Origin of the sequence: Sphingobacterium chuzhouense, from assembly GCF_014692525.1 — a bacterium.
In the GTDB taxonomy this organism is placed as follows: Bacteria; Bacteroidota; Bacteroidia; order Sphingobacteriales; family Sphingobacteriaceae; genus Sphingobacterium; species Sphingobacterium chuzhouense.
Window position 1 is genome coordinate 576,714 of sequence record NZ_JACNYL010000003.1, and the last position, 230,686, is coordinate 807,399.

Here is a 230,686-nt window from a genome sequence, read left to right on the forward strand (position 1 = left end):
CGGCAGGGTAGTAGGAAATAACGAGACAGTAATATAATACTTCCACATGGAAGTAAATTCCTTCAGGGTAGAACCTCGGAGCTTACGGACAGGAACGGGCAGCTACCATACCGTAGGAGATCTATCCAATGTAGAAGCTGATGGATCCGGGATGTCCCGAAAGCACGGAACAGCCGAGTCCTGTCTCAAATCTTACCTTTTCGCACGCTATAGTTGACTTTCTCTTCTTCTACCTCCGTCCTTAGCAGACGTATCTGCCCATCCTTTTCCAAGGTGGTCAGTTCGCCATTATCGCGCATCTTTGTTATTTTCCAGCGGCTCACCTGCAACATATCTTCCGCCTCCTTTACCGTCACAAGATCCTTTTCAGAGAAAGTTTCTTTATCCTTGCGATGACTTTCCTTAACGGATAACTTCGATATCTTCTGTTGGATAGCTATCTTGGTCTCGATCAGCTTTTCGAGGGTCAATGGTTTTTGAATATAGTCAGCTGCCTGGGATTTAAAACAATCCTCCGGATTGTTCGTATAACCCGAACATAAAACAACAAACAGAGGAGGCACCGACGGATCACAGGGGTTGATCAGGTGCTGTATCTGATTCATCAACTGGAATCCATTCAGCAGCGGCATGTCTATGTCAAGCAGCAGGATGTCCACACGTTTCTTCAGCAGATAGGTCAATGCCTCGATCGGATTCGTGGTTGCTTTTTTCAACCGTAAGTCGGGTATCAGCTTGATTATCTCCCTAACATAATCGATAAATTCCGGTTCATCGTCTACCAGCACGAGTTTTAGTTTTTTATTCATCTCCGCTCCTTTTTACTTTATCTATCTTTATATATAGACGAAAGTGTTCATCCATTATTCCCGTCCAGAAGGTAGCTCTCTTACCGAAAAGCTCTTTTAACAAACACCGAATATGTTTCAAACCATACCCTCCACCCGGTTGTTGCCAATTGGGGGTATCTGCCAGTTTGTTTTCACTGGTAATATATAAGGAAGAACCTTCGATCCATACGTCCATTCGGGCTTTTCCTTTTTTTGTTATAGCACCGTGTTTTACTATGTTCTTGGCGATACTGGGCAACAACATGGACGGTACTTCTGCCGAGTGTATATCACCTCGGACGGTCAAGTGGATATCGTCACATGCTTCTTCCATTGCCAGAAAATGTCGAACTGCAACAAGCTCCTTCTGCAATGGCACCAACTGTTGCGGAGACCGATGATAGGTTAGCTGACCATAGTCGACAAGACTCGCCAGATGTATGACTTGCTTAGTTTTCATCCTCTTCCTAGACATAAGCTGGCTGTATACCCGACTCATCAGGTTGTTCAGAAAATGGCCAACGAGTTTGTTTCGTTTCCCGACTTCCAATTCATTCGAATAGATATCGCCACGTCTCTCCGGGTTTGGGACGTAATTAGGCCAATATCGGGAGAGTATACCATCCAACGCTGAGAAAATCCCACCTTCCAATAAGAAAAAAAGAACACCATATTTGGCAAATACCGCGTACCAGCTTATGTAAAAACGTATGTATTCACGCCATGGTCGTTCTATGGTAGAACCTACGACTTCATTGGACAGTCGGCTTTCAAAACCGTGGAAAACAATATAACCTGCTAATCCCATAAGCAAGAAATTGGCAGTAAGCAATAGCAGGCTGTGCTTCCACTGCCGCGTAAACCACAGTATAAGGATATAGCGCATAACATAGGCAATACTAATGCCTGCTGCTCCAGTAATCAGCAAAGTCACCGCTATCATTGGGGCTATCCCATCGAGCCGCCAGTTAAGTACAAATAAAGCAACAAAATAGAGTGAACAAAAAAAGATATGAAGAAACGCCTTGCGTTTTTCCAACATAAAAATAAATAGCTTCATGGTTTATTATGAAATTGGTGATATTAGAATCATGATATGAGGTTTATAAGCCGCTGCTTCCGCGGCATCTGTATACCGTCTTTTATAAAAGTCTGACTGTCAAGACTAATATCAAAATTTTATTCCATAATTCCAAATAAAGAGGCGAATAGAAGCTATTTACCGATGATAACAGAGGTATTTAAAGAAAAAAAGCGGGACTATGATCAGTGATAGTCCTGCTTTTTTATACTATATCGTATTATATTAATCCACCATCAGACCATTTTTCACTGCATCCCAAAGTCCTTTTTTGAACGAATTATACTGAGGTACAGTCACGTGACAGACGTCAAAAATCATCACTCCCCCGTTCGATCGATTATACATGTAGTGAATAGCCTTGCTAATATCTTCCTCCGAATCGTAAGTTACGTTACCCACATCTATACTTGAATATACGGGCACCTTATTCCTTGTGATGTATTCAATACCGTTCATCGTACCTTCGACACTCCACCAATGATATTTCAAGTTTACTGTGGCAGGATTATCAGCTAAATATAGTTGTTTTGAATAGTTTCCTGAAAAAAACAAATCAAGTTGTTCTGCATATCCAGTTTCCTGATAGCCTGGAATAGCAAAAGAAAATGTCAACTCCTCATCATTAAATGGATCGTAAGTCTCACTTGCGTAATTGTTTCCTTCTTTATAGTAAGTGCTATACCAAGCGCCCGAATAGGCTCCTAATTCAACATCTGGCGCCACCGATTTTAGCTCTACTCTTGTCTTGGCAAAGAAGTCCCGCAGTACCATAGCCCTGAAATAAAGCCATTTTTTGTAATACTTTCCCGTAGCATTAGGCTCAACGCTATTCCCAGAAACTGTCCAAGAACTCACTATGTCGTTAGGGAAGTCCATATGCTTAGCTTGGTTATCATTGTATTTTTCTTCTAAAAACTCAACAAATAACTGTTTACTGAAATCAGAAAAATCCGCATAAATTCCTGCATACCGACAATAATCCAATATAATGCCATCGGGTTGATATTTAGTAGCGGCTTCTTTAATAATATTAATCGATAAATCCTGCACTTCGGGAATGGCCGGATTCAAAAAAGAGTTTCTCCCTGTAGTAGAGATGGGAACACGCTGATTAGATGTATTTACTACTACAGACTCATATTGTTTGAATGTCGGATTTTCATAAATATATCCTGTTGCAGAGCTTGTATTTCCATAAACAAAGGTGTTCATAGAGAAATATATTTTCATTTCCCGTTCTCTGGCTTCACTTATCATAAAGTCTACATAATCTGGTAAAGCATTATGCCCGTTCAATGACGATAATTTAGAAGTGTATGCTGATTCATATAAGGTGAAACCACTATTATGCTTCACGTCAATAATCAAACCATTGACGCCGACAATCTTTAGGCTGTCTAGAACCAATTTGATATCATTTTTATCTCTAAATCTACCGGGACCTTGGAAAACATTCGCAGCAGCATCCACCCAGACAAACGCATCCTGAAGTCCGGGAGTCCAGTTTTCTATCTCTTCATCTTCAATAGGTGGAAGCTGTGTTTGGGTTACTTTTTCACAACTTTGAAAAAATCCATTTAAAATCACGAATAATACCATTGTAAGTGATGTAGTTGCTGTAGTTATCATTTTTTTCTTCATTGCATTATTAATTAGCTGAATAAACTGTAAATTCATGTGCCCAGATACCGTATCCGGTGTGCAACATATAAACCTGCATCCGATCACCGTCGTCAGAATAGCCTATTGCAATATCACCTGTACCGCTTGTGGCTACAGTAGAAATTAATGTTTCGGAATTGAATACATTAAAAGACGGATATTGCGAAGAGGACGTTTCTATGCTCAACATTTGCGGATCGGTAATATCAAACATTGACAATCCCATCCTATTTAAATCATAATTGGAAAAATATCTGCCTAAAAATGCATAGGTCGCGTGATTAAACGTTCCTATCGCCAACGCATTCATAAATGTTGTATTACCTCTATTTGAAAGGCTCACAGCATTTATCTGTTTATTTGTTGTTCCATTGATATACGAAAAATCACTTTGGTATCCCAATAGATAATTTGACGTTATGATTGGATTGATATACTGTACCTCAGGCACATAGCCATGATGGTTACCTGTCGTTCCTTCAATAGTGATAAGAGTTGGAATCTTCGAGGTCAACATGCCATTTTTAATTTCCCAACAATAAAACGACTTCGTGACAGAAGCGGATGTCGTTATTACGGCATTTCCATTTAAATCTCCGGCAATGTTAAGTCGTCGACCCGTACTACGATCTGCGGTAGTAGGCAATAAGTCATTTACATTTGTTGTATTGATTAATAATTCTGGGTTTTCGTCAAACGGATCATCGTATTTGTATATATGGATAGTTTGCCCATAAGCGGCTCTGTTAATAGATAACAGATTGCCTTTTGCATCTGCAACTAGCTGGTTTGATTGACTGAACGCACCACTGCCCGCTGTAAACGGCATATACATATCCCGAATATATTCACCTGTAAAACGGTCGAAAACCCTATATTGAGAATTTCCCACAGTACCTGTTTTGGTTACTACCAGATAATCTCCACTTATGGCAATAGCGGTTTCATTGGCTCCGGTAAAACCTAAATCTGCTCCCAATTTTAACCACATCGGTCTATTTACACCAAAACCATAAGGCAATTTAACCGGTTCCATTACCCTAATTGTATATGTTTTATGTACGTCTCCCGGTGCAGACACGGTGATTAATTGATTCTCATTTAAGTTTAACGTAGTCCCTGATTTTATTGACGAAGAGGCATGTCTATTGATACTAAACGTAATTATTGTTTTGGACATGTCTATCTCGGGATCAATAAAAAACCTAAGCTCATCGTTTACAAGAACAGCTTCTACTGTTTGAACAATACCATCTTGCTCGAAACTTATTTTTGCATCTAGAATGTGTGTATCGCCCACTTTTTTTGCATTGATAATATATTTCTTTTCGACACCGACACCGGATATCACGCTGAAGTTTAAAGGTCTTCTCAAATCTATCGGATCTCCAAATTTCATAGATACGAAGGCATCGGAGGGGATGGACGCACGCAGGATGATTTTGGACAAATCGGTTTCAAAATCACTATCTACTGGATAATAATAAGGAATATCAAAATAAATCGTGTCATTACTATATCGTGGTTCAAATAGCCTATCCGGCCCGGAACCTTCGATGTTAGCAAAAATGTCAGACAACTCATTCCCTGTTCCTCTTTCAACTTCTACTTTCTTATCACAAGACAGTAAGGAGACTAGAGAAAACAATAGTATATATATCTTTCTTTTCATCATATTTTAATTTTACCAACCTTGAATTTGGGTTATCGCCGTGTTTCGTTGGATCTCCGCCAATGGGATAGGGAGATAGTACATTTGTCCTATAAATTCCCTGTCACGTGTGTCACAAACAACTTTTTCATACATATATCCACTTCCCAGATTATTTATTTTATGTCCGGTAAAACGTATATTATTAAGCTTAACATGTGCCAAACGCCATCTTCGCAAATCCCAATAACGATGACCTTCAAAAGCCAGCTCCACCATGCGTTCGTGCTGTATAGCTTCAAAAAGCTGCTCCCTTGTATTAGCTGTCACATTCGGTAGACCTCGTTTGTTACGGAGTATATTTAATGTCGTTCTTCCCTCGGTCAACTTCTCCGATAAGATCTGAGCTTCGCTGAGAATAAGCAACACCTCCGCATACCTTATTTCATGCCAGCTTTGTGTGCTCCTGTTTTGTATAAAACTGGTATTTCCCGGATCCAATAATTTTTTTGCATAATATCCAGTAACGGTTTTCCGGGGTTCAGATATCGTACCTATCTGCACAAAACCATCCTCTCCTCCTCCATCAGTCGTATTGAGTGTTCTGCCTTTCCATGTAGCACCATTATAGAGAATGGTAGCATAGAAGCGCGATTCCCTATTTTCGTACGGGTTTGCTGCGTGCATGCCATTTGCCCAGTTAAACTTACTTCCATCAGCCATTTCAAAAGCATCCACCAATTCTGCAGTCGGCACTCCATATACCATAGCTTGCCCGGGTGCATCACCAGGTGGCACAAAACCAAAGTCATATTGATGAGTAATGAATTGCGTAACGTAATCGATCCGAAAAATGGATTCTTTATTATTTGATTTTGTAAATATTTCCGCAAAGTTACTTTCCAAGTCATATACTCCTTGGTTTGCTAATGCTACTACGGCCTCCGCAGCAACAATCGCGTTTTCATAATAAGTTTTCGCTTTCTCGTTTGGGATACCGGTTTTTGGATCATTATTATACTGATTTCTATCAAACTCCGCAATCGACGCAGCATATAGCCATGTTCTAGCCAATAACGACAAAGCAGCTCCTTTAGTCGCTCTACCGGTTGCAGACGCCAATCTGGTTTCGGGGAGGTGCTGAGCTGCAAACGCAAAATCTTCCGCGATAAAGTTATAACATTCGTCTTCAGATGACCGATCATTTGTAAGTGAAGTATGACCCTCCAGATCATCAATAATGACAAAGCTTCCGTTAATTCTTGCCAACCAAAAATATACATAACCACGGATGAATCTTGCTTCAGCTTCAAAAGCTAATTTTTGCTCTTCAGATGTATTGGAATAATTTTGCAGTCCATAAATAAATTCATTTATCCGCCGTATCCGTGTGTATGCACTCGCCCAGTATGTAATCCCCGGGGTAGATGCCGTATACCTGGATGCATCCGATGCAAGGATATTCACCGTACCGTTGCCTGAAGCTTGAGATGTGTACTTCATAATATCTGTTAACCCGTCTGTGGCGTTATCATATCCTATGGGAAAACGACCAAACTCAAACGTTCTAAACTCGGTATAAAGCCCATTTACATATAGGTCTATACTATTTTCGCTATCCCATATTACTTCTTCGGTATACCGATCTGTCGGTGTAATATCTATAGAACAGGCACTCATCAAAATCAGTAAAGACAGTATATAGTTTATTACATTTTTTCTCATAATTCCTTCTTATTTAAATGTTATTGAAGCACCAAAAGAGAATAGTTTTTGTTGTGGATAAAATCCATTGTTCACATTAGGCATTTCGGGGTCAAAATATTTCAGATGATCCCACGTAAAGAGATTGGATGCCGTAAAATGCAACCGAACATTGTTCAACTTCATCTTTTCTACGGCAGCTGACGGCAGTGTATAACCAAGTTGAGCCGATTTCACACGTAAATATGTACCATTTCTTAGGAAGCCTGAATTAGAGTGTGAATTATGTGTTCCCAACGATGCCTTTCCCGCCGTTAGCCTAGGAAATTCGGCGTTGGGGTTTTCCGGTGTCCACGAATTTTCTACTAGGAAATACGGAGAATTCCCATTTTGATAAAATGCTCTCGACATAACCGTATATGCATCGATCCCGTTTGTACCCGAAGAGCCCTCGTATGTACCTGATAACAATACACTAGACAGTGCGGCACCCTGAAGTAATGTAGAGAAATCAAAGCCCTTGTATTGTAAGTCGATATTTAACCCATACATGATTTCGGGCATATTGCTTCTTCCGATAAATGTCATATCGTCAGCCCGAGTAATCCGGCCATCGTTGTTCAAATCTCTATATTTGAAGAAGCCCGGAGCCACAATACCACCTGAGGGAGAAACAGCATCTTGAGTTTCTTCCCACGTCTGATAAATACCATCCACGACAAAACCGAGCTTTTGTCCGTATGGACGACCTACCGTCCGCTGCCACGCTGGAAGATTCTCACTTTCCTGTCGTTTAATAATCTTATTTCTTGCCCAGTTAAAATTCCCTGTCAAGGAATAGCGAAAATCATTAACCTCATTGTTATAGCGAAATTGGATATCTACTCCACGATTCAACATTTCACCATCGTTGACTGACGATGGAAAAAAACCTCCCATTGTTGGTGGATAGATACCAGATGCAGGATTGATAATGTCGACTGTGAAGCGATGGAAAAACTCAATATCGAATCCTAGCTTATTGTCGAGCCACTGTGACTCAAATCCAATATTATGTGTAGTACTCGTCTCCCAAAGAAGTTCTAAATTAGGTGGGGCACTTGTGGAAAGAGATGGAACGGGAGTACCACCAATAGCATACACTGGATCATCCGATAAAACATAGGTTTGTAAATAGGGAAAGGCACTGACTACCCGATCATTCCCGGTTTTACCGACAGAGTATTTCAACTTGAAGAAATCAACAAAAGAAATCCTTTCCTTAAAAAACCCTTCGTTCGAAATCACCCAACCAACCCCGAATCCAGGAAACATTTGCCAACGATTATGTTTGGCAAAATTGACCGATGCATCCCATCGGGAAGCGACTTCCAGAAGATACTTGCTATCATAAGCATAATTTAAACGAGCTACGTACCCGGCACGCGCTGTTAGGGAACTAGAACCGCCAGGAGCAACCAAATCTTCCAGCGCTGTACTACCAAAATCAATTTCATGAAGTCCATCCAACGGAAAATTTCTTGCTCCCCCGGACAATACACTTGACTGATATTTTGACCATTCATACAGCCCTAAAACCGTAATGTCATGTAATCCAAATGTTCTCGAATAATTGATATATGGTCTGAATGTAATACGGCTATTTTGACTATGCGACTGTGTTAATGACGTTCTAGAAATTCCCGGTACGGTATGCAGTTCAACAAAATCACCGGTCCGCTGTTCCCGTGCCCTCCCCATCAATTGATAAGGCTGTAACCAAGTCTTCGCCTCCAAACTCGTTTTATCAAAAGCCGTTAGCAATTGTAAATCAAGACCGTCTACACCAGGTACAGAAAATTTGAGATTGATATCTCCCTGGAAAACAAAGTTATTCCGATGTTGATAACCTGAATTTTCCACCGAAGCAAGGGGATTTACCCAGCCCGGAGAACTTTGATGAGCTGTATACACACCATTCTCTGCATATTTTGGAAGATTGGGCAACATCATCGCTGCTTGATAAAACGGGTTTAAGTAAGATGTGTTATCTGGTGACAATCCAGGAGTTTTGCCAATCTCTGCCCGGTATGACAAATTCAAATCTCCCGAAAGAAGGTTCGTTAATTTTGAGGAAACATTGGTGCGCACATTGTATCTTTTAAAGTTGGTATTTTGGATGACTCCCCCTTGATCTAAATGCGATAGAGATGAAAAATAGCGTGCTTTATCATTCCCGCCCGAAATCGAAACAGCATGATGATGTGACTTGCTATTATTAGCTAACAACTCGCCTACCCAATCGGTTTGTCCAAAAAGCGGATTCGTATTCGTCCCGTCAGCTATAGAACGTATTAGTTTTGGTCCATATACATATGGAACGGGATCACTGTTCTGATGCAAGTGGTAATCATTATCCATATCCGTTCCTTTATTGTACCATAGCATATAGTCTATTGCATTTAAAAATTTAGGAAATCGGGTATTCTGTCCTATTTGGAAAGATCCCTCATAGCTGATCCGTGTATCATCCACTCTTCCCTTTTTTGTGGTGATCAAGATGATACCATTCGTTGCCTGTAACCCATATACTGCGGTTGACACCGCATCTTTTAAAATGGATATACTTTCAATTTCGGAAGGATCCAAATAGGAAAAAGAGGGTCTCTCTACCCCATCGATCACAATCAACGGTGCTTGAGCTCCACTAGCATAGGTGCTGACCCCTCTTATTCTTAAAGTGGCGTTGTCAGAGCCTGGCCGACCGGATTGTTGTAAGGTGCTCAAACCGGGTAAACGACCTCCTAGCGCATTGGTTAAGTTCATGGGCGCAGTCTTCTGTAACTCTTCGCCGTCAATCTGGCTGATTGATCCCACCACGTTTCTCCTTTTTTGCACACCATAGCCCACAACCACTACGTCATCAATATGCTGATCTTCTATCGAAAGCTGAATATCTTTAGGTTCGAAATTCATTATAACCAGTGTATGTGGTGCATGTCCTATTAACGAAAAAAGAAGTTTGTCTTGGAGATTAACCCCTTGGAGTTCAAAGTTTCCATCTTGATCACTTGATGTTACCCCTCCTGATGTTAAATTTCGAATGGTGACACTGGAAAGCCGTTCCCCGACATTATCCTTTACTACACCGCGTAGCACTTGTTGTACTGCCGCTATAACTTTCTTTTCTACGATAGCACTAGGCAACGTTTTCAGCACAATGGTACCATCATGCAGTTGATACCTTAGAGGCTGGTTTTCCACGAGTTTATCCATTACATCTTTTAGCGGAACATTTTGTACGTCCAAACTCACCTTCTTGGTATTTAGCAATGCTCCCTCGGGATAGATAAACCGGTAACCGGTCTGTTGCCTGATGGAAGAGAAAGCAGCTTCCAACGACGTATTTTTTAAACGCAACGTTACCGTTTGTGCAAGCCCAGTCGACATAGCATTTAACGTAGCAATTAACATGAAAGTAATTGTAAGCTTCATGGTGCGGATAGTTTTTTTAGACAGGTAGATACAACGGTCTCGCCACCGTTGTCTCATACGGATATTATGCATACCTTTGTTATAGATTAAGGTTTATAAATAAAACAATTAACACAGTTGAAATAGCCTTAGTCTTCTTTACTGGGGGTATAGGCGTACCCTCAGTTTATAGACTTTTCTTCTTTGATTTCATCGCTCTTTTGCATTCATAATAATATTAATTTTGGTTTAACACGCTATTATTTGACAACGAGCTTCTTGCCTTGCACCGTAATCCGATACGAAGTCAAGTCGCTCAATACAGCACACACAGCTTCAATAGATTCACTTTTCTTCATCCCTCCTATATACCGCTTATCAGCAAGAGGTACGGTGACATCCAATTCCAAGTTATACCAACGAGCGACATCAGACAGTACTTCTTTCAATCGCTTACTATCAAAATAGAAGTATCCCTCTTTCCATGCCAATGCTTCTTCAACATCTGCTTTTCCTACTTTGATACCTTCCTTTCCACTTATGGCTGCATAACCAGGTTCGATAATTTTATAGTCAGCCGGTGTACTGACTTTAATTTTACCCTCCGTTAAGATCGTTTTAATTTCTTCTTTATAGAGATGAGTATTGATATTAAACGCCGTACCCAAGGCTTCCACTTCTGTTTTTCCTACAAGCACTTTAAATGGTTTTGTTGCGTCTCTCGCAACTTCAAAATAAGCTTCACCACGTACTTTTACTTTCCGTTCATCTCCGATAAAGGACGAAGGAAACTCTAATTCAGAATCGGCATTTAACCAGACATTAGTTCCATCAGCCAATCGAATATGGTAAGTTCCTCCCAGAGGCACCTGCAATTTGTGTTGCTGTGGAGTAGCATCTTTTGCTATTTGATAATCTAACGTCGAACCAGAGAGAGCTAAGGTGATGTCGCCATCGACGAGGGTTCGATGCTCCTGCTCTTCGAGCAATGTTGTCGTACCATCTGACAAGGTCAACGTTGCTACCGTTCTTCCCGGAACAATCTCGGTAATCTCCTGTTTTTTTTCTGCTAGGCTGTCTTCCTCTTTATTTTTCAGGAGAAAACTTCCTCCTACTACACAGACAGCGATTACAGAGGCTGCAACTGCCCACCATATTCGATACTTCGGTTTTCTCTCCGAATCAAGATGGTGTTTTTTAAGAACAGATTGCCAATCTTTTTCGATATCAATTGTTTGATAGTCTGTAAGCCTTTTACTAATGTCTTTTAAAGGAAGGTTTTGGTTATCTATCCAGGAATGCAGCGTTGGATATTTTTTTAGCATATCCATCAGTTCGTTGTACTCTGCCGCAGAAATATCACCGCGTATATACTTGGAAACAAGTTCAGCAGCCTTTACATATTCTTCATCTATAGGTTCTTTCATGTGCCGGTTTCTATCTTTATACCATCACTCTCCTTTGTGATATAATACTAAGACACCTATGAATGAAAAAAGGATGAAAAAATGGTTAAAAAAAGATTAAAATAAAATTTTTCAATGCGGAAAAGACTGGAGCGAGCCTATGCCGAAGAAGTTCCACCGAGCGTTTTTTCTGCGTTTTTATCGTATTTATGGAGACACCACATAGCTCCGCGGCTTCACTGTTTGATTTACCTTCCAACCAGGTCAGCTTACATACTTCTTGACAGGATTTAGGAAGGGATTCGATAGCTTTATACAGGTTATGGATGGTTTCCGCGTAAATCATAGCATCTAAAATACGGGCATCATCTATCTCGTTCAACGGATGGATTCGATAATATTCATGCTGAACTTTCTGGTGCCTGAGGTAATTTAAAGCCGTATTCCGGACGGAGGAATAAAGGTAACTTTTGATCGCTTTTTCGTGGGAGGGAAGTTCTTCCTTCTTTTCCAATATTTTCACAAAAGTATCTTGAACGATATCCAACGCAACGTCTTGACATTTTACAATATGCCACGAAAATTCCACGAGCGGGATATAATATTGCTCAAATAGTATCTTTATCTGCGTTTCTGTCAAAACACTTATCATGCGTGGATATTTATAATCGCTTCGGGTCAGTACTATCCAAAAATAAGAAATAGGAACTACATTATCAAACTTTGAATGAATGTAGAACGACAATGTCGTCGGGATAGTAAAAATAAAAAACGTTTCCCTTTTTCTCGAAAAAACGGAAACGTTAAATCACATTACCTTTTAAAAAGTGTAATGTGGATTTTGCTCTAATGCTTTGTTTCTATCCCAAGCATCTCTAGGAATAGGGAATAATATCGGCTGTGTCTGCAACCATGGTTTTTGATTTACGTTTAAGCTCGGAAAATTAGGACGTTCTGCTTCAATAAAGTCAAGAAACCGTCCTCTCCGATTCAGATCGGAAAATCCTCCCGTCGGCTCCCATATAAATTCCATCCTTCGCTCTTTAAAAATCGCATCTAAAGTTTCTGTTTTTGATAAAGTAAGAGGTAAGTCAGCCAGACCTGCCCTATCTCTGACCTTATTCACCTGAACTATAGATTCTTCTGTGCGGTCTCTTTCATTCAAAGCTTCGGCATAGTTTAGCAATATTTCGGCAAACCGAATCACTGGTGCATTGACGCCAGAATTATTCAGCGTCGGTTTTTGCCAATATTTGGTCATAATATATCCAGAATGTGACCAGCCAGCCGGCACATTATCGGGCATCATAAAAGCTGACATATCCTGATGACGTTCACCCGGACCAATAATTGCGGCCCAATATCTTTTGTCGATGATTCTTCCAGAACCGTCTTTTTCATGTGCATCTACCCAATGCTGTTGCGGCACAAAGTTACTCCATGCAGCACCACCTGTAAACTCAGCAGGCGCACCTCTAGGTGCTGTACGTTTCACAAGATTGTTTCCTTCAGCGTCCACGCCTTCCCTAAATTGAGTAGAAAACAATATCTCCGCATTATTCTCATTTTCTTCCATAAAAATGGAACGGTAATCCGGCAATAATGTATATACTTCTTCTTCAAAAAGCGATTCTGAAATGGCAATTACATCATCAAACTTTTCCTGCCACAAATAAGCTTTATTCAATAAAGCCTTGCAAGCTCCTGAAGTAACCCTTCCTACATCATTTCCCGTCCATGTAGTCGGTAACAAATCTTTCGCCTCGTTTAGATCATTTTCTATTTGCTGCCATACCGCTTCTGCTGTAGCACGAGGTATCTGCAAATCGGAATTAGCATCTAAAGGCTCAGTAATCAATGGTACACCACCGAAATATGTTACCAACCGATAGTAGAACAATGCCCGAATAAATTTGGCCTGCGCGATAATTTGATTTTTTGTTTCCTCTTCGCCTTCTTCCATCCCGACAACTTTTGCGATGACTACGTTAGCTCTACTTATCCCTTGATACGCGGCGGAATAAACATCCCTAAGAATTGTATTTGTAGATGGTAATGCCAAGGAATGCAATTCGATCCGATTTGCACTTCCATCCATCTCGTACATATCACCCGATATGGCCCATTCAATATCGGCGGCATCCCGCACGTTAGAAAAAGCTTCCTCTTTTTGAAGCGTGGCATAAACACCTGTCAACGCAGCTTCCGCATCGGATATATTCAGAAAAAACTCATCTTCAATCAGTGTATCCTTTGGTGACAAGGACAAAAAATCATCGCTACATGCTAAGCATAGCAGTGTAGTGAAAAATAAAAAAGTGTTATGTATATATTTCATGATCATTATTTTAACAAATTAAAAACCTACTTTCACGCCAAACATATACGTTCTGGGCATAGGATATACGCCATTGTCTACACCACTCGCCAATGGATTCGTATCTCCAATTTCGGGATCAAAACCCGAATATTTTGTAAACGTGAACAAATTCTGTATCGACGTATACACCCGCAACCGTTTGAGCATGTTTGTATTCTCAAATAATCCTTGTGGCAATGTATATCCCAACGTGAAATTCCGAAGACGTAAATAGGAACCATCTTCGATATAGAATGACGATAGGTTGGCGTAATTGCCATTTAAATCCGTATATTTCAAAATAGGTACGGTATTTCCGCCATTTTCCGACGTCCATCTGTCCAATACATCCGCAGAAGCATTAATAACACCACTTCCACCAAAATATTTGATTGGATATGTACTGAATTTATTGACATGGAAGATATCATTGCCTGAAACTCCTTGAAACATGAGGTTTAAATCAAAATTCTTATAAGACAGGTCTATATTCATACCATAAGTAAGTTTTGGCCAAGGAGAGCCTAACATAACCCGGTCTTCGTCTGAAAGCACATTATCGCCGTTGACATCCCTGAACTTAAAATCTCCAGCAGAGGCATTCGGTTGAAATGTCTTATCAACCTCCTCATCAGATTGGTAGATTCCTTCTACAACGTAGCCCCTAAAATATCCAATTGGCAGTCCGACTTCGGTATAAGAACTATTCATGCTCGTAAACCCGACAACGGGTCCGCTGATCGGATTTCCGGCACCTAATGAGAGTACTTCATTTTTCAATGTCGAAAGATTGACACTGACATCATATTGAAATTCATTTCCTCCACCATAGCCCACTAGCAATTCGAAACCTGAATTTCTGATTCGACCGCCATTCACGGAAGGTGCTGATTCAAATCCTGCTTCTAACGAAACGGGCAAACTTACCAACATATCTCGTGTATCTTTAACATAGTACTCGGCGGTCAAGTACCCTCCTCCGTTCAAAAATGTTGCGTCTACACCGAAGTTCCACTGCTCGCTCGTTTCCCACTTCAGATCCGAATTACCCGGACGTATCATACCTGCTCCCGTAATCAGACGTTGGTCTGTTCCGAGAATATAGTTATCAGCCACACGGCCTAAACCAAATGTGCTAGAATAACCAAATGCGCCGATAGCATCATTTCCTAACTGTCCCCAACTGGCACGCACTTTCAAGCTATTGATTGCTCCGTCAGCATTAAAAAAGGACTCTTCAGAAATATTCCAACCGGCGGATATCGAGGGGAAATTCCCCCATTTGTAAGAGGGTCCGAAATTAGATGAACCGTCACGACGGATACTTGCCGAAAACAGGTATTTGTTATCAAATGAATAGTTTGCCCTTCCCAGGTAAGAAGCTAAGGTATACATCGAACCTGTACCTGTCCCTCTTCGTTCCGACTCAGAACTCGTATTGATTACACGGATGGTTTCATTTTGAAATTCACGTGCTGTAATCGAAATCCAATCATTTGTATTCTTTTGTGCCGTTTGTCCGACAATGAGAGAAAGATTATGCCTGTCAAACGTCTTATTATAACTCAGCGTATTTTCAATCAACCAGTTGAGCCCCTGCTCCTGTCTTTCGCTCAACACCGCCTGAGGGTTACTATAAAAACCACGTTGTACTTTGGGTTCCCAAGTCGTTCCCCGATTAGACAGGAAATCTAAACCAATACTACTTTTGAATTTCAGGCCTTCCATGATCTCAAATTCGCCAAAGGCATTTCCATAGAGGCGGAGATTGTTCAAATAGTTTTCCATCGACTTCGCTCTCAAATAGGGGTTGTCACCTTGTGTCGAGTAAAATGCAGATGAGCCGCTGACAACATCCTCTCGTCCCAGAGTCGGATAAAACTGCTGTGCAAGGTTGAAAATACCTAGCCTAAAATCTTCATTCCGTTGTCCCTTACCCTGTATATAAGAAAAAGCCAAGCTACCACCGAAGTTCAGTCTATCTGTTGCTGTAAGGTCTACATTGGCACGTCCGGTATAACGTTTATTCCACGTTTCCATTAAAGTACCTTGTTGGTCTCTATACCCTAGTGACAAGGCATTTCTTATTTTTTGGTTTCCACCCGTCAGCGACAAGTCAACATTATACATGGGCGCTGTACGGAATACTTCATCTATCCAGTTTGTTCCTTGCCCGAAGCTACTTGGGTTTTCCCATTCGGGATTGGTTGCCATGTTAGAGTTTTGGTATAGCTCGTTTGCCAATGTGGCAAACTGCTCCGCATTTAGAAATTTAGGCTGTCTCCATAAGTTTTGGAAACCAGTATAAGCATGTAGATCTGCTGAAGTCACACCTTCTTTTCCTCTTTTAGTGGTGATGAGGATCACACCATTCGCAGCGCGGGCTCCGTAGATAGAAGCAGCTGCCGCATCTTTTAATATCTCGATTGATTCAATATCATTGGGGTTGACAATCGACATACCGTCAATATTGTCTGTACTCCCGTTAATGGCTATATTCGATCCTCCGACCGGAAACCCATCGATGACATATAGCGGCTGGTTTCCTCCTGTTGTACCGACCCCTCTGATGCGTACAGAACTCGCCCCACCTGGTGCTCCTGTCGTCTGGTTAATGGTTACGCCAGGCACTTTTCCTTGTATCGCGCTGGTAAATGATGGTGCAGCCACCTTTTCCAAGTCCGAAGATTTCACGGAAGATATAGACCCTGTCATTTCTGAACGACGTTGTGTTCCATATCCGACCACCACCACTTCGTCAATATTGCCTTGCTGAGACGTCATCACCACTTGAAGTGTTTCAAAATTTGAGATTAGCATCTCATTTGGTACGTACCCGATATAAGAAAAAGAAAGTGTATCACCAATATTTACACCGGCAATCTCAAATATTCCCTCCTGATTTGTTACGCCTAAGGATCTGCCGTCTTTTGCAGACACTGTAACGCCAGAAATGGGTTGTCCCAAGTCATTCACAACCCTTCCTTTTAATCTTTGTTGTATGGACTCCGGCGTCCATCTGAGTTTCGCTGTCTCCCCCGCAGCAAATCCTATCTTCGCTAGAGCAAAAAACAACAAAATACATGTTAAATAGATTTTTCTTCTCATAGTCATGTGTATTTGATTCCGTATAAAAATATATGATATCATCATTCGTTTATAAGTTTGTTTTTCATAGTGGGTACGTACACGAATATACAAACCTAAAATATAAAAAAGAAAATTTATATGGAAAAAAGAAAAAGAGACAGCTCGCTATCTGTGTAATCACAGATACGAGGCCGCCTCTCTTTACTATCTTGTATTGATAGGGTTACTTACCAAGCAATATATCGACAATATCAGGATAGCGAATGGTCATATTCTCGTTAACTACGCTATAACCCGCTCCTTTGTAATCAAAAGAAGTATAAGGAACGTTATGTTTATTCAATATAAATACAACATCACGATACCAATTCGACCGGCTGGGTTCGGGAGTCGTATTCATAGTACCAAACTCACCTATAAACAACGGGGCGCTCAATCTTTTAGCCATATCAAAACTTTTTTGAAGGCTGGTCTCAAGCGTATTTCTATCATAAAACCGAGCTCCAGTAGATTGCCAATTAGCAGGTAATTCGCTTATCCATTCAGTTGGAACCAACTGTCCCGGATATTGTATTGGGATATCCTGTCTTCCCCCCGTCGTCGACTGTAATCCGTAGGCGGTTAATAAATATGGCCCATAGAAGTGATCTGTTAATAGTATATGATGATTGGAAGGTATCGTAAGCTGTTCTTGTCTAAGAGATCCATTTGCTGTACATACGCCAACTACAATTGTCCGATCCGCTTCTCTTGCCCGAATGGCATTAATAGCTAATGCAGACACCCTATTCCAGTTTTCAGCATTCCCAGAAACAGGTTCATTAAGCAATTCATAAGCAACTAGAGAATTTGGATAGTTTTTAAGCTCGTCCGAAAGATCCTCCCAAAGTTTCACAAATTTAGCGGGTTCATCCGGGTCGGTAAATAATGTATTTTCGGTATTGGTGAACCGGTGATTGCGGGTAATATGCATATCGACCAATACGCGCATGTTATACTTTATAGACCAATTGATAGCATTGTGCAATAAATCAAAACCATATGCTCTGATTTTATTGCCGGTCTCGTCCCACAAATGAACCTCGTCAATACATAAACGGATATGGTCAAATCCTAAATCAGCTAATAAAGCTACATCTGCTTCTTTAAAAAACGCTTCCCGTTGCGGTCCATCATACTTCGGAGTTGATAACCAAGAAGCGATATTTACGCCTTTTGTAATATCAAAGTTGTTGATACTGGCTAAGTCTTCTACGGTATACACCCGCTCCGTACCATCTTGGGCCGTAACGGTATAGGATACACGTTCGTGAAAATTTTGCGGTTCATTGGGATTGGGCGATATTGTTGCCCCTCCAGATATAGTAATCTGCGGTACAATATTGGCAAGATCATGGTTACTCCGGTTGATTCCGATCATACGTACCGATTCGACAACCGTTCCGTTTAGTCCGATCGAGGGCAGTGCAAAACTTAAAATCTGCGCACGATTATTCTTTTTAATATCAGCAATGATATGAACATCTTCCTCTTTACCATCAGCATTTTTGATTTTGATCACAAATGGTGCTGTTAAATCCACTATTGTGGGAATCTCTGAAAGTACATTCACTTCTTCGTGGAATATGATATCTAATTGCATACGGGATACATCAATTTCATCTTCCGACTCCTCTGGAAAATAATAAGGTAGATCAATTAAGATATCATTTGTTTTCAAACTTTCGTCTACGACCGTAAACTCCCGATTAGAACCATCAATTTTTGCAACAAGACTGACTACAGGATCTACCCGATGGTAATAATTCGTAATCCCTTTATCCTCTTTACAAGAGGTAAGTGCTGTCAGTAAAAGAGCGATAATCAGTGCTGATATATATTTTAAATTGGCTATCATGGCAAAATTTCTCCTATAATAATATGTTTGTCTATTGTTCCATCGTTGTTTACCACCTCGATAATATTTTCCTTCGTTAAATCCATCACCGTGAGTTTAGGGTTAATGATTACATTCACCGGTAAGGTAGCGGTAATGCGCATCCTTGTAATATCTATAGGTTGCATTGAATTTCGTGGATAATATTTGGGAAACTGTATACGGATAGTATCACCATAGGGTGGTTCCTGCGTCGATGTAAATTGTTCTGTTGAGATCGATTCATCCGCAAATTGTGCTGCAACGCCCGCAAGGCCGTAGCGTGGGGCAGATATGTTATCATCCGGCTTTTCACAGCTCCATAAGATAGTTGTCATCATTAAAAACAGTATGGATATTGTTTTTTTCATTTGCATAAATTGTTTCATCTTCATATCGGTTTTATTTACCATAAGCTGATTTGGCTTACAGCCGTATTATTTGCAATCTCCGCAATGGGAATCGGAAAGTTGTAAAACCTCTCCGGAAACTTACGGTTCTGTTTGTCTACGTCCACATATTCGTAGGTAAACACCTCTCCAGCCTTCGTTATCTTCAAACCATGGAAACGGACATCGTTCAATTCTTCATGCGCCACTCGCCACCTGCGCAAATCCCAGTAATGAAAACCTTCAAATGCAAGTTCTACTTTTCTCTCTTGTCGAATAGCATGAAATAGTTCATCGCCGGTGTTATCGTTGTATGGTAGGTCTACCCGATCTCTAATTGTTTTCAGCGCATTATTTGCCATATTCGTTTCCCCTAAATTGTAACAGGCTTCTGCAAGGTTAAGATATACTTCTGCTAATCTGATTTCGATCCAAGGCTGAGCACTACGGGTTGTAGAAATATCGGAAATACTCTCGTCTAAATATTTTCGGAGGTAGTAGCCTGTGGTGGTTTTTCCAAAGGTATTGGGCTGGAAACCATAATCCACATAACCATCTCGTCCACCTTCAAAACTTTCAATCTTTCTTCCTTTCCAGTCAGCGCCATTATATAATACGGATGCATGAAAACGAGGTTCCAATAGTTCATAGGGAGGGGTTTCTGTCGTCCTACCATGCCAAGCTGACCAGTCCGGCTTACCGCCAGTTGCCAATTCATATTCTTCGACCATTTCCTGTGTAGGACTGGCGTCTCCTCCATTATTCGCCCAATCACCTCCGGGTGCAAATTTTCTGTCGAATGTATGTGTTGGTTGTGGCAATTGGTATCGAAATTCCAGAATGGATTCTTTATTTCCTGAAAAATAAGATTGGAAAGCAGCCTGGTAGCTGCTATTCAATTCGTATATTTTCGCTCCGTTATCAGTTAAGTTAATTACTTCATTGGCTGCTTCCCGAACTTTTTCCCATCGCTCTGCTACGAGCATCGCACGTGACATCATCGCCAAAGCGGCTCCTTTTGTAATACGCCCCGTCTGGTCAGAACTCCACTGCACGGGTAAATGTTCTATCGCAAACGCCAAATCCTGCTCCACAAAGTCCCAACATGCTGCTGTAGAACTTAAGGGTTTATTGTTAGATTCCGGTAGATCCTCATATAAAATAACGGTGTTTGTCCGCAACAACAATTGATAGTACAAAAAGGCTCTAAAAAAACGTGCCTGTGCTTCGTATCGATTCTTTACGTCATCGGGATACTCGGCATATTGTCTGATACCGGCCATAAATTCATTAACCCGTCGTATACGTGTATACGATTCTGTCCATATTACTAATCCTTGCGATTGGTCAGCTGTTACAAAAAATGGATTAAAAACAATTGTATTCGCATTTCCTCTTCCTGCAGAATATGAACCATATTTAAGCATACTGGTCATCCCTTCAGTGAGCAAACCGCTATTGAATTGTGATTCCCCAAAGTTCCCATAAGAAGGAAGATAGGTATACAAGGAATTCAGATATAAATCCGTTGACGTTTCATCTTCCCAAAACATGCGGTCGCTTAGGCGGTCACGCGGATCCGGATCTAGAAAATCACCACAACTTGTGAGGAAGGGAAGAACCAAGAATATATATATTAACTTTTTCATCATACTCATGTTTAAAATTTCACATCTATTCCGAGAGAATAAACTCGCTGCTGTGGATAAAACCCGTTGGACACATCCGGTGCCTCCGGATCCAGATATTTAAATTCGGTCCAGGTAAATAGATTTCCACCCGAAATATTCAATCGAAGGCTTTCCATACCTAATCGCTTGACGATATTTTTCGGCACATTATAACCAATCTGCGCCGTTTTTATACGTAGATAACTTCCATCGACAATCCACATGGTGGACGCCCATTTATTATTTTGAACTTTTTCATCCGAAAGTCTAGGATATTTTGCGTTAGGATTATCGGGCGTCCACATGTTTTCGACCAGATAGCGCGGAGCACTTCCCTGTTGAAAAAACGGAGTAGTAAATTCGGTATTGTCATAACCTATATCTGGATAGTATCCACTTAAGGCATATTCTGCTTTAGCAGCTCCTTGTATCATAACGGAAAAATCAAACCCTTTATAATCTGCAAATAATGTTAGTCCCGATATCAGCTGCGGCACGTTACTACCAGCAATCCACATTCGATCCTCATTATAGGTCAGTTTACCATCACCATTGACATCCAAATATTTAATATCGCCGGCTCTGTTATCGCCAAATATACTAGGCCAGTTCTTTGCTTCTTCATCAGTCTGAAAGATTCCTAATGCAACCAAACCGTGCTTTTCACCTAAGCGACGTCCATTTCTCTTCAAATGATCGGGTGTATTGGCACTTTCCCGAACACTTAGATAGCGATTTCTATAATAGCTGAGCGTAAACCGGGCACCATAATTAAACTCTCCCAAACTGTTCCGGTGGTTTAATCCTAATTCAAAACCACGGTTATCTGTTTTTCCGGTGTTCACAACAGAAGGAAAATATCCTCCCATGGAGGGCGCAAACGTACCGCCTTGCGTTTCCAGAATATTGTCCGTGACTTTATAAAAGGCATCGATTTCGATACCTAGCTTATTACCCCATAAACTAGCCTCCAACCCAAGATTATAGATATTGACCGTTTCCCAGGATAGCCCCGGATTACTTAATGCATTCGTTAGATAGGCATTCCGCGGTATACCGCCAATCACGACACTGGGATCGTCGGCTACTAATTCCAACGTACTTAAGAACGCGTATGCGTTGACCCCTGTATCGTTTCCTAGTTTTCCAACCGAACCTCTCAACTTGAAATCATTGAAATATGGAAAAGCATTTCGGAAAAACTCTTCTTCAGACAATCGCCATCCGAGGGATACTGCCGGAAAAAGGGCCCATCTTCTATTCCTCGCAAATTTATACGAACCATCGTATCTTCCCGAGACTTCCAAAAGATATTTCCCATCGAAGTCATAATTTAAACGCCCGACAAAACCAGCACTAGGAACGATGTTGCTTATTCCATCGAATGCTCCTTCACCTGGTGTCAATTCGTTGGCAAACTGCAGTTCCGGTAATTCCTTAAAATCTAATCCTTGTGTTGAAATAGAAAATTCATTGGATATGGTCCTAAATTGTTCATACAACAGCAAACCAGACACATTGTGCCTGCCACCGAAGTTACGGTTATAATTCAAGGCTGCTTGCAGTGTCAATGTACCCGACCGAGACATGTTTTCTGCTAGTTTTGATAATACACCTATAGAAGATTCCACAACTTGGTAGTCTAAACCGTTAGGACCTACAACACCTTGTGCTATTTGATAAGGTGTCTGAAAAGCTTTCCCAAAAGTTCCGTTATAATCATAACTTCCCATCACATACGAAGAAAGTCCTTCGGTAACAAAAGGCATGTCAAGATCAAGCCGTAGATTACTTTGAAAGTTATCGGTAAAATTATGGCGAAATCCAGATTGATCTAATGCTGAAAGAGGGCTCACCACAGGTCCGTTTGTTCTGTTACCGGTTGGGTATCCGTCATATTCCTTTGGCAGATAAGGGTGCGCTCGCATCGCTTGCTGAAATAAGTTATTCCAAGCATTTTTCTCTGTGCTAAATGTCGGTGCCACTTTCTTATTTTTTCTTCCACCGAGGCCTATCTGCACTTTCAGATTGTCTGTCGCTGTCACCTCAATATTACTCCTTATATTATATCTGTCGAAATTAATTCCCTTCACACTTCCGTCCTGATTAAAGTATCCGCCGTAAAAGTAATACCGAATCTTATCATTACGACCTTCTACGGAAATACCGCTATGAGAAGTCTGCCCGGTACGAAACAACTCATTTACCCAGTTGGTATTTCCCCATTTTCCTTCTGGATCTCCCTCAATTATCTTACGAATGTCAGCATTACTAAAGAGCGGCTCTCTGCCGTTTATCATTCTCGCCTTATTATACCAATACGCATATTCCGGACCATCCAAAAATTCGGGAAACATAGTGTTCTGACTGATTTGCTGGGAATGATTAAACCGTACCGTAGGTTTTGCCGATTGTCCCTTTTTCGTTGTCACGAGGATAACGCCAGCAGCAGCCTGTAAGCCATATACCGCTGCTGCAGAAGCGTCCTTCAAGACGGTAATCGTTTCGATCTCTTCCGGGTCAATCTGCGTAAAAGAACGGCGCACACCATCCACAATCATAACCGGGGTATTAGACGATGCGAAACTATCGTTTCCCCGAATTGTCAATGAAGATTGGTCCGCACCGGGTTCCCCACTATTTTGTCTAGAAATTAATCCCGGTAATTTACCCGTCATCATGTTGGTAATATTGCCGACAGGAGAACGCATAATCTCATCTGAATTAATCTGTGCAACCGACCCCGTAACCGATTCTCGCCGTTGTGTACCATATCCCACAACCACAACTTCTTCTATATCCAAGTCTTCGGGTGTTAAGATTATGCGTTGTTCATTATAATTTTCTACAACCAATCGATGAGATGAATGGCCAACTAAAGAGAAAACCAACTCGTCCTTGACAAGAACTTCAGGGATTTCAAAACGCCCATCGTCTTTACTAGCTGTAGAATATCCAGTTCTTGTATTCCTAACCGTGACATTAGAAAGTGGTTCGCCGTTGCTATTTTGAATAATACCTTTTACGCTATGCGTTTGTGGTGCTTCAACGTTCCCTTGCTTTATAGATATTTTTTTCCGGGTAATTAAAACCGTTGATTCGTCAATCTCATAGACTAATGACTGCCCTGCTAAACAGGCATCCAAAACTTGTTCCAGCGAAGCATTTTTCAGATTGACTGTGACAGGCTTCGCTTCTTTTAGAATGTTGTGGTTAAACAGAAAATCATATCCTGTTTTATCTTTAATTTCCACTAAGACATCTTGGATAGGTCGTTTAACGGCTTGAATAGAAAGCCGCTGAGCGAGTACCGAAGCATGAACATTCAGACATAAGAACATCATTAAGAGGAATGTAAGTTTCATAACACATATTTTCAGTAAAAACCGCCTATTTATGTTGTACCGTTTTTTCGTTTCTGTATACATTTGTTAAGATCTTTTAATAAATTCATGTTGCATTGTTTTTTATTTTTAGCAGACTATGTGTAAGTCGGGAACAATAGCAGTTGTTCCCGACCTATTTTTTTCTTAGAAATTACGGAAAGCTAGACCTCGGGCTCCATATATTTTCTGACCAGTTGTCCAAGGAGTACCTAACCTTACATCATAAGCTTTCGCATGCGTTGCACTAATGTTCGTTGAGGTCCAGAACAAATTATGTGTATCCCGTAACTTTATATTGCCACCATAATGCGCAATATATTGGCTAATAGCAGCTGCATCACCCTCCCGATTTGGCCGCACCGGCTCCCAGGCATCATGGAAATATTCGTAGTCTTGTAATGCACCTAAATACCAATCCGCATATCCACCATCACGCACACGTACTGCCCAGCGAGCAATAAAGTTAGGTGATGTTCCTATTCCTCCTAAAGCGGAAATAATAGCCGCTGTATTACTTGCGCCGTCTGTATCGCTATTGGCTGCAGTAACATTGACATTCCCATTAGGAAACCACGGAATATTAGCTTCTGGAGACTGTACATGCACTACTTTCCCTGTTACTCTGTAACTAGCGATACCAGATAATGGCAGTGTCTCATTAATATGTACAATAATCCCTCCTTGCCAATAAGAAGTGAGTTTAGGTGGAACAATTGATAGATTTTGGTCGCCGATGGATAAATAGGTATTTGGTGCAAAGTAATAATCAAAGCTACCATCGGTCGTTGTAAAACGGGCTTTTCTGAGCTCGGAGAATCCCTCCGGCAGCATTAAGCGGAATGTATCTCCGGCGTAGACTGCTGTCACATCACGCTCGTTGGTCGAAGTAACGTTTTCCGTAAATGTGAATATAGCGCCAGATATATTGACACCGCTTGAGGCGTCTGTCAGTGTGACACTGGCATAGTTTACCAAGCCCACCTCTACCTTTACCGGTATTTTTCTTTCGAGGACACGGCCATATTGATCTATCGCCCGAATAAAGATAGCACCCTTTTCATCAAAATCAGGTTCTATACCTATTGGCGAAGTAATACTCAATATACCAGTTTTTGCTGCCGCATTCAGTTCATATTCCGCAGACCAAGCTTCTGGCAGGTCAAATTCAAGTTCTTTCACGCCTACCTGCCGAAAATCAACCGCAATAGTAAAGCCAGAAGCTATGGTTAGTGTATCTTCTTCTGCTCTATCAAATGTCAATGTAAAGGGACGATGACGCTCTATAACGTAGGATTTATTGGAGGTCTCATTTGTGAAGATGGTTGCATTACTGTCAATATCAAATGTAACGTCGGTAAATAAAGACTTACGTCCGATTGCTCTGAAAGGTTTACCGTCCGCATCAAATAGTTCTTCCTGCGAACCTTCCATATCGACTGTCCAGTTTCCGCCACTATTCACCGATAAATTCGGGATACTACCATTTTCTATCGCATAGTTACGTCTGGCGTTATCCTTCAAGAGTCTCACCGCGGAAGTACCGGTACCATTAATTACAGTCCAATAATGCTTATCATCAATAAAATGCGCTCCGATAAGTGGGCTGGGATAATTAGCTTGATCCAGTCTAACTATTGCAGACGCACCGCTCACAAAATATATGTGGATAAAATCTTCTAACGTTTCTACCTTTTCAATAAGATCTTCGTTCTCTATGGCTGTTACAATTGCTCCGATAGCCGTAATATCTTCATTTGCCATTTCCACCCAAGCTTCTATATCTCCGGCCGGTGGAAGCACGTGGTTATCTTCAGTTTCTTTTTTACATTGACTGAATAGGAAAACAAGACCTATCCATGTCAATACAAAAAAACATCTTTTACTTCCTTGTTTCATTTTCATTAGAATAAATTGTTTTTTTTAATGGCAATGAAGCTTGCATGAATTATTTATATCTCTTGTAAAAAAGATCATTCATGCAGGTTTCAATTGATTAGTTTGTTATTTGTACATTTGTATGAATCATTTTAGTAAATATTCATGTTGCATTGGATCTTACAATGATTTCTATAACCAAGAACGATAGCAGCGTTCTTGGTTTCTTGTTAACTTTTATTCCGTGACTACAATCCTCCTTTCTTTGATATGAAATTTTACATTACTTATTTTTTCTAGTTTTAATAAGAGACTTTTGAGGGATTTTGTCCTTTTGAAAGTTCCGGTAAACCTTTCCTTAGAGTAGTGTTCAAACTCAATATTTTCTATGTTATACCATCGTTTCACGACAGCTAATATCTCTTCTATGGAACGTGCATTAAAACTAAAATATCCATCCTTCCAGCTAATAAAGTCATCAACGTTCACGACCTGCTTTCTCCAGGTTGCGTCATAGGCACTCCCTGCAGCTTGCTCGTTGGGCTTCAGTATCATCGTATGGTTGTGACCTAGTAGGCGTACTACTCCCTCAACCAATGTCGTGGTAGTTTTACCTTCTTCTTGATAAGCGGCTACGTTAAAAGAAGTGCCCAACACTTCTATCACCGGTCCTTTCTCTGTCTCTACATAAAAAGGTTTTTCTGTATGGTGAGCAACATCAAAATACCCTTCTCCAATAAGTTTCACACGCCTTTCCGTAGCTGAAAAAATCGCAGGGTACTCTAGTGAAGAACCGCTATTCAGCCATACCTGCGTGCCATCCGCAAGCAGAATTTTACTGGAATGACCTTTGGGGGTAGAAAAGATTATCTTTTGATCTGAGAATGCCTCCAAATTAACCTGATGTTGTACGGCATAAACAATGTTACCGCCCTCGTCTTTTATCAGCTTGACACCCGCATGGGTTAAGACATTGTCGCCACCTTCTTCCAACAGTCGGGTATCACCATCAGGCAGCAATATAAACGGTAGGCTATCTTGGGTTAGATAAATATCATCGACATCTGTAGCTGCCAAACTGGTCTCATTTTGCATATTGGGCAGATTCATTGTCCACAACCAGACACCTATTGCGAGTCCAACCAACAAAACCGCAGCGATGGAAGTATATCTTTTAAATAATTGGAAAGGTCGGTTAGATATTGGTATTACTTTAGGATCGGATTGACCTTCTGATACATATGTTATGACCTTATCATAGATGACCTGTTTTCTATCTTCGTTCAGATCACGATCGTATGTTATGTCTTCCAGAATCTCTGCCAGCAATTTTTCCTGTAACTCTGGATCGGTTTCTCGGAGAAGTATCCAGAGTTCTTCCGATTCAGAAACTGAAATAGTATTGCTAATATGCCTTTCCAGCAAATATTTTAATCTCGTTGTATCCATCTAGGTTCTACGGTATTTATATATAGAACCCAAACAAAGGGGGGTAGGACTAGTTCCAGATCAAAAAAAGTAAAAAAAGAGGATATCCAAAACGCCTAAAGTATTTCTTAAAAGTTCTTAAGGCCTGAATAATATGGTTTTTCACGGTATTAGGAGCAATATTCATTTGGTCCGCGATTTCTTTATAAGTAAGACCCTCGACCCTACTCAAAAGATAAGCCGTTCTTTGCTGCCCGGGCAACTTTTTAATCACTTCGTTTTCTAATGCGAGAATTTCTTTTCTGATGGTATCTTCATCACTATCTTTTGAGAAATCAGCTTCCAGCGTAAAAACCTGTTCGGCGATTTTGAATCGTGACTCACGCAGTTTGTTCAATGACACACGCCTAGCTATTACGTAGATAAATGACCATATACTACCAGTTTCATCCAAACGGAGTCGCGCGTTCCATAGTTTAATAAATACCTCTTGTACGACATCTTCACTTTCAAAAGAGTCTTTCAGAACCGCATAAGCAATGCGATACACATCGTTAGCATAGCGGTCGAAAAGTTGCTGTAAGGCATCTTCCCGACCATCTATTAGTGCTATGATAATATGAGAGTGCGCTATGTTATCTTCAAAACAGGTCATGTGTAAGAACGTACCCAACATATATTAGTTAAAGAATAGGGTACGTACACGAATATACAAAACTTTTTCTTCCTCCAAAATTTTTTATGAAAAATCAAATTAGGGAAGTCTTATGACCTATTCTTCCTCATTATACTATTTGCTTTTTTTTCATTTCCAATCGCCGTTCTTTCCAATCTTTTTGTTTTTATTACTTTACCGCCATAAAACTTTAATAAAGAACGTGATCGAAATAAAATCAATATCTATTCCTTATCTAACAATTCTTTCATTGCTTTTGCCATCCGTTCGCCGTTCTCCCGCTGTGCTTTGCTGTTAAAATGTAGACTATCACCAACATGACCCAATTTACTAGCTTCTGAATAAGCAGCATGTCCTATTAATGCTACGGCTTCTTGGATCGATTGATTAACCTGTTTATGCTCCGGTGAGTGAAGGAAGTCCCCTAACCCGCCAATAACAATCGGGAGATTGGGCAGCCCCAAGTCTTTCCGAAAAGATTGCATCAACTCAACTAACCGAGCTTTATACAGCGGTGCGTCCTTCGCATTGGAATCCGATTCTCCCTGCTGCCATAATATCCCTTTCAGGGTTCCATCCTTCATGGCCACCCTTGCTTTTCGTAGTGCTTCTTCATAGAGTCCTCGCTGTCCGCCAGGTACCCAGTAGGATATTTTGGTTCCACCGACTGCAGCAGGGATCAAGCCGATATTAACATTGTTTTTATTTTCCGCCATTATTTTGCCGAATACGAATCCTGGCCCTACACCGCTATTGGCTTTATCATAATGGAGTGGTTCTTTTGCCGTACTCCATTCGTCTCGTGCATTTAAGACATACACCCGCGGGTGTCCTACTGTATCTATAGCCCCCACTTTACCTCTTCCGGCCATATTGGATTGGCCTGCCAATAAATATAATTCCATTGGATTTTTTATCGTGGATTTTGTTACACCACTTCCAAAGAAAAACAATAATACAAATCCTATCGCCAGGGTAGCGTATTTTTTTAAAAATGTAATCATCGTTTGTTATTGTATGGTAACGGGTAATCCAATAATATCGGTGTATACACCACCGATATAATCTTTCACTTTAAAGGTCATGACATCCGAAGAACTTCCACCATTATGTACATACCGTATGGCTCCTTTTTTCAATTCCTCTTGAGTAAATTCGCTAAACTTCCGTATTGGAAGGCCATATCGTGTCACCGTGCCATTTGTCGGTACATCCATCAATACGTAGATAATATTATTATCGGTATAGTTGTAAACAGCCGAACCGGATGCTTTCATGGACAGGTTCTGTGGTTCGATAACCTTAGCGCCTTGTTGTGACACTTGTAATCCCGACACGTAGTCCACTTCCAACTCACTGGGTATGGCGCCAAACAACTTAATCGATGCCGCATACGAACCGTCCCCTTGTTCTTTGGACCGCAGAGATACCGTTCCCGTGATACCATTTGGTGCGGCCAGTAACCGTAGACCCAAAGACACTTTATCCAGCCCGTTTTGGTAAGCGCGGTTAATAGAACCGGTAATATCTATCTCGTTCCATTGCCCTAAAACCAAACTCGAACTATTGATTTGTGCGCCAAAATCAGGCATTGAATTCCATGTTAGCGTCATCTCTTCCCAATTCGACCCCGTTTCAAAAACGCCCAGGACAGGATCTAACGTAGCAATACTTCTTTGTGCGTAGTAGATATTCAAGTTGGCTCTGGTCAGGTCATCCACAAACTCGATAGGATCTAAATCAAATAGTAAAAATCCGTACCGTGTCCAAGCGGCATTGGCAACCGTTAGGAGTGTTTCACTCCCGTAATTGGTTTCCCGATGTGAGGCGGTAGCATTGATCACGTGGGTATCATTGTTGACCCATATCGTGTGTTGCTCTGCGTCCGAATAATCAACTCCATCTGGTGCGGCATCGGTAGGTTTCGTTTTTTCCTGATAAACGGGAAATCCATCGACAATATGTGCTATGCCATCGCTGAACACATAATCTTGACTAAGTACGGCTATCTGGGACGTTGCCAGTTTCGGGTGGTTGTTTACGGACAACCGATATTTGTCTGTAGCTGTTACGCTCCGGGTCAAGTATAGACTATCACCTCTTGCAGTGACTTCACCCACCGTCTCGTCCTCTTCTAAATCCAAAGATCTATACGTTCCGGGAATTACCAAATACGAAAGCATTTCTTTGACCACATTAGGGGACAACTCCTGGATATTTGCTACCCCGGCACTTAAGAGCATGCCCTCCATTGCCTCGTTATTGGGGACAATCCGGGTTTTTAACGGTCCATCCAAGAGGTTTTCCGCCCCCGCGTAACGTACCGCCTCCGCATATAATGTTATTTGTGGGTCTTTTCCTAGGCTTATATAGTCGAGGAGCGTGATATCTTCCCAGTAATCCGAGCGCGTATCCAGATCATAGTCTTGCATCAAGTTCTTACAGCCCGATAACAAGACTATGCATAGGCTAAACATAAATATTATTGAACGTTTCATGGCTATTTCTCTTTAAATTTTACCTATAATATTCATTTTGCTCAATGAGCGAGCCTCTTCTGATTTCGTCGATATGAATTGGCCAAATCAAGGCTCTTGGATCCAATTCCAGTTCTCGGCGCTCGCGCAAGACGTCTATCGCTCGTCCTGTTCTGACCAGATCGAACCAACGATAGCCCTCATAGCAAAGTTCGAATTTACGCTCCTCCAGTATGAGGTCTATGAGATCATCTTGTGAATAGAGATTCCGATCCAGATAATCGGATGCCGGTATTTCAAACGTTTCTCCACCAGCTCTATGTCGGATCGTATTGACCAATCCCATCGCTTCATTTCTACTATCATCTGTATCTTCCAACGCCATGATGGATTCCGCCTTCAACAAGTATAAATCAGATAAACGTAGCAAGACGATATTTCGGGTATCCACGTCCGCACTAAAGCCAATAATATATTTGATCGCTTTATACGTGCCTGTTGAAGACCATTCATTACTGACAATTCCTCGCCAATCATTGCTGTCAAAGGTATCTCCAAATTCAGATCTAACCCGGATAATCGGGTTTGTTCCCGAAAAGTAACTGGTTAGAAAACGCGTATTATCACCATCTGCCAGATTAAAGGCGAGCTCAAAGATTGATTCCTTGTGTCTACCTCCATTGAAAATAGCTGCATAATCGGAGGCCTGTACTTGTGCAGTAAAATCACCAGCTCCCGGATTCCAGGAGGGGTTATAAAGGCTCGCGAGCGAGTAGTTGGTGTTCGCGAGCACTTTATCAATAGAAATGATCGCTTGTTCATAGTTGTGCTCCCAAGCGTATACATGTGCTTCTATAGCGTGGACAGCAGCCCTAGTAAGAATCGTCCTCTCTGTGTTAGATGCGGGTATTAAACTTGCTCCTTCTGTCAAATCTTGATGTATCTGCTCATACATTTCACTTAATGGCGCTCTTCCATAATCCTCCAGATCTTCATCGGAGAGAAAAGGCTTGATGATTAAAGGCGCCTCTCCCCAAATCCGTATGATATAAAAATAGGCAAAGGCACGTAATGTGTAGGCCTGTCCCATGAGATGGTCTGCATTAGCTTCTGTAATCGCACCCGTCTGCACAAGCTCTGGCGCATACCGCAAAACTACATTAGCCTGTTTTATGACTTCGTAAAACGATTGCCAGGAAGCGTAGGACATATCGTAATCCAATGTATTATTGATCGCTTTGTCAATATTAATCTGAAACGCATTGTTATAGAATGCCTCAGCCCGTAATTCGCCGTAGATTAAAAAACCAGTAGATAATGCAGACCGCAGGCGCTCATAACCTCCATATAGAATGCCATTGAGATGGCCTTCTTCAGTCGGAATATTTGACCCTGTCCAAGATGTTTCCGGTTCTAAATCCAAGATATTACATGACGTGTTAAACAGGAGACAGGCCATGATTATATACATATACTTCTTCATTGTCTTTCTTTTTATCATTAAAAACGGGCTGTTATACCGAAGTTATAGGATCGGCTCTGTGGCAATGCTCCGTTATCATCTCCCAAAACAAACGGATTTATTGATGTACTGACCTCCGGATCAAACCCGCTGTATGAAGTCCATGTCAACAGATTTGTCCCTGAAACGTATACATTGATGGAGCTAAGGAGAAACCTCTTTAAATATTTGGAAGGGACATTATACCCCAGCACAATTTCTTGCAGTCGAATATAAGATGCATCTTCCATGGTGAAGGAAGAAGGTCTAAAGTTACCCATGATATCTTGGTAACGCAACATCGGGAAGTCGGCAACATCTCCTTGCGCTCTCCAGCGTTGCAACGCATCCTGTCCTAGATTTCCAACGGTCAGCATTTGATTCCGTCTCCGTCTCAAGGTATTCATTACCTGGTTACCGTGTGACCAGTACAGGGAAGCTTTTAACGAGATATCCTTATACGTCACGCCCGTATTAAAACCCGCAATAAATTTTGGATGCGGATTTCCGATGATGACGCGATCATTGTCATCAATAATGCCATTCCCATCGATATCATCCCATATCATATCGCCACCCTTGAATGCTTCGCCGGTAACCGAGCCTCTTCTATATTGCCCCACTGTTCCATCAGGTGCATGATAGACGTTGTCCTCATCGGAGGCATACACCCCGAGGGCACGATGTGCAAAGAACATACCCGCAGGTTCTCCGATTCGACCTAACGAGAAGTCTCCTATCAAAATATCCTCCCCTCCAGGCAAAGCGGTTACTTTGTTCCGGTTCAAGGAGAAGTTAACACCAGTCTCCCAGCGTACAGCCTTATCTAGATTGACGGTTTCCAATAGTAACTCGAATCCTTTATTTTCCACACTTCCAAAATTTCTAGTAATGGAATTAAATCCGGTAAAATCATTGAGTGGAAAGCTAAACAACAGATCTTCGCTCTGTTTTTTATATATATCTGCTGTGAAAGACACGCGCTTGTTAAAGAATGATAGGTCTAAACCTGCGTTATACTGTGTGGTGGTTTCCCAACCTAACAAACGGTTCATCATGGCGTCGTGAAGAATAGCTACATTGCCATCATATCGACTTGTAGCGGGGCTAAATCCACCTTGCCATGCGTAATCTGGAGCAAATTGATTTCCGGTGACGCCCATACTACCTCTGATCATACCATTATCTAGTACTCCATTTGCAAAATTCATGAAATTTTCATCCGAAAAACGCCAGCCCAGTGTTACGGCAGGAAAATTACCAAAGCGTCGGTTTGCACCAAACCGGGATGAACCATCTCGGCGGAATGTAAAGGAAGTCAAATACTTGCCCGCATAACTATAATTCATTCTTCCGAAAAACGATAATAAGCCACGTTCGGATCGATTCTGTTCAACTCTCGTCATTCGGGCGGCGCCTTGAATAGGTGTTACATTGGGGTCAACAAAATCCTCCCCTTGGTGTATTATTTCGTTGGATGTCCATTTCTCTATCGACTGCCCCAGTACCACACTGATGCGATGTTTTTTCAATAACCTACTGTAGTTCAGCGTATTTTCCTGGACAAGATGGCTCGATTCCGTCTGTTGATATCGTCCATCATCTCTTGGTGGAGTGGAGGAACTAAATGTTTTTGGCTGGTAATAAGATTGCTCGTTATTAGAAAACGTCGCATAAATACTCGTTTTAAACTTTAGTCCTTTTAGGATCTCCACCGTAACGTTTTGTGTTAATGAGGTATTATTTCGTTTAAATGTTGAGGGAACTTTCTCAGCGACAGCCAATGGGTTTCGTTGTTCTCGTTGTCCCAGCCAATCTACTGTTTCTCCCGTGAGCGGGTCGAAAGGTGCAAACACGGGGTTGGTAAAAAGTGCGGCGCGTAATGCACTAAAATAACTACCGCTGGACGACAATATCCGGGTGTAATCAATATCACTATAGGATAGCCGGGTTTCGGCAGAAATATTTTTAGAAAGTTTATAGGAGAAATTTCCGCGGGCGTTCATTTGTCCATAGTCAGTATGCACTACGGTGGGCTGGAGGTTTCGATATCCTAAAGATATACCGTAAGAAAATGATTCCGAACTCCCTTGAAGCCCGAGGTTACTCACATTCTGGTAAGCATTCCGAAACAGAATATCTTGCCAATCCGTCGTATTGTTGTAATAGGGATGATGGGGATTGGTGACCCATGGCTGGTTCGCGACCTGACCGTTATTTTCTCTGGCTTCTACATAGGCTTCCCGAAATTGTCCGCCGTTCATAACATCCATTTTCCGCCCCATCTCAACGATACTAGAGGTATGGCTGAGAGTTATCCGCGGCTTCGCCACCTCAAATCTGTTGCCTCCTTTGGTCGTAATAATAACCACCCCGTTGGCTGCTCTGGAACCATAGATTGCACCCGAAGCTGCATCTTTCAATATTTCAATAGATTCAATATCGTTGGGGTCAATACTGGCCAGCGGACTAAACGTTGCATCACCAGTAATGGAAGACATGTTTTCGCCATCTATCGGAACACCATCGATAATATACAATGGTTCGCTGCCGCCACTGATAGACGAGGCCCCTCGGATTTGTATGGTTGCTCCAGCTCCGGGCTCGCCTGAATTCGATGTAATCTGCATACCCGGAACTTTCCCCTGTAGCCCTGATACAATCGTACCGCCGGGGTTGGTTCTCATATCGTCTCCAGACACCGACACAATGGAACCCGTCACATCTCTTTTAGCCTGCGTACCGTAACCCACGACCACGACTTCGTCTATATCTAAAGAAACCTTTTCCATAATAACATCTACGTTGCTCTTACCGTCTACCCCGACTTCCGTACTTTTCATGCCTATGAAAGTAAAAGACAGCACGGCATCGGCGGAAATGCCGGAAAGGGTATAAACACCTTTTTCATCCGTTAACGTATTGATCGAGCTGCCTTTTACGGACACGAGTACTCCTCGTACTCCTTCACCAGTTTGCGAATCGGTTACTGTCCCCGATATCTTGTGGTCCTGGGCATGTATGCTGAACGAAAATAATAGCAAAAAAAAGAGAAAAAAACTTGCCTTATTTTTAGTACGGTTATAAATCATCATATTTCTTTTTATAGAAAAACCTAGTTAACCTTTCCGTCGACAATCCGGACGATTGCCCAGCTTTCAGATTTTATTTTTGATAAATTAGAGCGAAATCGAAGTGCAATATCCGACTTAAGCCAAGTTGTTCCCTCCTTATTCTCCAGCACATCAATAATCGAAAATTTCTGTGTTGGGATACGGTTGTCTGTCTGACCGTCATTCACGGAAACGTTCGATATAATCCAGCTTCGCTGTGTAGGCTTCGCTGATTCCTGGCCGAGGTATCTAAAAGCAATATATATCGGTTTTCCAGGTGTTGTCCACGAAGAGAGGTCGGCCTCTCCAGATTTAACAAACTTCTTGTCTGTCGCCAGATGAAACTCTTCGGTCAGATCATTCCATGTTGCTTTGCCTATGTTTTCCATGTCATAGTGACCATTAAAATCGGTAGAAACCAGAATGGAAAGATTGTTCTCCTGCGAACCATATTGTACCGCATTGCTAAATGACAGCGTTTGAGCGAAACTTGCATGCGCAAAAAACAATATACACCATACTAAGGTTATCGTCGTTGGATTTATAAAACTAACTTTTCTCATCATACTTTAATTTATCGTTTACAATTTATTTGACTTCTTGAAATAACGTGGCCCCGGGCTCTAACAACTCCATTGACCATAGGGCGCTCAATGCCGCATATTTAGCTGCAGCAAGGGATTCGCCATGTACAGGTTTGGGAAACGTCTGCGAAAGATTTCGCATTGAAGACATCGATGTGTTTGCACCGAAGCTCCATATATACTTCAGCAAGACGGCACGATTACTCGCCGTATTACTCATAAACTGCTGGTAATAAAGTAAAGGTAGCGCCCGTAGCGTGGAACGTGATCCCAGATCATACATGTCGTTCAACTTGCCACGGTATAGCGGTGGCAAAAAGGATGCGTCCAAATTTTCCAGGATAACCTTTTTAATCGCTTTGTCGTCAGTTGTCAGCCAAGCCCAAAACAGGGCCTCTGCCTGATAATATCCGGCAGCAGAATATTTGGCATTTGCATAGAATTTAATATTCCGATCCGCAATTTTCCGGTATATCTCGTTGTTGGGACCACTGTCGATATAGGCCGCATAAGTTTGTGCCGCTAGGATATCGGCAAGAACCCACGAGGGTCCTGTTTCTTGGCGGCTACGCCCGGCTTGTCCGAGTCCATAAAGTCCGGCAGCAGCATTTCCCTTTGCATAGTCCTTTGGCCTACTCACTTTTAAAGAGTCGGATTTGGCTTCATCAATATAGAATGTCTCTGCCCAATCAAGAAAACGATAGCAGACATCCAGATATGCCTTTCTCTTCGTTTCATTTTTCACATAGCGAGACAGCTGGAATAAAGCCAAAGCCATCTGTCCACCATCTGCTACGTTGTAGCCACTCGCATGTTCAGAATATCCCATAGGCAATGCACCATTTGGCAGTTGACGTTCTACCAACATGTCGCAGAAACGTATCGCACTTTCCCTGATGTCTGCGGGAGATATCTTTTGCCATAGGTCGCTATTTTTTGCAAAGTGCTGGGGATTTCTGTCCAGAAAATCTAGATATGCAAACATCGCCCGAACACCGTACGCATCGCCAAAATAATGATGGCTATACCGACCATCGGGATATTTTTTCTGAATCTTGACCAAATGTATAAATGCTTCCAACATCGAACGTTCTATATCCACTGTCTCTTGTATGTGGTCATGGGAATTCGGTGTCTCCAGCGCTATCGTCCAATCAAATTGCTTAAACGAAAAGTCTGCCGGAACCTCCCCAAATTGTATAATCCGTTCGAGTGTTTTTCTCGGTGCAATCTCTACATCTACCTTCTTTTGGAGTGTGCCCGCTATATTCAAAGAAAGTTTTCCTTTTATCACCTCCGCGGTAGGGTTTTGAAGCGTAATGATAAATTTGGGTACAACACTCTCCTTGTTCTTTTGCGTAGTCGTGTTGATGGCGATTTTCAATACACGGGGTGTGTTTAGGATAAAGTGGGCTACATTCACTAACATACCTCGCAGATCGGATTGGTTGACTAGCTGCGTGGGTTGGATGCCAAAGGCTGCAATCGAAGCATTGCCATAGATGCCCCCGGCGTGTATATCCAGATGTGCTACCGTTCTGCCATCCTCAGTTGTCAAAAGCGGAATTATACGCTTTTCTCTATCCGAGCGGTGGTCGTAATCTTTTTTCGTATCGGTTCCATTCAATGATCCAGGAAATTCGGCTAACGTATTTGCCAAAATATGGCTCCCCTTTATGTCCTGTCGTTCTAAATTTCCAAAAGGTGAGCCTTTCGTTGAGACCACCTTTAAAAGCCCCTCTTGAGGTATAGATTGGAAAAAGGGATCTATGATCCATTTGGGGAACGTAATGTCATTTTCTTGAAAAGGTAAGGTCAATGGTAGAAGCGCCGAAGTAGGGGCATAAATACCTGTTTCATTTTCGCATAGCGATACATCTCCAATAGCAAAGGTCATTGCTTTTTCTCTCCAGACCGTCATTAAATTAGCACCCATCGCAAGGGAGTCTACACGATTAGGATCAAGCAGGGGATACATTTCCTCGGACGCATTCCAGCCTTCTGGTATAAAATCCGCTAGCGAAACTGTGTACTCTTCCCAGTCCAAGGTGAGCGGCACGAATGTGATCCACTTTTTATTATCGCGATCCTTAATCTGTAGCGATAATAAATCCATATAGTGATTGCCTTTCGCTTTAAAAGCTAATACGGATCTTGATGCAGCTGATTGGGCAGCAATAGAAAATTGGGCGTACACATCACGCATGCCCTTTTCCTTGGTAGAGAATTCCAGTCCTTTTCCCATACTGTTCGGAAGATTCACCGTTTGGATTGCCGGTTTCTCCATCGAAGCCAATCTAGGTTTCCTTGGCGGTTCTATGATTTGGTAATTGTTGCTGTTGCCAAAATCAACCGCAACCACCGGCTTTATTGGTTTAGGCGTATAATCAAAGGCTGCCTCCCCGATAACGACAAGGTTTCCACCCTTCGTTAAATAATTACTGATGGCCTGTCGGCTTTGTGCCGGACATTGCGTATCTCCCGCGATGAGTAGCAATCGTCCTTGGTCGACGGAAATATCTGATAAGCTGTTGGCCGTTATAGGCTGCATCTGGAGATTCTTTTCCGTTAAATCTTTTCTCAACGCGGTCGATTGGATCAACGTTTCCCCAAATACCAACACTTTCTCTTGTGCAAATAATGTAACAGGCAAAAGAATTGATAGGAATAAACTTGCTAAATAAACTTGCTTCATGATACTATCTTTCATATTATTTCGTCATTAACCGTTCCTCCAGCCAAGTGTATGCAGCGGCTTTCGCTGTCGGGTAGAATGTATGTCCATCTTTATGTAGTAAATAAGAAATATCGGCTTGTTTTTTAGGGTTGTTCGTTTTATAATAGTCGTAAATCGTTGTATAGCCTTCGATCAACTGTGGTTGACCTTTGTAAAACGGATCTCTCAATGAAAAAAGATAGAAAACGGATCGGGATGCATTCAGCATCAGCATAATATTGACATTTTTTGTCAACGACTGTTTCGAGGGAGAATCCAAATAAACACGCAAAGCTGTCTGGTCGTCAGACCATAGCTCCGGCAAATAGGCGACCATACCTCCGGAATTAATCACTGCTGCCTTTACCCTGTCATCCAATGCAGATAGCAGGATAGCATCCCAGGCACCGAGCGAATGACCTATTATCCCCACATGCTCTTGATCTACAAAATCATAGGTAAGCATGAGATTAAGACCGACCTGTAGATCCCAGACAGCTTTCCCGTTTAGTCCGAATTTAGGATATCTTTCACGCATCTTCCCGGAAAAAGCGGCCATATTTTCTTTAAAGCCTTTATTGGACAATAGTCTGCGTTCGCCATAACCTGCTCTATCAGGTGCAAAAACGACGAACCCCCGTTGCACCAAATCCAAACCGTAATGTCCAGATAATCTCTTCAAGGAGTCTGTTCTGTCTTTTATAGGCTCATCATATAAATTGACTACCCTATTTTTACCGAAGATATAGGTTGGATGAGGGCATAACATTAAAGGAAGTTTAGCTCCCGCCGGAATATTCAATGGGAGTAGGATATAAGCATAAGAAAATTCATCCGTATCCACCTTATACTTAACATGCCAGCGCTCATAACCATCTTGTTTTGTTTTCTCAAGCACTTCCATATTTCCCAATTGTTGCATGACCCCTGGGTTAGGTCCATTCTTAAGATAACTGTCATACATTATCTTTTTTAAATATTCTTGTGTTACACCGGCATCGCTGCTAGATTTGTTTTTATCAACATATGCCTTATCCGCGGACTTGGCAGGCGGTTCGAATGATACGGTTCTGCCAGAGATGATGGGCTTCGTATCGGGAAGCAGTATCTGTACAACCGCCCAGCTCTCCGTTTTTTTCTTTGTCATTCTGGAACGATACTGTATCCCTTTGCTGTTGTTTTCCCACCCCACATTCTCATCGTTATCTTTATGATTGATGAACAACCAGTCCGAGAGATTTACGGGCATACGGTTATGTTTAAATGCCATACTTTGTATTCTCCACATCCGCTGTGTAGGTTTAGGTGTCGCTGGCGCACTATATTTAAACGCGATAAATAATGCCTTTCCTTGTTCGACAAATGGGGTAAAGTCTAAATTACCTGAGCCTACAAAAGGACTTCCCGAACTTAATGTTGCCATGGCAGTAATATCTTTCCAGTTGGATTGGCTAATATCTTCTATCGTGCTTCCTCCGTTAAAATCAGTAGACATATAAATTGTAAGGTCATTTGTCTGAGAGCCGTACACAACACTGGACCTGAAAGCAAATGAATATTGATCCACTGACGAAGCCCCAGTATTCATAACAAATACACATAGAAAGAGGAAGAATGTCGATAAATAGTTTTTAAGAGGCATCATAGTCTAACATCTAAGAGGAAATTTAATTACGGTTACGTAACCGCCATTTTTTCATGATATTATAATCCCTATATCAAATTCTCACAGTTAAATAACTGTTTGCAAATGTAGAAGACTTTTTAAGTTTTAAATTGTTTTTAGTTTATGTCATTTGAAACGCTTCGGTTACGTAACCGAAGCACGTTAATCAAATGTAAACACTAAAAACTAAACAACAAAATAAAATCTAAAGTATTTTTACTCCCTAAATGAAACTCCCGAGAATTATTTGTTCTCGGGAGTTTCATTTAACGTATTTTTTCTATGTTGCTCTATGCTTTAAATATAAACCCTAAATCCCTTCATCCTCTATCGTCTTAGCCTCCTCAAGTGCCTTGGTGGTCAAATAGTACTTCGCTAGTATAAACGATTTTTCCCATGCAGGTAAAACACCGTCCTTCCGATATTGTAAGAATCCGTCCAACACCTTTGCAAAATGGTCTTCATGGCTTAGATAGAGATTTTCCGGGATGATGATTTTATAGCCGCCTGATACTTTCTCTGCTGTTAGACCTGTCAGGTTACCGATATTGCTTAACGCATCCTTCAACTGCGTTTCGAAATTAGGAATATCATCATTCGGTGTGATAAAAACAGCTGTTTTACCCTCTTCATCAGGCTTAATCTCTATTTTCAACCGATTAGTAAGAAAGTGTGCATAAAACTGATCTCCTCTCCCATCCAACGACTCTGCGTGCCATCTCACATCAATGGAAACCGGCACCCCTTTAAAGGTATACTCCATTCTTCCATTGCTAAAAACATCGATATGGTCATTGTCAACGACATGTTTTTGCAATACAGATGGGAAGACGGATAAGCCAGTCGACTTTTGAAACTGTTCCTTCGACAGGCTAGTTTTCCATCGTTGTGAACTAGTAAGTTTCACATCTTGATCGACGTCGATAACCGTTTCCGATGATAACATCCATTGTACCAAATCGATATAGTGTGTCGTGACATCGACAAGCCCCTCGCCTTGCTTTTCCGTATCAAAAAACAATGCTGGACGTAAAAGTGGTTTACCGGAAACATCCTTGATAAAGTGATGCACACTTTTGAATAGAATCGCCACCTTATCATCCTCCGCCGTTAATAATCCACCCGAAAAATCTTTATTATTCAGCAGCGATTTGACAATTTGGTTTTTTACATCATATCGTTCTGTCATCATATCGTAAACCAATACCTGTTCTTTCTCTCCATTACCTTCCATCAAAGCCTCCAGTTTACGATAACCTGTAGCATCGATGACCAAAGGCTTGTCAGCAAAAACGTCTCGATTTTGCTGAACGGATTTTTGGATATAGTCTATCTTCCGTTGATTATCCCCAGCCAGCACTACAACATTCCCTGCTGTTGGATCAAATGCTTTTTCCAAAAAGTCCGCTCCAAAATAATCGACAATCTTCCATTGTGTTGGCTCACTCTCCCGCGTATTATATTGCGTGATCAGTTGTTTATATCCTTCCACTGTGGCAATGGAATCTGCAAATAAATGCACGACTGAATCGATACCAGGATGAATATGTTTCTGCACTAAAGCCGCATGAAAATGCTGCGGATCGATAACAGTCAATTTGGCTTTCTCTTCTTTTTTTTGGTTAGAAGGATTTTCACCGGCACATCCAACTCCGCAAAGAAGGATTATGAGTAAAGAAAAATAGCTTAATGTTCTCATTTTACAAACTCCACTTTCTAATTTTATGCCCATAAACCGCATAATAGACGAGATATAGGTAGCAAGGAAGTAATACCCAATACGCTTCGCGTAAACCATATCCATCAGCAAAATAACCGTAAACCATAGGTAAGATAGCGTTACCACACAGTCCCATGATCATCAATGATGCACCGACTTTCGTAAATCTCCCCAAGCCGTCCAGTGCTAATGGCCAGATACCTGCCCATGTCAAAGAATTAGAGATTCCAAGCAAGGTAATGAACCAAATAGATATATCAGCCGTATGTCCCAAAAACGTAACTTCCCCTTTCGCGTAAACAATAAGCAAGGAAAGCACAGCACCCAATACGGTGACAATCTGTAATAGCGTTGTTTGACTGATTAATCTTGGCGTAACGGCAATTCCCAGGAAATAACCTACAATCGCCATCGCCAGCGTATATGAAGGGAATACTTTTGCTTCCACAAGCGAGATACCCATAGATCCCGCATAATTGATAATGGTGTCGATCGATATCACCTGTGCGCCTACATGGATAAAAATAGCCACGGCACCCAAAATGAGATGGGGGAACTGGAAAATACTGGTTTTATTGCTATTTGTTTCGGCAACTTCTTCACTTTCTTCGTCTGTATTAATCTCCGGAAGTGGAGAATACCGCACACCGATACCGATCAACAGCATAGCTACACCAACAACAGCATACGGTACAATAACACGCCGAATCAATTCATCAAGAGCAGCTGCGCGATCAGTATCTGTCATATCTGCTAAACTATCAAACATAGCTTGGTCTGTTGGACGTAATACAGCAGCGGCAAATAATATCGGCGCCAAAATCCCTGCAAATTTATTACAGATGCCCATAATACTGATACGCTGTGCAGCCCGTTCCTTCGGTCCCAAAATAGTAATATAGGGATTCGCGGCAGTTTGTAGAATAGCTAGACCAACACCGATGGTAAACAATCCGGCCAGAAACACCTCGTATGTACGCGTCATCGCAGCCGGGATAAAAATAAATGCCCCTGTCGCCAACGCGAGAAATCCCACCATCATCCCCTTTTTGAATCCAACAGCTTTTAATAGATACGAGGAAGGTACCGACATGACAAAATAAGCGATGTAAAAAGCGAATGCTACCAGATAGGACTGGAAATGCGTCAGTTCACAAGCAATTTTAAAATAGGGTATCAGTATCGCGTTAATCCATGATAAGAAACCGAAAATAAAAAATAATAAGGCAATAATACCAATGGAAATAGTCGTTTCCCTTTTGGTCAGGCTCGCCACCGTTTTTAGCGTTGTTGCACTCATCCCTTATTTAGATTTTGGGTTCCCAGCCTTTGGCATATTCCCTTGACCAAAATTCTTGCATGATTTTCTTATCATTGCGTATATGTCCATTAGATGGGTCTATTTCCAGCTGCTTACCAGAACGCAAAGCGATATTGCCCAATTGTACCAACAGTGTACTTTGATGACCACTAATAATATCCGAATTTAGATTTCCACCGTTATTGATAGCCGAAAACATATTCTGTATATGAATAGCATCTAATTGCTGCGAGGGACTTGTTAAACTCGCTGTATTAATCGGTCCACTATCTTTTACTTCTTTTACAAGTTTTCCCTTCACATCAAATATTTTGTAGGAGTTGGCTCCGTCAATCTGTAACGATCCATTTGTCCCATAAAACATCACACCCACATTCGATCCTTCTGTTGGCGTGCCGTTACAACTTCTTCCTTCCCATGTAATTAATTTATCCGGACCAAACTCGATGCTGATCACCTGGGTGTCTGGAGTCTCCCAGTCGTCCTGATAGGCATAACGTCCCCCATTCGAACTAACCCGAGTCGGATAATCCACCTGTAGTCCCCAACGTGCCAGATCCACCATGTGCGTACCGTTGTTTAATGCCTCACCCGTACCCCAATGCCAGAACCAGTGCCAATTATAATGGATCAGATTGTCTTGAAAATCCCTTCGCGGGGCAGGTCCCTGCCACAGGTCAAAGTCAAGCCATTCCGGTACGGCTATCTTCTTACCCACACCAATGGACGGACGGTTATTCGCATACCAAGTTTTAGCATAAAACACTTTCCCTATTGTACCATTATGTACCTCTTGGATACCCTTGACCACATTTGGCCACGACCTGCGTTGGTTTCCCATCTGGATAACGTTCTTATGTTTATTTACCGCATTGATCAGTAGCTCACCTTCCCTTGGATTATGCCCGCATGGTTTTTCCAGATACACGTGCTTTCCGGCCTGCGAGGCCAAGATAGCAGCTGGTGCATGCCAATGATCCGGTGCTGCAACGACCAACACATCCACATCTTTACTTTCCAACGATTTTCTGAAATCTGCAAAACCCGTTGCTGTTGCCTGTTGATATTTTGTCAGTCCTTTTATACATTTGTCGATGGCACGGCTGTCCACATCACATACGTGGATAATCTCACTATTGGGTTGCGCAGCGAAATTTTGTGCTAACGCATTTCCCCTCGCATTAACCCCCATCATAGATATGCGCAGTTTATTATTCGCTCCTATGATATTGTTATAGCTTTTAGCACTAAATGCCGGTAATACACCTCCTACACCAATTGCTGCCGAAGCAATCAATGTCTTTTTTATGAAGTCTCTTCTTGAATTATTGTTCATAACAAATTGATATTATTTTATAACATGATTTAAGTCAATCGAACGACCGTTAGAGAATTTACTAACATCTGCCGCTTCAATAAATGCACAAATTTCCAATGTTTCCTTGTTATCAAAAGGAGGGGTCTTCGTATCAAAAAATTCAACGATTTTTTCCAATAATGGATTGTAGCCATTAAATGCTCCCAATGGCACTGTTCCCTTCTCACAATAAATAGTGCCTCCGTAAGCACTTTTGCCTTGTCGCGTACCACGGACTACACCGATACGATTGTCATCCCATACGCCGACAATTACATCAGCACCCTCTGTATGTGTTCTCGATACAGATTTACATCCTGCACCCATTGCGGCGAAAAGCATTTCCACACCGTGAATACCGTACCAGAAAAAATCTGGATGACTCGGGTCTAACGCCGCCGGACTATACACATCTGCCCCTAGTACCTTACCGTATTTACCATCAATAACATCCTGCATTCCATCGATATATCGAAGAGAGGAAGACGAAAAAAATGGAATTTTATATTGTTCGGAAAGTTCAAAAATTTTCCGGGCATCGGCATAAGAAGCTGCTAACGGCTTATCAATAAAAAGTACTTTGTTGGCTTTAAATACTTCTTCCGCCTGCTCTAAATGAAGGCGTCCATCGTTGGTTTCCAGCAATACAAAATCTACCTGCTTCAATAACTCCTTAATAGACTTGGTAATCTTCACACCATATGTCTGGATATCCTCCGTAAATTTCGGTATGCGATCCGTAGCCGATGGAATGGTTTTCGTACCATACGGGTATGCAGCTACTACTTTATACCCTCTATACTGTTCAGAGTTCTGGTTGATAGATTTCGTAAAAGCTACCGAATGGGACGTATCTAACCCAATAATACCTATGCGCTTCTCGTTTTGAGAGGTTATCGGTAGCGTAAAAGCGGAAGCTTGATTCGCGGCTAATCCCAACATTGCCAAGGAACTAGCACCTAAAAAGTCTCTTCTAGTAAGGTTTTTCATGTTAATGGTTTATCATGTTATTTATATAAAAATAAAGAATTGTGTACGTAACCGAAAATATTTTCAGAAATAATTTAATTTCATTATTTTATTCGATTTGCCGTTCATATACCACTTTTCCTTTTACCATAGTACACTGAATATTAATATTATCATCGAAGACAACAATATCCGCATCTTTTCCGATATCGATTGAGCCTTTCTCCTGCTCTACCTTCATTACCCGCGCCGGATTCAGGGTAATCATACGAATGATTTCGACCAACGGAATATCCCCCAGCGCTAACATTGTCCGAACTAATCTATCCGCCGTTGCTACGCTCCCTGCAAATGCAGTTCTATCTTTAAGCTTTGCAACGCCGTCTTCCACAAGCACTTCTATCCCATCATCATAACTCCCTAGTATCGATTTTGTATCATTAGTTCCAGCGGCGCGCATAGCATCCGTTATTAACACCATCTTCTCCGGTCCTTTTATTTTATAAATCAGCTTCAGTAGTGGATTTGGAAGATGCACACCGTCAGCAATAAGTTCAACATCAAAATCATCAATTAGATATCCGGCCTCAACGACGCCAGCATATCGAAAAGCGTGACGTCTTGTGACTCCGGACATGGCCGAATAAAAATGGGTCATTAATTTATATCCGGCTTGATATGCTTTTTCAACGTCTTCGTAGATTGCATCGGTATGGGCAATGGCCGCAATAATATCATTTGCCACCAGATATTCGCCAAATGCCAGTGCGCCCTCAAGTTCTGGAGCGGCGCTCCATCGAACAATACTTTTATAATTAGCTATCAACGCTTTATATTCATCCGGATCGGGGTTTCGTATATATCTAGGGTCTTGAGCGCCCCGTTGACTCATGGCAAAATAGGGGCCTTCTAAGTGAATACCTAATAGGTTTGCGCCATCGTTAAAACTCTGTTTTGCACTTTCATAACTTCTTAATGTCTCCTCCAGTCGCTCTGTCGTTGTTGTTAATGTCGTTGGCACGAGTGATGTTGTTCCAAATCGGGCATGCGTTTTTGCAATTTGAATAAAGGCTTCCTCTGTTCCGTCCATAAAATCATACCCTCCCCCACCATGAATGTGAATATCAATAAATCCGGGAGATAAATATTGCTGGTTCACATCAATCAATGTATACCCCTCATATTTATTGAGATATGAAAGCTGATTCGTTGGAATAATAGCTTTAATTTTACCGTTTTCTACCAGTACGCCACCGTCTGTTAGGGTATCTTTTAGGATTATTTTTGCATTATAAAACAACGTCGGTCTTGCCATTTTTAGGTCTGTTTTATTTTTGTGTACGTACACGAAGATACAAACTTTTTTTATTTACCAAAACTTCACCTAAAAAAGTTACACATTTTTTTGACTATCCACCTTTGATAAAGTTTTTTCACTTATTAAAATTAGGATTACCTCCGGCGGGTCTATACTGGTGAAAAATCTCTATTTTTGTCTATATGATAACAATAGAGGAACTGAAAAGCGAACTGTTGGGAAAATCTTTTCCCGAACGTGTGGAGATCTCACAGGAACAAGTCGTGGTAGATGTGGACACTTTCCTGAAGATACAGTTTATCGAAGTGGAAGCTTGGAAAAGAGATTTAGAAAAATGTCCCGCATATTTACGACTAATCAAATTCCGGGAAGCAGTGAAGTAATATGAATAACGGGGATCTTATTCTCTTAGTAAGAGTAATATCCCCGCTAATTTAACAAAGTTATTTTTTTTATTCCTATTGTACCAATTGAACCGAAAGCTCGTTAAGCAATGCTTTCGCATCATTTAGGTCTTGATTCCAGGTCTCGTTACGTTTTGTAATCTTCAATTTCTGAATGGCAGTTTCCAATCGGTCTAAATTTACTTGGTCACCTTTATTCTCCAGCGCTTGTTTCACGACTTGAATCTTCGCATAGTCTTGAAGCCCTTCCAATAGGCGTTCGTAACGGATCGAGCTTCTAGCATTTGGATATACCATATAGGTGTCGCCCGCCGGCCAGGTACGAAAACGTGAATCGGTTAAAGGATTTTCTACCCAGGAATTGAACGACCAGCGTAACATACCGTCAAAGTGTGAGGCTTCCGTGTACCACGCTAATAGTGCTGATTCTGCAGGATCCGAGAATGTGAACTGATTCGGAAATGCATTTCCACAGTAGATATAAAATGTCGTGTTCAATCCACGCGATTGACGGTCTTTAAGATCCGCTTCTGAAAACGGATGTTTAGCAGCAATGCTAATATCATCGCTGTTCGGGTAACGCTGATAGGTTTTTTGATTATCGGCATAAGATATGCCCAATTCGGGTACCACTTTCTGTAATAAAGACAATGCCCCGTCTACTTCTTCCCGCGTACGTTCATCCATCGCGATATTGGTTTTTTCTAGCCAACCTTTTTCGCGCAGGTGCTCGGCAAAATCAACTAAGAAAGGGGTCCATAATTCTTCAAATATAGGTGTACCGGCTTTCGCCTCAACATTGACCAACTCGCCACTTGCTTCATCCTGATAGTGTATTTCGTTATTCCAGGGGATAATCGAATAACAATTGATCATTTTGTTAATACCAAGGTCTAACATAAACTGCACCCATTTATCAAATACCCTATAATCATACTTCCAGGAACCGTCCTTTTGTTTCGTCCAGACAATCATGTCCGCATAAGGATCGAACGTCTGCACATTCCAAGGATCTTTATTAAGTGTAGCAGTAATCACTTTTTGCCCCACATCCGCTAACATCTGCATCTGTGGTTTCAATGCTTCAAAATGTTCATCCGACCACATTTCCACTTCTTCTACACGGGCTACAGCAGAGGGATGTTGCCATAAATCTAAATGATAGGTCCATTCCGAAGCCTTTGGCAAGGCTTGATTGATAACCTGCAATGATAAATCCAGTTCCTGAGTGGGGCTATCATCTGCTTTTACCTGTATCTTTGCTGTATAGCTTCCCGGTTTGGCGTCTTCCGGAATACGCACGGTTACCCATACAGGCCGTACCTTCTTTGCTTCAAGATCAAAAGACGAAAGTTTATCCAACATATCAGGCGATAGAGACGACACAAAATCTTCCGGTTTACGGTGTCCACATCCATCGGCAAACTCATCGGTCATCACATAGCGCACAAAATGGGCAGACGCAATATCTGCTGACAACTCGCCGCCGTTTTCGGTACGAAAACCTGATATTTCCACTTGTGCACCAGGTAATTCAGCATTTGTCCATAGCAATATTTGAGCAGAGACACGTTCTCCTCTCCATCCGGTAACGGAGGCTTGCTTCTCGACCGCGAAGTCCGGAGCTATTGACTTCGGAAAGCGCTTATCAATCGTCACAAAAGAAGCGTGTAATCCATTTTCTACCATAGACCAATCGGACAATGTATCTGCCGTGGGGTCGGGTAATTCTTTAAAATCAACCAATTCGAATGGAGTTTTCCGCACCTGTTCTTGTTGGCTTTGGCTGCATGCAGACGTCATTCCGATGAGGATGGCGCCATATAGCATACCTTTTAATTGTTGTGTGTTTAAGTTCATAATACGTCATTATTCATTTATGCCTAGTGCTTCCCCTAATACTATGATGGAGTCCCCTAATAACATAATTTAACTTAAACTTCGCTAAAATGTCCAGCAGATGCAAACATTATTGAAACACAATCGATTGCTTAAAAATACTTTTACTTATTTTAACGTTGCTCCCACTTTTCCTGTGTCCACAATGTATTAGAAATCCCATAAATAAAGCGTATCTTTGCAACATGATAAATGTGTCTAATTTATCGCTTCGTTTTGGGAAGCGTGTACTGTTTGAAGATGTAAACTTGAAATTTACACCTGGAAACTGTTATGGAATCATAGGCGCCAATGGTGCAGGAAAATCAACATTCCTTAAAATTGTCTCGGGAGAAGTTGATCCTACGACGGGGTCTGTATCTTTTACTCCGGGCGAGCGTATGTCCGTACTGAAGCAAAATCACTACGAATTTGATGAATTTACAGTTCTCGAGACGGTCATGATGGGCAACCAGGAGCTTTACAAGGTGATGAAAGAGAAAGATGCCATTTACATGAAAGAAGACTTTACAGACGCGGATGGCGAACGTGCGGGTGAACTGGAAAGTCTCTTTGCAGAAATGGATGGATGGAATGCAGAGAGCAACGCGGCTACCTTATTGAGCAACTTAGGAATCAAAGAAGATCTTCATTATAAATTGGTTAAGGAACTGGATGGTAATGAGAAAGTACGGGTGCTTCTGGCGCAAGCCTTATTTGGTAACCCAGACATCTTGATTCTCGATGAGCCAACCAACGATTTGGACATCAATACGATCGCTTGGTTAGAAGATTTCTTGGCAGGATATGAGGCTATAGTCTTGGTTGTATCGCACGACCGCCACTTTTTAGACCATGTCTGTACGCATATCGTTGACATCGATTTTGGTAAGATGAATATTTACACCGGTAACTATAGTTTCTGGTATGAATCTTCTCAACTGGCATTGAAACAACGTGCAGACCAAAACAAGAAGATGGAAGATAAAGTTAAAGAATTGCAGGAGTTTATCCGCCGCTTCTCGGCAAACGCCTCGAAATCTAAACAAGCGACTTCCAGAAAAAAAGCTCTTGAGAAGCTCAATGTTGAAGAAATCAAACCTTCGAATCGGAAGTATCCGGCTATTATGTTCAACCAAATGGATCGGGAACCGGGCGACCAAATATTGCATGTAGAGGGGCTAAGTAAAACTGTCAACGGTGAAGTTTACTTTAAAGATGTTACTTTCATGATCAATAAAGGCGACAAAATCGCGCTATTGTCTGAAAACTCGTTGGTAACTACGGCTTTCTATGATATATTAGCAGGTCGCGACAAAGATTTTAGTGGGGAGTTCAAATGGGGAGTTACGATCACACCGACCGATATGCCAATTGAAAACGCCGATTATTTTGAGGGTCGCGATGAGAATCTTGTTGATTGGCTTCGTAATTATACATCAAAACCAGAGGCGGACGAACAGTTTATTCGTGGATTTCTAGGAAAAATGTTGTTTTCCGGCGAAGAAGTATTAAAAAAGGTATCGGTATTATCCGGTGGAGAAAAAATGCGCTGTATGTTTTCAAAAATGATGCTTCAAGGTGCCAATTTCCTTCTATTCGATGAGCCTACAAACCACCTTGATTTGGAATCCATCACGGCATTAAACAACGGCTTGTTAGATTTTAGAGGTTCGATGTTATTTACATCCCGTGACCATGAGTTGACGCAAACAGTAGCAAACCGCATCATTGAACTTACGCCCAACGGTGTAATTGACAAATTAATGTCTTACGATGAATACATCAATTCGGATGTCGTCAAAGCGCAACGGGAAGAGATGTACGGTAAAACAACCGTATAAGAAGAGAAAGAGAACTAAATTTATAAAACAACCCATGAAAATAAACACATTGTCCTCGCTTATATTGTTGGCGGGAATTGCCTTCTTATCTTGTTCATCCGGAACAACATCATCAAATACGCAAGTTGAAGATACCTTACAGGATACTATCGGTTATCCCGAAGAACATCTAAACTGGAAATTAGGCGCACAAGCATACACCTTTAGGTTATTTACCTTTGCCGAAGCATTGGATAAGATAGATAGCGCCGATTTACGATTTGTGGAAGCGTTTCCGGGGCAAATTGTCGGTGCTGGAAACGAGGAAAAGTTAACCTATACTCTCTCGGAAGAAGGACGGGATTTGGTGCGCAAACTCTTGTCAGACCGTAATATCACGCTACATGCCTTTGGCGTAGTTAATGGCAAAGATGCGGAAGAGTGGGAGCAGATTTTTGCCTTTGCCCAGGATATGGGCGTCAAGGTTATCAATTGTGAGCCTAAAGAAGAGCATCTAGATATTGTATCCGCGTTGTGTGAAAAATACGATATTCGTGCTGCCATTCATAATCACCCAGAACCTACAACCTATTGGAAACCTGAGGTCGTTTTGTCAGCATTAGAAGGAAGAAGTCCGAAGATGGGTGCAGCCGCCGATGTTGGCCACTGGATGCGCTCGGGATTAGACCCTGTAGAATGCCTAAAGAAATTAGAGGGCAAGATTATACACTCACACTTTAAGGATCTGAATGCTTTTGGTGATAAAAAGGCACACGATGTACACTGGGGAATAGGTAAGCTTCCTATCAACGAAGTCATCGAAGAATTAAAAAGACAGAACTTTGACGGGATGCTTTCCGCTGAATACGAATACAACTGGGAAAACAACCAAAGTGATGTTGCCCAGAGTGTACGCAATTTCCGTGAGCTATTATCGGCATCCGCTAATTAATCCAGTTTTTATAAAAATTTTCCTGCGGTGGTCGACTTAGATCGATAAGATATCCGTTGACCACTGCATATTTCAAGGTAGTACCATCCCCCAAAAAGAAATTACTGGTTCCTGTCAATACAATTTTAGATGTCGGTACGAACTCACCTTGGGCAGAAACAACCAACGGAAGATTATGTAAACGATCCTGTCCCCTGGACGTTACCCTAACCGCAATATACCCCTGTTTCAATAACTCCCAAGCTCTATTATTACTAATATCATTAACCTCTTTGAAAACCTGCGGATAAACTTTTCCCTGAATGAATTTCAATCCGCCAGCGTCCAGCTCATCATACCCGTACGTACCTTCTAAGTCGCCTATATCTTCTACCCATCCTCTTACACAGTAATCCCTTTCCACGGTCAATTCTGCCCGGCGGATAGCGATATCGGTTTTTAGTGGCACACTATCCGTTCCCAAATCGATTTGGCGGATAACCACATCATGTAGCTGAGACGCGTTAAAAGGAATCTTATCATATGCTTTATAGTCGTACTTTTTATATGAATCTTGCGCAATTTCCAGTAAAGCGTTAAAGATAATGGCAAAATTAAATCTTCTTATTTGCTGTTTTTCGGGATCGCCTTTTAAGCCGCCCGATTCAATCAACACTGTACTAGCTCCCCATGCCTGAAAGTTATCACCGAAGCCTCGTGGTGAATGTGTGTCATCATACTTTGCCACCGCATCTGGAACATATTGTTGCAGGAGCTCGTTCATTCCCACAATCAGTTGCATCGCACCTTTCCGAACATCATTTATTTCCCTTTCTGTATTATAAGCTGGTGCTAGCATCGCTATAGTTACTGGATTTTTCGTCTCAGGCACATTATAATATATGCTCTGGTCGTGTAGATTAAAACCGAAATTGGGTTTAATCTCTTCCGCCATTCGTCGCAGTATCTTCGCTTCTACCGTGTGATTCGCACGTGCGTCTCGATTTAAATCGATATATTGTGCATTTCTTCGTATATAACGCTCTGCACCGTCGGGATTAAGCATGGGGATAAAATGAATTGTTAAATTATCCTTTAGACAGGTTCGAATGGAATCAAAGCCGTCGTCTTTACCTTCCAAAAAATTGAAAATATCAAACAAAGCCATCGTTGCTGTCGGTTCGTCGCCATGCATCTGCGACCACAACATCACTTTTCTATCTCCATTACCGTATTGCAGTTTATATATTGCTCGACTTTCCACTGATTTCCCTATCTCCGCTACTTGCAAGACACCTTTCTCTTCACGTCTTTTCACCAAGTCTACAATATCTTGATGCTTAAAGCGCCTATTCGTTAAAGCGGCCTCTTTATACGTGTTATGTAAACTATTATACGTGGCTGTATCCAACGTCATCGCATCTGCATATCTATTTGATTCACCCGTAATTGTGGTTTGGTTACAAGATTGAAGGCTTGTGAGTATACATAAAAGAAATAAGGTTCTTTTCATAACATCCAAATAACGTTATAATCGTCTGTGTATTATACTATACATCGGCCATGTTTCTATCGATTAAACAATAACCGATGCCCTGTACCTACTTCAATAATCTTGCCATCTGTATAAGCCACATTTCCAGAGACCAGCGTGTGGACTATAGTGGACGAAAATGTATGATTTTCAAAAGGTGACCATCCGCATTTGGACAGGATATTATCTTTGGAAACCGTGTAAGGCCGATTAAGATCTACTAAAACCAGATCTGCCCAGTAGCCCTCTCTGATAAATCCTCTGCTTTCTACTTGAAACAGTTCAGCGGTATTGTGCGCCGTTTTTTGCACCATTTGTTCCAATGTGATTTTGCCTTGTTTAACGAAATCCAACAGCGCTTGGAGGGCATGTTGCACTAATGGGCCGCCAGATGGTGCCTGAGCATAGGGTTGCGATTTTTCTTCGAACGTATGGGGAGCATGATCTGTAGCAATAACATCGATATGGCCATCTAACAATGCTTGAAAAACACCGTCTCTATCCGCGGCGGTTTTTACTGCAGGGTTCCATTTGATGAAGTTTCCTTTTTCTGCATAATCTGCGTCAGAGAACCAAAGATGGTGCACACAGGCTTCCGCCGTAATTTTCTTCTCCTTTAAGGGTATGGAATTAATAAAAAGTGCAGTTTCCGCCGCAGTCGAAATATGCAATATATGAAGTCGGGTATCATGCTTTTTGGCAAGTTCCACCGCTTTGGAAGAAGAAAGATAACAGGCCTCTGCTGTCCGGATAAGCGGATGCATAAAAGGCTGAAGCCCTTCTTCGCCATATTTTTCCTTAAAAGCCTGAAGATTACGCCGTACTGTCTCTTCGTCTTCACAATGTACTGCTATCAATGTCGGTGCTTCGGCAAAAATCTTCTCCAATGTCGCCTCATTGTCTACCAGCATATTACCGGTGGACGAGCCCATAAAAATTTTGATACCACATACATCACGTGGATTCGTTTTTAAAACCTCGTCTAAATTGTCATTTGCGGCTCCCATGAAAAAAGAATAGTTTGCCAATGATTTTTCGGCAGCAATATCGTATTTGTCTTGCAACAATTTTTGGGTCAACGTATTCGGAACCGTATTTGGCATTTCCATAAACGAGGTGGTGCCTCCTGCAACCGCAGCACGACTTTCATGCCAGATATCTGCTTTATAGGTCAAACCTGGTTCGCGAAAATGCACTTGATCGTCGATTAGTCCTGGTAACAGATTTAATCCTTGCGCATCTATCGTTTGATCGGCAGCGTGATTAATTTCCTCAGCGATCATTTCGATCCGTCCGTTACTGATATAGACATCGCCCAAAAAGGTCTTTCCTTCGTTGACAATTTGTGCAGATTTTATGAGAATTGATGACATGTTTTAGTTATAAATGTTAAGTTATGAATTATGCTATCTATCTACCTCCCCCAATACAATATCAATAGACCCTAATATAGCGATTAAGTCCGCTATAAGCTGCCCTTTACCTAATTCGGGCAATACTGAAAGATTATTAAAACTAGGTCCCCTAGCCTTCACCCGTCGCGGCACATCTGTTTTCTCTTGCGTTACGAAATGGAAACCTAATTCTCCTTTGGGGTTTTCTGCACGAACATAATATTCTTGTGCTTTTAAGTTTACCTTTTTTGGAACTAATCCCCGCGGATCGAAATCCGGTGTCCTTTTAAAATCTGCTCGAAGCCTTTGCAGACATTGCTCTATAATTTTTACAGATTCTTTAACTTCGTCTACCCGCACCTTATAACGATCCCAGCAGTCTCCAAGCGTTCCCATATCTCCCTTTCCAATTGGAATTTCAAACTCCAACTCAGGGTAAACACTGTAGCCATCCACCCGGCGCAAGTCCCACTTAATGCCCGAAGCACGCAGCATCGGTCCACTGCATCCATAGTTGATAGCTACATCAGCAGGCAAAGCTCCGATATTCGCTGTACGCGAAATAAATATCTGGTTATTAGATAGCAAATCATCTAATTCCACCAACTTAGGTTTAAAATAATCTACAAATTCCTGGCAACGTTCTTCAAATCCAACAGGCAGATCGTAAAATAAACCACCTATCCAAATATAATTATACAGCATACGCGACCCCGAAGCCCACTCCAACATGTTCATAATATGCTCCCTATCGCGGAAACACCACATAAAAGGTGTAAAAGCTCCTATATCGATGCCATAAGTACCGATAGCAATTAAATGGGAAGCGATACGGTTAAGCTCGCAAACCAACACTCTTATATATTCCACACGCTTAGGAAGCTTGTCCTCTATCTTGAGCATACGCTCCACTCCCATCACGAAAGCGTGGCTATTGTTCATGGACGACAAGTAATCCAATCGATCGGTAAACGGTATAGCTTTCCCATAATTCATTGATTCTGCATGCTTATCAAAGCAACGATGAAGGTAGCCCAGATGCGGGATGATCTCTTTAACGACCTCTCCATCGGTAATGAGCTCCAAACGGAGCACCCCGTGTGTAGAAGGGTGTTGAGGCCCCATGTTAATCACCATTTCCTGCGACGTTATCGCTGCAATCTTCTTTTTATAATTTTCCAATCCTTCGGTATAACGCGTCATCTTCGTCTATTTTATGGCTATTCCGTGATATGTTTCCGCATCTTCATAATCCTTACGCAACGGATATCCTTGCCAATCGTCGGGTAGCAGGATACGTCTTAAATCGGGATGTTCTGTAAAAAATATTCCCATCAAATCAAATGCTTCCCGCTCATGCCAATCGGCTGTACGCCAAACAGCGGAAACAGAGGGGATCTCGGGCAAATTATCAAGTCGGCGGTCATTCTCAATTTCCACTTTCAATGTCAATTGCGTTTGATAAGGAATGGACGACAGGTGGTATACCACCGCAAACCGATAGTCAGGATAGTAGTCTAAGGTAGAGATATTAGACAAGAAATCGAAATAATATCCCTCAGTATCACGCAATAAAAAAGCGATTTTCACTAGGTCGCTATCATTTATGACCAAAATGGGATGTAAATGCTCCTCTTCTATACGGACAATAGCTTGTTCACCAATATGCGTTGTTATTAAATCTTTTATTTCGGTTATCATGTACTAAGGCGCTAATCGTTGTATAATCCAGTCTCCCTGTTGGAAGACATATTCGATACGGTCGTGCAGACGACTACTTCTACCCTGCCAAAATTCTATTCGCAACGGACTCACCAAATATCCTCCCCAGAAAGCAGGGCGTTCGATATTTGTTTGTTCTGCGTATTCCGCTGTTAATTCTCCGACACGTGTTTCCAATACTTCCCTGTTGGTAATGACTTGGCTTTGCGGGGAAGCGATTGCTCCTATGCGGCTCCCCCTCGGGCGGGATGCAAAATATTCATCAGAATCTTCCGCAGGCAATTTCTCCGCCCACCCCTCGATACGTACTTGCCTTTGCAGTTCAGGCCAAAAAAATAAAAGACTGACTTTCTTTTGTTTTGCCATGGCTAGTCCCTTCCTACTATGATAGTTGGTAAAAAAACTAAATCCAGAAGGTTTTATATCTTTTAACAGAACGACCCTCGAAGAAGGAAAACCATCTTCCCCAACCGTGGATAATACCATCGCATTCGGTTCGACTACCTCCGCATGACGGGCTGCGTCAAACCAACGTTGGAACTGTTCGATCGGACTGGATAGTACATCGGTTTCGTCCAGTTTATATTTACAATAATCTTCCCGTATAGCTGCAATATCTTTATGGATAATGGACATGGGTTAAGTTTGTTGATGCAAGCACAAACTTAATCAAAAGCAGCGGGATTCGTAAGGTGCAAAGGCAAAAAATTGCTTTTTTGGAAAAAACGGCTTATATTGAAACAGGTTTTAGATGAAGACTCTTGTTATGTTCAATATACACACACCTCAAAAGGGAAGTTTATTACTCTCCGAACCGTTTATGCTCGATAACAATTTCGAAAGGTCTGTTATTTTACTATGCGAACACGACGCTATTGATGGAACAATGGGTGTTATCGTCAATAATCGTTCCTCTCTGCTGTTATCGGATGTAATACCGGATGTAGAAAATCCACGGTTTCCTTTATATATTGGAGGTCCGGTGGGTGTAGAAGCGTTATTTTTTCTTCATAAGGTTCCAGAAAAGATTGAGGGAGGCGTTGAACTCGTCGACGGTATTTACTTTGGTGGAGATTTCGAACAGATACGATTTCTGGTTAATGATCATCTTCTTCAGCCCGATGAAATTAAATTTATCCTCGGCTACGCCGGATGGACGCCAGGACAACTGGACGACGAAATCGCGCAAAATAGCTGGGCAGTACACAATAAATTCCCAAGTGACCTACTCCTACTACAAGATGGCGAAGACCTGTGGAAACAAGCACTTATTAGCCTAGGCCCGAAATATGCGCATGTTGCGAATTTCCCTAAAAGTCCGGATTTGAATTGACATAAATCAATCCGACTTCGTTTTTCTTTTAAAACCAATGCTCCCTCCTTATTCCAAACAACCAGAAGTCGGATGCTTATAATACTTCTTCAACAATTGAAAAGGTACGTCTATTGATTTAGCTGACACACAGTCTACTTCCATGTTTGTGATGGCATCGCTATCCGTATTTTCCGACGAATCCGAATGTATACTGTATTTCTTTTCCAAACATTTTATTGGGCTCCCTTTGACAATGTAAATTCTACGTTCCTTAATGTCGTCTTTTGTTACGCCTTCTCCGGATGCAAAAGACCAGTAAGTGCCTTTAAAAAACGCAAAATAAACAGAGTCATTTTGTATATAATATCGGTCTATTGCCTCATAATGATCGTATTCGTTGTATTGATGTTCAATAACCAGAAGCTTGTCCTCTTTGGCATAATAAGTAACTTTGCCCCTCTTCTCCTCTTTACAATTGTAAGCAAAAGAAAGCGTATCGAGTTTATTTTGGTCTATCAAGCTGATTATACTACCATACATGCGCTGAATTTCCGGTATATCGTGCGGTGTCCACTTGGACAACCACATACGATCAGGCTGCTGTACCGTTGTCGGCAGCGACAAAGAGTCTTCTTCACCCACGTTTTTCTCTCCTTTTTGTACGCAAGAAAAGAAAAACACCATTATAAACAAATCGAAAAAAAATACTGCTTTCATCCTAGCTTTGTTTTATCTCTATTAAACGTACGGATACTTTAATTGTTTTCCGACATTTATTGCTGATTTAACCACCGTAGAATATTTCGTAATAGCTTCACGTGATCGCCGGCATCAGGATGGTTCATTCCCTGCTTTTTACTATTTATACCTTTTAACAGCGCAGTAAAAGGGGAAGCATCAGCAAAGATACACACTCGGCCATTGCCACATTTTAGTAAGGCTCCATTTGCAATATTTCTACCCGAGATATAAGGGATATCGGGCTGGATAGCGCGCTCCATATCTTTGGTCTTTGAAGGCAGGTATATACGATATGCATCGCCTAATACTGAAAAAACTTCTGCTTCTTCCGGAGGAATAAAACCGCTTCCCCCCCAACACCGCAATTGGTTAACCGTGTGCCCTTCTCTGTCAGTAACGGCAGACGGAAGTAAGTTTCCTATCTTCCTGTTAAACAGCTCAGCTTGTCCATCTTTATGGTATGTGACACCATTGATAACATTAAAACCAAACCGTTCCGCCAAACGCCCGACCGCACCAGCACCGGGCATCTGATCTGTGATAATGAATAAGCCACCTCCTTCTTCGTGCACCCAACGGTATAATGCTTCTGTTTCATTTTCGTTAAAAATAGATGCATTAGGAAGGTCCCAGTCCGAGGGATGACTTAACGCATTGACCGTTACAAATATCTTCGCTTTAGATAAGACTTTTCTGTCGATAGAAGCGTTATGGTTCTGAAGTTGATACCCTTCGGCCTGTACCACATCGGCAAATCCTTTAAACTGACCCCCTATCGTAAAAGCATTATGATGATACTGGTCATACAAAATCAACGGACCATCCTTCGCCGGATAAAGAGGATCTTCCAGTCTCACCACAAAGTGAGGGTCGGAAACAGATTGTGCCAATATAAGCATCGGCATAGAGATCAGCAAGAATGCAAATACAACGAACTTCATAGCTATTCCATTTTAATCCAACGATCACTTTCGAAACAGTGCATCACAATTTTTTGGTTACTTTCTGTAAAAAACGTGACGGGCATGGCGGCTTCCTGATTTATAAATTCCTGATCAGTGATGCATGCTAATTGGATACGTTTACGATCCCAGCCCTGAATAAGTACAAGGTTCCCACCATCCGAAATAACTTTAATTTCGAACTTTTCGTTCCCCTCACGATGATAACTTCCGGCATATAGCTTAGCTAATAACGGCGGCACTGATTTCCGTTGCTCCGGATCGAAATCGACTTTGGTCAAATCAACTCGATCCAGAATCTTTACCCCAGCAGGCGGCGCAGCATCAAAAGCCAGCTTATACTGTTCTTCCACAGATTCAAAGGTTAACTCTCCTGTTTTCTTTAACTCATATTGTCGACCATCCCACACTTGACGTGCTCGCAACTGATTGTTTACTACGTCAAATTGAATATAGGCTACCCTATTGGGGAAGCGATAAAAACCTTCAAACTGCTGTAACGAGGTTTGTTCTTGAGCAAAATCATTATCTCGACTTTTATCGCCCATCGCGACATGTGGTTCACAGAGCCCAACAAGAGCTGCTATTACCAAAATTTGTTTTCGTATTCTTTTCATCTTTACCTTTGTTTTAATGAACAAGGCAAGGATAAGAAATTACTCTGCTATCAGCGTCCGCTTGGATAAACTTGTACCGCAATAGCTTTCATTTCACCTTTAAAAGGTATTGTTTCGGGGTCATACCCACTTCTTGTTTAAAGGAGCTGTAGAATGTGGTTTTAGAATTAAAGCCCGACCGGATGGAGATTTCCTGAATACTATATCCATTGAGTATATTACCTTTTAACAGCTGCTGGGCATAACGAACACGATAGCCATTGATAAATTGATAAAAATTCGAATCAATACCCGTATTCAATACGTAGGAAAGTTCGTGTATTGATAATCCAATCCTTTCAGCCAAATGAGGTAAACTCAACAGCGGGTCTAAATAGGGTTGATCTTTGTCCATCAAATCCTGTAATCTTTCTTTGAAAAACTGCACCTGTTCCATCGTTAGGCGTTCCTTATCTTTAGATAGTACCGCCGCTTTGATAACCGGGACTTGCTCATCACTTACAGGGTAGATAGCAGTTTGCAATAGTGCATAATAACTAAAAAACAGTATTCCAACCAAATACAAACTGTCAACCAACAATGAGACCGAATGAAAAAGACGTGTCACAAGTGATATAATACCTAAAAATAATATAACCCACCAGATATTCATAATCCACCGAAGATCGATAGCGCGAGGACTGGTAGAAAATGCTTTTAACAACAAGCGGTGCTTATACAGCAGCACATACGACCAAACTCCATAGACCAGGAGTTGCCCATATAAAAAATAACGTATTACATAACGGAGAACATCGGGCAATGTATAAGGGCTCCAAAGTAGTGAAACCAAAATTAAGGTAGGTACAAAGTGGATAGCGTATTTCTTATAAGGCTGATCAGGAGATAGGTATAGTTGTATAGCGATGAAGAAACAGGGGAATATCGCCCATCGTCCAAATTCCAGAAACGCTAGTAACATGACGTTTTCCGGGTAATTACTATTCTCCAAGAGAAGCTGAACAAATACACTGCATAAGAAAAAGGTACAGATCCCCAGAAAGAGATTAGCTCTTTTATTGACTTTGGGCAAGTTGGACAACAGCAGTAAGGAGAGCAGCAATAAACTGCCCCCGCATAATCCGTATATCAATGCTTGGTATACCATACATTCCTTAACCGGCTAAAGATAGCGAGACCAAATGGGATATTTGGTCATCTGTATCCAGACGGACAAATTTATCACTGACCATTTACGGATTTCTACACGTTTCTGCTTCCCTTTGCTGTAGGGTTTCATTCGGATATTCGCCTAATTTCGCTCAGGCTAACAACTTTATATTTTTCTTTAAATTTAAAATAGGAAGCAATCATAGCTTTTGCCAATCTTGCTGTTGTTATCGGTTGGTAACGCTTAAACAGACCTATCGCATTACATATTTTTAATAATTTAATAAAGATTTTTTCGCCCGCTCGATCAGAGTTAGGTCGTTCGATGCCGCCGGGTTGCAAGATAACAAATTGAGGAAAACCCAATTTGCGTACATTATTCTCCAACGTTCCTTTCATTTTGTTGTAGAAAAAAGAAGAATTTTCATTTGCACCGGTAGCCGACAGCAGCACAAAACTTTCGATGTCATTCGTCTTTGCTATAGAAGCAAAAGTCAATTGATAATCGTGGTCTACTCGCCATTGTGCTTCTTTACTACCAGCATCCTTTAAAGTGGTTCCTAAACAAGAAAAAGCCACATCGCCTTGAATCTGATCCTTGTACTGCTGTAAGTTTTCAAAATCCACGAGAAACTCTGTCAGTTTAGCATGTTTCTCAAAATAGGGTCTGCGAACTAAAACGATCACCTCCTGAAATCTTGAATCTTGTAAAAGTTGCTTAACAAGTTCACGTCCTGTAGCTCCGGATCCTCCAATAATAACTGCTTTCATATCATTTCATCTTATACACCTCTGCGTTGACAACCTGAGGCATCTTTTTTCCGTTTTTCACTGCAATCAAATTATTCACAGCCATTAATGTCATTTTTGTTCGTGTCTCCACAGTTGCGGAACCGATATGCGGCAGTACGCAGACATTCGACATACTTAAAAGCGGATTGCTGGGCAACATCGGTTCCGGATTCGTAACATCAAGTCCAGCCCCCCAAATATCACCATTCACCAGCGCCTCGGTTAAATCCACTTCGTTATGAATCTTGCCCCTTGCTGTATTAATAAAAATCGCCGATTTTTTCATCTTTTTGAAGGCTGTCGCATTAAATCGATCTTTTGTCTCCGAACTTAAGTTAGCGTGTATGGATATAACATCACTTTTTTCCAATAATTTGTCAAAAGATACATATACCGCATCCACTTCCCGCTCTGCTTCGACATTTCTATGTCGGTTATAGTAAATAATATCCATCCCATATATCACTTTCGCCCTACGAGCTAGCGCCAGTCCTATTCTTCCTAATCCAAATATACCCAATGTTTTCCCGTAAAGTTCGACACCAAGATCGTCCGTAGAACCCAGACCTTGCCATTCACCACGAATGATCTGATTTGCCCGGAAAAATGCCTTTCGAGAAACTGTCAACATCAGCAACAAAGCAATATCAGCTGTTGCTTCACTCAATACATCCGGTGTATTACTAATCGGTATACATGCTTTGGTGGCTGCAGTGATATCTACATGATTATAACCCACACTTGTTAACGCTATACCTTTTAGATGGCTACAATTTTGAAAAAAATTTGCGTCTAATGCTGTGCCTCCGCGATGTAATAAAAAATCCACGTTTTGACAAGTTTTGGTAAGCTCTTCAGAAGTCCATATCTTTCCTTTTTCAGCAGTTATAACTTCAAATCCTTCTTCCATTAACCGTACCGCCGTTGTATCTGGGATGTTTCTTGAGATGAGTACCTTCATACTACCAACAGTAATATTCATGATTAAAACTGGATATCTGGTTGATTATTCATCAAGCATTTCATCAATAGGCGGATCCCCTAATATAGTATCTCCTCTAACAGACCTCAAATACCCTTGAAAAGAAATCTCCAACGCATGCGAAATAAGTTTAGCGTGGTCATCACTTGTCCCATACGACCCCAATACCACTTTGTCGTCATCGCTGTTTCCGATGATAGCCATTACACATTTATCACTGTCAGGAAGAAAAAGACCAACGCCGACTGTTTCATCACCATAATTAACCAACCACGTCTCTTCGACTTGGCCTTCAACTGCTTTTGGAAGGCTAATCTCTCTTTTCAGCAGATCTAATTTCACATTATCAAAATCAAGATTATTCATAACGATATCTATATATTATATAAACGTTCACCTATTTGTTTTTGTTTTGCACGATCCTATCTCCTCTCTAAATTCGGGGGTTATTTTATAAATATTGTGAATTCGCTACGTTCATCATTGAAAACTATACCGCACGCCAGCTGTTCTATGAGTAGTGATTAAAGAGAAACGATATGAATACGAACGAGAACAACGAAAAACCACAAACGGACCGCGAACGCGGGGTTGCTGAAAACGAAAAAGCAAATTACAGTGGCTTTCCTCCAGAAGAGTCGACAGACGAGAAAGATAAGAAGGATATCAAAGAGACAAATCAATCCGATAAACGCGACAAAGAGGGAGGCGATCTTGCCGGTAACGCAGCGGGAAATATACCGCCGGAAGAAGGAGAAAAATAACTGATATTACCTCTTGGAGCCGAGATTCCTAGGGGTAATTCCTTCAATATAATGCGTTTTTAGCATAGTTTTCTTTACATTTACGCCATGAGCAACAATGATATCATGAAAAAGCTCCGCGTAGCTTTAAAATTTACCGACGATGACATTATCGAAGTATTATCTCTTGTGGATTTCAAGGTAACCAAAACTGAGCTAAGTGCGATATTCCGTAAAGAAGACCACCCGAATTTTAAGCCTTGTGGCGATCAGTTTCTTCGAAATTTCCTCAATGGGCTGATTATCTATAAACGCGGTCGTCGACCTGACACACGATCGAAGTCTTAATTTATCTCGATAAACGCCCGCTTTCATCCACCACCGCCCTTTCCCATTTTTATTAGCTATAATGCCTTTTTTTAAGTAGATTCGATATTAAAAAAACAGGTTAAAGAAAAATGAATGCAAATGGTGGATACAGAACAAATTGATGCGATTATTTTTGACATGGACGGAACACTATGGGATGGTGTTGCATGTTACACACAAGGTTTTAATGATTTCTTCCAAAAAAACAATATTGAAAAGCAGCTGACAAACCAAGATATTTATAGGCTCACAGGTATAGAAGAAGATCAATTTCTGGAACTTATCTTACCCGAATTCCCCTATAAAGAAAGAAAAACCATGTACAAAGATATCATTGACCTTCAGTATGAGAATATCAAAACAAAAGGCGGAAAGCTCTATCCGTATGTAAAAGAAGGATTGGAACAATTAAGTCAGCAGCACCGGTTATTTATCGTCAGCAACTGTGCCGAATTTACCATCAAATATTTTATGGAATGGGCAGGTATTGAACAATATATTACCGACAGCGTAGCTCATGCCTCAAACTTCAAACCCAAGAATGAGAATATCAGGTACCTCATCGACAAGTATTCATTAAAAAGCCCTGTATATGTTGGTGATACAGCTTCTGATGGCAAACAAGCCAAACTCGCTAATATCCCATTCGTTTTCGTTAACTATGGATTTGGCGAAACCAAAACATACGACATACAATTTAGCTCATTTGAAGAATTAGCTTATTATTTCATCAAGCCATAAACGGGTTAAACGCGATAAACCTGCTTTCCTTGCGCACACATTTAAAAATAAAAATGTATTTTCCAATTGCTGAAATACATAGAAAACCCGTATCTTTAATTACGCAAACGATGGTAGAAGACCTTTGAAAAAAGAGTTTCTTAAGCGGTAGAGAAAGAAACTCACGCAAATTGACACGCAGTTATAAACAAATGAATGCACAGGTACAGATAAAAAAAATTAAAGAGGGCTTTGTGGGACAAAAAATGATTGTCATTCCACCTGAAATACACAATCAGATTGCAAAAAACCCGCTTATAAACAATCTTTACCTAACAGCCATTGGTTTTTACCCCTATGCCAACCATCATGACAGAAGACGAAACACAGGCTGCTCGCAATACATTTTGCTATATTGTATAGAAGGACAGGGCACCATTACCGTTCAAGGGAAAAAACATATTTTAAACCCTAACCACTTTTTTATTATCCCGCGCAATACCCCTCACCATTATCACTCCTCTTCTACCGATCCATGGAGCATCTATTGGATTCATTTTGAAGGAGAAAATTCAGATCGTCTCTATTCTAGACATACAGACGGCGCCGCTCCAAGTACACATTCATTGCCCTATGACGAACACCGGATTGAGCTGTTCAATCAAATCTTTAATATCATTGAAAATAGTTTTGATCAACGTAGCCTAGAATTAGCGAATATCAATCTTCTACAGTTTTTGTCCTCTTTAATTTATCATAAAGAAACTTTTCTGTCTTTTTATGAAGTCGATTGTGTAAACAAGTCCATAAAATTCATGAAAGATAACCTGGATTTGAATTTTACGCTACAGGATTTTGCCAGCGAACAAAATCTCTCCGTCTCCCATTATTCTGATCTTTTTAAGAAGAAAACAGGCTTTTCTCCTATTCAGTATTTTAATCAAATGAAGATCCACCAAGCCTGTCAATATCTGTATTTTACCGATATGAGCATTAAAGAAATTTGTAATACGCTGGGATTTAAGGATCCGTATTATTTTTCAAGGCTCTTCAAAAAATTAATGGAGATTGCTCCGGCACAATACAGAAACAATCATAAAAAGCGAACCTAGAGTGTTGTATCCCCTCTATTTAAAACCAGTGCATGATCTCATCGGCGATGAGTTTATGCCCCTTTTCATTCGGGTGATTGCTTTGGGCCATGTATAGCTTCAATTCCTCCCCTTCAGCTTTCCGTTTTTTAAATACTTGATAACTATCAACTATAGCAATATTATATTTCTTTGATAGATCCACTAGTTGATTCCGATATAATTCCAACGTGTTATCTGGCAAAAGCAGGTCAACTGTTAAATCGGGCGAGGGCGTCAAAAGAACCACTTTTATATCCTGTGCCAAAGCCTCTACGATCATCTTCTCCATCGCGGTGCGGGATCGCTCCAGACCGATATTTCGGTCATTCAGCGCATAATCGATAAACAGTACATCCGGCCGGTGTACCGTCACCTCCGTTTTGAATCTCTTTTCGCCTTGTTCGGAGTTCTCCCCACCGATGGAAGTCGTGATAACATTGATCACCGCGGTAGGATATTTCTCATCTAAAGCACGCATAACAAGAAATGGATAGGCATCCATTCTTCTTACCAAGGGGGTCTGAAAATAACCGGAAGGAACGGAATGTCCGTGAAACACCAAGTTAATGGTTCGGTTCGCTGGCCACTTTTCTTTCAGCTCTGCCTTGATCGTATCCAAATAAGCCGCCGAATCCGCCTGGGCATAGACTTTTTGACCAACAAGAATTAGCCCTACAAAACAAATGGTATATAGTATCTTTTTCATTAGAATAAATTGTTTTTTTATGGCAATGAAGCTTGCATAAATTATTCATATCCTTTTGTTTATCGAAATTTATGCAGGTTTCATTAATCGTTCTTATTTTAACGGTAATTGGGTCGTCGTACCATCCAAGGGCAACCGTATTTTAAACTTCTTGCCTCCAACGGTTACATTAACCTCTTTCCCTTCTTGAGTAGGGTCGCTCGCATAAAGCACACCACCCTTAATTAAAATTAAACAGGGCTGATCCACCTGGATAGCTTGTTTCTTTCCAAAATTAAGCTCTCCGGGCGAATAAAAAGCTGCCATCAGAATCCCCCCTTTGAATTCTACCGCTTGGCAAGCCTCTCCGTTCCGTAACACCGTCCAGCTAGGATTGCTCGCCAACCTTGCGGTTTGTTTTGGACTAGAAGCAGGTGCTATCACATATCCAGACGAATCTTCTCCAATCATATTATGTAGCATTTGAGGGAGGAACACACTCTCTTCTACTCGCTCTGCCATTCCAGCTGCATTGATGGAAGTCCAGTTACTTTCTACCTTTTTTAGATGAATGGTAAACACAGTCGGCTTTAGGGGGATATAGGCAAATCCCGAATGATGTATCCAACGAACATCATCGAGGCTATGCGTACCCGGCATTAAAGCATTCTCTACAGAATTTACGGTCACGTCACTTTGCAAACGGCTTTGATCTAAGGAGGTATATAAAGGTCCGGAAATACCTTTGCTTTTCATATCACCTATTAAACAAACCACAACATCCCCATGCGAGGCCCAAAACTTCCGAGCCGAAAACTCCTGTTTCTCCGTCTTATCTTGCAAAACGTAGTCCATCACAGAAAAGCCGTCTATATTATCGGACACTCCCCCTACGAAAGGCCTACGGCTTACATGGTACATCTCTTTAAAGGTGGTTAAACCGGGAAGAGCCGTCCAATCCCAGGCAGGCAATAGATCAAAATATTCCTCTCCGTTTCTAATCAAGTAAGTGTCTCCACTATTTAATAGCTTTCCTTTAAGATTTTCGCTATTAATAGACTCTGTAGGTAGCGTACGTGTGGACACCGTTTTTAAAAAGAAGCTGAACCCCGGGCGATGAAAAACAGCAAAATCAGAATACGGATAATATCGATAGCCTACAAGCGTCCCCTGACCGTTCTGCATGGCTTCCATTGTTGTGATGGCAGTATTTTGAGGTTGTAATTCCTTAATAAAAGGCAGCAATAAACGCATATCCGCACTCCGTAATTCGCCTTTTCTCGACGATGAGCGATCCATCGTTCCCGGAACTGTATGAATGCCTCGTGCCATCCATTGCCAGCCTTCGACAACCATATCCATTAAAATTTGTATCTTTTCCTCTGGAAAGGCCAAAGGCGTATCGCGGAGCTCCCAGGCGATGCGCATACTTTCCCACAGATAAGCCTTACCGTATTGAAACATTTGCAGACGCTTACCATGTTGATGAAAGCTGTAATCCGGTTGAATTCCTTCACCGGTTCCTATTTCAATTTCTTTTAGGATAAGTTGCCGGCATTTGTTTAAGAGGTTTTCGTCGTCTATCAATGCACCGTAGTGTAAACCCAAATCTGCACACCATATGAGATTGCCCCCCACATAGTCCTCGTGCACCCGTAGCTGGCCCATTACCGCTAACGCTTGTTGCAGGCGCAGAGAATCCAGGTCTTGCCGGAGCAAAACAATGATATCCCGCATCAACTGCGGTACCCCGATCTCATTATACCACCAGTTTTTGCTTTGGTATCTAATCTGTAACCAATGATCCAGCGCAATATCAATCACCTTTCGGATTGCTGGATCCTGATAATGCCGTGATTTAGGGTTTGCCCAAGCGAATGACAGCGTACGAACTCGTCTTAAGTGGATCGTGATTTTCCAATCCGCGAGGCTAGAATCCGCATAGTTGATATCCGGCCATTTTCCAGATGGATCCAAACGCTTTATGAATGAATCAATATCTTGTTCGGCATCGTTCGTACGGAACAAATATTCTTTATATCGATTTATTAGCGTATCATTAGACGGCGTTTGCGCCCATGCAGTATGCAGGGCAAAAAATGGTATAAGCAATAAAATAAATAGGAGATTTTTCATCTATTTTTCTATGGATTTGTCAGATATAAGATTCTGATAGCGCATCAACGATTCAATATAATAATAATCTGCATACGAGAGCGGAACATCGACTTCTACGTCGCCGGGGACACCACCCGAAGCATGCATCAAAATAAATCCGCCATTAGTCCCGACCGGCGCACGATAATTAGATGACGACAAACTGGCAATCATCTTTTCAGCTGCTGATGAATAATATTGGCTTTTTTTCTTGGTCACATATCCAGAAAGTTCCAATAAAGCTGAAGCCACAATGGCTCCTGCAGAGGCATCACGAGGTATTTCTGGATATTTCGCCGGATCGTAGTTCCAAACCGGATCATACCCTTCCTGGTTCACATTAAAATCCCAATAAGGCACCATATCGTCCGGAAGATTCTCATGCTTCAAGTAAAAATCGGCCATTCTTTGCGCCGCTTTCAAATATTTCTTATTTCCCGTTTCACGATACACCATCGTAAAACCATAGACCGCCCAAGCCTGTCCTCTAGACCAGGTAGAATTGTCGGAAAAACCTTGATGGGTTTCTCTACTCAATACCTTTCCGCTCAGAGTGTCATACGCAACCACATGATAACTGCTAAAATCTTTTCGGAAGTGATTTTTTAGGGTTTTATCAGTATGCTGAATCGCGATATCCTTATAATATGGATCGCCCGTTGCTTTCGAAGCAAAAAACAAAAGCTCCAGGTTCATCATATTGTCGATAATGACCGGGAAATCCAACATTCTCTTTCCATCCAAGGATTTAATCTCATCCCAGGATTCGATACATCCAACCTTTGGATTAAACCTACTGGCAAGGGATTTGGCCGATTGAATGAGGATAGCTTTATGTTCCGGTTTTTGAAAAAGACGATAGGCATTACCAAAACTACAGTACATCATAAAACCTAGATCGTGGTTGGCCGTAACCGTCTGTAGCTTCTCTAATTGTACAAGTTTGTTGTTCGCCTCTTTTAATAATATGGAGTCGCGGGAAAACTCATACAGATATAAAAGGGAGCCAGGATAGAACCCGCTTATCCAGGCATACGGACTCACGGACATCACCTGTCCATCGATATAAGTACGCGGCAGCTGATCTTTTGGAACCTGCTCGGATAGATAGGTATATTGTTTCACCGACTCTTGCAAACTTAAATTAACGGTATCATCCAACGCTGATCTGGAGGATCCACCAACATATTGCGCTGCCAATTTTGTACCCGGATAAAACGATAGCAAAAAACAACCACCTAAAAAAAGAGATTTCTTTATTAATGAGTTTACAGCTTTCTTCATAGCATTATTCACTTTTAAAAATTTGTTCGATCATTTCTATGCTTACCTCGTCTTCTGGAGAAAAATCCGGACTCATGGCATATTTTTTCAAACTATACAGAAATTGACGCGCAACCGGACGTTCCTCCATTTTATTTTTCAGATCCACACTGGTAACTAAGAGGCTGCCCTTACCTACCTTAGCTTCGAATACCAATCCGATCTTTCGCGGATTGTTCCAATCCGGAACCATTTGCACCAAAGGCTTCAGCCCAAACGGAAGATGATCCAGTACCATCGGTTTAGAGCGAGCTACAACATCCCACCACTGCCAGTTAGAATGGAATTGGGTCGGAAAATTTTCCAAGGCAGGTGACTGCGGATCGCAAAGGATACCCAATAAATTGGGCGGCATACCAGACCATACGGTATTCCAGGAAATTCCCGAGAAAACCGGATCCGCATCCGAATGAATAGCACCCGTATCGGCCATCAACAGCACTTTCCCACCTTTTTCGAGATAGCGTTTGGTTTTATTATCTAACCGATCGGCGATGAGCATCTCTTTCGTATTCACTTCCAGCAGTTGGGCCGGATATACCCAGATGTCCCATTCGTTGCTAATGGGTGTTCCCGGTACCTCCATAACTAAATCCAGATTTACCGCCTGATCGATATCTGCCAGTGGGATCGATAGTTCACCCAGCGTAATGGGGCTTCCTACGGGAATGGTTTGCTTAGCAAATTCTCCCTCGGCATGTATTTTTCCATCCGGATATCGTAACGACCAGTGTACAGTGGTTTCCTCCATGGGAGAATCACCAAAATTGGCAAATTGCGCAGTCGCTCGAAAAACCTGATCGTTGGTCCAAGTAAAAGATTTGGTCCTTAACAACGGTACTCTAGACGATTGGAACCGACGAAATTCATCTGCGCTGACATAAGGCTTGGGATCCCAAAAAATATCAACAACACCTACCGGCGCTGTTCCCTGCCCTGGAAAGTCGTTCAATTGCAACATGTGGTAGCCCCCAAATTTTGGTGTTCTTAAATAAGACTCCACCTCTTCCTTCTTCATAACGACGGAAAACCTGCCCGAAGCCCGTGTAAAATCTTCTGCCTGATCCAACATTTTCCGATCCCGTAGCAATTCCCTGAACAATTCGTAATTATACGGTTTTAATACACCCGTATATTTAGGAATCTCGTCAAAATTTGGATATACGCACCACTGCCCGATTTCGTGGGTAATCATGGGAACATCATTTTTTACCACGTAATCGGAATAATCGTATTCAGTATCTAAAGGTCGAACATTAAATCGGCTCGTTAAACCTTCCCTCCATCGATGCGGACGAGCACCATACAAAACATGGTATTCACTTTCCGGGATCAGCGGATAGGCGGCACTTCCCGTATATAGACGCCGAGCATCAGAGGCTTTCCAATGGGAGACCTGTTCGCTCAAAAACTCCTTTACCTGCGGACCGACCATTTCATTGCCTTCGCAAAACATAATGAACGACGGATGATTGCCGTAGGTCTTTAATATTCGATCGGCTTCCTCCTTTAGAAAGCGATTCACTTCGGCATCTTTTCCAACGGTAAAACGCCAATCGGGATTCTCTACCTGTAGATAAAAACCTAGTTGATCAGCTGCCTGAAAAGCAGCTTCCGGAGGACACCAAGTATGGAAACGCATAGCATTCAATCCATAGGCTATACAGGTATTAAATATACGAAGCCATTCCTTTATATCCGTCGGAGGATAGCCGGTAAGTGGAAATTCCGCGCTATTGACCGTCCCTCTAATAAACGTCGGCCGACCGTTGAACACAAATTGTGTCCCCTGAACCCCCAGCTCCCTTAAGCCATAAGTAACCGAACGTCGGTCTTTCAAGAACGCATCCTGCCCCTTGGCATCGAGCTGAACCGTCAGTTCATATAGGGCCGGATTAAACTCATCCCACAGCTGTAGATCGGATCCGAGGTCAAGTTCTCTTTCCACAAAAATGACCGAATCTTTCCCGGCAAAATCAAGCTGTGTTAAGGGAAAAGATATTGGATTGTCCGAATTGACCACTTTGTTGCCAAAGGTAAGCGAACCTTGTACGTCGGATTGTGTTTCATTGGCAATCTCCATACGTACCTTCGCCTTTTTCGCAGGAATGTCGGGATATACCTGTATATCCTTAAGAAAAACCTTATCAAATGCCTGTAAACGAATTTCACCTACAATCCCATTCCAGTTCGTCTGTGTTTCGGCACTGATGGCATGCGCATATTCCAAGTCGTAAATTTTATCATTATTTACCCGTATACGGACGGTATTTTTTTTACCGGGCTGGACCAGGCTGCCTACGTCATAGACATGAGGTACAGATAAACTCTCTTTTTTTCCGGCAGGTTTTCCATTCACCCATACGCGCGTTTCCCAATGTGGACGTTCAAGGAAAAGCTCCACTGCCTTATTCTCCCATTCCTCTGGCACGAAAATTTCCTTTTCATACCAGGCTATGCCTTTATATTCAAAAGCACGGGTCAGCCGTATCGAGGTCATATCCAGTGTTTTGTTGCCTTTGCCAGCTTGATCGGTAGAGCCCGGAAGCGTGATGGTTTCTGTCAGTTGTGGAAGCAGTTGAACACCGTTGCTGTTGATGCCTGTCTCAAAGGGATCCAACTTAAATTTCCAGATACCTTCTAACGGGAGCACGTTATCTGGACGGCGTTCGATCTCCTGGGCGGAGAGCTGTGGAAAGTTCAGGAGCAATATCAATAGAATGACGGCAGAAAAAATAAAGTGTACGAATTTCATAGAACATTAACGTTAGAGATAGGTTGCAACCACTGTCACAACGGATTTAGAATTTAATTTAATTTGATTGGCACTTGCAGTTGATTTTTCAAGATTTCGGTGCGCATCGGTTGTATATACATTTACTTGCTCATCAGTCAGTTTAAAGGACGCTGATAAGTCGGTAAGCTCGAGTGTTTTTTCCTGATCTTGTGGATTAACCAGAACCACAACCAATTTTTTTTCGGTTTCATCTTTATAGGCAGATACCATCAATGTATTAGCTGCTTTTATCGGATCCGGCATATCTTTTACCGTTGCCTCAATTCGTTGCATTCCCGGACGGATAAATCGCGCAAAATTACCGAAAGACCACAGTTGTTTAGAATCTAATACTACACCATCTTCCTTACTGCCCGAAGGATCCATTTTTCCGTCGGGCGTGTTGATGTATACCAGTGCATCACTATAATCATAAGGGCTCATAGCCAACCACCAATGCCAGGCACTTACGTTGGCAATCGCCAGGTCATGGTGCAGTACTTTAGCCACGTATAGACCATAGTCCATACCTGTATTACGCGGGTAACCACTGTATTGATCACAGATATTCCCCAAGATCCCGAATTCGGTTTGCCAGGTTTCCAACGTCGGTTCTACCTGATTCACCTTGGCCGCAATTTGCTGGCGAACAGAAATCATATTATCATCCGGACAGGTCGTGAAGTAGCTATGGCCGGAAATCGCCTTTCTTACCTGAGGCAGATTACCAATATAGTTTGGTGAAGTGGAAGAAAAAAACTGGTTTATCTGATCACCCCTACCGTCGTTATTCCGCGAATATAAAAAGTCCCACTGCCCGGCCTCTCCGATCACGATCTCCGCGTTTCCCTCCTTCATTTTATCAGACAGTAATCGTGTTAAGGCGGCTATTTCAGAATTTTCAGCCTGCGTTCCTTCCTGGCTTGCGCCATCTTCTTTTCCCCACTGCCATTGCGGTTCGTTTACAGGGCTTAAGAAATCAAACTGAAAGTGTTCCGTTACCTTCGCCATAAAATCGGCATAAGCTTCCAGTTTCCCTTCTTGAATATTCAGGGCTGTACCGGTCGGTAGGTTATAGGCCTTTCCATTTTTTGTCATGAAGACTGGCGGTGTTAAGGAAAAACCAAGGGTATGTTTCACGCCGCGAGATTTGGCGGCCTGTAAGAACCATTGCTGTCCTTGCTGCTTGCTCCAGTCGTACTCACCAGCCTCGTTTAGAAAACATTCCTCCCGGCGCCACTCGTCGGCGATATTACTTTCTTTTCCTTGTTCATAACTACCTCCCCCGATATTAAATCTCCATAAGGATAAACCAATCCCTATTGGATTACCGTTATCGAGTGTGTCGGTACTAAACAAGAGATCCGCTACCTGGTTTTTCTTTTTGTCGTCAGCCCATTGTCCGACGAACTTACCAGACCAGCAATCTGATGCGCCGAAGCTATGGATCGTTTGTTTGACTACACCTGCATCGATCTCCACCCGAATATGTGCGTCGATATCTGTGGTTGGTTTTTCTGTTGTTGTGGGCTTACCACAAGCCATGGTAAGCCATAAAAAATGTATAAATAAATTGTTTATCATCATCATTAATTTTCTATTCTCACTAAACGGAATCTTTGTAATGCCAGGTCATAAGATGCTTTATACGTTCCTGCCGGAGACGTCGAAAAGCCCCAATTGGCACCTCCTCCGCTAGGCCCTACTGGCCCAACTATAGTCAGTAAATCGCCGTAATCATCTATCATGTTATTCCGTGCCGCCACTAAGCGAAACCATCCTTTACCCCAAATGTCTCCGCCCAGAACAGCAACCGGAGCGTTCAAACTCATGTTTGAAGAAGCACCATTGGTCGTAAACGTACCTGTAAATAAGTATTTATTTGTCGCATCACGCACAAGTTTGGGGGAGGTTGCTTTTTCCGTCCAATCTGCCGTACCCACAACCGTGGTTCCTGTTACCGCCATATAATCCCATGGCTTGGCGTCAGACCATCCCGGATATTTGACCGCATCATTCATGTTGATATTCGGTGTATAAGACACTGCCCGGACAGTCCGTTGGGTTAGATCCACTGTTATCCTATAATACCCACTTGCCGAAACGGGAAGCTTAAAGGAGGCCGCAGAAAGATCTGCCGTTAGATCTCCAGGGCTGGAAGCACTCATCGCGATGACATTATCCCCATTTAAGCTATAGTTCACTTGCGACTGATTGTTGCCAGTAAAAGGCTTTTCATTGTTCAAGAATGCAATAAAACGGATGTTGTCAGCGCTTTTATTAGGATAATAAATATTCAATGCAAAAGTATTTGTACCTTCCCGTTCCATTGATAGTAGGGTACCTATACCTCTGCTTCCTCCCATATGATCGTAACCTTGGCGGATAACCTCTTCCTCAGACTCGGCATCCGAAAGATACAAGCGATCAGGAAAACCGATGGATATATCACCCCCCACCGTCTTTTTGTTGCCACTTTCATCTACCGATCGTACAATATATTGGTATCGTCCAGCCTTTTCACTCGGAAGTGTAAAGGTTTTTGCGTACTGATAGCTGATTTTCTCTTCATCGCTATCCGGCTCGATAATCTCCTCTTCCATAAACGGCTGTCCATCCGCAGATTCCCCCCATACCCTCACTTCAATCGATGCAATAGCTTCATCCTCGATCGTAGCTTCAATATCTATATCGATAGGTTCGCCCGAAAACCCGAGGTATTGCGTCACAGTGGGTTTTATAATTTCAATTTCAGGTGGCAAAAGATCTGGATCATATCCCGGAATCTGGTTTTTATCCGATAGATCTTCTACGTCTACACTACCTTTAATAATTCCACCTTTTGTATTGGTAATCGTGAATTCGACTAGATGCTTCGTCTTATTCACATCTTTGGCAACCAAGAAGGTGTCAATAATCGTATAGGAGGTTTTATTGTCTACAGTCAATGCAGAGTCAATCTTCCATTCGCCATTTTTAATATGTACTCCGGTGATGCCTTCTGTGTCTTCCAGTTCGGCATGTATCGCCAGTTTATATTCCGGGCCAATCCACAATAGTTTTGCAGAGGCATTCTCTAACTGCGGAAGTGCTGGCGATTCCGTATCGGGAAATACGAGCGTCTTGCTACAGGAAAATAAATAAAATACGACAGCGATGATGCTCAATAATTTCAAGGACAAGGTTTTCATACTGTTTTCTAATTAGTGTACGTTTCTTTCTTACCAGCCCGCATTTTGTGTTAATGCCCCACCACTCTTCAATACTTCCATTTCCGGGATCGGGTATAGATACATTTTCTCTTCAAACACTCGGTTTTCGGCTTTAACTACTAAATAATCAAAGCTGCCGTCCGAATTTCTAGTGATCTGCATAGCCATAATGGGTAGATTCTCCGTTTCCTCCGCAATCTTCCATCGCCGAACATCAAAGAACCGGTGCTCTTCAAAAGCGAGCTCTACCCTTCTTTCATTTTGAATACGTTCGCGCATCTCCTGCTGCGAAAGTCCAGGGGGCAGGATCGGCATTTCCACTCCTGTCCGCCGGCGAATCCGGTCGACCGCGGCTTTCGCCGACATCGAGTAACCATTGGTCGCTTCTGGCCCATAAGCTTCATTCATGGCTTCGGCAAAATTCAGTAGGACTTCAGCATATCGGAATAATAACCAGGTATGTACACTCGATTCGTTTCTGGCTAAATCGAGGTTCTCATCTACGAATTTCCGAAGGTAATAGCCCGTTGTAGTCGCTTTCCTTTTACCCAATCCGTCCAGCCCTCCTATCCATGCTTCGACCGGACGCCCCTTAAATTGCGTGTCATTCGTCAAAATCGAAAAACCTAGGCGAGGATCTCGTCCCTGATATGGATTTTGCGGGTCATATCCAGATCCCGGTTCCGTAATGGGCACGCCCGTAGCTTTCATCTCATAAGCATCGACCAAGTTTTGTGAAGGAGAAGTACTTCCCTGTCCCCCTTGTGTGTATCCTATCGGGTAATTCATTTTTTCAAAATCATTACGGTTCCAGCCCTGTTGTGCAAATATGACTTCCGTGTTTCCATCGGCTCCATTACCCAGTCTAAAAAGGGCTCTGTAATCGCTATGTAGACCATATCGGTTCATCGCAATAATATCATGTGCCGCCTCAGCGGCGTGTTCCCATTTTTCGATGTCGTTGGATGGATTGTGAAGCGGGCTAGCCGCATACAGTAGCAAACGTGCTTTTAAGGCTAAAGCCGCTCCTTTAGTAACGCGCCCGCGCCACTTATCGGAATCAAAGCCTACCCAAGTATCTTTCAAATGGGGCAAAAGGGAATCGCATTCATTTTTTATGAAATCTACACACTCTTCGAAACGCTGCCGTCCTAAACTATTCAATTCCTCCGCACTGTATTTGGTCGTCGTCATGATCGGTACACCGCCATAACGCTTGATAAGCTCAAAATGATAGTAAGCCCGTAGAAATCGCACCTCTGCCCGCAGCCAGGCAATGTCCCGTACATCGTATTCGTATTTGCTTTTATTATCTGCATCCAACGTGTCCCTAAACACGATTTCTTTATAATTTATGGAGTTTTCTAAAAAAAGATTTGCCCGCCGGATGCCCTGATAAAAATGCTGCCAGGCCGATTCGGGATTTTCCACTGCCGTCCACGTACCCAGATTAAATTTCTGAATCAACGAATTGATATCCGCATGGTCGGCTTCGTCACAAGCGGAGGCGAGCATCGCATTATTGATACGATGAAATCCAAATTGACCGAAAAGAAAGGCGTAAACACCGTAACCGGCCTCACTCATACGTTCGTAGTTGACAAATACTTCGTCCTCTCTATAATTGGATTCTATTTCTCTATCCAGATAATGACGGCATCCGACAAAAGTGGATAAAACTACGATTATCGCTACGGTCAAACCCGTGAATTTTATGTAAGAACTGTTCATAATCAAATCCATTAAAAATTAACACTTAGACCCGCTGTATACGTCTTGATAACGGGATAGCCCACGCTCAGCGTTTCGGGATCCACATCCACGTCTAAAGCGTCCCAACTAAATAAATTCAATCCACTGATGTAAACCCTTATTTGTTCCATACCTATTTTTCGGGTCAGACTTGTAGGAATAGAATATCCGAGCTCTACGTTTCGGAGGCGCAGCACATTCCCGTTTCGAACCCAGAAAGTAGACGAGCGGTAGTTATTGGCATTCGGTTCGGTAGTCAACCGCGGAAAGGTAGCCGAAGCGTGTGTTTCGGGAGTCCAATGCCCATTCACCGCCCAGTCAGAAATATTAGCATCGTTGGCAAAAGGCTGGAACATGTATCCATTTAAGTATACACTGCGATTGGCCATCCCCTGCAAAAAGAAGTTTAGGTTGAATCCTTTATAGGTAGCTCCCGCGTTTAGCGCAAAGCTGATCTCCGGATAACTATGGCGACCGATAGCAATTTCGTCGTTTACGTCAATGATTCCGTCGCTATTCTGATCTCGGTATTTTAGGTCACCGGGGCGTACATCCGAAAAAGTGTGTAGCGGGCTCGAGAAGATGTCGCTTTCATCTTTAAAGAAACCAATAGCTTCCAGGCCAAAGTACTGACTGACTGCCCGCCCTTCTCGATAGCTATACGCTTCTTTTTTAGGTGTCTCATAGCTTTCTTTAATTTGGTTACGGACAAAGGAAAACCACCCTCCAACAACATAGCCGACATCACCCGCCTGGCCGTTAAAGTTCATTTCCACCTCTGTCCCATAGTTGATTACCCGCCCTCTGTTTTCCATTTTTCCATCTGTAAAACCAGACAAGGCCGACGTGACATTGCCCATATTGACTAGAATATCCGATCGGTTTTCGTGGAAGAAATCCACATTCAGGCTCAGTTTGTTTTTAAACAGCCGCATATCAGCACCTACATTATAAATCCGTCCTTTCTCCCAGGTTATCTCCGGATTGGCTATTCCCAATTGTATTAGCCCATTGTACCAGGTTTGGCCAGGCCCGAAGTAATAGCCTTGACTGTTTTGCACACCCCAATACTGATTATAATTAAAACGAGATGCTCCCTTATCATTCCCAACAATCCCTGCCGAAGCCCGAATTTTTAGATAGTCCACCAAGGCTTCCTGATTCCAAAACTCCTCTTTATGTACCAGCCATCCGGCAGAAAGCGCGGGAAAGAACCCAAAGCGATGACCGGGAGGATAGTTTTCAAGACCGTAATATGAAAAAGCAGCCTCGAAGTAATACTTCTGTTGGAAGTTATAGTTAAACCGCCCCAACAACGCCTGCATGGCAAAGGGAGATTGATTACCCAGTACAGTATATTGGTCCTGTTGATACATCAGCATTCCACTATATTGATGATCACCAAAGGTTTGCAGGTAGTTAAAGCCCGCCTGAAACAACAAGCGGCTATTTTCATAGTCATTACCGGTTTGTACCGTTAAGTCCGTATCCAATCCGCGCTGAAGAAAATACACCGAATCCATACCCGAAGTAGATTGGGTGTATATCGGCTCAAAATAAGCGTAATTACGCGTTTTGTCGTAGCGGTTCTGAAACAGGTTGTCAAACAGTGCCGCACCAAACACATCGAGACCTTTCGTAATAAAATCCAGTTTTTGGGTCAGCTTGAAATTGGCCTGCACGTTTCTGTCGTGTCGCGATTGGTAGCCCCGTTCCAGCACATCGCCTATTGGATTATTCGGAAAGTTTGCACTGCCGGTCACCGTACCTTCAGGCGTTCTTACAGGATAAAGATTGGGTGCATAAGTAGCCATGTTTTTCCAAAGCGCTTCGGTAGAGACAGGCGGAAATTTACGATCCTGTATATTGCCTCCCAGACCGATCTGCGCTGTTAGATTGCGTGTCACGTTCAAATCCACGTTCGCACGGAAATTCATTGCCTGAAAGCCGATATTGGCATTCCGTTCCTGGTCGGTGTTGGCATAAAGTCCCTGATTGTCCATATAGCCCAGCATCACAAAGTATTTAGCGGTCTCATTACCTCCCCGAAAGGTTAGGGAATAGTCTTGGATGGGAGCATTTTTTTGAAGTACCTCCTCATACCAATTGACGTCGGGATACAAGTACGGGTACGGATCTGTTCCTGCCCGGTAGCCCTCTAGTTGAGTCTGCGTGTACAACCTCGAAAAACCGTCGTTTGCTAAGGCTTCGTTATAGAGTCTGGCATAATCGTAAGAACCGGCAAACTTCGGAAGTTGTGTCGCTTGTTGAGAACCGTAACGCGCGTTGAAGGTAATCTTAACCTTATCACTGATTTCGCCCCGTTTGGTCGTGACGAGCAATACACCGTTGGCGCCTTTCATACCGTATAGCGCTAGTGCTGCTGCATCTTTCAACGCAGTTACACTCTCAATCTCATCGGGAGATATATGGCTCAGGCTATTTATTTGCAAACCATCTAACATGATCAAATGTCCGTTGTTGCCCGTGGTATGTCTGCCTCGGATCATAAAACTCGGATCATCAAATCCCGGGGCACCTCCGTTCTGCGTGATCGTTACCCCCGGCAGCCTCCCAATCAATGCATTCGAGAGTGAGGCTGTATGCGTTTTGCGTAAGGTAAATCCGCTGACGTGTGAGAGGGAGCCTGTCACCGCATCCGAATTTTGGACGCCATAGGCAACGTGAACCAGGGAATCCGCAGGAGGTTCGGTGCCCTGCGCAAGCAAAAATAGCGGCAGCGAACAGCACCCAACCAGAAGGATTCTAAAACCTAGATTATGTCTTTTGAATGGAAATATCATAATTTATTAATCTTTATCATAAAACAAAGCTTATACTTACCAGCCCGGATTTTGAACAATATACCCCAGATCAATTTCGCTGACCCGGAAAGGGTATAAGTACATTTTGTCGTCCCAAACCCGTTCTTCAAACTTTTCTAGTTTGTAAGTTGGTTCCGCTCCCCCAGCGAGCCTCAGGCCATACATCCCTCCCTTCATCACGCCATCCGTTCCCGCGATTTTCCATCGACGTACATCGAAGTACCGGTGTTGTTCAAAGGATAGCTCAACAGCTCTTTCTCTACGGATTTTTTCTCGCATATCCGCTTGGTTAGTGTAGGTATAAGGTGGCATGTCTACCCGCTCGCGGATAGTATTTAAGGCGTCCATTATATCGCCGGATGATCCGTTCGCCTCATTTAAGGCTTCCGCATAGTTCAAGTAGAATTCCGCCAATCGAAAGGTGATCCACTTTGGTGCCGGACTGGATCCGTTGCGTACACCTTTCAGAAATTTGCGCAAAAAACCGACACCATTGTATAGATCCAACAGCCTGCTTTGCTGTTCGTAAAAATGATATACGGTACCGGTACCTCTAGACCATTCCGTACCCGACTGGAATACAGACGCCTGAAAGCGCGGTTCGAGTTCTCCCAATTTCCGTCGATACTCCGCATAGGGATACGCAACGCCCTCCTGCTCATCCCATACTTGATCGGTACCATCTGCTTTTTGATAGAATTTGGTAAAATTGAAGGTTACCCCAATGTTCACCGGATCCGTTCCGGTATATACCACCGTACCGGGAGTCATGAAACGAACGAAATAATTGGTCGCCGTGGGTCCCATCAAACCGGCATCCAGGATGATCTCGTTGACGTTTGGGTTAATAAATATTTCTTCGTAGCGGTCAACGGGGTTCTCTTTTCCCTGATACAGCTCGCACCATCCGCTCTCGTTTTTCGCCCAATCTAGAACAGCTTTGTTTGCATCGGCCGCTATCCGCCACCGCTCAGGATCATAATTTGTATAACCAATCATGGCGCGTAGCGCCGGATCGCTTACCGGCCGGTAAGCACCATCCGAGTTAAACAAGGGGCTCGCTGCATATAAGAGCGTGCGCGCCTTTAATGCCAATGCCGCACCTTTTACAATCCGTCCTCTGTATTGACTAGCGTATGCATTGGGCAGGCTTCTGGCAGCCTCGTCACAACTGTTCACAATAAAATTAACGGTCTCTTCGAAGCTACTACGTGGAATACGCACCTCCGGAATATCTTCTGCCGAAGAAACTTTAAGTACCTTGTCTACAATAGCCACGCCACCAAGACGCTGCATCAAATCGAAGTGCATCAGTGCTCTCAGAAAGATAGCTTCCGCTTTCATCGCTGCTTTTTCCGTCTCTGAAAAAGGTGCCTGATCGATGTTCTCGATAAAGAGATTGGCATTCCTAATCCCCTTATAACAAAACTCGCTTCTAAACTCGTACCAATAAATATCAGACGCACTCCAGTTGCCGGTATTAAACGCTTCCGCACCGGTGAGATTGGCGTAGGCATCTGCTTCGTCTGTTGCTGCCGCCAATATGGTATAGGTTGCACCGTAGTGATAGAAACCACTTTCCGATGCCGCCCAATAGAACGGAAATTCGTATATAGACGCTGTGCTATAGACATTCCATAAAAACTGTTCTGTCTTTTCCTTAGAAGCAAAAATATCCTCTAGCGTCACCTCACTGCTTATCGGCTTTTCCAGGTATTTTTTACAAGAGAAACATACCGTTACACAAGTCAGGATGCTTATTAAAATTATCTTTTTCATGCTCATAGCCTTTCAGGATTAAAATTGAAAATTGACGCCACCATTAAAAACCCGCATTGGTGGATATACCCTTCCCCATAATTCACGCGCATCCGGATCTTTACTATATTTCATGTTGGCCCAGGTAATCAGGTTATTACCGCTTACGTACACCCGCATCGACGTTAGCCCCACTCTTTTTAGAAAATCAGCCGTAAAGCGGTATCCCATTTCTACATTTTTTAAGCGGATGTAAGAGGCATCCTGAATCCAAAATGAAGATGGTTGATAATTATGCTGCCTTTCAGGGGATAATTCTAACCGCGGAAAGGTGATTTTTTCACCATTCGCATACCGCTCGGGAGTCCATCGTTCCAAGTGCCATTTCTGAGCCGATCCCCAGTCTGAAGTAAACGGATAAGCGGAAGCCGACTCAAACCTCACCGATACATTATCCGTCCCTTGGAAAAGAGCCGACAGATCAAATCCCTTCCACGAAAAGCCCCCAGAAATGGAGTAAGTCACTTCCGGCCAGTCGGAATACCCAACCGGTCCCATATCGTCCGTAGAGATTATCCCATCGCCATTCAGGTCTTTATATTTCATATCACCCAGTTGCACGCCCGCCGTAGACCATTGCGATGCCGGGGCAGCGTCCACTTCCTCCTGCGTGTTATAAAACCCTTCGAAGGTGAGTCCGAAATACTGATTGATCGGTCTGCCGGTCCGTAGCATCCAGTCGTATTTCCGCGTGGCCTCATCCTGAAAGATAATTTTATTCCTAGCAAAGGCATACGCGCCCTTCACCCAGAATGCCGCGTTTCCGATGGTATGATCATACCCTACTTCAATTTCGTATCCTTTATTCTCTACTTTGCCGATATTTGCAGCCGGCAGCTCTGCCGCCACCAGTTCCGGCACGGTCGATAACCGCCAAAGAATATTATCCCGTTTCTCTTCGAAATAGTCGGCTGTAATGCTCAGGTGGTTAGATAATAGTTTAAGTTCGGCTCCCACATTCAGTTTTTTCGCCCGCTCCCAGGTTACGTCCGGATTTCCGATTTTTCCTTCGCGGTACATATTAAACCGGGTCATATTGACACCAGCCTCACCAAATACCACGGCCTGATAGCCACCATTTCCTAAGGTATAGGGGCCGTTGAGATACAAATATCGGTCGCCCCCAATTTTGTCGTTACCCACTTCACCGTAAGAGCCTCTAAATTTTAGAAACGTCACCCAATCATTTTCCGGGAAAAATGGTTCTTCACTAGCTACCCATCCTGCGGATACCGACGGAAAGAAACCAAAACGCTTTCCTTCCGGAAAATTTTCCGATCCGTTGTATCCCATATTGAATTCACTCAAATAGCGATTTTTATATGCATATGTAATCCGCGATACCAACCCCAGATAAGCAGTAGGAAGCTTATACGCTAAATTAGGATAAAAGGCACGTTGGAAATTTGCCAAAATAAGGCCGGTAACTTGATGCGATTCGCCAAACGTCCGGTTGTAATCCAGTGCGGCCTCCGTATACATCTTACGCCATTTGTTGTTATCGCCAACACTTTCAGACAGATTATAGAATGGTCCACCTTCTTTGCTTTGATACATGGTGTACCCCATGGGGCTGTTCGGATCCTTTAAGATCGTATAGGCCGGAAAATACCGACTGCGTACCTTATGTTTCAGATAGTAACTGTCGTAAGCACCCATCGCCCGAACCGATAAGCCAGGTGTTATCTTATGCAGGTCGTACTTGATGGACAAATTGGTATTAACGGTGCTGGAGTAATCGTCCGTCACGAAGGCACCTCCCGTACTGGTCGGCCCTGCTTGCCCCCAAGGATTGAAGTTAGGCACGCCGGTAGGCATACCAGTAATCTTTTCGATATATTTACCCTCCACAAAACCGGGGCTCGTCATCGGAGGTAAATTGGCCGATTTATCAAAAGCCCCCCAAGCCCCACCATTGGGTATGGAATTATCCGTAATCTGATTGCCCAGTTTCAACGAAATCGTCAAATCCTCAATCGGTTTAAAATCAAAGTTCATCCGGATATTATATTTGTCGTAGGTATGCTTAAAGGGAAACCCTAAATCCTGCTCTGGTTGATGGTATCCTCCACTTTGGTTGAAATAGCCCAACGATGTAAAGTACTGTAGCCGTTCTGTACCTCCCGAAATATTGGTATTGTAAGATTGTTGAAACGAAAAAGGCTTGATCAACTCCTCCATCCAATTTTTACTGGTGTGAAATATAGGGTCTTCCCCTGTTTGATATAGCCGTAAGTCTTCTTCGGAGAAAACGGGAGTCTGTCCCATATTCATCTGCGCCTCGTTGCGAAGTAGCGCATATTCATAAGAGCCGAGGAGTTCCGGAAGAATAGAAGGCTGTATGGCTGCGACGTTACTCGTAAAATTAATCACAGGCTTTCCAGTTTTCCCCTGTTTCGTGGTGATCAAGATCACCCCATTGGCACCCCGCACACCAAATACAGCCGTCGAAGACGCGTCTTTCAAAATGTTGATCGACTCGATCTCATTAGGATCTAAATTATTATAGGTTTCCCTTTCTACACCGTCAATCATGATAAGAGGGCCTCGTCCGCCAGCATTCAACGTGGCCATTCCCCGGATAAATATGGTGGCCTTATCATTGCCAAATTCTCCGGAATTTTGTACCGCTTGCAAACCCGGAGCCATACCGATCAAGGCATTACTGATACCCGCCACCGGCGCTCTGACCAAATCCTCTCCCGACACCGATGCAATAGCACCCGTCGTCGTGATCTTCTTTTGTTGCCCATACCCTACAATAACCACGTCCATCAGTTCATTATTCGCTGCCTGAAGATCAATCGTTATGAATCTGCGGTTGTTTACGGCCGCCTCCTGTGTTTCGTAACCGAGGAAACTAACCACCAAAACGGCGTCATCAGATACCTCCAGAGAGAATTCTCCCGCATCGTTGGTACTCGTGCCACTGTCTGTATTTTTTATCTTAATGCTGACGCCCGGCAAAGGTTCGTTACCTTCAACCACCTTTCCTTGAATACGTCGTGTTTGTGAAAAAACATCGCCTATTGATAAAAAGTAAGCTATTCCGATAAGAATGAGTAATGTTTTCTTCATGTTGATAAAGGTTTATGATAGATCAATTAGCTGAAACTACAAACAAATATAACGACCTATTAGGGTGTGGAAAATAGAGGTTTTTAGGAAAAGGATGGACAATTTTACTTCAAATCATACGACTAATTTATTCTTTTATATCGAGCCATCGATTCTATAAAATAATAATCCGCATAGATTAACGGTACGTCGATATCGGCATGGCGAGGATAATTCCCCACTCCGTGCTTGAGAAGAAAACCTCCATTTTTTCCATAGTCCGAAAAATAGGTCGGCGATGTCAACGATTGCAGCATCTTTTCTGCAGCTTTAAGGTAGGTCTCGCTTAGCGGCTGTTCTACATAGCCGCTAAGCTCGAGCAGTGCCGAACAGATAACGGCTCCGGCGGAGGCATCCCGAGGAGCCGCCGGAATGTCTTCGGCATCAAAGTCCCAATAAGGAATACCGTCTGCAGGTAGATGGGGATGATTTAAAATAAATTGACCAATATGATTAGCTTGCTCCAGATACAAGGGATCGCCCGTTTCGCGGTACATGACGGTGTATCCATACAATCCCCACGCTTGCCCGCGCGCCCAGGCAGACGAGTCGGAGGCGCCTTGCACCGTCTGCTTTTTTCGTACCTCTCCATTACCCGGGTTATATATTACCAAATGGTGCGAGCTATAATCCGGACGAAAATGATGCTTCATCGTAGTATTGGCATGTTCAACAGCAATTTTATAAAAAGATGAATCCCCCGTCATTTTTGTCACTGCAAACAGCAGCTCTAGATTCACCATATTGTCAATGATCACCATGAACTGCGACGAATCCGAATCCCACGAACGCAGACAACCTACTTTCGGATTAAAACGCGACGCCAACGATCGCGCACTGTTAACGAGGATAGAATCATAAGCTGGTTTCGGTTCCAACCGCTTTGCGTTTCCGAAAGAACAGTACATCATAAAGCCCAGATCATGCGTCGTGGTATTAAATTGTTCCTTTTTTAGAACGTCCATTTTTCTTAGCGCTTCCTGATACAGTAGCGTATCGCCTGTCAACTCATAGAGGTACAGCAAACCTCCCGGATAAAAGCCCCCTACCCAAGGTTCGGAGCCGCTGGTAACCAACTGTCCCTTATCTTCATAATAGGTAACCGGAAACCGGTCCGGCTTCAATTCCTGCATCAAGAACGTATATTGGCTGGCAGATTCTTTTATTCGTTTTTCTACTGTTTCCAACAGCGATTTTCTCGAAGGATGTTTTTCATTTTGGGCGTTGGCTATCGTACCAACGAATATGAACAGGGAGGCGATACCCCATTTTAAGGAATACATCATGGTCTTGGGTTTTCTTTTTTTAATAATTGATTCAACTGCTGCGGCTGAATAGATTGTTGGGGTGCAAAATCATCCGAACTCACGTATTGGAGCATGCTATAGTACAGCTGGCGTACCTCCGGTTGATTTAAGTTGGGGATTAAATTGGCCATCGAAATAAAGAGCTTGCCCGCCCCTACTTGAAATTCAAATAACATTCCGAGTTTATGATTTCGATCAATATTGTCTATTATCTGTACAATGGGACGATAGCGCTTATCCGTATGGTCTAAAATCAATGGTCGGGCCATCTTCATAATCGACCACCACTGCCAATTGCTGTGCGCTTCCGTCGGGAAATGTTTAAACAAAGGGTGTTCAGGATCGGTTAGCATCCCCAAAGTACCTGCCGAAACGGGTCGGTTCATCCTTTCGGCAGAATTTTTAAATGTTTTCCAGTTCCAAAATTCGCTAATAAATTGCGGTTTTATCGATAGTTCCGCTACGGTCACGTGATTCGGAAATAAAATGACCCGTTCACCCGCTTTCAATAAATCCACCACTTTGTCATTATATTCTGTGGCCACATGCACATTTTTGGGAACATCCATCGTGACATGAGCCGGATATACCCAAATGGGATAAACGGAGGTTAGCCCCGTAGAAGGTACACGAAGTTCGACCTGAAACTTGGATGCCTTTTTCTGGTTTTTAAGCGGAAAAGAGATATGCCCAATAGGGCTGATTTGACCTTTGTTAGCCCGAATGGACAATTTTCCGGAAATAATCTGATCGTTAGTCTCCGTATCAACGATCCTCCATTCCAGCGCCTTGTCTTGTATGGTTTGTGGACTGTAATTGACCAACTGGATATCCGCTGTAAAAGTTTCATCACTACGCCAAACGTATTTATCCATCAGCAACTGGATCACAACATCGTTATTAAACTGTCGAAATTCCGCTTCGTCGATCAGTCCCTTACTTTCCATAAAAGCATTCAACAAACCTACCAATGCTGTCCCCTGCCCCGGAAAATCTTGAAGATCCAATAATTGAAAACCTGCAAAGCCGGGTGTGCGGAGAGCCATTTCAATTTCTTCGCGGTAGAGCAAAGCCGTAAGTTTTCCAGAGGCATTCAAAAAATCGGATGCCTGATCGCCCATGCCAGTTTCCTGAAGGCGTTTTCTGAATATCTCGAAGTTCAGCGGCCGTAAAACGCCGGTATACCGATCGATTTCACGATAATCAGGATATACTTGATATTGACCATTTTCATGACCGATGATAGGAAGTGAGTGCCCCGCAATACCCGCCGTAAAATTCCTCCGGGTAGAGGGTTGCTGTGTATTAATCTGTCCATTTCCTGCATCTTCCGGCGTAGCAAAACCACCTCTCACATCGTATTTCCCGTTGGGCGTTTCTCCGCCGGTACGCATGGTTACCCAAAAATCATCGGTTTCTCCCGGCGCCGGATTCTCGTAGAAAGCGTTGGTTCCAAAAGCATACAACGGACGGGCATCGTGCTTTCTGAGCCGGTCCACTAACGCTTCATGAACTTCGCGATCGCCTATCAGCTCATTTCCCAAGGACAGCATAACCAGCGACGGATGATTCCCATACGCATCCAATATAGCCTGCCCTTCCTGCTGTTGAAAAGCAATAGCAGCGGTATCTTTCGCCGTCATTTGCGACCAATTGGGCAATTCCGTTTGAATATAAATCCCTTCTAAATCTGCTGCTTCGAAAGCCGCTTGCGGCGGTGTATATGAATGAAACCGGTAATGGTTGATGCCATAGCTTTTTGCGATTCGGTATAGCCGTCGCCAATCCTCCGTCTTCATCGACGGATAACCCGTTAAGGGGAAAATACAAACATCATTTTTGCCCCTTAAAAAGACAATTTCCCCATTATTTGTAAACTGTGTGCCTCGTGTATCGAAATTGCGCAGCCCTAAAGTAGCCGTTTGCTCGTCGTAAATGGCATCATCTACAAGCAGGCGGACGGATAATTTATATAATGCCGGGTTATATTCATCCCATAGCAAAGCATCTTTGCCTAAGGGGTAATCGATTGCCACGATACTATCGTCCGTATGAAGCTGTACAGGTAGCGATAAAGCTTTTACATGCTTCTTCTGGGGGGTATTATGCGTATGTGCTTGCAGTTCTATCCGCACCTGCTGTTTGGCGTGTATATTATTTTTAAGGTTCAGCTTCACCTCCACACGCTTATCAGCTACTTTGGGTGTGAGCTTCATTTGGTAAATTTCTATGGCAGGGATAGCTTCTAAAAATAATTCTCCGATTATCCCGTTCCAGTTCGTCTGGGTGTGTACACTTAGCGCGTGCGATCCGCCCACCGGTGCCAAGTTGGGCGAATTATCTACCCGGATCGTCAGGGTATGCTTGCCAGGAGTCAATGGCTTCTCAAAACGGTATACCTGCGGTGCCAATAATACCTTGCATTCCCCCATCCACTCGCCGTTGAGCCAAACTTGAGTGGCCTTCGTCCTTTCCATAAACAGCCTGACTTGTTTGTCCTTCCAATGTTCGGGAATCTCAATTTCTTTATGATACCAAGCGGCTCCGATATATTTCCAGGTTTGGCTAAGATGGTCAGTCGTCGAATCCTTCACAAAAACACCTTTTCCCTGCTCTTCCAACGAACCTGGCAAAGTTACCGTCTCTTTAAATGTACGATCCTGCCACCGCTCCTGTATACCTGCGTCGGTGTCCAGCTGTAATTGCCAGTCGCCACGAAGATCTATCCGCTCTCTAGCAAAAGAATCACGGTGTTGTGCGGTAACCGTCAGCAGGCTCAAGCAGCATATCCAAGCAACTACAAATTTTATCCGATTTAGAATCATCGCTAATCAACTGTTTTCTTTTCCTGCATTTTAATAAACGCCAAATGTGTTTTCGCACCAACGTGTATACTGTCTTTTCGCAAGACATTTTCAAACTCCTCATTCGCTTTGTCCGGTTTCCCTAAGCCTAAATAGCCTAGCCCCATCATGTATCGACAATGAATTTCATTTCTAACAGCTAAGTCGTCATCAAAAATGAGCATATCCGGCAGAGATACGGCAAAGTAATCGATCTGCGGCTTGTCGTTAATATGAGTTTGTCCGTATGCGATGAGTTTGTTGAAAATCCCGGTAGCTTTCTGCTCATCACCCAATTTCCTCCAGGCCAGCCCTTGATAAAATATCATATCTGGTTTCTGGTCGTTATAGAATACCGCAGCAACAGGTTCATTTTCGCCTTCGGTAGCCTTTTTAAAACTAATATCGGCCTTTTCAGTTTCGCCCATTCCCTGATAGGTTTCCCCTAGCCAATAAAACAAATCATTTTCTTTTGCTCCAATGAGTTTACCCTCACCCAAATTTACAGGATATACCTGTGCCTGCTCCAATAGCTGGATGGCAGCCTCAAATTCCGCTTGCCGAATAGCTTTTTTAGCTAATTCCATTAAACTGTATACATATTGCTCAGGTACCTTTCCCTCGCCACCTTCCCAAGGGTGAAACTTTCGTCGGGACAATTGCTCGCGCGCTTTCTCATATTCACCCAGAAAATTATATAAGGAAACCCGTTCTAAATATAGGTCATCTCGCGCTTCCAGCAGTGCGTTGTGCTTCTCCAATAAATTTAGGCGCTCTTCCGGAAGCCTATTCAAGCGTTTATACAATTGATCGAGCTCCATGAACACCCGCGAATCGTTCGGATCAATTGCAAAAGCCTTCTCAAAACATTCCACGGAACGAGCGGGATTCGCCTTTTTATTAAAGTAAGCTATTCCTAAATTCCGGAAAACGGTAGCAAAGGTATCGTCGCGTTTTATTGAGGTTTCCCACAGCTGTATAGCATCGTCATATTGCCGTTTATCATACCATAGATTACCCAGATAATAAGGTGCTTTCGCATCCTCCGGGTTCAGTTTCAGCGCACATTCCAGCACGCCGATCTCTTCTAATCGATTGGGAAAGCAAAGCTCTGGATGCGCCGAGGCAGCCCGCTTAAACCAGGATTTCGCCTTTTGCTCATCGCCAGCCTTCCACGTAAACCACCCCAAATAGTAGGCAATCATGGGCTGACGATGGATGTCTGTTGCTACGACGCTCAACACTTCGATAGCTTCGGGATACAGTCCCGCTGCCGCATAATCCAAAGCATATTCCAGAAAACTATTGCTGTATTTTCGCGATAGCCTTTCCAACTCTTCCAAAGATTCAGCCGATTTATCTTTCTGATCAAGCAGCGAATAGGATTTACCAAGCTCGAAATACGCACCTAAATTAAATCGGTCGCGCTTAATAGCTTCTTTACTTACGGCTATCGCTTCATCCCATTGATATTGTTTGCGTAGAATAGCGGCTTTTAAAACCCAGGCTTTATTATTCCGCGCATTTCGGTCTATAGACCAATTGATATGTTCGAATGCCTGCGTTAGATCATCCTTTATGAGGTCGATCTGTGCCAACGAAAAGTAGCCACTATCCTGCCACGCACCATTCCATACCGCTTTATAGAAAGCCTCATAGGCATCGTCTAGCCGATCCATAAATTTAAGCGATAAACCGAGATTGTAATACGGTTCGCCATCATAGGGATTAGGATTTCGCTGCGTATAGGTTTCAATAGCCTTTCCCAGGTAGGGCTCGCTTTTCTCAAATTTCCCTTTTCTTAAATACCATTTTCCCAGCGCATTGTTGTTTCGCGCATCCTTTGGATCTCTGCGAAGGGCCTCCTCATAGTAATCAACTGGATTGTATGTAGCGTGCCGGTATTGTTCCAAGTGTAGACCGGTTAAAAACAGCTGCTCGGTATTCTCCACCTCTTGTGCAGGTAAAGCCGCTTCGGCAGATTTGGGAAATTCGGTAGCGATATCCCGAAGAGGTTCATAGCTAATCCGTTCTTTTCCGGTATGATCCTGTATAACCACTTTAAGATCTTTCCCGTTTACTTCCCTTTGGAGGTTTATCACTTTAACAAATACGTTTTCCGGTGAAACGTCAAATACCTCTTTATGGAGCAACTCGGTTCCACACCAGATCGCGAGTTGATTCCTCCGTTGCTCTGATGTAGAAAATACTTTTACAATCGCCTTCTGCCCTTCCGTATCCATATAAATCAGCATGTCCTTCGTGGCATTTTTCACTACGCCCAACTCCTGATAAGGCATAAAATATTGCGTAAACGATTTTTCCTCATAAGGCATTAGCCAGGTAAAGTCAGGTTGATTGTCGGTATATACGCCAGTCATCAGTTCAATATAAGGGCCATCCTCGTCGGTTAGGTTACGGTCCCAAGCCTTACCGAAATCCCCATTTCCCCAGGTCCACTGCTTTTTGCCCGGCGAAACGTGGTGGTTGGCAACATGCAGAATCCCGGCCTGCGTATCATTTTCATAACCGCCCACAAAATCATAGCTTGACTTAACCGCCATATACGACGTCGGTACCGGTATATTTTTATAATTGGAAATGTCCGTTCCGGGCGAATAATCTACCTTATAATAGGTCCCCGTTGCTATTGGGAAACTGGTTACATCCCGTTTGCCATGGTCAAACACTGCATTTACATCTGGCGGAAAAACGGATTGATAGTAATCGTTGACCTTGACAGCCGGATTCGCCCACCATAGAAACGTCTGCGGCAGTGCAGTGCGGTTATATACTTTGGCTTTGATTTCCAGGTATGCTTTTTCCGGATAAACCGTGAACCCGGCCATTCCTTTGGTACCAAACATGCGCTCAATTTCGTTTACCCAAACGGTTTTGCTCCCATCCGCATTTTCTTCTATCGTGTAATCCACCGGCTGAAATGTGCTTGGTCTGTGATGTTGTGGCCAGTTAAACTCTATCCCTCCCGATATCCACGGACCGCACAGCCCCACCAAGGCCGGTTTGATGACATGGTTATAATAGATAAAATCCCGTTTTTTTACTTTGTCGTATGCCCGCTGGATTCTCCCGCCCAGTTCAGGCAAGATCATAATTTTTATATACTTATTTTCCAGAAATAAAGCGGTGTATTCGACATCCTCTTTATCGTCGTATATCTTTTCGATAACCGGATTGGGATAAACCACCCCACTACTACCTTGATAAACACGTTTCTCAAAAAACATCGGATTTTTCTCCGGATTGCCACATTTATAGGTAGGAATCTTGATCTTCTCTTCCCAAACATTTACAAAAAGGTCATTCATTGTTTGCGTAATTTAAATTTATCTGTCAATGTTGAGGCTGTCTCTTTCCATCCGTAGAAAAAGAAAGCCTAGAAAACACATGCCTGGCTTGTAGATAAAAGATATCCTATAATCAGGTCTAACTGTACACAAACATAGGGTTCCATCCGACAAAACAAAATGGATGATTCAGTGAAAATGATAGACATTTTTACGGGGGCTTATAATTAAAAATAGTTTTTTTCTACATGTTTTACAGATTATAGTCCATTTTCTAACTCAGAATATCCTAATAAATTTGCTTTTGTTATAAATCTTAGCAATAACATCACGCTATCGTAAAAGTGATCAAAAAGGTATTTTTACATAGTTGCTCTTTACTATAGGGAAGTATCGTGTCGATGTGTTTGCGTGTTTATGATACATTTTATTTCATGAATTTATTGTCAGTAAATCCAAATTTTAAAAAATGAAGTTTTCAACTAAAAACCAGACGGTCCGCAAGCTTTTACTCTCTATTTTAATAGCTTGTTGCTTATATACCGAGTTATTTTCGCAGACCAAGCTTAATCTATCTGGGCAATGGGCCGTCGCGCTCGATCCTTTGGATATCGGTGTGAAAGAGCAGTGGGAAAATCGATTGTTCGACACACAGCTTTCCCTTCCGGGAACACTCGACGATGCAAAGTTGGGAAACCCCAACACGTTAACTCCCGAATTGGAAAAACTACAGCTCACACATCTCACCCGCAAACACCGCTATGTCGGCGCTGCCTGGTATGCTAAAGAAATCGAGATTCCGAAAGACTGGAACGGCGAGAAAACAATTTTAAAGCTAGAGCGGGTCATCTGGAAAACGACCGTATGGGTCGATGGCGTAAAAGTGGATACCGAACAAAACAGCTTAATTGCGCCTCACTATTTTGATCTGAGTAAATACCTCACGCCCGGCCAAACACATCGGATTACCTTAAGGATAGACAATCGAAAATTCTTTGACGTCAGCTATAATAACTTAGCACATGCCTACACCGATCACACACAAATCATCTGGAACGGCGTTATTGGCGAATTTTCCCTTGAAAATCAGCGTGCGGTACACTTTGACGACGTACAGGTTTATCCCGATATCACCGCCAAAAGCGTAAAAGTAAAAGCGGTTATCCAAAATAACACGACACGCACAATGAAATTGCCCTTGCACGTTGAATGTTCTTTAAAAGCGGGCAAGGGGCTCGCCGGACAGGTAGATCAAGAGATAACCCTCTCCGCAGGAGAACAGGTCGTGGAATTTACCCTCCCGATCACGGAGGAAATTCTGCCTTGGGACGAGTTTCACCCCAACTTATATAGCTTACATCTCTCGTTAGGTCGAAAATCCAGATCCACCGACACCGCCTTAGACTTTGGCTTTCGCGATTTCAAAGCACAGGGCAAAACATTTGAACTGAACGGACAGCCTATATTTTTGCGGGGAACGCTCGAATGCAATATTTTTCCGCTTACCGGACACCCGCCCATGCAAAAAGACGAATGGTTAAACATATTTCAAACCGCAAAAAACTGGGGATTAAACCACATCCGCTTTCATTCGTGGTGCCCTCCTGAAGCAGCGTTCGCGGCAGCAGATCAGCTCGGCGTTTATCTGCAGGTGGAGCTGCCTATTTGGTCTTTAACCGTCGGTGAATTCCAGAGTACCACCGAATTTCTTTACGAAGAGGCCCAACGGATGATCAAAGAATATGGTAACCACCCATCGTTTATGTTGTGGAGCTTAGGCAATGAACTACAAGGCAATATGTCGGTGCTCAATAAAATGGTCTCTGATTTAAAGGAGACGGACAATCGGCGGTTATTTGCGAACACCTCGTTTACCTTTGAAAAAGGACACGGCGATAGACCGGAACCAAACGACGATTTCTTTGTGACCCAATGGACCAAAGACGGTTGGGTTAGAGGTCAAGGTGTTTTTAACGCGCAAAGTCCATCGTTTAACAAAAACTACAACAGTGCATTGGCTAATGTCCATGTCCCTGTTGTGACCCACGAGATTGGACAATATGCTGTTTTCCCCAATATACGCGAGATCGACAAATACACGGGCGTTTTAGATCCGTTAAACTTCAAAGCGATACGGAACGATTTGCAGAAGAAGGGGCTAATCCAGCAGGCTGACGACTTCTTACAATCATCCGGTAAGCTTGCTGCCATCCTATACAAAGAAGAGATCGAACGCGCCTTAAAGACTGCTGGCATCAGCGGCTTTCAATTACTCGATCTCCATGACTTTCCGGGGCAAGGAACAGCTCTGGTAGGTTTGTTAGATGCTTTTTGGGAAAGTAAAGGTATACTCGATTCCACAGATTTTAAGCGCTTCAATGGCCCCCTTGTTCCACTTTTAAATTTCGAAAAGGCAACGTATAAAAACTCGGAGGTATTCCATGCAGACGTCAGTGTCTCCAATTACCTTCAGCCTTTTCATGAAAGCCAAACGATCGAGTGGTCCATCAGCAAAAACGATGCTCTCCTGGAGTCAGGAAAATTTGACGTACAGCTCGGCATGGGCTTTAATGATGGTCTCGGAAAGTTTTCGGTCGACCTCAGCAGCATACAAGAAGCCACAAAACTCACTGTCCAACTGCAAATAGCCGGTACTAATTATAGCAACAGTTGGAATATTTGGGTATATCCCGCCTCAGAAACCGTGAATTTTGGAGACGTCATCTACACCAATGATGTTACCGAGGCTATACAACAGGTACAAGCAGGTAAAAAAGTGCTCTTAAATCCCGATTGGAAGACCACCAAGGGGCTGGAAGGAAAGTTCGTTCCCGTCTTTTGGAGCCCCGTACATTTTCCAACACAAGCCGGAACAATGGGGTTATTATTAGATAAGCAGAACGCGGTGTTTGCCGACTTTCCTACAGACAATCATACCGACTGGCAATGGTGGGATCTAAATGTCAACTCTACCACTTTGATTATCGACTCTCTGGAAGGTGGAACACCCCTCATCCAGATGATTGATAATTTCGCCAACAACAGAAAGCTGGCACTAGCCTTCGAGGGTTCTCTTAATGAAGGGAAACTGATGGTTGTTTCCATCGATCTTAACTCCAATTTGGAAAAGCGGATCGTCGCGAAGCAACTCTTGCAATCCATTCTGCGGTATATGAACAGTGACGATTTCCGGCCTGCGACGATCCGGAATCCGAAGTGGCTTGCAGACAACCTCAAACCCCAACAGCAAGAACAAAAGAAACAAGACGCAACCGCTATTTATTAAAACACTCGATCCGCGAATGAGCATACAGATAAAGAAGGACTGTATATTAAAAATCAAGGAAAATGAAGACATATTTAATTATTATGCTATTTATCGCACCCCTTATCGGTTGGGCTCAAGAGCAACCAACGGTAAGCGGGGTAGTAAAAGGAAGTGACGATACCATAATCAGTGGAGCTACAGTAGCCGTGAAGGGAAAGCCCATTAGCACTTCGACGGACAACGACGGTTCTTATCATATTGCCGCGGCACCCCAAGACACGTTGGTATACAGCTTTGTAGGCTATCAACCGCAGCAGTTACCTGTAGCAGGCAAATCAACAATCGATGTATTTTTAGAACCGATGGCATCCGATTTGGAGGAAGTCGTTGTAGTCGGTTACGGTGCTGTCCGCAAGAGTGATCTAACGAGCTCCATTACTTCGGTCAAAGGCGAAGATCTAAAAGATTTTACGGCCGGTAGTGCGCTAAACGCCTTGCAGGGAAAAGCCAATGGTGTGCAGATTACGGGCTCTGGAGGACCAGGGGCAAGTCCGCGTGTCATTATTCGTGGAATTACATCGGTCAACGGTTCAGATCCCCTGTATGTGGTAGACAACGTGCCCCTACCCCCGGGTACAAACCTAAATTTCTTGAATCCAGAAGATATAGAGAGTATGGAAGTCCTGAAAGACGCATCAGCCGCTGCTATCTTCGGAACCCGGGCATCGAATGGAGTAGTCCTCATCACAACCAAAAAAGGTAAGTCGGGCAAAACCGTATTTACCTTTAGCGGATCTACAGGAATACAAACCATTTCCAAGCCGAATATAGCGGATGCATCCATCTACGAGCAGGTATACAAAACACGGTATACCAACGACGACAATGAGCCAATTTGGAATGCGGAAGATAATTTAAAACCCGGCGACGGCACAGATTGGTGGAAAGAAGCTGTCAATACGACAGCCATGATCCACAATTATAATGTAGGGTTTCAAGGAGGAAGCGAGAAGAACGTATTTAGCGGAAATGTTGGGTATTTCAGACAGAATTCGCAGTACGATGTGGGCTATTGGGATCGCTTGTCCATACGGCTAAATAATGAATATACCCTCATCGAGGATATTAAGTTGGGGATCGACCTCGCCCCGCGCTATGAATCCTGGACAAACACGCCAGACTTGTATGCCGACATTATGCGGATGGATCCTACTACGCCCATATTCCGTCCGACAGATGAATGGGAAACCAATGTATTCAACAACTATGCTCGTTCCAAGCATAATCAAGTATGGAACCCGATGGGACGTTTGGCCCGTTTAGACGAAAAAATACAACATTTCGCATTGATTATGACGCCTCACCTGACGGTTACGCCTATCCAAGGAATGACCGCACGGACGCAGTTTAACGTAAATGCACGGGTACAAAACGCGCACAAATTTGAACCTGAATTTTTTATTGACAATCTAGAGCAAGGTGAGCGTAGCTATATCGAGCGTCGGAACGACACCAATATCGATTGGAACTGGACGAACACCCTAAGCTATATGTTTGATCTGGATAAACACTATTTCACTACGATGGTCGGTTTTACGATGGAAAAGTTTAGCACTTATGGGTTGCTTGGTTCGCGGTATGACCTGCCAAATAGCCACCCTGACCTTCGCTATCTCGATGCCGGTACCGATGAGGAAAAAGCATCTGGTACCGACACTTACCGGACGTTGATGTCGGTGTTGGGCCGGCTAACGTACAACTATAATTCGAAATATTACCTTACAGCGACCTTTAGACGCGACGGATCTTCGGCATTTCCTGCAGGTAACCGCTATGCCAATTTCCCGTCTATTTCGGGTGCGTGGCGTGTCAGCAATGAGTCGTTTCTAGCAGGACAGGACATCTTTCAAGATATCAAGCTGCGTGCGGGCTGGGGCCGTGTGGGCAACCAATCTGTTGCGGGACCAGGTCTTTATATCAACCTGATCGGACCGGCGGACTATGTGTTCGGGCCGGAAGGCACGCGATACGTCGGATCTGCCGTTAGTCAAGTGGGTAATCCGCTGCTAACCTGGGAAACCGTCGAAGATGTAAACGTAGGCTTAGATTTGGCTTTTTTACAGAACAAGTTCACGGTAGGAATAGATTGGTTCCGAAAGCGGAATCACGACATGCTCATGCAGAAAAACAATCTACTCGTCCTCGGTTATCCGATGTGGGATGCCCAGATGTGGGCCAATATCGGGAGCATGCAGGCACAAGGATGGGAGTTTGCGCTCAAGTACAGCGACAATAGCCACGCATTCACTTATGATTTAGGGTTGAACATGACGGCCGTGCAGAGTAAAGCGATGGAACTGGCTATGGATGCCCCTATTCTAACCGGGGCGGTCTATAACGACCTGGCGATACGCAATATACCCGGCGAAGAGATAAGCCGATTTTTCGGCTATCAGATCGATGGCGTATTCCAAAATGAGGAGCAAGTGCAGCAACATGCCGGAACCGATGCCACGCTTATCCAGCCTAATGCACAACCCGGAGATTTTATCTTTAGGGATACCAACGGAGACGGCCAGCTAAACGAAGATGACAAAGTGTTTATGGGCAAAGCATTTCCAGATTTTACGGTTGGATTTAACGCCCGTCTGGGTTACAAAAACTTTGATCTGGTTGCCAATTTCTATGGTTCGGTCGGCAACGATATCATGAACTTACCCAAAGTTGGTTTCTATTCTGGAGAAAATGGCCAAAACGTCTATGCCGATGCCTTTGATAAGGCTTGGAACGGCGAGGGAAGCACCAATACATTTGCCCGCTTGTCTGTAAATGATTTGAACAATAACTATCGTATTCCCTCGACCTTTATGGTTGAAAATGGTAGCTTTTTAAGGGCGAAGCTGTTACAACTGGGATATACCCTACCCTCCTCGATGTGGTCGAATGGCCAGCTTAGGCTGTCCTTATCTGCACAGAACCTGTTTACGATCACCAATTATACCGGCTTAGATCCTGAGGTGGCATCCGGAGGGACAGCTCTGGAATCGGGTATAGATCGCTTAGGTTATCCTAATCCCCGTACTTTTCTTCTTGGTTTAAACCTCACGTTCTAAAATTATTACACGATGAAAAAGATATTTATAGCACTTTCCATATACGCAGGCAGCTACCTCTTCACAAGCTGCGAAAAATTTTTGGATAGACCCGCACTGGGACAGGAAAATTTAGACACCTATTTTCAAACGGAAGAAGAGGCGTTAAAACAAATCGCGGGTTGTTACCAAGGTGTTTTTTGGGATGATTGGTGGCAAGTTGCGCAATTTTATCCCGCATCGGATATGGCAACCGACGATATGTGGATGAACAACACTACGCAAAGCCAGAGCAGTTATATACGGACCGCCCATTATCAGAACCCGAGCCAAGACGACTTACTGAAAAACTATTGGCAGTATCGTTACAAGGCTATTTTACGGAGCAATGTTGTACTGGAGCGCTTACCGGAGTCTCCGATTACCAATGAGGAATTGCGCGAACGTATCCTTGCAGAAGCCCGCTTTTTACGCGCTTTTCAGTATTTTGAGCTGGTTAAGAATTTTGGAGGTGTACCCATCATCGAGAGTTTGTCCATGCCTGAAGAGGTACAGGGAGTTACCCGCAATACCCTTGAGGAATGCTATGCATTTATAGAGAAAGAACTGATAGCCGCTGCTGAGGGGCTACCCGAGAGGAGCAAATATCCATCAGCCGATATCGGGCGTGCTACCAAAGGTGCTGCACTGGGTTACTTGGGTAAAGTATATCTGTACCAAAATAAAATGGCCGAGGCTGAAGAGGTTTTGGCGCAGGTAATTTCCTCCGGCGAGTATGATCTGTTGGACAATTTTGATAAGGTATGGACAATCGAGCATAACAACAGTATCGAATCCCTCTTTGAGGTGCAGTATAGCGATGCCGTAGGTTACAATTTAGGTGGCCGTCTTTCGGTAATCACCGGTTCCCGTAATGATAGTGGCTGGTCATGGAGTGGCCCTACCAGCGACCTAGAAAATGCTTTTAAAGCCGCCGGCGATGAAATACGTTTACGCGCTACCATTATCAAGCATGGGGATGATGTATGGAACGATCTGGGTGAGGCAGCAAAAAACTATGTCATTGCGCCCGCAGAGCATAAGTCGGCACGGATCAACCGGAAGTTTTACATTCCTCATGCACAACGTGCCGTTCCGTATGATGGCAACCGGAATAAACTGAACCATCGCTTGCTCCGCTTTGCCGATGTTCTGCTGATGTATGCCGAAGCTGCCAACGCCACTGGTAACGACGGAGAAGCACGCAATGCCCTCAACCGCGTTCGGGAACGTGTCAATTTAAATCCGGTGAGCAGTAGTGGAGAAGCTTTGCGACAGGCCATTCGCGATGAAAGACGGTTAGAGCTCGCACTGGAACACCAACGGCTTTACGACATCCGTCGCTGGAATGACAGCAACGGTAAAAAAGTAATCGCCAATCTCTTCGGTCCCAACGGTTCGTTTGTGCGCTACAATACCGAAATAAGCACCGACACCTTTGAGCGCACCAATCAACGGGAGAATAGCAATAAAGGGACTTCCTTTAACGAAAGCAGGGATTTATTGTTTCCGATCCCGAATTCAGAAATTGTTTTATCCGAAGGCAGCATTGTTCAAAATCCTAATTTTTGAGTCCTTCGGCCAAACATATAAAAAGTAAGGCCTAGCTATAAGCTGGGCCTTATTTTTAACCCGACACGGGCCAATGTACTTTATTTTCGATATGGCCTTCGTCTTCCAGATTGATAGCATATACCCCTGCATCGGTTCTCTCTCCCAGAGAGGCAGTCGTTATAAAAAGCGTGTTCATATCCTTACCACCAAAGGTACACGAAGTGGGATTAGGTACAGGCAGTGGAATCTCGCTAACTAGGGCAGACTTGTTTAAATCATATACGATTATTTTTGCACCACCCCACAGCGCCACGTATAGTTTGTTCGATTTTGATAAAGTCATGCCATCCGGAGATACATCCTTTTCCACTTCAAAAACAACTTTTTCATTTCGAAGCTCACCGTTGCTGTAATCGAAACGGCGAACATTTCCATGTATAGAATCGATGTAATACATTTCCCTATCCGAAAAGGCAATCCCGTTAGAAATGGTCACGTTCTCCAACAGGACGTTTGCTTCGCTTCCATTGACACGGTATAGCGAAGCATCGGGCAGATGTGTTGCCTCAGCACCATTATTTATATTATTCATACTGCCAATCACCCAATTGCCTTCCCTATCCACACTACCGTCATTAAACCTATAGTTCGGTTTCTTTTCAGGCTGTACAACAAAAGTTGTTTCACGGGTGCTTGTATTCAAGGCATGTATCCCGCTTTCTAAAGCGATTAGTACGATATTTGGGTCATCATGCAGTGCTATACAGCTGATAAATTCGTCGAACGGAAACTCCTCGGTGTTTTTTATATGCGGTGAATACCTATACATCCGTTTCGATAAAATATCAACAAAATACAAGCTGCTGATACGTTCGTCCCAGATGGGCCCTTCTCCTAAAAATAATGGGGTTGCAAATACTTCCTGTAACATAACTATTTTATATCGATCTATACAAAACTGCTGTAATTTCTGGTATAAAAGAATGGATTATCGCAAGGAAAAGATGGACTTTTTTGCGAAACTAGGAACACAGTAAAATAATCCATCATTTTACTCGTTTTGTTTATTCTATTTGATTTGTGTTAATGCTACTTTCGTATTGTTATATCACAGTAGTATAGAATCATATGAACCAAAGCAACAGACGAGTCGTTTTTTACAGCCTTATTGCCTCTTTGGGCGGGCTTCTTTTCGGATTTGATATTGCCATCTTCTCGGGGGCTATCCCCTTTATACAGCCTGACCTTGACCTCTCTCCGTCTCAACTCGGATGGGTAGCTAGCAGCCTATATTTAGGTTGCGCGGCGGGCACCATGACCTTTGGGAAAATCGCCGAGCGACTAGGCCGTAAGAAATCGTTATTTATTGTTGCTTTGATATTTGGCATTTCCTCTATTGCGATGGGGCTTTCGAACCACATGAATACGATTGTCATCTGGCGCATTATCGCGGGCTTCAGCGTAGGCGGGGCTTCCATCTTGTCACCGCTCTATATCGCCGAATTAAGCCCGCGGCACATTCGCGGTAAGATGGTATCGATCAATCAATTAGCGATTGTTATCGGCATTCTGATGGCTTATATCACCAATTATTATCTATCTTTTACCTCGTGGAACTGGCGGTTGATGTTTATGAGCGGAGCTTTGCCCGCTACTTTATTCTTAATTTTTTTACCTTTTCTACCCGAAAGCCCGAAATGGCTATTGTTTAATGGGCAACGGGAAAAAGGCGCAAAAATATTGGGATCGCTTCTTACTGAGGACCAGCTGCAAGACGAAATTAACCACATAGACCAACAGAAAGAGCAGGAACAAAAAGGTTTTGCAGTTGCGACAATCTTTAAACAGGGATTTGGCTTTCTGCTACTGGTAGCCATTGTCATTGCCGTATGTCAGCAGTTTTCAGGTGCCAATGCCGTACTATTTTATGCGCCTATCATTTTCGAAAAGGCGGGAATGGATGTGAGCGGCCAACTTTTTCAACAAATCCTGATTGGAAGCATCAATCTTATCGCCACGTTGATTGGTATGCGCTTCGTAGATAAAGTTGGTCGAAAAAGATTGCTACTCATTGGTTCCGGGGGGATGGCGTTGTTATTAGTGCTCATTGGCTTGTCTTTTGGCGGGACATTCATACCAAGCTATTTATTAAGCTTCTGTGTTATCGCCTTCATCGGTGTCTACGCCGCTACGCTAGGGCCCGTTACCTGGGTGGTCATCACCGAAATATTTCCTATGCAAATACGAGAAACAGCTGTAGGGATTGCATCCGCCTTCTTATGGGTGGCATGCTTTAGTCTCACCTACTTATTCCCTGTCATCATCGATACCTTTACGACATTACAGACATTCCTGTTATTTGCCGGAATATGCTTTGCGTATTTTATTTTCATTTTGTCCGCCGTCCGCGAAACAAAAAACAACCGCGTTTAGTAATCGTAGATCTTTCCTTATCATCAAGATTTAATGTAATACATATATGCACACAACAAACGACAAAGTAGTAGTTATCACCGGAGCGGGAAAAGGGATTGGCAGAGGAATAGCGGAATATTTTGCCAAAAAACAATGGATAGTCATCCTGGCCACACGGACGGATCGAGAAGGTCTGCTCGTGCAGGATGCCATCAACAAACAGGGCTATCGGTCCTGTTTTATACAGACCGATGTTTCTGACGAAAAAAGCATTCAGAACATGGTAAACTACGTAATAGAGAAATACGGTAAAATAGACGCTTTAGTGAACAACGCTGGTATTACCAGGTTCAAGCCTTTGTTAGAATGCACCATCGACGATTGGAATGAGCTAATCAATATTGACCTCCGGGGTGTATTCTTATGTTCTAAATATGTTGCCCAAGCCATGGTTACAACAAAGATAGCGGGTTCGATCATTAATATCTCTTCAAACCATGCTTTCCGCACTTTGCCCAATACAGAGATTTATGCTGCGGCCAAAGGTGGCGTCAATGCAATGACCCGAAGCATGGCCATTAGCTTAGGACAATATGGAATCCGGGTAAATGCGATTTGTCCCGGCTTTACAGACACGCCGCACTATCAATCGTGGTTAGCAGAAAAAAATGATGCGCAGACCATTGACGAGGAAATCAAAGCCCTACATGCTGTCGGCGAGATTACAACACCCAAAGATATTGCACAACTGGCATTTTATCTCGCGGGCGATGAAAGCCAGAAAATTACCGGAAGCGAAATCCTGATCGATGGCGGTCTCACCGCTCGATTGTATAACTCTTCAAAGTTTTAGTAAACCATGAAAATCAAAAGTTTCCATTTATATAAGGTTCCTCCACGTTGGTTATTTTTAAAAATAGAGACCGACGAAGGTCTGGTGGGCTGGGGAGAGCCGGTGCTTGAAGGCCGAGCCGATACCGTTGCCACTGCCGTATCGGAGCTCATCGCTATGATCGGAGATCGAGATATTCTGGAAATAGAAGACATCTGGAACTTGATGTATCGCGGCGGATTTTATCGTGGCGGCCCTATCCTCATGAGCGCAATCTCGGGTGTCGATCAAGCCTTATGGGATATCAAAGGAAAATTTTACAACGCTCCTGTTCATCAGCTTTTGGGTGGAAAATCTCGACATCAAATGGAGGTGTATTCCTGGGTCGGTGGCGACCAGCCAGAAATATTGATAGACGAGGTGCAACGCGTGTATGATAAGGGCTTCAGAACCATCAAAATAAATGGTACCGGCAAGCTTCGGTTTCTAGATTCCTACAGCGAAATAGACGCTTTGCTGAATCGTTTGGGAACCTTACGGGAGCATTTCGGCATGCAGTTAAATATCGCGATCGATTTTCACGGGCGGGTACACCTGCCCATGGCAAAAATCCTGCTGAAGGAGCTCGAAGCGTATCGGCCCATCTTCATTGAAGAGCCCCTCCTCTCGCAGAACCTGGAAGGTATTGCTGAATTAAACAAACGTAGCAATATCCCGATTGCACTTGGTGAGCGGCTGTATTCCAGATGGGATTTTAAACCCGTTTTTGAAGGCAGGGTAGCGGATATCATCCAACCAGACCTGTCCCATGCCGGAGGCATAACAGAATGTAAAAAGATTGCAAATATGGCGGAGGTCTACGACATCGCCTTGGCTCCCCACTGCCCCTTAGGGCCTATAGCACTGGCCGCGTGTTTACAACTAGACGCCAACGCCTACAATGCCACGATACAAGAGCAAAGTTTAGGCATCCACTATAACGAAACGAATGATCTGCTGGATTATATCAAAAATCCTGCTGTGTTTGCTTATGAAGGTGGTTTTGTGGACATACCGACCGGTCCGGGGCTGGGCATCGAAGTTAATGAAGAATATGTTAAACAAATGGCAACGGTTGGACACAACTGGCACAATCCAATCTGGCGCCATGATGATAATGCAATTGCAGAATGGTAAATTTAAGTAGATTCGAAGAAAAATTAAATAACGGGGAGGTTGTGATAGGCCCCTTTTCGAAGACCTCAGATGCTTCTATGATCGAGGCAATGGGCTATGCGGGTTTCGATTTTATAATCATCGATTTGGAACATGGCCCCAACAGCATTTTAAATGCGCAGAACCTGGTCAGGGCGGCAGAGATCAGCCATACATTTCCGATTATTCGGGTTCCGGAACTTAACCCATCCCATATAGGCAAAGCTTTGGATATCGGAGCAAAAGGCGTACAGGTACCGCAGATAACCAGTGCAGAAGAGGCTGCCCGTGCGATTTCTTACGCAAAGTTTGGCCCGCAGGGCGAACGTGGTGTTTGCCGCTTTGTGCGTGCTGCCAATTTCTCCGATAAAGACCGCTTCGAATATTTTGAACAGGCCAACAAAAATTATGTTATCCTCCAATTGGAAGGCACCGAAGCCATTCAGAATCTAGAAGAAATCATCCAAGTGCCGGGTATCGATATTGTTTTCATTGGTCCTTATGATCTCTCTCAGTCGCTGGGTGTCCCCGGGCAGGTCACGCATAAGCTTGTTATCGAGAAAATGACAGCGATTATCGATAAGTGTCTGGAAAAAAACATTGTTGTGGGCATTTTTACAGATCAATTGGAAAGCGCACGGTATTGGAAACGTATGGGCGTTAAATATATTTCTTATTCTGTTGATGTTGGCATCATTCAAGAAGCTTCTAAAACAATCATTAAGGCTATCAGTTAAAAAAGTTTCTTCTTTCCTACAGCTTAATACCTTTTAGATGCCTATCAAAATCGATTACCCCGTCTGTTGCTCTTTTGGGAATCAAATGTATATATAGATTACGAGGAATAGCTACCTCGTGAGGGTCAATAACACTGCTGAATACTCCATTGAAATCTCCATGTTTACATATCACAAATTAATTAAAAACCCCTTTAAAAACAAATTTAAAGGGGCTCTAACTCTTAGTCAACTCCGTTGTTATAGAACCTTTGAAGCTTCCACAAGACGTTTCAATTTAGCATGGGTGACATCAATAGGTACATGTCCAAAACCACATTCGCTGGTCAATATCAAGCGGTCGGCTGGAAAGTAATCCAGCGCCGGCTTTATACGCTGACGTATTTCCTCTACAGATTCCAGCTCGTCACTACGTTGGTCTATTACACCGATCGCCAGGTCTCCTTTAAAATCCCACTGATCAAACAACTCAAGCATGTTGTAACTGAGTGTACAATGCTCCAGCAAAAGTTCATCTACGGGGACGGCCTTAAAAGCATCAACTATATCAGTATATTTTGTAAAATAGACCCGTTTTCTTCTAGGATTTCCACCACATACATGCAATCCGATACGCACTTTTTTCGGTAACGACGCGATTAACTCAGCAAGAATTTCAGCTGCCCAAACACTTTCTTCCGGAGATTCCGTCCACATCGGTTCATCAAACTGTACGTGTTCACATCCAAGCGCTATAGCTTCCGCGATTTCATCTCGCAAAACATGGGCCCACGCCCGACATAAAGCCTGCGCATCAGGATACAGATCTTCGCGCTCGTTTACGCTGAATCGATATAACACATGAGGACCTGTCACCGTCAGTTTCACCTCTACATCGGCTGGAGCTGCGTCACGGGCGATTTTCCAATTGCGCGCAATATCAAAACGCGGATTCTTAAGTTCACCGATTACTCTAGGACATTCAATTCCAAAACCAGCCGTACCGAAAGAAACCTTAGGCATATCTTCAAAAGTAATACCGTCGATACGCTTTTGATAGAAATAGTACATATTCTCACGGTATCCTTCGCCATCGGTAATCGTATCCAATCCCAACTCAGCCTGATCTTTTGCCGCCCATTTGATGTAATCATCCACTTCTTCCTGGGTCATTACAGGCCGCTTCATTGTATCTTCCAACTTTTCCGGACGCGGGTAACTCCCCACCACTGTATTACGAAATCCTACCATATATTTGCTTAGTATTTTAAAATATCTATAAAGATAGAACTTTTCTAGTAAACGGTTTGTAACTGCCTGTTTCGAGCTTCCTCGATCTGCGCCCGCACCCCATTGGCCAGCGACCTCGGCGTAAATCCAATTTCCTCTTCTAAACGGGCGCCGTCACAACGATCCACCAGGGATGTCCGTTGCACGCTCTCGTTGAACTCATACCGAGCATCTGGCACGATGCTCGCGACAGTCTGCATTAACTCCTCTGCCGTCACCGAATGTCCTCCATTGTTGTACGCGAAGTACTTAAGCTCCGGTTTCAATGTCAGCCGAACAAATTGCTCCGCGACGTCGTCGACATAAATCCAGCAATCACGCGCATGCTTAGAGAAGGGCAGTTTGACCTCCTTTCCTAATGCCGGATTGGTAGCAAACTCACAAGCCCAGAGAACCGATCCACGCATACGCCCATCTCCGTAGACAACCGGAGGACGCATAGAGGCAATACTTGCCCCTTTCGTTTGGATATATTTCTTCGCCGTAAATTCATTTAACATTTTCATAACACCGTAGGTATAGAAATGATCGTCGAGCGAACAAAAGTCATCCTCCTTAATAGCGTAATCTTCATCGCCGTAGGCGCTATGGTTTGCCCCATAGATTGTTTCACTACTGGCGAACACCAAACGAGCCAGTTTATGATCCACCACCATATCAAACATATTGACCATACCGAGAATATTGACAGATGCGCCCCGATAATGATCCGCTTCCACTTCGGCACTCATGAGATACGCTAAATGGATAACGTGGGTAATATCCGGATAAGTCAAAAAAACGTTGTTTACTGCGCCTCTATCGGATACATCCAGTTCAATAAATGTGGTCTTACCAATCTGCTCCTCCAATTCGGCAAGCTTGGTCTCGTCGTTTTTATATTTTAACAAAGCAATCTGCTTCGTCCATTCTATATTCAGGTTCAGGTCTGCAACGACTACCGGAATTTTACGTTCCCACAGGTTGACTACAACACGTGCTCCAATAAATCCCGTACCTCCGGTAACTAAAAATTTCATAAATAATACTGTGTTTTTTCGTTGAACAGTTTTGCAGATGTGAGCATCCCAATCTCCTCGCATCTACTTATGCACTGCACAAAGTTAGTTTCTGTTTATTAATAACCACAATTTTTTACATAATTAGATATTTTAACCATATAATATATATTTTTAGCATAATTAGCTTTTTGTTTAGTAGATTTGTCCCACTCGAAAGTGTTTTATGCTATTATGGAAGAACTCGACAAGACGGACCTGTTGTTATTGAAAATATTGGCGGACAATTCCAACCACACTATTAAAGAATTGGCCAAACGGGTGAATCTCTCGCCTACTCCAGTGCTGCAACGAGTTAGGAGGTTAGAGAATAATGGATATATCAAAAAATATATCGCGTTACTCAATCCTGAGAAATTTAGCCAAGGATTTATCGTTTTCTGTAACATTAAACTGAAGCGACACGACCGTCAGGTGGGTCATCGGCTAGTAACAGAGATCCTAAAGATCGATGAAGTGGTAGAGTGCTATAATGTCTCCGGCGATTATGATTTTATTTTAAAAGTGTTTGCAAAGGATATGAAGCATTACCAAGAGTTTGTATTCAACAAACTAGGCACACTCGAAAGCATCGGCAGTACACACAGTACGTTTGTCATGGCCGAAATAAAAAACTCCCACAATATAAATCTGTAGAGCGTCCTGGACCCATACGGTCAGAAACGCTCGTCCACAAGCTCTTTATTGACGAGCGCTCCGGTAGCATTTCCAGAAGCCACAGCATTTGCTACCGAGCGCATCATTTCGACATTGTCGCCACAAGCAAAAACACCTGCTACAGTGGTCTCTTGCAGCGTATTGACACGGATATAACCGTATTCCGTCAAAGCACAGCCCAACACTACAGGAATATCTGAATGCTGTTCGAAAGGTAAAGCAGCATATACCGCTTTAAATGTCTCACGGCTACCATCTGCGAAAACCACCTCTTCAACACGACCATCTTGATGTACGATCTCGACAACCCCTTTCTCCGTAATCGCGATATCATTCGCTTTCAATTTCTCCGCAGCAGGAAAATCAAGCTCAACTCTACCATTCGTGAGAAGCGTAAGATCATCCGTCAAGTTGTTTATCAAAGACGCTAGATGATAAGCTTTCGCTCCATTGGCAAGAATGGCCGTTTTCGCATTACGAAATTCATAACCATGACAATATGGACAGTGAATCACGGTTATTCCCCAACATTCCGAAAAACCCGGAATATCGGGCATAATATCTTTTATACCAGTGGCAAATATGAGTTTTTGCCCACTGAAGGTCTCACCAGTCTGGGTAGTCACCGTAAATCCTTGGTCTGTTTTCGAAGCCCCAACGGCAAGACCATGATGAAACTTTATAGTGTCGTATTTCATGAGTTGCCTTCTGGCTTCTGCAGCGATCTGACCGGGCGTATGCCCATCATGCGTAAGGAAGTTCTGCGAATGCGGAGTTTGCAAATTGCAAGGCTGTCCGCTGTCGATAACTAATACAGAGCGTAAAGAACGGCCTAAGGACATAGCCGCTGACAGGCCGGCGTAACTACCACCGATAATGATAACTTCGAAGTTTACACATTTCTCCATAACATATACATCATTCCACTACCAATAGATCTGCCATATGAACAATTTAAAGTCAGTACTGTTTTTTGGCATCCCAAAATGTGAATCCTTTATACCTATTTATGACAAAGTCAAGAGAAACTGCCGTTTTATGGGAACCATCCCTTTAAAAAATTGTTACTAAAATAATAAGCAAACAGACAATAACATATGAAACAGAAGATTGTATCTCGGACAAGACATTTAGCAATACTATTACCAGCCATAGTCCTTCTAATTTCCTGCGGCCAGTCAGGCAATAAAACCTCGAACGAAACCGATACATTAATCCGTGACGACGATACCAGCGCTATTACCAACGAATATGGTGTCGATGTCAAATTAAAAGCGCCTTTCGATACACCACCACAGAACAAATTTGCAAAAGTAATTGGCTGGAACGGCGAAAGTACGCCAACTGCACCATTAGGATATCAGGTAATCGCATTCGCTCGCGACCTTAATAGCCCGCGCAACATTTATGTAGCGGAAAACGGGGATGTTTTTGTGGCCCAGTCGCGAACAGAAAAGGAAAGAGAAGATCCTGAGAAAGAGAACTCCCGCAATCTTTTTCGCGATAAAAGTCCTAACGAGATACTGCGCTTCCGGGATAAAGATAATGATGGTATAGCTGACAAGAAAGACATTATTTTAACGAACCTATCACAACCTTATGGCATGTTGATAATCGGTAATTTTTTCTATGTAGCAAACACCGATGCGTTAGTGCGGTTCCCATATGATCCTTCTACAGGAAAAGTAACAAGCAAACCTGAAAAGGTTCTCTCGCTACCCGCAGGAGGGTATAATAACCACTGGACGCGCAACCTCACTACAAACGAAGATAAATCCAAGATATATATATCTGTTGGGTCAGGCAGCAACGTCGGTGAAAACGGCATGGACAAGGAAGCTGGCAGAGCGCTGATCCTCGAGATCAATCCTGATGGATCCGGTAGGCAGATATATGCTGCGGGCCTACGGAACCCGGTAGGCATGGATTGGGAACCCACCACAAAGCAATTGTGGACTGCCGTAAATGAACGGGACGAGTTGGGCGACGAAATTGTGCCCGATTATATTACCGCAGTACAATTCGGTGGCTGGTATGGTTGGCCATATACCTACTGGGGCAAGCATATCGACCCCCGATGGAATCCCCAACACGACCAACATCTGGGAACCGCACCTGATTCGTTGACCACCAAATCGCTTACGCCAGATTACGCGCTTGGTTCGCATACTGCGTCATTAGGCTTAGCATTTAGCAAGACGTCGGCCTTCCAACAAGGTGCATACATTGGCCAACATGGATCTTGGAATCGCTCGAGCTTGGTTGGGTACAAAGTGGTGTTCGTTCCATTTGAACAAGGCAAACCTACAGGGGAACCCGAAGACTTCTTGACAGGTTTTATCGCTAACAAAGAAAAAGCTGAGGTCTACGGTCGTCCGGTAGCGGTGGTGTTCACACCACACTATATGCTCGTTTCCGACGACGCCGCCAATGTCATCTGGGCGGTATTGCCTGAAAAAGACAAAACAGCTACCCAGTAGATTCCGACACGTGAGGAATGGGAACAGGTGTAAAATTATAATTAGTAAACATAGTTGGCCAGCGTAATGCTCGCCAACTATTCGATATAACCCCGTTGTTTAGACGGCTATATGTGTGGTATGTGGCTCTCGCAACCAGTTTCGGTGTTTAGCCAGTGCGCTGGCAAACTGTTCTGGCGTTCCGTTCAATAAAATGGCTTCATCATTGACAAAGTCCTTTGCAGCCGAAAGTTGAAACAGTTCTTCAGCGTCCCCGTCAAAGGCAATTGTCTTACAATGCTTTAACGTTTCATTTATAAATTTAAACACCTTTCCCTCTTGTTTAAGCACTTGTATACTCTTGGCACCTCCAGGGATATACAATGCATCAAAAAGTACGCTTTCCGTTGTCATCAATGCATGGTCCACTTTGTGCTCTCTGTTATCTTCGCTAGATACAGTACCACCATGTGGTGCTATAAGTAGAAAATTCGCATGTTTTAGCTCTTCGAGATACGTTCTCATCTTTTGTAACGCAGCCGAATCAAACCCTTTCGCCACCAATACGGCAATTTTTCTGCTCTCTATAGTGGCGGCCGGCAACCGTTCTTGGCTGAGGGCCTCTGACTTTTCCAAATAATGTTTAACCGCAGGAGGTTCATGTTTGTGCGGATCCGCATCGGCACCAATGTTTTGATTTATAGGTTCTTCTATACCGGTCGGTATTTGCATTCCCAGCTTGTCTGCCACAGCCGTGGCTAACCGATTATCTATCTGTGACAAAAGCCACAACATGCGTTGTTTAATCGGATCTAACATACATTTCCCCAATTCAAATGCGTAAGCATTAATCAAATGAGTCTGTTCCCACGTTGTTAAACTCCTAAAAAACAAAGCCGGTTGCGAAAAATGATCATTAAAGCTGGGACTCCTGTCCCTAATCTTTTTGCCGTCTATCCGCTCCTCAAAGGATGTAAACCCGCCCTCTGCCATCTTCGCTAAATGCGGGCATCCCCCACCTATTGTATTAGGGAAATACGCCGCTTTACCTTTGTTTATCGTCATGCGCATTTGCGCGTCGCGATGGTTATTGTGCACTTCGTTGACCGCACGGTTGATGGGTATTTCCCGAAAGTTAGGTCCCCCCAAACGAGAAAGCTGCGTGTCCGTATAAGAAAAAAGTCGTCCTTGTAATAATGGATCATTCGTAAAATCGATACCCGGCACAATGTGTCCGGGATGGAAAGCCACCTGCTCGGTTTCTGCAAAGAAATTGTCTGGGTTGTGATTCAATGTCATCTTCCCGATAATTTTTACAGGCACAAGTTCTTCGGGAACAAACTTGGTTGCATCCAGCAGGTCGAACTCATACTTATGTTCATCTTCTTCCGGAATGATCTGTAAACCAAGCTCCCATTCAGGAAAATGTCCAGCTTCTATAGCCTCCCACAAATCGCGCCGATGAAAATCAGGGTCTGCGCCGTTTATTTTTACTGCCTCATCCCAGGTAACGGAATGAATACCTAATTTTGGTTTCCAATGAAACTTGACAAAATGTGATTCTCCCTGCGCGTTGACCAGTCTAAAGGTATGAATGCCAAAACCTTCCATCATCCGGTAGCTCCTCGGAATACCCCTATCACTCATTGCCCACATATGATTATGCAACGATTCGGTGGCCAGCGAAATAAAGTCATAGAACGTGTCGTGTGCAGACGCTGCTTGCGGAATCTCCCAGTCAGGTTCAGGTTTCACCGAATGTATAATATCCGGAAACTTCATCGCGTCTTGGATAAAAAATACAGGCGTATTATTTCCGACAAGATCAAATATACCTTCCTGCGTGTAAAACTTAACGGCAAATCCCCGAATATCCCGTGCCAGATCCCCGGAACCTTTGCTTCCAGCTACAGTAGAAAACCTGACAAAAACTGGAGTTCGATGCTCGGTATCCGTAAAAATTCGAGCACGAGTATATTTACTCATATCTTCATATAGTTCGAAGTAGCCATGAGCACCGGAACCGCGGGCATGTACAATCCGCTCCGGGATACGTTCGTGGTCAAAATGGGTAATTTTCTCACGAAGGATAAAATCTTCTAATAAAGAAGCGCCTCGTTCGCCAGCCTTCAATGAGTTCGCATCGTCGTTTATTTTTACACCTTGATCTGTTGTCATCGGTTTCCCCTCACTCGAGACTTTATTCTTCTGCAGATCATTCATTTTAGAATGAAAGGGGCATCCAGAAGTTTCCTGTTCATTTTTTTTCATGGCAATTTAGTTTTTATCTTTCTATTTCTATGAGTTGTTTACATAAAGAAGAACATATGGTTCACGCGAAAGTTTTTCTAAAATAAATTTCCTGAGAGACCGAAATACAAATTTGTACTATAACGAATTGTACACTATCGGCTGGTACTTTGCAGAGACCTTTTATCGCCGCGAAAAAAGTGCGCACATGGAGAATATTTACAATGTTCGGTGCGGGAATCTACGGTATTTTAGCTAAATTTGTGAAGTAAATCAGTATATGAAACCGAGATGTGAAAATCATTGGCACAAGGCAATAATCGTTTGTCTGAGCTCTCGTTAGTTATAAGAAAAAACAATAGATGAAATATTTATTATCGGTACTTTGCTTTATCAGCATCACGTCTTGTCATAACAGACAAAACGAACAAGCATTGGAGCAATTGGATAAAAAATCGGCACGGGAGGTCACTTTGAAAACGGTGACTCAAGGAGACTCGGTACTTCATATCACCTCACAGCGTATCTGGTTCAATGGCGAACAAATTACTGCTGCAAGTGATACCATCATAACGCCCTTGGCACCGGGAACTTGGAATACAATGGATTCATCAGCCACATTGAGCAAAGTGCCGATCTATGTAACTGTACAATAATGAGAAAAACAGCAACAAAAAGTATCAAATTAGTTTTGATCACTTCTGTATTAGCTTCTTGCGCACAGCCCAAAGATCAACAACATGTTGAAGGCAAGCAGCGTATATTTATGCGTGCAGACACGACGGCAGCCTATACAGAAGTTACCGATAGCTATTCACAAGGACATTCTGGAGGTGGGATGGGCTCTGCCCTACTCTGGTTTATGGCTTTTAGACATTTAGGAGGCGGCTTCGGATATGCAAATAACAATTTACATCCACAATCGATAGCCGGTACCAATGCCGCAAAGGCGGCCGCTTATCAGGCTCAGCGTGGCGGTTTTGGCCGTAGTGCAACTTCTAGCACTCGTTCTTCTTACGGTTCCTGATGCAAATTAAAAAATTGCGTATCGATCCGCAATGGCAGTCTCGTTTGGCATCTATCGGATATGGTTACCATACACTGGATGACATACCATACTGGATCGACGACTATTATTATGAGATCCGTAATCGAGATGCCGATCTGATCTATAAAGCGACCAACGAACTGTGGCAAATGTGCCTGGATGCCGTTGAGTATATCATTAAGAACAAGAGGTATCAGCATTTTCATATACCGCCTTTTATGATCCCTCATATTGAGCGCACCTGGGAGAATGATGAGCCTTCCATATATGGACGCTTCGATTTTGCATATGATGTCTTACATGGCGAGTTAAAGATGCTTGAGTTCAATGCGGACACACCAACTTCTCTTTTCGAGACCGGTATTGTACAATGGTATTGGAAGAACCATTACTTTCCCGAACTTACAGACCAGTTCAATGGTATACACGAACAGTTGATACAAAGTTGGGCCGAATTAAAGCCCTATCTTAAGGGAAATATTTTACATTTTTCCTGTGCCAAAGAGACCTTAGAGGATCTAACGAACGTTGAATATCTGCGGGATACCGCGCTTCAGGCAGGTATAGAAACAAAACTTATTTATATCGATGATATCGGCTGGACTGGCAATAGTTTTGTAGATCTCGAGGGTGAACCCATTCTATCTATTTTCAAATTATATCCTTGGGAATGGATGACGCGTGAAGAGTTCGCTGTGCATATTATAAACGATCCGAACCAAGCACAATGGATAGAACCTTCATGGAAGATGTTGCTATCTAACAAAGCGATACTTCCTATTCTCTGGGAATTATTCCCTAATCATCCCCACCTCTTAGCTGCTTATTTTATGGAACCGGCTCACTTGAAACATTTTGTTAAAAAACCTATTCTATCGCGTGAAGGTGCTAATATAGAGATGTATTACGACAAACAGATGATATACCATACCGAAGGCGAATACGGGGAAGAAGGCTACATCTATCAAGAGTTGGCTAATTTACACCATGAAGATACGGGCTTTTCGATTATCGGCAGCTGGATTATCGGTCAAGAGGCTTGTGGTATATCTTTCAGAGAGTCTGATATGCCAATTACAACAGATAAAAGCCGTTTTATACCGCATATAATCCGACATTAAGGTTACCACGTTAAGAAAATCCAATGTAATCTGCTAACCTATGCCAAGCAATAGCGTTAAAAATAGATATCTATATAGTCAGTAACACTCCCACCTTCACAATTTTGCATATCCTGCATCCTCCAGTATCTCCGATTTTTTGTTGATTTAAATATTTGTTTTCCCTTTTTCACACAGGGTTGACCTTGATTTAAATGTGTAATCTGATGCTCGACGATTCCATCAAAAATCAACTCATTCTCCGATATAGGTTCCAGTGTACCCTTTAGCTTTAAATAGTCACTATTTGCCGAGCTTTGTTGCTCTCCTTCAATATTGTAAACATTATCACCAAGATATTTGATCTCCGCTTCCCCCATCTCTTCCCAGCTTATCCATTGTAAACTTAGATTGTGGACTCCTTCACGGATCGTAAATTTAGGAGGCGTATCAACCGTCGCTTGATTTAAAGAAGTGTCTGAATCTTGAACACTTATTATTGTATCGTATTGCGATAAGGTATCAAGTACCTCCGACGTACTATCCGCTATTGTTTCGCCCATACGCTTGTCTTTAGTCTGTTGCTGACAACTGACCAATCCCATACTGATAATACCAATTATAAAACAATTTATCTGTATCATCCTTTTTCGTTTGTGTTTAGTTTATAACAATTTCCCAGTCATCCGGTTTATAGAGAATATTAAAACTAACATCACCATATTTCGAACGGTTAATGATTATGCTACATTTTTCGTTTTCTAATTTTAAATCGGAGAGACGGATTTCATTAAGATAATCTGGAAGTGTAATTCGATCGAAAGTAATTGTTTTATTTACAGCGTTTATGTCGATCCGTAAACAAGACTGTAACAGCATAAAAACGGTCCCAACTGCCCAAGCTTGTGGTGAGCAGGCAACAGGGTACGCTGTTGGCCCTATACCTTGTCTTTTTTCAAAACCACAATATAGTTCAGGTACCCTTTGCAACTCTATAAATAAGGAGGCATCAAATATAGCTTCCATAATTTTTAAAACATGCTTTTGTAAGCCATACGTTGATAGTCCATAAGCGATCAATGCATTATCGTGAGGCCAGACGGAGCCATTATGATAGGACATCGGATTATATCTTCCAGATGATGACGATAGCGTTCTGACACCCCATCCGCTGAACATATCGGAATCAAGTAGGGTGTCCGCGAGTATAAGAGCTTTGTCTTTGTCTGCAATTCCGGTGAATAAACAGTGCCCCGCATTAGAAGACTTTACTCTGCAAGGTTTTTTATGGCCATCGAGCGCCAAAACGAAAGTGGATAATTCCTCATCCCAAAAACGTTCATTAAAGCTCTTTTTTAATACAGCAGCTTCATCGAATAGTTTCGAAGACAAATTTTGATTACCAAGTTCTAAAGCCAGTTTTCCTGCATGACGTTTTGCACCGTAGACATAACTTTGAACCTCACATAGTGCAATAGGTGGATCAGCAAGCTGATTGTTTTCATGGATGATGGAGTCAAAGGAATCTTTCCAGCCTTGATTCGTCAAACCATTTTTAGACTTATGTATATATTCTACGAATCCGTCACCATCAATATCCCCATATTTATTAATCCAATCGATTGCGGCGATAATATTTGGCCAGATTTGTTTAATCAGATTCAAATCGCCTGTACGATCATAATACATCCCCGCTAGCATAATAAATAATGGCGTGGCATCTATTGTTCCATAATATTGCTTAAAAGGAATTTCGCCCGTATTTGCCATTTCTCCATTACGTGCTTCATGGAGTATTTTCCCAGGTTCGGCATCTTTCTCTGGAATGAGATCAACAGCTTGGTTCGCTGCTAAAAATAATAATACTCCTTTTGTAATTTCTGGATTAATCCATAAGATTTCCATCGCAGCAATTATCCCATCCCTTCCAAAAGGCGTGTTATACCAAGGAACACCTGCATAAGGATATCTTCCATAATTGGTTTGAGAAAGTAAGGATATAAAATCCTTCTCCGAGCGATATAACCAGTGGTTAAATTGCGTATTAGAGGTTTTAATATCAGCAAATAGGGTTTTGCTTTGGTTTAACTCAAACCGATTTAGTTTGCTGGCCTCAGCATAAGAAATAGTGTCTTTTTTCTCTTTCCCTGTCAAGAAATGAATACAATATTGAATTGTTACTACTTTTTTAGGAATTAAATTAATGAAAAAGACAGCTCGATTTTTTTCTAATGTATATTCGGCATCAGACTGAAAATAAACTTCAAAAGAACGTTCGATACCATCCATTCCTAAATAGGTGGTTTCAAAATATTCGTCGTGATCAATAGGATACACGTTGTTTACCTCTATTTTTCTTTTTATTCCCCTGATTTCAAAAATATCTCTAAAATCTCCATCAAAATCTAGACTTAAATTGAATGAACAGCGTTGGGGTTCATATTGTAATACTTTAATTTCTTCGTAAAAGGCACCCTCCCTTACAAATTGGTGCCGCTCAATATGGACAGAATTTTCTTGAATATTACATTTTTTTAATACAGGATTTGTAAGGTCTGCTGAATAAATGGAGTTTCCCTCTTTGATGGAACCGCTTAACAAAAGTGGTTTTTCGTCATTAACATTTAATATTAACGTATTGATAAAGCGGGTTCCTTCGTGATAAATCCCCTGCACCATTTTTCCATGAGGATGGATATTCCCTGATCGGTCAAAAACTGCAAACGTATTTGAATAATTTAATACCATATTGACCTCGTCTGAATTAACGGCATCAGATGAGATGTGATATTCTTCTTCTTGTGCAATTTCTTCTTTCATGCTGGTTTATTTAATATGGGTATAGTACTTCGAGGAACGTTTTTTAACGTATTGTTAAGTAGGAAATGGTATACGTCAACATAGTTTTCGGCCATACGTGCAGCCGTAAAACGTTGTTCAAAAACGCCGCGTATTTTTTTTCGTGACAAATATGCCAACCGACTTACCGCATCAACGGCCTCTTTAACCGAGTTTACAACAAAACCGGTAACGTTGTTTTCCATGATTTCAGGTACAGATCCGTTGTGAAATGCGATCACGGGTGTACCACAGGCCATCGCCTCGATCATCACTAATCCGAAAGGTTCTGGCCAATTAATAGGGAATAACAATCCCTTTGCTTTCCCCAGAAATTCTGTTTTCTGTTGTTCGTTTATTTCTCCAATATATTCTATTAAAGGATGATCTAGCAGAGATTTTACGTATTTCTCATAGTATGTAGAATCTGTCTTGTCAATTTTTGCAGCAATCTTTAGCTTTGTATTGGTTGCCAGTGCAATTTCGACAGCTCTTTCAATACCTTTCTCAGGTGAAATCCGCCCTAAAAAAGCTAAGTAGTCACCCTTCCCATCCCCCTGTTGATGAAGATTTTCTGGAAGCCCATGATATACGGTTTTAACGAAGTTCCCTTGCGGAATCGGTAAGCGCTGATTTTCAGAAATGGATATTAAGTTTTGATAAGGGAACGTATGATAAATATCCTGTAATTCGGGAATGTCCAACCGACCGTGCAAAGTTGTAACAGATGGTATTTCTAACATATTGCTGAACGGAAAGTGAAGATAGTCGGTATGAAAATGTAAAATATCAAATTCATGTACCTGGGTACTCAACTTTTGCATTTGAATAATATGATAGGTTAACGGATCAATACAATTTTGTTTTAGCCGTAAGCCCTCGTCAACGCAAGCAATCAGTTTAGCTTCTGTAATAGAATCGCCCGAAGCGAATAAGGTTACATCGTGCCCCTGTCTAACTAATTCTTCTGTCAAATAATGTACAATTCTCTCTGTTCCGCCATATAACTTTGGAGGCAGCGATTCATACAACGGTGCAATTTGCGCAATTCGTAGAAATCTTTTTTTTGCCGTGTCATTTCTATATTTCTCCATCACGATGGGTATCCTTTCTTATAGATAACCTAGCAAAACACAAATAGTTCAATGAACTTATGACTTCGATTGCGACGTTTAGATTTTTATATATTTAAATCACCTTGTTCGCCAGTTTCGATGTCTTTTCCCGTAATAGCGCGCGCCGCTACCTTAAAAAAGGTCACTAATTTATTTGATTTTGTGTCCCAATAGTGAGCTTCATCCGGAACAACCTTTAACACGCGTATACGGGGATCTTCTTTTCCGCGGTCAAACCAACCTTCGATCATCTTATTCCAATATTTTTCTATCCTTGCTTGGTCTTGACTAATTTCAGCAGCGCCATTGATACTAAGAAAACTATAATTGCGGACATCAGCATATAATAAGCTAACTTTAGCATTCTCCTGTAGATATTTATGCGTTTCACTTTCCGAAGAAAACAGGAACCATATATTCCCCTCCTCATCAACTTCCTGCCTGCTCATCGGAACAGCATGGATATAATCGATATCTTTTGGATATGTTCCTAACATACCGATATCAATCTGATCAACAATTTTCTTTAACTTCTCTATCGCTTCTTGGTTATAAAGATTTTCTGTGCTCATATTGTGTTATTTTATATTATTTATATAACAACGAGAAGCCGCTTTTGTTAAGATTTTTTTTACTTTATATTATCCGCCACCCATACACCGGAACTAAAGCAGGCTTGCAATAGATAGCCTCCTGTTGGTGCCTCCCAATCGAGCATTTCACCAACACAAAAAACATGAGGATATTTTATGAGTTCCAGAGAATTAGACAACTCCGCAAAAGAAACTCCCCCAGCTGTAGAAATAACCTCATCAATAGGTCTAAAAGAAACAACCTCAATCGGGAAATTCTTGATTGCAGATGCTAATTTGCCGGAATCGGTATACGTTTCTTTATCCAAAAATCGTAATAACTGTATTGTCGTCTGCGAGAACTTTAATCTGTCTCTAAGAATAGATGTTACATTTCCTTTGTTTTCGAGCACCTTTTCGATAGAAGCTACCGTATAAGCAGGTTTTAAATCTAAAAATAACTGGTTTGGAAACGACAACTTACGAAGAAAGCGATTTAGATAATAGACAGGAGCCCCTTCAATACCATATGAAGTGAATACTATCTCTCCCGATTTCTCGTGACCTGCAAATTTTAACTGAATATTTTTTAATACTTGGCCGGCAAGCGTGTAAAATTTATCTTTTGTATTCAGACCGGAGTTAGCAGGTTGAAGTGCATTAACCTGGATATCTTTTGCCTTAAATAGATTCACCCATTTTGCATCTGAACCTGTTTTAGACCAAGATCCCCCACCTAGCCCCAAAATTAATTTATAATAAGGGATCTGTATGTATTCGTTTTGCTGAACGAAGGTGATCTCTCTTTCATTAAAATCAACCATACGATGGCCATAGTGAATTTTTATACCGGCATCTGCTAATTTATTGAGTATAGCTTGTAATACGTGTATAGGCTTTATTCCTTTGGCTGGAAATATCTTACCAGAACTACCGATAAATGTCGGAATTCCCAATTTATCGAGCCACTCAACGGTCGCTTTGTTATTGAAATATTTCACGATACGTTGTATTTCGATCTTATCATAATTCCCGATAAACGTATCGATGTCTTCGCTATGCGTCAGGTTAAACCCACCATGACCAGCCACCAAAAATTTACGTGCAGCGGCCTTATTCTGCTCATAGATATGCACCTCAAATCCCTTTATTGCTAGCTGCTGCGCGGCTATTAATCCCGCAGGTCCCGTTCCAACGATAACAATAAGTGGTTTTGACATGCCACAAAAATAAGTAATTCTCTATAATCGGACAGCCCTATTCCCTTTCCTTCAGTTTCCGTTTGGTACTTTCGCTTAAACCGACCGTTTGCTGTAACCCTTCTTGAAGACTCTTCCAAATAGTTTTAAAGTGAGAATATTCGGGTACACGCTCGTAATCTACCTCTCCAATGTGATATACTTCATTTGCATCCGGATTACTATCATTGAGCAAAAGCTGGTTGATTAAGAAAGTGAGAATCCCGCGCTTTCCTCTTTTATTGGTTTCCTCATCCGGAGGGTATAAAAGATTCACTTTAAGTTGATCGTAATCAAAATAAAATTTGCCCCAATTTCTATAGTCATTTCCTTGCATGTCAAAGCGTATACGGCGTATATTACCTGAAGCAAACTGTAGATTGAGTAACGGTGTAATTATACGATTAAAGGCTGATATTTCCATGTTTCCCAATGTCCCTGCGTAAGAATGACGACCATCTTTGCTAAGCATATCGAAGCCAAATAAGGCATGCAATTTTCCTGACCCCATTAGGTTTGCCTGCAAATCTGCTCGCATGAATTTATCCTTTTCTAATTGACTTGTATCGTTGGTAACATTCGTCAGATGACCGTGCGCCTGTTGAAAAGTAAGAATACCTTCACGAAGGTATTTTCCGCTCATCTCATGATAGGAAAGATCTACATTTTTTACGAAAACGGTATCGAAACAAAAAGGTTGATTAACGGCCATTATTTTTTGATGTGGCGCCTCTCCTATCTTGTTTACATTATCTTTTTGAAAGCGTTTGTCTTTGTGAAAAGAGGTTTTACCCCCCATCACATATACATATCTAGATGAAATCCGCTGGCTATCGAATATCTCTCGAAATCGGATCTTTTCCAATCGAATAGTATCAAAGTCTAGAAAAATCAGCGCTTTATTCTCCTTATCATTCCGGAAATAATCCACTTTGCTAATCTTCGGTGCTAAGTTGATTTTAGTTAGCAATAGTTTGTCTTCCTTGCTATCTAACATCAGCCGATCAAAACCTACTTTATAAGGGCTGTTCGGAATCTCGTATTGAAACTTAGGAACATCTACTTGTAGCGCTTTAAAATAATAGAGTCGTGTGGAATCTTGTGCTGAGTTTTCGTCTACCAGAATATCATAAAATCGGAATTGTGCGCTGTCCGCTTTTATCTCGTTCGTATTACCGCTTTCTGTTTTTGAATACACGATATTAAAACGGTCTAGACTCACTTTATCTACTTGTATCGCCTTGAATGTCTCTTTAATACGGTCATACAACGAAGTAGTACTATCACGCTTGACTGTCTCGTTATAAACATGGGATTCAGTAAGCACGAGCAAGTCCGCTCCGCTCAATGCGACATGTCTGATAAATAACTTTTTGCGTATTAAAGCTGACCAGAGGCTCACACCTTCCACTTCTAAGGATTCTAATTTGACATGGAAACGATTATCTGGTGCGGTCTTCGACGCAATCTGCTCATGGTAAACTATTGAATCAGAAAACAGTTCTACATTCTTTAGACGGACAGTACCAGTTAAGATATGCAGCTCTATATCGTCATAAGTCAACGTATACAGACCCTTGCTCTTTTGTTGGACAACTTCTTCCAATTTTGCTTTGATTTTAGGCTTCCAATTACGTGCGTAATATCCACCTAATGACAATGCTATTATAAGCACTAATAGCAGAACCCCTCCTATCCACTTCCATGTACGAGGTATTGAACGTATATTTTCCATTATCCCGCTCAGCCTCATCTGGGTTTACGCGTTTCTTTCTTCTTTTGGCTCCTGATCACGAAGAAAATTCCAAGTGCAATAAACAGAACCGCAAATATAATCGGTAATACCATAGTCTTATCTGTTTTTAAATGAACATATTGAACCGTAAAAAGGTTTAGATTATTCGATTTTCACAAAGAAACCCACTTTTAAACCTTTTCTTCCTTTTATTGTTAACTATAAGATGATAAAACACTAAACTCGACCACTATGCGTACACGAAGAGACTTTCTCCAGAAGATTACTTATTCGGCCATGGCGTTACCTTTACTCCCTTCAGTATGGCAATTTGACTTATTTCGTTTTGATAGCGAACCCTATGATGGTCCCATTTTACGGGTGGCTATTATGGGGCTTGGTGGATATGGAACACGTGTTGCAGAGGCTATGAAGGCGTGCAAAAAAGCTAAATTGGTGGGTGTGATCAGCGGTACACCTGCGAAGGTTAAGGAATGGCAATCGAAATACCAAATTCCAGAGAAAAACTGCTACAATTACGAAAATTTTGATGACTTAAAGAATAATCCGGATATCGATGCGGTATATGTAATTACGCCGAATGCGCTGCATCATGATCAAGTCATACGAGCCGCTAAAGCTGGGAAACATGTGATTTGCGAGAAACCAATGGGTTTAAATGCCAAAGAGGGGGAAGAAATGGTTCAGGCATGTAAGGATGCTAACGTCAAGTTATTGGTGGGATATCGTCTGCACTTTGAACCAAAAACACTCGAAGTCGTCAAGATGAGAAAAAATGGTGATTTCGGTAAAATTCTTTTCTTCCAAGGACAGAGTGGTTTTCGGATTGGCGACCCTAACCAATGGAGATTGGATAAAGCGCTAGCTGGCGGAGGTTCTTTGATGGATATTGGGATTTATGCTGTCAATGGCGCCCGCTACATGGTCGGGGAAGAACCCATATGGGTGACGGCGCAGGAAATGAAGACAGACCCTGTAAAATTTAAGGAGGATGTGGATGAAACAATATTATTTCAACTGGGTTTTCCAAGCGGTGCCATATCTTCCTGCTTATCTACATATAATATGAATAATCTTGATCGATTTTTCTTGAACGGCGAAAAAGGTTTTGCGGAGATGCAACCCTCTACTGGTTACGGACCGATCGAAGGCCGAACGCATAAAGGCAAACTTACCCAACAGCACATTACCCATCAAACCTTACAAATGGAGGAGATGGCTTCTATTATCCTGGAGGGAAAAGAACCTATTATACCGGTTGACGGTGAAGAAGGCTTAAAAGATTTAAAAATAATAGATGCTATTTATAAATCCAGTAAAACAGGTGAGAAGGTTGAACTAACCCTTTGATCGTATAGAACAGATTAAACGCATTATGAATAATAAGAACATATCTTCCAACAATGCCTATCTCCCGGTGGCCTGGGAATACCGTGAGACCGTAGAAGAAGAGATCAAAAAAGCACGTAGGGGTAAAATATTCTTTTTTAACCATGACCAGCAGGTTGATGAGGCATTGGGACAAGTTGTTAAACTGGAAGAAAACAAATCCGAAGGTGTTTTTATATTATTGGATACGGGCATTAGAATAAGATTGGATCGGATTATTACATTGTTTGGGAAAGTAGGTGCTGCTTATGACGAATATGATGCATATGCTAATGCCTGCATGGATTGTATGGGTGGCTACGAAAAAGAGGATTAACCGTAAAGCGCGCAAGACCTAGTTTTACACGCTTTATGAAGCCGTGCCTTTTAAAGCTTGGACATCTCCCCATCGATATACTTCACACGTTTTCTAAGCCATGTTTTGAGGTCAGCTTTGCTTTTTCCTAAATCATCCTGTTCTCCAGCTTTCCAATCCCCTCGACGGTTTCCAAATCCCCACACTTCAAAGTCTTTCTTTTGTGATTCTCGGATCGTCGCCGCATAATGCTCGATGAAACTCATAAGTTCATCAAACTTCGTATTGCGATAATGTTTCCATGTATCATGATAAATTTTTCGCAATTCAGGATCTTTTAACAAGCGTTTATACAATTCAGATCCCGGACGATCGTCGTTTTCCGTTGTTAACGGTAATTCAACGTAATTGAAATAGAGATATGTTCTTTCATCTAGGCCAAAACCATAATCAAAATCCCATATGGGACCCATCGTAAATTTTCCACCGGATCTCTTGTGCATCATGGTGCTTCCGGGATGGTTAATTTCAGCATTCCTGGTCAAATTATTCACAATAAGAAAATTGATAAATTGTTGTTTGTCAAAAACGTTACCATAATTATTGTTAGGAAAATTGCTGGCAAATAGTAGGTCTTCAAAATTTTGAAATTCTTTTATGTGTTGATCGAATTGTGCCTGCGACTCCATATCTGGATCCTTTAGCATCACCGGTAAGTTCAAGTGGTTTGATTTGAACTGCCAAGGATCCTCATCGAAATACTTGTCCAACTCCCATAAAATACCGTCATCCCCAACATCAACCCGGTTCTTTTTTACCTCGATCTGTTGCGTCAAATTATAGTTCCCACGGTATTCACCATTGATAGTTAAGTCTACTGGAATAATGTCGTTTGTATAAGGCATGCCCAATTGTTTAGCAATTTTCATTGCCACTGCATTCGTCATGAATGTATAATCATAATAATTTGCCAATAACACCCAATCTTTTGCTTCTGGAAGTCCCAATACCTTCGCCGCCTCATCCAGCTTCAAACGGTACGGCTTTTTGGGGCGGCCCCAAGTTGAGTTTCCACGCCCCTTGATGCGCGTTCTTACAATAGATTCAGTTCCAATGTCATTATATTTTCCATTACCTTCGATTTGAATTTCAGCATACAGATACGTATCTTTCTCTATAACTTCTGCATTTCCATCTATGTTGATGTATATATGCGGAATAACAGCTGGTATTGACTCATCGAGGATGGGTAGTTCTTCTACATCATCAATTAAATCGTCGTCTGGCGCTTTTGTACATGCTAGAGCCAACAAAGCAATGCTTATGTAAGCAGGCCAATTCATAATTTGTTGTTTTTTAATCTTCATGTTCTTCGTTAGTATTTATAGATTATATATTTTTCAATTTTTTTGGAAAACGGTCTCCTAAGTGCCATTTCTTTAACCATTTTATCATGGTTCTTCTGTCTTTAACATAATACTTATGCATAGCTTCCTCCAAAAATAATTCGCCTGAAACAATAGCTTTTACTGCTTCTATTTCAATATCCTTTTTTGTCTTTTTCATGGTCTAATATCAGCTAGTCAACTCCTTCTTCTCATGAATCATAATTATCGTCATCGATCTATGTCTTTTATTATCCGAATAGAATGCGGTCAATAATCCCCTATTATTAAGGCTCTCCATTTCTTTTCAAATTAAGGAAGATGATACGGCCGGGGAGACCATACCATCATTCCAATCTACCTATGAAAATTATACCACTACTGGTAAAACATGTTGAGCAAACAAATACTATCTTTTCTTGATAAAAGACATCACAAAAGTAGGTTAACTATTCGTGAATCTATGTCTCAAAACCCTGTCTCAAATCCTATTTCCCTAATTAAAAAACAATCAAACAAAAATGAAAAATATTGAATAACAACACGTTAACTATAAAATAAACACATCATCCATAGCGTCATATTTTCGCCAAAGAGAAAGACTTTCAGTGGAGTGAGCAATTGATCCTCAACCTCTACCTAATTCTTTCTTTCGAAAGTGTACAAATGCAGAGGGAGGCAAACCAGTTTCTGCTTTAAATGCAATGGAGAATTTGCTGAGGTTGGCAAAACCACTCATATCTGCCAGATGTGCCAGTTTATAATCGAGGAGCGCTGGGTCTGCCTTGATACGATTTATAATGAACTGTATACGACAAGATTGAATATAACTGTAGAAATCTTTTCCCCTATATTTCCTAATAATATAAGAAACATAGCGTTGATTTGTATTCAGTGATCTCGCGATAGAACTAAGTGAAATATTTTTATCTAAAAAATAAAGTTCCTCTTCGTATCGATCTATATCTCTTAATAAACGCTGCTCCGTTTCTTTAGACATGTTAATATCCCTTATCTCACCGTTATCTGTGTTCAATAGTTCGGGATTTTTGGATGTGATACGTTCATCGTCTTCCATGACGGCATCAGTAGATTTAGTTCTGCGGAGAAAAAAGACATATAGAGCCAAAAATATAGCCATAATAGCCAAACAAAATAATGTAATCACCGCTATTTTAAACTTACTTCTATAGCTTTCTTTAGCGTTGTACATTTCCTCGAAAAGTTCATCTGACACTCTTCTAGCTTCCCTCTCTTGTTCATCTTTTATTTTTGTCAATAGATCTTCATATCTTTTGCCATTATCGATATCGCCTATTTTCCAATAATATTTCGTGAACGTACGATAAACATTTGCCTTCAACTCCTCAAATCCGCTTGTTTCCAAATAAGGTGCAGCACGCCCTAAATATTCCTTGGCTTTTGCAACACTGTCTTGGGCTAAAGCTATTTCTGCCAATCCCCGAAAAATGTACGGCTTCAAGTTGCTTTCTTCATCTCCGATCTGCTTCAGGGACGACTGATACATCTTCTCAGCCTCTTTTAAACTCCCTAAATAAAGATAACATAATCCCAAAAGCTGATGGTTAGTAGCTTTAATCAATCTCGAATGTTTGTCCTCTTCTCCGCTAAAAGTTATAAATTTACTTGCCTTCAATACAGCATTTTCAGCTTTTTCATAATCCCCTGCAGCCATAGCCTGAAACGCCCGTTCATGAAAAATATTGATTTTCGTCAGGATGTGCATTGGGTTATCCACGAGCTTGTTATTTGCTTCCTCTGCCTGATTGATGTACCGTGCGGCAGCTTTAAGTAAGCCTACTTCCCGAAATGAAGTGGATAAAAAGCCAGCTGTACCAGCTTGCCACGTGGGATTAAGGGAAGCTTTCGCTATTTCATCTGCATATGTAGCCTGCTGAATGGCAAAAGCCCTCTCTTCCAGATTCTTATGTATATTGGCGGAAAGCATATATGCTTTTGCCCGTTCTTCATCTGTCTTCGCGACGTTTAAAAGCGAGTCAGACACACGCCTTGCTTGTTGAATATCGGTTGCAATCAGCGACACCGAAACTTCTACATAACGTTCATTAAAACTCTTTTTCTGTGCATATGCTAGGTTAATAATACTCCAGAAAAAATAACATAAAATTACTTTTTTTCTCATGCTAACTAGGTTGAATAATGTCCTTGTCAGTACAGGACATTATTCACGTCCTATGCCGATCAGTTGAAAAGAAAAAAATAACCCATTATCATAATAGATGCTAGTGTAATGGCCAACATCACATAGTTAAGCCCGGTCCCTATGGATAATCCAGCTATCGCCTTTTCTTCTACTTTCTTTTGATTTCCTTTGTCGTTATCCCTCTGGTGAAAATCTTCCCATGCCCGCAGATTATTTGTATCGACAACCACTCCCTTGGTCTTTTCAACTTCGCGACGCAGATGCAATAACGCAATTTGAGTAGACAAAAAACCCACTTCATTTCCCTTTACATCCTGCCGATTCAAAAAACTTTCAAGCGCCTTGTCGGGATCAACATCAATTGAAAAACGTGAATCAGGGCAATGTTTATTCATAGCCATTTCTAATTCACTTTCTATATTTATCAATACATTTAATAGCTCCTTAGGATCATAGATGTCTATATTCATACAAAGTTGGGTAATTAAGTTAACCGATATTTTACATAATCGATTGAAAAATATAACACTTACCCACTTGCAACAAATATAATGCCCAATAAATTTCCAGGAGTGTCAAAAACACCCTCAGACTATCTACATCGATTTTAATCCCAAAGGACTACAATGTATCTCTTTGAGTTACAAACTATCTGTTTTCATGTATGCTTTTATCAAAATCTTCATCCATATAATATCCTTTATTATTCTCGTCCCCATCTACAAATCGTTTAAATCCGCCTTCTGCATCAACCTCCTCTTTGTACAGCTCTTCGTAGTCTTTCGTATACATGGCATTTGGCACTACATTAATATCAAATTCGATTTCCTGTATTTCCCCCGACACAAAATTTCCATAGAGTGTTACATAATGTTTTACATATCCTACATTCTTTGAACTATTATAACTCAACGTTAATAGACGTTCTTTTCCTGGTGGAACGCTAAATGTATTTTTATCATCATTGACTTTTAGACAGCCACATGAAGTTATGATATCAGTTATCATTAATGGGTGCTCACCCGTATTCTTCAGGTTAAAAGAAATATCTTTCTGCTGCCCCGCCAGAATAGGATAATAATGTCGTTTATTATCTTTTATTTCCACGGTCGTTTTTTTATCGGCTAAATTCATACACCCGACAGACGTCCATACACAGACCATGCACATTATCATTTTAAAATAGTTGTATTTCATCACAAGCAATAACTGAATTTTCAATTTGTTTACTCTTTCGAATTTTTATCTGTAGTTTTTCACCTGACTTCAGGTTTATGGGAAATTCCATATATGCCATATTCCCTTGGTATTTATACGATTTCCCGGATACCTTTCCTTGGCTTACGCCTGCTTTTAATATCTCGACTTCCGCTGGGGCGAGCATCCTATGTCGTTGATTAATTAGAAAGCGTAGCCTCACCTTTTTTATATTGTCAATTTCGCTTCCGATCTCTCCTTCGACCTCTATATCTTTTGAACTCAGGAACCAACCTTGATTAAAGTCTGAAGAAAACCCCAAAACTTGGTCGCCCAGTAAGTCTCCCTCTTCCAATATCTCTCTTTTATTTAATTCCGTCACCCGGAGATCAGACAAACGCTTATTTGAGCCTACATTTGTTTTTAACAATCTCTCCCATTCACTGACGTAAGTTGCTATCTCACCTTGACTTTCTTTATATTTTTTCAAATCCTCGTATTTTTGATAGCCTTTCAATCTATTAAATGGTTGGCTTACGTTATCAGATACTTTCCAGCCGTTTGTGTTTTTCTCTAAAAACCCATTCACAGAATACCCTCCGTGATACAAAACCTGAAGATAGGTGTAGCTCCATGCAGTCAGAAGCTTATCAATCCGATTCCGCTCTTCGCCATCCAGACGGAGCAGTGCTTTACGCAATGTCTCGTATAATTGTAAGAATTCCTTACTATTAAAAAAGAGCCTTTCTGCGTTACGAAACGACGTATAGATGGGAAGTTCCTTATTTCCAGATATCCCTTGATGTTCTAACGTCAGATAATAAGACGACAGGTATTCGTTCGTCACGGGGTAGAACCGTTGAAAATAATCTTTGACAAGCCGCTCTACGGATAATGACGAATCGTGCAACAGCGCCGCCATGGCATACGTTTTTACATCATCAAAAGATGAATAGTCATAACCGCTTCCATTGAGGAACATACCATTAACACCTTGTGCCATAAAAAAAGGAAGATTAGACTGTAGACGTGACAATACAGGGTAAGGTGTTAGATAGTCATCAAAATTCGAGACATAATCCCAGATATAGATATTGCCTGTTTTTTCTTTCCATGCGCTTAATAGTCTCACAAATGCGTGTACGCTGACATCATTGCTTTCCAAAGCAGGACGTTTTGGCAAATCTATGGTACTGACGAACACACCACTATTACTTTCCATCGGAATATCTGGCGCTTCCGCTGTAGTTAGGTAAGCCATGGTAAAGAAATAGTGCTTCGGAAATTCCTTCGCCAATCTGTTAAGCAGTCTAACAACCGAACCTGTCGCCATATTGGACGTATTGCCTGCCTTTTTACATGCGGAGCAGGTGCAGACCAATTCATTGTCATTCGGCGCAATCATAAACCACTTTGAGCTTTCTTTCCCATCTCCGTATTCGTCTATGACGAAATTTTTTATTGCCTTAAATGTAGATTCCGAAGAAAAACAGAACTGTTGTTTGTTGCGCTTTCCGTCTACCCAGGCGTAGGAACTATCTTCTGCCCCATCTACGAAAACCTTTTCCAGATTATGTCCCCAAAGCCCCCAATCCTTATCTACACTATGGGTTCCCAACGTACCCGCATAATCTGGATCGGTATTAGGTAGGAGGTGCGGCTCCCGGTATCGCATAGTAAATTTCCCTACGCCACTTTGAAAGTCAATATAGCCCGGTGCCAAATCAGAGACATCAATATGATTATGAAATGCGGCCATCCTATCGATAAGCATATAGCTTAGCCAAACCATCGTTGCCTTATCTTTTCCAAAAATAGATAACCTGCCTTCTTCATTTTTTATCTCGTAATCATCTGCTAGATCTGGAACAATTTCTAAATAAACTGTTTCACCTTTATATTCTCTATTTGTATCATCACTCCGCGTAATTTGGAATGTTCCATCTTTCTGCACCCGTTTTAACAGATGGTTGTATAAATAATCGGCTGCATCCGCACTCCACTTATCTCCGTTGGAAGAAATAAGGAAATCGTGTTTTGAAAAATCAAAGGTTGGCTTTCCCTTACCTATACAGCTGCCATAAAGCATTAGAATCGACAGTACGATACACTTAAGCTTAAAACGACACATTCAATTGAAAATATAAATTATACAAGTTTCTAAAAGAGGCGTTTACCACGGATTTGTCCGTCTGAAAATTGTACCAGGAACCGATAACATTTCCGCTTACATTTTTAGTAATGGAACGTCCCATACCTGCGCCGATCATCGCATTGAACACATTAAAACTATTATACAGTTGACGATCTAAAAGATCCACATCCGGCGTATTTCCAACACTTCCGAACGCTAGAATATAGTTTCTGGGATTCGACATAAAATATTGTGCACGTCCCATGAAGCTGTAGAGATAGCTCACTTCTCCCTCACTGTCTAAAAAGAAGTTTCCCAGTTTAGCAGATAGTCGCCAATCATCTAAATCTTTCGCTACACCTAAATTAAGATTTGCCAGGTTCTCTCCGGAAAAAAACCGGCGGAAACCAACACCCGCTTCTGCCTCCCACGTAGGTCTAAATTCATACATCGCCGCTGCATTTGCGGCTATTTTTGCAAAAAATTTGTTGGAAAGCGCCAGGTCTATCCGCGAAGATAGCTTATCTGTCCAAGGTTTACCCCATTCCACCTGCCCCTGTATACCTTTTCCCTCTTCTCTCCCGGCATAATTAGCGCGCCCGGTCCAAGAAGAACCATTATCCAATAAGCGTGTATATTCGACTGTGGAGATCGATGTAATGGCATAATGATCACCATAACGTGCCCTTAGGTGGGCAAAACCAACATTATTTTTAAACGAGCGTTGACTTAAATAATTCAAGTGCGTTTTAAACTCCTCAAATTCCAATAGAGACGGCTCATAAAACTGTTGATAATGATAAGCGGAATCATATTGTTTCAATCCCTCGTAGGCAAGCCCCTTCATATATTTCAAGGCTTTATTATCATCCTTGTACCACAACGCTGTGTCGATAACGGACAATGCCAATTGATGATCTTTTTCTTTCAACAATACACCTGCATACTCCTCTGTTGTGTGGCTGAATGTATTCACCAAAGGTTCGTGGAAAGGGTTTAATCTCACTTGATCGTGTAACAATGCCCATGAATCGGATAACTGCTCGGCTTTATGATTCATAGCCTCCGCTAACTTAATCTTAAATGCAATATCATCCGAATGTTGTTCTTCTGCCATTTGGGCATACCGCAACATAGCTTCTTTATCCTTTAGCTGATAGCATAGATTGATCATATTCAACAACGCTTCTTGGTTTCTGGAATCAATAGCCAGCCATCTTTCCGTATATTTCCGTGCTTCCTCCAACCGATATGTTTCTCGTAAATTCTTGATAACGGGTGAAACAAATTCTCCATAACCGATTACATGTCGTTCACGTTCCTGTGGAGAAGCCAAACCCAACACTTGTTCGTAAACAGTTAAAGCGTACTCGTATCGTCCCTGTTGGTAATACATATCTGCCTTTTTCACAAGCAAATCCATATCTCCCGGACGATCCAACAACATGTCATCCAATGCCATGACAGCTTCCTGATAGCGCTTTTCCGTTACATACGCATTGTACAGTCCACGTTGAGCAATCCTGATGGATTCATCATCTCCATATTGGATAATATCGCGCCAGTCTACGATAGCGTCCGAAATTTTACCATCCTGCATATTATCTTTTGCACGCTGTAATGTAATCGTCACAAAAGATTCCTGTAGATCGGCATCATTGGGATATTTGGCAAAGTACGCTCTTGTCAGCGCAGCCACACGGGGGTGGTTTTCCATACGCTTATATACCATAAGCTCTTTCATATCCAGCTCTTTGCTACTGCCTGCACTTCTTCGGTGTCTCTCTAACACAGCGATGGATTCTTCATATTGTTGTTCCGCTACCAAATTGTTAAAGACATAATCAAAGGCTTCTTTATTACCCGGCGACCCTTCAAAAATCTTTCCATATAGGGATGCCGGATTGTTGCCCTTAGCTGCCCGTGCCGCTTCCAGAAGAAAATAATTGTATTGGTTCCGGAGATTACCTCCGCCACCACGTTTCATTTGGTCATCCAAAAAACTCAATATTTCTGAATATCGTTGCTGATGTTCTAGTATGGCGACTTTCTTTTGCACGAACACCGAGTTTCCCGGGAACTGGTTGATTCCTCGTTCCGCATATACCAAGGCATTGTTATAGTCTCCTGCTTTAATATAATTATCGATAACAGTTACATAAGAACCGTGCTGTTGCGGCTGATCGTCTACCAGCTTACGCCCCATATCAATGGATTCGTTTAACTTGCCGGATTTTTGGACCTCTACCGAACGTTGTTCAAAAGCATAAGCCTTGTCTGCCTGAAGCTCACTGTCTTCGGGATATATCTGCGATATACGTTTGAGCAGGCGATCTGCTTCCACATGGTTGCCCATGATGCGATACAGTTCTATTTTTTTTCTCCATAAACCTTTCCAATAGGGATTTACCTCCAAAAGTTCATTGATATAACAAATCGCACTTGAATAGCGCTGTGTTTCTGTTTCTACCGTAACTAACATATGCTTTGAATCGACATTCGCAGGAGCATACTCCAATGATTTCACCAATTCATAACGTGCTTTATCATACGTTTGACGATGTAGGTAATATTTCCCCAACAACATGCGCATATCGGAATCTTTGGGATTTTGTTTCAACTCGTCCTCCGCTATTTTCCTACCTTCTTCCCATTTCCCCTGTTTATAAAGTTCATTTATTTCGTGTGCCTCATCATTTCGTTCTACTGTCGTACCGGCACGTTGAGCATATACGGGCTGATAAAAGCATACAGCCCCTATAAAAAAGACAATCAGTTTAGCGTATTTAAATCTCTTTCGCATTGCTTACCTTATTATTAGCTTTATTAGACGGAGAGAAGCCCTGGCGGGTCATCTGTCCCCATTTGAAATTACTTCTTGTTAAATACTGGATATATCCCCTTAGCGTAAATATGACTACTAACGGGTGGTAGAGAATCGCTTCAAAAGCGGAAAACAGCACCAGTTTCATATATTCCCAAAATCGTTTGTATAGTTTACCTAGTACCAGGTCATAGGATATCGTAATGATCGAGACCGAGAAACCTATTAAATAGGCGTATAGCAACATCATCCAGAACGTATCGTAATTTATTTGGCTTGTTATCGCCAAAAAAAGTAGAAAAAAGAAACCTGTAAACTCAATGATAGGCGCTAAAAATTCAAACAGTAGGATATAAGGCATTACCACAAATCCCAATCGGCCGTAATCCCTATTGAACAAAAATCGCCTGTGGTCGATAATAAACTGTAACATCCCGCGTCCCCAGCGTGTCCGCTGTCGGTTAAGTACTTTCAAGTTTGGAGGCCCTTCTGTCCAGCACAAACTATAAGGACACTGGGCGATGCGATAGGGTTTACGATTTTCACGCATATACGCCACCATACGGGTCGTCATATCCATATCCTCTGCGTGAGAACCCGAATCAAATCCGCCCGCTCCGATAACGACATTTGTATCAAACAACCCAAATCCCCCAGATACATTTGGAATCGCATTGACTAAAGACCACCCCATTTTTGCCACCAAATAAGAACGTAAGTATTCTGTTTCCTGGAATAATGGAATTATACGGTTTGGAGGTTTAACACGGGTAATACGTCCTTTGTCTATAGTACAGCCATTTACCATCCGCATCGTCGCCCCGACAGCAATTACGTGTTTATCGGCATCTAAAACAGGAAGGATAATTTTACTTAAGGTATCGGCCGCAAGGATACAATCCACATCCGTATTAATAAAATAATTGAATTGTGCCACGTTCACTCCCGCATTCATCGCATCCGCTTTTGTTCCTCCGTTTTCCTTATCGACAACAATCAATTTGTTATACAGCGGATTTTTAGATCGCAAGACACGTTTCACAGGCTTACAATATACCTTATACACATAATAATAAGGAACCTCTTCCAATTCGAACTCTTCTTGCATGAGCTCTAATGTTTTATCCTTACTACCATCATTTACGATAATGACCTCGAAATTCGGATATTCCAAGTTCAATAACGAGTGAACACTATCGATAATGATAACCTCTTCGTTAAACGCCGGTGCCACAATAGAAATCCCTGGGGCTTCATCCGGGTAATTTTTAAGATATTCTTCTTCTTTTTTTGTATAACGGTACCTATAGCGCAATGTGTTGAAATAACTCATAATCATCAGCGCTAAATAAAACAAGGCCAAAGCACTTGCGTAGAAATAAATCAGGTACGTAAAAAAATAAACCATCGTAACTCTATTAACCTGTAATAACTATATTCTCGGCAAAAACCTGATTGATAATAATTTGTTCTTCTTTTCTAGCCTTTTCTTTCAGCATGTTTAAACTAGCTTCCCCATCCTTTCCGTGATTCTTGATAGCCCGTACAATAGATAGCTTAAAGTTATCATCATCAGTATTCTGGTAGGCATCCACCAGAAACCTAAGGGTTTCTTCTCCCTGTATCTTACCCATCGTTTTCGATATGGCTTCCCGTACGGGTGTAGATTCTAGTGCGTATCGTTGGATTAAATCCGTCACACACTCATAATATCCGAGTTCGCCTAGTGTTAGGATGATCTGCATGCGCACATCCCGGTTTTCCTGTTTGTCCAACATCGCTAATAAACTAGGTGCCGCTTCGTATTGTTTAAAAAAGCCTATTTCTTGGATGATGAAAGCAATGTAATTGCTATTCTTCGAGTTGTTTACCCACCGCAGCAAATTGGGTAATTTCCCTTCTTGGGATCGTTTCACCAACGTGGCATGCAGCCTTATTTTATCTAATTGAGTGAACGATTCATCAAAATTCTCTTCCATAAACCGAAACGGATTATAGGTATCCTGATCGGTATATACGTTTCTTGCTGTTTTACGGAGATAGCTATTTTTATGGAAAACCGATTTAGAAAGTGCGCCGGTATTAATACCGACATCCAGTGCTCCCATAGTCTGCAGTGCCTCTCTCCTCTTTGAAAGACCAGCAGTTCGGACCCTTTTCTCCCAAAACCCCATTAGTCGAAGACTTTCTAAACAATTCCTATAGTTAATTTGATTTAGCTTTCCTTTTTTGTTTAGATCATCACGTACAGACAATACTAAATCCGTCAACATCTCTGATCTCCATTTTTTTGATTTTTTCTCGTCGTAATTAAGTAAGTTCTTAATTTCTTCAATATCATAGTTGATCTCGTTGCTCATAATGAAGGTCAATTTTTCTTCGAATTGCTCTTTCACCTTTCCCCTTCTTTTATCGCGCTTATTTATTTTATACCCGATAACCAATAGACGAACTATACCGAAGATGGTGATAAAGACAAGGATCGTGACGATCACGACGGTAATACGGACAATTAATGGGTAACCATTATACAACGAACTGAGATAACTCAAATAGTACAAATAATAATCAGAATACATAATAATGTGATTTTAAACTTTTATAATTCACAAATGCCTGTTTATAAAAAAGCAAAAACATTTTCACGTGATGCCGGTTTTTAAATAAAGGCGATTAAACAGCGACAAATATCAAGGCAGAAAACGACAAAAACATCTCATTTTCGTATCTCAAAAAACTATATAGAGCAAACGCATAGTCAAAGGAAACAGAACAGAACTCAATTCACTAGTAATAAGCCAATTACCTAAAAACACAAAATACAATAGATGGGCATCGGAAAGTGGATATTTTCCGGGAAAGGAAAGAGTTTTGTACATAAAAGCAAAATCTTACATACAAAATGAGACATCAGATTGGTTAACTCTCTCGATGATTTGACATTAATTTTATTTATCTAGAAAAATAGAATAAACCTATATTTCTGAGGAGATAGCCAAATATAGAATTTCCGCTACAACTTTCAAAAAAATAAAAATTATCTGACAGGTTACAAACCAGGAATTTAGTGGGCGGTTTCCAACTGGCCTGTACGGTATTGATGGGGAGAACAGCCAAATGCTGCTATAAAATTTCGGTAAAAAGATGCTCGAGAGCGAAATCCGCAAATAAAACTTAGGTCATCTATCGTATACACGAGCTCCTCTCGACTAAGCTCTTTTGCGGCGTAAGCTAGCCGAAGTTCATTAATAAAACCATTGAAATTTTTACCGTAAACCTGTTTGAGAAATGGGGAAACATGTGCTTTAGGGATGTCTATGCTCTCACAGAAGCTATTTTTATTCAAGTCAATATCAAGATAAGCTTTAGAAGCTATAAACTTCTCAATCTCCAACTTATAAGACAGTTCTAGATTTTTGGGAATAATAAACGGCACTTTTACTTCTGCTAATACATCCTCCATTTGTGTAATATCGGATACACTTGGCTTAATACGCTCGTAGTTCTCTCCTACTGCATCCTCTTGTATATCTGTTTTTAATAATGACAGTTTAATAATAGGGAACAATACCAAGATATAGAATATCAAATTAAATGTCAAATACGCCTCCACGTCGCCGGGTCTTGTTCCCATGATGACCATTATACCGACTACAAGAACAAGTACGGAAAGTGGAATAAACGATTTCTTTTCGGCTTTTACGAATGTTTTCAGACAATAATTAGGTCCAGAGTGAAATCCTAACCCAATCGCCAACACATAGGTAATAAAGAGAATCGATGACATAACATACAGCCCCATATAAAACTCATGATAGAAATGATATCGCCATGGGGCATATAGTATCATAACGACGTATATCATCAAGGCAATGAAAAATGGCAGTGTATGTAATTCTCTTTTAGACATCTGTCGTTCTAACGATGCCTTGAAAACAAAAAGAAATGCTGCACCATATAGCATACTTAGGGGAAAAGCAGTAGATAAGTATAGGTGTTGAGGATAGCATACTAAAACGAGATAGCCAATCAGTATATGAAGCAACCCGCAAAACAGAACGAGCAATACGCGTCGACTGAAACGTTTTTTGTTATAACGGAGGTTTAAGTAAATACCATAAGTATTTAATCCAACCGCTATCATGTATAGTATACTCACTAACATATTTTTTCAACTTCGTACAATTATTATAGATAGATTTAGGAAACAACGATACGGTTATTTCGCTAGGTTAAAATTTAAAATGTAAAAAAGACAAAAGTTTTGTGGTTCTACAAAAGATGGCGGCTGATTATTTTTATTTGTAGCATTGAAGCTACAAAACAATCACAGCAAATACGACCAACACAACGCCCATCCACCCCGCGATTTCCGCGGGGCTTCTGAGCGATCACTCGATTACTAAACAACAAAATGAAACAAACTTATGTCCGCTAGAAAAAGCGAACGGAATATCTTTGATCTAGAGGTGGAATCCGTATCACTACCTCTGCCGATTTCTTTGCTTATCACATAGGGTTGCTTACTTGGTAATAAACAACTAGATAAACATACAAACAAATTATCATTTTTCCAAAAAAAATGGTATTTTTTTAACACAACAATTAAAAAGAACGCTTATTGTTAATGAAAAACAAATTGAATTCGCACACCAATGTGTGAATATGGTATACACCTATGCTAAAAAAGATCTTTCAAAAAGATACAACTTAAAATTTGTTTGATCCGAATTATTACGCTAATTTTAGCCAAAATGAATAATTAAGATATTGAAATTTATTGAATTTGGTTTCTCTCCCACATTAGAGGAGGGACTTGATAGTATGGGGTTTGAAGAAGCTACACCCATTCAAGAAAAAACAATTCCGGTTATTTTAAACGGAAAAGATATCATCGCTTGTGCACAAACAGGTACAGGTAAAACAGCTTCTTATCTCTTGCCTCTATTGAACAAAATAGCCGAGAACCCTCGAGAGCAGATTAATAGCCTTATCCTTGTTCCTACCCGGGAGCTCGCCGTACAAATCGACCAACAGATTATGGGATTTGGGTATTTTACCGGAGCCACTTCTATATGTGTGTATGGTGGTGGAGATGGTGCAGGTTACGAACAGCAAAGAAGAGCAATTCAAGAAGGGGTAAACATCATTGTTGCAACTCCAGGTAGGCTTATCGCCCACATGGGATCTGGGAAAGTAGATTATAGCCATTTGGAACATTTGGTGTTGGACGAAGCAGATCGTATGCTGGATATGGGGTTTCATGATGATATCATGCGCATTATTAGCGCATTGCCCAAAAAGAGACAAAGTCTATTATTTTCTGCAACGATGCCTCCGAAAATCCGAACGCTGGCAAAGAAAATACTTCACCAGCCTTTGGAAGTCAACGTAGCTATTTCCAAACCTTCCGAGGGGATCGACCAACAAGCGTATTTAGTATATGATGAGCATAAAATGGAGCTTATCAAACATATACTAGATAATCCGGCTTATGAGAGTGTCATTATTTTCGCCTCAAAAAAAGACATTGTTAAAAGATTAAACAAAGAGTTGGTTAAAAAGGGAATTGTTGCAGAAGGTTTCCATTCCGATCTGGAACAGGTACAACGGGAAGATATCATGCAACGATTTAAGGCAAGAAGAATAAGGGTGCTGGTGGGTACGGATGTTATTTCCCGGGGTATCGATATTGTTGGGATTAGCTTGGTCGTGAATTACGACGTACCTCCCGATCCGGAAGATTATGTACACCGGATTGGACGCACGGCAAGAGCAGCAACCACGGGTACCGCCATTACATTCATAAATGAAAAGGATCAAAATCGATTTGCCCGTATCGAGCGATTGATCGAAAGAGAAATACCGAAAATGCCCTTGCCTCCTGCTTTTGCAGAAGGTCCTTCATACGAACCACGTAAGGGAACTAAAAAGAAAAAAAACAACCGGAAAAAAACTTTTCGGAAATTTCCGAAACGCAAAACGGAATAATCCGTTTTGCTCCTACCTTTACCTTCTACGCTTAAAAATCAGATAGTCCAAACTAAATTTGCCTGGGCCCAATGTTAAAATCGAGAGATAACCAATAAAAAAAGCAGTGGCTAATTCATATTGCCCAAATAATTCCCAGTTATGTACTGAAAAAGCGACCAGCATGGTTGCCAGTAAAGGAATAGTGGCCAAGCGGGTAAACAGACCGATAATCAATAATATCGAACAGAAAAATTCTGCGAATATGGCTAAGCTCAACGACACGGTACCGCCTAGCCCTAATAAGTCAACAAACTCATCTTTACGTTCATTAAACTCAACTAGCTTGACATAGCCATGATAAGGAATCATTAAAACACCAAAACCTATCCGTAGAATCAAGGCCGCAAAATTGCTGGATCTTGTCCCTTTCTGGACAGTTAGAAAAAACTTCTTCATATAAAAACGGTTATGTTACGGTAAATATAATAAAAAAATAGAGACGCAATATCCTACCATACGGTAAGCCTTTGCGTCTCTATCAAAGATATTGGTTCACCTATTAGCGCAGATGTGCGCGCAACATCCATGCGGTCTTTTCGTGCGCTTCCATAATGCCAACTAAGAAATCTTCTGTTCCAGCATCATTATGCTTTTCAGCAACTGTATCTATCTGCTCACGAATGGCTACGATAATGGCTTCGTAATCCGATAACAGTTCTTTTATAAGGCCTTGACTATCATTTTTCTTATAGCGTCTCTCTGTCAATTGGGTCAATTCCAGAAATTCCTTCATGGTACCCACTGCATAATGACCGATCGAACGAACACGTTCTGCAATTTCATCAATGGTTTCCGCCAATTCACCATATAAACCTTCAAAAAACAAATGTTGCGAATGAAAATCAGGTCCTTCCACATTCCAATGGGCATTCCGGATTTTAACATACAACACATGTTCATCAGCCAATAGTTTATTCAGAATAACAGCGACAGCATGTGAGTCTTTTTCTTTAATACCAATGCCTGACGAGCCTGCTAAAGCTTTTTCAAGCACAGTTGTGTCTGTTTCTTCCATATCCGTTTTCATGTTATAAAAATTTAAAGTAAAAATTAAAAAATCTATTCGTGCAAGAGAAGCGACCACGTGGGTAACTATCCTCTTTCAGATTAACACAATTTACGAGTTTTTGTTGGTTTTTTCCTATTTTTGTGACTCAAAGTTTTTCATCCGCATGTTTGCCAGCAATCCTACCTTTTTTCATCATTTTCGATCGGACATTACCGCATTACCAAAGCCCCAAGTGTTCACTTTTCCTTTTTCCTATGAACCTGATGAACTCAGTAAAATAGCTGCTGAAGAATTGCAGGTCTATCTCGAAAAGCAACAAGATTTTACGCACAACTTTGGTTTACAGAAAATGGAAGGTTCTGGCATTGGTAAGATGTTCGGTGTGCTAGTAGTGGAAAATGAAGATGGTCAAATGGGCTATCTGGCTGCCTGTTCGGGAAAACTTGCCGGTACAAATCAACACAGCTATTTTGTACCGCCTATTTTTGATATGCTGACAAAAGAGAGTTTCTTCTTGCAGGAAGAAAAACAAATTAACGCATTAAATCGGAAAATTGAAACCTTGGAAGGTTCTCCCGATTTCCCAAGGCTCCTCCAGCAGCTTAAAGAAACTCAGCAACAGGCTGACGAAGAGTTAAAAACTTATCGTCTCCATATGAAAATGGAAAAAACAAAGCGAAAAAAAATAAGAATAGAAAGCAAGAATATACTGTCAGCAGCCGACTATCAGTTATTGGAAACCGATCTCATCAAACAAAGCTATCGTGACCAACATGAATATGCGGTTCTTAAAAGCAAATGGAAAGGACAACTAGAATCTATCGAAATATTAATTCAGGATAGGCAACAGGAAATAGAAAATTTAAAATACAACCGTAAATTAAAATCTGCTGCACTGCAACAACGATTATTTGAGCAATATCAATTTTTGAATGCCAGAGAGGAAACGAAAAATGTGTTAGCCATTTTTGCAGAGAGCAAGCAACCTATTCCTCCAGCAGGCGCTGGAGAGTGCGCCGCTCCAAAATTACTCCAGTATGCATACCAGCATCAACTAAAACCTGTCTGTATGGCAGAATTTTGGTGGGGAGTTTCACCATCTTCGGAAGTTCGGAAACACAAAAACTTCTATCCTGCCTGTAAAAGTAAATGTGAGCCCATATTGTCACACATGTTAAAAGGTTTACAAGTAGCACCCGATCCGATGCGCATAAATCCGGCACTGGGACGTACATTTGACACTATTCACGAAGACCATGATATTATCGTCATTAATAAACCTTCGGAGTTTCTTTCTGTTCCGGGTATCCATGTTACCGATTCAGTCTATACCAGAATATTAGAACAATATCCCGAGATTTCGGGACCTGTTGTTATTCACCGGCTAGACATGTCTACTTCCGGTATTCTGGTATTAGCCAAACATAAAAACGCACATCAATTTATTCAACAACAATTTATACAACATACGATCATAAAACGGTATACTGCTATACTGGATGGAATATTAACACAAAAAACCGGTTTTATCGACTTGCCTCTTCGAGTCGATTTAGAAGATCGCCCACGGCAAGTAGTGTGTTATGAACACGGTAAGCCTGCGAAAACTAAGTTTGAGGTACTTGCATATGAAAATGGGCATACACGTATCCATTTTTTTCCATTGACGGGGCGTACCCACCAACTTCGTGTACATGCCGCCCATCACCAAGGGCTCCATATGCCCATACTGGGTGATGATCTATACGGCCGACGGGCAGATAGACTGCATCTCCATGCTGGTTATATTCAATTCGTTCATCCTGGAACCGGAAAACTAACAACCTTTACTGCAGAAGATCCTTTCTAATAAAAACTGACTATTTCCCTAGTTTATCAAGAAAAAGTCACATTCTCCTGACGTTACACTTCATTCTTCAAAATCATTTAAAGTATTATTACTTTTGTTCGATTTCCTCAAAAAACTGACTTACTTAGTTCAAAAGTCAAACAGAGGGTTATAAAGAGATATACGATGTCAAGTTATCACGCAACTTCAATTAGTAACAGGCTATTAGCATATAGGTTAAAGCTAGGGATGCTAATGGCATTCATTTTTGTTTCCGTTTTATCGTTCGGACAAACCCTTCATTTAAAAGGGAAAGTAATGGATGTAACCAATAAAGAACCTATTGGGTATGCCACTGTCGCCGCTGTCGGATCCACTACTGCAGCGTCGACCGACGATACAGGGAATTTCATATTAAAAGTCGAACCGAATTTTTCCAAAATCCGTATTTCCTTCGTAGGCTATGAATCCCAAGATGTAAGCATCAGCAGTGAAACCTATCAAGAATTAACGGTTTACTTGGTTCCGGAGGAACATACAATTGAAACTGTAAATATTACAGCGCCGAGACGAGCCAAATATTCTAACAAAAACAATCCAGCTGTCGAACTGATCCGAAAAGTTATTGCACATAAAGATGAAAATCGAATAGCATCTTACGAATATGCCGAATATCGCCAATATGAGAAAGTTTCTTTGGGTTTGAGCAATCTATCCGAAAAATTCAAAAACAGAAAAGTATTTAAAAATTACCAATTTCTATTTGAAAAAGAAGACGTGGAAACGGGAAGCAGCACAAGAGGCTATACGCTTCCTGCCTTTATAGAAGAAAGATTGTCGCAGGTATATACACGTAAAAGACCAAATACGACGAAGCAACTTATTTTAGCAGAACAGCGCGCGCAATTCGACCCCAAATTTGTAGACAATGACGGTCTAAGTGCATATTTTAATAAACTCTATCAAGATATTGATATCTATGAAAGCAATATCGAATTGGTAACAAATCAATTTTTAAGTCCGATTGCCGGATCGTCTCCTACATTTTATAGATTCTATATCACCGATACTGTTAAAACGGAAACCCCTTATTTGGTCGAATTAAGCTTCTTTCCGCGGAATAAAGCTGATCTTCTTTTCCAAGGTAAATTATATATCACCTTAGACGGGAAATATGCTGTCAAACGTGCTGATCTCAGTGTGGCCGATGACATCAATCTTAACTTTGTCCGTGACCTGGATGTCAAACTCGACTTCGAGCAGGATGATAACAACCGTTATTATCTAAAGACAAGCTCTTTAGGATTGGATTTCTCGTTAACAGATAAAGGCACAGGTATTAAAGGTAACCGCACCGTAACTTTCGATGACTTCCGGACCGGTATTGCCCAACCCGACAGTCTTTATGCAGGTCCATCGGTCGTAAAAGTTGTTCCAGAAAATGACACGACATTAGATGAAACCTATTGGTCGACCCATCGTCCGATTGCGTTGAAACCTAATGAACAAAACATATATCGTAATATTGACACCTTACAACTCATTCCGTCCTTTCAGCGTTTCATGGACATAAGTGCTTTGGTCCTCTCTGGCTATAAACAAGCGGGTCCGGTGGAGATTGGCCCTGTCAATACTTTTTACAGCTTTAATCCGGTAGAAGGCTTTAGGTTGCGTATAGGTGGACGCACTACCGATAGACTAAGTAAACGATTTTATGCCGAAGCTTACACTGCTTATGGATTTAAAGACGAAAAATGGAAATATTTCTTTAGCGGAACATATGCACTCAATAACAAATCAGTCTATACATTTCCGCAGCATTATCTACGGGCGTCTATTATGCGAGACACGAAAATCCCCGGACAAAATCTGGAATTTGTCCAAGAAGACAATTTTTTGTTATCGTTTAAACGGGGTGAGAACGAGCGTTATCTTTATAACGATATCTACCGTCTGGAATACAAACGCGAATTTGAAAACAATTTCTCTTACCTCATCGGTGTATCCAAATGGCGACAACAGCCAGCCGGCATATTGATGTATCAAATGTTGGACGAACAGGGAAATAATAGACGGTTTAATGAACTCAACACAACGGAACTTTCAGTCAGTTTACGCTATGCACCTCATGAAGAATTTTATCAAGGCAAATTGTACCGCACACCTATATATAATAAATACCCCATCTTTTATCTTAACTATGTCGCCGGCCTTAAAGATGTTTTAGGAGGAGAATACAACTATCATAATTTCACTTTAGGGGCGGATAAACGCTTTTATTTTTCACAACTCGGCTATGCTGATGTCAATTTAGAAGGGAATTATATTCTTGGAGATCATATCCCATTTCCGTTTTTGAATATCCATCGGGCAAATCAAACGTATGCTTATCAACTACGGTCTTATAATCTTATGAATTTCCTGGAATTTGTAAGTGACCGTTCTGTCTCGGCAAATGTACAATATTATATGAACGGGTTCCTATTGAATAAGATACCCTTGATAAAAAAATTAAAATGGCGTGAAGTGTTCAGTATCAAGGCGATTTATGGTGATTTACGTAATGAAAATAACCCTGCTTATACGGACAACGTATTTCAATTCCAGAAGAATGAAGACGATGAACCGATTACATATGGATTTGGGAATAGACCTTATGTAGAAGCTAGTGTAGGCTTGACGAATATCTTTAAATTCATCCGGGTAGATTACGTTAAACGGCTGAATTACCTCGATCAACCCGATGTACCGAAACACGGTATTCGGGTGAGAGTAAAATTTGATTTTTAAATGGTATACGTTTTGTTTTAAAAAAATTCTATTTTTAAAATAAAAACCTGCTATGTACCCAGATAAACTTCGCCTAGTTTACCAATACCCGTCCATGTCCTATGCTGATATTGAACGAATTATCGAACAGCACGAAAAAGTCTCTTTCAAGAAAGGTGACCTGTTATTGAATGAAGGGCAAATTAGTGATTGCTACTACATACTAGAGGAAGGTATTGCCCGCTCTTTCGTCCATGATTACGAAGGTAATGATATCAGCACTAATTTCTTTTGCCCCGACGAAGTTGTTATCGAAGTCGCTTCTATATTCCATCATATCCCCACGCAAGAGAATATTGTATGCATAACGGATTGTATATTGTGGAAAATAAAACTCGAACAATTCCAAGGGCTGTTCGAAACCATTCCGGCACTGGCAGAATGGGGACGTGCCTGGATGGCTTATCAATTACTTATCACTAAAAAAAGGGCAATAGACATCATCAGCTTGTCGGCAATAGACCGTTATAAACAACTATTGACAGAGAAACCGCTTATCTTTCAGCAAGCACCATTAAAACATATCGCTACGTTTTTAGGTATTACCGATACCTCGCTCAGTCGCATCCGAAAAGAACTGGTGGGAAAATAATGCCTTTTGAAAACTTGCCCTACGACAAGTTAGTTCAACGTCCATTACTTTATTTTTGAGTAGTTGAAGAAACCAATACCATTTGTTATGGAAATTAGATTTAAAGGCGGTGTGAATATTTCGATGAAGATTCCACCAGAAAAATACGATGAAACAGTGGCATTTTATAGGGACATTCTCTTATTTGATGTGGAGGAAGTACCTATAACGCACTCTGCTGTATTGGCAACGCACCGATTGGAGTTTGGACAAAACATTTTGTGGTTGGACTGTGTTGAGGGAATAACAGATTCAAAAATAAGTTTAGAGATATGTACGGAGGATATAGAAAGTGCCACAAATTATTTGCGTATAAATGATGTTACTATATGTGATGAAGTAGAGAAAATGGATCCATCCATGCATTGGATACAGGATCCTACAGGTAATATATTGCTGGTAAAAAACAAATAAATTAAGATATGGAACGTATTACAATCGCGACTATCATTAACAACCGTGTAGAAACAATTTGGAATGCCTATAACTCTGCAGAGGATATTATGCAATGGAACCAAGCATCGGAAGATTGGCATTGCACTAGTTCGACAAATGATCTACGTGTAGGAGGCAAATTTAAAAACAGGATGGAAGCTAAGGACGGAAGTTTTGGATTCGACTTTGAAGGCATCTATACCGCCATTGAACCATTTAAACGTATTACTTATGTTATGTCGGACGGCCGTCAAGTCGATGTCGCCTTCCGCAGCAAGGGCGATACTACCGAGGTGACTACCTCATTCGATCCGGAGCAGGAAAATCCAATCGATATGCAACGAGAGGGCTGGCAATCGATTCTCGATAACTTCAAGAACTATGTAGAAAGAGTTTATGGCAGCAATAACGAACGTTGAGCAATACATTGCCCAATTTGACGACAAAAAACAGGCATTATTACAGGAAGTACGAGCGACGATTGTCCGCGCAGTCCCGGAAGCTACCGAAACAATCAGTTATCAGATGCCTACCTTCCGCTATAAGGGTAACCTGATTCATTTCGCCCTGTACAAGCACCATCTCGGCATTTACCCAGGTCCCGAAGCTATCGATCACTTTAAGGAAGAGTTAACCTCTTATAAAACCTCCAAAGGGACTATCCAAATCCCATTGGATCAAAAAATACCACATGTGCTTATCGAGAAACTCGTCCGATACAATATGGAACAGTTACAGCACAAGTCGACACCGGATTGGAAACGCTACCATTCTCAATGGGAAGACGCTATAGAAAAAACCCAACAAATCTTACACGAGCTGCCTCTTGACCGAGAATTTAAATGGGGTAGCGACGTGTATACCTACCAAGGTAAAAACGTTGCGTCGTATGGAGGATTTAAAAACCATTTCGCGATATGGTTTTACAACGGTGTATTTCTGGAAGATAAAGATAACGTGCTCATCACAGCGTCGGAAGGTAAAACAAAGTCTTTGAGACAATGGCGATTTCAATCAGCAGATGAAATCGATCCTGTTAAAATAAAAAATTATCTCCAAGAAGCCATCCAAACCGTAATCGACGGAAAAGAAATAAAACCAGAAAAGCACGTACCGCATCAACCATCCGGTTTGCTGAAAAAAACCTTAACAAAGAACGCCTCCCTTCAACGCGCTTTCGATAAACTGTCTCCCGGCAAACAAAAAGAATACATCGAATATATAAACAGTGCCAAACAGGAAAAAACCAAGAACGCACGTATCGAAAAAATAATACCGCTCATTAAGGAAGCGAAAGGCCTGCATGATAAGTATAAACGGTAGGAATTAAAAAAGTAAGGGCCGAACTGTGACATTCGGCCCTACATCTACCTATGAAAAACATGCCCTTTGGGAGGGCTAATACAAAAGTAGACTTTAAATCAAGAACCACATAGTATTTTAAGTAGTTTATTGGCAAATGTCGAAGTATGGCTACACAATAGTAGGTTAATACCAAATTTTCTGCTCCGCATAATGTATTTATTTTTATGAACACATCAAATCTTATTCACATTTCATCCATTTTTCACAAAATTTTATTTAATTCGTAGACTTCAAAGGATATACAATGAGCTTATATAAGTTAGAAGAATATATTGAAACCGGAAACCACCATGACTTGGAGATATTGTTGCGTGCACAACCGGAATTATTGAGAGAACAGACAAGCCATGATATATCTCCCCTTTTGCTCGCCTGTTATTATCATAAAGACCAAGTAATCAAAACGATATTAAATTACTTAACTGCCATCACGATCCATGAATCCTGTGCCATCGGTTTGGTAGAGCAAATAGAGGTCATGCTCAAACAGAAACCCGAAGTCATTGACGAGGTTTCTACACACGGCTTTACGCCATTAGGCATAGGGACACATTTCGGACAAGAAAAGGTTGTACAAACACTTTTAGCGAAAGGCGCTGATCCCAATATAAGTTCGCAAAATGGATACTATGTATATCCGTTGCATACCGCGCTTACTGGAGGATATGACCAGATCAGTAAAATGTTAATTGAAGCCGGCGCAAACGTAAACGTGGTACAACATGCCCGTATCACACCGCTGCACATCGCCGCACAACAGGGAAATATTGATATGATCATCATCCTATTGGAGAACGGAGCAGATGTTTCCGTAAAAACAGAAATGGGCATGACAGCTTCTGACCTTGCCCTCGAAAAAGGACATAAGGAACTAGCGGAGATATTGCGGGTAGCTTAACCTTTAAATAACGAGAGCCCTATACTGCATTGTAAGCATTTCTTTTGATCACAATAATCCTGTTTTAATTGTAACAGACCCTGTGAATCCGCTGCAGACACCGCCGATAACGTTAATTCGTTAAATTTCTGTGTAATTTTATTTTGCTCGGCTTTCAATTGTTCCAACCACGCCAATGCTCTTGTTTGCAATTTGTCTATACTCATACATTTGCCATAAGAAAATAGAATTGGTATAAAAGCATTGATAGTAATATGTTCTATAAACGATTCTGATAGCCCGGTAGGATGCGTCGGCGATATTTTTCCCAACACAAAATGAGTTTCCCAAAAAGAAGCCGGCAATGCGTTTGTCAATATATGGTTTAAGTCCGTCATATCGTTACAGTGGACAACCTCCTCGAAAAGATAAGGGGCTTGACCATATAACGCCAGTAGTTGCGCTAAGCGAAATGTCGGAAAATTATAAGGTCGCATACGCATAAACTTCCATTCGAATACTTTCAGCTCTTTTAAGCCATGGATCGTTTTCAAATAATGATATTCATCAGCCAGTTCCTTCGGATAACCTTCTTTCTCTACGTCTGCTAGAAAACCGGCTTGACCAAATATCATCGCTTCTATTTTAAAGGAGTCTTCCTTATACTTCCTTATAAGCGATAAATCAACTAATTTGCCCAGTTGTAAAAATGGCTGCGCATTGACTTTCATCCCAAAGCTTCGGCAAAGCTGCAAAAACAACACCTTTTCCCAGTCGCCTAATGTTTCGACCAAAAGTTCTTGTATCTGTGCGTAACGCTGTTCCAACCGAACCGCAGCCATGCGTTGCATTGCTTGAATTTTATACATTGTATCTACCTGAGGGAGGTGTTTTTCACATGGAATCCAATGTAGGTTGTTCATAATTTCGCGATAGTGCTCGAGCATCCGGATATTGATAAGAGGAGCTAGTTCCAGACACGGGATGGGAGTACCATCTTCGCGAAATACGGGAACCGGATTTTGATAAACAACATGGAGCACCACATTATTGTAGGCTACATCGAGGTGGTGCCTATGAGTAAACCAGTCAGCCCCGTCCACATGAATTTCTACGTGCCCTCTCCATTCTCGGCTATCAATCGAAATCTGGCTGAATAGAAAATCTGGACCAGCATCGCTGTTACATTGTCCAACTTGAAAAATCTTGATCTGTTCGTCATCTGTGCTATAAAGTTCTAATTGGTTAAAAAGCCTAAATTGCCAGACGAAGTGTAATAATTCTTCTGCAATCATACCCTAAAGGTACGAAATGATAATGTAATTCACGCTTGAATCTCAAAAATACGATCATTATTTTGGGTGTATTTTTCTTTTTTGTTACCTTTAAGGTAGATTATAAACTTCAATAGCTATGCACACTAAAACGGAATACCTCATTTGGGATAAAATTGTCAATAGTGCTAAAAGAAGAATAGATATAAATGATTACGGTGAAAAGGCGACCAAAATCAGTTCGGAAATTTTAGATAAATTGATACTACATATCATTGTCGCTTTTGCATCCGGAGAAGAACACAGCACCATTTCTACCAATCTACACAATGAATTGCATCATATTGGGATCGATGTCAATGAAGATGTAATCGACAAAATAGTTTCAGACAAACACGTTATATTCAGTGCAGAGATATATGCCGCCTATCTCACCTTCTCGATGCTGGAGGATGGCCATACCGAACAGGAAGTATTGGGTTATGTAATCGATCTTCTGGATACACCAAAAATACATTAAGCATACTCTCCATTGAAATAAATCTTCAAGTCATCGTTACCCACCTTTTGGACGCTGCATATCGATGCTTTTAATTGAGGTGCAGGCTTCCCTTGTCCCCAATGAAATCGAGAGATAAAAACACGCGCTTCATCCCAGATTCCTGCATCGATGAACGATTGTAGTGTTTTCGCTCCTCCTTCTACAATCAACGACTGTACATCCATCAGATAGAGTTGATACAGCATCTGCTGTGGAAGATAAAGGTCGAAATGCTCCAATGCAATCAATTTCCTGTTTTTTCGCCATTCTGTTTGGTGTGCATTGAACACAATAGTTTCTGCCTCCTCATTAAAAATTGCCGCGTCTGCTGACACCTTTAATTCTTTGTCAATTAATATACGCTTCGGATTTTTTCCGTTCCATAAACGCGTAGTCAATACCGGGTTATCAATAAGAGCCGTAGATGTACCTACCAGTATAGCATCCTCCTCCCCTCTCCATTTATGTACAAGTTGTTTGCTTGCTTTATTGCTTATCCATTGCTGGGCCACGTCCTCAGGCGAGAAAAAACCGTCTTCGGTCTGTGCCCATTTCAGGATAACATAGGGGCGTTGCTGTTGAATGCGTGTAAAGAACCTTCGGTTAGTAAATGTACAAGTATCTTCCAATACACCTATAGTTGTATCAATACCCGCTTGTTGTAGTTTTTTTACCCCTTGACCATTAACTTTTGTAAACGGGTCGAGACAGCCGATAACCACCCGCTTGAATTGCAATTCGACTAGCATATCGGCACAGGGCGGTGTTTTCCCAAAATGAGAACAGGGTTCCAGACTTACATACATCGTAGATGTGCGAAAGAGAATCTTTGCTTCGGCTTCGCCCAATTTCCGATAGGCATCCTGCACCGCGTTCACTTCAGCATGTGGTCCGCCATATGGAGATGTATAACCTTCGCCGATAATAAGATTATCGTGCAAAATGACAGCACCCACCATTGGATTTGGGCTAACCGTACCTGCTCCAAGCGTCGCCAAATCCAGGCAACGTTGCATGTATCTCTCGTCTTGTACCATATTACAAACTTAGTATTTACCAAAGAATATCGAAAGTGTAATCAGCTTTTGTAAGTTTGTGGTTTGAATTTAATGAGATGAAAACTTTCAAGGATATAGCGAGTGCTTATGAAGAAGCTTTATTACCACTGTACCCTGTGGCAGAAATTAAACAGCTGTTTTTGATGTCATACTCTTTCGTTACGGAGAAAAACAGCGCTCACTACATGTTAAGCAACGCAAACGAAATTACGGAACCAATGTTACATCAATTTTTGGGCATACTGGGGGAGCTGCAAACAGGACGCCCGATACAACACGTCCTTGGCATAGCGGATTTCTATGGCCTACGCCTTTCGGTAAACGAACATACATTAATCCCCCGCCCCGAAACCGAAGAGCTAGTCGAATGGATTGTCAAGGAACATCAGAACAGTGAACAGTTGTCCATACTCGATGTCGGAACAGGATCTGGCTGCATCGCACTAGCCCTTAAAAAGCAGCTACCCCATGCAAAGATTGATGCGATCGATCTGCAAGGTGAGGCTATAAAGGTTGCTCGTGCTAATGCTGCTCACCTAGATCTTTCCGTGGATTTTGTGCAAGCGGATGTTTTAGAGTGGGACATCTTTATGCAGGAAAATCAACAATATGATATTATCGTCAGTAATCCTCCTTATATTACGCCCACCGAACAAAAAGACATGCACAACAACGTTTTACTCTATGAACCGCACTCTGCGCTTTTTGTGGAAGAACACGCTCCTCTCCTTTTCTATGACGTTATCGCTGAAATGGGTGGAAAACATTTGTTACCGGGAGGTAGTCTTTATTTTGAAATTAACCAATATTTGAGCAGTGAGACCTGTAATCTCTTGTTAAAAAAAGGCTATAAAAATATAACCTTGCGTCAGGATTTAAATCAGGTAGATCGGATGATAAAAGCGAGTTTTAAAATTATTTAGATGAAAAACAGCTGGTTAAAGGTGTATACTAAAAATAAACAATCGGGTATTTGGCAGAAGTGAACATTTTTTCTACCTTTGCAGCACTTCAAAACGCTAATGAAGTAAGATTCCGTAGCTCAGCTGGTAGAGCAATACACTTTTAATGTATGGGTCCTGGGTTCGAATCCCAGCGGGATCACAAACAAAAGCAACTCAAAAAGGGTTGCTTTTTTTGTTATAGCTGGGCTGAGAACAGAAGGGTTGGGATGGGTTAGAACTATCTCGTTCCGGGATGAGTGCGGGATAGTGTGACGGAACAAATCCCAGCGGGATCACCTCTAGGGACAAACTTACAAAAGATAGGTCTGTCCCTTTTTTATTACCTCATAATTTACTGGTTATTCTGATAGGTACACGTTGACACTTAATTTATCTTGGGGGTTCGATTTTGTTATTCACAATTCGATTTTAATCATCTATTGTGTTAAAAGTTACAGTCACATTTCCCGAACCCAATGCAGTTGCCAGACCTGTTGTATCATCTATTTTTCCTAACCGTGTATAGCTGTAAGAAGTGGAAAAGGTTTTGTAAAACAGCACCAACGTTTTTGAACCGTACAACATTAAATCACCATTGTTTATTGTTTGAGGATTGGACGAATTTGTTGGTAGGCTGTTTGGCAAATCAAAATACTTTTCATTGTTGTTCAATTCAACCATATTGATTGTCATAGGCAACATCTCCTTAAATGCCTTTGCCGAATTATTATCCAAAAGTGTAGCCGTAAACGTTTGTGAATTGACTGTTATTTTGATTTTACCGTTTGCCATAGGTGTTGTGTTTTCTGTGTTAGTATTATTATCATCTTCTTTGCTACAAGATGAAGCACTACTTATTAATATTGAAATAAAAACCAAAATCAGTAACAATGGACGTTTCATAATTATTGCTGTTATTTTAAATGTTCTTTAAAGAATGTTTCCAATTTGTCAAACGGAATAATATCAACCTTATCGTACAAATCTACGTGAACGGCATTAGGAATAATCATCAACTCTTTCGGCTCGGAAGCATTTTTATAAATGTCTTCGCTGAAATAACGTGAGTGTGCATTTTCTCCTGCAATCAAAAGCATTGGTCTTGGCGAAATCTCTTTGAGATAGGTCAAAATCGGCATATTCATAAATGATATTGGGGTGGTAATTGTCCACGCATTGCCTGAATTTACCGAACGTTCGTGATAGCCTCTTGGTGTCATATAATAATCGTGATACTCGATTTGAAACTGAGCTTCTCCACCACTTAATTCATTATACGCAGGTTGATAAGCAGGATTGCCATTTTCAGCATCTTTCCAACGCTGTTCGCCTAATTGTTCTAATGTTTTGGCACGATCTTCCAAAGTAACCACGTCATTATAACCTTTTGACATTACCCTTGTCATATCGTACATACTTGTTGTGGCTACGGCTTTTATACGTTTATCAATGGCAGTAGCATTCAAAGAAAATCCACCCCAACCACAAATTCCAATAATCCCGATTTTGTTTCGGTCAATGTTTTTCTGAATACCGAGAAAATCAACTGCTGAACTGAAATCTTCCGTACTAATGTCAGGCGAAGCCACATTACGAGGTTCGCCATCGCTTTCGCCTGTATAAGATGGGTCAAATGCTAATACCACAAATCCACGTTCTGCCATTTGATTAGCGTATAATCCCGATGATTGTTCTTTTACTGCTCCAAAAGGCCCGCTAATTGCCAAAGCTGGCAAAGGCTCGTTTCCTGCATTTTTCGGAATATATAAATCGCCTGTCAATGTTATTCCATAACGGTTTTTGAAAGTTACTTTTTGGCGTGTTACTTTGTCACTCAACTCAAAAGTATAATGTTCTGTTTTTGTTGTATCAATCATATTCGCTGAATTTTCGTTATTAGTATTTGGATTGCAGGACTGCCCTAAAAACATAAGGCTCGCAACTGCTAAAATTGATAATCTTTTCATTTTCTTTCTGTTTTAAACTGTTTTAATGATTTTCGCAGGAATACCGCCTACAATCATATTATCGGGAACGTCCTTTGATACTACTGCACCCGATGCTACAACGGCATTTTCGCCAATGGTAACACCTTGCAATATGGTCGCTCCTGCACCAATCCAAGCATTTTTTTTGATATGGATAGGTTTCGGTACTAATGCGTGTCTGTTTTCGGGTTCTAATAGGTGTCCCTCTGATAATAAGCTGACTTTCGGGGCTATCAATACGTTATCTTCGATAGTAATTCCTCCCAAATCTAAAAAAGTACAATCAAAATTGATGAATACGTTTTTACCGATTTTGGTGTGCTTCCCGTAGTTGATATACAAAGGCGTGAAAACGGCAACGCTTTCGTCAATTTCCGTAGCTGTGATTTGGCTCAGCAATTCCCTTATTTCTTTCGGGTCTGTTGCATTGTTCATCTGTACCAATAATTCTTTCGTTTGGTACGAAGCCTCACGCATTTTGTATGCTTCGGGGTCGTTTGGCAAAATGATTTCACCTTTTCTCAATCGCTCAAAAATATCTGTTGTTTGCATTGTGTTATTTTTTACAATGCAAAGTTAAGGTGATTGAAGATGTATTATATTACATTTACATCGCAAATAATGTCAAATATTACCTATTTTTGTTTAAATCATTATTTGGAATGAACACAACAGAAAATCACAAAGTTATCCTGCATAAAACAGCTTCAACAGCTCAATTTCCCGAAGCTTTTCAAGCTCGGTATCACACACATATTTATTGCCAAAGCGGAAGTATGAAATTTGTATTCAATGGCCGCCAATACCATTGCAAAAAGGGAGAATTTATATTTTGGCTGGCTGGTCTTGGTGTTTCGGATCTGTCTTTTTCTGCAAATTTTAAAGCTACTCTTTTATTTGTGGACAATGATTTATTGATGGAAAATTTGCCAAGTATAACGGTGAGTATAGACAGCATTATTCATTCCAAAGAAAACCCAATTTTGCACCCTGACAAAGAACATAAAGAAAAAATACTGAAAAACTTTCAGTTGCTGTACGATAAATCGCAGGAAACCAACCACCGATTTTGCGAAGAAGCATTGAAACTTCAAACGCAACTTTTTCTTTTGGAAATGTGGCACATTTTTGAAGATGAGCTCGACAGGCGTAAACGTAGTTTACAAAGTGGCACGTTGTATGAACGGTTTATGCAGTTGGTGCAGGAACATTGCATGAAAGAACGGGAGGTGCGTTTTTACAGCGATAAACTGAACATCACTCCCAAATACCTCAATTATATCTGCAAGGTCAATACCCGAATTACCGCTTCGGAATGGATACAACGATATGCAAAAGAACGGATAATCATTCTGTTGCAAAACAAAAACCTCAACATTTCGGAAATTGCCGATAAAATGGATTTTTCGAGTCGCTCGTTCTTTACTCGTTATGTAAAAAAATTACTGGGCGTCACTCCGAAAGAATATCGGGAGCGGTTGTGAAAGTTTTTATTCGTAATCTTACTTACTCCTGTATCAATTGCTGTAAACCGGGGTCATTTTTTATACGTTCCATTTCGCTTTCAACAATCTGAACAACGTCTGCCTTAATCTGCCTGTAATTAGCTTCGACTACCTGCTTCATATTGTCGTTGTCGTCCTCAACATTAAGAGATAATATCTGCGGTATTTCCAAAAAAGGGTTCGAGTTTTGTACCTGCGGAATCTCAAAACGCCTCTCATAAGACCATGAGAGGCGTTTTTTCGTTTTAGCTATGACGAGAACGATGGGTTGGCTGCCGCGGATTGCCCCTTATCTCTATTTTTTCAGAATTCCCGTTCATGATAGGGCAATGATCTTCATCTTGGTCACATACCCTTCGTCAAAATCAAATTCATTGATAAAGCCGATTTCGGGCTTTACTTTTAATTTCTTTGTCCATACTTGCCTTCAAGCCTTCTTCCGATGTAAGTGCCTTATACACCTTAGCTATAGGTGCTTTGATGTAATTAAGCTGTTCTATGTGTTCCATTTATTGATGGTTTATCTATTCGTCTTTTAAAGTAATTAATCAGGTTGATATAAATCAAATTGATTGCCATACAAGTCTTCAAAACCTACTCCTTTGCCACCTGGTACTGCTGTTGGTTCTCCGTGAAAGACTACTCCTTTTTCTTTCATTGCTTTGCAGTCGTTTTTGATATTGTCTGATTCAAACATGACGAGAATTTGCCCGCCTGATTGATTGCCAATCAGTTTTTCTTGTTCTGGTGTTTCAGCTTTAACAAGTTCGAATACCGTAGCATTGTCTTTTTGTGGAGCAATAGTCAGGTAACGCCAATCGGAAGAAAATACTTGGTCGGCACATATGCTAAAACCAAGTTTCTCAACGTAAAATTTTTTCGCTTCTTCTAAGTCTTTCACTAAAATGGTTATTTGAGCTGCTTTTGTTATCATATTTTGTTCATTTATGTTCTGAAATTCTTTTGTTCTCCATATAGCGGGCTAACTTTTCCAATGATTTGTCTGTTGTTTCATTGTCCTTTGGGTCAACGCCAATAGGGATATTTTTAAAAGCCACCGTGACTTTCGTAGACTCATGTTCAACTTCTTCTAAAAGCACTTCCATCATCATTCCCCCCGAAAACTCGTCTTTGTCTGATTGGAAATTAATGGTTTGAACAACTCGTTCGTTAGGTTTAAGTTCAACAAATTTTGCCGAAAAACGATCTTCGTTCCTCGATGTTTTTCCTTCATTTTGTGGTCAATATGAAATAGCGATATTTCGTAACCATTCCCGATTTTAGGTTCAAAATCGTGGATCTTCCCTGTCATTCCATTAGGGGCAAGCCAAAATTCCAACGCTCCCTTTCCGTAGAGACTTTGTAAACCTTATCCCTTGTTGCATTGATGATTCTAGCATTCCTTGAAGTCCTGTCCATACTATTTTACAACTTGTCAAGTTCAACAATCGTTATTTTTTAGAATATTTTAAAACTACTCCGCCCGTCAACAGTTGCCGTGCCGAAATAAGAGATAAGCTGTTAGAAGCCATGCCTTGTCTGAAAAGTGGTCGCCCACTGCCCAAAATAACGGGTGCAATGCAGATCCGGTATTCGTCAAATAGATTGTCTTTTATAAATGTCTCTGAAAGGTTTGCACTTCCGAAAACATACATATCTTTTCCATTTTGTTCTTTTAGCTTTTGGATTTCGCCAGAAGCATTTTCACTTATAATGGTCGTGTTGTTCCAATCGGCGGACTTTAAGGTCTTGGAAAAAACAAGTTTTGGTATGCGGTTCATCAGTTGAGCAACTTCTTGTTCCGCAGTTTCTCCTGCTGCCTTTGTCCAATATGCAGCCATACCCTCGTAAGTCACACGTCCAAACACGAGATAGTCCGCTGATCTTAATTGTTCGATACTCAACTCTTCAAGTTCTTTTCCCCAAACAAAACTGTGAAAGGATAAGTCCCATTTTTGGCTTCCCTCAAAACAACCGTCAAGGGTTATGATGTTCCACATGATGAGTTTTCCCATTTTGTCTACGTCTTTTAGGATTACAAATCTACCTCACCCCCTTATTAATCAACTTTGCATAAGACAAGAAATCAAACAGAACGACCGCAGCGCCCACCACCGCGATCAATACCGTGTGCAAGAGGTTGCTCCAATCGAAGCTGTTCCAGACCGAGCAGAGCGTCCCGCCAAGCGTACCAAATTGTACATTACTCATCATCTTCATCGCTTCCCCCCTTTCCTTCCGCTTTTGGTTCGGTGGCATCATCCTGCATCACCTGTTCGATGATGCCCAACCCCACCGCGATGTACTTCAACATGCTCATGGCCTTCGCCGGGAGCTTGATGGGTGCCAGCAGTACCACCTGTACTGCCTGGCCGATTTTTCGAATGATCTTTTTCATCGTCCCTCTCTGATTAAAAGAAACACTTCATCTCCCTGCTCCCAAAGATTGTACACCAACGACTTAAGTTTTTCTAAAGCCTTAGCGCTCTCATCGCCAGTGCCTTCACCCGTCAGCGTTGTGACCGGTGCGATACATCCCAGTAACTGCTTCATCGCGTTGTTGGCCGCATGGATCAAGATCGCTTCGCGCCCGAGGACGGCGGGTATACCGATCTGCTCACCATGCTTGGTATACTTCCGCTTTTCCAGCTTGTAGCATCCCTCCGGGATACAGCTTAAGCGCTGTAAGTTGTTGCGCCAAGGTAGTTCGATCGTATGGCATATTTTCTCGCCGTCGAAGTAAATCGTCCCGTTGGTTCCCTGTTCTCCGTAAGTCCGTCGGAGAACCAAGGTGCTTTTCAATGCCATACTACCTTACCACTATTGTTGCGTGATCACTCCAATCGCCGGTGCCCTGCGTGTTCAAGGCACGCACGCGCACTTCATAGCGTTCAGCCGCCGTCAACGGTGCAATGATATTGGCACGGGATGAGCTCGTCGCGAAGCGTTCACTCCATTCGCCTTCGCCCTGCAACCGATATTGATACTCATACATCAACACGTTCCGTTGGTTGGCGAAATCTAACCTCACCTGGCCCGATTGCCTCCCGTCGCTGAGCTTTACCCCTTCCACCTTCAGCGGAATCTGAACGGAGCCGCTCGCGCCATTGGTCGGGAAGCCCGAACTCAGCAAAGTCGATAGGTGCCCCTCTGCCACACCGTTTACGTAATACGCCAGCTGGCGCAGTGCAGCCTCCAGCGGCAGACGGCTTTCATTCTTGAGGGCCGTTTCCTCCGGTGAACCGCGGCGTCTTGCAGCCGTTAGCTTCGCCGAGAAATCATCCAGCAGTTCCTGTACCGTTGCCAATACAGGCGTTGGTTGTTCGAAGTGTACATTGTCTGTCATGGCACCGATGATCGTTGCAGCGGTTACCATGAGCTCATCGTCTTTCATTCGTGCAAAGCCGATAAGCGCTTTAAATTTTATAGCCATTTTTTTTGCTTTTTATGTTCTCCTCGCGAGATCGAACAGTACAAACGTAACAAGCAACCTAACCCCGAATGAACTTTTGATAGGATTTGATAGAAATTGATAAGATTTGATAAAAATTAACCGAAAAGAAACCTATTTTGCGGGTATACATCGTGTCTTCGCGCATGTAAATGACGGCTTCGACACTGTACAAAACGGTTAAGTCAAGGCGCAAAATGAATTCTGCAAGGGACAACATGCTCCAAGCAAGCGTCAGAACCGGTTCGTCACGCTGCAAGAGCGATATGTTGCGTGCAGGCATTGCGACGACACCGTACAGCACGTATCCGTCACGGCACGAGCGCGTTATGTAAGGCTACAAAGCAGACCGCGCAAACGACAATAGGGCTTTGGCAAGGCGCAGCGCTTCCTTGCTCCTTGCACGCGCCTTCCTGAACATGCGCAAAGCCCTGTTGATTTTCGGCAACAGCTGTTATATCTTCCCTTTTCTCCTGCTCTCTTCGATTGCTTTGAGGATGTCTTCTTCAAAATACATATCCGAACCGCCCAAGCGCATGGGGTTCAGCAGATCTTTTTTCAGGTTTCGGTTGTAAGTCGGTTCAGACATATTCATCTTGTTCAGAAGCTGCTCCTTCGTCCAGATGAGGCGTTCCTGCAAAGGCAAGCGCTGTTGCCGCTTGATATCGACGAGCTCGGCAGATAAGGCGGTCAAGACCGATTTCAAGCTCTTCGATTTCGTCTATTCGCTTTCTGCCGACTTTTGCCAACCATAATTTGAACGGCTCGGCTTTCTTGGATGGTACGGATTGTAATCGTTTCGTTTCCCTCTTTTGTCAATTCCGTTCCTTCATTTGTAACCTGCTTTTTTGGCGGTAATGGTTTTGTCGCGACCGGGTGTGTCAAAGGTATGCCGGTAGCCAGATTGTATTTTTTACGATTACTTTCATTTTTGTTTATTTTTATAGTTCATAATTTTTATCCAGATGAGGTTCACGGAACAAATCGACCGTTTTCCGTCATTTGATAAAACAAAAGTATAGTGGCAAAACTTTCTCCAATACCCCCCAAAGGGGGTTTCTAGGGATGTTGAATGCGTTTACCTTTGTTATAGTGATAGTCACCGGAATTTATAAACCTTAAAAATAAGATGAAAAGATATATACCAATAGAAATACAGCAGACGTTCCGCCTATCGCTATGCATTTTGGCGACACTCCTGCCGATTGCCGGTTTCAGTCAGCATCTGGATTCACTGGAACAGGTATTGAAAACACAGAAGCTGACGGATACCGAAAAAATGAAGGTGCTGGATGACCTCAACTGGTTCTATAATAGTATTGACGCTGACCGATCCATTGCTTTTGGAAAACAGGGATTGGCACTGGCAAGGAAAACCGGAGACGAAAAGGTGATCGCTACTTTCCTCAAAAATATCGGTATAGCCTACTATATGGATGGTATCAACGATACGGCTTTGATCTATCTGGAGGAAGCTAAACCCTTGGTTGAACAACTGGATGATTACCGGATGCAGACCTCCGTTTATAATGCCTATGGCAATATCTACCGTGTGCAGAGCCTCTACGGCCAGGCAATTGAAAATTACCTCAACGCCGCAAAAATTCTCGAAGCGAAAAATGATATCAACGGACTTTCCTTGATCTATTCCAATATCGGTGGTGCCTATCAGATTATGACCAATTACGAACAGGCATTGGTATACTTTGGCAAAGCAGAACAACTGGCCATAAAAACCAATGATCAGGACGGGTTGGGAAGTATTTATGTCTCTTTGAGCGACATCGCGCTGTATCAGGGAAAGCCATTGCGGGAATCGATAGATTATGCCCAAAAAGCCCTTGATATTTTTCAACAGACGGGTAATAGGCTGTTTGAGAACAAAGCCTTGACAACGCTTGCCAAAGTGTATTACTATCATGACGACTACGCTAGGGCTGAACCGCTGGCAGAACAGGCGGCCGCAGAGGCCAAAGAACTGGGTTTTGACCACTATATCGTGGAAGCCCTCGAACTCGTCTCCAAAATCAACTTTTATCAAGGACGGTACGCCAGATCCGTCGAGTTGGCAGAGGAAATACTGACCATCGACACAACCGATATCAACCCCATCCGGGGAGCTTACTCGACGCTGATGGTGGCCAATGCATACCTCGGGCACCCGCAGATGACCCGAAAATATGCAGAAAAGTATGCAGAAACGATAGACCGCTACGTCAACGAGACTTTCCAGGGTTCGTTGTCGCTCATGGAGGTAAAATACCAAACCGAAAAAAAAGAATTTAAAATAGCCGCTTTGGAAAAACAACGGCAACTCCATATCTGGCTGGGGATTGCGGGGAGTGTTATCCTGCTTATTGCCTTAGCTTTTGCCCTGATACGCTACCGCCTGGCCGTGAGCCGCCGGAAACTGGCGGAAAAGGAAGCCCAACGGCTGGAACAGGAAAAACAGCTGGTGGCGGTGCAGGCCACGCTGGACGGTGAAGCGGCCGAACGTACACGCTTGGCCAAAGATCTGCACGATGGATTGGGCGGGATGCTGTCTGCCATCAAGATGAATTTACCGCAGGTAAAGGGCGATGCCCTGCTGGAGGCGGTGGACGTAACGCGTTTTCAGACAGCATTGGGCATGCTAGACGATTCCATACAGGAACTCCGCCGGGTTGCGCATCATATGATGCCCGAATCGCTGCTGCGCTACGGACTGAAAGTTTCTCTCACTGATTTTTGTACAGCTATCCCAACAGCCGATTTCCACTATTTCGGGAATGAGGCCCGGTTGCCCGGCAAAATGGAGATCATGGTGTACCGCTGTATCCATGAACTGGTCAACAATGCGCTGAAACACGCCGATGCAAGCCATATCAACGTGCAACTGGTACAGGAATCTGACCGTATTTCCTTTACGGTACAGGATGATGGAAAAGGATTCGATCAGGAACGGGTGACCGAAGGCATGGGATTACAGAACATCCGACAGCGGGTACATGCATTTCAGGGTAAATTGGATATTTTTTCTTCGAGGGAAGGAACGGAAGTACATGTAGAACTGGAACTGACAAAAAATGAACAGCATGATTAAGGTAACCATCATTCAGGCTATCTGATCAAAAATGCCATGATAGAACAAAAGACACTCAAACAAGAGATTGAAAAATTGTTATAAATTTTTCACCAAATCTCCTTAACCAAGATATATACGCCCATCAACAGCACAAACCAACCGAATGTCGGTTTGAGCCTATCTCCATCAATTTTCTTAGACAACGCCATACCTATAAAAATTCCCACAATCGCAAAAAAGGTAACAATGAGCAGAAACCTCCAATTTATCTGACTTTCACTACCTTCACCTAAAAAACCTATGAGTGATTTTGCTGCGATGATAACTAACGAAGTGCCTACAGCTTCCTTCATCGGTAGCTTGCTGAGGATGACAAGGGCAGGAATAATAAGAAAACCACCTCCTGCGCCAACAAACCCTGTTAATATGCCTACTACTGTTCCCTCTATAAGAATAAGCGGATAGTTGAATTTCTGTTTAGGTAACATTTCTTCTATACGCTGTTTGTCCTTTTTGATCATGCTATACGAAGCAACTATCATCAAAATAGCGAAGAGTATCATAATCATCATGTCCCTGGTCAATGTAAAATCACCAATATGGAATATTTTGAATGGAAGTGCAGGAACGATATAGGCTCTAGTTAGGTAAACGGAAGCTATAGAAGGAATGCCAAACACCACAGCAGTACGCATATTGACCAACCTCTTCCTGAAATAAGAAAACGAGCCAATAATACTGGTAATACCCACTACAAACAAGGAATAAGCAGTAGCGAGAATCGGATCGACATTAAAGAGATACACGAGAACCGGTACTGTCAAGATACTTCCCCCACCGCCGATAAGGCCTAAAGTAATACCGATAAAAATGGATGATATATAACCTAAAATTTCCATAATCCTTAATTAAATATACAAATCTGCATGAACTGAAGGACCTGTTCTGTTACATTTGTTACAAATGTCCTTTTTTCACGCTGATATGCACAATACCCTTTAGATCGGAAGTACGTAGTAACAATTGTTACAAATCTGTCGGTAAAGAATGATTAGTTTTACACAAGAAGTCGACCAACAGTTAACGGCGTAAATAATAGACCCGGAGAAAAAATATTGAATAAGTTGTTAATTTAAACACATGAATGAACTGAAACTAATCCGTGATGCATATAGCAGTATTTTCGAGCCGGCATTAATTACGGAAATTGCATCGGTCGCAAAACTGATAGAATTTAAAGAACGAGATATACTGATCGATATTGGGAAATACATCAAAACGATGCCATTGCTGATTAAGGGCGTCATCAAGATCATGCGCGAAGACTTTGATAACGGCGAACTATTGTTATACTTCATTGAAAGAGGAAACACTTGTGCAATGACGCTGGCGTGCTGTATGGGCGAAACAAAAAGCGAAATTCGGGCAATAGCGGAAACCGATGGACTTGTTGCCATGATTCCCATGCACTATATGGAAACATGGATGGAGAAATATCATAGTTGGAGAGCGTTCGTCTTTATGAGCTACAATAATCGACTTAGTGAAATGTTGACTGCTATCGACAATATTGCGTTCATGAAAATGGATATGCGCCTTTACCAACATCTTTTAGAAACCGCCAAGATAAATTCTTCCAATACAATAAACAAAACGCATCAGGAAATTGCCTACGAACTTAACAGTTCCCGCGTAGTCATTTCCCGACTCTTGAAAGCGTTGGAAAACGACGGCAAGATCAAACTCAACAGAAATTATATTAAACTTTTAGATTCGGAAAGGTAAAAGCCACACCATTTACCGCTTGCTATCCATGTATTCCATCTTATAATCTCCAATATGTTTTTCGCTATTCGCGATATTCTTTTTCTGTTTCAAAAAATTGAAAATTCCAACCGCCAACAAAATTACTGAAATCACGATAAATATAATTTCAATAAGACGTCCCTGTTCTATAGTCGTTAAATTATTGATACTAACTCCAGCCACCAAAAAATACATGGACGTCCTTATAAACGATAATAAAGTAGATTGATTGGCTAACACCGTACGTGCGAGTGCAAGCTTCTCCCGAAGTATTAAGTCTTTATTCATAATCTCCAATGCATGTGATTTTGTACTCTATTCTATTTCTCATGACAATTTAATAAACGGCACCAAAGCAAACCACATTATATACGATAGCGATACCGCCATGATACCATCAATTCGATTTGGTTTTTTCTCTGTACGTATAAACTTATACAACATACCTAGAAGCCAAATAGCGTGAATTACGGCAAGATAGATGATATTTCCATATACTTCATTCAAATGATTAGATTCTTTTAAAAATAACATGGCTATAACGGATGCTACCACAAAAAAAGAGGCAAGATAGGCTGCCCTATTTTTTCCAAGCCGAACAGCCAATGTTCCTTTTCCAGCCTGCTTATCCGCAGTGAAATCTGGGACACCACCCATAATTATCGCGGGAATAATAGATAAAAACAACGGTATGCCCAATAACCAAGGGAAAACAACGCCCATACTTCCTCCCTGAAACACGAAACCACAGAGAATTACCGCAAAACTATGCGTAAACCCAACTACTACCTCTCCCCATCCATTGTATGAAAATTTTAACGGAGGAGCCGTATAAGAAATAGCTATCACGAATAAAACAGCTATCATCAGTATGACTTGGTGGAAAGCTGCTGTTGATAAAAAGGCCACTACAATCGTCAGCATACAACTTATAACAAAAAGGATCTTCATCGCTTTTTTGATCGTAGACTCAGAAATCAGTCCGTTTATCAACACTCTAGATCCACCGGAAAAGGGGCTGTAGAAACGATTTAATCTATCTGTTTCTCTATCGTAATAGTCGTTGCTAAAAACCACAATGACTTCCATTAGAAACAACAATATATATCCCAATACAAATACCAGCCAATTAAAATCTCCATTTAATTTCGAAAATGCAAACGCACCAATACCATAGGCAAAAAAGGTCATGGGATAAAATTGCAGCCGGACTGCTTGCACCCACGGTGCTATTTTTTTCATAAACTTTTCCCATGGAGTCAATACGCCATGTTCGAGATCCCGCCCTTTTTGATACACATCACGTAACCATTGTTCCTTTTTCTCAACAGAAGAATGCTTAACCGGGCTCAGCAGCATTTTACGCACCGGCTTCACCCCACAAAATTTAAGTGTGGCATTCGTGAGTGCTTTTGTTGCGGGAGCACCATTAAATAATCTGTCTACCCATACAGGCGTATCCATAGTAGCGATTAATTGTGCTGTTCGAGGGCTCAGCAGCTTATCGAAAGCATCCGGCTGTATTTCTCTAAAGGCAAAACCTGGTGTTAGGACGCGATCAAGAAATGCTTTTAACAAGGCAGGCATATTTCCCCACCATGTCGGAAATACAAATACAAGATGATCAGCCCATTTTATCAATTCTTGTGCCCTCAACACATCATCCTCCATATGTTGATATTGCGGCGAAGGCACCACGACGCTCATTTCAAACCGCATATCAGCGAGTATAAGACTTTCCACGTTTACGCCTGCTTCTTTTGCCCCGCGTATATACTCCTTTGCCAACGCAGCACAATAACTATCTTTGCGTGGATGTCCCAATATCACCAAAACATTCATATCATTGCTTTTATATAGACAACAGACATCTAAATAAAAGTGTTTAGAATTCGGCTACTATTTGTAAGTTATATTTTCTTTAACACTTTTTCAAAAGTGTTGAGGTTACGTGACGTAAAAGAATTTTTCAAGTTCTTTCTTCCCAATATATTTCCAAATTCGGAACCGAGGGTATTTCCTTTAGGGACTGTCCAGTAAAAATTACCACTGATGATCTGTGCCGCTTCTCCTGATGCTTTTCTTGACTTCTCAAATTCTGACATCAATATTTTTTCTATCCCATCCACACCAACGAAACCATAAATATGGTAACCAGGATTTATTTCAAAAGGATTTTCACGAAAAATAGTTTCTATTTCCCTCTGACTTTTCACGAATAGAAAAGCTTCGTAGGAAAAATGTGCTGACATTGTCTCTTCTAGTGTTTTTTTTAGCTCTTCCACTTTCTTTTCGGAGGAAAATAGGATATTTCCAGAAGCTAACACAGAGGAAACATCTTTCATCCCCGCTTCCGCGAATACAGAACAGACTTCTGCCATTTTCATATTCGTACCTTTTACATTCACGCCTCGTAGAAATGCACAAAATCTATTATTAGAATTAGAAACTTTCATTGCCGGTAAGTAACTCCTAATGTTTTAACTGATTGATCTAACCGCAAGATAGATAAAGTTTTATTTCAGGTCGATATTTTTATAAAAATATTTGCGTAGTCAAATGACTACATTTATATTTGTAGTCAAATGACTTCACAATGAATCTAAGACGAGATGTATTCCAGGCAATTGCGGATCCGACTAGAAGAGCAATTCTTATTTTGGTGGCAACACAATCTATGACGGCGGGAGCTATTGCTTCAAATTTTGATTCTGCCAGACCTACTATTTCCAAACATATCCAAATTCTTACCGAATGTGAGCTTCTGCAACCTGAACAAAAGGGCCGTGAGATCATCTATCATTTAAACGGCTCCAAAATAAAGGAAATAGCAGATTTCATTGAACCTTTCCGCAAAATGTGGGATGATCGTTTCAACAAATTAGAAGCTTTAATGAAAAATTATAAAATCAAATAGTATGGAACTAAAAACACAAGTACACGCCGAAGAAGGCAAACAGGAACTCTTCATCACTAGGGTTTTCGATTTACCCTTGAGATTGCTTTTCAAAGCTTATGAAGATCCAAACATCGTAGCACAGTGGATGAGTACGCAAGTTATAAAACTGGAAAATACTAAGCATGGAAGCTGGCAATTCGAAACCTCTTATGATGGAAATGTTTTATTCAGCGCCAGCGGTGTCATTTTAGAATTTGTCCCAGATCAAAAAATCACCCGGACGTTTAAAATGGAAAACACGGACTTTCCTGTCCAGTTGGAGTTTCTTGAATTTGAGGCTTTAGAAAATGATACGAGTAGACTAACCATGCAAATTATTTTTAAAACTGTTGCATTCCGGGATCAATTACTTCAGATGCCATTTGCACGAGGTTTAAACATGGCACATAACCGACTAGAGGAAATCCTAAAACAACAATAATCATGAACAAGCGGAATAAAATAATATATTGGATCGCAACGATATGGTTGGCGTTGGGTATGACGTCCACCGCTATCGTGCAATTAGTTAAAATGAAGGAAGAAGTCCAAAAAACCAGTTTGGATTTAGGTTATCCTGTATATTTTCTTACTATTATTGGTATTTGGAAATTATTAGGTGTAGTCGTTATACTCCTTCCAAAATTTCTTTTGCTAAAAGAATGGGCTTATGCCGGATTTTTCTTCTTGATGTCCGGAGCCATTATTTCCCATCTTTGCGTCGAAGATAGCATGGCAGATTTATTTGGACCTTCACTTTTATTAATCTTGACAATTCTCTCTTGGTATTTCAGACCTGCTAATCGAAAATTGGTTGGTTCCAACTATAAAACTGTAAGAGCCAACCGTTCATAGCGCAATGATCTTGCTGACGGTTGGTACCCTCCCATTTTTTTCTTATTTAATCCAAATTCGGGGAGTTAATCGTATCACTGCTGTTATCTCGGTTCAAATTATCCAATGGAACGCCGGTATTATTTTCTATTTGCTGATCCACGGTATCCGTGTCTCTACTTCTTTCCAGATTATTCAGCGGAACACCATTATCTTCCGTCGACGGTGTAAGGGAATCAGTTGTATCCGTAGATGATGATCCCGGCCGTCCGTTGCACGCTATTAATACTATAATCGCTAGTATTATACTTGCTGCCAGATGGATTTTTTTCAACGTACCGATTTTTATAACTATTATCATGTTTGTCATTTTTCGTTTATACATCGCCACTCTTCTATTTAAAAGAACATCATTATAAGAAAAATGTTCGTTTGCTAGACAATATTCACCCCTTATTCGGACACTGTTCGCCCATCTACCGAGAATTTACCGTGTACCGAACGTGTATTTACCGGGAAAAACTCGGTAAATACACGGTAAAAAGGCGAATAAGGTATTAATAAGGTTAAAAGAAAAGAGCCTGCTGCCTATAATAAACAAAATATTGAACTTCTTCATTAAATCTTTGTTCACTTTATATATAAACAAAAAAAGGGATATGACACAGCATAGCGAGAAACAGAGCAAGACACCTAAAGGGAAACCTTCAGGCACGTCAGGGGATACCGCTGGCCCGATTGAAGTGGACAGCGCTAAAGTTAAAGATACAGAAAAAGTAGAAAAAAAATATCTAAATGAGGACGGTGAAACGGCAGATAATGTCGACACCAAGAATGTAAATCGGAACACAGATAAGGAAGCAAAATGATGGAGACATTGGTTTGTTTTTTGCAAGGTAGAGAAATAAAAATTAGAATTATGCATACTACGCGCTATATTTTTTTGTTTTTAATGGTATTTATTTACAGTTCTTGTAGAGATAGAACCTCTACAACCAAAAAAGATACCCAACCTGAGTTGGCGGAAACTCATCTGGTTATCAGCATTTCACAGCGGCAGCTGTATGTAATGGAAGGAAGTGACACGGTACAGCGATATGCCATATCGGTAGGTAAACAAGGACACCCTACCCCACAGGGCGAATTCAAAATACATCAAATCGATTGGAATCCCGATTGGACACCACCCGATAGCGAATGGGCACAGGATGAAAGTTACAAAAAACCCGGTCAGGCGGGAAATCCTATGGGACGGGCTCGCATCATTTACGAGATGCCCTATACCATACACGGCACTACTGATCTCGAATCATTAGGTGAAGCTGAGTCACATGGTTCAGTGCGCATGGCCAACGCCCAGGTAATCGAGCTCGGACGTTTCCTGATGGAGCGAGCTGGTACGATGCGATCCGAGGAATGGTTCAACCGCGTGCTGAGTGACTCAACAACCATGGAATCGGTCAAGCTGGAGCAACCTATACCACTGACTAATGTAGAATAATAGAACGGAGGGCAATCATTGAATATACAAATGATTTAGGTAAATATTATCTTGTTCTGTAAACAATGGTTTAGGTACACCGTTTACCCATAACGTCGGAACAGACTTTCCGGCGTTCAGGATGTTTCCTAAAACATATACTTTATCGTTAAAAATAGTTATAGCCATAGCTTTAACATTACGTGCATCGGTATTCAACTCATATAATAATTGTGTATTTCTGTATACCCTCGCAAGGTTTACACCGTTTTCGGATACACTATTGGTTACAAAATAATAATCATTTCCGTCCATTGTCGCTAGTATATTACTAACACGTGTTCCAACAGGGTGAGAAAATATTTCGTCGGTACCTTTCCAAACTTTCGCGGTATCTGTATTACGATCTACATTTCCGTAACCCATAGTCAACACTTCTCCATTTTCAACGTGTATAAAAGTAGCTTCAGAGGGCGCATTATTAATAGTCTGCATCGTACTTCCATACCATATACTTGCTGCTTGTGCAAACTGTCCTGCTAAATAATATGCACCTTCATACACTGTAATAGCACGAATACCCGAAAACTGTAGCGCTCCTGAGTTTACTTTCTGCTCACCGTTTACCCACAGCCGTTGGTAAGGTCGATTATCTTTATAAATCGTGCCCGCCACATAGATATTTCCATTTTCTGCGTAAATAGCCGTTGCGGAATTATTTTGGGCTGCAGCGGATAAGTATTCTATCACCCCATTCTTCCAATATACGACACGCGTTTTGTTTACTTCGGTATACTGACTGCCTCCGACGTAGACGTCCTTACCATGAGCATAGACTACATTGGCATCGGCCGATTGGTTTGGAGATAATTTTATTATGGAATCTTGAACGATCAGGACAGCTTTTCGATCGCGTTCATTATAATTATTGGCGAAAGAATGTCCAGCATAATAGAATATAGGTTCTTTTATATCATCATTTATGTTATTAGAATCTTTCTTACAAGACACCAAACTTCCTAACAAAATAGAGATTCCTAGAATTTTATTTAATTTCATACCGAACGTGTTTAGATGCATACATTGCTCTCTACAAAATTCCGAAGAATAGTCTAACGATTCGATAAAAAACCTTTAACAACCCATATACTTCGCTTTGCTATTCATATACAAAGCATCTACAGAAAGATTTACTGATATTAGTAATGGAAGTATTTAGGATTTGGATATATAAAATCGTATTCTAATTCTTTTATCAGTTTGTTTGAAGAAATCAATCTGCCTACTTCCTTTGTGCTCTCGATGTAAGTTTGATTTTTCTGCACGGAGATGATTTCTCGTTTTGTCGGGTGCTTAGGCGCTACAACGTTGTATAATTTTGCATAAGATTTATTTTCAATCATTCTTTCAATTATGGCAGGAATATCTTCGTAGTGAACATGGTTAACAGAGGCATCGAGATTAGAAACGTTGTATTTGCTAAGTTGTCTATCATCCCCCATGAGTCCACCCAACCTTAAGATATTAACCTGAGGGTATAATGCTCGTAATAAATGCTCAGCAGAAACCTTTTCAACAAGCATATCATCTTCGGTAAATTCTTTTTGTTTGCTGGGATAAACACTAGTTGAATTCATAAAAAACATTTGCCCGTCAAAACTTCCTATGAACTTAGAGAAATTATCAATCCGTTTTTGAATATTATGTATATGGTGGTCTTTGCGTGAAGAAATCGGAAATGTAATAATCAAGACATCTAACGATGGCACTACCTTCCAAGTCAAAATCTCAACAGATGGACAATCTGTATTGAAATCCACAAGTGTCGGATTTAAGTTTTGTGATGCTAACGCTTGTATTTTGTCCTTTGACGTTGTTGTGGTATAGATATGGTTCTTTATTTGCCATTTTTTAGCCATTCTGATACCAAGCCATCCACATCCTACAATACCTAGGCTTAAATCACTTAAATTCGAGACTATTTCTTTCATAAAATATAGAATTAATTTTCACAGCTTCATAACGATCAAACGTCCTTTATTATCCTAAACAGTATTTACCACTAAATAAAATATTCGACCTGAATCTTACATTTTTTCAACCACTTTCCAAACTTCTTGTTTTTTGTTATATCGAAGCCGCCAAGTTTTTCGGGGAATATCTGTGCCGCGGGCAGTTGTATGACTGTCAATATGAACGATTACTTCTTCGGTACTTATTTGTTCTACTTCGGCATTCGTATATCCGCCGTCGCTAAATACTGCCACAGCAGCTACAACAGTATTGTTCGGAACGATATTGAAAAAAAATATTGCCAGACATCCTGGATATAGGTGTGTATCTTGAAAATTAATTCTATTCATATTTTAGATGGTTATACTTTATTTTCGATGAAAGTAAAATGCCCTCTTGAAATCTTTATCAAAATTATTGTCATCTTTAGTCGTCAACCTAAACTATAATGGCAAAACCGCAACTAATATACTTAAAAACAGACATTTGCAGAAATAAGTCAAAATAATATTGATATCTTTACATAAACATGTTTTGCGTATATTTAGACACTATAGCGGATATTAAACGATGAAAAACATAAGTATAGAAATCAAATGGGCAGTATTATTTTCAATAATGACATTGCTTTGGATGGTATTGGAAAAATTGTGTGGATTGCACGGAAAATACATTGATTACCATCTTTACCTTACTAACCTTTTTGCGATTCCGGCGATATGGTTTATGGTCTTGGCACTGAGAGACAAAAAGAAAAATTTTTATGCTGGGCAGATGAGTTACAAACAGGGATTAATTTCGGGTATCATACTTTCCGCTTTCATTGCCTTGTTAAGCCCAATAACACAGTGGGTCATTTCTTATATTATCACACCCGAATATTTTCCGAACGTGATAAAGCGTTCTGTCGAGATAGGTTATTACAAGACAACAGCTGAAGCTGAAGCTAATTTCAATTATAAAAACTATGCGATCAATTCAACTATTTTTGCATTTATTTTTGGAGTGGTAACGACTGCGATCGCGATGATTTTTATACGGACAAAAAATACGAAATGAAAACAACCCCTGAACATAATGAACGAATAGCAAAAATGACGTTTGCTTCTGTTTATCCACATTACGTGACCAAAGTGGAAAGCAAAGGCAGAACAATAGAAGAGTTACATCAAGTCATAGAATGGCTCACCGGATTTGACAGCAAAAAACTACAAGAACTCATCGCCAAGAAAGTAACTTTTGAAACTTTTTTTGAGAGAGCTAATCTGAACTCCAATGCGCCACTCATAACAGGTGTCATCTGTGGCTACCGGATAGAAGAAATTGAAAATCCGTTAACAAGACAAACCAGGTATCTAGACAAACTGGTGGACGAACTGGCGAAAGGCCGAAAGATGGAAAAGATTTTAAGACAGTAATCAAAATCGAACAGGTGGCAAAAACAAAGACTACTTATACAGGTACCTATGTCATGGATTTTGTAAACTCATACGTTGACAACGAACAGAAAAAAGCCGACAGTATCCGTTTAATAGAACTCATGCAGGAATGGTCTGGCTTTGAACCCAAAATGTGGGGACCGACTATTATCGGGTTTGGCAATTACCATTACAAGTATGCGAGTGGACACGAAGGCGACGCACCTATTCTTGGATTTTCACCACGAAAAGCAGCGTTTTCGTTATATGTTTTCTCGGAGACAGAGAGGAGTAAACTATTGTTAGCCGACCTGGGTAAATTCAAAATGGGCAAAGCCTGCATTTATATAAAGAAACTTGCGGACATCAACATCTCAACGTTGCACGAGCTATGCAAAGAATCCGTAAGTTATATTAACGAACACCACGAATGTGCCTGCAAGGGGAAAAACCTGTAAATCAAACTGTTTATCAAGTAAAAATGATATGACTATCAAAACCAATAGGAAGAATCTTTTGATAATACATTATTTGCTTTTTACAACTATCAAGGTAATAATTTTTTGTAAGCAAGTCAAATGCTGTAAATCTTCCTTACGAATAGATTTCTGGAGTTCGACTCCCAATTGTAACAACAAAAGTCAATCTTTCGATTGAACTTTTGTTTGTGAACCGATTGGTACGAAATTCGACCTCTTTTTACTTACTTCCCGTCCAAAACTCTTCGCGGCACAACTTCCCTTTCAAGTTTTTTCATCAGTTAATTATACCGTATAGTATGAGGAATTAAGATTGACATTAGACTTTTCGGCTTTTTCTATCACTCTAAAATCTGTCAGTAATAATGGTTTGCCTTTCTTTACACAAACATCTTGCTCAAAATGTACAGACGGTTTGCCATCCTCTGTATATATCGTCCATTCGTCATCTCCTGTAAAAACCCTCGCCGTACCTAAATTAATCATCGGCTCAATAGCAAGTACCAAGTTTTCCTTTAACAATTTACCTTGCCCTCTACGTCCGAAGTTTGGCACATTTGGTTCTTCGTGCAGGTTTCTTCCCAATCCATGCCCCACTAGGTCTTTGACAATCCCATACCCATATCGCTGCACATGAGACTGGATAGCAAAACTTATATCGCCAACCCTGTTGCCGTGTACAGCTTGTTCAATGCCTTTTGCGAGGGAGCCCTTGGTAACTTTTACAAGTCTCAGCACTTCTTCAGAAACTTCGCCTATAATAAAGGTGTAGGCTTGGTCTCCGTGAAATCCATTTTTATAAGCCCCAACATCCAATGTTACAATATCTCCATCGGTTAAAGGCTTTTTATTTGGCAAGCCATGTACAACAGCATTATTGACCGATATACAGATATGAAAAGGAAAACCATCAAAGTCATGGAATGATGGTGTTGCTCCGTGGTCTCGGATAAATTCATTTGCATACTTGTCCAATTCCAAAGTGGTAATTCCCGGTTTTATTATCGTGGCTAGGAAAGCCAATGTTGTACTAACCAACATTGTGCTCTGTGCCATCAATTCAATTTCTTCTTCTGTTTTACAATACATCGTTATTATTATTTTAGTTGATTTTTGACCTATTTAATAAAATGTAACCTATTATTCCTGAAAGCAAGGAGGCTATCAATATGGAAAATTTCGCTTCTGCTATAAATTGATGATCTGTGAATGACAGTAAGGAAATAAAAATAGCCATTGTGAAACCCACACCTGCCAATGCGCCGACTCCAATTATATGTTTCCAATTAGCATCTGCCGGAAGCTGTGCGATATTAAGTCTTATGGCTAATTTGGATATTAGAAATATACCCAACGGTTTACCTAAACAGAGCCCCAAAATAATTCCAATTCCCAAAGGAGAAATTAATCCATCCAACATGGATGCTTCAAAGCGGATGTTGGTATTTGCGAGTGCGAAAATGGGAACAATAATGAAATTTACAGGGTTAACCAAAACGTGTTCCAACCGTAACAAAGGAGAGCCATCACTCTTTTTAGCTTTCGCCGGAATGGTCATTGCTGTAAGAACACCAGCTATGGTAGCATGAATGCCTGAATGGTGAACGAAGTACCAAATGAATAGACTGGGTATTAAATAGAATGCAAGGGAGCATATGCCTATTTTATTGAAGATAAACAATAGAAGCAAGATTCCTCCTGCATAGGCAAGGTACATGGTATGTAATTCCGTCGAATAAAATATGGCAATTACCAAAATTGCTATAAGGTCATCTACGATTGCCAACGCTGATAGCAAAATCTTTAGAGATAAAGGAACTTTATTGCCCAACATGGCAAGAATTGCGAGTGCAAAAGCAATGTCGGTAGCCATTGGAATACCCCATCCACTACTTGTGACATTATCCTTATTTATGATAAGGTATATCAATGCAGGAACGATTGCTCCGCCAATGGCACATAGAATAGGCAATGATGCTTGTCGTGGGGTGGAAAGACCTCCGTTTAACACTTCTCGTTTGATCTCCAAACCGACCAATAAGAAAAATATCGCCATCAACCCGTCATTAATCCAAAGTGCTACCGAGTATTTTAAATGGATCTTTGGAGTTTCAAATCCGAGTGGATAATTTAAAAGTCTGTCAAAAGACGAACCAAGAAATGAATTTGCAATACCTAAAGAAATTAGAACACAAATAAAAAGCAAAATTCCTCCGATGGACGGGGATTGGAAAATTTTTTCTAAAGTTTTACGCATGACGTTACGATAAATCAACTGAAACAAAATTATCCATACTAGAAAGACCCTAAAAGTAAAAATCGGACATTAAAGACTGTTAAGTGCGTTTTATTTTGTATATTGTATCTTGATATGCCAATAAATTTTTTACAAAAGATTAAATTATCTGTATCTCCTAAACCAAAATCGGTTAAGGGGCAGGACATATTGTATAAGCAACTGAACAACGAGCATATATTAGACGTGTACATGTTTCCTTGTAAGGATTTAAAATCTAATCAACCTTTGTTTAATGACGGTCTACCATCAGTAATTTTTATGCCTCGAAAATCCGACACGGTCCATTTAAGAAACAAGGGAGAAACGATAAAATTCAATTCCGCTTGGGTATGCTGTGGAGTAATTAAAAACACATATTGGGAAGTTCCCAAAGATCTTGAATATATATTGGTTCTACGTTTCAAACCATCTTCTTTTTATTCATTATTTAATGTTAGCCCAACGGTTTTCCATTCCAACCCAATATGTAATTTGGAAGATATTGTAAGCGAAAATTGGATGCAGGTGTTTGATAAAATGTACGAAAAGAAAACAATAGCCGAAAAAATTTCCTTTTTGGACAAAACTCTTTCTTCATTTCAAACCAACGATTGTTTTCCCCATATATTAAGCGAGGCTATTGAATATATCGAAGACAAAAAAGGGAATACTACTGTTTCAGATGTTCTTAATCAGTTGGGCACAAGGGTCAATTCAAAATGGCTACATAGGAATTTTGTAAAATATATCGGGATTTCCCCAAAAAGATATATTTCACTCCAACGATTTATTTATACCTATGGACAGTATGAGAAAGGAAAATCAGAAGGTTTGTTTGATGTAGCGTTGCTTTCGGGGTATTATGACTACAATCATTTCTTTAAAGATTTCAAAAGGTATATTGGTATAGCACCGTCTCAATATGCTTGGGAATAACCCCGACTTCGAAGGGTGTCATTATAACCTGTAAAGGCAAGTATTGAAAGATAGTCTACATTTCAAATACTGCACAAAATACTACATTTACTAATTCAAACACTGCCGTTGCTGTCTTATGGTTTTTGTTTTGCTATTATTGTGGCAAGTTTGATGAAAATTAAACCCAATACCATGAAAAAGATCATCTTTACATTTCTTAGCTTCATTATCACACTATCGACAGTACATGCACAAAAAGGCATCAATTTCTATATCTCCTACAGTGCCGGAGGAAGATTAACCATGCATGTAGATAGCGCAGCAAACAATGTCTATTATGGCAATAAATTTCCCAATCAACCCAACACCTCTTTTAATTATTTGCCGGAAGTCAACCATGTAAGTGTTCAAATGTATTTTCAAAAGACAGAGAATCCGCAGAACTATCGGTACACCATTTTGGCCGATGATGAACCGATAGTGGTAAACAAGCCGATCAATAAAGAGGGACTAAAAGATGTCATCAAGAAAGATGATGAATGGAAAGACGAAGTACTCGATTCCATAACATTGGGTGTCTTCCCTATAAAAGGCAAAACCATTACAATACTAACTTATGACATCCAAAGACCACAAGATGTTTACAAAAATGTATTTTACGGGAAGCCTATTCCGAGACCAAAAATTGAAATCATAGCAAAGCGTTTCGCAACTGAAAAAGGCGCTGACTACAGTCGTATAATACGACCAAAAGAAAGAATAGATCTCTCTTTCACTGAAAAAGACGACGAACTAACTATTATAAAAGACAGGTCATATATTGACTATATCTACTCCACCTCCATAAAAGACAAGAAATCAGATAAAATAATCTTTGAATCCACTTCATGGCTATATGGCGGCTACCTTAATGAAGAAGGTAATAAGTATTTACCTTATGTAAAGATCGACAAAAGCATTTTCAAAAAATCGGGAGATTATGAAATTATCATTCAGCCATTGATTCGATGGGATATATCCCTTGATGGTATTTTAGATTATGATATTTCACCACAAGAAATAGAAAAATATACAGCCAGATATACGCTCGCTATCACTTTAGATCAAGAAAGTTATACCAAAAAAGAAGCTTTTACATATACGTTTATCGTAACACTTTTTATTGGATTGATCTTTCTTATTATCCTTTACTTTACCAAAAAAAGAAACAAGAAAAAGCTGGCGGAACAAGAGCAGCAAAAAAACACCGCAAAGCTTCAGCTTAACTCCATTCGTTCCCAATTAAACCCTCATTTTCTGTTCAATGCACTCTCTGGTATCCAAAATCTGATGAATAAGAACGAAATAGAAAATGCCAATAAATACCTTTCTACATTTGCTCGGTTAACGCGCAACGTACTTGATGATAAAGAACTTATCAGTTTGTCACAAGAAAAAAACTTATTGGACGATTACCTACAAATGGAGCAATTGCGGTTTGGCTTTCAGTACGAAATCCATCATTCCGAAGACTTGGATTTGGCTAACATACCAAGTATGCTGTTGCAACCTTTTGTAGAAAATGCGGTGAAACACGGCATATCGCAACAAGCTACTGCTGGAAAAATCAGGATTGAATTTATCAAGCAAGCAAATGATTTGGTGTTGACGGTTACCGATAATGGCAATGGATTTGACACGGAAAAAAAGCACCAAGGTTTAGGTCTTCAATTAAGTAACAGTAGAATAGCGCTGTTAAATAGTATTTATAAAGAAAATCGCTTTATCTTAGCTATACAATCAACTACTGACGGCACTAAAATAGGCTTGACATTAACGGATTGGTTATAATATGATGAGAGCAGTTTTAATAGATGACGAAATTTCCAACGTAGAAAACCTACGGACTTTGCTGGAAAAGCACAGTCCGCAGGTAACTATAATCGCAACGGCGCAAAATGTAAGTGATGCCGTTGATGCTATTGAAAAACATTTGCCTAATTTGGTGTTTCTGGATATTCAAATGGGCGATAAAACAGGCTTTGATGTACTAAAACTGTTGCCATCACGTAATTTCGAAGTTATCTTTGTTACCGCTTACGACCAATATGGAATACAAGCAGTGAAATTTGCCGCTTTAGATTATCTTCTAAAACCTATCGATATTGAAGAATTGATGCATGCGGTAAATAAAGCCGAGCATAAATTGGCCACACAAACGCAAACCTCGCAGCTCGATTTTTTACTGCAACAGCTAAAAAAGTCGGAAACGAACTTGAGCAAGATTGCCCTACAGATGCAAGGCGAAATAAGGTATGTTGCTTTATCAGAAATCATACGTTGTGAAGCAGACAATACGTATACTCACTTCTTTCTTTCGAGTGGTGAAAAAATATTGGTTTCTAAATCACTTAAAGAATATGCAGATTTACTGCACCCCAACGGATTTTTAAGAACACACCAAAGCCACTTGGTAAATCCAAAATACGTGAAAAGCTGGTTAAGAGAAGACGGCGGTATTCTACTCTTACTATCTGGTGAAAAAATTCCCATTTCTAAGCCTAACAAGGATAATGTAAAACAAGCCTTACAGCAGTTCTAATTAACTTATTGATAGAAGTGTCGAGTTTAAACAGTGTTTAACCTTTAGAGTGATTACTATTCCTTATTTTTTGATTTCTAATAGTCTGCCAATTTCTTGTTTCAGTGTTTTTTGTTCTATCTTGGATTGGGTCAGATTAATCGCCTTGGTATAATGTTGGATTGCAGTATTGATGTCTATACTGGAATACAGGTAGCCCAGTAATTCATGGTAATAGTTGCTCTCCAAAAGAGTTAGTTTTTCCACTTCCGTGATTGCTGTTTCGTTTCCATATACTTTGGAGAAAGCAAAGACTCTGTTTAGGGCAGTAATAGGCGAATATGCAATAAGTATAAGTCGATTATACAATTGCAGGATATTTTCCCATTTATTATCTTTAATTGGGGTGGTATGCCAATAGGCTATCCCTGCCTCTAAGTGATACTTTGATATTTCTTTACCATTGCAGGCATTGACTAAATAATAATTTCCCCTGTCGATAAGTGTCTTGTCCCAAAGGCTCTTGTCCTGTTTGTCAAAAAGGATGGCTTCGCCGTTTACGCCTGTCCTTGCATCCAGTCTTGAACTTTGAAAACACATCAAGGCGAGCAAGGCGTTTACTTGGGGTGTATTGGTCAACTGGCTTTCAGTCAAGACCAGTGTTAATCTGAGGGCTTCGGAGCAAAGCTCTTTTCTGATTAACTGACTATTGGTTCTGGAAAAATAGCCCTCATTGAAAAGTAAGTATAATGTTTTTAAGACAGTGTCCAACCTTGTTTTTATATCCGTTTCTGTTAAGCCGTTAATTTGAAAATTGTCATTCCGCAAATTGTTCCTTGCCCTTTGCAATCGTTTTTTTATAGTTTCTCTATTTGTCAAAAAAGCATTAGCGATTTCTTCGACACTAAAGCCACATAAGATTTGAAGTGCCAATGAGATTTGGGCTTCTATTGAATTGGTAGGACTAGACACGGCAAAAATCATGGCTAACTGACTATCTGCTATGATTTGGTTATTAAACTCCAAATCCTTTTCTATTTCAATTTCATTGGGCGTCAAGGCATCCTTAACTTTGTTTTCAAAAACAGACTTGCGTTTGAAATAGTCCTTTATTTTGTTTCTGGCTACCGTATATAGCCAGGCTGTTGGATGATCGGGTACACCATGGATAGCCCAATGTTCCGATGCTTTCAAAAATGTATCACTGGCAATATCTTCTGCAACCTCGATATGTACCAAGCCAAAATGACGGCAAAGTACAGCCGTCATCTTGGCATATTCTTGTCGGAATAAATGCGGTAAAAGTTCCTTATGTGATTTTGAACTAATCACGTTGTAAAACTTCTCTCACTTCAATACTACCACCTACTTGGTCAAAAATAGGATTGGCTTTTGCCATTTCTACGGCTTCATCAATGGTATCAGCTTTTACGACGATGTAACCACTGATAAACTCCTTGATTTCGGTATAAGCACCGTCCGTTATGACATTGTTAGACTGAATGGTTCTTGCGTTAGCTGCAAATGGAAGAAGTGTATTGCCTTTGTCTGCTAATTTGTTTTGCGAGGCAATACCAGCTAACCAATTCATCCTTTCCTGCATTTGCTCAGGTGATGGTTTGAAATCTGAAATGTCCTTTAGTCTGAAAATTAATGCAAATTCTTTCACTGTCTTAAATTTTAAATTAAACATACCTTAATGACGACCGAGTTTACGGAATGGGGACAGGTGTAATCCAATTTCTTCCCGAACATTGATAAACAGCTCTCGTTTCGCCACTCACTGTCAATTGTATAAGCCAGTGATACCTTTTCGGGATTTTGCTATTCCAAGCATCTTCCGCCATTTGGTTTTTTTGTTTTGCTGTCTCCAAAGTAAATAGAGGTAAAGGGAGTTTCTGTTCCATAGTTTTAAGACTTAAAATTACAATAAAAACCGGACTTCGCAGGGTGTTGATATCACCTGTAAAGGCAAGTAGTTTTGATGCACGGAATGTTTCGAATGCATCAAAACATAACTTGCTCTGTTTAGGTGAACAGAAAGTTCTGAGTTTTTAGACGGCGTCAGCCGAAACGGCCAATTTTATTGACGAAGCAATAAAATGACAGTTCACTTCCAAGAGGTTATGGCGTACAGCCAAAATCATACGTTTTGCTAGGGAGAATAAAAGAATATATAGTACCTTTGGGGTATACACGTTAATAAAGGAACATACTATGAAGCGTATAATAAAAAGCCTTTTAGCAACAAGTTGCGTTCTATTGATCTTAAACCTGTCTGCCTGCAAGTCCAAAAAAATCGTGGTTAATCCAGGTAGCCAAATTGAACAGACACCCGTACGGGAAGAACCCGTAGAGGTAGTGGAAGAACCTGTCATTGCTCAGGAAGAACCACGCAAAGACCCTGAACCGGTTGTCGAAAAACCGAATTTCAATTTCAAGAACGTCCTGTTTGAATTTGATTCCAGTGTACTCAAAACCGAGTCCTATACTGTGTTGGACAATATCATCCGAGAAATGCAGAAAGATCCGTCGGCCAATTTTATCATCAATGGTCATTCATCCGTCGAGGGTACGGCCGAATATAACCAATCGCTATCTGAGGACAGAGCCAATGCGGTCAAGCTCTATATCGTCAACGCCGGAGTGCCATCCGAAAATCTTAGCGCCAGAGGATTTGGTGCTTCCAAACCGGTTGCATCCAACGATACAGAAAGCGGAAGGGAACAAAATCGGCGGGTAGAAATATCGGTCGTACAATAGCAGGATTTTCGAACTCCTAGGTTCTCATCCCAGCTTAAATAACAAAAGCCACTCTTGTGAAGTGGCTTTGTGATCCCATTGATACGAAACTCGAACCTTTTATTGGAAGATTTGAGGCTGTTGAATCAGTTGAACTTCAAAAACGTAATGAAACAGCAATAGTCAGTGGCGACAAAAGCGAAGCATGGCTTGAATTGACTGGTACGGACGGAGCAAAAGACTTTATTATTTCAGAACTTGGACTTTAAATGATTAGCAGGGAAGTGCTTGAAGAAAAGCAAATCGGCATATACATTATCACACTCATAATAAGTGCCTTTGTCGGGCTATATTGGAACAACAGTAACATCCTCGAAAAAACCATCGAACCTATAATCGGAATTTTGCTTTACAGTATGTTTTGCCAAATTCCGTTTTTAGAGTTGAAGCAAGCACTAAAAGACCGCTCTTTTTTCAAGGCTTTGTTATTTGGGAATTTTGTGCTAATTCCTCTATTGGTTTGGGTTTTAATAAGCGTTTTTCCAACAACATCAATAGTAACGCTCGGAATACTTTTGGTTCTGCTTACGCCCTGCATTGATTATGTAATTGTTTTTTCGCATTTGGGAAAAGGCAACTCCAAAGCTGTTTTGGCTTCCACTCCCTTACTGTTCATTTTTCAGATGTTATTGTTGCCTTTATACTTATGGCTTTTTCTTGGAAAAGAAACAATACACATCATTGAGATAACACCATTCGTAAAAGCGTTTCTTTATTTAATCGTCATTCCGTTTCTGCTTTCGATTATAACACAAGTGGTATCAAAATCAAACAACAAAGCCGGAAATGCAATTTTAGATTTTTCGGGATGGTTGCCTGTTCCGTTTATGGCGCTGACTTTTTTTGTGGTCATTGCTTCTCAAATCGGAGTATTGTATAACAATCCCGAACCAATCTTAAACGTTGTTCCTATTTATGTAGCATTTGCGGTTATCGCACCATTTATCGGAAAATTGTCAGCCAAAATATTCGGGGTTCATTTTTATGGGTCAAGAGCAATTTCATTTTCCACAAGTACAAGGAACTCATTAGTCGTCTTGCCTTTGGCTCTTGCTTTACCTGCTCCCGAAAATCAATTGGTAGCGGTCGTAATTGTCACACAGACAATCGTTGAAATTTTCTTTGAACTGATATACATAAAAGTAATACCTGCCTTAACAAAAGAAAGCAATTAGCATTCGTAAACAATAAACCAAAGCTCCGCCTCATCGGGAGTAGCCCCATGCCAATGAGGAAGATTAACCATGCATGTTGATGCCCATCACAGATTTCTGTTATTTTACTTCTATCGTAGGTGTGTTATTTATTATTTTCCAATGTCCATTATCCCGAATGCATATTATCAATGAATGAAAGATAAGAAACTGACTCTCCAAAATTACTCGTGCAATAGCCATATTGTCTGATTGCTTTATGTTGTTTATGATCAATCTCCTTGGGCTTCCTCCGAATCGCTTGGTACGGATGAGTTCGATATAGTCAGATTTTGAGAATACAAAAATCCCCCTCTCATCGAAAAACCCGTCCTGTATATTCTGAAAGCCGTGATGTAAGATACTTTCCAATGCTGCTACATCACGATTGTCGCCAGCTTTTACAAATGCTTCGATTACTTTTTCTGCCTGTTCCATTTTTATTTGTTTAAGATGTTCGTAAATAATTCTATTTGATGGTTTAGTTGTTGTTTGGCAGATTCTTTATCATCCGTTCCGTTCAATGAATAGTAGTAAATATCCCTAATGCCAATGAAGTTTAATATCTGCTGTAGATGCATTTCCACTAGATTGGGCAAAGCTGAATCCAGTTCCCCCATAGTGGAGAGAATGTATGTTTTTTTATTTTGCAGCAATCCGATTGCTTTGTCCTCGTCGTATCTGAAAGTTTTACCTGTACGCAACACCAAGTCGAAATATGCTTTCAGCGAAGAGGGAATACCAAAATTATACATAGGCACTGTGATAAGGATTTCATCACATCCGAATAGTTCTGCTATCAACTGGTCAGACAATTTTAGGCGGTCTGAAGTATCCCCGGCAGTATAAAATTTCTCAAGTACTTCCTGCTCAAGATGGGGAATGTGGGAGGTGCCGACTTCCCGTATGCTGATGCTCCCTCCCGGATTTAGTTCTTTCCATGCCCGTACAAAATTGTCTCCCGCATTGCGGGAATAGGAGTTTTTTAAACGTAAGCTACTGTCAATTCGCAATAATGTCTTCATCTTTTTTACTCTTTCTATGGAAGACAGTTTGATTGCTAAATATGTGACAACTTGGTAATATTTTTTAGCTTATCCGGGTCTACAATGGAATATATTTTCTGTATTAATCCATCTGCGCTTAATTGGAGGATATGACAGTTATGGAGCTTTTCATGTTCCCAAAAACAGATAGCAGGCTGATGATTGAAAAATTGAAAGGTAAATGTTTTGCCCATCAGAAAATGCTGCTGTACATAAACCAATAAAGTGGCTGTAGCCGCTTTTCCTATTTCCGAACCGCTCACTACCTGCACTTTAGTACCCCCGTCCGCACTTAGTTTTATGTCGTTTACCAATAAGTTTTGCAATTCTAGGATATCAGCTTGAGCTAATGCTTTCTGATACTTGCCCAGGCTCTCAAATGATTGACCCGAATGGGGGATATAATTTGTGTATTTACTATCTTTTAATTGTTTGTTGGCCCTGCTTAATAGCTGGCGTGAATTTTCTGCGCTTATTTCAAGCAGTTCGGCTATCTCTGCATGGGAATAATCGAAGCCCTCTTTCAATATGAAAGCCGCTCTTTCTTTTGGGTTTAGGTACTCGAGCAATACGAGCATGGTATAAGTGGCAGTTTCTTCTTTTATGAGTTTTGTATCAGCATTTTCAAACGAAACAGGTTCGGGGAGCCATTCGCCGAAAACTTCCTTTTTACTTTGACGGTTTTTAAAATTTATGGCATGATTAATCGTGCTTTTAATCAAAAAGTTGGATTCGTGACGGATACTTGATTTATCTAATGTAATGTATTTTTCAAGTACATCCTGTACCAAATCTCTGGCATCTTCGTAAGAACCAACGATGTTATAGGCATAGGTCAGGAGTTTATTATAGTTCTTCTGCATTGGTTTTAAAATTTTCTTGAATTATCTCGCTGTCGAGATATTATGTCGACAGCATACACATAAAAATACTTTGTTCGTTCGCAAGATTTCCTTCTTCTGTTATTCATGACAGGACGATTTTCCCTCTTCAAATTTGCCGCCGTTTGATTAAATAGCCATTCCACTTCCACCAACTACTTTTATACCTTCGGGAAACTTTTTCCAAAAACGGATATATCTATATTTAGCTTCAAAAGGCTCATTATTATAATCTCCTTTTAACTCCATCTGCAAAGTGATGACAGCCAAATCCTCTATGATGTTCAGTTTTTCAACTTTGGGAATGATTTCGTTTACTTTTAAGTTTCCCGCACGATAAGTTTGCAAATCCATTTCTTTGGTTATGGTCTGACCACTGGGAACTACAAAAAGTAAATCAGCATGCAATAGCTTGTCGAGTACTTCCGTATCACTATTTTTGATGGCCTCGTAAAGTGTGTTTTCGAGATTTAAAATTTCATTCTTTTTAATATGCATATTATAGTATCTTTAATGATTTCTTTATTCAACTTTTATGTTTTCTGTAAAATTAACGATATCCTACATCTATTAAAATCCGCTTCTTGTGGAATCCAGCCAAGTTTTTCTTTATAAACTTTAAGACATCACTGTTTTATACTTTCTTGAAGATAATTTTTAAATCTGTTTTAAATCCATCCGCTTACTCCTCTACGACCTGATAAATATCCCTTTCCATCGTAATGCCATTTTGTTCTAAAAAGGCGGGCATATTAATCCCTGCATTTTTCATCAACTCCCGTATAACCACTCTGGCATCGTCCATCCGCTGTCGGTCTGCCCAAGTGGCAACCGTAATGACCCGAAGGTCTCCACTATCGCCTGTCTGTTGAAAGATTTCATATTTCACAAAGCCGGGCTGCTGCCGAAGTGTATTCCTGATGAAAAGCGATTTTTCGGAATACGCCGTGATAGCTTTTTGGGGAATGCTGATTTTATCAATGATGGCGACCTGTTCTGTAATAGTATGATCTTTTCTGTTATTCTGTTCCATTTTGCCTTGATTTTTATGTTGACCAAAAGTATTCACTGCCATAAGGATAGGCATGATAAAGATGATGGTTTTAATGTTTGTTTGCATAATTGAGTATAATTTTTAGTTCATTATTCTTTTTATACTACCGTTTTCTTGGTGCTGATTACAATCCTATTCCATGCATTTATCGTAACAACCACCATTATGATCCGTGCAATCTGATTTCCATCAAAAAGTTTTTCGGCCAGTCTGTACGTTTCATCGCTTAACCCGTTTTGGCTGATTAAGGTTACTTCCTCGGTTATGGCTAAAATTGTTTTCTCTTCTTCGGTAAATAATCCGGTTTCTTTCCAAGCGTTGAGCAGGAAAATTCGCTGTGCGGTTTCGCCCTGCTTTAATGCGTCCGAAGTGTGCATGTTGATGCAAAAAGCACAACCGTTGATTTGCGATGCACGGATCTTAATCAGGTACAAGTACGTTTTTGAAAGTCCTGAATGTTGAATGTAGTTTTCCAGAACACGCATTGCTTTGAATGCATCCGGTTCAAGCTGCTGTATGTCAATTCTCTTTTCCATATTTATTTTTTGTTTGTATTGAAGCCTACACGACGATCTTGTGAAGAGTGAAACGGTCTGTAAGCGTCAGGTGTTACCTTAATTTTTCATTTTTATAAAATTATCGATTGCTTTATTACTCCTTATTTTTCGTATTTAAATTTTTAGCTTGACTTATCCAAGTTGGTGCAGTATTAGTAGTTTGCTTTAACAATAAGTTTAACTGAGCTGAATGATGTTGAATATGTCTTATGTTATAGATCAATATTTCAAGAAAAGAATAGTTTTTGTATTCGTTAATCCATCGCTTGTTTAATTTGTCTGTATCAAGCTCAGATATGAATAGATTTGCTTTTTGTCGGCAATGTGCTAAATATGTAAGAACTTCGGTTTTTGAATAGGTCCTGTCAGGCATTTTACCTGTTGGGTCAAACTCTGACAAATCAAAAGGTGGTGGCGGAGCAAATTTACCTGGATCCGTGGTTAAATAATAATCTGTCCAAAAGGTGCAATGGTAGGAAGCATACCAAAAGCCTATTTCTGTATCCCAATGCTCGTACGGACACATAATAATTGCATTTTCAAGCATATCAAGGCTTGCACCGAATTGATTCCAAATTGCTTCTTTTATTGATATTGTATTTGCCATATTTTTCTGTTGTTACTTAGCTTTTGAAAGCACCATTTTTATTGCTAAAAAAGTTAATACACTGGCCATAAACCATTTTTGCGCCCTTACCCAAAGTGGATTTTTGTAAGAAAAGCAGCCATTTTTGCAGCGCATCGTTGTTTAAATTTAAGCTGTGAGTTTTTTGGATATCAAATTGTCCAGTGAATATTTTCCACTTCCCTGAATGAATAGTGCCAGACATAAGCCGAGCATCAGTAAATGATATTCGAATCCTTCACCTTCCTTATCGCCAAACCAGTTCATAAAAAAGCCATGCTCAAGATGTCCTCCCAATAAAATTATCCCTGTAAAAAGACCTCCCATTGCGATCGCCCAAAAACGGGAGGCAAAGCCTGTTATTATAAAAATGGGTGCAAAGAATTCTATTAAAATAACTAATAACCCCACCAGCCACGGCTGTCCCATCTGTTGCAAACCCTCCAAAGTTTGAGTAAACCCATAGCCACCAAACCAGCCAAACATAGCCCGTGCTCCGTGTGGAAACATAACGATGCCTATTGTCATGCGAATGATCAGACCTGCATAATCATTGTGTGTACTAAAAAATTTCTGTTTCATCATTTTCTTTTTTTATTCTAGTTCATATCTTGTTTGCATTCCCTTCAAATATTGTGGTCAATGCTGCTAATTGCTTTTGTTTCCCTAGTAGTTCAAATAAACTCGAAAATCCCTGCGATCCATGCCCATCAGCTATCCTACAGTCCATGAGGTTTTTGATTTCTTGCATGCGCAGCGTTTCCACATTTTTTGATTTTCGATGATTGATGAGGTCATTAAACATCGCGGCTTGAACCTGAAGCGGCCCCAAGTCGGGCTGGTATGTACCCAACTTAATTTCATTGACCATTAGGGACAGCAATGGGCCATAGCCCTGTAGCGTGCCCGCAACCCGATGTGCAAAAGCGGCCAAATCCACTCCTTCCTGATGCACCAATTGAAGGGTGTGCAAAAAACCGATTAAAAATTCGTAGCCAATTGCTACCTGTGCTAAAAAATCTACAGCAGCGGCTCCTGCGTCTTCTCCGTAGTAAGTAACGGTACCTAGCTTTTCCAACAGAGAATACTGCGCATCAAAAACGGTTGGCTTACCACTGAATAATAACTGAGCTTTGGCGGTTCCGATGTCTATCGGGTCTGCTAATATTTTGCCATCGATATAGGAAGCGTTCTGTTTTTCAGTCCACTTAGCAAAATCACGAGCCTGAGCAGGCGTGCCGCTCGTTAAATTGATGAATACTTTTCCGGCAACCGCACCAGCTACCTGTCTAAGCACTTCATCTACCGCAGTATTATTTAACAGGCAAATCACAACCTGATTACTGACAGCAACTGCTCCACCAAGGGTTGCTTCAGCTGTAGCACCTTCTTGAATCAATGGGTTACATTTTTCCGCATTACGGTTCCACACAACCGTATCATAACCTTGATTGATAAACGTATGGGCTATCGCGGCCCCCATATTACCCAATCCAAGTACCGTTACGCTCTTCCTTTTGTTATGAGGTGTTTCTGTTTTGAGGTTATTGATATTCATATTTAATTGTATTTTAAAAGTTATGTTAGAATACTCTACGCACAAAAAGTCCAAAGTTGCTGTAGTGTTTAGTATTTGGCCCGTATTGGTCAAAGTTTACACCCAAACCATATCGTACACCTTTATTGTCCACTCCTAATCTTGCATATTGCACGCTCTTTAAGTGCCCGTTCCAATGCATTGAAGTAATATATTGAAGCTGCAAACGCGCATAAAGATTGAAATCCTGATTTTTACTGCCTTGATATTCCACAGAGCCAAACAGCTCAAAACTGGGTTTAGACCAAACATCCATTCTCGTAAAAATGAGATACGATAAATCATTTTTTTTATTGAAAAACCAAACAAAAGCTGAAGGCACAAAACGATTTTCCGGTGCATAAATAGAACCCAAACCGGTTGCCCAGCGTTTATTTATTTCGTAAGTAAGATACGATTGGCTCATCACTTCAATCCCACGTTTTTTGTCGTAAGGAAGCAAAATAGAAGACGTATTAAAGAATCCAAACGGCTTTTCCGCAATGATTTTACCGGAAAACATATGCTGATAATAGTAACTTGTATGTCCTACAGTGATTTCTACAGGTATTTGTGCCCGGCTATGCAAGTACCATATGCTGAAAAACAAGTAGGTCAACAAGTGTTTTAATATCGTTGTTTCTTTCATCGTTCCTTTCAGATCTCATTGTTTTTGGTAAGCTGCGCCGGAAAATGGTTACAGCCAACCACTGTTAACTATATTGACACGCTAGGTGCTGAAAACGTGACAACTTATTTAGTATATTTTTCTTCACGTACGTGATTTGTCTTGTATTTTCTTAACGAAAGAAACACTGATGTGCTGCGGGGTATTTTCGACAGCGTTTTTGATTCCGATAGAACACGTAGCTAAACTTCGTTGTACGTTTTTTGTAACACCATACGAAGGTATGAAGGAGCTTGGCCGTCAATACAGTGAGTATGACGGTAAAAAATGTAGTTTTTTCTGTTTTTGATGTAGAACCCGCGATTATGCAGGAATTTCAACCGTATTTTTGAACTCAGTGGGGAGCTGACCTTCGTAGCTTCTGAATGCACGGGAAAAATGGGAAGAGTCTGTGTAGCCAAGTTGAAAGGATACCTCCTTGACAGACATATTCCAAAAGCTCAATAGGTACTTCGCCTCCTGCATGATATGAAACTCAATCCATTTTTTCGCCGAAAGCCCGGTGTATTCAACTAATATTTCGCTCAGGTATTTTGGGGATATATGCAACTGTTCTGCATAAAAAGCAACATCTTTATACTGCGAGAAATTCTTTGAAACTAATTCTCTAAACTTTACAACGGTATGTTCTTTACCGTTGAGTTCCTTTTTATTGCCCCGGTACAGGCTCCAGAAATATTTCTGTGAAATGATCAGGATCGAATATAGTATTCCCGATACTGCTTCGGGCTTATCAGCGATTGCCCGAAGTGTGCTGAAAAGCTGTTGCATTTCCTCAAATTGCATTTCGGTGAGTTGCATTACACTCTTTTCATCGGGGCAAAAAAATTCGAGGGAATAGAAAAATGACCTACTGAAATTATTTACAAAAATATCATCATAAAAAAATAATGTGTCATTTGAGGGGAAGCTGGTACTGAGCCATTTACAGGTCATTCCGGGGCCAATCGTTAACAGGCTTCCTCGTGTTAAATCATAATCGGTAGTGCCTATCCTGATGCGAGCTCCTTCACCATAATACAAACCTATAGTATAAAAGTAGTTTTTAAAGGGATTGGTGATTTTCAAGTCTTCAAGACACGCTTTTGATGCCAGATAATAAGGCGCTATATTGCCATCATTTTTTTGAGACCTTAAATATCTGAGCAGATCAAAGTTATCTGAATGTTTTTGTATCATAAGGAAGATGCCTAAAAATTAGTATAGTCCGAGGAATGCTTTTCGGCCCAAATTGAAAAATGATAATTATGAAATGTAAAGTTTTTCTCATGTCAAACTTAGTCCATCAGGAAATACTAAAATACGCAATTATTATTACTTGAAAACGTATGATTACTTATATTTCGTTGTATATAAATGTCCAAAATAAATAAGGAGTAGATACTACTTATCCGCTCCTTACTGTGACTGGTTTTATTTCGTATTACTTTTCCCAATCTGCCAGGGCATCAGCCACAGCAATGGCCTCAATCTCAATCAATGCATCCGGCGAAAACAATGACGATACTTCAAAAATAGTATCGGCCGGATAAGGGGGGGTAAAGTATTTGCCTCTCAATTCGACAATCTTCTCAAAGTTCTTCATGTCACGGAGCATGATAGTGACCTTAACCACGTTTTTCAAACTTGAACCTCCGGCTTTCAATACCTTGTCCAGATTTTCAAAAGACATTTTTGCCTGTGCATCAAAGTCACCAATACCTATCAGCTTTCCATCCTTGCCAATAGCGGTCTGCCCCGAAATAAACAATAAATCGCCTACACGATGTCCCTGTGCCAAACGGAATGGTTCATAAGCGTCCGGCGTAATTTTAATCTGTGAAATTTTCATTATAGTATTTTGTTTTTTAATGGTAATGAAGCTTGCATGAGTTGATTTTTTCATATCACTTTTCTATGAACACATGCAGGTTTCATTTTTTATTTATATGATTTATAGATGTGTTCCTTTGTGCGAACGTTTTTCCTATGATGGCCGATACTGAAAGTAAAGTACCAATTATCAAGAATCTGTTCATTTTCCTTGTTCTCTTTCTAACTATTTTCAAGATTTAATTCTTTGACGATTTTCTGAGTATGGCTAAGGGTTGCCTCCGGCCATAACATTTCTCGGTGAAAAGGAATCAAGCGTAGTCCGTTCATGGTTTTCATCACCCAATGGGGATCTGCTAAGGCTGCTTTTCCGATAGCGATCAGCGTTGCGTGGTTGTCCTTCAAGGCAACTTCTGCTTTATCAAGATTGTGGAAACCACCGTTGGCAATTACAGGAATGTCCGTTGCCTGGCGGATAACTGATGCCAATGATATTCCTTCTCCAAAAAAGCTGTCCCGTTCCCATTCGCCTGTCTGCACTGCTACGTGAACAAAATCGGGTTTGCTTGTCTTTATTTCCGCTGCCAGTTCTTTGGCCGTTTCAATACCCTGTGTCCATCGGTAGGTAAGGTCATTTACTTTCCCCTCTGAAACCCGTAGACCTACAATGAAATCCTGTGGTACGGATGCCTTTATACCAGCAATAATTTCAGCAATAACACGGAAACGGTTCTTCATAGTGCCACCGTAAAGGTCGTTACGCTGGTTCAGTTCCGATGTGAGGAACTGGTCTAATAGGTAACCATTTGCTCCGTGAATTTCTACGCCGTCAAATCCTGCCTTATAGGCGTTTATAGCCCCGTCGACAAAGCCTTGCTTCATTCTTTCAATATCCGTCAAGTCCATTTCTTTAGGGATTGGAAATGCTCCTTCGCCACCGTAGGAAGGCATTTTTATGCCAATAGGTTTTAAGGCAGATGGGGCTAAGGTGTCTTCACTATATTGGGATAAAGCACCTGCGTGCATCAACTGAGCGAATATAAGAGTAGGCGACTCATGGACTGCGCGGGTTACCTTTTCCCATGAAGTGCTTTGCGCTTGGTTTACAAGTGCAGGTTGGTTGTTATAACTTTGGCTACCGTATACATCGGTATAGAGGCCTTCGGTAATGATAACTCCAAATCCTCCAATTGCAAATGCGGAATAATAGTCCTTCATTTCGTCCGTAGCCAAGCCGTCCGCGGTAGCGCTCACACGTGACATGGGGGCAACTACCGTCCGGTTAATTAATTCTCTTTGCCATATAATGGCGTTCTGAAAAATAGGATGATGTTTCATTGCTTCTTAATATTATGAAGCAAAGTTGTCGGTAATTGATGGAGAAAAAATTGACCTAGGTCAAGACGGTTTATTTTTTTTCTTAATGCGGCTTATAAATTCAGCTGACACACCCAAATACGATGCAATCAGATATTGGGGTACTTTGGACGCTATGTTTGGGTAGTTTTCCAAAAAGGCAAAATATCTACTTTCGGCATCGAACACATTGTTATAGATAATTCTCTTTTGCAATACACCTAGGTAACTTTCCAATATTAACCGAAAGTACCGCTCCAAACGGGGTAGTTCAGCCAGTAATTGCTGAAAAGAATAATGGCTAATCTGTAAAACGGTTGTTCTTTCTATGGCTTGTATGTTGTATATGGAGGGCTTCTGCTTGGAAAAGCTATCTAAGTCAGAGGCCCACCAGTCGTCAATGGCAAAAAACAATATTTCCTCATTACCTTTGTCAGCGTTGATGTAAAATGCCTTCAATGCCCCGGAAACGACATAACTATCATAACGACAGGTATCGCCGTTACGTAAGAGATAGTCTCCCTTTTCCAATGTCTTCTCCGTCCAAAAACGGTGGAAAGTAGAAATTTCATCCTGCGTAAGATTTATATATTTCGAGATGTTTTTTAATAAAGTATTTTCGACCATATAGGTATTCCGTTTTCGTTTACAATATAGTAATTATAAAGACCTGTCAGTCTCCTTTACTTCGAGATCATTGATACTTGCATATCGTTTCTTCATAAAACCGTTCTCGTCAAACTCCCAATTTTCATTAAAAACAGACTTATGGTGTAGTCTACTTAATCAGCTTCACGGCTTAAATATTCCCATTTTCTATATTCATTTAATCTAGCATCATCCATTCCTAGTACTTGATCGTAAGCAGTGCCCCCGAGGATTATTTTCTTAGGCGGTTCATCAATATCAACAATTTTGGACACAACCGCTGACGCTAAACTGAGTTAAAAAACAAGTGAAATGCTAATTTCTATTTCTTCAATACTTAAATTACCCAAGTTCGATTATAAAAGACTTCAATAACAAAACCAAAGCCCAAAACACGGAACTAGCAAATATCATAGGTGAGATTGATGCGTTGAACAAACGCTATCAAAATGCGCTATTGAAAAATGCGGATGGAGAAATGGCAGATGACGATTTCCAAGAAGTAAAGAAATTGACCAAAGGAAAGATGGAGGTTTTGGAACGTAGATTAAACGACTTGGCCACTGGGATTGGCTCAGCCCCGCAAGGCTCCAACTCTTCCCTGAGCCTTCAAGAATCGAACCCTTGGGTCCTCATCCCAGCTATAACAAAAAAAGCAACCCTTTTTGAGTTGCTTTTTGTTTGTGATCCCGCTGGGATTCGAACCCAGGACCCATACATTAAAAGTGTATTGCTCTACCAGCTGAGCTACGGAATCTTACTTCTTATTCTGAAGCATCGCTTCGTCGTTTGAAGTGATGCAAAAGTAGGAATTTCGATTTAAAATGCAAACATTCTTTACCTCTTTTTTTCAGAAAAACAAAAACCCGTTCATATTGAGGGGGATAAATTTAATGCGTCACTATACAAATAGCGTACTTCATCCCGCAAATTGTAGCGCGAGGCCATAACTTCGCCATACGCACCTGCTGTACGGATAGCTATCAAGTCCCCTCTTTCCGATTTCGGTAAAGGTACTTCTTTCCCAAAACAGTCCGAGCTTTCACAAATCGGCCCTACAACATCATACTGAATAGTCGGTTCGTCATCTGTATCCACACGCTCTATTTTATGGTATGCTTGATACAGTGCCGGTCTCATCAGCTCTGTCATCCCCGCATCAACTACTAGAAAGTGTTTCTTTACACCACTTTTAGTATACAATACCTTCGTGATAAGCGATCCAGATTGCGCCACTAATGCACGTCCTAATTCAAAATGTACCTCTTGATGCGTATTCCGTTCCAAAAACCTGTCGAATATATCAAAATACGTCTCGAAATCTGGAATCGGGTTTTCGTCCGGGTGCTGATAATCTACCCCCAATCCACCACCGACATTCAACACTTTGATTTGCGTTCCACGTTCTTCAAACCAATTTTTCCATTCGTTTACTTTTACACATAAACTTTTGAAAACATTCATATCGGTAATCTGGGAACCAACATGGAAGTGCAAGCCCACCAGCTCTACATGCTGTGCCTGCCGGATAACCGACGCGGCGCTTTCCAGTTCAGAGGTCGGGACACCAAACTTATTTTCGTCGAGTCCCGTGGTGATATAATGATGTGTGTTTGCATCGATGTTCGGATTAATCCTTAACGACACATTAGCGGTAACACCCAACTTACCAGCCAACTCATTGATGACTTCCATCTCTTGAATCGATTCCACGTTAAAAGCAAAGATACCATGCTTCAACGACATGATAATTTCTTTGTCCGATTTACCAACCCCTGCAAATGTAATTTTATCAGCTGCGAAGCCCAGATCAATCGCCTTTTGCACTTCATTTCCGCTCACACAATCTGCTCCGAATCCTTTCGATTGGATCACAGACAACAAACGGTCGTTAAAATTGGCTTTCAGCGCATAGTGCACATGAAAACCCCGTTTATCCGCCGCACGTTTCGCTTGGTCCAATGTCTCTTCCAACAGATTTAGATCGTAGTAGTAAAACGGCGTTTCTAATTCTTTAATTCTTTCTCGCTGACTGTTATTAAACAACATATAATCTTTATTACAATCTAAAATAACCTATTATGCAAGGAACGAAGCGCTTCTGTTTTATGGCTGGTATCCAAAAGGATAGATACGTTATAATCCGATCCTCCATAGGAAATCATCCGCAAAGGAAGATGTTTGATTGCATCCAATACTTTAGCAGCATAACCATGTGTATTGGCACTAAAATCACCTACCACACAGACGATGGTCTGATCGCGATCTATGTGTACAGAACCGAAGTCTTCCACTTCCTTGATGATATCTTCCAGATTTCTGGTGTCATCTACAGTTAGCGAAACAGCCACCTCCGATGTTGTAATCATATCGATAGGTGTTTTATAGCGTTCAAATATCTCAAATATCTTACGTAAAAAGCCATAAGCTAACAACATCCGGGAAGAATGGATATGGATGGCTGTAATTCCATCTTTTGCTGCAATCGCCCTAATTTGTCCTTTGCTCCCACCCTCTTTGCTTATTAGCGTGCCGGCAGCCTGTGGATCCATCGTATTCAATAAACGTACGGGTACATTATATCGCTGCGCAGGAAAAACACTCTGCGGGTGCAAAATCTTTGCACCGAAATAAGCTAACTCCGCTGCTTCATCAAAACTAAGATTTGCTATCGGATGCGTTCCTTTTACGATACGTGGATCGTTATTGTGCATCCCATCAATGTCCGTCCAAATCTGGACTTCATTTGCTTGGATAGCTGCGCCAATAAGCGAAGCCGTATAATCAGATCCCCCACGACGTAGGTTGTCGATTTCACCAAACGAATTACGACAGATGTAACCTTGTGTAATAAATAAGGAATTATCAGGATATTCTGCCAATAAAGCAGAAAGCTTCTCGCCAATATAGGGTACCATGGGTTCGTTGTCTTCATCTATTTTCATAAAATCCAACGCAGGCAACAACACCGATGGAACACCAATTTCTTCTAAATGAAAATGAAACAACGTGGTCGACAACAACTCTCCTTGTGCCAAAATTATCTTTTCTTCGACGGGTGTAAACATCTCATTACCCAAGGAAGCGATATAATTGAAGTGATAGTCGATTAAATTCTTTCCCTTTCCGAGTCCTTGCTCTGTCGTGAAAAGCTCCTTAATTAACTCCTCGTACTTAGCTTTATGTTGTTTGATTAGATCTAATGCCTCCTCTGTTTTTCCAGCTAAAAAAGCATGTCCTATCTCTACCAAAGCATTGGTTGTACCGGCCACCGCCGACAGAACGACAATCTGGCGCTCCGTAGGGTCTATAATCTCCAACAACCCTTTAATACGTTGGGCACTTCCCACCGATGTGCCACCAAATTTTAAAATTTTCATTATAATGATTATCTATGAGTGTTAAGTCATCAATTTGTATAGATGAGCTCGTTACACTCGGTTTGTTTTTTTAAGGGCAATAAAGCTTGCATAAATTCATGTTCTTCCGTTTATGGTAATTTATGCAGGTTTCATTAGAATAAATTGTGTTTTAAAAACTTGTAAATGTAATTATTTTACACAAAAAAGCGGCACAAATGCTTTTCATTGCTTTTGTGCCGCATATATTTTATGCGGAAGAATTACTTCTTCAATGCATCTATAAGCAGCGTCGCCAACTCGATACCGATTCGCTCCTGTGCTTCATTTGTTGCCGCTCCGATATGCGGTGTCAAAGAAATCCGAGGATGGCTCAAAATCTCTTGTCTCGGCGTTGGTTCATTGTCAAACACATCTAATGCCGCAAAAGATACTTTGCCAGAATCAAGTGCTTTGATTAACTCTAACTCATCTATTACACCACCACGAGCAGCATTTACCAATCCTACTCCATCTTTTAACAAAGCAAACTCTTCTTTTCCAATAGCAGGTTTATCCAAGAAAGGAACATGAAGTGTAATGAAATCAGATTGTTTTAATACTTCTTCGAAAGCCACTTGTTTCACAGGTAGGTCTGCTTGTACTCCACCGGTGAACGTCAGCGATAAGGATGACGGTCCGTCGAATAGATCGGTGTAGATAACGTCCATTCCCAATCCGAGAGCTACCTTGGCAGTCTCCCGACCAATCCTTCCAAATCCGACAACACCCAATGTTTTCCCTCTTAATTCCACACCTTTAGCGTAGGCTTTTTTAAGTCCCGCGAAGTTCGTGTTCCCTTCTACGGGCATCTTGCGATTGGAGTCGTACAAAAAGCGCACACCATTTAAAAGGTGGGCAAACACAAGTTCTCCTACAGATAACGATGAAGCGGCAGGCGTATTGATTACGGCAATACCTTTCGATCGTGCATAATCGACATCAATATTATCCATTCCTACACCACCGCGACCAATAGCTTTAATGTTCGGACACACATCAAGCAATGCTTGACGAACTTTAGTGGCACTGCGTACTGTAATGGCATCATAGGCCTGTAACTTTTCTGCAAGCTCTTCTTGCGGAATATGATTCGTATCTACCTCAAATCCGGCGTCTTCCAACAGTTTCTTACCCGCTGCATCAATACCGTCGTTTGCTAATATCTTCATTAATAAATTGTTTATCTATTTATTACTCAATTCTTCAAATTCTTTCATTACATCCACCAAAGCATTGATAGAACTAATACCCAATGCATTATAAATCGACGCTCTGAAACCTCCTACCGAACGATGCCCTTTAATGCCCACCATTCCACGCTCCTGTGCAAGCTTCAAGAAAGCGGCTTCCTGCTCTGGTGTATCCATAACGAATGTCACGTTCATCCGAGAGCGATCCTCTTCATTTGCTGTCCCTTTAAAATAGGGATTCCGTTCTATCTCGTCGTATAATGCACGTGATTTAATGATATTTTCTTGTTCAATTACGGATATACCACCTTTCTCCTTCAACCAACGCAGGTTCAACATCGATACATAAATAGAGAATACCGGAGGGGTATTATAAAGTGATTCAGCTTTTGCATGTGCTTGATAATCAAATATGGATGGCATGATACGTCCGGTTTTCCCTAAAATATCATTCTTGACAAGAACCAACGTAACGCCCGCAGGTCCCATATTTTTTTGCGCACCAGCATATATCAAATCATAGTCAGCCACGTTGATTACACGGCTCAAGATATCCGATGACATATCAACTACGGTCGGCAAATTAACATTGGGTTTTTCAAAAACCTCCGTACCGTAAATCGTATTATTTGATGTGTAATGGAAATAAGCAGCATCTGCAGGTACCGAAAACTCCTTAGGAATATAAGTATAGTTTTTATCGGATGAGGATGCCACAATCTCTACTTGCCCTATTTTTGACGCTTCCTTTGCAGCTTTTGTCGCCCAAACACCAGTATCCAAATAGGCCGCTTTTCCCCCTTCGGGCAATAGATTCATCGGAACCATGGCAAATTGCTGACTTGCTCCTCCTTGTAAAAACAAGACAGAATAGTCAGACGGAACATCCATAAGCTCACGTACCAAAGCCTCTGCCTCTTGAATCACTTGCTCAAATTCTTTGGAACGGTGCGATATTTCAAGAATAGAAAGCCCAGTATTATTGAAATCAATTACAGCTTGCGAAGCTTCTTGAAATACTTCCTGTGGAAGTATGCATGGTCCTGCCCCAAAATTGTGTTTCATCATGAATTTATTTTATGTGAATAAATGAACCGCAAAAATAGCACATTTTTTAATTTTCTTTATATTTCACAAACTTTTATTGACAAATAAATAAACATTTCTTTTGTTTTATAAAAAAATGACATATAATAAACGAAAATTACATGAAGTTTGTCGATACCTGTACTTTACTCACTGCTTCGTACCAGCATATATTTTAGACACCTGAACGCTCCATGATTATCAAAAAAAATCGTAACTTCGCATGCGATGTGTGAATATTTTTTGGGGACACATTAGTTTTATTGAAACCACATAAATATGGCTGAAGAAACAGAAAACGAAAACAATCTAGTACCTGCAAACGACAGAATCATTCCAATCAATATCGAGGATCAAATGAAATCTGCCTACATAGATTATTCTATGTCGGTCATCGTTTCTCGTGCTCTACCCGATGCAAGAGACGGTTTGAAACCTGTGCACAGACGTGTATTATACGGGATGTTAGACCTAGGTGTAACGAGTGGCAAACCTTATAAGAAATCTGCTCGTATCGTTGGAGATGTGTTGGGTAAGTATCACCCACATGGTGACTCTTCAGTATATGATGCCATGGTTCGCTTGGCGCAAGACTGGAGTATGCGCTACCCATTGGTAGATGGGCAAGGTAACTACGGTTCTATCGATGGCGACCCTCCTGCGGCCATGCGTTATACAGAAGCACGTCTAAAGAAATTGTCGGAGGAAATGCTTTCCGACATTAACAAGGACACAGTAGACTTCCAATTAAACTTTGACGATTCTCTACAAGAGCCTACTGTATTACCTACCCGTATTCCTAACCTTCTGGTAAACGGAGCTTCGGGGATTGCTGTGGGTATGGCTACAAACATGGCTCCTCATAACCTAACCGAAGTGGTGGATGGTACCATTGCCTACATCGAGAACCGCGAGATCGAAATCTCAGAATTGATGCAGCACATCAAAGGGCCGGATTTTCCGACCGGTGGCATTATATATGGCTATAATGGCGTAAAAGATGCTTGTGAAACTGGTAGAGGCCGTATCGTCATGCGCGCTAAAGCGGAAATAGAAACGCTTAAAAACGGGCGGGAATGCATTATCGTGACCGAAATTCCGTATCAAGTGAACAAAGCCAACATGATTGAGCGGACGGCGGAACTAGTCAATGAGAAAAAAATCGAGGGTATTTCCACCATCCGTGATGAATCCGATAGAGAAGGTTTCCGGATTGTATATGAAATCAAACGTGAAGCAAATGCGAATGTGGTTTTAAACAACCTTTATAAATACACTGCTTTGCAAACTTCATTTTCGGTCAATAACATTGCCTTAGTAAAAGGACGTCCGATGTTGTTGAACTTGAAGGACATGATCCATGAATTTGTGGAGCATAGACATGAGGTGGTGATTCGCCGTACCAAATTTGAGTTAGCGGAGGCGGAAAAAAGAGCGCATATATTAGAGGGATACCTTATTGCGCTTGATCATCTTGATGAAGTCATTAAACTTATCCGTAACTCCGATACACCGGAGGATGCACGCGTAGGTTTGATGAGCAGATTTGGCCTGACTGATATTCAAGCACGTGCTATCTTAGACATGACGCTTCGTCGTTTAACAGGACTAGAGCGTGATAAGATCAAGGAAGAATATGCCGAGCTCATGAAAACAATTGACTATTTGAAGTCAGTACTTGCAGACGAAGATCTGCGCATGGAGATAATCAAAAAAGAACTTATCGAAATAAAAGAAAAATATGGTGATGAGCGTCGCTCCACCATTGTACACTCTGCCGAGGATATGCGCATGGAAGACTTCATCGATGATGAGGAGATTGTGATTACTATTTCACATAATTCATACGTAAAACGCACACCACTGACAGAATATCGCCGTCAGGGACGTGGTGGTAAAGGTTCTATCGGTTCTACAACACGTGACGAAGATTTTACCGAACACATCATTACGGCCTCGGCACACAATTACTTATTGTTGTTCACCGACCACGGCCGTTGCTTCTGGTTGCGTGCTTTTGAAATTCCGGAAGGTAGCCGCACATCCCGTGGACGTGCGCTACAGAATATCATCAACGTGCCAAAAGAAGAAAAGATCAGGGCCTTTATCAAGGTTACTAATCTTAAAGATCAAGAATATCTTGAGAACAACTTCATTATCATGTGTACGAAAAAAGGTACAATCAAAAAAACGTCTTTAGAGGCGTATTCAAGGCCTCGTGCAAATGGTATAAACGCGATCAATATCAATGACGGCGACGAGTTATTGGAAGCATGTCTGACCACAGGAAACAGTGAGATTGTCATGGCGCTGCGCTCGGGACGGGCAATACGTTTCAACGAATCTACTGTACGTCCGATGGGAAGAACAGCCACTGGGGTGCGTGGTATTACGCTGGCTAATGACAAGGACGAAGTAGTTGGCATGATTGCTGTGGATAATTCTGAAACGACAGTACTTGTTGTTTCAGAAAAAGGTTACGGCAAACGTACTGATATTGAAGATTATCGCGTAACAAACCGAGGAGGTAAAGGTGTGAAGACTATTAATGTTACGGATAAAACAGGTGAACTGGTTGCCATTAAAGGGGTTACCGATGAAGACGACTTGATGATCATCAACAAGTCAGGCATCGTGATCCGTATCGGTGTCGACACTCTACGAGTGATGGGACGCGCAACACAGGGTGTGCGTCTGATTACACTGAAAGATACCGACGCGATAGCTTCAATTACGAAAGTAGAACGTGAGGAAGAAGAGGAAGTGGAAAGCAGTGATGATAATGCAGATGAAAATGGCGTATCAAATGACACAACAGATGCTGAAGAAAACGAAGAATAAAATGGGGTTAAGCCTACCCGCAATCGTTTCGGGTCTGCTATTATTAGGATCTGTGCAAACTTTTGCTCAATCCAACTATAAGGAAAGTAGTAATAGTTTTGCACGCTATACCAAATCCGGTGATATAAAAAACCTGGAGAGCGCAAAAAAATTCATAGACGAAACCTACAAAAACCGTCGTGACTCTAATAGCGCGCGCGTAAACGTCCTTCGTGCTATGATATATAGTTCCATGGCATATGCGGATTCTACACGTAGTATTAAAAATCCGAGCGACCCTATTGATATTGCTTACGAGTCAGTAAACAAAATCAGAAAACGGGATTGGGAAAACTATCCTGCCGAGTTTAATTACATCAAGCAGAATTTAGCCGCGTCACATATTTATAAGGCAAAAAAAGCGTTGGAAAAAGAGGACTACGCCGGCGCCTATGAAAGCTACCTAAAAGTACGGGATCTCAACATCCAAAATTATGATGTCACTTATAATCTTGCACTTTTAGCAGCACAAACCGAACAATATGCCGCAGCAACTGCCTACTACAATAATTTATTAAAGAGAGGCGATGCGCCTGTCGAATATTATCTGGAGCTAGCAGAGGTTCACAAAAAAAACGGAGACAATCAGGCTGTGCTGAATACTTTACACGATGCGCGCACGAAGTTTCCGGAAAACAAGCAGGTATTGATGAACTTGATCCAACTGTTTGCTCAGAACAATGAGTACAAGGCAATCGCTCCGATTATTGACGAGGCAATAACCCATGAACCGGAGGACATCGATTTGAATTATCTCGCGGGATATGCAAACGAAACCGTGGGAAATACGGAGATTGCAAAAAGGTATTATGGTAAGGTTTTACAACTGGATCCGAATAATTATGAAGCAAATCTCGCTTTAGGACTTATTTTTCTTAATAGTTTCCTGCAAGACACTGATAATGTAGAGGCACAATACCAAGCGCAAAATTTGTTATTAAAAGCAAACGAAATCCGTCCTTACGACGTTAATGCTTTAAAGTCTCTTTCGTTATATTATGAAAAATCAGGAGATCTCGCACAATTAGATCGTGTAAAATTATTATTGAATCAACTATCAAACAATTAGATATGAATATAAAAAAAGCAATATTATTTTCTTTATTGGTGGTAGCAGGAACTACTGCTTTCGCTCAGAGCGGCAACTTGCGAAAAGCAAAAGCAGGATTGCAAAAATTTCAAGAGTTACAAGGTGCCGGTTCACCAGAATTAGGCAAAAGTAGCTTAGAAAGCGCAAAAGAAGCGATAGACCAAGCTATTACGCATGACAAAACAAAAGATGACGCCGAAACTTGGACGATCTACGCTTTGGTTAACGCTAATTTAGCCACTTTAGAAAAGTCAGCGGAAGCAGCACAAGCAGCTGAAGAAGGTATTAAAAAGGCAACAGAGTTGGACAGTGACGAAAAAAACAAAGAAAATATCACGGTCGCCGGTCAACTTTTAGGACAGTTTAATTTTGGACAAGGCGCGGATGCGTTTAATAGCCAAAAATACGAAGAAGCTTATGCAGCTTTTGATCAAGCACTGCATTATCTTCCAGGAGATACGACGTTACTCTACTACTCGGGTTTGTCTGCTATTCAAAAGCAAGACTATCCAAACGCCATTAAAAGATATGAGGAATTGATCCCGCAAAAGGAGTTTTCTCAACATAAGTCGGTGATGATAGACTTACCTAAACTATACTTATCCGCCAAGGATACTACTAATGCATTGGAATATGCTGCTAAAGCAGCGGCTGAATATCCAGAAGACAACGACGCTTCTGTCCAAAATATCGAATTAAACCTTATGACCGGTAATGAGGATAAAATAATCAGCGATATCGAAAATCAAATAGCAAAAGATGCAAATAATAAAGCGTTGCACTACTATTTAGGTATTGCATATTCAGCATCAGATAATAATGACAAGGCCATCGAAGCGTATAAAAAAGCTGTAGAAATCGATCCAAATTACGTGGAAGCCAATAAAAATGCTTCAGCAACCATCATCAACGGTGTAAGGGATCAATTAAATGCCCTTAATGAGGACAAGACGTTATCTAATAACGATTACAGCAAAAGAGTAGAAGAACTTAAGGAGCAGATTAAAGAAGCCTTACCTTATCTTGAAAAGGTAGTGGAATTGGATTCGAACGATATAGATGCATTAAGAAGTTTGAAGGGCTATTATGACTTCCAACAAGACGAGGCAAAATCAGCCGAAACACAAGCTAAAATTGAAGCTTTACAACAGTAGTCTATCTATTGAAATAAAAAAAGAGCGTTTTTCAACGCTCTTTTTTTATGCCTAATTCTTTAAGCTAATTCCCTTAATAAATGTTCATCTACAAAGTCGTCAACCGAACGCCCCATACGTTGCCAAGTCATATATGAGTTAACAAATACGCCGTTGGAAAGGATAGGTTCAGTAGATTTAAGGTAAAGCACGTCGCCCTCGAAATCTATCTTCCGATGCTGCATCTGATTTTTCCAATTCGGGAATAATGAGCTTTCTATGCTATACGTAACAACAGCATTATTGTTATCTATTTTATATTTTCCAGAAAAGGCTATATATCCCTGTAAGGAAGAAGCCATTTCTTCCTGTGTAGCCATCATCTTATCGTTACTTTTATAGAGTAACCGTCCTTCTTTGGATATCTGTACGGCCATGTAGCCATCAGAAGAATACATAAGTATTCCATAAGGGTTCTTTCCCATTGGGAAAAGTGAATCGTCACCTTCTATAGGGACTTCAATATAGGATAAGAGTTTCCAAGTTCCTATTAGTTCGTTTTTTATTGATGTCATAATAGATGCTGTAGCACTAGTTTTTAATAGTAACGCTTTTCTTCTCAACTTAGTTTACATGAAGATGATGTATGATGAAATTTTGACATTTTTTTTGTTACTTTTAAACCATAAAAAAGAGCTATGATCCTATCGGAGATTGATATTGTGGACGATATAAGCAAGGAAGTGTTTTTGGAAAAATACTTCAAGGCTCAAAAACCCGTTCTTATTAAGGGGTTTGCAAAAAAATGGGAAGCATATGAAAAGTGGAATTTAGATTATATATATGACCAGGCGGGGGAACAAGTTGTGGGGCTTTATGACAACAAGCCAGCCGACCCCAATAAAGCCACAGATGAACCTGTTACCCACATGAAGATGCGAGATTACATCCGTCTCATCAAAACGCAACCTTCTGATCTACGGATTTTCTTCTATATCATCACGGATAAATTACCTGAATTACTCAAGAATTTTTCTTATCCTGATTTAGGCTTTAAATATTTCAAACGCATTCCGACACTATTTTTTGGAGGTAGTGAAGCGCGTGTGCTTATGCATTATGATGTCGATCTGGGAGATTTATTGCATTTTCAATTCGAAGGCAAGAAAAGGGTTTTATTGTTTCCCCCAGAAGAAGCTGCTTTTCTATACAAAGTTCCCCTTTCTGTACATACCATTTATAACGTCGACTATGAACGTCCGGACTATACGCAGTTTCCAGCATTACGCTATGCAAAAGGGTATGAAATTTTCATGGAACATGGCGATGCGCTCTTTATGCCGAGTGGTTACTGGCACTTTAATCGCTATCTAGAAGCGGGCTTCTCTATTACGTTACGCTCCTTCCCCAGTTCGTCCAAAAGGCTTTTAAACATGCTGAATGAAGTGTTCTTTATCCGATACACAGATAAACTTATGCGTAAGCTCTTCAAACAAAAATGGGTGAATTACAAACAACGAAAAGCTTTTGAACGAAGTCAAAAGGCTTTAAATGCTTATTTGAAACAATCAAATCCGTAAAATGTATCACGATGCATTTCTTTTTCTTTTCACTTTATCAAATAATTAGTTATCTTTGCACACTCGTAAAAAGTACGAGTATTAATTAAATTAAAACAAATTTATTAAACACAATGCAACAGTACGAATCTGTCATTATTCTTACCCCGTTGCTTTCAGAGGACGTAGCGAAAGAAGCAATCGCTAAATTCAAAAGCATCCTTACTGAAGGCGGAGCCGAAATTGTCGCTGAAGACAATTGGGGTTTGAAAAAATTAGCGTATCCAATCCAGAAGAAAACTACTGGATTCTATCACCTAACTGAATTCAAGGCTCCGGGTGAATTAATTCAAAAACTAGAGCTTGAATACAAACGTGACGAGCGCGTGATGCGTTTCTTAACTATTGCTTTAGACAAACATGCAATAGCTTACAACGAGAAAAAACGTAGCGGTGCATTCAACAAAAAAGCTGAAACTAAAACGGAGGAGGTAGCAAACTAATGGCAAACGAAAATATCCAATACGTAACTGCTCCTAAAGTAGAGGACAACCGTAAAAAATACTGTCGTTTTAAAAAGAACGGTATCAAATATATCGACTATAAAGACGCAAACTTTTTATTGAAATTTGTAAACGATCAAGGTAAAATCTTACCTCGTCGTCTAACGGGTACATCATTGAAATTCCAACGTAAAGTAGCTCAAGCGGTTAAACGTGCACGTATCGTCGGACTATTACCTTACGTAGCAGATTCATTAAAATAAGGAGGAAACGACATGGAAGTTATATTAAAACAAGATATTAAACACCTTGGCGAGAAAGATGATATCGTAACGGTAAAACCAGGTTACGGTCGCAACTATTTAATTCCTCAAGGATTTGCCAACTTAGCGACACCGTCTGCTAAGAAGGTATTGGCTGAGAATATTAAACAAGCTCAGTTCAAACAAGAAAAAATCAAGAAAGACGCAACAGAATTAGCAGATAAATTGGAAAGTATCAAACTTACTATTGGCGCTAAAGCTGGTGAATCCGGAAAAATCTTTGGTAAAGTAAATAGCATCCAAATTGCGGAAGCTTTGAAAACACAAGGATATGACGTTGACCGTCGTCGCATCACTTTTGAAACTGAACCTAAAACAGTTGGTGAATATATCGCTAACTTAAACTTGCACAAAGAAGTTAAAGTTCAGATTCCTTTTGAAGTAGTAGCTGAGTAATCTCTCAGACAATCAAATAAAAAATAAAGGGCTCGTAATCGAGCCCTTTATTTTTTATTTGATGATTTCTTCTATTTCGCGGATAATCTTCTGTGCGATAGCATCCGCAGCTTCTGATGTTGGTCCTTCCGAATAAATACGAATAATAGGCTCTGTATTCGATTTCCTAAGGTGTACCCATTCGTTTTTAAAGTCTATTTTCAGACCATCGATCGTCGTATATTGCTCCTCCTTGTATTTTTCTTCCATTTTTTGCAGTAGGGCATCGATATCCAAATCCGGCGTTAATGTAATCTTATTCTTCGACATAAAATATTGCGGCAAGTCTGCGCGATATGCAGAAGCCGTTTTCTTTAACTTAGCCAGATGGCTTAAAAATAGCGCTACTCCTACCAAAGCGTCACGACCATAATGTGAATCTGGATAAATTACTCCTCCATTGCCTTCGCCACCAATCACAGCGTTTACCTCCTTCATTTTCGTCACCACGTTAACCTCTCCTACAGCCGCCGCAAAATATTCCCCCCCGTGTTTAACCGTCACATCACGTAAAGCACGTGTAGAAGAAAGATTGGAGACGGTATTACCTTTGGTATACTCGAGAATATAATCCGCTACAGCAACCAATGTATATTCCTCACCAAATAGTTCTCCATCCTCCATCATAAATACCAAACGATCCACATCGGGGTCTACTGCAATACCCAAATCCGCCTTATTGCTCAATACAGCCTGAGAAAGATCTGTCAAATGCTCCTTTAAAGGCTCGGGATTATGTGGGAACTTTCCATTAGGTTCGCAATGTATCTTATAGACGGTATCCACACCCAATGCATTTAACAACGCGGGAATAAAGATCCCTCCTGTACTGTTCACTGCATCTACCGCTACCTTAAATTCTGCTTGACGAATCGCTTCTTTATCCACTAGCGGAAGTGCTAAAACGGCATCGATATGTTTTTGTAAATAGCTATCATCTTTTGTTTCCTTGCCCAATGCACCTACTTCCGCAAAATCAAAATCCAGACTCTCACCCAACGCCAGAACCTCTTTTCCTTCTTGATCACTAATGAACTCTCCCTTGCTGTTTAGTAGCTTCAAGGCATTCCATTGTCCAGGATTGTGAGATGCTGTTAAGATAATACCACCCGCAGCATGCTCCAAGGGCACAGCGATCTCTACGGTAGGTGTGGTCGACAATCCTAGATTGACTACATCTGCCCCTATCCCCTGCAGTGCTCCTACCACTAGATTACTAACCATTTCGCCAGATAAACGTGCATCACGTCCAACAACGATCTTTTTATTACCTGTTTTCTGCAAAAGGATTTTACCAAATGCCGACGTAAATTTAACAACGTCGATCGGCGTAAGCGCCTCTCCCGGCTTACCTCCAATTGTACCTCTGATACCTGATATTGATTTTATAAGTGTCATATTTCAAATTTAAAAAAGCTAATATATAAGCTCGGTGCTGTAAGCAGTCGTAAAAATAAGTTTATATCTTAAAATTTCATATAAAACTTTCAAAATTAAAAACGAAAGCTTACTTTTGTTGCAACATTGTATCATTTGATTAAAAGGCGATAATGTTGCTAATTATTCTTTACTTTTGAAGGATAATTTAAATAAGCACAAATCTATGTTGAATCAACTCATTCATTTTGACCAGGAGATATTCTTGGCCATTAATCAAGGATTAAGTAATCCTTTTTTTGATTGGTTGCTACCTATTCTGCGAAATCCATACACATGGGCGCCTTTATATCTTTTTCTGATTATCTTCTTCATCAAGCATTACGGTAAAATGGGCATATTAATCGTTGCTTTTACATTGGCCAATTTCGGTATTTCAGATGCGCTGTCGTCTCACGTCATCAAAAAAAATGTAAAGCGTGTGCGCCCTTGCAATGATTTGGTTTTTAAAGAAGAAGCCAATGTACGTGTACGTTGTGGTTCAGGATTTAGTTTTACTTCTTCTCACGCCACCAACCACTTTGCCATGGCTTTCTTTTGGATAGTACTATTCCGCAGGCGATGGAAACATACGCTATGGCTGTGTATAACATGGGCTGCACTAATAAGTTTTTCTCAAATATATGTAGGAGTTCATTATCCTTTCGATATTCTCTGCGGAGCTATTCTCGGCATCTTAATTGGGACTGGAACCGGCTATCTTTTTAAACGCTTTTTTCCAGACTTTTTCAAAATAAACCATACTACAGAAACAGCAACAACATGAGTTCGTCATTAATCGTCAGCATTCTATTTATTTCGGCTTTTTTAAGCGGATTGTCGGTATTCTTTGTCAAGAGGGACAACACAAGTTTACTTAAACTTATTCTCTCATTTAGCGGTGCTTATTTATTTAGTATTACCGTATTGCACTTAATACCCCATGTTTACATCAGTCAAAACACCAGTCCGGAAATAATTGGTTTGTATATATTGGGCGGTTTTCTCTTCCAGCTCGTATTGGAACAATTTTCTCAAGGTATTGAGCATGGTCATATCCACCATAGTGCACATAATGCTTTTCCGTTGGGCATTATGATAAGTTTGTGTTTACATGCTTTTCTAGAAGGAATGCCACTAGCCGCTGGCCATCAGGCAGAATTGGTTTTTGGTATTGCGATACACCATGTACCTGCCGCGTTTGCTTTGGGAAGCTTGTTACTTAATACACGACTTTCCAAAACCAAAATAACTACCTTTCTCCTCCTATTTGCCGTTATGACACCATTAGGTTTTTTGACAAGCAAAGGTATAAGTGAGGGCGAAATAGGCAATATAACACAGTATTTTGATAAGATCATGGCGATTGTTATCGGTATATTTCTTCATATTTCCACTACTATTTTATTTGAATCGGGTTCGGCAGACCACCATAAATTCAACCGGAAGAAAATGATTGCTGTTATACTGGGCGTATTAGTATCGTTAGCTAATTTCCTATTTGACGGACATGACCATCACCATCACGGGCCAGGTCATGATCACCACCACGATCATGAACATCATCACGATCACGACCATGATCATTAATTAATAGTTTTAACAAATACAGCCTTTTAGACCTTAAAATCAGTCTAAATTAACTAACTTTGGTGCACGCGTCAGATATTCCGGGAATAGGGATATAATTATATAATTTTTTAATACGATAAAATGCATAAAAGTTTCAGCCTTGATCTGTTGGAAGTGGGAGAACAAGCGACTATACGGCAGCTTGATTCGTCGGAATTGCCTTCTAAATTTTACGAAATGGGACTCCTTCCCGGAGCCGTTGTGAAAATTAAACATAAAGCACCATTTAATGGACCAATAGGTCTTCAAATATCAAGCTCCAACACATTAATTGCTATACGTAAATCTGAAGCTTTACACATTTTCGTCGAAAAATAATATGAAGAATCCAATAATAGCTTTTTTAGGAAACCCGAATGTAGGGAAAACTTCGCTATTTAACCGCATCACGAAATTACACCAACATGTAGGGAACTATCCGGGTATTACCGTAGAAAAGAGAGAAGGCTCTGTGAAAGCTAACGGTAAAACATATCGCATCATCGATTTGCCAGGTACTTATACACTTTTCCCTACGTCAATGGATGAGGAAATTGTATACAATGTTTTAGCAGATAAGAAGAATCCAGCGCATCCCGACTTAGTTGTTGTCGTTGCGGAGCCTAACAATATCAAGCGTTCTATCGTATTATATCAACAGGCTCGCGAATTAGGGGTTCCGGCTATTTTCGTTGTCAATATGATTGATGAAGTAAATGCCAAAGGAATGGATATTGACTATCAAAAACTTGAAGCTTATCTTCATACAAAAGTCTATACCACCGATGCCCGAAACGGAAAAGGAATAGCGCAGCTTATCCGCGCCTTTGACGAACGCCCCGGATATTCCCCCGGCAAATTTGAAGTTGGCAATGCTTACAAAGCTGCGCTGGAAGAGGCGAAAAAAGCTTTTCCACTACATACAGAGTATCAAACTTGGCAATTTATTGCGCAAGAGAATATCTCTTTTTTGACAAAAGAACAACAGCAGACTTTAGCTGGTATCAGAGAAAAACATCAACTCTCTTCCAATGCACTTCAACAAGCTGAGGCTATTGAACGTAATATAAAGATTGAAGAGGATTTAAAAGCTATTATTCTTCAAAAGGATAATCATCATCTCCATCGGACGAATAAAATTGATAAAGTTTTGCTCCACCCTATTTGGGGTTATGTTATTTTCTTTTTCCTGCTATTTCTCGTGTTCCAATTGGTGTTCATTTTATCGGAGCCTATCATGGATTGGATCGATGAGAACTTCTCAGCTCTTATCGATTATACCGCTGGCGTACTACCGGAAGGCCCGTTATCAGACCTGTTAACACAGGGCGTGTTAGCCGGAATTGGTGGGATTATTATTTTCGTTCCGCAAATAGCAATTTTATTTTTGCTTATATCCCTTATGGAAGAAACAGGCTATATGAGTCGTGTTGTCTTTCTAATGGATAGGTGGCTTCGTCCTTACGGGTTAAACGGAAAATCGGTCATTCCACTCATGTCGGGTGTAGGCTGTGCTGTTCCGGCAATTATGGCCGCCCGTAACATCGAGAACACCAAAGAACGTTTGGTAACTATGTTGGTTACCCCTTTTATGACCTGTTCGGCACGCCTACCCATTTATGTTGTCTTAATATCCTTGGTTATTCCAAACGAAACATTTTTAGGTTTTGGCTTACAGGGGCTCGCATTGAATATACTTTATATTCTTGGGGTGGTAGCAGCTCTATTATCTGCTGCTATCTTAAATAAAATCATCAAAAACCAACACAAATCGTTCCTTATCTTTGAGCTTCCCTCATATAAGACACCCGATTGGAGAAATGTGGGCATGAATATGTGGGAGAAAACATCGGGCTTTCTATTCCAAGCGGGTAAAATAATCCTAGCGATGGCTATTATCTTATGGGTGCTTGGTAATTTTGGCCCAAATGATAAATTTAGTAATGCTGAAGAATACGTACAGCAAGCTAACCCGGCATTAAGTGAAGAGGAGCTCAATGAAGAAGTAGCCTCTTTTAGATTAGAGCATTCTTTCCTAGGCTATATGGGCATGGGTATCGAGCCTCTTGTAAGACCTTTAGGCTACGATTGGAAAATGGGCATCGGACTTATTTCTTCGTTCGCTGCAAGAGAAGTCTTCGTAGGTACAATGGCAACCGTGTATAGTTTGGGTGAAGAAATTGATCCCGATGATGATGAAGAACGAGAGACTTTGTTGAGCAGAATGCGATCTGAAATCAACAGAAATACTGGACAACCATCTTATAATTTGGCATCGGGGATTTCACTACTTTTGTTTTACGCTTTTGCCATGCAATGTATGAGTACCATCGCGATCATGAAACGTGAAACAGGGTCTTGGAAATGGACATTGATACAGACGGTTATGATGACCGGTATAGCTTATATTGTTGCTTTTATCGCTTATCAACTGTTGAAGTGATTCGGTAATTAACTTTGTCGGGCCCCTCGGGATTCGTGGCTGGTGATTTGTTCTCCGATTTAACTTTTAAATACGACAACAATGGTTCAATATATTATTATAGCTGTCCTTTTTATCATAGCATTGGTTTTTATGGTCAGAAAATTTCTACCTTCAAAAAACAAACAACAGGGTTGCAACAAAGGTTGTGGTTGTTCTATGACAGATGTAGAAAATAATAAGAAGTAGCCTAGGCTACTTCTTATTATTTTAGGTTATTTTTAAATATATTTATGGAATATAACCTTTTAAATCATCTATTTTAAAATGATTCATATTATGTTAAAAAGTACTTTATTGCTTTCCACCGGACTGGTTTTAGCAAACCTATCTTTTGCGCAGAAAGCCATTATACAAAAAGCAGACTTAAAAAACGTAACGGTCTTTACGAATGCTGCAGAATTAAACCACACAGCAAATATAAATCTTCCTTCCGGCAGTAGTGAAGTAGTCTTCACCCACGTGGCAAACAACATAGATGAAAATAGTATACAGATTGGTACTGGCGCCAATGTTACTATTTTATCCGTGCGTCCCGCGTTGAATTACATTGATGCTGATGTCAAGACGGAAGCTTACAGCAAAGTTGAAAATGAGTATAAAAGCGCTTTAACGGTGTTAAAGAAATTACAAAATCAAAAGGCGACGGAAGAAAGCATGCTTAAACTTTTGGAGCAAAACCAAAAAATATCCGGCAACAATACTAGCACGACGGTCGCTGAATTGGCGAAGATGACGGAGTTCTACAAACCAAAATACCTAGAAGTAAAGAATAATATCACTGCGCTCGAGGAAAAGATAACGGAGCAACAAGATATAGTGGATAAAGTGAAAATTCAATTTGATGAAGTCAAAGGACAGACATCGGGTTCGGGCGGACAACTGATTGTACAGGTCATGAACAACCAAACTGGTAATCAGCCGTTTAATATATCTTATTTGACAAGACAAGCGAACTGGAATGCTTCTTACGAATTGCGTGCTGCAAACACAATGTCTCCTTTACAAATTGTATATAAAGCGAATATCTCACAACAGACCGGTGTCGATTGGCAACAGGTCAATTTACGACTTTCTACGTCGAATCCTTCACAAGGCGGTGTAGCACCTACGCTGTCGCCGTGGCTTTTGTATTATTACGACTTTGGAAGACAAAACACATTGGACGAAGTCGTAGTTACAGGTGCAACTACGCGTGCAAAATCTCAAAATATCAGGATAAGAGGAGTTGCTACTAACGCCATAGCTGAGGCTCCCCAAGCATTGGACGATAATGTACAGCAAGTTGAAAATCAGCTCAACACCACCTTCGATATCGATATTCCATATACCATTGCTTCTAATGGGAAACAACATGCTGTCAGTCTCAAAGAATACACACATCCGGCAAGTTATCAATATTACGTTGCTCCGCGTATCAACCAAGATGTATTTTTATTGGCGGAGCTGATAGATTACGAGAAGTTAAATCTCGTTCCGGGACAGGCGAACGTGATGTTTGAAAACATGTTGGTCGGAAAAACATTCATCAATCCAAGTGAAGCCACAGACACGCTGAAATTGAGCATGGGAAGAGACAAGATGATTTCCATAAAACGGGAGAAAATCAATGATCTTTCTTCATCGAGATTGATAGGAAATAGCAGAACACAAACGGCTATTTATGAAATAACCATTAAAAATAATAAGAAGTTGCCTGTTAGCCTAACGCTGCAAGAGCAATATCCACTATCTACAGATAAGGGTATGGACATTACACTCGAAGAATCCAGCGGCGGAGAAGTAAATAAAGATACAGGTATCGTTACATGGAAATTGAATATTCCTGCCGGAGGTACACAAAAACTAAAATTCGGTTATGCTGTTAAACATCCGAAAGACAAACAAGTCAATTTGTTTTAGATTGGATTAAATGTAATAAAACCGCTGTATTATCAGCGGTTTTGTTATTTTTACACGTCTATCGTTCTGAACGTAGTAAAAAGGGTGTTTTAAAAGGACGGTGACAGCTTGCTTTTTAGACTTGAACAATACATATTGAAAACAAATACTCCCGAAGACAATAAACAGCTTAAGCGCGGGCTAAGCAACAGACATATTCAGTTAATAGCCTTAGGCGGTGCCATTGGCACAGGTTTATTTTTAGGTGTCGGACAAGCAGCCGTTCTGGCGGGTCCATCGGTTATACTTGGTTATGCCATTGCAGGGATCATCGCCTTTCTTATCATGCGACAATTAGGTGAAATGGTAGTACATGAACCTGTTTCGGGTAGTTTCAGCTATTTTGCCAATAAATATTGGGGGTCGTTTGCAGGATATGCTTCGGGCTGGAATTATTGGGTTCTTTACCTATTAGTCAGTATGGCCGAGTTGACAGCTATCGGTCATTACGTACAGTTTTGGTGGCCGGAAATTCCATTATGGGTATCTAGTTTGTTTTTCTTCATCGTAATCAACGTGCTCAACCTGGCTTCAGTAAAAGTATACGGTGAAACAGAATTTTGGTTTTCCATTATCAAAGTAGTGGCTATTATCGCCATGATTATTTTTGGATGTTACCTTCTGATAAGTGGAAAAGGTGGAGGACAAGCTACCATAGAAAACTTGACCAATGACGGAGGTTTCTTCCCAAAAGGTTGGTTGTCTAGTAATGAAAGTGGTGCTTATCAGGGACTTTTAGCGGCATTGGTTATGATTATGTTTTCCTTTGGTGGGCTAGAATTGGTCGGCATCACCGCCGCAGAGGCTGAAAATCCCGAAAAGAATATCCCCAAAGCGACAAACCAAGTGTTATGGCGTATACTTATTTTTTACATCGGCTCATTATTGGTATTGTTCTCGCTAATGCCTTGGCGTAATATCACGCCCGAAACAAGTCCGTTTGTAGAGGTCTTTGCCAGTTTAAAAGGTTTACAGTTTGAACTTTTTGGCACGACGTATTATTTTACAAATATCATTGCGAACGCATTAAATGTTATTGTGCTGACAGCGGCACTGTCGGTATATAATAGTTGTGTATACAGTAACTCACGTATGCTCTTTGGCTTAGCCGAACAAGGCAACGCTCCTAAGTTTCTGACGAAACTAAACAAGAACCATTCTCCCGTCAACGCTATCTTAGTTTCTGCAGGACTAGTCGCTATATGTATCGTCATCAATAAGTTGATGCCAGAACGAGCATTGGAGGTATTGATGAGTTTAGTCGTGTCGTCGCTTGTCATCAATTGGATTATGATATCCTTAACGCATATCTTTTTCAAAAGAAAAATAACCGAAAGGTTAGAAACGTCGTCATTTCCCACGCTTTTATACCCTATCAGTAACTATGTATCCCTTTTCTTCTTATCGGGTGTACTGGTTATGATGTGGTTTACCGGATTGAAGATTTCGGTAGAGTTGATACCTATCTGGTTGATATTGCTATATATCACGTATCGATTGGTGCAACGCAATAAGGGTAAGGAAGAATTTTGATAATAAGACCTTAAACCTTTTAGTTTTCACCGGCTTCCTCTCCCCAAGTTTGCAGCTTTTCTTGAAGAATACGTGATATTTTATTGAAATAACGTTTTTGCTTATATCCCATAACCCATTGTACGCCTTGGATTGCATTTGTACAGAAAATCTCATCCGCTTCTTTCATGATTTCCGGACTTATCTGCGCCTCAACAACGGGCATACCCTCATGCTCCGCCATTTCCATAACAACTTTCCGCATGACACCTTCCACACACCCTTCTGTTAAAGCAGGCGTATACAGTGTTTTGTCGTAGTATACAAAGACATTGGATATCAACCCTTCGCATAGATTTCCGTCTTGATTTAGTAGAAATACCTCATCATAGGCAAATTTCTTCTTATACAAACCTGCCATCACGTAGATCAATGCATTATTCGATTTAAGATGCGATAAGTCACTATAAGGTTTTTTAAAATCGGTATACAAATCAACAATGAGCCCTAATTTTTTATCTCGCAATACAGGAGGCATCCGAGATACCTGCAGCACATATACGGGTTTATTGGTCTCTGGCGCGTATGTTCCTCCGCCCGCACGATAAACGACTAAACGTACACGCACCTGCTGTCCAAGCATATTGTTTTTTCTTATCAGTTCTTCTGCTTTGGAACGAATAAAAAAAGCATCAAACTTGGAATATTCATCTAATTGCAACGTTTGCATGCCTTGTTGTAAACGTTTTATATGGAGATCTAGAAACCTAATATCGCCATCTTTCCATAACATGGTTTCAAACAATCCGTCCCCATAACGCAAAGCGCGGTTATCTATTGTCGCGATCTGTTGATTTTCGGCAACAAGCTGCCCGTCAAAGTTGATATATTGTAAAGACATAAAAATTTTTCTATTTAAACTTATCGGTCTGTCGACGCGACATAAGACCGCCATTTTTCCAAAACGGCTTGAAAATCGGAAGGAAGAGGCATTTGAAAGTGCATCGATTCTTTTGTGCGGGGATGGACAAAACCCAACGATTCCGCATGTAATGCTTGCCGAGGCAATAACTCAAAACAGTTATTTACAAACTGCTTATACTTGTTGAATACAGTTCCTTTTAGAATTTTGTCCCCCCCATATGATTCATCCGAAAACAGCGGATGACCTATAGCTTTAAGATGTGCCCGTATTTGATGGGTACGTCCTGTTTCCAACTCACATGCTATCAACGTAACGTATCCCAAACGTTCTAATACTTTATAGTGTGTAACCGACCATTTGCCTTTTTCAGGATCATCATACAATTCCATTATCCGACGATCTTTAGCATTCCTTCCAATATAACCGGACACTGTACCATCCTCTGCTATATCTCCCCAAACTAACGCCAGATATTTTCGATTTATTGTGTGATCAAAGAACTGTTTTGCCAAAAAAGTCATTGCCCATTCATTTTTTGCGATTACCAACAATCCTGATGTGTCCTTATCAATCCGGTGCACCAAACCTGGACGCCCCGTATTACCTGGCATGGTGGGCAATTGGTTTAAATGGTATGTCAAGGCATTAACGAGCGTTCCCGTGTAATTGTTGTAACCGGGATGGACGACCATGCCTGCTTCCTTATTTACCAATAGAAGGTCATCGTCTTCATAAATAATATCAAGCAGTATATTTTCGGGATAAACTTCCGTATCACGAGGGGGGTCTGGCAAGACCATTGTGACGACATCCAATGGTTTTACCTTATAACTCGCTTTAACCAATTTCCCATTTACTAAAACAGTTTCCGCATCAATAGCATTTTGAATACGGCTTCTCGAAGTATTTTCCACCCGGTTCATCAAGAACTTATCAAGCCGTAACAACGCTTGTCCTTTATCCGCTTCAATCCGATAATGTTCAAAAAGCTCCCGTTCGTCCTGTTCGTGAATATCTAATTCTTCTGCCATCACGCAAAAGTATCGAAATCCTTTAAAATCTGCTAACTTTGGCAAAAGTATATGTTGGATTTTGATTTTTACAGTCCCGAAGAAGAGATTGCCCTTCCATTTTATGAAGAGCATCGTGTCCGTGTATTTGTCAAACGAGACGACCTCATACATCCCTATATATCAGGCAATAAGTGGCGAAAACTGAAATACCCTTTACAGCAAGCAAAAAAAGAAGGCAAAAGTCGATTAGTGACTTTTGGAGGAGCATGGTCTAACCATTTACTGGCCACAGCATGTGCAGGAGCGAAATTTGGTTTCCGTACATATGGATTTGTACGTGGAGAAACGATAGACAATCCGGTACTCAAATTATGCCAGCTGTTCGACATGGAATTACATTTTGTGGACCGGGAGAGCTATCGAGATAAAAAAGCATTGTTTGATATACATTTCGCCAATTCGGAGGAAGCGTATTTTATTGACGAAGGTGGTTATGGCCTGCTGGCCGCTCAAGGGTGTACAGAGATAACAAACGAATTGCACCGTACTTATGATCATTGCTTCTGTGCATGCGGCACCGGTACGACGTTGGCAGGTTTAGCTCTGGGCATAAATACCCAACAATGCGGCACAACATTACATGGCGTTCCAGTGCTTAAAGGGGGCGATTTTATCCGCGATGAAATTGTCAAACTCGGTGTATTAAACGCAGTGGATATACGCCTACATCTAGATTATCATTTTGGTGGATACGCAAAGACGAAGCCGGAACTCATCGAATTTATAAAAATGTTTACACGCCAGACATCTATCCTAATAGAACCCACGTATACAGGAAAATTGTTCTATGCAGTACACGATCTAATCGGTCAAAAACAGATTGCAGAGGAATCGACAGTGTTAGTCGTTCACTCTGGTGGGTTAACGGGTCTTTTGGGGATGCTGGATAAGTTTTGACCTCTCGATGATGTATATGATCATCTAGCAGCTAATTATTCAAAAACGAGTTCTCCAAAAAAGTCCGGTAAATGGAAATTTGGCGTAGGATATTCTATTTTATTCCACGAAAGGAAATGTGGGGTCGGTAAACTATCGCCGCATTTAAAGAAGTTGCCATGTGCAGTAACACCCGTTAAGCGCTCTATTTTATCTTCTACAAATACCTCCGTTGGAATTACAAGGATAATATTCCATTTCTTTTTTCCGCCTACATTTACCACCGTTGTTGCCGTTTGAATTTTTACTGTTGTTGCCTGTTCAAGACGTATTCTCTCGTCTTTTACTCGAGAACCAGCACCTATCAGCCCTGCTCCCAGTACATTGAATTCGATATTGTAATAGCTTGCTTTCCCATCAAATGAGACAAAAAATTCCACACAACTGTCTTCCCATACGGCTTCATTAATGCGGACATATTGTGCTTTCACAAACTCTTCTTGAACACTATAATGGATAATTATCCTTTGATTATCATGTGTTATTTGAAAATGGACTGCGGGCTTATATGGAAATTCTTTCCAATTTACATGTGCTATAGGTTGCCATGGCAATGTTTCCATCTGTTGGCTTAAAGCATAATAAGTAAATTTTTCGAGCGCTATATCACTGTAAGGTACTTGTAAACTGGTTATCATTTTTCTCAATTTATACATTAACACTTTCTTCCAAAATGGATGCAAGCTCCTCTTGATGCAATTCCATTTCTTGCACTAATTTAAGCTGTGCTTTCGTTCTAACCAAATTATGTGTAGAATAATGTATTTTATAGTATGTATCGCCGTTTAGATAATCAGTAAGAAATCGAACGGCTTGCATAAAGGGCAGCAAAAATACACCGTGCAGTAAAGATGTAGTTTCCTTCTCCGTCAAAAAATCGCACGCTTCGCTCGTGTATCCTTGCGCATAAGCTTTGAATAAGGGTATATTCAATTTTATCTTCTCGGTATTAGGTTCATCCTCTGCTGCCGAATTGATAATAGTACGAATAGCATCTCCGAAATCGTAAGCTACATAACCCGGCATCACTGTGTCCAAATCAATTACACATTGTACGCGATCATGTTCATCAAGCAAAACATTATTAAATTTCGTATCGTTATGGGTAATACGCAATGGCAAATCCCCGTTGTTTCCCATCAATAAAATGGTGCGCATCCGCTCCTCCCGCTTCAATATATAATCTAATATATCTTGTACTTCGTTGACACGACCTGCGGTGTTATCTTTTATAGCTTTACGCAAGTTAGCCATTCGGAAGTCGATGTTATGAAAATTAGGTAAAATCTCTACCAATTTGCTTGGATCAAGATCGGACAGCTGTTTTTGAAATTCGCCAAATGCCTTTCCTCCTGCATATGCTTGTGCTTCCGTTTCTACTATATCGTAGCTTTTGGTACCTTCCAATAAGATAAACATCCGCCAAAAGCCATCATTTTCATCTTGATAGTACAATTTCCCCTCGTGCGTCGGAATCAATGTTAACGTCGATTTCTCCACCTTTTCTTTTCCGAAATGTGCTAATTTCTTTTTCAGATGATCTAATACGACTTTCGTATTTTCCATTAACCCTGCTACATCAACAAAGATCTGATTGTTAATCCGCTGAAATAGATAGCTTTTAGTATCGGTTTTTACACGATAGGTATCATTGATATGCCCCGATCCAAAACGTTCTACTTGAATGATATCTCCTTCTATATCAAAATGAGATGCAGAGCTTAAAATATTGTTATTCTTTAGTTCAGACATTGGAAAATTTAAAAATTTAACAAAAACTATGTTAAACGGTGGCAATATCTATAAATAAATCAATAAATAAAAGCGCTGAATTAAAGCAAACGTTTGTTCTTTTTCTAATTTGATTTCACCTAAATCTAAGGTGAGAATAAACGATAACTAAGAAATAGCCTCGCTTTAGTTTTTTTAGATTGATGCGCAAGGCTGGAAAAGAATTTGTATTTTAGAGCATAAAATAGGCTTTATGCTGACAGAGATTATTATTATAATAACATTAATTATATTTAATGGAATATTATCTGCTTCCGAGATAGCGATTGTATCAAGTCGAAAGGCACGTCTTCAGGCGGCAGCAGATAAAAACAACAAGTCTGCTCGGATAGCTTTAAATTTAAAGGAGAATCCCAATCAGTTTTTATCTACCATTCAGATTGGCATCACTTTAATCGGTATCCTTACAGGTTTTTTCAGCGGAGGAACCATTTCTTCTTATCTAGCCACTGTATTTAGCCAAGTCTCGTTTCTTGCTCCCTACAGTCAACAGGTAGCTATCATTGTTGTGGTGCTCATTATTACTTATCTTTCTTTAGTCATCGGCGAACTTGTTCCCAAGCGCATCGGAATGGCTATACCGGAGAAATACGCATCATTTGTTGCTACGCCAATGCTGTTTTTGAGTAAATTTGTCAAACCATTCGTCTGGCTATTAAGTGTTTCAACAGACACACTTGTTCGGTTACTGAATATTAAGGTTTCCAAGAACACCGTCACTGAAGAGGAAATCAAAGCGTTAGTTGACGAAGGCGTGATGAGTGGCGTCATTGAGAATTTCGAGCATGATTTTGTGGATCGATTACTTGTCCTTGGGGATAAACGCGCCATCAACCTGATGGTACACCGTTCAGATATCGATTGCTTGGATCTCCAAAATAGTTTCGAAGAAAACAAGAGCATTATCCGACAGTCTGAACACACTGAATTTCCAGTGGTAGATGGTAGTTTCGATCAGGTAAAGGGTATTATCCATGTCAAGACTTTTCTAAAAAAATATATCGACAATAGACCGATCGATTTGAGAGCATTGGTAAAACCTATTCCTTTCGTTAATGAAAACACGTCTGCTTACAACATATTAAACGTCTTAAAAAATGGCAAAGCACAACTAGCCGTCGTTATTGATGAATACGGTATACCACAAGGTGTTGTCTCTATAAAAGATATTGTACGTCAGCTTTTTGGCGATATGAACAATGGAGAAGAACGCTCAGATACCTCTATCCGCAAACGGGAAGATGGCTCGTATATTATTGATGGAAGAACACAGCTCGACGATTTTTTAGAATATTTTCAAATCGAGTTGAGCGAAGGAGAGGAGGATGATATCTCTAATATTACTACGTTAGGCGGATTAGTATTTCTCACGTTGGATCATGTGCCGGAAGAAGGTGAGTTTATTCATTTCAAGGACTATAAATTGGAAGTTATTGATATGGATGGTCATCGAATTGACAAGGTTTTGGTGATCACACCACCCCTTTTTACGAACGACATCAACGAGAACGCGGATTAATAGGGAATTGTCAACTCTTCTAGTGCTTCAATACTTCCTTTAAACATGTTGAGGTCTACATTTCCTTTTATTCCCCGTACATACCCTCGTTCAGAGAATTGCCAGAAATTCCAATGCTTTTTGGGTTTATCTACCCAAAAATTGTAATTCGCTATCCATAATACGTAATTGGAAAACTCTTTTTCCAAAAAATCAGTAAAATAACTATCCCCGGAATAGAGGATGGGTTGGATGCCGTAATGTTCCTCGACTTCGTCCAGCCATCGCTTCAACCCTACCTTCAACGAATCCATAGGTTGTTTGCGTGGACGTTCCTCAATGTCCAGTACCGGGGGTAGATCGCCGGGTTTCAGTTTAACCGTGTTTATAAAATTACGCGCTTGGCAAATGGAGTTTTCATTTGGTCGAAAATAATGATAGGCTCCACGTAATTTGGCTCTACTTTGTGCAGCTTTCCAGTTTACAACGAAGCGTTTGTCCTTTGCCTCCTCTCCCATCGTAGCACGAATAAATACAAAGTCGATTGGCACTTGATCGTATATAGTGTTGATATCTATCCAACTGATATCACCTTGGTACTGGGATATATCGATACCATATACGTAATCATTATGTTTTTCCATCAACTTCATATTTCGCTCTTCGTGTTCGCTCGTGGTGTGCTTATCCGTTGACTCCTCCGGAAAAATCCAGCTTTTTAGGGTATACGAAAAATCCGTTCTAAAATATAGGACAGCAAATACTAATAATATACATAGGGGTACAACCACACTCCAAATCAAATATTTTCTACGTTCTGCATCACTTGCTTTAGTCCCTCTTCTAACGGTTTTCCTTTGTTTTGTCATATCTCGCAGTGAAAATAGTAGATTTATTTTTTATTGGCAAACGGAAAAACACACTTTACAAGTCACCGTTTGGATTGCTTTTTTTGTAGTTGATAAGACATCAAAAAAATAATCCACCTCATTTTCAAAGGGTAATATACAAAGGCGAAAATAAGTTTTGTGAAACGGGTCGGAATTTCTACTTTTGTCGCGGAGAGTTGGCAGAGTGGTCGAATGCGGCGGTCTTGAAAACCGTTAACTGTCACAGGTTCGGGGGTTCGAATCCCTCACTCTCCGCTAAGCTTTAATCAATAGGTTAAAGCTTTTTTTATTCCTACAGTTTAGTGCCATGATTAGTGGAGCCCCTCGATCATAAAACGGTTGATACGGGGCCATAAACGGGAACGGATGTTAATTACTCGATTTCCCTTTTTGTAAAAACGTGTACCCTTTTTCGTCACATGTGTTCACCTTTTCTGAAAGATTATTTACGACTGTAAAGCACGTGTCCCCTTTTGTAAAATACGTGATCCCCTTTGGATGAAAGATGTCCCCGTTTATCTAAAACGTGAACACTTATCGAAGATCCGTGTTCACGCATACCTAAAAGGTATTCATGTATGCCGAAAATGTGATCCCTTTTTTTGGAAATGTGTTCTCTTTTCATGAAAAAGGGAAATCGGAATGCAAAAAAGGGTTCCCGTTTCAAGACCAAAAAAGAGGTAACAACAACAAATTGCTTTTGCCGTTTTAAATCCGTATATTTGCATACATTTCAAAAGGCATCTATCTCTTATCCTTAAGCAATCAGCTTCTTATAAGATTTACACCCTTATTATTTTATAACTTTAACCCCTTTTAATGTCAAGAAATCAACTTACATTCAAGAAAAAAGAACTTGCTAAAAAACAGCAACAGAAAAAAAAAGAAAAACAAGAAAGAAGAGAACTAAACAAATCCTCGAACAACAAAGGTAAAGCATTAGAAGAAATGTTTGCCTATGTAGATGAATTCGGCAATCTTTCCGATACGCCACCAACACAACCTTACAAGTTTAAAGAAGAAGACTTAATTCGTCCTGCAGATACAGAAGACGAATATCTTTATGGTAAAGTTTCTTATTACAACGAAGTTGGCCACTATGGTTTTATTCGTGACAACCTAAGCAAAGAAACAGTTTATTTTAACGATAAGCTGGCTGGTATGGTCTTAGCCGTAAATCAAAAAGTAAAATATAAATATATTCGTACGAAACAGGGAAACCAAGTTTCAGAAATAGAACTACAACCTTAATCTTTAGGGTAAAACAGAAAATGGCGGGCTAAAAAGCCCGCCATTTTTAATATGAAGTAGCCTAACCTCATAGAGTTAGACTATTCCATCATTATCTCGCTACGCGAACGTTCACCGCGTTAAGCCCTTTTTTACCTTGCTCAACATCGAATGTTACGCTATCGTTCTCACGTACGTCACTTACTAAACCTGTTGAATGTACAAAGATGTCCTGACCACCGTTACTTGGTGTAATAAAACCGAAACCCTTGGTAACGTTAAAGAATTTTACTGTTCCTTCTTGCATTGTATTAATTGTTTATTGATAAATTATTATTTCTTTTTTCAGTTATCGGTAATTGAAAACCGATTAATTTTTGAATTTTTAAAAGTGTCGGCTTTTCCTCCTCACTACATAGGGAAAGTGCTTTTCCTTCCTTTCCAGCTCTTCCTGTACGACCGATACGATGTACGTAAGTTTCAGAATCGACAGGCAGATCATAATTGATAACAAATGGAAGCTCTTGGATATCAATTCCTCTAGCCGCAATATCGGTAGCGATTAATATATTGACACCACCGTTTTTGAAAGATGATAACGCCTTCTGTCGAGCTGTTTGTGATTTATTCCCATGAATACTAGCCGCAGCTATTCCCCCTCTACCCAATATTCTGACCAATCGATCCGCACCGTGTTTTGTACGCGTAAAAATCAAAGTCTGTGTCACGTTTCCACCTCGTAGTACCTCCGCCAAAAAAGCCGCCTTATCCTTCTTTTCAACAAATGAAACAGATTGTACAATTTTCTCTGCTGTAGATGATACTGGAGAAACATTGATTTCCGCTGGATTATTTAAGATGGTATTAGCAAATTTTCTGATTTCTTTCGGCATGGTCGCAGAAAAGAATAAAGTCTGACGTTTTTGAGGAATAAATTTTAAAATACGCTTTATATCGTGTACAAAACCCATATCCAGCATACTATCCGCCTCATCCAATATCAGCACTTTAATTTGATTAAGACTCACATGACCCTGGTTAATCAAATCCATCAATCTGCCCGGCGTAGCAACCAGTATATCGACCCCTTTGCGTAATCGTTCCACTTGAGCAACTTGGGAAACACCTCCATAGATTGCCAAGCGATTTATACGGATATTCTTACTATATTGTGCGACACTTTGGTCAATTTGTATAGCCAACTCTCTTGTTGGAACAAGCACCAATGCTCGCGGCGCATTGTATTTCTTAGTATCTAATGTTAATGACTGAAGAACTGGCAAAGCAAAAGCTGCTGTTTTTCCGGTTCCTGTTTGAGCGCAACCGATTATATCTCTGCCCTCCAATATAAGAGGTATAGCTTGTTTTTGTATCTGTGTAGCCGCTGAATAACCGATATCATTGACTGCCCTTATAATAGGATCTATTATCCCGAAGTTATTAAAACTCATTTTTTTTTTTATTATGATTGAATTCCATACATCACTTAAAAGTTTGACGGATTATCAATCGCATATCCCGACAAGGCATTGCGTGTTCTCAGTAGAACAATGCATTTTGTTTGTTAGCAGTAATATATCGAGATGTTCAGATCGGAGGGTTTCAACGCCAATCAGCACGAATGCTGTCTATATTTATGTTAACTTAAATGGCAACTGAAAAAGCTGAAACTGATAACGAAAGTTAAACTAAACGGAATCAGAAAGAGCGTAGGCAGAGCCTTGTGTTGTCAAAGGTAATGCTAATTATTTGTAAATAAAAGACTTTTCGTTATTTTTTGAACTATGGATTATCAATATATACCTGTTGCACTATCAAACTTACTATCTGGACATCGCCTGAATAACCTTGACATGTGACATAAAAGCTTGCCTAAAAGACTTGAATTCGAGATATTGAATATTGTATTCTTTACAGGTTTGCTGCACAATTTTATTGATGGCAGGATAGTGCACATGACTTATCCGGGGAAAAAGGTGATGTTCCACTTGAAAGTTAAGTCCTCCTAATAACCATGTCAACACGTTGTTCTTCGTAGCAAAATTGGCCGTTGATTGAATCTGATGAACCATCCACTCCTCTTCCACCTTCGATTCATCTATCGTCTTGAACTCTGTTCCAGATACAACATGGGCTAATTGAAACACCGTTGCCAAACTGATACCACAGACAGCACCAGCAATCCCCCATCCAATCAATGTAGGTAACCAACCGACATATATAATAGGCACTAGGACAAATGCAGTAAAATGTAATATCTTACTTGTCCAAAAGATCACTCTTTCACGAAGTGGGAAATGAAATTTATCTGAAGTTACTCCCATCCTCTGCCTAAAATACTTTTCATAATCCTGATAAAATATCCAAGCTAAATAGGAAACACCATATAATACGATAAAATAAAACGATTGGTAACGGTGGTGTTTTTTTAATTGCTGGTCGTGGTGAATCCGCATAAATTTCACCTCGATATCGTGGTCTTCACCATCGATATTGGTATAGGTATGATGCGCGATGTTATGTTTAAGCTTCCAGAAATAAATATTGCCTCCCAACAAGTTTAATGTATAGGAAAGCACGGTATTTAATTTTTTGTTATCCGAGAATGAATCGTGACCTGCATCGTGCATAATATTGAAACCAATAGCGGCAAGATTGCCTCCGAATAATGCACAGAGCACAATACTTATAGCCCAATGGGGCTGTACAAAAACTAAAATCGCATACAACAAAGCAAAGGAAGTCAGCAGCACGGCTGCCTTAATAAATATCCTTCTATTTCCGGTCTTCTTTCTATATGTACTCTTGAAATAATCGTTAATTTTAAATTTAAGGGATTTGGAGAACAATGTATTGACATTGTTAAACTTAATGGATGAGCTCATTGGATCTTGTAAAAGTGGTATTGTATTTTGTTGTCTTTTAATATCTAGTCTATGGCTAGTATTTTTTTGTAAATATAAGCGTTAAATTTTAACAACCTATTTAGCCGACAGTTAAATGAATGTTAAATAGTAGATTTCCATTGCAAAATGTTAAAATTTGTTAATACACTCAACTTCATGTAACATCAGGTAAATATAGACGTTATATAAGTAATTCATAATTTAGGTTAATAATTGGTTAGTTAGTGAAAATCCCGGAGCTCCCCGCTTCGGGATTTCTTTTTGTAATAATTTCTAAATTTTCTATAAAAAGCAAAAGGGTTCAGATAAAATCTGAACCCTTTCTTACTTCTTTACTTCGTATCTTTTTTTTCCGTTTCTATGTTTCTTTTTTCGAATAAACCCTTTGCTTATTCTTTGCAGATACATTCCATAAAGAAGCGTTTATTTTAAACATGATCTCTTTACAAGAGATTTTATTTTTGCTTCTCTTTATATTATAACGTTTGCATATATAATATATTGTATAAAAATTATATTTTTTTATTCTTCATAAAGGCGTTCTAATAAAAAACCTTCTTCCTGTAATGTAAATACAATATCAAAAGCTCGGATATTGACTGCCTTTACACACAATAAGATCCCATTAAGACGTTTCGTAATCCGCCAATCACTGATATTCGGAATCTTTTTTATACAATCTTCTAGTTTTCTCAATTGAGAATCCTCTGTCACTAACGCTTCGAATTTAAAATTTTCCATGGCACTATCGTTTTATGGGGTTAATAAAAATTACGCCTTCAATATTAAAGCGCTTGGTATATCCTTCAACCATTCTTCATTTTTCTGCAATAGGTATTTCCACGTCGCCAGACTGCTGAGCATTAATTCAAAAGATTGCAGCTCTGCCGTAGTACCTGACATTTCATATCGTACTTCGATATGGTTCGGAGCTGCATAGTCTATAGACCGGACAGCCTCTTTAAGTTCTAACGACGATTTGATCGTCTCGTTAAGATCCCAAATGGTGATATGAACACCGCTGTTTTGAATAAATTTGTGAATATACACCAATAAGAAGCTATCACTTAAGGAATCAATAGGCACCAATATACGATTGATATCGGTAGGTAATCCTTTATCTATTAAAATACCATACGGTATATTCACCGTTTTCAGGAGATTTTTTGTCCGATCGTCGAAAAAGTCACTTACAAAGATGTTCTCCTTTCCGGTCAATGTCCCATATAGCTTTTCTGGATTGATCATTTTACTGGTAAAGCCAAGAATTTTACCCAATAACGTACCCTCGTACACCGATTGACCGATTCCTGTCAACAGGAGATCATAATCATCTGTATTCGCTATTTGTGCAATATCTTCTTCGATATCATCTGTTCCCCTGAATATTGGGCGATAAGGCTGATTCAACAATGTACTTTCCTGATCAAGATCTGTAAAATTCTCCCTTTCATATTCTTCTAAATTAAATTGGTTCAATTCATTGCCAGGAGATAGATGCAGGGCGGAGATCGTTGAGTTATCGATAG

The 230,686-nt window shown here is 41.0% G+C and carries 201 protein-coding genes, 3 tRNA genes and 2 pseudogenes (1 of these 206 running past the window's edge); 69 read left to right on the top strand and 137 right to left on the bottom strand.

The genetic code is table 11. The annotated features are described in order from the left end of the window. Positions 1-46: 46 nt before the first annotated feature. Positions 47-217 (top strand): hypothetical protein, encoded by a 171-nt coding sequence (locus H8B21_RS14530; RefSeq protein WP_190314478.1) that lies wholly within the window; start codon positions 47-49, stop codon positions 215-217. Here H8B21_RS14530 and H8B21_RS14535 read toward each other — a convergent pair. The 29 genes from H8B21_RS14535 to nagA form a co-directional block, all read right to left on the bottom strand. Further along, positions 186-809: a response regulator gene (locus H8B21_RS14535; RefSeq protein ID WP_190314479.1), complete on the bottom strand. Its 624-nt coding sequence runs from the start codon at positions 807-809 to the stop codon at positions 186-188. The two genes, H8B21_RS14530 and H8B21_RS14535, sit on opposite strands and share 32 nt — an antisense overlap. After that, positions 802-1,890 (bottom strand): LytS family sensor histidine kinase, encoded by a 1,089-nt coding sequence (locus H8B21_RS14540; protein ID WP_190314480.1) that lies wholly within the window; start codon positions 1,888-1,890, stop codon positions 802-804. Before H8B21_RS14540 ends, H8B21_RS14535 begins: the two co-directional genes overlap by 8 nt. A 246-nt stretch (positions 1,891-2,136) precedes the next feature. After that, positions 2,137-3,543 carry an alpha amylase family protein gene (locus tag H8B21_RS14545; protein ID WP_190314481.1) on the bottom strand — a complete coding sequence of 469 codons (1,407 nt, stop codon included), beginning with the start codon at positions 3,541-3,543 and terminating at the stop codon, positions 2,137-2,139. 19 nt (positions 3,544-3,562) lie between these two features. Continuing rightward, positions 3,563-5,251, bottom strand: coding sequence for a DUF5018 domain-containing protein (locus H8B21_RS14550; RefSeq protein WP_190314482.1), 1,689 nt, complete (start codon positions 5,249-5,251; stop codon positions 3,563-3,565). A gap of 9 nt (positions 5,252-5,260) precedes the next feature. Continuing rightward, positions 5,261-6,952, bottom strand: a complete 1,692-nt coding sequence (locus H8B21_RS14555) for a RagB/SusD family nutrient uptake outer membrane protein (protein ID WP_190314483.1) — start codon at positions 6,950-6,952, stop codon at positions 5,261-5,263. 9 nt (positions 6,953-6,961) lie between these two features. Next, positions 6,962-10,405, bottom strand: coding sequence for a TonB-dependent receptor (locus tag H8B21_RS14560; protein ID WP_190314484.1), 3,444 nt, complete (start codon positions 10,403-10,405; stop codon positions 6,962-6,964). Between the two features lie 239 nt (positions 10,406-10,644). Continuing rightward, the gene (locus H8B21_RS14565; RefSeq protein WP_190314485.1) at positions 10,645-11,811 is read right to left on the bottom strand and encodes a FecR family protein; all 1,167 of its coding nucleotides are present in this window, start codon (positions 11,809-11,811) and stop codon (positions 10,645-10,647) included. Positions 11,812-11,896: 85 nt separating this feature from the next. Next, positions 11,897-12,442 carry an RNA polymerase sigma-70 factor gene (locus H8B21_RS14570; RefSeq protein WP_190314486.1) on the bottom strand — a complete coding sequence of 182 codons (546 nt, stop codon included), beginning with the start codon at positions 12,440-12,442 and terminating at the stop codon, positions 11,897-11,899. 168 nt (positions 12,443-12,610) lie between these two features. Continuing rightward, positions 12,611-14,128, bottom strand: coding sequence for a RagB/SusD family nutrient uptake outer membrane protein (locus H8B21_RS14575; RefSeq protein ID WP_190314487.1), 1,518 nt, complete (start codon positions 14,126-14,128; stop codon positions 12,611-12,613). An 18-nt stretch (positions 14,129-14,146) separates the two neighbouring features. Next, positions 14,147-17,257: a SusC/RagA family TonB-linked outer membrane protein gene (locus H8B21_RS14580; RefSeq protein ID WP_190314488.1), complete on the bottom strand. Its 3,111-nt coding sequence runs from the start codon at positions 17,255-17,257 to the stop codon at positions 14,147-14,149. 205 nt (positions 17,258-17,462) lie between these two features. Next, on the bottom strand, positions 17,463-19,136 hold the full coding sequence (locus H8B21_RS14585; protein WP_190314489.1) for a DUF5018 domain-containing protein: 1,674 nt from the start codon (positions 19,134-19,136) through the stop codon (positions 17,463-17,465). After that, positions 19,133-19,525: a DUF5018 domain-containing protein gene (locus tag H8B21_RS14590; RefSeq protein WP_190314490.1), complete on the bottom strand. Its 393-nt coding sequence runs from the start codon at positions 19,523-19,525 to the stop codon at positions 19,133-19,135. The genes H8B21_RS14585 and H8B21_RS14590 overlap by 4 nt, the downstream gene beginning before the upstream one ends. A gap of 35 nt (positions 19,526-19,560) precedes the next feature. After that, positions 19,561-21,195 (bottom strand): RagB/SusD family nutrient uptake outer membrane protein, encoded by a 1,635-nt coding sequence (locus H8B21_RS14595; RefSeq protein WP_190314491.1) that lies wholly within the window; start codon positions 21,193-21,195, stop codon positions 19,561-19,563. An 8-nt stretch (positions 21,196-21,203) separates the two neighbouring features. Continuing rightward, the gene (locus tag H8B21_RS14600) at positions 21,204-24,578 is read right to left on the bottom strand and encodes a TonB-dependent receptor (RefSeq protein WP_190314492.1); all 3,375 of its coding nucleotides are present in this window, start codon (positions 24,576-24,578) and stop codon (positions 21,204-21,206) included. Positions 24,579-24,743: 165 nt separating this feature from the next. Then, on the bottom strand, positions 24,744-26,501 hold the full coding sequence (locus tag H8B21_RS14605) for a PL29 family lyase N-terminal domain-containing protein (RefSeq protein WP_190314493.1): 1,758 nt from the start codon (positions 26,499-26,501) through the stop codon (positions 24,744-24,746). Between the two features lie 210 nt (positions 26,502-26,711). After that, a complete protein-coding gene (locus H8B21_RS14610) occupies positions 26,712-27,923 on the bottom strand; it encodes a FecR family protein (RefSeq protein ID WP_190314494.1) in 1,212 nt (403 codons plus the stop codon). 49 nt (positions 27,924-27,972) lie between these two features. Further along, entirely contained in the window at positions 27,973-28,557 is a 585-nt protein-coding gene (locus H8B21_RS14615) for an RNA polymerase sigma factor (RefSeq protein WP_190314495.1), read from the bottom strand. Positions 28,558-28,802: 245 nt separating this feature from the next. Next, on the bottom strand, positions 28,803-29,582 hold the full coding sequence (locus H8B21_RS14620; RefSeq protein WP_190314496.1) for a sialate O-acetylesterase: 780 nt from the start codon (positions 29,580-29,582) through the stop codon (positions 28,803-28,805). 6 nt (positions 29,583-29,588) lie between these two features. Beyond that, entirely contained in the window at positions 29,589-31,076 is a 1,488-nt protein-coding gene (locus H8B21_RS14625) for a DNRLRE domain-containing protein (protein WP_190314497.1), read from the bottom strand. A gap of 19 nt (positions 31,077-31,095) precedes the next feature. Further along, positions 31,096-32,538: a RagB/SusD family nutrient uptake outer membrane protein gene (locus tag H8B21_RS14630; protein ID WP_190314498.1), complete on the bottom strand. Its 1,443-nt coding sequence runs from the start codon at positions 32,536-32,538 to the stop codon at positions 31,096-31,098. 17 nt (positions 32,539-32,555) lie between these two features. Further along, positions 32,556-35,651, bottom strand: a complete 3,096-nt coding sequence (locus tag H8B21_RS14635; RefSeq protein ID WP_190314499.1) for a SusC/RagA family TonB-linked outer membrane protein — start codon at positions 35,649-35,651, stop codon at positions 32,556-32,558. A 20-nt stretch (positions 35,652-35,671) separates the two neighbouring features. Beyond that, a complete protein-coding gene (locus tag H8B21_RS14640) occupies positions 35,672-36,235 on the bottom strand; it encodes a DUF5017 domain-containing protein (RefSeq protein WP_190314500.1) in 564 nt (187 codons plus the stop codon). Between the two features lie 22 nt (positions 36,236-36,257). Further along, positions 36,258-38,963, bottom strand: coding sequence for a hypothetical protein (locus H8B21_RS14645; protein WP_223815049.1), 2,706 nt, complete (start codon positions 38,961-38,963; stop codon positions 36,258-36,260). Between the two features lies 1 nt (position 38,964). Then, positions 38,965-40,614 (bottom strand): DUF5017 domain-containing protein, encoded by a 1,650-nt coding sequence (locus H8B21_RS14650; RefSeq protein ID WP_190314502.1) that lies wholly within the window; start codon positions 40,612-40,614, stop codon positions 38,965-38,967. Positions 40,615-40,945: 331 nt separating this feature from the next. Beyond that, a complete protein-coding gene (locus H8B21_RS14655) occupies positions 40,946-42,334 on the bottom strand; it encodes a putative oxidoreductase C-terminal domain-containing protein (protein WP_190314503.1) in 1,389 nt (462 codons plus the stop codon). A 1-nt stretch (position 42,335) separates the two neighbouring features. Further along, on the bottom strand, positions 42,336-43,655 hold the full coding sequence (locus tag H8B21_RS14660) for a sugar MFS transporter (RefSeq protein ID WP_190314504.1): 1,320 nt from the start codon (positions 43,653-43,655) through the stop codon (positions 42,336-42,338). A gap of 7 nt (positions 43,656-43,662) precedes the next feature. Next, positions 43,663-45,012 carry a Gfo/Idh/MocA family oxidoreductase gene (locus H8B21_RS14665; protein ID WP_190314505.1) on the bottom strand — a complete coding sequence of 450 codons (1,350 nt, stop codon included), beginning with the start codon at positions 45,010-45,012 and terminating at the stop codon, positions 43,663-43,665. Between the two features lie 12 nt (positions 45,013-45,024). Beyond that, a complete protein-coding gene (locus tag H8B21_RS14670) occupies positions 45,025-46,023 on the bottom strand; it encodes a Gfo/Idh/MocA family protein (RefSeq protein WP_190314506.1) in 999 nt (332 codons plus the stop codon). An 88-nt stretch (positions 46,024-46,111) separates the two neighbouring features. Then, positions 46,112-47,317, bottom strand: coding sequence for an N-acetylglucosamine-6-phosphate deacetylase (gene nagA, locus H8B21_RS14675; protein WP_190314507.1), 1,206 nt, complete (start codon positions 47,315-47,317; stop codon positions 46,112-46,114). 185 nt (positions 47,318-47,502) lie between these two features. Between nagA and H8B21_RS14680 the strand changes: the two genes are divergently transcribed. Then, the gene (locus tag H8B21_RS14680) at positions 47,503-47,703 is read left to right on the top strand and encodes a DUF6965 family protein (RefSeq protein ID WP_190314508.1); all 201 of its coding nucleotides are present in this window, start codon (positions 47,503-47,505) and stop codon (positions 47,701-47,703) included. A gap of 75 nt (positions 47,704-47,778) precedes the next feature. On the opposite strand, the gene H8B21_RS14685 is transcribed toward H8B21_RS14680, so the two are convergent. Beyond that, positions 47,779-49,584, bottom strand: a complete 1,806-nt coding sequence (locus H8B21_RS14685; protein ID WP_223815050.1) for a DUF4091 domain-containing protein — start codon at positions 49,582-49,584, stop codon at positions 47,779-47,781. A 224-nt stretch (positions 49,585-49,808) separates the two neighbouring features. On the opposite strand from H8B21_RS14685, the gene H8B21_RS14690 reads away from it, so the two are divergent. Next, entirely contained in the window at positions 49,809-51,446 is a 1,638-nt protein-coding gene (locus tag H8B21_RS14690; RefSeq protein WP_190314509.1) for an ABC-F family ATP-binding cassette domain-containing protein, read from the top strand. Between the two features lie 34 nt (positions 51,447-51,480). Further along, positions 51,481-52,377, top strand: coding sequence for a sugar phosphate isomerase/epimerase family protein (locus tag H8B21_RS14695; protein ID WP_190314510.1), 897 nt, complete (start codon positions 51,481-51,483; stop codon positions 52,375-52,377). On the opposite strand, the gene H8B21_RS14700 is transcribed toward H8B21_RS14695, so the two are convergent. The 5 genes from H8B21_RS14700 to pdxH are packed head-to-tail and all read right to left on the bottom strand — an operon-like array spanning position 52,370 to position 57,642. Continuing rightward, entirely contained in the window at positions 52,370-53,869 is a 1,500-nt protein-coding gene (locus H8B21_RS14700; RefSeq protein ID WP_190314511.1) for a M14 family zinc carboxypeptidase, read from the bottom strand. The two genes, H8B21_RS14695 and H8B21_RS14700, sit on opposite strands and share 8 nt — an antisense overlap. A 56-nt stretch (positions 53,870-53,925) precedes the next feature. Continuing rightward, positions 53,926-55,263 carry a dihydroorotase gene (locus H8B21_RS14705; protein ID WP_190314512.1) on the bottom strand — a complete coding sequence of 446 codons (1,338 nt, stop codon included), beginning with the start codon at positions 55,261-55,263 and terminating at the stop codon, positions 53,926-53,928. A 33-nt stretch (positions 55,264-55,296) separates the two neighbouring features. After that, positions 55,297-56,487: an NADH-quinone oxidoreductase subunit D gene (locus H8B21_RS14710; protein WP_190314513.1), complete on the bottom strand. Its 1,191-nt coding sequence runs from the start codon at positions 56,485-56,487 to the stop codon at positions 55,297-55,299. A 6-nt stretch (positions 56,488-56,493) separates the two neighbouring features. Continuing rightward, positions 56,494-56,985: an NADH-quinone oxidoreductase subunit C gene (locus H8B21_RS14715; protein ID WP_190314514.1), complete on the bottom strand. Its 492-nt coding sequence runs from the start codon at positions 56,983-56,985 to the stop codon at positions 56,494-56,496. Between the two features lie 3 nt (positions 56,986-56,988). Continuing rightward, positions 56,989-57,642, bottom strand: a complete 654-nt coding sequence (gene pdxH / locus H8B21_RS14720) for a pyridoxamine 5'-phosphate oxidase (protein ID WP_190314515.1) — start codon at positions 57,640-57,642, stop codon at positions 56,989-56,991. 115 nt (positions 57,643-57,757) lie between these two features. On the opposite strand from pdxH, the gene H8B21_RS14725 reads away from it, so the two are divergent. Further along, complete coding sequence (locus H8B21_RS14725; RefSeq protein ID WP_223815051.1) at positions 57,758-58,339, top strand: YqgE/AlgH family protein; 582 nt, start codon at positions 57,758-57,760, stop codon at positions 58,337-58,339. A gap of 48 nt (positions 58,340-58,387) precedes the next feature. Here the strand turns inward: H8B21_RS14725 and H8B21_RS14730 are convergent, their stop codons facing one another. The 7 genes from H8B21_RS14730 to H8B21_RS14760 all read right to left on the bottom strand — a co-directional run bounded on the left by H8B21_RS14730 (position 58,388) and on the right by H8B21_RS14760 (position 63,930). After that, the gene (locus H8B21_RS14730) at positions 58,388-59,038 is read right to left on the bottom strand and encodes a hypothetical protein (RefSeq protein WP_190314516.1); all 651 of its coding nucleotides are present in this window, start codon (positions 59,036-59,038) and stop codon (positions 58,388-58,390) included. Positions 59,039-59,094: 56 nt separating this feature from the next. Continuing rightward, positions 59,095-60,003, bottom strand: a complete 909-nt coding sequence (locus H8B21_RS14735) for a hypothetical protein (RefSeq protein WP_190314517.1) — start codon at positions 60,001-60,003, stop codon at positions 59,095-59,097. A gap of 2 nt (positions 60,004-60,005) precedes the next feature. Further along, positions 60,006-60,641 carry a hypothetical protein gene (locus H8B21_RS14740; RefSeq protein ID WP_190314518.1) on the bottom strand — a complete coding sequence of 212 codons (636 nt, stop codon included), beginning with the start codon at positions 60,639-60,641 and terminating at the stop codon, positions 60,006-60,008. 88 nt (positions 60,642-60,729) lie between these two features. Next, positions 60,730-61,788, bottom strand: coding sequence for a helix-turn-helix domain-containing protein (locus H8B21_RS14745; protein ID WP_190314519.1), 1,059 nt, complete (start codon positions 61,786-61,788; stop codon positions 60,730-60,732). A 128-nt stretch (positions 61,789-61,916) separates the two neighbouring features. Continuing rightward, the gene (locus tag H8B21_RS14750) at positions 61,917-62,561 is read right to left on the bottom strand and encodes an NAD(P)H-binding protein (RefSeq protein WP_190314520.1); all 645 of its coding nucleotides are present in this window, start codon (positions 62,559-62,561) and stop codon (positions 61,917-61,919) included. Between the two features lies 1 nt (position 62,562). Further along, positions 62,563-63,564, bottom strand: coding sequence for a 2-hydroxyacid dehydrogenase (locus H8B21_RS14755; RefSeq protein ID WP_223815052.1), 1,002 nt, complete (start codon positions 63,562-63,564; stop codon positions 62,563-62,565). 24 nt (positions 63,565-63,588) lie between these two features. After that, entirely contained in the window at positions 63,589-63,930 is a 342-nt protein-coding gene (locus H8B21_RS14760) for a hypothetical protein (protein ID WP_190314521.1), read from the bottom strand. Between the two features lie 173 nt (positions 63,931-64,103). On the opposite strand from H8B21_RS14760, the gene H8B21_RS14765 reads away from it, so the two are divergent. From H8B21_RS14765 to H8B21_RS14780, 4 genes are all read left to right on the top strand, one after another. Continuing rightward, entirely contained in the window at positions 64,104-64,328 is a 225-nt protein-coding gene (locus H8B21_RS14765) for a hypothetical protein (protein WP_190314522.1), read from the top strand. Between the two features lie 87 nt (positions 64,329-64,415). Next, positions 64,416-64,655 carry a DUF1456 family protein gene (locus H8B21_RS14770; protein WP_190314523.1) on the top strand — a complete coding sequence of 80 codons (240 nt, stop codon included), beginning with the start codon at positions 64,416-64,418 and terminating at the stop codon, positions 64,653-64,655. Positions 64,656-64,775: 120 nt separating this feature from the next. Further along, complete coding sequence (locus tag H8B21_RS14775) at positions 64,776-65,417, top strand: HAD family hydrolase (protein ID WP_190314524.1); 642 nt, start codon at positions 64,776-64,778, stop codon at positions 65,415-65,417. 191 nt (positions 65,418-65,608) lie between these two features. Next, positions 65,609-66,508 (top strand): AraC family transcriptional regulator, encoded by a 900-nt coding sequence (locus H8B21_RS14780; RefSeq protein ID WP_190314525.1) that lies wholly within the window; start codon positions 65,609-65,611, stop codon positions 66,506-66,508. Positions 66,509-66,527: 19 nt separating this feature from the next. Here H8B21_RS14780 and H8B21_RS14785 read toward each other — a convergent pair whose 3' ends face one another. The 13 genes from H8B21_RS14785 to H8B21_RS14845 form a co-directional block, all read right to left on the bottom strand. Further along, positions 66,528-67,235 carry an SGNH/GDSL hydrolase family protein gene (locus H8B21_RS14785; protein ID WP_190314526.1) on the bottom strand — a complete coding sequence of 236 codons (708 nt, stop codon included), beginning with the start codon at positions 67,233-67,235 and terminating at the stop codon, positions 66,528-66,530. A 93-nt stretch (positions 67,236-67,328) separates the two neighbouring features. Then, positions 67,329-69,350, bottom strand: a complete 2,022-nt coding sequence (locus H8B21_RS14790) for a polysaccharide lyase family 8 super-sandwich domain-containing protein (RefSeq protein WP_190314527.1) — start codon at positions 69,348-69,350, stop codon at positions 67,329-67,331. Further along, complete coding sequence (locus H8B21_RS14795; RefSeq protein WP_190314528.1) at positions 69,351-70,655, bottom strand: glycoside hydrolase family protein; 1,305 nt, start codon at positions 70,653-70,655, stop codon at positions 69,351-69,353. A 4-nt stretch (positions 70,656-70,659) separates the two neighbouring features. Beyond that, positions 70,660-73,449 (bottom strand): sugar-binding domain-containing protein, encoded by a 2,790-nt coding sequence (locus tag H8B21_RS14800; protein WP_190314529.1) that lies wholly within the window; start codon positions 73,447-73,449, stop codon positions 70,660-70,662. A 12-nt stretch (positions 73,450-73,461) separates the two neighbouring features. Next, positions 73,462-75,060, bottom strand: coding sequence for a glycoside hydrolase (locus tag H8B21_RS14805; RefSeq protein ID WP_190314530.1), 1,599 nt, complete (start codon positions 75,058-75,060; stop codon positions 73,462-73,464). Next, positions 75,060-76,661 carry a hypothetical protein gene (locus H8B21_RS14810; protein ID WP_223815053.1) on the bottom strand — a complete coding sequence of 534 codons (1,602 nt, stop codon included), beginning with the start codon at positions 76,659-76,661 and terminating at the stop codon, positions 75,060-75,062. Before H8B21_RS14810 ends, H8B21_RS14805 begins: the two co-directional genes overlap by 1 nt. 30 nt (positions 76,662-76,691) lie before the next feature. Next, complete coding sequence (locus H8B21_RS14815; protein ID WP_190314531.1) at positions 76,692-78,413, bottom strand: RagB/SusD family nutrient uptake outer membrane protein; 1,722 nt, start codon at positions 78,411-78,413, stop codon at positions 76,692-76,694. An 11-nt stretch (positions 78,414-78,424) separates the two neighbouring features. Further along, positions 78,425-81,238 carry a SusC/RagA family TonB-linked outer membrane protein gene (locus tag H8B21_RS14820; protein ID WP_190314532.1) on the bottom strand — a complete coding sequence of 938 codons (2,814 nt, stop codon included), beginning with the start codon at positions 81,236-81,238 and terminating at the stop codon, positions 78,425-78,427. A gap of 36 nt (positions 81,239-81,274) precedes the next feature. Next, positions 81,275-83,038: a RagB/SusD family nutrient uptake outer membrane protein gene (locus tag H8B21_RS14825; RefSeq protein ID WP_223815054.1), complete on the bottom strand. Its 1,764-nt coding sequence runs from the start codon at positions 83,036-83,038 to the stop codon at positions 81,275-81,277. An 18-nt stretch (positions 83,039-83,056) separates the two neighbouring features. Next, positions 83,057-86,155 (bottom strand): SusC/RagA family TonB-linked outer membrane protein, encoded by a 3,099-nt coding sequence (locus tag H8B21_RS14830; RefSeq protein ID WP_190314534.1) that lies wholly within the window; start codon positions 86,153-86,155, stop codon positions 83,057-83,059. A 122-nt stretch (positions 86,156-86,277) separates the two neighbouring features. After that, the gene (locus H8B21_RS14835; protein WP_190314535.1) at positions 86,278-87,480 is read right to left on the bottom strand and encodes a glycoside hydrolase family 88 protein; all 1,203 of its coding nucleotides are present in this window, start codon (positions 87,478-87,480) and stop codon (positions 86,278-86,280) included. Next, complete coding sequence (locus H8B21_RS14840; protein ID WP_190314536.1) at positions 87,477-90,326, bottom strand: glycoside hydrolase family 2 protein; 2,850 nt, start codon at positions 90,324-90,326, stop codon at positions 87,477-87,479. The genes H8B21_RS14835 and H8B21_RS14840 overlap by 4 nt, the downstream gene beginning before the upstream one ends. A 2-nt stretch (positions 90,327-90,328) precedes the next feature. Then, on the bottom strand, positions 90,329-93,673 hold the full coding sequence (locus H8B21_RS14845; RefSeq protein ID WP_190314537.1) for a DUF5107 domain-containing protein: 3,345 nt from the start codon (positions 93,671-93,673) through the stop codon (positions 90,329-90,331). A gap of 448 nt (positions 93,674-94,121) precedes the next feature. On the opposite strand from H8B21_RS14845, the gene H8B21_RS14850 reads away from it, so the two are divergent. The 3 genes from H8B21_RS14850 to H8B21_RS14860 all read left to right on the top strand — a co-directional run bounded on the left by H8B21_RS14850 (position 94,122) and on the right by H8B21_RS14860 (position 101,623). Beyond that, positions 94,122-96,938, top strand: coding sequence for a sugar-binding domain-containing protein (locus H8B21_RS14850; RefSeq protein ID WP_190314538.1), 2,817 nt, complete (start codon positions 94,122-94,124; stop codon positions 96,936-96,938). Between the two features lie 62 nt (positions 96,939-97,000). Continuing rightward, positions 97,001-100,033, top strand: a complete 3,033-nt coding sequence (locus H8B21_RS14855) for a SusC/RagA family TonB-linked outer membrane protein (RefSeq protein ID WP_190314539.1) — start codon at positions 97,001-97,003, stop codon at positions 100,031-100,033. A gap of 12 nt (positions 100,034-100,045) precedes the next feature. After that, positions 100,046-101,623 carry a RagB/SusD family nutrient uptake outer membrane protein gene (locus H8B21_RS14860; protein ID WP_190314540.1) on the top strand — a complete coding sequence of 526 codons (1,578 nt, stop codon included), beginning with the start codon at positions 100,046-100,048 and terminating at the stop codon, positions 101,621-101,623. Between the two features lie 55 nt (positions 101,624-101,678). Here H8B21_RS14860 and H8B21_RS14865 read toward each other — a convergent pair whose 3' ends face one another. Further along, positions 101,679-102,536, bottom strand: coding sequence for an SMP-30/gluconolactonase/LRE family protein (locus H8B21_RS14865; protein ID WP_190314541.1), 858 nt, complete (start codon positions 102,534-102,536; stop codon positions 101,679-101,681). A gap of 197 nt (positions 102,537-102,733) precedes the next feature. On the opposite strand from H8B21_RS14865, the gene H8B21_RS14870 reads away from it, so the two are divergent. Genes H8B21_RS14870 through H8B21_RS14885 form a run of 4 tightly spaced genes read left to right on the top strand, consistent with a single transcriptional unit; the run spans position 102,734 to position 106,783 of the window. After that, positions 102,734-104,038, top strand: coding sequence for a sugar porter family MFS transporter (locus tag H8B21_RS14870; protein WP_190314542.1), 1,305 nt, complete (start codon positions 102,734-102,736; stop codon positions 104,036-104,038). A 46-nt stretch (positions 104,039-104,084) separates the two neighbouring features. Beyond that, positions 104,085-104,873, top strand: a complete 789-nt coding sequence (locus H8B21_RS14875; protein WP_190314543.1) for an SDR family NAD(P)-dependent oxidoreductase — start codon at positions 104,085-104,087, stop codon at positions 104,871-104,873. Positions 104,874-104,879: 6 nt separating this feature from the next. Then, positions 104,880-106,028 carry a galactonate dehydratase gene (gene dgoD / locus H8B21_RS14880; protein WP_190314544.1) on the top strand — a complete coding sequence of 383 codons (1,149 nt, stop codon included), beginning with the start codon at positions 104,880-104,882 and terminating at the stop codon, positions 106,026-106,028. After that, entirely contained in the window at positions 106,022-106,783 is a 762-nt protein-coding gene (locus H8B21_RS14885) for an HpcH/HpaI aldolase family protein (RefSeq protein WP_190314545.1), read from the top strand. The genes dgoD and H8B21_RS14885 overlap by 7 nt, the downstream gene beginning before the upstream one ends. Before the next feature lie 240 nt (positions 106,784-107,023). On the opposite strand, the gene H8B21_RS14890 is transcribed toward H8B21_RS14885, so the two are convergent. Together H8B21_RS14890 and H8B21_RS14895 are read right to left on the bottom strand one after the other, a co-directional pair. Then, positions 107,024-108,013, bottom strand: a complete 990-nt coding sequence (locus tag H8B21_RS14890; RefSeq protein ID WP_190314546.1) for a cobalamin-independent methionine synthase II family protein — start codon at positions 108,011-108,013, stop codon at positions 107,024-107,026. A 44-nt stretch (positions 108,014-108,057) separates the two neighbouring features. Further along, the gene (locus tag H8B21_RS14895; RefSeq protein WP_190314547.1) at positions 108,058-109,071 is read right to left on the bottom strand and encodes an NAD-dependent epimerase/dehydratase family protein; all 1,014 of its coding nucleotides are present in this window, start codon (positions 109,069-109,071) and stop codon (positions 108,058-108,060) included. 213 nt (positions 109,072-109,284) lie between these two features. Between H8B21_RS14895 and H8B21_RS14900 the strand changes: the two genes are divergently transcribed. Further along, positions 109,285-109,746: an Lrp/AsnC family transcriptional regulator gene (locus tag H8B21_RS14900; protein WP_190314548.1), complete on the top strand. Its 462-nt coding sequence runs from the start codon at positions 109,285-109,287 to the stop codon at positions 109,744-109,746. Positions 109,747-109,766: 20 nt separating this feature from the next. Here the strand turns inward: H8B21_RS14900 and H8B21_RS14905 are convergent, their stop codons facing one another. After that, positions 109,767-110,675 (bottom strand): NAD(P)/FAD-dependent oxidoreductase, encoded by a 909-nt coding sequence (locus tag H8B21_RS14905; RefSeq protein WP_190314549.1) that lies wholly within the window; start codon positions 110,673-110,675, stop codon positions 109,767-109,769. Positions 110,676-110,864: 189 nt separating this feature from the next. On the opposite strand from H8B21_RS14905, the gene H8B21_RS14910 reads away from it, so the two are divergent. Next, on the top strand, positions 110,865-112,247 hold the full coding sequence (locus H8B21_RS14910) for a PQQ-dependent sugar dehydrogenase (RefSeq protein WP_190314550.1): 1,383 nt from the start codon (positions 110,865-110,867) through the stop codon (positions 112,245-112,247). Positions 112,248-112,346: 99 nt separating this feature from the next. Here H8B21_RS14910 and H8B21_RS14915 read toward each other — a convergent pair whose 3' ends face one another. Continuing rightward, the gene (locus H8B21_RS14915; RefSeq protein ID WP_190314551.1) at positions 112,347-114,497 is read right to left on the bottom strand and encodes a catalase; all 2,151 of its coding nucleotides are present in this window, start codon (positions 114,495-114,497) and stop codon (positions 112,347-112,349) included. A gap of 341 nt (positions 114,498-114,838) precedes the next feature. On the opposite strand from H8B21_RS14915, the gene H8B21_RS14920 reads away from it, so the two are divergent. The 3 genes from H8B21_RS14920 to H8B21_RS14930 are packed head-to-tail and all read left to right on the top strand — an operon-like array spanning position 114,839 to position 116,645. Continuing rightward, positions 114,839-115,132 carry a hypothetical protein gene (locus H8B21_RS14920; protein ID WP_190314552.1) on the top strand — a complete coding sequence of 98 codons (294 nt, stop codon included), beginning with the start codon at positions 114,839-114,841 and terminating at the stop codon, positions 115,130-115,132. After that, positions 115,132-115,503, top strand: coding sequence for a hypothetical protein (locus H8B21_RS14925; RefSeq protein ID WP_190314553.1), 372 nt, complete (start codon positions 115,132-115,134; stop codon positions 115,501-115,503). The genes H8B21_RS14920 and H8B21_RS14925 overlap by 1 nt, the downstream gene beginning before the upstream one ends. Next, positions 115,503-116,645 (top strand): glutathionylspermidine synthase family protein, encoded by a 1,143-nt coding sequence (locus H8B21_RS14930; RefSeq protein WP_190314554.1) that lies wholly within the window; start codon positions 115,503-115,505, stop codon positions 116,643-116,645. The genes H8B21_RS14925 and H8B21_RS14930 overlap by 1 nt, the downstream gene beginning before the upstream one ends. Before the next feature lie 56 nt (positions 116,646-116,701). Here H8B21_RS14930 and H8B21_RS14935 read toward each other — a convergent pair whose 3' ends face one another. The 6 genes from H8B21_RS14935 to H8B21_RS14960 all read right to left on the bottom strand — a co-directional run bounded on the left by H8B21_RS14935 (position 116,702) and on the right by H8B21_RS14960 (position 124,122). Beyond that, complete coding sequence (locus tag H8B21_RS14935) at positions 116,702-117,268, bottom strand: hypothetical protein (protein ID WP_190314555.1); 567 nt, start codon at positions 117,266-117,268, stop codon at positions 116,702-116,704. A 16-nt stretch (positions 117,269-117,284) separates the two neighbouring features. Beyond that, positions 117,285-119,444 carry an amylo-alpha-1,6-glucosidase gene (locus H8B21_RS14940; protein WP_190314556.1) on the bottom strand — a complete coding sequence of 720 codons (2,160 nt, stop codon included), beginning with the start codon at positions 119,442-119,444 and terminating at the stop codon, positions 117,285-117,287. Next, positions 119,441-120,556 (bottom strand): glycosyltransferase family 4 protein, encoded by a 1,116-nt coding sequence (locus tag H8B21_RS14945; RefSeq protein WP_190314557.1) that lies wholly within the window; start codon positions 120,554-120,556, stop codon positions 119,441-119,443. Before H8B21_RS14945 ends, H8B21_RS14940 begins: the two co-directional genes overlap by 4 nt. 86 nt (positions 120,557-120,642) lie before the next feature. After that, positions 120,643-121,149, bottom strand: coding sequence for a pyridoxamine 5'-phosphate oxidase family protein (locus H8B21_RS14950; protein WP_190314558.1), 507 nt, complete (start codon positions 121,147-121,149; stop codon positions 120,643-120,645). Between the two features lie 59 nt (positions 121,150-121,208). Beyond that, positions 121,209-122,369 carry a BaiN/RdsA family NAD(P)/FAD-dependent oxidoreductase gene (locus tag H8B21_RS14955; RefSeq protein WP_190314559.1) on the bottom strand — a complete coding sequence of 387 codons (1,161 nt, stop codon included), beginning with the start codon at positions 122,367-122,369 and terminating at the stop codon, positions 121,209-121,211. A gap of 37 nt (positions 122,370-122,406) precedes the next feature. Then, positions 122,407-124,122, bottom strand: coding sequence for a hypothetical protein (locus tag H8B21_RS14960; protein WP_190314560.1), 1,716 nt, complete (start codon positions 124,120-124,122; stop codon positions 122,407-122,409). Between the two features lie 252 nt (positions 124,123-124,374). Between H8B21_RS14960 and H8B21_RS14965 the strand changes: the two genes are divergently transcribed. Beyond that, a complete protein-coding gene (locus H8B21_RS14965) occupies positions 124,375-125,493 on the top strand; it encodes a Gfo/Idh/MocA family protein (protein WP_190314561.1) in 1,119 nt (372 codons plus the stop codon). A gap of 25 nt (positions 125,494-125,518) precedes the next feature. Further along, positions 125,519-125,848: a hypothetical protein gene (locus tag H8B21_RS14970; protein WP_190314562.1), complete on the top strand. Its 330-nt coding sequence runs from the start codon at positions 125,519-125,521 to the stop codon at positions 125,846-125,848. 50 nt (positions 125,849-125,898) lie between these two features. On the opposite strand, the gene H8B21_RS14975 is transcribed toward H8B21_RS14970, so the two are convergent. The 10 genes from H8B21_RS14975 to H8B21_RS15020 form a co-directional block, all read right to left on the bottom strand. Further along, complete coding sequence (locus tag H8B21_RS14975; protein WP_190314563.1) at positions 125,899-127,194, bottom strand: CotH kinase family protein; 1,296 nt, start codon at positions 127,192-127,194, stop codon at positions 125,899-125,901. 22 nt (positions 127,195-127,216) lie between these two features. Further along, the gene (locus tag H8B21_RS14980) at positions 127,217-127,393 is read right to left on the bottom strand and encodes a hypothetical protein (protein ID WP_190314564.1); all 177 of its coding nucleotides are present in this window, start codon (positions 127,391-127,393) and stop codon (positions 127,217-127,219) included. A gap of 447 nt (positions 127,394-127,840) precedes the next feature. Beyond that, the gene (locus H8B21_RS14985; protein ID WP_190314565.1) at positions 127,841-129,376 is read right to left on the bottom strand and encodes a helix-turn-helix domain-containing protein; all 1,536 of its coding nucleotides are present in this window, start codon (positions 129,374-129,376) and stop codon (positions 127,841-127,843) included. A 59-nt stretch (positions 129,377-129,435) separates the two neighbouring features. Then, the gene (locus H8B21_RS14990) at positions 129,436-129,867 is read right to left on the bottom strand and encodes a hypothetical protein (RefSeq protein ID WP_190314566.1); all 432 of its coding nucleotides are present in this window, start codon (positions 129,865-129,867) and stop codon (positions 129,436-129,438) included. Between the two features lie 178 nt (positions 129,868-130,045). Next, positions 130,046-130,531, bottom strand: a complete 486-nt coding sequence (locus H8B21_RS14995; RefSeq protein ID WP_190314567.1) for a DUF1573 domain-containing protein — start codon at positions 130,529-130,531, stop codon at positions 130,046-130,048. A gap of 43 nt (positions 130,532-130,574) precedes the next feature. Next, positions 130,575-132,683, bottom strand: a complete 2,109-nt coding sequence (locus tag H8B21_RS15000; RefSeq protein WP_190314568.1) for a DUF4838 domain-containing protein — start codon at positions 132,681-132,683, stop codon at positions 130,575-130,577. A 28-nt stretch (positions 132,684-132,711) separates the two neighbouring features. Beyond that, the gene (locus H8B21_RS15005) at positions 132,712-135,531 is read right to left on the bottom strand and encodes a tetratricopeptide repeat protein (protein ID WP_190314569.1); all 2,820 of its coding nucleotides are present in this window, start codon (positions 135,529-135,531) and stop codon (positions 132,712-132,714) included. Then, on the bottom strand, positions 135,515-136,960 hold the full coding sequence (locus H8B21_RS15010; protein ID WP_190314570.1) for a glycosyltransferase family 2 protein: 1,446 nt from the start codon (positions 136,958-136,960) through the stop codon (positions 135,515-135,517). Before H8B21_RS15010 ends, H8B21_RS15005 begins: the two co-directional genes overlap by 17 nt. 10 nt (positions 136,961-136,970) lie before the next feature. Next, complete coding sequence (locus tag H8B21_RS15015; RefSeq protein ID WP_190314571.1) at positions 136,971-138,131, bottom strand: HEAT repeat domain-containing protein; 1,161 nt, start codon at positions 138,129-138,131, stop codon at positions 136,971-136,973. A gap of 485 nt (positions 138,132-138,616) precedes the next feature. After that, the gene (locus tag H8B21_RS15020; RefSeq protein WP_190314572.1) at positions 138,617-139,717 is read right to left on the bottom strand and encodes a helix-turn-helix transcriptional regulator; all 1,101 of its coding nucleotides are present in this window, start codon (positions 139,715-139,717) and stop codon (positions 138,617-138,619) included. A 605-nt stretch (positions 139,718-140,322) separates the two neighbouring features. Here H8B21_RS15020 and H8B21_RS15025 point away from each other — a divergent pair. Continuing rightward, on the top strand, positions 140,323-141,543 hold the full coding sequence (locus H8B21_RS15025; RefSeq protein ID WP_190314573.1) for a DEAD/DEAH box helicase: 1,221 nt from the start codon (positions 140,323-140,325) through the stop codon (positions 141,541-141,543). Between the two features lie 18 nt (positions 141,544-141,561). Here H8B21_RS15025 and H8B21_RS15030 read toward each other — a convergent pair whose 3' ends face one another. Next, positions 141,562-141,981, bottom strand: a complete 420-nt coding sequence (locus H8B21_RS15030; protein ID WP_190314574.1) for a DoxX family protein — start codon at positions 141,979-141,981, stop codon at positions 141,562-141,564. A 103-nt stretch (positions 141,982-142,084) separates the two neighbouring features. Beyond that, positions 142,085-142,612 (bottom strand): Dps family protein, encoded by a 528-nt coding sequence (locus tag H8B21_RS15035; protein WP_223815055.1) that lies wholly within the window; start codon positions 142,610-142,612, stop codon positions 142,085-142,087. A 145-nt stretch (positions 142,613-142,757) separates the two neighbouring features. On the opposite strand from H8B21_RS15035, the gene H8B21_RS15040 reads away from it, so the two are divergent. From H8B21_RS15040 to H8B21_RS15075, 7 genes are all read left to right on the top strand, one after another. Beyond that, positions 142,758-144,443 carry an RluA family pseudouridine synthase gene (locus tag H8B21_RS15040; protein ID WP_190314575.1) on the top strand — a complete coding sequence of 562 codons (1,686 nt, stop codon included), beginning with the start codon at positions 142,758-142,760 and terminating at the stop codon, positions 144,441-144,443. A 234-nt stretch (positions 144,444-144,677) separates the two neighbouring features. After that, positions 144,678-147,212 (top strand): DUF5686 and carboxypeptidase-like regulatory domain-containing protein, encoded by a 2,535-nt coding sequence (locus tag H8B21_RS15045; RefSeq protein WP_223815056.1) that lies wholly within the window; start codon positions 144,678-144,680, stop codon positions 147,210-147,212. Between the two features lie 52 nt (positions 147,213-147,264). Continuing rightward, positions 147,265-147,843, top strand: coding sequence for a Crp/Fnr family transcriptional regulator (locus H8B21_RS15050; RefSeq protein ID WP_190314576.1), 579 nt, complete (start codon positions 147,265-147,267; stop codon positions 147,841-147,843). Positions 147,844-147,930: 87 nt separating this feature from the next. Continuing rightward, positions 147,931-148,296, top strand: coding sequence for a VOC family protein (locus tag H8B21_RS15055; RefSeq protein WP_190314577.1), 366 nt, complete (start codon positions 147,931-147,933; stop codon positions 148,294-148,296). An 8-nt stretch (positions 148,297-148,304) separates the two neighbouring features. Continuing rightward, entirely contained in the window at positions 148,305-148,736 is a 432-nt protein-coding gene (locus H8B21_RS15060) for an SRPBCC family protein (RefSeq protein ID WP_190314578.1), read from the top strand. After that, the gene (locus H8B21_RS20660; RefSeq protein ID WP_223815057.1) at positions 148,714-149,640 is read left to right on the top strand and encodes a DUF1801 domain-containing protein; all 927 of its coding nucleotides are present in this window, start codon (positions 148,714-148,716) and stop codon (positions 149,638-149,640) included. The genes H8B21_RS15060 and H8B21_RS20660 overlap by 23 nt, the downstream gene beginning before the upstream one ends. Before the next feature lie 286 nt (positions 149,641-149,926). Beyond that, complete coding sequence (locus tag H8B21_RS15075; protein ID WP_190314579.1) at positions 149,927-150,580, top strand: ankyrin repeat domain-containing protein; 654 nt, start codon at positions 149,927-149,929, stop codon at positions 150,578-150,580. Here H8B21_RS15075 and H8B21_RS15080 read toward each other — a convergent pair. Further along, positions 150,577-151,854 (bottom strand): DUF2851 family protein, encoded by a 1,278-nt coding sequence (locus H8B21_RS15080; protein WP_190314580.1) that lies wholly within the window; start codon positions 151,852-151,854, stop codon positions 150,577-150,579. The genes H8B21_RS15075 and H8B21_RS15080 overlap by 4 nt on opposite strands. A gap of 118 nt (positions 151,855-151,972) precedes the next feature. On the opposite strand from H8B21_RS15080, the gene H8B21_RS15085 reads away from it, so the two are divergent. After that, positions 151,973-152,353, top strand: coding sequence for a hypothetical protein (locus H8B21_RS15085; RefSeq protein ID WP_190314581.1), 381 nt, complete (start codon positions 151,973-151,975; stop codon positions 152,351-152,353). On the opposite strand, the gene ribD is transcribed toward H8B21_RS15085, so the two are convergent. Next, positions 152,350-153,411 carry a bifunctional diaminohydroxyphosphoribosylaminopyrimidine deaminase/5-amino-6-(5-phosphoribosylamino)uracil reductase RibD gene (gene ribD, locus H8B21_RS15090; RefSeq protein ID WP_190314582.1) on the bottom strand — a complete coding sequence of 354 codons (1,062 nt, stop codon included), beginning with the start codon at positions 153,409-153,411 and terminating at the stop codon, positions 152,350-152,352. The genes H8B21_RS15085 and ribD overlap by 4 nt on opposite strands. Before the next feature lie 77 nt (positions 153,412-153,488). Here ribD and prmC point away from each other — a divergent pair, with 77 nt between their 5' ends. Next, on the top strand, positions 153,489-154,355 hold the full coding sequence (gene prmC / locus H8B21_RS15095) for a peptide chain release factor N(5)-glutamine methyltransferase (protein WP_223815058.1): 867 nt from the start codon (positions 153,489-153,491) through the stop codon (positions 154,353-154,355). A 108-nt stretch (positions 154,356-154,463) separates the two neighbouring features. Further along, positions 154,464-154,536: transfer RNA gene (locus H8B21_RS15100), tRNA-Lys, on the top strand. 269 nt (positions 154,537-154,805) lie between these two features. Here the strand turns inward: H8B21_RS15100 and H8B21_RS15105 are convergent. From H8B21_RS15105 to H8B21_RS15115, 3 genes are all read right to left on the bottom strand, one after another. Beyond that, positions 154,806-155,168 carry a cyclophilin-like fold protein gene (locus tag H8B21_RS15105; RefSeq protein WP_223815059.1) on the bottom strand — a complete coding sequence of 121 codons (363 nt, stop codon included), beginning with the start codon at positions 155,166-155,168 and terminating at the stop codon, positions 154,806-154,808. 122 nt (positions 155,169-155,290) lie between these two features. After that, on the bottom strand, positions 155,291-156,343 hold the full coding sequence (locus H8B21_RS15110; protein ID WP_190314584.1) for an alpha/beta hydrolase: 1,053 nt from the start codon (positions 156,341-156,343) through the stop codon (positions 155,291-155,293). A 12-nt stretch (positions 156,344-156,355) separates the two neighbouring features. Beyond that, entirely contained in the window at positions 156,356-156,916 is a 561-nt protein-coding gene (locus H8B21_RS15115; RefSeq protein WP_190314585.1) for a sugar O-acetyltransferase, read from the bottom strand. A 110-nt stretch (positions 156,917-157,026) separates the two neighbouring features. On the opposite strand from H8B21_RS15115, the gene H8B21_RS15120 reads away from it, so the two are divergent. Continuing rightward, positions 157,027-157,848 (top strand): helix-turn-helix domain-containing protein, encoded by an 822-nt coding sequence (locus H8B21_RS15120; protein WP_190314586.1) that lies wholly within the window; start codon positions 157,027-157,029, stop codon positions 157,846-157,848. A gap of 392 nt (positions 157,849-158,240) precedes the next feature. On the opposite strand, the gene H8B21_RS15130 is transcribed toward H8B21_RS15120, so the two are convergent. The 9 genes and pseudogenes from H8B21_RS15130 to H8B21_RS15170 all read right to left on the bottom strand — a co-directional run bounded on the left by H8B21_RS15130 (position 158,241) and on the right by H8B21_RS15170 (position 162,026). Then, complete coding sequence (locus H8B21_RS15130) at positions 158,241-158,378, bottom strand: hypothetical protein (protein WP_190314587.1); 138 nt, start codon at positions 158,376-158,378, stop codon at positions 158,241-158,243. A gap of 35 nt (positions 158,379-158,413) precedes the next feature. Then, positions 158,414-158,803, bottom strand: a complete 390-nt coding sequence (locus tag H8B21_RS15135) for a VOC family protein (RefSeq protein ID WP_190314588.1) — start codon at positions 158,801-158,803, stop codon at positions 158,414-158,416. Between the two features lie 7 nt (positions 158,804-158,810). Continuing rightward, a pseudogene (locus H8B21_RS15140) lies at positions 158,811-159,059 on the bottom strand (SRPBCC domain-containing protein); the annotation flags it as partial. 261 nt (positions 159,060-159,320) lie between these two features. Beyond that, positions 159,321-159,884: a dihydrofolate reductase family protein gene (locus tag H8B21_RS15145; protein WP_190314589.1), complete on the bottom strand. Its 564-nt coding sequence runs from the start codon at positions 159,882-159,884 to the stop codon at positions 159,321-159,323. Positions 159,885-159,912: 28 nt separating this feature from the next. Then, positions 159,913-160,083, bottom strand: a complete 171-nt coding sequence (locus tag H8B21_RS15150; protein WP_190314590.1) for a hypothetical protein — start codon at positions 160,081-160,083, stop codon at positions 159,913-159,915. Then, positions 160,073-160,267, bottom strand: a complete 195-nt coding sequence (locus H8B21_RS15155) for a hypothetical protein (protein WP_190314591.1) — start codon at positions 160,265-160,267, stop codon at positions 160,073-160,075. Before H8B21_RS15155 ends, H8B21_RS15150 begins: the two co-directional genes overlap by 11 nt. Continuing rightward, positions 160,264-160,677, bottom strand: a complete 414-nt coding sequence (locus H8B21_RS15160) for a DUF5675 family protein (protein WP_190314592.1) — start codon at positions 160,675-160,677, stop codon at positions 160,264-160,266. Before H8B21_RS15160 ends, H8B21_RS15155 begins: the two co-directional genes overlap by 4 nt. Position 160,678: 1 nt before the next feature. After that, entirely contained in the window at positions 160,679-161,302 is a 624-nt protein-coding gene (locus tag H8B21_RS15165) for a fibronectin type III domain-containing protein (protein WP_190314593.1), read from the bottom strand. Positions 161,303-161,774: 472 nt separating this feature from the next. Continuing rightward, positions 161,775-162,026 (bottom strand): hypothetical protein, encoded by a 252-nt coding sequence (locus H8B21_RS15170; protein WP_190314594.1) that lies wholly within the window; start codon positions 162,024-162,026, stop codon positions 161,775-161,777. A 423-nt stretch (positions 162,027-162,449) separates the two neighbouring features. Here H8B21_RS15170 and H8B21_RS15175 point away from each other — a divergent pair, with 423 nt between their 5' ends. Further along, a complete protein-coding gene (locus tag H8B21_RS15175; protein WP_190314595.1) occupies positions 162,450-164,402 on the top strand; it encodes a tetratricopeptide repeat-containing sensor histidine kinase in 1,953 nt (650 codons plus the stop codon). Positions 164,403-164,491: 89 nt separating this feature from the next. On the opposite strand, the gene H8B21_RS15180 is transcribed toward H8B21_RS15175, so the two are convergent. Beyond that, on the bottom strand, positions 164,492-165,283 hold the full coding sequence (locus tag H8B21_RS15180) for a sulfite exporter TauE/SafE family protein (protein ID WP_190314596.1): 792 nt from the start codon (positions 165,281-165,283) through the stop codon (positions 164,492-164,494). Positions 165,284-165,524: 241 nt separating this feature from the next. On the opposite strand from H8B21_RS15180, the gene H8B21_RS15185 reads away from it, so the two are divergent. Then, positions 165,525-166,169, top strand: coding sequence for a Crp/Fnr family transcriptional regulator (locus tag H8B21_RS15185; protein WP_190314597.1), 645 nt, complete (start codon positions 165,525-165,527; stop codon positions 166,167-166,169). A gap of 12 nt (positions 166,170-166,181) precedes the next feature. Here H8B21_RS15185 and H8B21_RS15190 read toward each other — a convergent pair whose 3' ends face one another. The 3 genes from H8B21_RS15190 to H8B21_RS15200 all read right to left on the bottom strand — a co-directional run bounded on the left by H8B21_RS15190 (position 166,182) and on the right by H8B21_RS15200 (position 168,646). Then, on the bottom strand, positions 166,182-166,478 hold the full coding sequence (locus tag H8B21_RS15190; RefSeq protein WP_190314598.1) for a DUF202 domain-containing protein: 297 nt from the start codon (positions 166,476-166,478) through the stop codon (positions 166,182-166,184). A 39-nt stretch (positions 166,479-166,517) separates the two neighbouring features. Next, positions 166,518-168,032: an NAD(P)H-dependent oxidoreductase gene (locus H8B21_RS15195; protein ID WP_190314599.1), complete on the bottom strand. Its 1,515-nt coding sequence runs from the start codon at positions 168,030-168,032 to the stop codon at positions 166,518-166,520. 68 nt (positions 168,033-168,100) lie between these two features. Then, positions 168,101-168,646, bottom strand: a complete 546-nt coding sequence (locus H8B21_RS15200) for a DUF1697 domain-containing protein (protein WP_190314600.1) — start codon at positions 168,644-168,646, stop codon at positions 168,101-168,103. 140 nt (positions 168,647-168,786) lie between these two features. On the opposite strand from H8B21_RS15200, the gene H8B21_RS15205 reads away from it, so the two are divergent. The 3 genes from H8B21_RS15205 to H8B21_RS15215 are packed head-to-tail and all read left to right on the top strand — an operon-like array spanning position 168,787 to position 169,983. Continuing rightward, entirely contained in the window at positions 168,787-169,107 is a 321-nt protein-coding gene (locus tag H8B21_RS15205; RefSeq protein WP_190314601.1) for a metalloregulator ArsR/SmtB family transcription factor, read from the top strand. Position 169,108: 1 nt separating this feature from the next. Continuing rightward, positions 169,109-169,570 (top strand): SRPBCC domain-containing protein, encoded by a 462-nt coding sequence (locus H8B21_RS15210; protein WP_190314602.1) that lies wholly within the window; start codon positions 169,109-169,111, stop codon positions 169,568-169,570. 2 nt (positions 169,571-169,572) lie between these two features. Next, complete coding sequence (locus H8B21_RS15215) at positions 169,573-169,983, top strand: DoxX family protein (RefSeq protein WP_190314603.1); 411 nt, start codon at positions 169,573-169,575, stop codon at positions 169,981-169,983. Between the two features lie 46 nt (positions 169,984-170,029). Here the strand turns inward: H8B21_RS15215 and H8B21_RS15220 are convergent, their stop codons facing one another. Beyond that, complete coding sequence (locus H8B21_RS15220; protein WP_190314604.1) at positions 170,030-170,323, bottom strand: hypothetical protein; 294 nt, start codon at positions 170,321-170,323, stop codon at positions 170,030-170,032. A 298-nt stretch (positions 170,324-170,621) separates the two neighbouring features. Between H8B21_RS15220 and H8B21_RS15225 the strand changes: the two genes are divergently transcribed. Together H8B21_RS15225 and H8B21_RS15230 are read left to right on the top strand one after the other, a co-directional pair. Continuing rightward, positions 170,622-170,831 carry a hypothetical protein gene (locus H8B21_RS15225; RefSeq protein WP_190314605.1) on the top strand — a complete coding sequence of 70 codons (210 nt, stop codon included), beginning with the start codon at positions 170,622-170,624 and terminating at the stop codon, positions 170,829-170,831. A gap of 50 nt (positions 170,832-170,881) precedes the next feature. Next, positions 170,882-171,463 (top strand): L,D-transpeptidase, encoded by a 582-nt coding sequence (locus H8B21_RS15230; RefSeq protein ID WP_190314606.1) that lies wholly within the window; start codon positions 170,882-170,884, stop codon positions 171,461-171,463. Between the two features lie 15 nt (positions 171,464-171,478). Here the strand turns inward: H8B21_RS15230 and H8B21_RS15235 are convergent, their stop codons facing one another. The 3 genes from H8B21_RS15235 to H8B21_RS15245 all read right to left on the bottom strand — a co-directional run bounded on the left by H8B21_RS15235 (position 171,479) and on the right by H8B21_RS15245 (position 173,805). Continuing rightward, on the bottom strand, positions 171,479-172,501 hold the full coding sequence (locus H8B21_RS15235) for a hypothetical protein (RefSeq protein ID WP_190314607.1): 1,023 nt from the start codon (positions 172,499-172,501) through the stop codon (positions 171,479-171,481). A 140-nt stretch (positions 172,502-172,641) separates the two neighbouring features. After that, on the bottom strand, positions 172,642-173,433 hold the full coding sequence (locus H8B21_RS15240; RefSeq protein WP_190314608.1) for a Rossmann-fold NAD(P)-binding domain-containing protein: 792 nt from the start codon (positions 173,431-173,433) through the stop codon (positions 172,642-172,644). A 96-nt stretch (positions 173,434-173,529) separates the two neighbouring features. Further along, positions 173,530-173,805: a hypothetical protein gene (locus H8B21_RS15245; RefSeq protein ID WP_190314609.1), complete on the bottom strand. Its 276-nt coding sequence runs from the start codon at positions 173,803-173,805 to the stop codon at positions 173,530-173,532. Positions 173,806-174,025: 220 nt separating this feature from the next. On the opposite strand from H8B21_RS15245, the gene H8B21_RS15250 reads away from it, so the two are divergent. The 3 genes from H8B21_RS15250 to H8B21_RS15260 are packed head-to-tail and all read left to right on the top strand — an operon-like array spanning position 174,026 to position 175,331. Next, on the top strand, positions 174,026-174,514 hold the full coding sequence (locus H8B21_RS15250) for a DUF4199 domain-containing protein (protein WP_190314610.1): 489 nt from the start codon (positions 174,026-174,028) through the stop codon (positions 174,512-174,514). Further along, positions 174,511-174,873, top strand: a complete 363-nt coding sequence (locus H8B21_RS15255; protein ID WP_190314611.1) for a DUF2200 domain-containing protein — start codon at positions 174,511-174,513, stop codon at positions 174,871-174,873. Before H8B21_RS15250 ends, H8B21_RS15255 begins: the two co-directional genes overlap by 4 nt. A 14-nt stretch (positions 174,874-174,887) precedes the next feature. Continuing rightward, positions 174,888-175,331 carry a DUF1801 domain-containing protein gene (locus tag H8B21_RS15260; RefSeq protein ID WP_190314612.1) on the top strand — a complete coding sequence of 148 codons (444 nt, stop codon included), beginning with the start codon at positions 174,888-174,890 and terminating at the stop codon, positions 175,329-175,331. Between the two features lie 306 nt (positions 175,332-175,637). Here the strand turns inward: H8B21_RS15260 and map are convergent, their stop codons facing one another. Both map and nhaA read right to left on the bottom strand, forming a co-directional pair. Beyond that, positions 175,638-176,441 (bottom strand): type I methionyl aminopeptidase, encoded by an 804-nt coding sequence (gene map / locus H8B21_RS15265; RefSeq protein WP_190314613.1) that lies wholly within the window; start codon positions 176,439-176,441, stop codon positions 175,638-175,640. Positions 176,442-176,454: 13 nt separating this feature from the next. Further along, positions 176,455-177,609, bottom strand: a complete 1,155-nt coding sequence (nhaA, locus tag H8B21_RS15270) for a Na+/H+ antiporter NhaA (RefSeq protein ID WP_190314614.1) — start codon at positions 177,607-177,609, stop codon at positions 176,455-176,457. A 513-nt stretch (positions 177,610-178,122) separates the two neighbouring features. Here nhaA and H8B21_RS15275 point away from each other — a divergent pair. From H8B21_RS15275 to H8B21_RS15285, 3 genes are all read left to right on the top strand, one after another. After that, positions 178,123-178,566, top strand: coding sequence for a helix-turn-helix domain-containing protein (locus H8B21_RS15275; protein ID WP_190314615.1), 444 nt, complete (start codon positions 178,123-178,125; stop codon positions 178,564-178,566). Between the two features lie 174 nt (positions 178,567-178,740). Further along, positions 178,741-180,378: a sensor histidine kinase gene (locus tag H8B21_RS15280; RefSeq protein WP_190314616.1), complete on the top strand. Its 1,638-nt coding sequence runs from the start codon at positions 178,741-178,743 to the stop codon at positions 180,376-180,378. 1 nt (position 180,379) lies between these two features. Continuing rightward, a complete protein-coding gene (locus H8B21_RS15285) occupies positions 180,380-181,129 on the top strand; it encodes a LytR/AlgR family response regulator transcription factor (protein WP_223815060.1) in 750 nt (249 codons plus the stop codon). A 63-nt stretch (positions 181,130-181,192) separates the two neighbouring features. Here the strand turns inward: H8B21_RS15285 and H8B21_RS15290 are convergent, their stop codons facing one another. The 3 genes from H8B21_RS15290 to H8B21_RS15300 all read right to left on the bottom strand — a co-directional run bounded on the left by H8B21_RS15290 (position 181,193) and on the right by H8B21_RS15300 (position 183,015). After that, entirely contained in the window at positions 181,193-182,440 is a 1,248-nt protein-coding gene (locus H8B21_RS15290; RefSeq protein WP_317170400.1) for an RNA polymerase sigma factor, read from the bottom strand. After that, positions 182,433-182,699, bottom strand: coding sequence for a YciI family protein (locus H8B21_RS15295; RefSeq protein ID WP_380907379.1), 267 nt, complete (start codon positions 182,697-182,699; stop codon positions 182,433-182,435). The genes H8B21_RS15290 and H8B21_RS15295 overlap by 8 nt, the downstream gene beginning before the upstream one ends. A gap of 121 nt (positions 182,700-182,820) precedes the next feature. Beyond that, entirely contained in the window at positions 182,821-183,015 is a 195-nt protein-coding gene (locus tag H8B21_RS15300) for a DUF1348 family protein (RefSeq protein WP_223815062.1), read from the bottom strand. 310 nt (positions 183,016-183,325) lie between these two features. Here H8B21_RS15300 and H8B21_RS15305 point away from each other — a divergent pair, with 310 nt between their 5' ends. From H8B21_RS15305 to H8B21_RS15315, 3 genes are read left to right on the top strand one after another with little or no spacing between them, the layout of a single operon-like run. Continuing rightward, the gene (locus H8B21_RS15305; protein ID WP_190314618.1) at positions 183,326-183,871 is read left to right on the top strand and encodes an OmpA family protein; all 546 of its coding nucleotides are present in this window, start codon (positions 183,326-183,328) and stop codon (positions 183,869-183,871) included. A gap of 56 nt (positions 183,872-183,927) precedes the next feature. Further along, positions 183,928-184,119: a hypothetical protein gene (locus tag H8B21_RS15310; RefSeq protein ID WP_190314619.1), complete on the top strand. Its 192-nt coding sequence runs from the start codon at positions 183,928-183,930 to the stop codon at positions 184,117-184,119. Positions 184,120-184,134: 15 nt separating this feature from the next. Next, positions 184,135-185,085: an arsenic resistance protein gene (locus H8B21_RS15315; protein WP_317170401.1), complete on the top strand. Its 951-nt coding sequence runs from the start codon at positions 184,135-184,137 to the stop codon at positions 185,083-185,085. Positions 185,086-185,184: 99 nt separating this feature from the next. Here H8B21_RS15315 and H8B21_RS15320 read toward each other — a convergent pair whose 3' ends face one another. The 20 genes and pseudogenes from H8B21_RS15320 to serC form a co-directional block, all read right to left on the bottom strand. Then, on the bottom strand, positions 185,185-185,541 hold the full coding sequence (locus tag H8B21_RS15320; RefSeq protein ID WP_190314621.1) for a nuclear transport factor 2 family protein: 357 nt from the start codon (positions 185,539-185,541) through the stop codon (positions 185,185-185,187). A 2-nt stretch (positions 185,542-185,543) separates the two neighbouring features. After that, positions 185,544-186,128 (bottom strand): FMN-dependent NADH-azoreductase, encoded by a 585-nt coding sequence (locus tag H8B21_RS15325; RefSeq protein WP_130140874.1) that lies wholly within the window; start codon positions 186,126-186,128, stop codon positions 185,544-185,546. Positions 186,129-186,163: 35 nt separating this feature from the next. After that, positions 186,164-187,012, bottom strand: a complete 849-nt coding sequence (locus H8B21_RS15330; RefSeq protein ID WP_190314622.1) for a sigma-70 family RNA polymerase sigma factor — start codon at positions 187,010-187,012, stop codon at positions 186,164-186,166. Positions 187,013-187,159: 147 nt separating this feature from the next. Continuing rightward, positions 187,160-187,528: a nuclear transport factor 2 family protein gene (locus H8B21_RS15335; protein ID WP_190314623.1), complete on the bottom strand. Its 369-nt coding sequence runs from the start codon at positions 187,526-187,528 to the stop codon at positions 187,160-187,162. Positions 187,529-187,712: 184 nt separating this feature from the next. Beyond that, positions 187,713-188,150 (bottom strand): antibiotic biosynthesis monooxygenase family protein, encoded by a 438-nt coding sequence (locus tag H8B21_RS15340; protein WP_190314624.1) that lies wholly within the window; start codon positions 188,148-188,150, stop codon positions 187,713-187,715. Positions 188,151-188,182: 32 nt separating this feature from the next. After that, positions 188,183-188,620, bottom strand: a complete 438-nt coding sequence (locus H8B21_RS15345) for a carboxymuconolactone decarboxylase family protein (protein ID WP_190314625.1) — start codon at positions 188,618-188,620, stop codon at positions 188,183-188,185. A gap of 115 nt (positions 188,621-188,735) precedes the next feature. Continuing rightward, complete coding sequence (locus H8B21_RS15350) at positions 188,736-189,248, bottom strand: DinB family protein (RefSeq protein ID WP_190314626.1); 513 nt, start codon at positions 189,246-189,248, stop codon at positions 188,736-188,738. A 147-nt stretch (positions 189,249-189,395) separates the two neighbouring features. After that, positions 189,396-189,851 (bottom strand): DoxX family protein, encoded by a 456-nt coding sequence (locus tag H8B21_RS15355; RefSeq protein WP_223815063.1) that lies wholly within the window; start codon positions 189,849-189,851, stop codon positions 189,396-189,398. A 19-nt stretch (positions 189,852-189,870) separates the two neighbouring features. Next, positions 189,871-190,824: an NAD(P)-dependent oxidoreductase gene (locus tag H8B21_RS15360; RefSeq protein WP_190314627.1), complete on the bottom strand. Its 954-nt coding sequence runs from the start codon at positions 190,822-190,824 to the stop codon at positions 189,871-189,873. A gap of 25 nt (positions 190,825-190,849) precedes the next feature. Then, complete coding sequence (locus H8B21_RS15365) at positions 190,850-191,491, bottom strand: hypothetical protein (protein ID WP_190314628.1); 642 nt, start codon at positions 191,489-191,491, stop codon at positions 190,850-190,852. Positions 191,492-191,833: 342 nt separating this feature from the next. Continuing rightward, positions 191,834-192,709: a helix-turn-helix domain-containing protein gene (locus H8B21_RS15370; RefSeq protein ID WP_190314629.1), complete on the bottom strand. Its 876-nt coding sequence runs from the start codon at positions 192,707-192,709 to the stop codon at positions 191,834-191,836. Between the two features lie 244 nt (positions 192,710-192,953). Further along, the gene (locus tag H8B21_RS15375; protein WP_190314630.1) at positions 192,954-193,361 is read right to left on the bottom strand and encodes a RidA family protein; all 408 of its coding nucleotides are present in this window, start codon (positions 193,359-193,361) and stop codon (positions 192,954-192,956) included. Between the two features lie 203 nt (positions 193,362-193,564). After that, positions 193,565-194,680: an oxidoreductase gene (locus H8B21_RS15380; RefSeq protein WP_190314631.1), complete on the bottom strand. Its 1,116-nt coding sequence runs from the start codon at positions 194,678-194,680 to the stop codon at positions 193,565-193,567. Positions 194,681-194,740: 60 nt separating this feature from the next. Then, entirely contained in the window at positions 194,741-195,325 is a 585-nt protein-coding gene (locus H8B21_RS15385) for a Crp/Fnr family transcriptional regulator (RefSeq protein WP_190314632.1), read from the bottom strand. 33 nt (positions 195,326-195,358) lie between these two features. Next, positions 195,359-195,457 (bottom strand): annotated as a pseudogene (locus H8B21_RS15390) (DUF1348 family protein); the annotation flags it as partial. A gap of 573 nt (positions 195,458-196,030) precedes the next feature. Continuing rightward, positions 196,031-196,103 (bottom strand) — tRNA-Lys (locus tag H8B21_RS15395). A 113-nt stretch (positions 196,104-196,216) separates the two neighbouring features. Continuing rightward, a complete protein-coding gene (gene lysA, locus H8B21_RS15400) occupies positions 196,217-197,392 on the bottom strand; it encodes a diaminopimelate decarboxylase (RefSeq protein WP_380907442.1) in 1,176 nt (391 codons plus the stop codon). A 20-nt stretch (positions 197,393-197,412) separates the two neighbouring features. After that, a complete protein-coding gene (locus tag H8B21_RS15405) occupies positions 197,413-198,726 on the bottom strand; it encodes an aspartate kinase (RefSeq protein WP_190314634.1) in 1,314 nt (437 codons plus the stop codon). Between the two features lie 242 nt (positions 198,727-198,968). Beyond that, complete coding sequence (locus H8B21_RS15410; RefSeq protein WP_190314635.1) at positions 198,969-199,916, bottom strand: D-2-hydroxyacid dehydrogenase; 948 nt, start codon at positions 199,914-199,916, stop codon at positions 198,969-198,971. Between the two features lie 15 nt (positions 199,917-199,931). Next, a complete protein-coding gene (gene serC, locus H8B21_RS15415) occupies positions 199,932-201,002 on the bottom strand; it encodes a 3-phosphoserine/phosphohydroxythreonine transaminase (RefSeq protein ID WP_190314822.1) in 1,071 nt (356 codons plus the stop codon). Between the two features lie 300 nt (positions 201,003-201,302). On the opposite strand from serC, the gene gyrA reads away from it, so the two are divergent. The 3 genes from gyrA to H8B21_RS15430 are packed head-to-tail and all read left to right on the top strand — an operon-like array spanning position 201,303 to position 206,147. Further along, positions 201,303-203,864, top strand: a complete 2,562-nt coding sequence (gene gyrA, locus H8B21_RS15420; protein ID WP_190314636.1) for a DNA gyrase subunit A — start codon at positions 201,303-201,305, stop codon at positions 203,862-203,864. Continuing rightward, a complete protein-coding gene (locus H8B21_RS15425) occupies positions 203,842-204,972 on the top strand; it encodes a tetratricopeptide repeat protein (RefSeq protein ID WP_223815064.1) in 1,131 nt (376 codons plus the stop codon). Before gyrA ends, H8B21_RS15425 begins: the two co-directional genes overlap by 23 nt. Positions 204,973-204,974: 2 nt before the next feature. Continuing rightward, positions 204,975-206,147 carry a tetratricopeptide repeat protein gene (locus H8B21_RS15430; protein WP_190314637.1) on the top strand — a complete coding sequence of 391 codons (1,173 nt, stop codon included), beginning with the start codon at positions 204,975-204,977 and terminating at the stop codon, positions 206,145-206,147. A gap of 59 nt (positions 206,148-206,206) precedes the next feature. Here the strand turns inward: H8B21_RS15430 and H8B21_RS15435 are convergent, their stop codons facing one another. Next, positions 206,207-206,701 carry a lipocalin-like domain-containing protein gene (locus H8B21_RS15435; protein ID WP_190314638.1) on the bottom strand — a complete coding sequence of 165 codons (495 nt, stop codon included), beginning with the start codon at positions 206,699-206,701 and terminating at the stop codon, positions 206,207-206,209. 123 nt (positions 206,702-206,824) lie between these two features. On the opposite strand from H8B21_RS15435, the gene H8B21_RS15440 reads away from it, so the two are divergent. The 4 genes from H8B21_RS15440 to rplI all read left to right on the top strand — a co-directional run bounded on the left by H8B21_RS15440 (position 206,825) and on the right by rplI (position 208,907). Continuing rightward, positions 206,825-207,706, top strand: coding sequence for a cupin-like domain-containing protein (locus tag H8B21_RS15440; RefSeq protein WP_190314639.1), 882 nt, complete (start codon positions 206,825-206,827; stop codon positions 207,704-207,706). Positions 207,707-207,819: 113 nt separating this feature from the next. Next, positions 207,820-208,188 (top strand): 30S ribosomal protein S6, encoded by a 369-nt coding sequence (gene rpsF / locus H8B21_RS15445; RefSeq protein WP_165295821.1) that lies wholly within the window; start codon positions 207,820-207,822, stop codon positions 208,186-208,188. Then, positions 208,188-208,451, top strand: a complete 264-nt coding sequence (gene rpsR / locus H8B21_RS15450) for a 30S ribosomal protein S18 (RefSeq protein ID WP_148920887.1) — start codon at positions 208,188-208,190, stop codon at positions 208,449-208,451. Before rpsF ends, rpsR begins: the two co-directional genes overlap by 1 nt. A 12-nt stretch (positions 208,452-208,463) precedes the next feature. Further along, on the top strand, positions 208,464-208,907 hold the full coding sequence (gene rplI, locus H8B21_RS15455) for a 50S ribosomal protein L9 (RefSeq protein ID WP_190314640.1): 444 nt from the start codon (positions 208,464-208,466) through the stop codon (positions 208,905-208,907). A gap of 54 nt (positions 208,908-208,961) precedes the next feature. On the opposite strand, the gene glmM is transcribed toward rplI, so the two are convergent. After that, positions 208,962-210,344, bottom strand: coding sequence for a phosphoglucosamine mutase (gene glmM, locus H8B21_RS15460; protein ID WP_190314641.1), 1,383 nt, complete (start codon positions 210,342-210,344; stop codon positions 208,962-208,964). Between the two features lie 205 nt (positions 210,345-210,549). Between glmM and H8B21_RS15465 the strand changes: the two genes are divergently transcribed. From H8B21_RS15465 to H8B21_RS15495, 7 genes are all read left to right on the top strand, one after another. After that, positions 210,550-211,149, top strand: coding sequence for a phosphatase PAP2 family protein (locus tag H8B21_RS15465; protein WP_190314642.1), 600 nt, complete (start codon positions 210,550-210,552; stop codon positions 211,147-211,149). Then, entirely contained in the window at positions 211,146-211,952 is an 807-nt protein-coding gene (locus tag H8B21_RS15470; protein ID WP_190314643.1) for a ZIP family metal transporter, read from the top strand. The genes H8B21_RS15465 and H8B21_RS15470 overlap by 4 nt, the downstream gene beginning before the upstream one ends. Before the next feature lie 123 nt (positions 211,953-212,075). Beyond that, a complete protein-coding gene (locus tag H8B21_RS15475) occupies positions 212,076-212,312 on the top strand; it encodes a FeoA family protein (RefSeq protein WP_190314644.1) in 237 nt (78 codons plus the stop codon). A 1-nt stretch (position 212,313) separates the two neighbouring features. Then, positions 212,314-214,416 carry a ferrous iron transport protein B gene (gene feoB, locus H8B21_RS15480; protein ID WP_190314645.1) on the top strand — a complete coding sequence of 701 codons (2,103 nt, stop codon included), beginning with the start codon at positions 212,314-212,316 and terminating at the stop codon, positions 214,414-214,416. Positions 214,417-214,497: 81 nt separating this feature from the next. Continuing rightward, positions 214,498-214,644: a FeoB-associated Cys-rich membrane protein gene (locus H8B21_RS20910; RefSeq protein WP_190314646.1), complete on the top strand. Its 147-nt coding sequence runs from the start codon at positions 214,498-214,500 to the stop codon at positions 214,642-214,644. Positions 214,645-214,734: 90 nt separating this feature from the next. Then, the gene (locus H8B21_RS15490) at positions 214,735-216,357 is read left to right on the top strand and encodes a DUF4139 domain-containing protein (protein WP_223815065.1); all 1,623 of its coding nucleotides are present in this window, start codon (positions 214,735-214,737) and stop codon (positions 216,355-216,357) included. A gap of 135 nt (positions 216,358-216,492) precedes the next feature. Then, on the top strand, positions 216,493-217,929 hold the full coding sequence (locus H8B21_RS15495) for an amino acid permease (RefSeq protein WP_190314647.1): 1,437 nt from the start codon (positions 216,493-216,495) through the stop codon (positions 217,927-217,929). A gap of 19 nt (positions 217,930-217,948) precedes the next feature. Here H8B21_RS15495 and H8B21_RS15500 read toward each other — a convergent pair whose 3' ends face one another. Together H8B21_RS15500 and H8B21_RS15505 are read right to left on the bottom strand one after the other, a co-directional pair. After that, complete coding sequence (locus tag H8B21_RS15500; protein WP_190314648.1) at positions 217,949-218,809, bottom strand: aminotransferase class IV; 861 nt, start codon at positions 218,807-218,809, stop codon at positions 217,949-217,951. Positions 218,810-218,829: 20 nt separating this feature from the next. Further along, entirely contained in the window at positions 218,830-219,864 is a 1,035-nt protein-coding gene (locus H8B21_RS15505; RefSeq protein ID WP_190314649.1) for an RluA family pseudouridine synthase, read from the bottom strand. A 51-nt stretch (positions 219,865-219,915) separates the two neighbouring features. Between H8B21_RS15505 and H8B21_RS15510 the strand changes: the two genes are divergently transcribed. Next, a complete protein-coding gene (locus H8B21_RS15510) occupies positions 219,916-220,803 on the top strand; it encodes a 1-aminocyclopropane-1-carboxylate deaminase/D-cysteine desulfhydrase (protein WP_190314650.1) in 888 nt (295 codons plus the stop codon). Positions 220,804-220,838: 35 nt separating this feature from the next. Here H8B21_RS15510 and H8B21_RS15515 read toward each other — a convergent pair whose 3' ends face one another. Together H8B21_RS15515 and H8B21_RS15520 are read right to left on the bottom strand one after the other, a co-directional pair. Then, complete coding sequence (locus H8B21_RS15515; RefSeq protein WP_190314651.1) at positions 220,839-221,480, bottom strand: carbohydrate-binding family 9-like protein; 642 nt, start codon at positions 221,478-221,480, stop codon at positions 220,839-220,841. Positions 221,481-221,490: 10 nt separating this feature from the next. Next, a complete protein-coding gene (locus H8B21_RS15520; protein ID WP_190314652.1) occupies positions 221,491-222,594 on the bottom strand; it encodes a phosphotransferase enzyme family protein in 1,104 nt (367 codons plus the stop codon). A 232-nt stretch (positions 222,595-222,826) separates the two neighbouring features. Between H8B21_RS15520 and H8B21_RS15525 the strand changes: the two genes are divergently transcribed. Continuing rightward, on the top strand, positions 222,827-224,152 hold the full coding sequence (locus H8B21_RS15525; protein ID WP_190314653.1) for a hemolysin family protein: 1,326 nt from the start codon (positions 222,827-222,829) through the stop codon (positions 224,150-224,152). Here the strand turns inward: H8B21_RS15525 and H8B21_RS15530 are convergent. After that, positions 224,149-225,000: a GH25 family lysozyme gene (locus H8B21_RS15530; protein ID WP_190314654.1), complete on the bottom strand. Its 852-nt coding sequence runs from the start codon at positions 224,998-225,000 to the stop codon at positions 224,149-224,151. The two genes, H8B21_RS15525 and H8B21_RS15530, sit on opposite strands and share 4 nt — an antisense overlap. Before the next feature lie 191 nt (positions 225,001-225,191). Here H8B21_RS15530 and H8B21_RS15535 point away from each other — a divergent pair. Next, positions 225,192-225,276 (top strand) — tRNA-Ser (locus H8B21_RS15535). Between the two features lie 564 nt (positions 225,277-225,840). After that, entirely contained in the window at positions 225,841-226,272 is a 432-nt protein-coding gene (locus H8B21_RS15540) for a cold-shock protein (protein ID WP_223815066.1), read from the top strand. A 91-nt stretch (positions 226,273-226,363) separates the two neighbouring features. Here the strand turns inward: H8B21_RS15540 and H8B21_RS15545 are convergent, their stop codons facing one another. The 5 genes from H8B21_RS15545 to H8B21_RS15565 form a co-directional block, all read right to left on the bottom strand. Next, the gene (locus H8B21_RS15545; RefSeq protein WP_165295806.1) at positions 226,364-226,558 is read right to left on the bottom strand and encodes a cold-shock protein; all 195 of its coding nucleotides are present in this window, start codon (positions 226,556-226,558) and stop codon (positions 226,364-226,366) included. A 4-nt stretch (positions 226,559-226,562) separates the two neighbouring features. Then, positions 226,563-227,702 carry a DEAD/DEAH box helicase gene (locus tag H8B21_RS15550; RefSeq protein WP_190314655.1) on the bottom strand — a complete coding sequence of 380 codons (1,140 nt, stop codon included), beginning with the start codon at positions 227,700-227,702 and terminating at the stop codon, positions 226,563-226,565. 372 nt (positions 227,703-228,074) lie between these two features. Beyond that, on the bottom strand, positions 228,075-229,136 hold the full coding sequence (locus H8B21_RS15555) for a fatty acid desaturase family protein (protein WP_190314656.1): 1,062 nt from the start codon (positions 229,134-229,136) through the stop codon (positions 228,075-228,077). Between the two features lie 543 nt (positions 229,137-229,679). Beyond that, complete coding sequence (locus H8B21_RS15560; RefSeq protein WP_190314657.1) at positions 229,680-229,898, bottom strand: hypothetical protein; 219 nt, start codon at positions 229,896-229,898, stop codon at positions 229,680-229,682. A 30-nt stretch (positions 229,899-229,928) separates the two neighbouring features. Next, a protein-coding gene (locus H8B21_RS15565) for a cation:proton antiporter (RefSeq protein ID WP_190314658.1) crosses the window boundary here: on the bottom strand, positions 229,929-230,686 show its end. Its footprint extends 1,513 nt past the window's final position; the window shows 758 of its 2,271 coding nt (coding positions 1,514-2,271); its start codon lies beyond the right edge, outside the window; the stop codon is at positions 229,929-229,931.

Coding starts and splice junctions, on each gene's coding strand:
- H8B21_RS14685 (WP_223815050.1), bottom strand. CDS start 49,584: ATGAACTTAAACACACAACAATTAAAAGGTATGCTATATGGCGCCATC.
- H8B21_RS15085 (WP_190314581.1), top strand. CDS start 151,973: ATGCACACTAAAACGGAATACCTCATTTGGGATAAAATTGTCAATAGT.
- H8B21_RS14795 (WP_190314528.1), bottom strand. CDS start 70,655: ATGAAGAAAGCTGTAAACTCATTAATAAAGAAATCTCTTTTTTTAGGT.
- H8B21_RS14940 (WP_190314556.1), bottom strand. CDS start 119,444: ATGAAAGAAGAAATTGCACAAGAAGAAGAATATCACATCTCATCTGAT.
- H8B21_RS14975 (WP_190314563.1), bottom strand. CDS start 127,194: ATGAAGATTAAAAAACAACAAATTATGAATTGGCCTGCTTACATAAGC.
- H8B21_RS15490 (WP_223815065.1), top strand. CDS start 214,735: ATGTTAAAAAGTACTTTATTGCTTTCCACCGGACTGGTTTTAGCAAAC.
- H8B21_RS15345 (WP_190314625.1), bottom strand. CDS start 188,620: ATGGAAAAGAGAATTGACATACAGCAGCTTGAACCGGATGCATTCAAA.
- H8B21_RS15105 (WP_223815059.1), bottom strand. CDS start 155,168: ATGGCAAACGGTAAAATCAAAATAACAGTCAATTCACAAACGTTTACG.
- H8B21_RS15040 (WP_190314575.1), top strand. CDS start 142,758: ATGTTTGCCAGCAATCCTACCTTTTTTCATCATTTTCGATCGGACATT.
- H8B21_RS14660 (WP_190314504.1), bottom strand. CDS start 43,655: ATGAGTGCAACAACGCTAAAAACGGTGGCGAGCCTGACCAAAAGGGAA.
- H8B21_RS14580 (WP_190314488.1), bottom strand. CDS start 17,257: ATGAGAAGAAAAATCTATTTAACATGTATTTTGTTGTTTTTTGCTCTA.
- H8B21_RS15135 (WP_190314588.1), bottom strand. CDS start 158,803: ATGATAACAAAAGCAGCTCAAATAACCATTTTAGTGAAAGACTTAGAA.
- H8B21_RS15155 (WP_190314591.1), bottom strand. CDS start 160,267: ATGAAAAAGATCATTCGAAAAATCGGCCAGGCAGTACAGGTGGTACTG.
- H8B21_RS14590 (WP_190314490.1), bottom strand. CDS start 19,525: ATGAAAAAAACAATATCCATACTGTTTTTAATGATGACAACTATCTTA.
- H8B21_RS15355 (WP_223815063.1), bottom strand. CDS start 189,851: ATGATGAAACAGAAATTTTTTAGTACACACAATGATTATGCAGGTCTG.
- H8B21_RS14750 (WP_190314520.1), bottom strand. CDS start 62,561: ATGAAAGCAGTTATTATTGGAGGATCCGGAGCTACAGGACGTGAACTT.
- H8B21_RS14790 (WP_190314527.1), bottom strand. CDS start 69,350: ATGAAAAATCTCCTATTTATTTTATTGCTTATACCATTTTTTGCCCTG.
- H8B21_RS14995 (WP_190314567.1), bottom strand. CDS start 130,531: ATGAATTTAGCCGATAAAAAAACGACCGTGGAAATAAAAGATAATAAA.
- H8B21_RS15000 (WP_190314568.1), bottom strand. CDS start 132,683: ATGCTTTATGGCAGCTGTATAGGTAAGGGAAAGCCAACCTTTGATTTT.
- rplI (WP_190314640.1), top strand. CDS start 208,464: ATGGAAGTTATATTAAAACAAGATATTAAACACCTTGGCGAGAAAGAT.
- rpsF (WP_165295821.1), top strand. CDS start 207,820: ATGCAACAGTACGAATCTGTCATTATTCTTACCCCGTTGCTTTCAGAG.
- H8B21_RS14690 (WP_190314509.1), top strand. CDS start 49,809: ATGATAAATGTGTCTAATTTATCGCTTCGTTTTGGGAAGCGTGTACTG.
- H8B21_RS14755 (WP_223815052.1), bottom strand. CDS start 63,564: ATGAATATTACTGTTGGTAGTATGAAGGTACTCATCTCAAGAAACATC.
- H8B21_RS15255 (WP_190314611.1), top strand. CDS start 174,511: ATGAAAACAACCCCTGAACATAATGAACGAATAGCAAAAATGACGTTT.
- H8B21_RS14905 (WP_190314549.1), bottom strand. CDS start 110,675: ATGGAGAAATGTGTAAACTTCGAAGTTATCATTATCGGTGGTAGTTAC.
- H8B21_RS15005 (WP_190314569.1), bottom strand. CDS start 135,531: ATGCGAAAGAGATTTAAATACGCTAAACTGATTGTCTTTTTTATAGGG.
- H8B21_RS15295 (WP_380907379.1), bottom strand. CDS start 182,699: ATGAATTGGTTAGCTGGTATTGCCTCGCAAAACAAATTAGCAGACAAA.
- H8B21_RS15410 (WP_190314635.1), bottom strand. CDS start 199,916: ATGAAGATATTAGCAAACGACGGTATTGATGCAGCGGGTAAGAAACTG.
- H8B21_RS15505 (WP_190314649.1), bottom strand. CDS start 219,864: ATGGCAGAAGAATTAGATATTCACGAACAGGACGAACGGGAGCTTTTT.
- H8B21_RS15160 (WP_190314592.1), bottom strand. CDS start 160,677: ATGGCATTGAAAAGCACCTTGGTTCTCCGACGGACTTACGGAGAACAG.
- H8B21_RS15240 (WP_190314608.1), bottom strand. CDS start 173,433: ATGAAAGAAATAGTCTCGAATTTAAGTGATTTAAGCCTAGGTATTGTA.
- H8B21_RS14770 (WP_190314523.1), top strand. CDS start 64,416: ATGAGCAACAATGATATCATGAAAAAGCTCCGCGTAGCTTTAAAATTT.
- H8B21_RS14900 (WP_190314548.1), top strand. CDS start 109,285: ATGGAAGAACTCGACAAGACGGACCTGTTGTTATTGAAAATATTGGCG.
- H8B21_RS15370 (WP_190314629.1), bottom strand. CDS start 192,709: ATGATACAAAAACATTCAGATAACTTTGATCTGCTCAGATATTTAAGG.
- H8B21_RS14960 (WP_190314560.1), bottom strand. CDS start 124,122: ATGGAAAATATACGTTCAATACCTCGTACATGGAAGTGGATAGGAGGG.
- H8B21_RS15230 (WP_190314606.1), top strand. CDS start 170,882: ATGCATACTACGCGCTATATTTTTTTGTTTTTAATGGTATTTATTTAC.
- map (WP_190314613.1), bottom strand. CDS start 176,441: ATGTATTGTAAAACAGAAGAAGAAATTGAATTGATGGCACAGAGCACA.
- glmM (WP_190314641.1), bottom strand. CDS start 210,344: ATGACACTTATAAAATCAATATCAGGTATCAGAGGTACAATTGGAGGT.
- H8B21_RS15335 (WP_190314623.1), bottom strand. CDS start 187,528: ATGCATATTAAAAAGAATGAAATTTTAAATCTCGAAAACACACTTTAC.
- H8B21_RS14910 (WP_190314550.1), top strand. CDS start 110,865: ATGAAACAGAAGATTGTATCTCGGACAAGACATTTAGCAATACTATTA.
- H8B21_RS14550 (WP_190314482.1), bottom strand. CDS start 5,251: ATGATGAAAAGAAAGATATATATACTATTGTTTTCTCTAGTCTCCTTA.
- H8B21_RS14730 (WP_190314516.1), bottom strand. CDS start 59,038: ATGAAAGCAGTATTTTTTTTCGATTTGTTTATAATGGTGTTTTTCTTT.
- H8B21_RS14640 (WP_190314500.1), bottom strand. CDS start 36,235: ATGATGAGAAAAGTTAGTTTTATAAATCCAACGACGATAACCTTAGTA.
- H8B21_RS14970 (WP_190314562.1), top strand. CDS start 125,519: ATGAATAATAAGAACATATCTTCCAACAATGCCTATCTCCCGGTGGCC.
- rpsR (WP_148920887.1), top strand. CDS start 208,188: ATGGCAAACGAAAATATCCAATACGTAACTGCTCCTAAAGTAGAGGAC.
- H8B21_RS15235 (WP_190314607.1), bottom strand. CDS start 172,501: ATGAAATTAAATAAAATTCTAGGAATCTCTATTTTGTTAGGAAGTTTG.
- H8B21_RS15245 (WP_190314609.1), bottom strand. CDS start 173,805: ATGAATAGAATTAATTTTCAAGATACACACCTATATCCAGGATGTCTG.
- H8B21_RS14620 (WP_190314496.1), bottom strand. CDS start 29,582: ATGATTACATTTTTAAAAAAATACGCTACCCTGGCGATAGGATTTGTA.
- H8B21_RS14785 (WP_190314526.1), bottom strand. CDS start 67,235: ATGAAAAAGATACTATATACCATTTGTTTTGTAGGGCTAATTCTTGTT.
- H8B21_RS15555 (WP_190314656.1), bottom strand. CDS start 229,136: ATGAGCTCATCCATTAAGTTTAACAATGTCAATACATTGTTCTCCAAA.
- H8B21_RS14850 (WP_190314538.1), top strand. CDS start 94,122: ATGAAGTTTTCAACTAAAAACCAGACGGTCCGCAAGCTTTTACTCTCT.
- H8B21_RS14820 (WP_190314532.1), bottom strand. CDS start 81,238: ATGATATTTCCATTCAAAAGACATAATCTAGGTTTTAGAATCCTTCTG.
- prmC (WP_223815058.1), top strand. CDS start 153,489: ATGAAAACTTTCAAGGATATAGCGAGTGCTTATGAAGAAGCTTTATTA.
- H8B21_RS15365 (WP_190314628.1), bottom strand. CDS start 191,491: ATGAAAGAAACAACGATATTAAAACACTTGTTGACCTACTTGTTTTTC.
- H8B21_RS15045 (WP_223815056.1), top strand. CDS start 144,678: ATGGCATTCATTTTTGTTTCCGTTTTATCGTTCGGACAAACCCTTCAT.
- H8B21_RS15190 (WP_190314598.1), bottom strand. CDS start 166,478: ATGAATAAAGACTTAATACTTCGGGAGAAGCTTGCACTCGCACGTACG.
- H8B21_RS14605 (WP_190314493.1), bottom strand. CDS start 26,501: ATGAAAATGAAACAAGGAAGTAAAAGATGTTTTTTTGTATTGACATGG.
- H8B21_RS14600 (WP_190314492.1), bottom strand. CDS start 24,578: ATGAAACTTACATTCCTCTTAATGATGTTCTTATGTCTGAATGTTCAT.
- H8B21_RS15110 (WP_190314584.1), bottom strand. CDS start 156,343: ATGAAAAGATTATCAATTTTAGCAGTTGCGAGCCTTATGTTTTTAGGG.
- H8B21_RS14615 (WP_190314495.1), bottom strand. CDS start 28,557: ATGACCTGTTTTGAAGATAACATAGCGCACTCTCATATTATCATAGCA.
- H8B21_RS15220 (WP_190314604.1), bottom strand. CDS start 170,323: ATGATAATAGTTATAAAAATCGGTACGTTGAAAAAAATCCATCTGGCA.
- H8B21_RS15540 (WP_223815066.1), top strand. CDS start 225,841: ATGTCAAGAAATCAACTTACATTCAAGAAAAAAGAACTTGCTAAAAAA.
- H8B21_RS14805 (WP_190314530.1), bottom strand. CDS start 75,060: ATGATGATGATAAACAATTTATTTATACATTTTTTATGGCTTACCATG.
- ribD (WP_190314582.1), bottom strand. CDS start 153,411: ATGGTACAAGACGAGAGATACATGCAACGTTGCCTGGATTTGGCGACG.
- H8B21_RS14985 (WP_190314565.1), bottom strand. CDS start 129,376: ATGAGAAAAAAAGTAATTTTATGTTATTTTTTCTGGAGTATTATTAAC.
- H8B21_RS15015 (WP_190314571.1), bottom strand. CDS start 138,131: ATGTATTCTGATTATTATTTGTACTATTTGAGTTATCTCAGTTCGTTG.
- H8B21_RS14635 (WP_190314499.1), bottom strand. CDS start 35,651: ATGATGATTTATAACCGTACTAAAAATAAGGCAAGTTTTTTTCTCTTT.
- H8B21_RS15520 (WP_190314652.1), bottom strand. CDS start 222,594: ATGTCTGAACTAAAGAATAACAATATTTTAAGCTCTGCATCTCATTTT.
- H8B21_RS15055 (WP_190314577.1), top strand. CDS start 147,931: ATGGAAATTAGATTTAAAGGCGGTGTGAATATTTCGATGAAGATTCCA.
- feoB (WP_190314645.1), top strand. CDS start 212,314: ATGAAGAATCCAATAATAGCTTTTTTAGGAAACCCGAATGTAGGGAAA.
- H8B21_RS15280 (WP_190314616.1), top strand. CDS start 178,741: ATGAAAAAGATCATCTTTACATTTCTTAGCTTCATTATCACACTATCG.
- H8B21_RS15130 (WP_190314587.1), bottom strand. CDS start 158,378: ATGGAACACATAGAACAGCTTAATTACATCAAAGCACCTATAGCTAAG.
- H8B21_RS15430 (WP_190314637.1), top strand. CDS start 204,975: ATGAATATAAAAAAAGCAATATTATTTTCTTTATTGGTGGTAGCAGGA.
- H8B21_RS14930 (WP_190314554.1), top strand. CDS start 115,503: ATGCAAATTAAAAAATTGCGTATCGATCCGCAATGGCAGTCTCGTTTG.
- H8B21_RS15360 (WP_190314627.1), bottom strand. CDS start 190,824: ATGAATATCAATAACCTCAAAACAGAAACACCTCATAACAAAAGGAAG.
- H8B21_RS15030 (WP_190314574.1), bottom strand. CDS start 141,981: ATGAAGAAGTTTTTTCTAACTGTCCAGAAAGGGACAAGATCCAGCAAT.
- H8B21_RS15530 (WP_190314654.1), bottom strand. CDS start 225,000: ATGACAAAACAAAGGAAAACCGTTAGAAGAGGGACTAAAGCAAGTGAT.
- H8B21_RS15050 (WP_190314576.1), top strand. CDS start 147,265: ATGTACCCAGATAAACTTCGCCTAGTTTACCAATACCCGTCCATGTCC.
- H8B21_RS14860 (WP_190314540.1), top strand. CDS start 100,046: ATGAAAAAGATATTTATAGCACTTTCCATATACGCAGGCAGCTACCTC.
- H8B21_RS15035 (WP_223815055.1), bottom strand. CDS start 142,612: ATGAAAACGGATATGGAAGAAACAGACACAACTGTGCTTGAAAAAGCT.
- H8B21_RS14735 (WP_190314517.1), bottom strand. CDS start 60,003: ATGAAGTTCGTTGTATTTGCATTCTTGCTGATCTCTATGCCGATGCTT.
- H8B21_RS14535 (WP_190314479.1), bottom strand. CDS start 809: ATGAATAAAAAACTAAAACTCGTGCTGGTAGACGATGAACCGGAATTT.
- H8B21_RS15425 (WP_223815064.1), top strand. CDS start 203,842: ATGCTGAAGAAAACGAAGAATAAAATGGGGTTAAGCCTACCCGCAATC.
- H8B21_RS14725 (WP_223815051.1), top strand. CDS start 57,758: ATGAAGACTCTTGTTATGTTCAATATACACACACCTCAAAAGGGAAGT.
- H8B21_RS14680 (WP_190314508.1), top strand. CDS start 47,503: ATGATAACAATAGAGGAACTGAAAAGCGAACTGTTGGGAAAATCTTTT.
- H8B21_RS15215 (WP_190314603.1), top strand. CDS start 169,573: ATGAACAAGCGGAATAAAATAATATATTGGATCGCAACGATATGGTTG.
- H8B21_RS15330 (WP_190314622.1), bottom strand. CDS start 187,012: ATGCAGAAGAACTATAATAAACTCCTGACCTATGCCTATAACATCGTT.
- H8B21_RS14885 (WP_190314545.1), top strand. CDS start 106,022: ATGGTAAATTTAAGTAGATTCGAAGAAAAATTAAATAACGGGGAGGTT.
- H8B21_RS15075 (WP_190314579.1), top strand. CDS start 149,927: ATGAGCTTATATAAGTTAGAAGAATATATTGAAACCGGAAACCACCAT.
- H8B21_RS14670 (WP_190314506.1), bottom strand. CDS start 46,023: ATGAAAAACCTTACTAGAAGAGACTTTTTAGGTGCTAGTTCCTTGGCA.
- H8B21_RS15300 (WP_223815062.1), bottom strand. CDS start 183,015: ATGGAACAGAAACTCCCTTTACCTCTATTTACTTTGGAGACAGCAAAA.
- H8B21_RS15165 (WP_190314593.1), bottom strand. CDS start 161,302: ATGGCTATAAAATTTAAAGCGCTTATCGGCTTTGCACGAATGAAAGAC.
- H8B21_RS15340 (WP_190314624.1), bottom strand. CDS start 188,150: ATGCAAACAAACATTAAAACCATCATCTTTATCATGCCTATCCTTATG.
- H8B21_RS14955 (WP_190314559.1), bottom strand. CDS start 122,369: ATGTCAAAACCACTTATTGTTATCGTTGGAACGGGACCTGCGGGATTA.
- H8B21_RS15150 (WP_190314590.1), bottom strand. CDS start 160,083: ATGATGAGTAATGTACAATTTGGTACGCTTGGCGGGACGCTCTGCTCG.
- H8B21_RS14745 (WP_190314519.1), bottom strand. CDS start 61,788: ATGGTATACCAAGCATTGATATACGGATTATGCGGGGGCAGTTTATTG.
- H8B21_RS15560 (WP_190314657.1), bottom strand. CDS start 229,898: ATGGAAAATTTTAAATTCGAAGCGTTAGTGACAGAGGATTCTCAATTG.
- H8B21_RS15210 (WP_190314602.1), top strand. CDS start 169,109: ATGGAACTAAAAACACAAGTACACGCCGAAGAAGGCAAACAGGAACTC.
- H8B21_RS14920 (WP_190314552.1), top strand. CDS start 114,839: ATGAAATATTTATTATCGGTACTTTGCTTTATCAGCATCACGTCTTGT.
- H8B21_RS14965 (WP_190314561.1), top strand. CDS start 124,375: ATGCGTACACGAAGAGACTTTCTCCAGAAGATTACTTATTCGGCCATG.
- H8B21_RS14740 (WP_190314518.1), bottom strand. CDS start 60,641: ATGAAAAGAATACGAAAACAAATTTTGGTAATAGCAGCTCTTGTTGGG.
- H8B21_RS14825 (WP_223815054.1), bottom strand. CDS start 83,038: ATGAAAAAGATAATTTTAATAAGCATCCTGACTTGTGTAACGGTATGT.
- H8B21_RS14810 (WP_223815053.1), bottom strand. CDS start 76,661: ATGAAAACCTTGTCCTTGAAATTATTGAGCATCATCGCTGTCGTATTT.
- H8B21_RS15080 (WP_190314580.1), bottom strand. CDS start 151,854: ATGATTGCAGAAGAATTATTACACTTCGTCTGGCAATTTAGGCTTTTT.
- H8B21_RS14855 (WP_190314539.1), top strand. CDS start 97,001: ATGAAGACATATTTAATTATTATGCTATTTATCGCACCCCTTATCGGT.
- H8B21_RS14710 (WP_190314513.1), bottom strand. CDS start 56,487: ATGACGCGTTATACCGAAGGATTGGAAAATTATAAAAAGAAGATTGCA.
- H8B21_RS15545 (WP_165295806.1), bottom strand. CDS start 226,558: ATGCAAGAAGGAACAGTAAAATTCTTTAACGTTACCAAGGGTTTCGGT.
- H8B21_RS15475 (WP_190314644.1), top strand. CDS start 212,076: ATGCATAAAAGTTTCAGCCTTGATCTGTTGGAAGTGGGAGAACAAGCG.
- H8B21_RS14990 (WP_190314566.1), bottom strand. CDS start 129,867: ATGAATATAGACATCTATGATCCTAAGGAGCTATTAAATGTATTGATA.
- H8B21_RS15205 (WP_190314601.1), top strand. CDS start 168,787: ATGAATCTAAGACGAGATGTATTCCAGGCAATTGCGGATCCGACTAGA.
- H8B21_RS15195 (WP_190314599.1), bottom strand. CDS start 168,032: ATGAATGTTTTGGTGATATTGGGACATCCACGCAAAGATAGTTATTGT.
- H8B21_RS15320 (WP_190314621.1), bottom strand. CDS start 185,541: ATGGAACAGGCAGAAAAAGTAATCGAAGCATTTGTAAAAGCTGGCGAC.
- H8B21_RS14945 (WP_190314557.1), bottom strand. CDS start 120,556: ATGGAGAAATATAGAAATGACACGGCAAAAAAAAGATTTCTACGAATT.
- H8B21_RS14625 (WP_190314497.1), bottom strand. CDS start 31,076: ATGAAACGTTCAATAATATTTATGTTTAGCCTATGCATAGTCTTGTTA.
- H8B21_RS14935 (WP_190314555.1), bottom strand. CDS start 117,268: ATGATACAGATAAATTGTTTTATAATTGGTATTATCAGTATGGGATTG.
- H8B21_RS15120 (WP_190314586.1), top strand. CDS start 157,027: ATGAACACAACAGAAAATCACAAAGTTATCCTGCATAAAACAGCTTCA.
- H8B21_RS14865 (WP_190314541.1), bottom strand. CDS start 102,536: ATGTTACAGGAAGTATTTGCAACCCCATTATTTTTAGGAGAAGGGCCC.
- H8B21_RS14895 (WP_190314547.1), bottom strand. CDS start 109,071: ATGAAATTTTTAGTTACCGGAGGTACGGGATTTATTGGAGCACGTGTT.
- H8B21_RS15285 (WP_223815060.1), top strand. CDS start 180,380: ATGATGAGAGCAGTTTTAATAGATGACGAAATTTCCAACGTAGAAAAC.
- H8B21_RS14950 (WP_190314558.1), bottom strand. CDS start 121,149: ATGAGCACAGAAAATCTTTATAACCAAGAAGCGATAGAGAAGTTAAAG.
- pdxH (WP_190314515.1), bottom strand. CDS start 57,642: ATGTCCATTATCCATAAAGATATTGCAGCTATACGGGAAGATTATTGT.
- H8B21_RS15010 (WP_190314570.1), bottom strand. CDS start 136,960: ATGGTTTATTTTTTTACGTACCTGATTTATTTCTACGCAAGTGCTTTG.
- H8B21_RS15305 (WP_190314618.1), top strand. CDS start 183,326: ATGAAGCGTATAATAAAAAGCCTTTTAGCAACAAGTTGCGTTCTATTG.
- H8B21_RS14595 (WP_190314491.1), bottom strand. CDS start 21,195: ATGATGAAAAAGTTAATATATATATTCTTGGTTCTTCCCTTCCTCACA.
- H8B21_RS14530 (WP_190314478.1), top strand. CDS start 47: ATGGAAGTAAATTCCTTCAGGGTAGAACCTCGGAGCTTACGGACAGGA.
- H8B21_RS14695 (WP_190314510.1), top strand. CDS start 51,481: ATGAAAATAAACACATTGTCCTCGCTTATATTGTTGGCGGGAATTGCC.
- H8B21_RS15510 (WP_190314650.1), top strand. CDS start 219,916: ATGTTGGATTTTGATTTTTACAGTCCCGAAGAAGAGATTGCCCTTCCA.
- gyrA (WP_190314636.1), top strand. CDS start 201,303: ATGGCTGAAGAAACAGAAAACGAAAACAATCTAGTACCTGCAAACGAC.
- H8B21_RS14700 (WP_190314511.1), bottom strand. CDS start 53,869: ATGAAAAGAACCTTATTTCTTTTATGTATACTCACAAGCCTTCAATCT.
- H8B21_RS14570 (WP_190314486.1), bottom strand. CDS start 12,442: ATGATAAGTGTTTTGACAGAAACGCAGATAAAGATACTATTTGAGCAA.
- H8B21_RS14610 (WP_190314494.1), bottom strand. CDS start 27,923: ATGGATACAACGAGATTAAAATATTTGCTGGAAAGGCATATTAGCAAT.
- H8B21_RS15180 (WP_190314596.1), bottom strand. CDS start 165,283: ATGGAAATTTTAGGTTATATATCATCCATTTTTATCGGTATTACTTTA.
- H8B21_RS14815 (WP_190314531.1), bottom strand. CDS start 78,413: ATGAACAGTTCTTACATAAAATTCACGGGTTTGACCGTAGCGATAATC.
- H8B21_RS14545 (WP_190314481.1), bottom strand. CDS start 3,543: ATGATAACTACAGCAACTACATCACTTACAATGGTATTATTCGTGATT.
- H8B21_RS15225 (WP_190314605.1), top strand. CDS start 170,622: ATGACACAGCATAGCGAGAAACAGAGCAAGACACCTAAAGGGAAACCT.
- H8B21_RS15200 (WP_190314600.1), bottom strand. CDS start 168,646: ATGAAAGTTTCTAATTCTAATAATAGATTTTGTGCATTTCTACGAGGC.
- H8B21_RS14925 (WP_190314553.1), top strand. CDS start 115,132: ATGAGAAAAACAGCAACAAAAAGTATCAAATTAGTTTTGATCACTTCT.
- H8B21_RS14630 (WP_190314498.1), bottom strand. CDS start 32,538: ATGAAGAAGTATATGTATATAATCATGGCCTGTCTCCTGTTTAACACG.
- H8B21_RS14540 (WP_190314480.1), bottom strand. CDS start 1,890: ATGAAGCTATTTATTTTTATGTTGGAAAAACGCAAGGCGTTTCTTCAT.
- H8B21_RS20910 (WP_190314646.1), top strand. CDS start 214,498: ATGGTTCAATATATTATTATAGCTGTCCTTTTTATCATAGCATTGGTT.
- H8B21_RS14585 (WP_190314489.1), bottom strand. CDS start 19,136: ATGATAGCCAATTTAAAATATATATCAGCACTGATTATCGCTCTTTTA.
- H8B21_RS14830 (WP_190314534.1), bottom strand. CDS start 86,155: ATGAAGAAAACATTACTCATTCTTATCGGAATAGCTTACTTTTTATCA.
- H8B21_RS14760 (WP_190314521.1), bottom strand. CDS start 63,930: ATGAATAATCTTGATTTTGATAATGTGAAATTAGATCTGCTGAAAAGA.
- H8B21_RS15250 (WP_190314610.1), top strand. CDS start 174,026: ATGAAAAACATAAGTATAGAAATCAAATGGGCAGTATTATTTTCAATA.
- H8B21_RS15500 (WP_190314648.1), bottom strand. CDS start 218,809: ATGTCTTTACAATATATCAACTTTGACGGGCAGCTTGTTGCCGAAAAT.
- H8B21_RS14840 (WP_190314536.1), bottom strand. CDS start 90,326: ATGATTCTAAATCGGATAAAATTTGTAGTTGCTTGGATATGCTGCTTG.
- H8B21_RS15440 (WP_190314639.1), top strand. CDS start 206,825: ATGATCCTATCGGAGATTGATATTGTGGACGATATAAGCAAGGAAGTG.
- H8B21_RS15020 (WP_190314572.1), bottom strand. CDS start 139,717: ATGTTAGTGAGTATACTATACATGATAGCGGTTGGATTAAATACTTAT.
- H8B21_RS15470 (WP_190314643.1), top strand. CDS start 211,146: ATGAGTTCGTCATTAATCGTCAGCATTCTATTTATTTCGGCTTTTTTA.
- H8B21_RS15185 (WP_190314597.1), top strand. CDS start 165,525: ATGAATGAACTGAAACTAATCCGTGATGCATATAGCAGTATTTTCGAG.
- H8B21_RS14665 (WP_190314505.1), bottom strand. CDS start 45,012: ATGAACAATAATTCAAGAAGAGACTTCATAAAAAAGACATTGATTGCT.
- H8B21_RS14835 (WP_190314535.1), bottom strand. CDS start 87,480: ATGATGTATTCCTTAAAATGGGGTATCGCCTCCCTGTTCATATTCGTT.
- H8B21_RS15060 (WP_190314578.1), top strand. CDS start 148,305: ATGGAACGTATTACAATCGCGACTATCATTAACAACCGTGTAGAAACA.
- H8B21_RS14870 (WP_190314542.1), top strand. CDS start 102,734: ATGAACCAAAGCAACAGACGAGTCGTTTTTTACAGCCTTATTGCCTCT.
- H8B21_RS15115 (WP_190314585.1), bottom strand. CDS start 156,916: ATGCAAACAACAGATATTTTTGAGCGATTGAGAAAAGGTGAAATCATT.
- H8B21_RS14890 (WP_190314546.1), bottom strand. CDS start 108,013: ATGGTAGGATTTCGTAATACAGTGGTGGGGAGTTACCCGCGTCCGGAA.
- H8B21_RS14800 (WP_190314529.1), bottom strand. CDS start 73,449: ATGAAATTCGTACACTTTATTTTTTCTGCCGTCATTCTATTGATATTG.
- H8B21_RS15550 (WP_190314655.1), bottom strand. CDS start 227,702: ATGAGTTTTAATAACTTCGGGATAATAGATCCTATTATAAGGGCAGTC.
- H8B21_RS14980 (WP_190314564.1), bottom strand. CDS start 127,393: ATGAAAAAGACAAAAAAGGATATTGAAATAGAAGCAGTAAAAGCTATT.
- H8B21_RS15325 (WP_130140874.1), bottom strand. CDS start 186,128: ATGAAGACATTATTGCGAATTGACAGTAGCTTACGTTTAAAAAACTCC.
- H8B21_RS15515 (WP_190314651.1), bottom strand. CDS start 221,480: ATGATAACCAGTTTACAAGTACCTTACAGTGATATAGCGCTCGAAAAA.
- H8B21_RS15380 (WP_190314631.1), bottom strand. CDS start 194,680: ATGAAACATCATCCTATTTTTCAGAACGCCATTATATGGCAAAGAGAA.
- H8B21_RS15405 (WP_190314634.1), bottom strand. CDS start 198,726: ATGAAAATTTTAAAATTTGGTGGCACATCGGTGGGAAGTGCCCAACGT.
- nhaA (WP_190314614.1), bottom strand. CDS start 177,609: ATGCGTAAAACTTTAGAAAAAATTTTCCAATCCCCGTCCATCGGAGGA.
- serC (WP_190314822.1), bottom strand. CDS start 201,002: ATGAAACACAATTTTGGGGCAGGACCATGCATACTTCCACAGGAAGTA.
- H8B21_RS14555 (WP_190314483.1), bottom strand. CDS start 6,952: ATGAGAAAAAATGTAATAAACTATATACTGTCTTTACTGATTTTGATG.
- H8B21_RS14565 (WP_190314485.1), bottom strand. CDS start 11,811: ATGAAAGAACCTATAGATGAAGAATATGTAAAGGCTGCTGAACTTGTT.
- H8B21_RS14575 (WP_190314487.1), bottom strand. CDS start 14,128: ATGAAATATATACATAACACTTTTTTATTTTTCACTACACTGCTATGC.
- H8B21_RS15385 (WP_190314632.1), bottom strand. CDS start 195,325: ATGGTCGAAAATACTTTATTAAAAAACATCTCGAAATATATAAATCTT.
- H8B21_RS14775 (WP_190314524.1), top strand. CDS start 64,776: ATGGTGGATACAGAACAAATTGATGCGATTATTTTTGACATGGACGGA.
- H8B21_RS14655 (WP_190314503.1), bottom strand. CDS start 42,334: ATGAGAACATTAAGCTATTTTTCTTTACTCATAATCCTTCTTTGCGGA.
- H8B21_RS14915 (WP_190314551.1), bottom strand. CDS start 114,497: ATGAAAAAAAATGAACAGGAAACTTCTGGATGCCCCTTTCATTCTAAA.
- H8B21_RS14645 (WP_223815049.1), bottom strand. CDS start 38,963: ATGAAAGATAGTATCATGAAGCAAGTTTATTTAGCAAGTTTATTCCTA.
- H8B21_RS20660 (WP_223815057.1), top strand. CDS start 148,714: ATGGCAGCAATAACGAACGTTGAGCAATACATTGCCCAATTTGACGAC.
- H8B21_RS14780 (WP_190314525.1), top strand. CDS start 65,609: ATGAATGCACAGGTACAGATAAAAAAAATTAAAGAGGGCTTTGTGGGA.
- H8B21_RS15175 (WP_190314595.1), top strand. CDS start 162,450: ATGAAAAGATATATACCAATAGAAATACAGCAGACGTTCCGCCTATCG.
- H8B21_RS14845 (WP_190314537.1), bottom strand. CDS start 93,673: ATGAATGACCTTTTTGTAAATGTTTGGGAAGAGAAGATCAAGATTCCT.
- H8B21_RS15525 (WP_190314653.1), top strand. CDS start 222,827: ATGCTGACAGAGATTATTATTATAATAACATTAATTATATTTAATGGA.
- H8B21_RS15145 (WP_190314589.1), bottom strand. CDS start 159,884: ATGGGAAAACTCATCATGTGGAACATCATAACCCTTGACGGTTGTTTT.
- H8B21_RS15435 (WP_190314638.1), bottom strand. CDS start 206,701: ATGACATCAATAAAAAACGAACTAATAGGAACTTGGAAACTCTTATCC.
- H8B21_RS14875 (WP_190314543.1), top strand. CDS start 104,085: ATGCACACAACAAACGACAAAGTAGTAGTTATCACCGGAGCGGGAAAA.
- H8B21_RS14765 (WP_190314522.1), top strand. CDS start 64,104: ATGAATACGAACGAGAACAACGAAAAACCACAAACGGACCGCGAACGC.
- H8B21_RS15350 (WP_190314626.1), bottom strand. CDS start 189,248: ATGGCAAATACAATATCAATAAAAGAAGCAATTTGGAATCAATTCGGT.
- H8B21_RS14650 (WP_190314502.1), bottom strand. CDS start 40,614: ATGATGCCTCTTAAAAACTATTTATCGACATTCTTCCTCTTTCTATGT.
- dgoD (WP_190314544.1), top strand. CDS start 104,880: ATGAAAATCAAAAGTTTCCATTTATATAAGGTTCCTCCACGTTGGTTA.
- H8B21_RS15375 (WP_190314630.1), bottom strand. CDS start 193,361: ATGAAAATTTCACAGATTAAAATTACGCCGGACGCTTATGAACCATTC.
- nagA (WP_190314507.1), bottom strand. CDS start 47,317: ATGGCAAGACCGACGTTGTTTTATAATGCAAAAATAATCCTAAAAGAT.
- H8B21_RS14560 (WP_190314484.1), bottom strand. CDS start 10,405: ATGAAGCTTACAATTACTTTCATGTTAATTGCTACGTTAAATGCTATG.
- H8B21_RS14705 (WP_190314512.1), bottom strand. CDS start 55,263: ATGTCATCAATTCTCATAAAATCTGCACAAATTGTCAACGAAGGAAAG.
- H8B21_RS14715 (WP_190314514.1), bottom strand. CDS start 56,985: ATGATAACCGAAATAAAAGATTTAATAACAACGCATATTGGTGAACAA.
- H8B21_RS15465 (WP_190314642.1), top strand. CDS start 210,550: ATGTTGAATCAACTCATTCATTTTGACCAGGAGATATTCTTGGCCATT.